Origin of the sequence: Cohaesibacter celericrescens, assembly GCF_002866925.1 — a bacterium.
Classification (GTDB): Bacteria; Pseudomonadota; Alphaproteobacteria; order Rhizobiales; family Cohaesibacteraceae; genus Cohaesibacter; species Cohaesibacter celericrescens.
The window spans coordinates 1-230686 of the sequence record NZ_PKUQ01000042.1 but is presented as its reverse complement, the minus strand read 5'-3'; the positions used below and the strand labels follow the sequence as shown (position 1 = coordinate 230686).

193 protein-coding genes, 2 tRNA genes, 1 other RNA gene and 1 riboswitch (1 of these 197 cut by a window edge) are annotated in these 230686 nt (G+C 51.5%); of the genes, 118 read left to right on the top strand and 78 right to left on the bottom strand.

Annotated elements, in window-relative coordinates; all coding sequences use genetic code 11:
- A protein-coding gene (locus tag C0081_RS17720; protein ID WP_101535182.1) for a mannitol dehydrogenase family protein crosses the window boundary here: on the top strand, positions 1 to 1190 show its 3' portion. It extends 286 nt beyond the left edge of the window; 1190 of the gene's 1476 nt are visible here — the last part of the coding sequence; the start codon falls outside the window, past its left edge; its stop codon occupies positions 1188 to 1190.
- A gap of 94 nt (positions 1191 to 1284) precedes the next feature.
- The gene (locus tag C0081_RS17715) at positions 1285 to 1974 is read left to right on the top strand and encodes an HAD family hydrolase (RefSeq protein ID WP_101535181.1); all 690 of its coding nucleotides are present in this window, start codon (positions 1285 to 1287) and stop codon (positions 1972 to 1974) included.
- Between the two features lie 33 nt (positions 1975 to 2007).
- Here the strand turns inward: C0081_RS17715 and C0081_RS17710 are convergent, their stop codons facing one another.
- From C0081_RS17710 to C0081_RS17690, 5 genes are all read right to left on the bottom strand, one after another.
- Complete coding sequence (locus tag C0081_RS17710) at positions 2008 to 6003, bottom strand: translocation/assembly module TamB domain-containing protein (protein ID WP_101535180.1); 3996 nt, start codon at positions 6001 to 6003, stop codon at positions 2008 to 2010.
- Positions 6004 to 6057: 54 nt separating this feature from the next.
- Entirely contained in the window at positions 6058 to 8013 is a 1956-nt protein-coding gene (locus tag C0081_RS17705) for an autotransporter assembly complex protein TamA (protein ID WP_180966951.1), read from the bottom strand.
- A gap of 206 nt (positions 8014 to 8219) precedes the next feature.
- A complete protein-coding gene (locus C0081_RS17700) occupies positions 8220 to 10976 on the bottom strand; it encodes a sulfide/dihydroorotate dehydrogenase-like FAD/NAD-binding protein (RefSeq protein ID WP_101535178.1) in 2757 nt (918 codons plus the stop codon).
- A complete protein-coding gene (locus tag C0081_RS17695) occupies positions 10973 to 15976 on the bottom strand; it encodes a 2-oxoacid:acceptor oxidoreductase family protein (RefSeq protein WP_101535177.1) in 5004 nt (1667 codons plus the stop codon). The genes C0081_RS17700 and C0081_RS17695 overlap by 4 nt, the downstream gene beginning before the upstream one ends.
- Before the next feature lie 435 nt (positions 15977 to 16411).
- The gene (locus C0081_RS17690) at positions 16412 to 16717 is read right to left on the bottom strand and encodes an Lrp/AsnC family transcriptional regulator (RefSeq protein WP_180966950.1); all 306 of its coding nucleotides are present in this window, start codon (positions 16715 to 16717) and stop codon (positions 16412 to 16414) included.
- Positions 16718 to 17059: 342 nt separating this feature from the next.
- Here C0081_RS17690 and C0081_RS17685 point away from each other — a divergent pair, with 342 nt between their 5' ends.
- The 5 genes from C0081_RS17685 (at position 17060) to C0081_RS17665 (ending at position 23445) form a co-directional block, all read left to right on the top strand.
- Positions 17060 to 17506, top strand: coding sequence for a universal stress protein (locus C0081_RS17685; RefSeq protein ID WP_101535175.1), 447 nt, complete (start codon positions 17060 to 17062; stop codon positions 17504 to 17506).
- Between the two features lie 55 nt (positions 17507 to 17561).
- Positions 17562 to 19070 (top strand): alanine/glycine:cation symporter family protein, encoded by a 1509-nt coding sequence (locus C0081_RS17680; protein WP_210200553.1) that lies wholly within the window; start codon positions 17562 to 17564, stop codon positions 19068 to 19070.
- Between the two features lie 226 nt (positions 19071 to 19296).
- Positions 19297 to 20646 (top strand): D-serine ammonia-lyase, encoded by a 1350-nt coding sequence (locus tag C0081_RS17675; RefSeq protein ID WP_101535173.1) that lies wholly within the window; start codon positions 19297 to 19299, stop codon positions 20644 to 20646.
- Between the two features lie 157 nt (positions 20647 to 20803).
- Positions 20804 to 22042 carry an NAD(P)/FAD-dependent oxidoreductase gene (locus tag C0081_RS17670; RefSeq protein ID WP_101535172.1) on the top strand — a complete coding sequence of 413 codons (1239 nt, stop codon included), beginning with the start codon at positions 20804 to 20806 and terminating at the stop codon, positions 22040 to 22042.
- A 530-nt stretch (positions 22043 to 22572) separates the two neighbouring features.
- Complete coding sequence (locus tag C0081_RS17665; RefSeq protein ID WP_101535171.1) at positions 22573 to 23445, top strand: SHOCT domain-containing protein; 873 nt, start codon at positions 22573 to 22575, stop codon at positions 23443 to 23445.
- 59 nt (positions 23446 to 23504) lie between these two features.
- On the opposite strand, the gene C0081_RS17660 is transcribed toward C0081_RS17665, so the two are convergent.
- The gene (locus C0081_RS17660; RefSeq protein WP_101535170.1) at positions 23505 to 24398 is read right to left on the bottom strand and encodes a LysR family transcriptional regulator; all 894 of its coding nucleotides are present in this window, start codon (positions 24396 to 24398) and stop codon (positions 23505 to 23507) included.
- Between the two features lie 114 nt (positions 24399 to 24512).
- Here C0081_RS17660 and C0081_RS17655 point away from each other — a divergent pair, with 114 nt between their 5' ends.
- The 9 genes from C0081_RS17655 (at position 24513) to C0081_RS17615 (ending at position 33412) form a co-directional block, all read left to right on the top strand.
- Positions 24513 to 25502 (top strand): NAD(P)-dependent alcohol dehydrogenase, encoded by a 990-nt coding sequence (locus tag C0081_RS17655; RefSeq protein WP_101535169.1) that lies wholly within the window; start codon positions 24513 to 24515, stop codon positions 25500 to 25502.
- A 217-nt stretch (positions 25503 to 25719) separates the two neighbouring features.
- Complete coding sequence (locus C0081_RS17650) at positions 25720 to 27456, top strand: ABC transporter substrate-binding protein (RefSeq protein WP_101535168.1); 1737 nt, start codon at positions 25720 to 25722, stop codon at positions 27454 to 27456.
- A 208-nt stretch (positions 27457 to 27664) separates the two neighbouring features.
- Positions 27665 to 28729 (top strand): ABC transporter ATP-binding protein, encoded by a 1065-nt coding sequence (locus tag C0081_RS17645; RefSeq protein ID WP_101535265.1) that lies wholly within the window; start codon positions 27665 to 27667, stop codon positions 28727 to 28729.
- Positions 28730 to 28750: 21 nt separating this feature from the next.
- Positions 28751 to 29836: an ABC transporter ATP-binding protein gene (locus tag C0081_RS17640; protein ID WP_101535167.1), complete on the top strand. Its 1086-nt coding sequence runs from the start codon at positions 28751 to 28753 to the stop codon at positions 29834 to 29836.
- Positions 29833 to 30696, top strand: coding sequence for a carbohydrate ABC transporter permease (locus tag C0081_RS17635; RefSeq protein WP_101535166.1), 864 nt, complete (start codon positions 29833 to 29835; stop codon positions 30694 to 30696). The genes C0081_RS17640 and C0081_RS17635 overlap by 4 nt, the downstream gene beginning before the upstream one ends.
- 14 nt (positions 30697 to 30710) lie before the next feature.
- Positions 30711 to 31508, top strand: a complete 798-nt coding sequence (locus tag C0081_RS17630; RefSeq protein WP_101535165.1) for a carbohydrate ABC transporter permease — start codon at positions 30711 to 30713, stop codon at positions 31506 to 31508.
- Complete coding sequence (locus C0081_RS17625) at positions 31508 to 31786, top strand: DUF2160 domain-containing protein (RefSeq protein WP_101535164.1); 279 nt, start codon at positions 31508 to 31510, stop codon at positions 31784 to 31786. Before C0081_RS17630 ends, C0081_RS17625 begins: the two co-directional genes overlap by 1 nt.
- A gap of 119 nt (positions 31787 to 31905) precedes the next feature.
- Positions 31906 to 32313 carry a BlaI/MecI/CopY family transcriptional regulator gene (locus C0081_RS17620; protein WP_101535163.1) on the top strand — a complete coding sequence of 136 codons (408 nt, stop codon included), beginning with the start codon at positions 31906 to 31908 and terminating at the stop codon, positions 32311 to 32313.
- Positions 32288 to 33412, top strand: coding sequence for a M56 family metallopeptidase (locus C0081_RS17615; RefSeq protein WP_101535162.1), 1125 nt, complete (start codon positions 32288 to 32290; stop codon positions 33410 to 33412). Before C0081_RS17620 ends, C0081_RS17615 begins: the two co-directional genes overlap by 26 nt.
- Positions 33413 to 33447: 35 nt before the next feature.
- Here C0081_RS17615 and C0081_RS17610 read toward each other — a convergent pair whose 3' ends face one another.
- Together C0081_RS17610 and C0081_RS17605 are read right to left on the bottom strand one after the other, a co-directional pair.
- Positions 33448 to 34218 (bottom strand): FadR/GntR family transcriptional regulator, encoded by a 771-nt coding sequence (locus tag C0081_RS17610; RefSeq protein WP_101535161.1) that lies wholly within the window; start codon positions 34216 to 34218, stop codon positions 33448 to 33450.
- Positions 34219 to 34342: 124 nt separating this feature from the next.
- Positions 34343 to 35143: a carbohydrate-binding protein gene (locus tag C0081_RS17605; RefSeq protein WP_101535160.1), complete on the bottom strand. Its 801-nt coding sequence runs from the start codon at positions 35141 to 35143 to the stop codon at positions 34343 to 34345.
- Between the two features lie 442 nt (positions 35144 to 35585).
- Between C0081_RS17605 and C0081_RS17595 the strand changes: the two genes are divergently transcribed.
- Positions 35586 to 36926 (top strand): efflux RND transporter periplasmic adaptor subunit, encoded by a 1341-nt coding sequence (locus tag C0081_RS17595; RefSeq protein ID WP_101535158.1) that lies wholly within the window; start codon positions 35586 to 35588, stop codon positions 36924 to 36926.
- A 2-nt stretch (positions 36927 to 36928) separates the two neighbouring features.
- Positions 36929 to 40021 carry an efflux RND transporter permease subunit gene (locus tag C0081_RS17590; RefSeq protein ID WP_101535157.1) on the top strand — a complete coding sequence of 1031 codons (3093 nt, stop codon included), beginning with the start codon at positions 36929 to 36931 and terminating at the stop codon, positions 40019 to 40021.
- A 45-nt stretch (positions 40022 to 40066) separates the two neighbouring features.
- Here the strand turns inward: C0081_RS17590 and C0081_RS17585 are convergent, their stop codons facing one another.
- From C0081_RS17585 to C0081_RS17555, 7 genes are all read right to left on the bottom strand, one after another.
- Positions 40067 to 41842, bottom strand: coding sequence for an adenine deaminase (locus C0081_RS17585; protein ID WP_101535156.1), 1776 nt, complete (start codon positions 41840 to 41842; stop codon positions 40067 to 40069).
- Position 41843: 1 nt separating this feature from the next.
- Positions 41844 to 42737, bottom strand: coding sequence for a nucleoside hydrolase (locus tag C0081_RS17580; protein ID WP_101535155.1), 894 nt, complete (start codon positions 42735 to 42737; stop codon positions 41844 to 41846).
- Positions 42738 to 42739: 2 nt separating this feature from the next.
- Positions 42740 to 43753, bottom strand: a complete 1014-nt coding sequence (locus C0081_RS17575; RefSeq protein WP_101535154.1) for an ABC transporter ATP-binding protein — start codon at positions 43751 to 43753, stop codon at positions 42740 to 42742.
- The gene (locus C0081_RS17570) at positions 43746 to 44522 is read right to left on the bottom strand and encodes an ABC transporter permease (RefSeq protein WP_101535153.1); all 777 of its coding nucleotides are present in this window, start codon (positions 44520 to 44522) and stop codon (positions 43746 to 43748) included. Before C0081_RS17570 ends, C0081_RS17575 begins: the two co-directional genes overlap by 8 nt.
- Before the next feature lie 3 nt (positions 44523 to 44525).
- On the bottom strand, positions 44526 to 45347 hold the full coding sequence (locus tag C0081_RS17565) for an ABC transporter permease (RefSeq protein WP_101535152.1): 822 nt from the start codon (positions 45345 to 45347) through the stop codon (positions 44526 to 44528).
- A gap of 61 nt (positions 45348 to 45408) precedes the next feature.
- Positions 45409 to 46443, bottom strand: a complete 1035-nt coding sequence (locus C0081_RS17560) for an extracellular solute-binding protein (protein WP_101535151.1) — start codon at positions 46441 to 46443, stop codon at positions 45409 to 45411.
- Positions 46440 to 47417: a LacI family DNA-binding transcriptional regulator gene (locus tag C0081_RS17555; RefSeq protein ID WP_101535150.1), complete on the bottom strand. Its 978-nt coding sequence runs from the start codon at positions 47415 to 47417 to the stop codon at positions 46440 to 46442. The genes C0081_RS17560 and C0081_RS17555 overlap by 4 nt, the downstream gene beginning before the upstream one ends.
- A gap of 315 nt (positions 47418 to 47732) precedes the next feature.
- Here C0081_RS17555 and C0081_RS17550 point away from each other — a divergent pair, with 315 nt between their 5' ends.
- Positions 47733 to 48707 carry a Gfo/Idh/MocA family protein gene (locus C0081_RS17550; protein ID WP_101535149.1) on the top strand — a complete coding sequence of 325 codons (975 nt, stop codon included), beginning with the start codon at positions 47733 to 47735 and terminating at the stop codon, positions 48705 to 48707.
- A gap of 212 nt (positions 48708 to 48919) precedes the next feature.
- Here the strand turns inward: C0081_RS17550 and C0081_RS17545 are convergent.
- Positions 48920 to 48995: transfer RNA gene (locus C0081_RS17545), tRNA-Ala, on the bottom strand.
- 360 nt (positions 48996 to 49355) lie between these two features.
- On the bottom strand, positions 49356 to 49745 hold the full coding sequence (locus C0081_RS17540) for a TIGR02300 family protein (protein ID WP_101535148.1): 390 nt from the start codon (positions 49743 to 49745) through the stop codon (positions 49356 to 49358).
- Positions 49746 to 50004: 259 nt separating this feature from the next.
- Here C0081_RS17540 and aroA point away from each other — a divergent pair, with 259 nt between their 5' ends.
- From aroA to C0081_RS17460, 14 genes are all read left to right on the top strand, one after another.
- The gene (gene aroA / locus C0081_RS17535; protein ID WP_101535147.1) at positions 50005 to 51342 is read left to right on the top strand and encodes a 3-phosphoshikimate 1-carboxyvinyltransferase; all 1338 of its coding nucleotides are present in this window, start codon (positions 50005 to 50007) and stop codon (positions 51340 to 51342) included.
- Between the two features lie 117 nt (positions 51343 to 51459).
- Positions 51460 to 52215, top strand: coding sequence for a helical backbone metal receptor (locus C0081_RS17530; protein ID WP_101535146.1), 756 nt, complete (start codon positions 51460 to 51462; stop codon positions 52213 to 52215).
- Between the two features lie 67 nt (positions 52216 to 52282).
- A complete protein-coding gene (gene cmk / locus C0081_RS17525; RefSeq protein ID WP_101535145.1) occupies positions 52283 to 52900 on the top strand; it encodes a (d)CMP kinase in 618 nt (205 codons plus the stop codon).
- Between the two features lie 337 nt (positions 52901 to 53237).
- Positions 53238 to 54929: a 30S ribosomal protein S1 gene (gene rpsA / locus C0081_RS17515; protein ID WP_101535143.1), complete on the top strand. Its 1692-nt coding sequence runs from the start codon at positions 53238 to 53240 to the stop codon at positions 54927 to 54929.
- A 301-nt stretch (positions 54930 to 55230) separates the two neighbouring features.
- Positions 55231 to 56193, top strand: coding sequence for a signal peptide peptidase SppA (sppA, locus tag C0081_RS17505; RefSeq protein ID WP_101535141.1), 963 nt, complete (start codon positions 55231 to 55233; stop codon positions 56191 to 56193).
- Positions 56194 to 56279: 86 nt separating this feature from the next.
- Positions 56280 to 56573 carry an integration host factor subunit beta gene (locus C0081_RS17500; RefSeq protein ID WP_101535140.1) on the top strand — a complete coding sequence of 98 codons (294 nt, stop codon included), beginning with the start codon at positions 56280 to 56282 and terminating at the stop codon, positions 56571 to 56573.
- A 34-nt stretch (positions 56574 to 56607) separates the two neighbouring features.
- Positions 56608 to 56997: a lipopolysaccharide assembly protein LapA domain-containing protein gene (locus C0081_RS17495; RefSeq protein WP_101535139.1), complete on the top strand. Its 390-nt coding sequence runs from the start codon at positions 56608 to 56610 to the stop codon at positions 56995 to 56997.
- Between the two features lie 240 nt (positions 56998 to 57237).
- Positions 57238 to 58209 carry a bifunctional Delta(1)-pyrroline-2-carboxylate/Delta(1)-piperideine-2-carboxylate reductase gene (gene lhpI / locus C0081_RS17490; protein ID WP_101535138.1) on the top strand — a complete coding sequence of 324 codons (972 nt, stop codon included), beginning with the start codon at positions 57238 to 57240 and terminating at the stop codon, positions 58207 to 58209.
- A 30-nt stretch (positions 58210 to 58239) separates the two neighbouring features.
- Positions 58240 to 58893, top strand: a complete 654-nt coding sequence (locus tag C0081_RS17485) for a phosphoribosylanthranilate isomerase (RefSeq protein WP_101535137.1) — start codon at positions 58240 to 58242, stop codon at positions 58891 to 58893.
- Positions 58894 to 58942: 49 nt separating this feature from the next.
- On the top strand, positions 58943 to 60175 hold the full coding sequence (gene trpB, locus C0081_RS17480) for a tryptophan synthase subunit beta (protein ID WP_101535136.1): 1233 nt from the start codon (positions 58943 to 58945) through the stop codon (positions 60173 to 60175).
- A gap of 22 nt (positions 60176 to 60197) precedes the next feature.
- Positions 60198 to 61028, top strand: coding sequence for a tryptophan synthase subunit alpha (trpA, locus tag C0081_RS17475; protein WP_101535135.1), 831 nt, complete (start codon positions 60198 to 60200; stop codon positions 61026 to 61028).
- Positions 61029 to 61439: 411 nt separating this feature from the next.
- Positions 61440 to 62495 carry an acetyl-CoA carboxylase, carboxyltransferase subunit beta gene (accD, locus tag C0081_RS17470; protein ID WP_101535134.1) on the top strand — a complete coding sequence of 352 codons (1056 nt, stop codon included), beginning with the start codon at positions 61440 to 61442 and terminating at the stop codon, positions 62493 to 62495.
- A gap of 145 nt (positions 62496 to 62640) precedes the next feature.
- Positions 62641 to 63948 (top strand): bifunctional folylpolyglutamate synthase/dihydrofolate synthase, encoded by a 1308-nt coding sequence (locus tag C0081_RS17465; protein WP_101535133.1) that lies wholly within the window; start codon positions 62641 to 62643, stop codon positions 63946 to 63948.
- Between the two features lie 560 nt (positions 63949 to 64508).
- The gene (locus tag C0081_RS17460; RefSeq protein ID WP_101535264.1) at positions 64509 to 64661 is read left to right on the top strand and encodes a DUF1127 domain-containing protein; all 153 of its coding nucleotides are present in this window, start codon (positions 64509 to 64511) and stop codon (positions 64659 to 64661) included.
- A gap of 368 nt (positions 64662 to 65029) precedes the next feature.
- Here C0081_RS17460 and trxA read toward each other — a convergent pair whose 3' ends face one another.
- From trxA to ahcY, 7 genes are all read right to left on the bottom strand, one after another.
- Complete coding sequence (gene trxA, locus C0081_RS17455; protein ID WP_101535132.1) at positions 65030 to 65347, bottom strand: thioredoxin; 318 nt, start codon at positions 65345 to 65347, stop codon at positions 65030 to 65032.
- A gap of 129 nt (positions 65348 to 65476) precedes the next feature.
- The gene (addA, locus tag C0081_RS17450; protein ID WP_180966949.1) at positions 65477 to 69040 is read right to left on the bottom strand and encodes a double-strand break repair helicase AddA; all 3564 of its coding nucleotides are present in this window, start codon (positions 69038 to 69040) and stop codon (positions 65477 to 65479) included.
- A gap of 2 nt (positions 69041 to 69042) precedes the next feature.
- The gene (gene addB / locus C0081_RS17445) at positions 69043 to 72219 is read right to left on the bottom strand and encodes a double-strand break repair protein AddB (protein ID WP_101535130.1); all 3177 of its coding nucleotides are present in this window, start codon (positions 72217 to 72219) and stop codon (positions 69043 to 69045) included.
- A 59-nt stretch (positions 72220 to 72278) separates the two neighbouring features.
- Positions 72279 to 73022 (bottom strand): nucleotidyltransferase family protein, encoded by a 744-nt coding sequence (locus C0081_RS17440; RefSeq protein WP_101535129.1) that lies wholly within the window; start codon positions 73020 to 73022, stop codon positions 72279 to 72281.
- A gap of 31 nt (positions 73023 to 73053) precedes the next feature.
- A complete protein-coding gene (gene tsaE / locus C0081_RS17435) occupies positions 73054 to 74619 on the bottom strand; it encodes a tRNA (adenosine(37)-N6)-threonylcarbamoyltransferase complex ATPase subunit type 1 TsaE (protein WP_101535128.1) in 1566 nt (521 codons plus the stop codon).
- A 93-nt stretch (positions 74620 to 74712) separates the two neighbouring features.
- Positions 74713 to 77370 carry a sensor histidine kinase gene (locus C0081_RS17430; RefSeq protein ID WP_101535127.1) on the bottom strand — a complete coding sequence of 886 codons (2658 nt, stop codon included), beginning with the start codon at positions 77368 to 77370 and terminating at the stop codon, positions 74713 to 74715.
- 501 nt (positions 77371 to 77871) lie between these two features.
- Entirely contained in the window at positions 77872 to 79263 is a 1392-nt protein-coding gene (gene ahcY / locus C0081_RS17425; protein ID WP_101535126.1) for an adenosylhomocysteinase, read from the bottom strand.
- A 257-nt stretch (positions 79264 to 79520) separates the two neighbouring features.
- Between ahcY and C0081_RS17420 the strand changes: the two genes are divergently transcribed.
- The 17 genes from C0081_RS17420 (at position 79521) to chrA (ending at position 99181) form a co-directional block, all read left to right on the top strand.
- A complete protein-coding gene (locus C0081_RS17420) occupies positions 79521 to 80216 on the top strand; it encodes an SDR family oxidoreductase (protein ID WP_101535125.1) in 696 nt (231 codons plus the stop codon).
- Between the two features lie 4 nt (positions 80217 to 80220).
- Positions 80221 to 81018, top strand: coding sequence for a YdcF family protein (locus tag C0081_RS17415; RefSeq protein WP_101535124.1), 798 nt, complete (start codon positions 80221 to 80223; stop codon positions 81016 to 81018).
- Positions 81019 to 81219: 201 nt separating this feature from the next.
- A complete protein-coding gene (locus tag C0081_RS17410; RefSeq protein WP_101535123.1) occupies positions 81220 to 82635 on the top strand; it encodes a lipopolysaccharide biosynthesis protein in 1416 nt (471 codons plus the stop codon).
- Between the two features lie 83 nt (positions 82636 to 82718).
- Positions 82719 to 83861 carry a glycosyltransferase family 4 protein gene (locus tag C0081_RS17405; RefSeq protein WP_101535122.1) on the top strand — a complete coding sequence of 381 codons (1143 nt, stop codon included), beginning with the start codon at positions 82719 to 82721 and terminating at the stop codon, positions 83859 to 83861.
- On the top strand, positions 83858 to 85384 hold the full coding sequence (locus C0081_RS17400) for a glucosamine inositolphosphorylceramide transferase family protein (RefSeq protein ID WP_101535121.1): 1527 nt from the start codon (positions 83858 to 83860) through the stop codon (positions 85382 to 85384). The genes C0081_RS17405 and C0081_RS17400 overlap by 4 nt, the downstream gene beginning before the upstream one ends.
- Before the next feature lie 235 nt (positions 85385 to 85619).
- Positions 85620 to 88046, top strand: coding sequence for a GumC family protein (locus C0081_RS17395; protein WP_180966948.1), 2427 nt, complete (start codon positions 85620 to 85622; stop codon positions 88044 to 88046).
- 48 nt (positions 88047 to 88094) lie between these two features.
- Positions 88095 to 88856 carry a WecB/TagA/CpsF family glycosyltransferase gene (locus C0081_RS17390; protein ID WP_101535119.1) on the top strand — a complete coding sequence of 254 codons (762 nt, stop codon included), beginning with the start codon at positions 88095 to 88097 and terminating at the stop codon, positions 88854 to 88856.
- A 12-nt stretch (positions 88857 to 88868) separates the two neighbouring features.
- Positions 88869 to 90050 (top strand): glycoside hydrolase family 5 protein, encoded by a 1182-nt coding sequence (locus tag C0081_RS17385; RefSeq protein WP_180966947.1) that lies wholly within the window; start codon positions 88869 to 88871, stop codon positions 90048 to 90050.
- A gap of 154 nt (positions 90051 to 90204) precedes the next feature.
- The gene (locus tag C0081_RS17380) at positions 90205 to 90537 is read left to right on the top strand and encodes a hypothetical protein (RefSeq protein ID WP_146006492.1); all 333 of its coding nucleotides are present in this window, start codon (positions 90205 to 90207) and stop codon (positions 90535 to 90537) included.
- 241 nt (positions 90538 to 90778) lie between these two features.
- Positions 90779 to 91399 carry a ribonuclease D gene (locus tag C0081_RS17375; protein WP_101535116.1) on the top strand — a complete coding sequence of 207 codons (621 nt, stop codon included), beginning with the start codon at positions 90779 to 90781 and terminating at the stop codon, positions 91397 to 91399.
- Between the two features lie 59 nt (positions 91400 to 91458).
- The gene (gene lptC / locus C0081_RS17370; protein ID WP_101535115.1) at positions 91459 to 92418 is read left to right on the top strand and encodes an LPS export ABC transporter periplasmic protein LptC; all 960 of its coding nucleotides are present in this window, start codon (positions 91459 to 91461) and stop codon (positions 92416 to 92418) included.
- Positions 92418 to 92978, top strand: coding sequence for an LptA/OstA family protein (locus C0081_RS17365; protein ID WP_101535114.1), 561 nt, complete (start codon positions 92418 to 92420; stop codon positions 92976 to 92978). Before lptC ends, C0081_RS17365 begins: the two co-directional genes overlap by 1 nt.
- 263 nt (positions 92979 to 93241) lie before the next feature.
- Positions 93242 to 93976 carry an LPS export ABC transporter ATP-binding protein gene (lptB, locus tag C0081_RS17360; RefSeq protein WP_245417993.1) on the top strand — a complete coding sequence of 245 codons (735 nt, stop codon included), beginning with the start codon at positions 93242 to 93244 and terminating at the stop codon, positions 93974 to 93976.
- Between the two features lie 301 nt (positions 93977 to 94277).
- The gene (gene rpoN / locus C0081_RS17350; protein WP_101535111.1) at positions 94278 to 95906 is read left to right on the top strand and encodes an RNA polymerase factor sigma-54; all 1629 of its coding nucleotides are present in this window, start codon (positions 94278 to 94280) and stop codon (positions 95904 to 95906) included.
- Positions 95907 to 96407: 501 nt separating this feature from the next.
- Positions 96408 to 96980, top strand: coding sequence for a ribosome hibernation-promoting factor, HPF/YfiA family (hpf, locus tag C0081_RS17345; RefSeq protein WP_101535110.1), 573 nt, complete (start codon positions 96408 to 96410; stop codon positions 96978 to 96980).
- Positions 96981 to 97231: 251 nt separating this feature from the next.
- Positions 97232 to 97696, top strand: coding sequence for a PTS IIA-like nitrogen regulatory protein PtsN (gene ptsN, locus C0081_RS17340; RefSeq protein ID WP_101535109.1), 465 nt, complete (start codon positions 97232 to 97234; stop codon positions 97694 to 97696).
- Positions 97697 to 97855: 159 nt separating this feature from the next.
- Positions 97856 to 99181 (top strand): chromate efflux transporter, encoded by a 1326-nt coding sequence (chrA, locus tag C0081_RS17335; protein ID WP_101535108.1) that lies wholly within the window; start codon positions 97856 to 97858, stop codon positions 99179 to 99181.
- Positions 99182 to 99266: 85 nt separating this feature from the next.
- Here the strand turns inward: chrA and C0081_RS17330 are convergent, their stop codons facing one another.
- The 3 genes from C0081_RS17330 to C0081_RS17320 all read right to left on the bottom strand — a co-directional run bounded on the left by C0081_RS17330 (position 99267) and on the right by C0081_RS17320 (position 100991).
- Positions 99267 to 99530 carry a DUF1150 family protein gene (locus tag C0081_RS17330; protein ID WP_180966946.1) on the bottom strand — a complete coding sequence of 88 codons (264 nt, stop codon included), beginning with the start codon at positions 99528 to 99530 and terminating at the stop codon, positions 99267 to 99269.
- Between the two features lie 80 nt (positions 99531 to 99610).
- Positions 99611 to 100063: an Hsp20 family protein gene (locus C0081_RS17325; protein ID WP_101535106.1), complete on the bottom strand. Its 453-nt coding sequence runs from the start codon at positions 100061 to 100063 to the stop codon at positions 99611 to 99613.
- Positions 100064 to 100472: 409 nt separating this feature from the next.
- A complete protein-coding gene (locus C0081_RS17320) occupies positions 100473 to 100991 on the bottom strand; it encodes a GcrA family cell cycle regulator (protein WP_101535105.1) in 519 nt (172 codons plus the stop codon).
- 747 nt (positions 100992 to 101738) lie between these two features.
- Here C0081_RS17320 and C0081_RS17315 point away from each other — a divergent pair.
- The 5 genes from C0081_RS17315 to C0081_RS17290 all read left to right on the top strand — a co-directional run bounded on the left by C0081_RS17315 (position 101739) and on the right by C0081_RS17290 (position 110511).
- Entirely contained in the window at positions 101739 to 102938 is a 1200-nt protein-coding gene (locus C0081_RS17315; protein ID WP_101535104.1) for an aspartate aminotransferase family protein, read from the top strand.
- A 16-nt stretch (positions 102939 to 102954) separates the two neighbouring features.
- Entirely contained in the window at positions 102955 to 103893 is a 939-nt protein-coding gene (argF, locus tag C0081_RS17310; RefSeq protein WP_101535103.1) for an ornithine carbamoyltransferase, read from the top strand.
- A 304-nt stretch (positions 103894 to 104197) separates the two neighbouring features.
- Positions 104198 to 105226 (top strand): Hsp33 family molecular chaperone, encoded by a 1029-nt coding sequence (locus tag C0081_RS17300; RefSeq protein WP_101535101.1) that lies wholly within the window; start codon positions 104198 to 104200, stop codon positions 105224 to 105226.
- Between the two features lie 360 nt (positions 105227 to 105586).
- On the top strand, positions 105587 to 107125 hold the full coding sequence (locus C0081_RS17295; protein ID WP_180966945.1) for an efflux RND transporter periplasmic adaptor subunit: 1539 nt from the start codon (positions 105587 to 105589) through the stop codon (positions 107123 to 107125).
- A complete protein-coding gene (locus C0081_RS17290) occupies positions 107122 to 110511 on the top strand; it encodes an efflux RND transporter permease subunit (protein WP_101535099.1) in 3390 nt (1129 codons plus the stop codon). Before C0081_RS17295 ends, C0081_RS17290 begins: the two co-directional genes overlap by 4 nt.
- 170 nt (positions 110512 to 110681) lie before the next feature.
- Here C0081_RS17290 and C0081_RS17285 read toward each other — a convergent pair whose 3' ends face one another.
- The 3 genes from C0081_RS17285 to C0081_RS17275 all read right to left on the bottom strand — a co-directional run bounded on the left by C0081_RS17285 (position 110682) and on the right by C0081_RS17275 (position 112581).
- On the bottom strand, positions 110682 to 111203 hold the full coding sequence (locus C0081_RS17285) for a DUF2189 domain-containing protein (protein ID WP_245417992.1): 522 nt from the start codon (positions 111201 to 111203) through the stop codon (positions 110682 to 110684).
- Entirely contained in the window at positions 111131 to 111535 is a 405-nt protein-coding gene (locus tag C0081_RS17280; protein ID WP_101535097.1) for a DUF2189 domain-containing protein, read from the bottom strand. The genes C0081_RS17285 and C0081_RS17280 overlap by 73 nt, the downstream gene beginning before the upstream one ends.
- 299 nt (positions 111536 to 111834) lie before the next feature.
- Positions 111835 to 112581 (bottom strand): SDR family NAD(P)-dependent oxidoreductase, encoded by a 747-nt coding sequence (locus tag C0081_RS17275; protein ID WP_101535096.1) that lies wholly within the window; start codon positions 112579 to 112581, stop codon positions 111835 to 111837.
- 253 nt (positions 112582 to 112834) lie between these two features.
- Here C0081_RS17275 and C0081_RS17270 point away from each other — a divergent pair, with 253 nt between their 5' ends.
- The 17 genes from C0081_RS17270 to C0081_RS17190 all read left to right on the top strand — a co-directional run bounded on the left by C0081_RS17270 (position 112835) and on the right by C0081_RS17190 (position 132359).
- Positions 112835 to 114100: an ABC transporter substrate-binding protein gene (locus C0081_RS17270; protein WP_101535095.1), complete on the top strand. Its 1266-nt coding sequence runs from the start codon at positions 112835 to 112837 to the stop codon at positions 114098 to 114100.
- A 71-nt stretch (positions 114101 to 114171) separates the two neighbouring features.
- Complete coding sequence (locus tag C0081_RS17265) at positions 114172 to 115902, top strand: ABC transporter permease (protein ID WP_425349495.1); 1731 nt, start codon at positions 114172 to 114174, stop codon at positions 115900 to 115902.
- 12 nt (positions 115903 to 115914) lie between these two features.
- On the top strand, positions 115915 to 116583 hold the full coding sequence (locus C0081_RS17260) for an ATP-binding cassette domain-containing protein (RefSeq protein ID WP_101535094.1): 669 nt from the start codon (positions 115915 to 115917) through the stop codon (positions 116581 to 116583).
- Between the two features lie 58 nt (positions 116584 to 116641).
- Entirely contained in the window at positions 116642 to 119131 is a 2490-nt protein-coding gene (hrpB, locus tag C0081_RS17255) for an ATP-dependent helicase HrpB (RefSeq protein ID WP_101535093.1), read from the top strand.
- Positions 119132 to 119633: 502 nt separating this feature from the next.
- Positions 119634 to 120632: a BMP family lipoprotein gene (locus C0081_RS17250; RefSeq protein WP_101535092.1), complete on the top strand. Its 999-nt coding sequence runs from the start codon at positions 119634 to 119636 to the stop codon at positions 120630 to 120632.
- Between the two features lie 312 nt (positions 120633 to 120944).
- Positions 120945 to 122534: an ABC transporter ATP-binding protein gene (locus C0081_RS17245; protein ID WP_245417991.1), complete on the top strand. Its 1590-nt coding sequence runs from the start codon at positions 120945 to 120947 to the stop codon at positions 122532 to 122534.
- A complete protein-coding gene (locus C0081_RS17240) occupies positions 122531 to 123652 on the top strand; it encodes an ABC transporter permease (protein ID WP_101535090.1) in 1122 nt (373 codons plus the stop codon). The genes C0081_RS17245 and C0081_RS17240 overlap by 4 nt, the downstream gene beginning before the upstream one ends.
- 11 nt (positions 123653 to 123663) lie before the next feature.
- Positions 123664 to 124635: an ABC transporter permease gene (locus C0081_RS17235; RefSeq protein WP_101535089.1), complete on the top strand. Its 972-nt coding sequence runs from the start codon at positions 123664 to 123666 to the stop codon at positions 124633 to 124635.
- 9 nt (positions 124636 to 124644) lie between these two features.
- Positions 124645 to 125061 carry a cytidine deaminase gene (gene cdd / locus C0081_RS17230; RefSeq protein ID WP_101535088.1) on the top strand — a complete coding sequence of 139 codons (417 nt, stop codon included), beginning with the start codon at positions 124645 to 124647 and terminating at the stop codon, positions 125059 to 125061.
- A 124-nt stretch (positions 125062 to 125185) separates the two neighbouring features.
- Entirely contained in the window at positions 125186 to 125995 is an 810-nt protein-coding gene (locus tag C0081_RS17225) for a purine-nucleoside phosphorylase (RefSeq protein WP_373236538.1), read from the top strand.
- 72 nt (positions 125996 to 126067) lie between these two features.
- Entirely contained in the window at positions 126068 to 126826 is a 759-nt protein-coding gene (gene deoC / locus C0081_RS17220; protein ID WP_101535086.1) for a deoxyribose-phosphate aldolase, read from the top strand.
- Positions 126826 to 128136 carry a thymidine phosphorylase gene (gene deoA / locus C0081_RS17215; protein WP_101535085.1) on the top strand — a complete coding sequence of 437 codons (1311 nt, stop codon included), beginning with the start codon at positions 126826 to 126828 and terminating at the stop codon, positions 128134 to 128136. Before deoC ends, deoA begins: the two co-directional genes overlap by 1 nt.
- Positions 128137 to 128208: 72 nt before the next feature.
- Positions 128209 to 129441: a phosphopentomutase gene (locus tag C0081_RS17210; RefSeq protein ID WP_101535084.1), complete on the top strand. Its 1233-nt coding sequence runs from the start codon at positions 128209 to 128211 to the stop codon at positions 129439 to 129441.
- A 21-nt stretch (positions 129442 to 129462) separates the two neighbouring features.
- Positions 129463 to 129825, top strand: coding sequence for a hypothetical protein (locus C0081_RS17205; RefSeq protein WP_101535083.1), 363 nt, complete (start codon positions 129463 to 129465; stop codon positions 129823 to 129825).
- Between the two features lie 27 nt (positions 129826 to 129852).
- The gene (gene add, locus C0081_RS17200) at positions 129853 to 130872 is read left to right on the top strand and encodes an adenosine deaminase (RefSeq protein WP_101535082.1); all 1020 of its coding nucleotides are present in this window, start codon (positions 129853 to 129855) and stop codon (positions 130870 to 130872) included.
- Between the two features lie 134 nt (positions 130873 to 131006).
- Positions 131007 to 131636 carry a uracil phosphoribosyltransferase gene (upp, locus tag C0081_RS17195; RefSeq protein ID WP_101535081.1) on the top strand — a complete coding sequence of 210 codons (630 nt, stop codon included), beginning with the start codon at positions 131007 to 131009 and terminating at the stop codon, positions 131634 to 131636.
- 162 nt (positions 131637 to 131798) lie between these two features.
- Positions 131799 to 132359, top strand: coding sequence for a retropepsin-like aspartic protease family protein (locus C0081_RS17190; RefSeq protein ID WP_101535080.1), 561 nt, complete (start codon positions 131799 to 131801; stop codon positions 132357 to 132359).
- Positions 132360 to 132470: 111 nt separating this feature from the next.
- Here the strand turns inward: C0081_RS17190 and C0081_RS17185 are convergent, their stop codons facing one another.
- Positions 132471 to 133085: an HAD family hydrolase gene (locus C0081_RS17185; protein ID WP_101535079.1), complete on the bottom strand. Its 615-nt coding sequence runs from the start codon at positions 133083 to 133085 to the stop codon at positions 132471 to 132473.
- Positions 133086 to 133321: 236 nt separating this feature from the next.
- Between C0081_RS17185 and C0081_RS17180 the strand changes: the two genes are divergently transcribed.
- Positions 133322 to 134476, top strand: coding sequence for a phosphate/phosphite/phosphonate ABC transporter substrate-binding protein (locus tag C0081_RS17180; protein ID WP_101535078.1), 1155 nt, complete (start codon positions 133322 to 133324; stop codon positions 134474 to 134476).
- 61 nt (positions 134477 to 134537) lie between these two features.
- Here the strand turns inward: C0081_RS17180 and C0081_RS17175 are convergent, their stop codons facing one another.
- The 3 genes from C0081_RS17175 to C0081_RS17165 form a co-directional block, all read right to left on the bottom strand.
- Positions 134538 to 135068 carry a TadE/TadG family type IV pilus assembly protein gene (locus C0081_RS17175; protein WP_101535077.1) on the bottom strand — a complete coding sequence of 177 codons (531 nt, stop codon included), beginning with the start codon at positions 135066 to 135068 and terminating at the stop codon, positions 134538 to 134540.
- 63 nt (positions 135069 to 135131) lie between these two features.
- Positions 135132 to 135602 carry a TadE/TadG family type IV pilus assembly protein gene (locus C0081_RS17170; RefSeq protein WP_180966944.1) on the bottom strand — a complete coding sequence of 157 codons (471 nt, stop codon included), beginning with the start codon at positions 135600 to 135602 and terminating at the stop codon, positions 135132 to 135134.
- Positions 135603 to 136011: 409 nt separating this feature from the next.
- Positions 136012 to 136491, bottom strand: a complete 480-nt coding sequence (locus tag C0081_RS17165) for a pilus assembly protein N-terminal domain-containing protein (RefSeq protein ID WP_101535075.1) — start codon at positions 136489 to 136491, stop codon at positions 136012 to 136014.
- 565 nt (positions 136492 to 137056) lie between these two features.
- On the opposite strand from C0081_RS17165, the gene C0081_RS17160 reads away from it, so the two are divergent.
- The 9 genes from C0081_RS17160 to C0081_RS17120 all read left to right on the top strand — a co-directional run bounded on the left by C0081_RS17160 (position 137057) and on the right by C0081_RS17120 (position 146040).
- A complete protein-coding gene (locus C0081_RS17160; RefSeq protein WP_101535074.1) occupies positions 137057 to 137230 on the top strand; it encodes a Flp family type IVb pilin in 174 nt (57 codons plus the stop codon).
- A gap of 204 nt (positions 137231 to 137434) precedes the next feature.
- On the top strand, positions 137435 to 137956 hold the full coding sequence (locus C0081_RS17155) for an A24 family peptidase (RefSeq protein ID WP_101535073.1): 522 nt from the start codon (positions 137435 to 137437) through the stop codon (positions 137954 to 137956).
- 265 nt (positions 137957 to 138221) lie between these two features.
- Positions 138222 to 139001, top strand: coding sequence for a Flp pilus assembly protein CpaB (cpaB, locus tag C0081_RS17150; RefSeq protein ID WP_101535072.1), 780 nt, complete (start codon positions 138222 to 138224; stop codon positions 138999 to 139001).
- A complete protein-coding gene (locus C0081_RS17145; RefSeq protein ID WP_101535071.1) occupies positions 138998 to 140479 on the top strand; it encodes a type II and III secretion system protein family protein in 1482 nt (493 codons plus the stop codon). The genes cpaB and C0081_RS17145 overlap by 4 nt, the downstream gene beginning before the upstream one ends.
- Before the next feature lie 10 nt (positions 140480 to 140489).
- Complete coding sequence (locus tag C0081_RS17140) at positions 140490 to 141233, top strand: CpaD family pilus assembly protein (RefSeq protein ID WP_180966943.1); 744 nt, start codon at positions 140490 to 140492, stop codon at positions 141231 to 141233.
- Entirely contained in the window at positions 141230 to 142537 is a 1308-nt protein-coding gene (locus tag C0081_RS17135; protein WP_146006489.1) for a CpaE/TadZ family protein, read from the top strand. The genes C0081_RS17140 and C0081_RS17135 overlap by 4 nt, the downstream gene beginning before the upstream one ends.
- Before the next feature lie 16 nt (positions 142538 to 142553).
- Positions 142554 to 143996, top strand: coding sequence for a TadA family conjugal transfer-associated ATPase (locus C0081_RS17130; protein WP_101535261.1), 1443 nt, complete (start codon positions 142554 to 142556; stop codon positions 143994 to 143996).
- Positions 143997 to 144011: 15 nt separating this feature from the next.
- Positions 144012 to 145016, top strand: a complete 1005-nt coding sequence (locus C0081_RS17125) for a type II secretion system F family protein (protein WP_101535069.1) — start codon at positions 144012 to 144014, stop codon at positions 145014 to 145016.
- Between the two features lie 64 nt (positions 145017 to 145080).
- A complete protein-coding gene (locus tag C0081_RS17120; protein ID WP_101535068.1) occupies positions 145081 to 146040 on the top strand; it encodes a type II secretion system F family protein in 960 nt (319 codons plus the stop codon).
- A 116-nt stretch (positions 146041 to 146156) separates the two neighbouring features.
- Here C0081_RS17120 and C0081_RS17115 read toward each other — a convergent pair whose 3' ends face one another.
- Entirely contained in the window at positions 146157 to 146951 is a 795-nt protein-coding gene (locus tag C0081_RS17115; RefSeq protein ID WP_245417984.1) for a tetratricopeptide repeat protein, read from the bottom strand.
- Positions 146952 to 147258: 307 nt separating this feature from the next.
- Here C0081_RS17115 and C0081_RS17110 point away from each other — a divergent pair, with 307 nt between their 5' ends.
- The 3 genes from C0081_RS17110 (at position 147259) to C0081_RS17100 (ending at position 150148) form a co-directional block, all read left to right on the top strand.
- Positions 147259 to 148644, top strand: coding sequence for a leucyl aminopeptidase family protein (locus tag C0081_RS17110; protein WP_101535066.1), 1386 nt, complete (start codon positions 147259 to 147261; stop codon positions 148642 to 148644).
- A 197-nt stretch (positions 148645 to 148841) separates the two neighbouring features.
- On the top strand, positions 148842 to 149189 hold the full coding sequence (locus tag C0081_RS17105; RefSeq protein ID WP_101535065.1) for a MarR family transcriptional regulator: 348 nt from the start codon (positions 148842 to 148844) through the stop codon (positions 149187 to 149189).
- A 50-nt stretch (positions 149190 to 149239) separates the two neighbouring features.
- On the top strand, positions 149240 to 150148 hold the full coding sequence (locus C0081_RS17100) for a C40 family peptidase (protein ID WP_101535064.1): 909 nt from the start codon (positions 149240 to 149242) through the stop codon (positions 150146 to 150148).
- Positions 150149 to 150199: 51 nt separating this feature from the next.
- On the opposite strand, the gene C0081_RS17095 is transcribed toward C0081_RS17100, so the two are convergent.
- The 10 genes from C0081_RS17095 to C0081_RS17050 all read right to left on the bottom strand — a co-directional run bounded on the left by C0081_RS17095 (position 150200) and on the right by C0081_RS17050 (position 162931).
- Positions 150200 to 151141 (bottom strand): 2-hydroxyacid dehydrogenase, encoded by a 942-nt coding sequence (locus C0081_RS17095; RefSeq protein ID WP_101535063.1) that lies wholly within the window; start codon positions 151139 to 151141, stop codon positions 150200 to 150202.
- Between the two features lie 21 nt (positions 151142 to 151162).
- The gene (locus C0081_RS17090) at positions 151163 to 152806 is read right to left on the bottom strand and encodes an ABC transporter ATP-binding protein (RefSeq protein ID WP_101535062.1); all 1644 of its coding nucleotides are present in this window, start codon (positions 152804 to 152806) and stop codon (positions 151163 to 151165) included.
- Between the two features lie 10 nt (positions 152807 to 152816).
- Entirely contained in the window at positions 152817 to 153959 is a 1143-nt protein-coding gene (locus C0081_RS17085; protein ID WP_101535061.1) for an ABC transporter permease, read from the bottom strand.
- The gene (locus C0081_RS17080) at positions 153959 to 155071 is read right to left on the bottom strand and encodes a microcin C ABC transporter permease YejB (protein WP_101535060.1); all 1113 of its coding nucleotides are present in this window, start codon (positions 155069 to 155071) and stop codon (positions 153959 to 153961) included. Before C0081_RS17080 ends, C0081_RS17085 begins: the two co-directional genes overlap by 1 nt.
- Positions 155072 to 155219: 148 nt before the next feature.
- Positions 155220 to 157091, bottom strand: a complete 1872-nt coding sequence (locus C0081_RS17075; protein ID WP_101535059.1) for an extracellular solute-binding protein — start codon at positions 157089 to 157091, stop codon at positions 155220 to 155222.
- A 52-nt stretch (positions 157092 to 157143) separates the two neighbouring features.
- Positions 157144 to 159030, bottom strand: coding sequence for an extracellular solute-binding protein (locus tag C0081_RS17070; RefSeq protein WP_101535260.1), 1887 nt, complete (start codon positions 159028 to 159030; stop codon positions 157144 to 157146).
- Between the two features lie 296 nt (positions 159031 to 159326).
- Entirely contained in the window at positions 159327 to 159824 is a 498-nt protein-coding gene (locus C0081_RS17065) for a YbaK/EbsC family protein (RefSeq protein ID WP_101535058.1), read from the bottom strand.
- Positions 159825 to 161120, bottom strand: a complete 1296-nt coding sequence (pncB, locus tag C0081_RS17060; RefSeq protein WP_101535057.1) for a nicotinate phosphoribosyltransferase — start codon at positions 161118 to 161120, stop codon at positions 159825 to 159827.
- 94 nt (positions 161121 to 161214) lie between these two features.
- The gene (pncA, locus tag C0081_RS17055) at positions 161215 to 161826 is read right to left on the bottom strand and encodes a bifunctional nicotinamidase/pyrazinamidase (RefSeq protein ID WP_101535056.1); all 612 of its coding nucleotides are present in this window, start codon (positions 161824 to 161826) and stop codon (positions 161215 to 161217) included.
- A gap of 583 nt (positions 161827 to 162409) precedes the next feature.
- The gene (locus tag C0081_RS17050) at positions 162410 to 162931 is read right to left on the bottom strand and encodes a c-type cytochrome (RefSeq protein WP_101535055.1); all 522 of its coding nucleotides are present in this window, start codon (positions 162929 to 162931) and stop codon (positions 162410 to 162412) included.
- 190 nt (positions 162932 to 163121) lie between these two features.
- Between C0081_RS17050 and C0081_RS17045 the strand changes: the two genes are divergently transcribed.
- Positions 163122 to 163877 (top strand): 3-deoxy-manno-octulosonate cytidylyltransferase, encoded by a 756-nt coding sequence (locus C0081_RS17045; protein WP_101535054.1) that lies wholly within the window; start codon positions 163122 to 163124, stop codon positions 163875 to 163877.
- A gap of 172 nt (positions 163878 to 164049) precedes the next feature.
- Positions 164050 to 164937 carry a prephenate dehydratase gene (locus tag C0081_RS17040; protein WP_101535053.1) on the top strand — a complete coding sequence of 296 codons (888 nt, stop codon included), beginning with the start codon at positions 164050 to 164052 and terminating at the stop codon, positions 164935 to 164937.
- A gap of 83 nt (positions 164938 to 165020) precedes the next feature.
- On the opposite strand, the gene C0081_RS17035 is transcribed toward C0081_RS17040, so the two are convergent.
- Entirely contained in the window at positions 165021 to 165422 is a 402-nt protein-coding gene (locus C0081_RS17035) for a hypothetical protein (protein WP_101535259.1), read from the bottom strand.
- 293 nt (positions 165423 to 165715) lie between these two features.
- Here C0081_RS17035 and C0081_RS17030 point away from each other — a divergent pair, with 293 nt between their 5' ends.
- Positions 165716 to 168409, top strand: a complete 2694-nt coding sequence (locus C0081_RS17030) for a bifunctional diguanylate cyclase/phosphodiesterase (RefSeq protein WP_101535052.1) — start codon at positions 165716 to 165718, stop codon at positions 168407 to 168409.
- Between the two features lie 88 nt (positions 168410 to 168497).
- Here the strand turns inward: C0081_RS17030 and C0081_RS17025 are convergent, their stop codons facing one another.
- On the bottom strand, positions 168498 to 169421 hold the full coding sequence (locus C0081_RS17025) for an MBL fold metallo-hydrolase (protein WP_245417983.1): 924 nt from the start codon (positions 169419 to 169421) through the stop codon (positions 168498 to 168500).
- 320 nt (positions 169422 to 169741) lie between these two features.
- Between C0081_RS17025 and C0081_RS17020 the strand changes: the two genes are divergently transcribed.
- A complete protein-coding gene (locus C0081_RS17020; protein ID WP_180966942.1) occupies positions 169742 to 170836 on the top strand; it encodes an acyltransferase family protein in 1095 nt (364 codons plus the stop codon).
- Here C0081_RS17020 and nudC read toward each other — a convergent pair whose 3' ends face one another.
- Both nudC and C0081_RS17010 read right to left on the bottom strand, forming a co-directional pair.
- Entirely contained in the window at positions 170837 to 171829 is a 993-nt protein-coding gene (gene nudC / locus C0081_RS17015; RefSeq protein WP_101535050.1) for an NAD(+) diphosphatase, read from the bottom strand.
- 147 nt (positions 171830 to 171976) lie between these two features.
- Positions 171977 to 172384 (bottom strand): HIT family protein, encoded by a 408-nt coding sequence (locus C0081_RS17010; RefSeq protein ID WP_101535049.1) that lies wholly within the window; start codon positions 172382 to 172384, stop codon positions 171977 to 171979.
- Positions 172385 to 172461: 77 nt separating this feature from the next.
- Between C0081_RS17010 and ffs the strand changes: the two genes are divergently transcribed.
- From ffs to recR, 4 genes are all read left to right on the top strand, one after another.
- Positions 172462 to 172559, top strand: an RNA gene (gene ffs, locus C0081_RS17005) — signal recognition particle sRNA small type.
- A 182-nt stretch (positions 172560 to 172741) separates the two neighbouring features.
- Entirely contained in the window at positions 172742 to 174721 is a 1980-nt protein-coding gene (locus C0081_RS17000) for a DNA polymerase III subunit gamma/tau (protein ID WP_101535048.1), read from the top strand.
- A gap of 373 nt (positions 174722 to 175094) precedes the next feature.
- On the top strand, positions 175095 to 175418 hold the full coding sequence (locus tag C0081_RS16995) for a YbaB/EbfC family nucleoid-associated protein (protein ID WP_210200551.1): 324 nt from the start codon (positions 175095 to 175097) through the stop codon (positions 175416 to 175418).
- A 38-nt stretch (positions 175419 to 175456) separates the two neighbouring features.
- Positions 175457 to 176101, top strand: a complete 645-nt coding sequence (gene recR / locus C0081_RS16990) for a recombination mediator RecR (RefSeq protein WP_101535046.1) — start codon at positions 175457 to 175459, stop codon at positions 176099 to 176101.
- A gap of 65 nt (positions 176102 to 176166) precedes the next feature.
- On the opposite strand, the gene C0081_RS16985 is transcribed toward recR, so the two are convergent.
- Both C0081_RS16985 and C0081_RS16980 read right to left on the bottom strand, forming a co-directional pair.
- Positions 176167 to 176880: a DUF1868 domain-containing protein gene (locus C0081_RS16985; RefSeq protein WP_101535045.1), complete on the bottom strand. Its 714-nt coding sequence runs from the start codon at positions 176878 to 176880 to the stop codon at positions 176167 to 176169.
- A 117-nt stretch (positions 176881 to 176997) separates the two neighbouring features.
- Positions 176998 to 178269, bottom strand: a complete 1272-nt coding sequence (locus C0081_RS16980) for a DNA recombination protein RmuC (protein ID WP_101535044.1) — start codon at positions 178267 to 178269, stop codon at positions 176998 to 177000.
- 166 nt (positions 178270 to 178435) lie between these two features.
- On the opposite strand from C0081_RS16980, the gene def reads away from it, so the two are divergent.
- From def to truA, 3 genes are read left to right on the top strand one after another with little or no spacing between them, the layout of a single operon-like run.
- Positions 178436 to 178960 carry a peptide deformylase gene (gene def, locus C0081_RS16975; RefSeq protein WP_101535257.1) on the top strand — a complete coding sequence of 175 codons (525 nt, stop codon included), beginning with the start codon at positions 178436 to 178438 and terminating at the stop codon, positions 178958 to 178960.
- A 46-nt stretch (positions 178961 to 179006) separates the two neighbouring features.
- Entirely contained in the window at positions 179007 to 179933 is a 927-nt protein-coding gene (fmt, locus tag C0081_RS16970; protein ID WP_101535256.1) for a methionyl-tRNA formyltransferase, read from the top strand.
- Between the two features lies 1 nt (position 179934).
- Positions 179935 to 180729 carry a tRNA pseudouridine(38-40) synthase TruA gene (gene truA / locus C0081_RS16965; protein ID WP_101535043.1) on the top strand — a complete coding sequence of 265 codons (795 nt, stop codon included), beginning with the start codon at positions 179935 to 179937 and terminating at the stop codon, positions 180727 to 180729.
- Here the strand turns inward: truA and C0081_RS16960 are convergent.
- The 7 genes from C0081_RS16960 to dapD all read right to left on the bottom strand — a co-directional run bounded on the left by C0081_RS16960 (position 180726) and on the right by dapD (position 185512).
- Positions 180726 to 181295: a hypothetical protein gene (locus C0081_RS16960; protein ID WP_101535042.1), complete on the bottom strand. Its 570-nt coding sequence runs from the start codon at positions 181293 to 181295 to the stop codon at positions 180726 to 180728. The two genes, truA and C0081_RS16960, sit on opposite strands and share 4 nt — an antisense overlap.
- A 162-nt stretch (positions 181296 to 181457) precedes the next feature.
- Entirely contained in the window at positions 181458 to 182633 is a 1176-nt protein-coding gene (gene dapE, locus C0081_RS16955) for a succinyl-diaminopimelate desuccinylase (RefSeq protein WP_101535041.1), read from the bottom strand.
- 246 nt (positions 182634 to 182879) lie between these two features.
- Positions 182880 to 183356 carry a DUF805 domain-containing protein gene (locus C0081_RS16950; RefSeq protein WP_101535040.1) on the bottom strand — a complete coding sequence of 159 codons (477 nt, stop codon included), beginning with the start codon at positions 183354 to 183356 and terminating at the stop codon, positions 182880 to 182882.
- A 214-nt stretch (positions 183357 to 183570) separates the two neighbouring features.
- A complete protein-coding gene (locus tag C0081_RS16945) occupies positions 183571 to 183990 on the bottom strand; it encodes a carboxymuconolactone decarboxylase family protein (RefSeq protein WP_101535039.1) in 420 nt (139 codons plus the stop codon).
- Complete coding sequence (locus tag C0081_RS16940) at positions 183956 to 184363, bottom strand: MerR family transcriptional regulator (RefSeq protein WP_101535038.1); 408 nt, start codon at positions 184361 to 184363, stop codon at positions 183956 to 183958. Before C0081_RS16940 ends, C0081_RS16945 begins: the two co-directional genes overlap by 35 nt.
- Before the next feature lie 18 nt (positions 184364 to 184381).
- A complete protein-coding gene (locus tag C0081_RS23715; protein ID WP_280952886.1) occupies positions 184382 to 184507 on the bottom strand; it encodes a hypothetical protein in 126 nt (41 codons plus the stop codon).
- A 150-nt stretch (positions 184508 to 184657) separates the two neighbouring features.
- Entirely contained in the window at positions 184658 to 185512 is an 855-nt protein-coding gene (gene dapD / locus C0081_RS16935; RefSeq protein ID WP_101535037.1) for a 2,3,4,5-tetrahydropyridine-2,6-dicarboxylate N-succinyltransferase, read from the bottom strand.
- 569 nt (positions 185513 to 186081) lie between these two features.
- Between dapD and C0081_RS16930 the strand changes: the two genes are divergently transcribed.
- Entirely contained in the window at positions 186082 to 187593 is a 1512-nt protein-coding gene (locus tag C0081_RS16930; RefSeq protein ID WP_180966941.1) for a L,D-transpeptidase, read from the top strand.
- Positions 187594 to 187710: 117 nt separating this feature from the next.
- On the opposite strand, the gene phoB is transcribed toward C0081_RS16930, so the two are convergent.
- The 9 genes from phoB to apaG form a co-directional block, all read right to left on the bottom strand.
- The gene (gene phoB, locus C0081_RS16925; RefSeq protein ID WP_101535035.1) at positions 187711 to 188409 is read right to left on the bottom strand and encodes a phosphate regulon transcriptional regulator PhoB; all 699 of its coding nucleotides are present in this window, start codon (positions 188407 to 188409) and stop codon (positions 187711 to 187713) included.
- Positions 188410 to 188574: 165 nt separating this feature from the next.
- Positions 188575 to 189246 carry a phosphate signaling complex protein PhoU gene (phoU, locus tag C0081_RS16920; RefSeq protein ID WP_101535034.1) on the bottom strand — a complete coding sequence of 224 codons (672 nt, stop codon included), beginning with the start codon at positions 189244 to 189246 and terminating at the stop codon, positions 188575 to 188577.
- 79 nt (positions 189247 to 189325) lie between these two features.
- The gene (gene pstB / locus C0081_RS16915; RefSeq protein WP_101535033.1) at positions 189326 to 190138 is read right to left on the bottom strand and encodes a phosphate ABC transporter ATP-binding protein PstB; all 813 of its coding nucleotides are present in this window, start codon (positions 190136 to 190138) and stop codon (positions 189326 to 189328) included.
- A gap of 93 nt (positions 190139 to 190231) precedes the next feature.
- On the bottom strand, positions 190232 to 191554 hold the full coding sequence (gene pstA / locus C0081_RS16910; RefSeq protein ID WP_101535032.1) for a phosphate ABC transporter permease PstA: 1323 nt from the start codon (positions 191552 to 191554) through the stop codon (positions 190232 to 190234).
- Positions 191554 to 193104, bottom strand: a complete 1551-nt coding sequence (pstC, locus tag C0081_RS16905; RefSeq protein ID WP_101535031.1) for a phosphate ABC transporter permease subunit PstC — start codon at positions 193102 to 193104, stop codon at positions 191554 to 191556. The genes pstA and pstC overlap by 1 nt, the downstream gene beginning before the upstream one ends.
- Positions 193105 to 193353: 249 nt before the next feature.
- The gene (locus C0081_RS16900; protein ID WP_101535030.1) at positions 193354 to 194394 is read right to left on the bottom strand and encodes a substrate-binding domain-containing protein; all 1041 of its coding nucleotides are present in this window, start codon (positions 194392 to 194394) and stop codon (positions 193354 to 193356) included.
- Between the two features lie 248 nt (positions 194395 to 194642).
- The gene (locus C0081_RS16895; RefSeq protein ID WP_101535029.1) at positions 194643 to 195983 is read right to left on the bottom strand and encodes an ATP-binding protein; all 1341 of its coding nucleotides are present in this window, start codon (positions 195981 to 195983) and stop codon (positions 194643 to 194645) included.
- 6 nt (positions 195984 to 195989) lie between these two features.
- Positions 195990 to 197441, bottom strand: coding sequence for a TrkH family potassium uptake protein (locus C0081_RS16890; protein WP_210200545.1), 1452 nt, complete (start codon positions 197439 to 197441; stop codon positions 195990 to 195992).
- A gap of 81 nt (positions 197442 to 197522) precedes the next feature.
- A complete protein-coding gene (apaG, locus tag C0081_RS16885; RefSeq protein WP_101535028.1) occupies positions 197523 to 197921 on the bottom strand; it encodes a Co2+/Mg2+ efflux protein ApaG in 399 nt (132 codons plus the stop codon).
- Positions 197922 to 198185: 264 nt separating this feature from the next.
- Here apaG and C0081_RS16880 point away from each other — a divergent pair, with 264 nt between their 5' ends.
- Positions 198186 to 198851 (top strand): CDP-alcohol phosphatidyltransferase family protein, encoded by a 666-nt coding sequence (locus tag C0081_RS16880; protein WP_101535254.1) that lies wholly within the window; start codon positions 198186 to 198188, stop codon positions 198849 to 198851.
- Positions 198848 to 199390: a hypothetical protein gene (locus C0081_RS16875; RefSeq protein WP_101535027.1), complete on the top strand. Its 543-nt coding sequence runs from the start codon at positions 198848 to 198850 to the stop codon at positions 199388 to 199390. The genes C0081_RS16880 and C0081_RS16875 overlap by 4 nt, the downstream gene beginning before the upstream one ends.
- Before the next feature lie 5 nt (positions 199391 to 199395).
- Here C0081_RS16875 and C0081_RS16870 read toward each other — a convergent pair whose 3' ends face one another.
- Positions 199396 to 199824, bottom strand: a complete 429-nt coding sequence (locus C0081_RS16870; RefSeq protein WP_101535026.1) for a VOC family protein — start codon at positions 199822 to 199824, stop codon at positions 199396 to 199398.
- Positions 199825 to 200175: 351 nt separating this feature from the next.
- On the opposite strand from C0081_RS16870, the gene C0081_RS16865 reads away from it, so the two are divergent.
- The 3 genes from C0081_RS16865 to C0081_RS16855 are packed head-to-tail and all read left to right on the top strand — an operon-like array spanning position 200176 to position 202442.
- Positions 200176 to 201120: a sulfurtransferase gene (locus C0081_RS16865; protein ID WP_101535025.1), complete on the top strand. Its 945-nt coding sequence runs from the start codon at positions 200176 to 200178 to the stop codon at positions 201118 to 201120.
- Positions 201121 to 201124: 4 nt separating this feature from the next.
- A complete protein-coding gene (locus C0081_RS16860; RefSeq protein WP_101535024.1) occupies positions 201125 to 202252 on the top strand; it encodes a YeeE/YedE family protein in 1128 nt (375 codons plus the stop codon).
- A gap of 1 nt (position 202253) precedes the next feature.
- Positions 202254 to 202442, top strand: a complete 189-nt coding sequence (locus C0081_RS16855; protein WP_101535023.1) for a hypothetical protein — start codon at positions 202254 to 202256, stop codon at positions 202440 to 202442.
- A 65-nt stretch (positions 202443 to 202507) separates the two neighbouring features.
- Here C0081_RS16855 and C0081_RS16850 read toward each other — a convergent pair whose 3' ends face one another.
- A complete protein-coding gene (locus C0081_RS16850) occupies positions 202508 to 203707 on the bottom strand; it encodes an O-succinylhomoserine sulfhydrylase (protein ID WP_101535022.1) in 1200 nt (399 codons plus the stop codon).
- 83 nt (positions 203708 to 203790) lie between these two features.
- Positions 203791 to 203870, bottom strand: a riboswitch (SAM riboswitch).
- A gap of 565 nt (positions 203871 to 204435) precedes the next feature.
- Between C0081_RS16850 and C0081_RS16840 the strand changes: the two genes are divergently transcribed.
- The 9 genes from C0081_RS16840 to C0081_RS16805 all read left to right on the top strand — a co-directional run bounded on the left by C0081_RS16840 (position 204436) and on the right by C0081_RS16805 (position 211843).
- Complete coding sequence (locus C0081_RS16840) at positions 204436 to 205188, top strand: sulfite exporter TauE/SafE family protein (RefSeq protein ID WP_101535020.1); 753 nt, start codon at positions 204436 to 204438, stop codon at positions 205186 to 205188.
- Between the two features lie 158 nt (positions 205189 to 205346).
- The gene (locus C0081_RS16835; RefSeq protein ID WP_101535019.1) at positions 205347 to 205604 is read left to right on the top strand and encodes a helix-turn-helix domain-containing protein; all 258 of its coding nucleotides are present in this window, start codon (positions 205347 to 205349) and stop codon (positions 205602 to 205604) included.
- 44 nt (positions 205605 to 205648) lie between these two features.
- Positions 205649 to 206914, top strand: coding sequence for a SulP family inorganic anion transporter (locus C0081_RS16830; protein WP_101535253.1), 1266 nt, complete (start codon positions 205649 to 205651; stop codon positions 206912 to 206914).
- Between the two features lie 165 nt (positions 206915 to 207079).
- The gene (locus C0081_RS16825) at positions 207080 to 207406 is read left to right on the top strand and encodes a DMT family transporter (protein WP_101535018.1); all 327 of its coding nucleotides are present in this window, start codon (positions 207080 to 207082) and stop codon (positions 207404 to 207406) included.
- A gap of 143 nt (positions 207407 to 207549) precedes the next feature.
- Complete coding sequence (locus C0081_RS16820) at positions 207550 to 208629, top strand: FecR domain-containing protein (protein WP_101535017.1); 1080 nt, start codon at positions 207550 to 207552, stop codon at positions 208627 to 208629.
- 76 nt (positions 208630 to 208705) lie between these two features.
- On the top strand, positions 208706 to 208876 hold the full coding sequence (locus C0081_RS23265; protein ID WP_180966940.1) for a hypothetical protein: 171 nt from the start codon (positions 208706 to 208708) through the stop codon (positions 208874 to 208876).
- Positions 208877 to 208909: 33 nt separating this feature from the next.
- Entirely contained in the window at positions 208910 to 210013 is a 1104-nt protein-coding gene (locus C0081_RS16815; RefSeq protein ID WP_101535016.1) for a 2'-deoxycytidine 5'-triphosphate deaminase, read from the top strand.
- 5 nt (positions 210014 to 210018) lie between these two features.
- Positions 210019 to 210594, top strand: coding sequence for an IMPACT family protein (locus tag C0081_RS16810; RefSeq protein ID WP_101535015.1), 576 nt, complete (start codon positions 210019 to 210021; stop codon positions 210592 to 210594).
- 160 nt (positions 210595 to 210754) lie between these two features.
- Complete coding sequence (locus C0081_RS16805; protein ID WP_101535014.1) at positions 210755 to 211843, top strand: GNAT family N-acetyltransferase; 1089 nt, start codon at positions 210755 to 210757, stop codon at positions 211841 to 211843.
- A 36-nt stretch (positions 211844 to 211879) separates the two neighbouring features.
- On the opposite strand, the gene C0081_RS16800 is transcribed toward C0081_RS16805, so the two are convergent.
- Both C0081_RS16800 and C0081_RS16795 read right to left on the bottom strand, forming a co-directional pair.
- A complete protein-coding gene (locus C0081_RS16800) occupies positions 211880 to 212545 on the bottom strand; it encodes a glutathione S-transferase (RefSeq protein ID WP_101535252.1) in 666 nt (221 codons plus the stop codon).
- 85 nt (positions 212546 to 212630) lie between these two features.
- Positions 212631 to 213437, bottom strand: a complete 807-nt coding sequence (locus C0081_RS16795) for an ion transporter (protein ID WP_101535013.1) — start codon at positions 213435 to 213437, stop codon at positions 212631 to 212633.
- Between the two features lie 191 nt (positions 213438 to 213628).
- Here C0081_RS16795 and C0081_RS16790 point away from each other — a divergent pair.
- Both C0081_RS16790 and C0081_RS16780 read left to right on the top strand, forming a co-directional pair.
- Positions 213629 to 213702, top strand: a tRNA-Gly gene (locus tag C0081_RS16790).
- A 364-nt stretch (positions 213703 to 214066) separates the two neighbouring features.
- A complete protein-coding gene (locus C0081_RS16780) occupies positions 214067 to 214606 on the top strand; it encodes a DDE-type integrase/transposase/recombinase (RefSeq protein ID WP_425349498.1) in 540 nt (179 codons plus the stop codon).
- 423 nt (positions 214607 to 215029) lie between these two features.
- On the opposite strand, the gene C0081_RS16775 is transcribed toward C0081_RS16780, so the two are convergent.
- The 4 genes from C0081_RS16775 to C0081_RS16760 form a co-directional block, all read right to left on the bottom strand.
- The gene (locus C0081_RS16775) at positions 215030 to 218113 is read right to left on the bottom strand and encodes an efflux RND transporter permease subunit (protein ID WP_101535010.1); all 3084 of its coding nucleotides are present in this window, start codon (positions 218111 to 218113) and stop codon (positions 215030 to 215032) included.
- Positions 218110 to 219339, bottom strand: a complete 1230-nt coding sequence (locus C0081_RS16770; RefSeq protein ID WP_101535009.1) for an efflux RND transporter periplasmic adaptor subunit — start codon at positions 219337 to 219339, stop codon at positions 218110 to 218112. The genes C0081_RS16775 and C0081_RS16770 overlap by 4 nt, the downstream gene beginning before the upstream one ends.
- 115 nt (positions 219340 to 219454) lie before the next feature.
- Complete coding sequence (locus tag C0081_RS16765) at positions 219455 to 220882, bottom strand: ATP-binding protein (RefSeq protein WP_101535008.1); 1428 nt, start codon at positions 220880 to 220882, stop codon at positions 219455 to 219457.
- Entirely contained in the window at positions 220879 to 221562 is a 684-nt protein-coding gene (locus tag C0081_RS16760) for a response regulator transcription factor (protein ID WP_101535007.1), read from the bottom strand. Before C0081_RS16760 ends, C0081_RS16765 begins: the two co-directional genes overlap by 4 nt.
- Before the next feature lie 186 nt (positions 221563 to 221748).
- On the opposite strand from C0081_RS16760, the gene C0081_RS16755 reads away from it, so the two are divergent.
- The 5 genes from C0081_RS16755 (at position 221749) to C0081_RS16740 (ending at position 227091) form a co-directional block, all read left to right on the top strand.
- Positions 221749 to 222390: a PEBP family protein gene (locus tag C0081_RS16755; RefSeq protein ID WP_101535006.1), complete on the top strand. Its 642-nt coding sequence runs from the start codon at positions 221749 to 221751 to the stop codon at positions 222388 to 222390.
- 44 nt (positions 222391 to 222434) lie between these two features.
- Positions 222435 to 223397 carry a YHYH protein gene (locus C0081_RS16750; RefSeq protein ID WP_101535005.1) on the top strand — a complete coding sequence of 321 codons (963 nt, stop codon included), beginning with the start codon at positions 222435 to 222437 and terminating at the stop codon, positions 223395 to 223397.
- 638 nt (positions 223398 to 224035) lie between these two features.
- Positions 224036 to 225433, top strand: a complete 1398-nt coding sequence (locus C0081_RS16745; protein ID WP_180966939.1) for a hypothetical protein — start codon at positions 224036 to 224038, stop codon at positions 225431 to 225433.
- A gap of 93 nt (positions 225434 to 225526) precedes the next feature.
- Positions 225527 to 225661: a hypothetical protein gene (locus C0081_RS23710; RefSeq protein ID WP_280952885.1), complete on the top strand. Its 135-nt coding sequence runs from the start codon at positions 225527 to 225529 to the stop codon at positions 225659 to 225661.
- 8 nt (positions 225662 to 225669) lie between these two features.
- On the top strand, positions 225670 to 227091 hold the full coding sequence (locus tag C0081_RS16740) for an anti-phage deoxyguanosine triphosphatase (RefSeq protein ID WP_245417982.1): 1422 nt from the start codon (positions 225670 to 225672) through the stop codon (positions 227089 to 227091).
- A gap of 107 nt (positions 227092 to 227198) precedes the next feature.
- Here the strand turns inward: C0081_RS16740 and C0081_RS16735 are convergent, their stop codons facing one another.
- From C0081_RS16735 to C0081_RS16725, 3 genes are read right to left on the bottom strand one after another with little or no spacing between them, the layout of a single operon-like run.
- Positions 227199 to 227807, bottom strand: a complete 609-nt coding sequence (locus C0081_RS16735; RefSeq protein ID WP_210200544.1) for an HhH-GDP family DNA glycosylase — start codon at positions 227805 to 227807, stop codon at positions 227199 to 227201.
- Between the two features lie 43 nt (positions 227808 to 227850).
- Complete coding sequence (locus tag C0081_RS16730) at positions 227851 to 228492, bottom strand: 7-cyano-7-deazaguanine synthase (RefSeq protein ID WP_101535002.1); 642 nt, start codon at positions 228490 to 228492, stop codon at positions 227851 to 227853.
- Positions 228489 to 229811, bottom strand: a complete 1323-nt coding sequence (locus C0081_RS16725) for a nucleoside 2-deoxyribosyltransferase (protein ID WP_101535001.1) — start codon at positions 229809 to 229811, stop codon at positions 228489 to 228491. Before C0081_RS16725 ends, C0081_RS16730 begins: the two co-directional genes overlap by 4 nt.
- Positions 229812 to 230686 lie beyond the last annotated feature (875 nt).

The window sequence follows — 230686 nt, the reverse complement described above, 5'->3', positions numbered from 1 at the left end:
CGGCCGAAGTCGTCGGCTCTATGATTGACTATGTGCCTGTGCAAGAGGGAAATGCCCCCTTGATCAAACAAATGGCCGACCCCGCCATTCGTATCGTGGCACTGACAGTCACCGAAAGCGGCTACTATATCGATCTGGCAACCAAGGGGTTTGATGCCGCCCACCCTGATATGCAGTATGATGCCGCCAATCCAGACAAACCACGTACGGCATTTGGTGCGATGATTGCCGCACTGAAAATGCGTAGAGACCAAGGCGTTGGTCCTTTCACAGGCCAATCATGTGACAATCTGCAAGGCAACGGCACCATCCTTCACCAGACGCTGACATCCCTGGCGCGTCTGTCTGATCCGGAGCTGGCTGATTGGATTGACGCCAATTGTACTTTCCCCAACTCCATGGTTGATTGCATCGTTCCTGCCACCGGCCCCAAAGAGCTGGCCCTTGCTGAGGAGTTCGGCATTACTGACAGTGTTCCTGTCACCCATGAGCAATTTCGGCAGTGGGTAATTGAGGACAAATTCTGTGCCGGACGCCCAGATTGGGACAAAGCCGGAGCCACCATCTCCGACCGTGTGCATGATTATGAAACCATGAAGATCCGCATTCTCAATGGTGGTCATCAATTGATTTCTGATCTCGGGGAGCTGCTGAGTTTAGAAACCATTTCAGGATGTATGACTGATCCAAAGGTCCATGCATTCTTCCAAAAAGTACAGAAGGAAGAGATTGTACCCTATGTGCAGCCGGTTCCCGAATTCGAGGCTATTGACTATCTGGATCTGATTGACCGGCGCTTTTCTAATCCAGACATTGTTGACACCACCCGCCGTGTTGCTTTTGACGGATCAAGCCGTCATTCCGGCTTTTTGGCGCCCTCCATTCGCGATGCTCTTGCCAAGGGGGGCTCAATCGAAGGGTTGGCTTTGGCCAGTGCTTTTTGGGCACGTTATTGTCAAGGTACGCGCAACGATGGCAGTGCCATCGAGCCCAATGATCCGCTCTGGGCGGATCTGAACAAAATATCCCATCAGGCACGCAAAATCCCACATATCTGGTTGGAGATGCGGCACATTTATGGGGACCTCGCGGACAACGCTATTTTTGCGAATGCCTTCGAACGCTGGTTATTGATGATCGGTGACGAGGGAATCTACGCAGCTCTGAACGCATATTTGAAGCAAACGTAGGATTAAAAGGCCGGCATGTTTGTTTTTGGTTGATGCTGGCGCGCGAAAGTGAAAGGTTTGCGCGACTTTTAAGTATTATACAAAGGACTTAGGCATGAGACGGTTTGATGCGGTCATTTTTGACTTTGACGGGGTATTGGTAGATAGCGAACTGATCTCTCTGTCTGAATTAAACCGCTCTCTTGAGGCTTTTGGTATTGGCAAATCATGGGAAGCATTGGTCGATGGCTTTCTTGGGCACTCCAACAGCGCCATCGCCGAGTATATCGAGCAACACAGTGGCCAAAACCCAGGGATCGAATTCCCTGAGCGCTGGGCCAAACGCATATTTGAACGCTTTGCTACGGACCTCACCTTGATCCCCGGCACGATGGATCTTCTGGGCACGCTTGATGCAGAGGCCATTCCCTATTGCATTGCGTCCGGCAGTAGCCCGGATCGGTTGCAATATTCGCTGGAGCTTGTCGGTCTGGATGGATGCTTCAGGGACAAAGCCTATAGCTGCGATCTGGTCGCAAAAGGCAAACCAGCTCCGGATATTTTCTTCTATGCAGCAGACAAACTGGGGGTATCCCCTCGTAATTGTCTGGTGATCGAAGATGGTATCGCGGGCACGGTGGGTGCCAAGGCGGCCGAAATTGATCACATCATTGGCTTTGTTGGGGGCAGTCACCTACTCGGATGCGAAGACAGTCACGCTGCTAAATTGACCAAAAGTGGGGCGTCTCACATCGTCAGAACGTTGGCCGAGATTGAAACCATGTTATCAGCCACACCTGCGTGACGGGCTTGTCGCGTAGCTGGCACCGTCTGCGTTCTAATAGTCTTTTTCGAAAAAGATACCGGCTTTTGAATTGCCACTGGTGTCGGCCTCACCGCGGGCCTTGAAGCTTTTTGAGATTTCGAGATCAATTGTTACCTTGCCAGAATCGCTGGCAGTGCCTTTTTCAACGTTGAGATAGGTCTTGTCGTTGAGATATCGACCGACACCAACCGTGGTCTCTCCTGTTTCTTCATCTGATTTGACATCAACATTGTCGATTCCCGCCAGATTGCGCAAACGATCCAGCACGCCGGGGCCGGAATTCACCCCGCTGATTGTTGCAATGGCATTGGCCAATTGCACCAGTTGCAATGGCGACAGATCTGCCAGATCGCGATCAAAGAACAAGTTGGCAAGGATTTCATCTTCCGGCATTTCCGGCGACGACGACAGGTTGATCTCTGGTGCAGAAGCATAACCACCCAAAGCGAGTGTGTAGGTTGTTCCGCTGCTGGTTGAACTGGCGCTAAAATCGAGACTTGGATCCAGCGATCCAGCAAAATTGACGCTGCCGCTGTCAAATTCGAGGCGCTTTGTCAAAAGGTCCATACGACCGCGCGTCAAGGACATGCTCCCTACTGGATTTGGTGAATCTGTAGTGCCCAAAATGCGGATGGTTCCACCCAATTCGGCGTCAATACCCCTCCCTCGTAGGTAGATGCGACGCGGCGATGAAATCGACATATTCAAAGCAATTGCCGAACCATCGGATGATTTGGCTTGCTGGGAAGATTGTTTGGGAGCAAGGCTTTTGATCTGCTCGGCCACTTTACCTTGGGCATTTACATGCTGAACATCGACAGAAGACACGCTGCCCGGCAGGGTTTCCGGAATGGATATCTCAGTGGTGGTCAGATTGATTTGGCCCGAAATCGTTGATTGGCCTGCGAGTTTGCCTTCAAGAGTCAAATTGGCATCAAAAAGGGTGCTCAAGATATCTTCATGTTTGAAGGTGCCTTTACTGATGGAGAGCTTGATGTCTGCGGGAATTTGCTCGGCAGGATCAATGCCCACCGTGCCGTTCATCGACAGCGTGCCGTCTGTGCCGATCCGCCCCTGGAAATTGTCCAACTGTGCTGTTTGGCCGGCCAGCCGTACAGTGCCGGACAAATCACGCAACACCAGACCGGACGACAGCTCTATGAAACGCGTGCCTTTTGTGGCTAAAGAACCTGTGATATCCGGCTTTGACAGTGGGCCGGATATTTTGGCAGACAGGCTGGCGTTGCCATCCAGCCGCAAGCCTGCATCAGCCAAGGTTCGCGCTATCAGTGAGAAGGGCAGAGTGCCATCTGCCGCCAAATCAAGGGTCTGGTTATTAAGGGAAACAGCTCCATTCACATCAAGTTTTGTCCCCCCACCCGTAATGGCTGTTTGCACATTGATAATGTTGTTTTGCAACAGCCCCTTTGTGGCAATGCCCATGGCAGGCACACCAGCTTGACGCATGGACTTGGCCGACAACCTGGACACAGTGCCTGTCCAGTCTACGCTTGGGTTGTCTGCCTGCCCTGTGATGCGGGCGTCTAGGGTCAGCTGACCGGAGATATCTTCCCCCGTTGCTGCAACTTTATTGGCAATGGCCAAGGGAAGGCCGCGAAGAGCTACGGACAGATCCAGTGTGTCCCCCGCTTTCCCTGAAACTTGCACACTGCCGCCATCGATTGACAAGGCCAAGGGCTTGGCAAGAGCAACTCCATCATTGAGATCAATCTCAGAGGGACCAACCAAGGCAAGAGCCACGCCTTTCCAGCTGGCATCAAACTGGTTTAGCGTGAGCGAAGTCTGATTGGCCAGTTGGGTCAGGGTCCCTTGTATCTGCAAGGGCGAATTGGAAAATAGTGCTGTGACGGAAAAGGGCAATGAGCCATCCTGCCCAACCATGCGGGCCGAGAATTGGCGCAGTTGTTCGCCACCTGCGCGCAAGTCGCCCATATCCAGTTTTGCGTCCACGGCCATGGATTTGGAAGGATCAACTATGCGGGCATTAAGCGCGAGACCTGCAAGCGATAGATCCTTGGTTATGATCTGCGGCGCAACGGCTTCAAGGGCGATCATTTGACGGTCATTCTCGTCAGAAAGCGTAATTTTGGCCTTGAGCGCACCTTCAAGATCAGGTTGCAGCAGCAATGCACCCAACTGTTTAAAATCAGAAATTTCAGCGTCCAATACACCGCTCACCAAACCTGTTGGCGACAGGGAAATGGCACCCTTGACCTGTGTATCCGGCGCATTGATCACAATATTTTCGATCTGTTTGTTGCCGTCTGTATCAGAGGTCAAATCAGCCTTGATTTCCAAAGGTGCCCCTGCATACCGTGCTGTGAGAGCAAGCGCGGCATTGGGTGTGGCGTCAGCGGAAATCTTAAGCTGCAAACCTTCAATGGCTTTATTGGCAACCGACAATGCGTCGCCTTCGACAGAAAGAGTGAGCGCTGGCGCTTGTGCGGTGCCTTTGATGGCCAGTTCTCCAGATAGCGCTCCTGCAAGGTCTGGTTCAATCACGTCAAGATCGCGCAATGTGAAGGTGCCATCCAGAGCAAGCTCCTTTGCGGATAGAACGCCCTGAAACACGGCAGAAAGCAGCCCCGCATCCAATTTTGCCTTGGTCAGATCAACACTGCTACCGCCGAGTGTGCTGTCAATACTAAGCGTAATGGGACCCCGCACCATGCGATCCAGAGGGTCGGACCCTGTAGCCACTTGTTCAATCGCGAAAAGAGCTTTGATCGGGCCAGTTCCGTTACCAACATCAAAAGTGTTGGAGGTCGCACTGACGGTGGTTTTTTCAATCAGCGTTTGACCACTACCAATATGCGCAACAGAGCCCTGAAGTTGCAATGCCGCTTGAGACATAGGACCATGAATGCGAGCTGCCAGATCAACCAAACCAAGATAGAGGGGGGCTCCCTGAGGTTGTTCGAGGGCAATATGGGTTCCCTCTTGTCCAAGCTGGAACCGTGTTGAAACATCCAATGTGTTTTCTGTCAGATCAACCGTACCCACGGCTTTTAAACTTGCCAGTTCCGACGTAAATGAAAACTGGGGCAAGGTGAGTTTTGTGTCGCCTATTTGCTCTGCGGATAAAGTCAATTGGCTTTTGCCCGCAACAAGAGGCAGCAAACTCTGTGGCACAAAAGGCGCCAAAGTGCCGTCCAATTGGGCTTCTATCCTGCGTGTTCCATTCGCAAGCCGAGCCGTCAACTGCCCGCCAATCATTGGTTTTTCATCCAAGGACACTGATAGTTGAGATTGCCAATCGTCTGCAGACCCATCGCCAACCAGCGTCACTTGAATGGCTGGCAGATCTTTCATTGCCATCAGTCGTGCGGCAAGCCCTCCTCTTGGTCCAAACAATGAAATATTGATCTTGCGACGATTCTGAACTGGTATGAAATCCCATGACGCTTTGACATAGCCGTTGCCGCCATCTGTGTGCAGGATATCCAAAGCACCGGAAAGGCGCAAAGGTTGGTCTTCCAGCGTAAGTTTGCCCGATAGGCTCAGAGAAGCAGGTATGCCGAGCAGGGTTTCGTCGATCTGGATGCTTTTAATCGCAATGTCGTCGATTTGTGCTCTTATCGCAGGGATGTCAGGAAGGAGTGGTCCGCTTTCGGTAGGGGCGGGTGCATCCGTGGCTTGGGGGGCGCGCTTGATAGCCAATTGTTCAAGTGTGATATGATTGGCCGAAAAACGCAGCATCAAAAGATCGGAGAGTGAATAATCCGCTGACAAGCCTTTGGCTTCTAGCCATACCCCTTGTTTATCCGACAGGCGCACAGCAGACAGCTGTAGCGCACCCATTACGCTTTCAAGGCCTACCAATTCGACTTTTTGATCGTCCGAGCTGGCAAGATTATTTACCAGCCCCACGGTCAGGGAGCGTCCGGGAGACGTTGCCAACAGAAACAGGACTGCCACAACAACCAGCAACAGCAGGACAACAACAGTATAGAGGCCACGCAGCAGCCATTTTCGAAGCGGAATCATTAAGGCCTCAGGCAGGGATTGAAGATATGGTCACGCAAATCAAAATGCGCCGGGTCAGAATGCCTGACCTAACCCCAAATAAACACCATATTGTGGCTCGCCTTCAATTTTTTTGAGCGGTATAGCCACATCAAGGCGCAACGGGCCAATCGGGGTCAAATATCGCACGCCAGCACCAACACCTGTGTACCAATCGCCATCAGTTCCCGGAAGAGTGGAATCAAAAGCCCCACCGGTATCGACAAAGGCGGCCAGACCAATGCTGTCGGTTACCCGCACCCGGGCTTCCAGCGAAGCAAGTGCAAAGGAGCGCCCGCCTTCAGGGTCGTTGCTTGTATCGCGTGGACCTGCCGCTTGATAAGCATATCCGCGAATGGAGCCGCCGCCGCCTGTGAAGTAGCGGCGATCCGCAGGAATATTGGATTTGGATGCACCAACAATGCTTCCTGCAGACAGCTTGCCGGCAATCACAAACCGTTTGGCTTTGTCCAGAGCTTGATAAGCGGTCGCGGTTGCGCTGGCTTTGAAAAAGCGCACATTGTCTCTGTTGCTTATGGTTGGTTCGGCTTCGAGTAAAATCTGGAAACCTTTGCTTGGGTCCAGTTTGTTATCGCGCGTGTCATAGCTCAGCTCGAGCGGAATAGAGGTGAGCAGACTATGCTCTGTTCCAGTACTGTCTGTAATGCGCGCAAACTCTGTCTTCAAACCAACGCGGCCTGATACTTGGTCAGAAAAGTCGTAGCGCACGCCAATCTCACCGCTGATCGCCCTTTTCTGATAGGCGTCCGGATTGGTGAAGTCTGCGGCCAACTCAGCTTCAAACGTACCCGCTGGCCCAAAAATACCGGGTTTCGAAAAGAGCACAGCACCATGATAGTCAAGGTCCGAGAACGGATCTTGGCCAATACGGGAAACCGAGGCCTCCACGCGCAGGCTTTCGGCCCGACCAAAAAGGTTGCGATGTGTCCAAAAGGCCTCAAGCCCTATCCCGTCCAGATTGCCCATTGTAACACCAGCTCCGAGGGTGCGGTGCTTGCGTTCTTTGACGTCAATGATAACGGGCACAGTGCCATCTGCATCCACAGTCTCGGCTGTTTTAACAACGACACTTTCAAACACCCCAAGCGAACGCAAACGTTTTGTGGCAGCTTGCAATTCTTGAGGGCTATAAAGTGCGCCTTCCGTCATATCCGCATGGTCAACAATAAAATCCGCATCGACGCTTGTTGCTCCGGAAACCTGAGCGCGCCCTAGTCTGGCCTGCCTGCCCGGATCAACTTCGAGGGAGACTTCAAGCGTACGGGTGTCATGGTCCGCTTCAAGGGAGCGGTCTGTGATACGCGCAAAGGGATAGCCTTGTTTGCGATACCGATCCACCAATGCATTTTCTGCGTCCAGAACCAGTTCGGATCGCGCGGCTTGACCTTCAATAATGCCAAGATCTGCCAGCGAAACGGTACTGCCATCGCTGCTTCGTGCTTTGGGGTTAGAAAAGGCAAACACCGCACCGGGGATCACTTTGATCTCAACTCTTGCAGGTCCTTTTGCATTCAAATTCTCATCAAGTGGGATCTGGTCATATGTGCGACCATCAACAGTAATATCAACTGTGCCCCCATAACGTCCAGAGCGGTAGAGTGTTGATATCAGGCGTTTCTGATCATTGCGTACACGCAACAAAAGTCCCGTTGTACCCGATGCCGGCTTGTCTTGTTGCCCGACCAACAGGGATGCCTCTTCCAAAGAGGGGAGCATTTCTTCATCTGTGCTGACAAGAGTAACATCATAGCGCACTGGATCAGGGATATCTTCCCTTTGTGTGTCCTCAGACACTGCTTTTATGCCATCGGTACCAAATTCGTAGCCGAACAATTCAAACGCCGTGGATGGAGTGGAGAAACCGCATACCATCATTGCCGCGACCAGCAAAATGCGTGCAACGGTTGGACACAGGTCAACTCTGGAGGCAAAAGGTTTTCGCTCCACTGTGGTATCCGAGCCAAACGGCATACTCAAAACTCTCCTACTCATCGTCTCGCATAGTGCACCCAACCAGACATCAAGCATATTATATCGAATTCCTAAATAGAATTACGACTCAAATCGATAAAAAAATGACTCATATTTGCGTGCGCGTCAGATATGCAACAAAAACGCCGGACAATCGCACTGAAGTGCAACTATCCGGCGGTTGAGCTTGGTGATGTCCAAAAAGATCAGTTGAGACCGTGAAGCTCCATACTGCGCACTTCCTGCGTTTTGAACTGGTTGAAACGCGGCATAAACTTGTCCCATTCTACGCTGTGGGCGTTGAACTCTGGTCCGTCAATACATGCGTGCAGGCGGAGAGATTTGCCATCTTCCAGTACAGGCACCATACAGGCCCCGCACATGCCGGTGGCATCCACCATAATGGAATTGAGGCTGACAACCGTTGGAACGCCATATGGTTTGGTCATATCGCTGACTGCGCGCATCATCATTGGCGGTCCAACCGAGATGACTTCGGCAATTTTGCGACCATTGGAAATGTTGCCTGCTTTAAGCATTTCTTCCAGCGGCGTGGTGACAAAGCCTTTGATGCCAAAGGTGCCATCATTGGAGCAATAGATCACATCAAGTTTGTCGCCATATTGGGCTTTTAACAGGCCCATGCGCTCGTCGTCTCCTGTCCAGAAAAGGTGATCCGCTGAGCGGAAGCCGATGATCATGGTCACATGATTGCCGATTTCCAGATGGGCTTTGGCAATGGGGTAGATGGCAGGCAACCCAACACCGCCGGCGGCAAACACAGCGGTTTCATCTTCCGCAAATGATTGCACATGGCTTGGAGATCCAAGTGGGCCGGCGATACCAGCAAAAGCGTCGCCAACAGCCATTTGGTTCATCAATTTTGTCGAGGTTCCCATTCCCTGAATAACCAGATCAATGGTACCGGCTTCTTCGTTCCAATCAGCCAATGTCAGAGGGATCAGTTCGCCATCGTCAGTTGCCAAAACCCGCACAAATTGCCCAGCTTTGGCCGACCGTGCCACAACCGGTGCTCGGACCGTCATTTCGACAATGCCAGAGGCAAGGCTTGAGTGTTTGAGGATGGCCTGATCTTCCTGACCCAGACCAGTGTAATAGTCAGCTTTCTGGACCATGTTGCGAATGGTTTCCGCATCGAACGTGATGTCACCGACAATCTCACGCGCAGCGGCTTGACCATCGCCTGCAGCCATAATAGCAGTTGAGCCGCCGCGAGCGGCATCGCCACCGGTATAAACATCGGCAATGGAGGTTTCTTGGCTGCCCTCTTCGACTTCGATCGTTCCCCATTTGCTGAGTTTGAGACCTGGCTCCGAGGCTGGAATAATCGGATTGGACTTGTTGCCAAGCGCCATGATCACCAGATCGGCAGGCATACGAATGGTCTCGCCTGTTGCTACCGGACGACGACGACCAGAGGCATCGGCTTCACCCAACTCATTTACATCGACAAGTGCGTGCGTGACAAAGTGCGTATGAGAATCCCCGATAAATTCACGAGGGCCACGCAGCTCGGCCAGTCCAATGCCTTCTTCCAACGCGTGATGCAATTCTTCCACGCGGGCGGGCATTTCCGATTGAGTCCGGCGATAGACGATGGTGACATTACCGCCAAGACGTTTGGCTGTGCGGGCGGCGTCCATTGCGGTGTTGCCACCACCGATGATCAGGATGTTTTTGTCTTTTACATCGGGCAGTGGCGTTTCATAGGATGCATCCAGACCGCGCATCAGGTTGACGCGGGTCAGGAACTCATTGGCTGACATCACACCGAGCAAATGCTCGCCCGGTACATTCATGAAAGTGGGAAGACCTGCACCGGAGCCAACAAAGATTTTCCAGAAACCAGCTTCTTTCAGATCGTCCAATGTGGCTGTTTTACCGACCACAAAATTTTTGACAAATCTGCCGCCAAGGGCATCGATTTTGGCTACAACATCATCAATCAGGCTGTTGGGTAACCGGAATTCGGGGATGCCGTAACGCAACACGCCACCCAATTCATGGAATGCCTCGAACACAGTGACAGGAAAGCCTTCAACCGCCAACAGATAGGCATTGATCAGGCCGGATGGGCCCGACCCAACCACGGCAATGGGAGGTTTCTCTGCCTGATCCCAAGGGTTGGGAATGCCGGCATATTTTGCCATTCGATCTGGATCAGCGAGTTTTTCATGCTCGGGCAAATACCATTCGATTTGACCGATTTCGATCGGCCGTTTGGTATGTTTGCACACGCCCTGACACTGATGCTCTTGCGGGCAAACGCGTCCCGTCACATTCGGCAAGGGGTTGCAAGACTCGATGAGCTCCAGCGCTTGACGTATTTTGCCTTTGCCAATCAGGTCGATCATTTCGGGAATATGGATTTTGACAGGACAGCCGCCGACCTTTTCCATTTTCCTATGGCGTTCCATCAATACGCCCAGTTCGCAAGGCTTGTCTTCGCATTGCTTGTCGCGCAACACTTCCAACCAAACGAACATGTCCACTTCACGCAGGCTATACCCCAACGATTGATAACCAAGATAGCCCTGATTGACCAACTCGAAATCTTTGCTGCGATCTTCAGCCGGCCGGATATAGGGCGGGATGTAGTTGTTTGCAGGCCAATCAACAGACAAGCCTTTGAACATCGGGTAGCGGTCTGACAAATGGGTGTCGAGTGCTTTGATAAATTTGCGTTTGAACTTGAGAGGCAAATCCCAAAGGAAGCGTTGCAACACGATGCTCATATCATCATCGCGCAGCAACAGGTTCCAGAGAACGCTAATGAAGCGTTCTCCGATTTCCGGTTGCTGGAATTCCCAAGCCATTGCTTGTGTGCCATCGGCAACAAACACACTGTTAAGTGACTTTGGATCAGCCGCCAGATGCTTTTTCAAGACATCCAGTTGCATATGGAACAGTTCGTCCTGTTCTTTAGTTATTTCAATACTCATCGCAGGATCTCCGCATCACAATTGGCGACAATCTTTTTAAGGCGGGCTGCGAGTTCTGGTGTCATCTCAACTGTTTCCAAGGCACCGGGAATGGTGTGGGCCACGGTTTTGGCTTTACCATCGACAATGATTTTGGTTGCTTCGAACAACTCTGGGATTTCCTGATAACAGGTTTTGCAGTCGGTGCACTGGGCCATGTCCTCCTCGCGGATGTGCGGGATGGAAGAGCCGTTCGCCGGTGGCGCAGAAGCCACCGCACCGTTGGAAGCATTTGCTCCATTACTAACTGGGGAAATTGGAGCCAGAGCACCCAAAGCACCAACCGCAGCAGGCGCAGCGGACGCCGCAGCAAGTTCACTCATGCCGGTTGCGATGCTGTCCATCGTGCTTTCGCGTGCATTGATTGCTTCGTTGTAGCTTTGCTGCAACGCAGCCACTTCCGCATGATGGGATGCATCAATTTGCACCACATGTTGCCCAGCAAGATGTTGCAACGTGCGCCAATATTTACGCCGTTCTTCCACCAGATGAACCACTGTGGTTCCCACTTCGAGCATGACAAGGGCGCGCTCTTTGTTCGTGGTTAGAACATAGGGCGATTTGCCTTTGCGTTCTTCGAGAGACAGATTGACGAACTCATGAACCGGGATCGCATTGGTCGTATCTTTCAACACACGGAACTGTTTTTTGAAGCGGGTTTCTTCAAAGGCAAAGTCCGCCGGTGTCAAAGGCACATCCATCAACTTGAGTGCGCCGTCTTCAACATACTCGAGTGTTCTTGTTGCCCAATCTTGATCGACAGCAGGGTTGCCCTCAAGCGAGAAGCGTTCTTCAAGCGTCTCACCAGCATTTGGATTATGCACGAAGACCGGACTGATGCGCGCTTCAACAGCCAGTTTGCTGCGACGATGCGCCAAATCATCGGCGATGCCCTGCTCCCCTTGGCAAGGGGTGTAAACGTCGAGCAACGCAGGAGATGAACTATGCTCCAGATAAATCATCAGGTTTTTGAGGAAGTGGTTTGGCATTGACGTTGCGCTCTGCACCACCAAAACATTGGGATGGAAAGCAGCGATTAGGCCGAGTTCCTTACGATCTTCCTGTTTGCCCGACAAGGCCGGTCCAAAGCGGGACAAGTCACTGTCCTGTCCGGAAAGGCTGGCGGTTGAAGTCTGGCCACCGGTGTTGGAATAGACACCACTGTTCAGCACCATCACTTTTACCGGTGTGTTGCTGGCCAAGAGGCGAGACAGAGCCCCGAAGCCGATGTCATAAGCCGCACCGTCACCGCTGATGTTGATCACTGTTGGCAACAATGAGCGTTCTGCGGTGGAGAATTGCAGCCATTCAAAGTTTTTGAACAGGGCATCATCATGCGCCGCATCGTATGCATCCGCCAATTCGAGTTTTGCAACCCGCATGGCTTTAAAGTCGACAGCAGCTGGGGCGGTCAATCCTTCAAAAATACCTTTTGTCAAAGCCGGCCCGTCTTGGAACAGGCTGTTGACCCAGGGGTCATTGTAAGGGTTGTAAGGGAAGGTTGATGCATAAACACTGCTGCAACCTGTCGCGTTGGCAACCACCATTGGAGCTGGTCCGTTACCTGTTGGCCCACCTTCCATCAGAAAGAGGCGTTTTTCCAGCACTTTGAGTGTGTTTGCGATGCGTGCTGCGCGATCTGTATCGCCAGACACCTGGATCAGTTTGGCTTTTAGATCCTTGGTCAGGCTTTCCAGTTCCTGAATATGCCCCTTCAGGCGTCGGTCATGGATTGCATGGCTGGCTGAAACAACTTGCCGGATTGCGGTAACTTCACCACAGCCACGGCAAGCACCATGGCCACCGGTTGTTGCATAATAAGTGGCCCGATCCAGCATCATCTGTTTGATGTCGCCACCGGGTTCAAACGCTGGGTCGACATAGCGAGCCGGTGTGTTTGAGGTCTTGGACAGGAAGTTGAATTCCTGCTGTAGTTTTTCAAGAACCGGAGCGTCTTGTTCGACGGCTGCCAAAGCGCCGGGGCCGCAAACATCGATACACTCCAGACAACCTGAGCATTTCCAAGGATCGACCACGGCTGAGAACAGCCCGCCGGTTCCCGCTTGCGCATTCTCCATAGAGGTAAAGAAAGGTCGCGTTTTGGCAACGGGAAGGACGGCGACAGCTTGCGCCATCTGGATCAGTTTTCCTTTGACGACAGCATTTTCGACATACAGGTTTTCAACAGCGTCTGACACCAGAGCCGCAAAGACAGGAGCGTCCGTGCTTGCTGTAAGCTTGCTGCGTACTGTGCTGCCTATTGTGCGTACATATTCGCGCACCACTTCACGCTGGGCGGCTGGCATCTCGACTTCTTTGAGAGCCGTCATCAACAGATCGTCGATATCGTGAACCGTCGCAGGAATGGCGGCATCTGGGCAAACCATTGTACATTCCATACAACCGGTGCACAGATCTGGATTGAAGATCGGCACATTGCGGCGGAACATGCCTTTGTCTTTAGCGGCAGCGGTGCCGGAAGGCATATACATGCCACTGCCCGGCAGAACAGGGGCTTCTCCAATGGTGCCTGCCCGGTAAGGGGCCGCCATGGTTTCTTCATAATAATCATGATCGAACATGCCGATCGGTGACGAGTCGTTCGAAATGCGGCACATCGAGGCTGAAATGGCAGCGGTCAAAAGTGGTTCTTCGTCAGGAGAGGCTGTGACGGCTGCATAGTCAGGGGCCGAATAGTCAACAGCGACGGTTGCTTCCGCACCATCGCGGATCACGGCCATGTTGCCATCGACAATCGCAGCACCTTTGCCACCAAACTTTTTAGCAATTTGTGTGCGTACCTTTTCAAGCACTGCAGCTTCGTCGGCCCCGTCTGCAACACGTTCTACGTTGCCACAAACAGCGCCGATGAAGGCAATGCCCATCATGCGGGTTTCCAACTCTGGAGTTGGTGCATGTTTTTTGGCAATCGCGAACCCGTCGAGCACGAAGAAGCGGATGTTCTTGCTAACGATGGTGGCGCGCGCCGATTCAGGCAGTTCCTTCCAGACTTCAAATGGCGAGAGACCTGATTGAAGAATAAATGTACCGCCTTCGACCAATCCGCGCAGGGGATTGCTATGGGCAAACACCTTGTGGTCAGGGGAGACCACCACTTCGACATCTTCAAGGTCTGCGTTGGTGATTTTTACCGGTTCAGGGCTGAGAGTGATGTAATAGTTGGTTGGTGCGCCGCTTTTTTCCGAGCCATATTTTGGTGCAGCTTTGGAATGTAAATGCAGTGCGTTGGCCAAAATGTCGGTGAGCAACTTGCCTGTGGCGATGGTGCCATAGCCGCCAACTGAGTGGAAGCGGATGCGTAGGGCGCCTTCGGGCAACAATTGTGGGTTGGGTTTGGTTTGCAGAGCCATCAGTTCCGTTTCGGGATAGGCAATGCGCATTTTCTCTTGCAGCTCGCTAATGCGAGGGCTTGGATTTTTAGAAAAGAATTGCGTGCCCAGATAAACCAGTGGTGCAACACTTGTTTCCATATTCTCAAAGGCGGCAACCATATCGCGTGGCTGCAAGTCATGAGCCCCCAGACCAAAGATAGCTGTGGTGAGTTTTGGCAATTGTGTCATGGCCGGAATGCCGGGATGCCGGTCTTGAGTGGAGTTCTCGACCGCTTTGACAAGTGCTTGATTGACAAAGCTTGTTAGCGCTGTGACGTCAGAACGTTCTAGCACAGTAACTGCTTTTTTGCCTTTCAGGACAGCCACCAACTCGGCTTCAGGGAATGGCTGAAGCATCTTTATCGAGATAACGCCGACTTTTTTGCCTTGACGACGAAGATAGGAGGCAACCGCTTCAGCATCATCAGTGACCGAACCAAGGCCGATCACGACGCTTTCTGCATCATCGCATTCAAAGCATTTGATTGGGGCATAAAAGCGACCGGTCAGTGCGGTATATTCTTCCATTGCTTCACGGACGAAGCGAGGAACATCGCGTACAAAGTGCGTACGGTGGTCAACGGCGCCAGCTTGGAAATCTGGTTGGTTCTGAACGCCGCCGGTCAAGCCCGGATTGTGGATGTCCACTTGAGCTGGGACCCGTTGGCGCGTGCCTTTTTCATATGCGTTCTGCCACTGACGCTGCCACTGGGAATGCAGTTCCTGTGGGAGAAGGCAAAGAGTCTCAGCTGCCAGAGTGGCTTCTTCATCTTTTTCGATTGCATTTGCATTGGCGTCAATGAAAGCAATCAGCTTGGCATAATTTTCTGGTTCCAGATCCGTGCTGTGGCGGCCAAGGTAGCGTTTGAGCTGGAAGACCCGCCCCTTTGCACCAAATAGCATTTCTTGTGCAACGGTTGGGCATTGGATTTGATCGTTCGGATCGCCGATAAAACGACGCAGCAGGTCGTCTTCGGGCATCAAGACTTCGCTCATCATGTGGCTGGTGACAAACCCATCCATGGCGTTGGCCACAGGTATCATCGACATTGCACTGACGCGATAGGAGATCGCAGCAAGGTCGGCGGCTTCTTGTGGGTTGGAGCCAAACAAGATGGTGTAGCCGGACGGCAGAAGAGCATAAACATCGTCATGCCCGGCCATAACATTAAGGGAGTGTCGAGACACGGACCTAGCCGCGATCTGCATGACGAAACCGCCAACTTTCTTGCCAACGGTTACATAGTGGGATTCCAAACCATATAGAATGCCCTGACTGGATGAAGCGTTAGAGACATACTGTCCCCCGGTCAGTGCCGCACCCAACGCACCGGATTGTGCGGAATGTTCCCCCTCGGGTTCAAAGAAGAAGGGGTGTCTACCCCAGATGTTTTCGCCACCACTGGCGCGAAAGGCTTCGTAAAGCTCGGCAATTTCAGTTGAAGGCGTGATCGGATAGCCGATAACACCGCCGCAGATCTGGCTCATCACTTGAGCAATGGCACCATTGCCATGAATAACTGTTGAGATTCCGGGAAACTCCGGCACTTTAGGAAGCTTATCGTTCATCATTTCCACCCAATTATAAACTGGCGGGAATTTGCCTCACCGCCGATTGTCGACTTAATTTGAAATGTAAAAATTTGGATGCATACAGCCAAAGCCCGTGGACCATGGGATGGTCGCAGGCGATAATATTCTGTTAGCTGCTGCGTATGTAGGGGTTGTGGGCGACGGTCATGTCGACCCCAGCTGAATGTCCCGAAATCTCGAGTTCATCTGATTGGTCCTCCAATACTTGGTCGCGTAATTGTTAGTCGCTTTGCTCTGTAATTGCGTTGACTTGCATCAACGAGCGGCTGCTGCACCTTTGGGATAGGTGTATGGGGAAGACGGTAGAAATGACGCCTATATGTTGAAAATCTGCGCTTTATGTACAATGGCTATTGGATTTTTACCGCCTCTCTGAGTAAGGTTAGCGCAAATTATGTGCCACCATGTGTTCTACTTATACTTGGCCAATTGGGCAACAAATCCAAACACATCAAACATCGTGGCGCTCGGCAAGTTGCCGATTTTGTCTGTGAGGACACTGCGGAAATGCTCAATGTCTTTCGTGTGAATTTTCGGCATATCATTAAAATTGCCCGCGATCATGAGACAGGTTTCGACCTCTGACATCGCAGTGGCTTGTTTGTTGAAATCCTCACGAATGTTGCCGCGGGTTTTCTCTAAGCTGATATGAACGATTGCCACATGTATCCGACCGACCAAATCGGGTACTTGCAACGCTCTATATCCCGTGCTCACTTCACTTATCTCCAAGCGACGCACGCGCACGGCAGAGGGTGTCTGGACAGGTTGAATATGATTCTTGATTCAACTATGGGCAGCTGCCCATCACGCTGTAGCTGATGCAATATGCGTCGATCGATATAGTCTAAATCTCTGCCATTTAGTCATTTTTCCTATTTAAATCTATATAATGGGAAAATATCCCGAATATCAGGCAAGTTTGGACCCATTTACCAGTCGTTAAGGCTACTCTTATTGATGAGAGACGACAGTAGAAAGGGGAGGAAAAAAGCTTCGGCCCTGCCATACCAACGGCCGTCTTTCCCGAAGCGGAACAAAACAAATGAGAGTTAGAAAATGACTTCAAAATTAGTAATCGGGCTGGATGGGAAATCCTCAGGTCAGCGTGCACTCGACTATGGGGAACAATTGGCTGCAAAAATCGGAGATTGCGAACTTTTGGTGACTTATATCATCGAATGGTCGCCTTACTCATTCCAGACTCCGGAAGAAAACGCGCAGCGTCATAAACGTCGGGAAGAAGAAATTTCCACCGCGATGGAACGTATCGTAACCCCGGCTGTGTCCAAACTCACTCAATCGGGAGCCCAAGCGCGCGGTATAGTGCGCCATGGCGATGTGGCGGATGCCCTCAACGATATCGCAAAAGAAGAAGAAGCGGACCAGATCATTATTTGCCGTTCTTCGGAAGGCGGCATCGCGAAACGCTTGTTTGGTAGCTCAACAGCAAATCTGGTTATGAGTGCGTCCGTTCCAGTCACAGTGATCAATCCGGGAGTTTAAGCCAATGCAATTGTTGAAACATACATTCTCATTATTTGTCCTCGGATTGCTCGGGATGGTTTCTGGTGCTGGCATTGCTCAGGCTCAAGAAAGCATGTCCCTTGATCAAAAGGTTAACGAAGTCTTTGCCACGGTAACCGGGCCCTTCGTGAGCCTTATTTTTGCTCCATTTCCGGGCACCAGCTTTCCATGGATCGTGCTGTGGTTGGTCGTCGCCGCGGTTGTATTTACCGTCTATTTTTCCTTTGTTCAGTTTCGCTTTTTCGGACACGCAATTGCACTGGTAAAGGGTGATTATTCCAACCCCAAAGACGCCGGTGAAGTCAGTCATTTTCAGGCACTGGCGACCGCTTTGTCCGGCACAGTCGGTTTGGGTAATATTGCCGGAGTGGCCGTAGCCGTCGGCATCGGTGGTCCGGGTGCAACCTTCTGGATGATTTTGGCGGGTTTGCTGGGTATGGCATCCAAATTCACCGAATGTACTTTGGGCGTAAAATACCGCAACGAGTATGACGATGGTTCCGTTTCCGGTGGCCCAATGTATTACATCTCCAAAGGCTTTGCAGAGCGCGGACTGCCCGGGGGGAAATTTCTTGCTATCGCTTTCTCCATCTTCTGTATTCTGGGGGCTTTGGGCGGTGGTAATATGTTCCAAGCCAATCAGGCCCATGCGCAAATTTCCAATCTGGTTGGTGATTATCCAGGCTGGATCACGGGCATCATTTTTGCCGCAGTCGTGTTTGCCGTCATCGTCGGTGGCATCAAGTCTATTGCGCATGTCACCGAGAAAATCGTTCCCTTCATGGGCATTCTCTATGTGGGCGCTGCTTTGATCATCCTTGCGGTCAATTATGACCAAATCGGCTGGGCATTCGGTCAGATTTTTGCCGGTGCCTTCACTGGTCTTGGAATTGCTGGTGGTTTTGTCGGTGCTTTGATCCAGGGCTTTAAACGCGCGGCCTTCTCAAATGAGGCCGGTGTCGGGTCTGCTGCCATTGCTCACTCTGCTGTGCGAACCAATGAACCCATCACTGAAGGCTTCGTGTCCCTACTGGAGCCTCTCATTGATACCGTTGTTATCTGCACTATGACGGCTCTCGTGATCACTATTTCAGGTCAACTGATATTTGATGTAGAAGCGGGAAAATATATCCTCGATGGATCACGCATCGCAACGGTTGATGGCAATACGGGTGTTGCTTTGACCTCCGCTGCCTTCGGGTCAGCCATCAGTTGGTTCCCGGTTGTTCTAGCGGTTGCCGTGGTTTTGTTTGCCTTCTCCACCATGATTTCCTGGTCCTATTATGGTCTGAAAGCATGGACCTATTTGTTCGGCGAAGGCAAAAAGTCTGAATTGACCTTCAAGATCATCTTCTGTGTCTTTGTGGTCATCGGTGCATCGGCCAGCCTTGGTCCGGTGATTGATTTCTCTGATGCTGCCATCTTCGCAATGGCGGTGGTCAACATCTTTGCGCTTTACTTCCTCGTTGGGATTGTACGCAAGGAGCTGATCTCATATTCATCCCGCCTAAAATCGGGTGAGATCAAGAAATATAGGTCCTGAAGAATGACATGCCTGCACAGGGAAATGGCAGGATAAAATCAAAAGTGGCGCTTCTGTGCCACTTTTCGCTTTCTGATCAATCTGGCTCTCCCCATGGCCTTTCCTAGGCAATTTTGATCTTGATGCTGATGTCGAAGATAGTCCCTTAGGGACCCTTGCGTTTAGACTTTGCCTGTACCATCCTTCATTTTTTCGCAGATATTATGTTACGTAAGGCGTGAGTCGTATGAGTTCCAATCCAGTTTTTCGGCCTGATGACGCGATCCTTGGTGCAGTAAAGCAGGCGCGACCGACATTCTGGTGCAATCGTGATTACAGGCCTAGCTTAGACCTCTCCGCCCAAGAGGCTCTAAAGGACGCGATAACGAACTGGGAGATGCTTGCGCCTCTACTGGAGCGCTTGTTTCCCGAATTGAAAACAAGCGGCGGTGGCATTGCCTCTGATTTGATCGAGGTGGAGGACCTTCGAGATGGATTGGGGTATGCGGATCCGCGGTTCGGACGTTTGTTTGTTAAGGCAGATCATGCACTTCCAGTCGCAGGGTCAGTCAAGGCGCGAGGCGGCGTTTTCGAAGTCATGATGCATGCTGTGATGCAGGCACGGGCGGCTGGCTTTTTGGCCCCCGATGACGACATCACAATGCTGGCGAGCCAAGCGGCGCACGATTTTTACAGCCGCAGAACAATTGCGGTCGGCTCAACAGGGAATTTGGGTCTGAGCGTTGGCATTGCCGCCAGAACACTTGGCTATGCTGTCGTCGTTCATATGTCGGCTGAAGCCAAGAAATGGAAGATTGAGCGTCTGCGCCGATTTGGTGCCAAGGTGGTTCAGCATCAGGGCGACTATAATTTGGCAGTGGCGGCAGCTCGCGATGCCGCAAGCCGAGATCCGTTGACCTATTTTGTCGATGATGAAGATTCAGAATTGCTCTTTAGTGGCTACAGTGCAGCCGCACAGGAATTAGCAAGCCAGTTGAAAGACGCGGACATTGAAATTGGACCGCAGCGACCTTTGTTTTTATATTTGCCCTGCGGCATCGGTGGTGCACCTGGCGGCATTGCTTATGGTGCGCGTGGGGTATTTGGACCCAACGTTCATTGCTTCTTTGCCGAACCGGTCCAAGCACCTTCCGCGTTGGTGCAAATGATGCATGGAGCTGAAAAGCCCATATCGATTTACGATGTTGGCTTGACCAACAAAACAGAAGCGGACGGGATGGCCGTGGCTACGATGTCTGGCCTCGTGGCAAGACACATGCAAGACCGGTTGGCTGGCGTTTACACTGTAGGGGATGATGATCTGTTCCGCTGGGTCGCTTTGGCTTTCAATTGCTTGAAAATGCAACTTGAGCCTTCTGCTGCCATCGGCTTTGGTGGGCCGCATTTTCTGCTCAATACCGAGCAAGGTCGCACGTTTTGCAAAACCCATATTGCACCGTCTGCAATGGCCAATGCGGTCCATGTGGTCTGGACAACAGGTGGATCTTTCGTCCCTGATTTGAAGTTTCAGGACTTTGTTGATCGAGGCGATGCGCTCGATCTCGAAAGTGAATTGATGAAGGACGTTGGTTTTTGAACGGTAAGGGCGCGCACCTTTACGAGAGGCATGCGGCTTTCTCGTTTCTGTGTGAGTAATACAGATATTCAACCGCTTCGGTGGTGTGATAAGTGATGCAAAAGTCTGGAATATAATGACTGTTGCAGTGCAAAATTTATTTCTAAGAGGTCGGGTAATGGCGGAATTTCTTGTTCTTGGTGCTGGTGTGGTTGGCGTTAGTACGGGGCTTGCTTTGCAGCAGCGTGGGCACAGTGTGACGATCTTGGATCGCCTCGATCCTGGTTTGGAAACCAGCTACGGCAATGCCGGTATTATCCAGCGTGAAGCGGTTGAACCTTATGCTATTCCGCAAGATCTACCGACACTGATCCGCTACGGTTTGGGGCGAACCAACGACATCGTCTATCATGTGCGTGACTTGCCGCAAGTATTCCCCGCGCTATGGTCCTATTTTCGCCATTCCTCACCGCGTCGTCACGCAGCGATCTCTAATATTTACGCGCAGATAACCGCTCGTGTTACAGATGACCATGCTCCCTTGATCCAAGCCGCAAATGCTGAGCATCTGCTCCGGCGCAACGGGTTTTTCACAATATGCCGAGATGACGCGGCGATGGAAAAAGAAAGCCGCGAGGCCGAGCGTCTTAAAAGCACCTATGATGTCGCGTTGCGTGTGATCTCCGGCAATGACGTCAAGAGAGAAGAGCCTGCAATTATGGCTGATATTGCCGGAGCGATCCATTGGAGTGACGCTTGGAGCACGACCAGCCCCGGCGACCTTACGGCAGCTTATGCCAAACTGTTCACCGACAGGGGCGGGCGTTTGGTTAAAGGTGACGCATTATCATTGAAACAGGTGGCAACTGGCTGGACCGTTGACAGCGGAGAACACCCAGTCACAGCCTCGCAGGTGGTTGTGGCCTTGGGGCCATGGTCACCGGATTTGCTCAAGCTCTTCGGCTATCACGTGCCGATGGTCTGGAAGCGGGGCTATCATCAGCAGTACCGGATGGCGGTGCCTCTATCTCGACCAATCCACGACTTCGCCAATGGGGCCGTTTACAGTTCGATGATTGATGGCCTCCGAATAGTGACGGGCGCAGAGCTTGTACGCCGCGAGGGACCCAATAATCTCAAGCAGCTCAAGCATGCGTTGAAAAGCGCCCGTGAATTGATGGCAGTTGGTGAGGCGACCAATACAGTCTGGTCTGGCAACCGGCCCTGCTTGCCTGATATGTTGCCTTTGGTTGGGGCTGCCCCTCGCCACAAAGGATTGTGGTTCCACTTCGGCCATGGTCATCAAGGCCTTAGCATGGGCCCAACAACAGCGCATTTGTTGGCCGATGCCATCGATGGCAACCCCGATCCTCTGATGACTTCCTTGTCACCGGAAAATAGATCTATTGTTTCGTGACCAGTCAATCGGCCCTTTGGGCGGATGCTGTGGGACGAACAGCATAAACCGCAAATAGCATCAGGTTTGTGGGTCTCGTTCCCTTCGGCCATTCGATGTCAATTTTGTCAAGCATCATTCTTACGGTATTATGCTATTATAAGCAGCTCCGACAGTGTCACCAACATGGCACGTTTGCAACCTAAGCTGATGGTGCTAGAAGCGCCTCCGTGTTGATCTTGCCAACCGTTATAGTATTGAGGATGTTGGCAGCGGTGTCATATGGGTAAAAAGTGATCTGTTTGGGTGCCATCCAAACAAGTCCCTCTTGTCGTGCCTAGTTTTTGATCGGATTTACATCGTAAATCTGTTTGACTCTGGCTGGAAAGAGGATAAGAGTTGCGCCCAACACTGGAACAACGTTCCCAAAAGCCACCGCATGAGGCATGTCCCGCGAGGCTTTTTCTTTTCATTCAATAATAAATTCATTCTAAATTTTGTCTGCAGGTATTGCCCAGACCAAATTGAGCTTGATCGAAGGATTATAAGCTATGCATAAATTAACCCAACAAGGCCAGCAAGTCGTTAACGAGATCGCCATGCGCTATGGCCTGTCTTCTCAAGCCGTTGAATTGATGCTGGACGCAGTCGCCAATGGTGGTGGCACTATGGCTCAGTTCAATATTGCCGAACTGGGTGGCGGTGGCCAATGGATGCAGGGCGGTATGACGATGGTTGGCGATATGTTCAATCACGGCCTCAAAATGACCGTCGACAACCTGTGCGCTGAACTGTCAACGCTGTATTTCAATCAACCGTTCAAACCGCAGCCACAGGCACAAACGGGCGGCCAGCATGGCAACGTCAGCCTGTTTGTCCCAGGGTCAGGCCAGTCCAACTGGTGGCCGCAAGAACTGGGGCAGCCTTCTTCTTCTGCTTCACAAAACAACATGCGTTACGCCTATTTCCCCAATGTCAATCGGTTGGCGATTGATGCGGGTGGGGTGATTGCCATCTACGACACGCTCAATCACCAGATCGGCGGCTTTTCTCAGCAGCAGTCTTATGATGGCTCAATCACGTTGAGCAGCCAGTTCGGGGTGATCCAGCTCAGCAGTTTGCCAAGGGTTGATAACAACAACCCTCTTGCTCCAGCACCTCAATCTGCGCCTCAGCCCGAACCGGCTGCCCCCGTGTCGCAGCCTGCTTATACTGTTGAGGCCACTGCACCGCATGTTCTATCTCCAGCGGTTGAGCCATTGGCAATGGAGCAGCCCCAGCCAGTAACCACTGCCAAACAATCAGTGTCAGCGACCGGGGATGTGTTTGAACAGATCGAAAAGCTGGGCACCTTGCGCGATAAGGGGTTTGTCAGCGAAGATGAGTTTAACGCCAAGAAAGCTGAACTGCTGTCCCGACTCTGAAAATCAGTACCGGTCTTGGCTTGTCTATTGGTTTGAAACGTTCAATTTCCCCCCCCCCCTTAGAGAGACGTGGCCAATTCTTGTGCCATTAGATCAAACACAAACCGGACCCTTCGGTTTGTGTGCAATTCTCTATGAGCCACCAACCAGACCGGCACCACAATGGGGGCAAGTTGTGGCAAGAGCATTTCAACCAAGGGCTCCCGGTTGCCGATGTCTTGTGACATGATGCCAATGCCGAGCCCCTGTTTGACATGCTCCCACTGAACAAGATGATTTTCCGAGATGATGGGAAAATTGTCTTGTGTCAGGGTGAGGCCAAATCGTTTCATCACCTCGATCAACTCATTTGAGCGATTGAAGCCAATAAAGTCGGCTTGGTTGAGGCCTTTGGGTGTTTGCGGGTTTCCCAAGCTGTGCAAATAGGCCGGTGTGGCAAACATACGCCCTTTCAGGACCGCAACCTTTTTCGCAATCAAATTGGGCTGGGTTGGACGGTAATTGCGAATGGCGATGTCTGCCTCGCGCCGCCGCAAATCACTCTCTGCATTTGTAGCTACAATCTCAAGATTGACGCCCGGATGCAGCTGTCGAAGTCGTGTGGCAATTGGGGGAAGCCGATAAGCGGCATCCACCTCGCTGGCGCTTATGCACACAGTCCCCTCAATGGATAGAGACTTGCCCGATGCTGTCAGGGAAACGCGGCTTGCCGCTTCGCCCATACCGCGGACATGTTCCGCGAGGTCCTGACCGTTGGGCGTGAGTGTTAGGCCCCGTCCGACGCGCTCAAACAACACGACCCCAAGCTCATTTTCCAAGGCCGATACCTGCCGTCCCAGTGTCGGTTGCGTCAACCCCAACGCCCGCGCAGCCGCCGATAATGACCCTTCTTCAACCGTCACTAAAAAGGCGCGGGCGTGGTTCCAGTCAAATTTTGCTGATTTCCAATCCATGCAAATATGAATATCAAAACAACGAGTTTAGTCAATTTTATTCGTATAGGCGCATGCGTATATAGAGCCTCCGCAACCGATCAAAAAGATCTATCAAACCACCGGAGACCGACCATGCTTGCCGCTGTAGCCACAAAATACGGACCCGCTGACGTTCTGAAACTGAGACAAATCGCGCAGCCTACACCCAAACCTGATGAAGTCATCGTGCGTGTTGAGGCTTCAAGTGTAACCGCGGCAGACGTGATGATGCGGCGCGGTGTCCCGTATATCGGTCGGCTTTTTCTTGGCATTCTAAAACCCAAAAACAGCATTTCCGGCACAGGGTTCGCAGGCACTGTCCAAGCGCTAGGATCGCAGGTTCATGCTTTTCGTGTAGGGGACCGAGTTTTTGGTGAAACCATATTGGGCCATGGTGCCAACGCTGAATATACCTGTGTCCCGCAAGATGGTTTGATCATGCATTTACCAGATAACGTGCCGTTCACTGATGGTGCTACTCTGTGTGACGGGTTCCTCACATCTATGAATTTTCTCAAACGATTGGTGGATGTCAAATCGGGACAGCGTGTTTTGATCAACGGGGCATCCGGTAGTCTCGGCACCGCAGCCATTCAAATTGCCCGTTATTTTGGCGCCCATGTCACCGGGGTGTCCAGCGCCTCCAATCATGATCTGGTCGCGTCGTTGGGCGCAAATCAGGTCATTGACTATAACAGCGTCGATTTCACCCAATCAGAGCAAAACTGGGATGTGATTTATGACACGGTCGGCAAAAGCAGCTTTGACAAATGCAAAGCAGTGCTGTCCGAAAATGGAAAATATCTCTCTCCGATTCTTGGCGGTACGCTTTGCTCTATGCTGCAGACCAAGCTCTTTGGTACCAAACAAGCGCTCTTCTCGGCCACCGGCCTGTTGCCACAACCGGTCTTGAAAAAATTGCTGGTACAAGTCCGAGATTTGCGGGCGAGCGAAGAGTTGCGGGTTTTTATTGATCGACAATATCAGTTTGATCAAATCATAGAGGCCCACCGCTATGTAGAAGGCGGCCACAAGAAGGGCAATGTGCTGCTGCAAGGCCCCTCCCGCACTTCCCGTGGATGATTTTTGAAAGCCTTTTTTAGGTGGAAGATTAAGATTCAACAACGCAGGCGAGCGGCAGCAACAAACAGGTTGTAGGGATATTAGTATAATTAAAACAATGTTTTATAAAATAACGTGCGTCTACTAATATTTTAGTTTGACAAATTAAGTAGTTTCCCGTGAGTATATGAACACCAGATTGCATAGCTGGCAAAACTTACTTTGGGAGGAGTAAAACATGCGGAATATTCTGCTATCGGCAGTGGCCGTTTCGGCCATGATTGCCTCTTCATCTGTCGTGCAGGCAGATGAGGCAGCTGCCAAAAAATGGATCGATCAGGAATTTCAACCATCGGTCCTCAGCAAAGAGCAACAAATGTCCGAAATGGACTGGTTTATCAAAGCTGCCGATCCATTCAAGGGGATGGAAATCAACGTCCTGTCAGAGGGTATTCCAACCCATTCCTACGAATCTGAAGTGCTGACCAAAGCTTTCTTTGAAATCACGGGCATCAAGGTTAATCACCAGATTTTGGGTGAGGGCGAAGTGGTGCAGGCTGTTCAAACCCAAATGCAAACCAAGCGGAATCTGTATGATGCCTATGTCAACGATTCCGATTTGATTGGCACTCACTCACGCTTGCAGCTCGCTTATAATCTGACAGATTTTATGGCCGGTGAAGCCAAGGATGTGACCAACCCCGGTCTTGATCTAGAAGACTTCATGGGCACTCAGTTCACCACCGGTCCAGACGGTGATTTGTATCAGTTGCCAGACCAGCAGTTTGCCAACCTCTATTGGTTCCGCAAAGACTGGTTCGACAATCCCGAATTTAAAGCGCAATTCAAAGCCAAATACGGCTATGAATTGGGTGTGCCGGTCAACTGGTCCGCGTATGAAGACATTGCAGAATTCTTTTCCAAAGATGTAAAAAACATCGATGGTGTCGAAATCTTTGGTCACATGGATTACGGCAAACGTGCCCCTGATCTTGGCTGGCGCATGACCGATGCATGGCTGTCTATGGCTGGTGCCGGTTCAAAAGGAGAGCCAAATGGTGTGCCGATTGATGAGTGGGGCATCCGTATGGAAGCAGGTTCTTGTAACCCTGTCGGTGCGTCCGTTACGCGCGGTGGAGCCGCCAACGGTCCTGCGGCTGTTTACGCTATCCGCAAGTGGGATGAATGGTTGCGCAATTTTGCTCCTCCAGGTGCTGCATCCTATGACTTTTACCAGTCTCTGCCTGCGTTGAGCCAAGGCAATGTTGCCCAGCAGATCTTCTGGTACACCGCCTTTACCGCAGACATGGTGAAGCCAAAGTCTGAAGGCAACAACACCGTTGATGACGCTGGCAATCCATTGTGGCGTATGGCTCCATCTCCCCATGGTCCTTATTGGGAAGAAGGCCAGAAGGTCGGATATCAGGATGTTGGCTCTTGGACAATCCTCAAGTCTACACCGGCTGAGCGGGCCAAAGCAGCTTGGCTCTATGCTCAATTTGTGGTCTCCAAAACGGTCGACGTGAAAAAGTCTCATGTTGGTTTGACCTTCATCCGCGACAGCTCGGTTAATCACGAAAGCTTCTCCGAACGCGCACCAAAATTGGGCGGTTTGGTTGAATTCTATCGCTCACCAGATCGTGTGGCTTGGTCTCCAACTGGCATCAACGTGCCTGACTATCCAAAACTAGCACAGCTTTGGTGGCAACAAATCGGAGATGTGAACTCCGGTGCCTTTACTCCGCAAGAAGCGATGGACCGTCTTGCTGGTGAAATGGATACCATCATGGGCCGCATGGAACAGGCCGATATCAAAGCCAATGTCTATGGCGGCTGTGGTCCGCGTCTGAACGAAGAAAAAGACGCGGCATGGTGGTACAAAAATGGTGGCGCCAAACCAAAACTGGACAACGAGAAACCGCAAGGTACGACCGTCAACTATGACGACCTGGTCGCTCGCTGGAATGCCAACTAAGGCATACGCATGATCATCCAACTGGGGCTTTCGCCCCAGTTGGAGCTTGGAGCACACAAAATTCTTCTTCCTCCGCCCTGCCTATCCTAACCGCCAGAGCATTTCCATAAACCGCTGGCGGTTCGGGGCAGGTGCATGCTGCAGGATGTCAAAGGAAGAAATAAAAACAAAAGATCTGCTGCAAAGGCAGGTCGAGGTGAATTCAAACATGACGTTAGAACTCAAAGGCATCACAAAACAGGTCGACGGAAATCTTCACATTAAAGAGACCTCGTTGCGCCTTGAGCCGGGACATTTCAATGTGCTGCTGGGCGAAACCGGTGCGGGAAAAACCTCACTGATCAAGTTGATGGCAGGCCTCGATCGCTGCACGTCAGGCAGCATCGAAATGGATGGAATAGACGTCACCAAACAGAGCACCCAGCAACGCAATATTTCGCTGGTGCATCAGTTTTTTGTCAATTATGCCCACATGACTGTTTTCAACAACATTGCCTCTCCCCTCAAGGTAGCTGGCATGGCCAAGTCGGAAATTGAAGGCAGGGTCGAGGAAGCGGCAGACATTTTGCAACTGCGCCCGATGTTGCATCGCCGCCCACATGAATTATCCGGCGGCCAACAGCAGCGTACGGCGCTGGCGCGCGCGATTGCCAAGGAGAGCAAGGCTGTGTTCCTGGATGAGCCGCTTGCAAATCTTGACTATAAATTGCGCGAAGAATTGCGGGCTCAGTTGCCGGACTTATTCGCTGGGCGCGGTGCGGTGGTGGTCTATGCCACATCCGAACCGGAGGAAGCTTTATTGCTCGGTGGCAAAACGGCACTGATGCAAGACGGACGCGTCACCCAGTTTGGCCCCACTGCACAGATCTATCGTGATCCACATGATTTGATCTCGGCTGAAGTCTTCTCCGATCCACCGATCAATTCTGCCAGTGTCATCAAAAGTGGTGATCAAATCCGTCTCAGCGCAGATGTGAAATGGCAAGCGAACGGAGCCGCTGCGGCTCTGGCCGATGGTGCCTATTCCATTGCAATCAGGCCGCATTTTGTTAGCCCTATTCAGCAATCGCAGCATCAGGTCACCATGACCGGAACTGTGCTGGTAACCGAATTAAGTGGCTCGGAATCAAGCGCTCATTTTAAGGTAGGTGAGGAAAGTTGGGTGTCTCTGGCTCACGGCGTTCATCCCTATCGCATTGGTCAGGATCATGTTTTTTACATGGACCCGACCGAGTGCTTCTATTTTCACCCTGATGGGCAGCGCGCCAGCTAACCAGCTAGAAAGGCCCCGATCATGGCAACCATTACGCTTTCAGGCTTGCGCCATTCCTACTACCCCAATCCCAAGGGGCCGGATGATTATGCGCTCAAGAAAATGGACATCTCATGGCAAGATGGAGGCGCTTATGCGCTGCTGGGGCCGTCTGGCTGTGGCAAGTCCACCTTGCTCAATATTATCTCGGGGCTACTGACCCCGTCTGAGGGCAAAATTCTGTTCGACGACAAAGACATCACGCAACTCAAACCAGCTGATCGCAACATCGCACAGGTTTTCCAGTTCCCCGTCATCTACGACACTATGACGGTCTATGATAATTTGGCATTCCCCTTACGCAATCGTAATATCGACGAAGCTATCGTGAAAACCCGCGTTGAATCAATCGCGGCGATGCTCGAAGTCTCAGACATGCTTGGCACCAAGGCCGCCGGACTGTCGCCCGATAACAAACAAAAGATATCCATGGGGCGAGGACTGGTGCGCGAAGACATCAATGTCATCATGTTTGATGAACCGCTGACGGTGATCGATCCCCATTTGAAATGGAAATTACGCTCCAAGCTCAAAGAGCTTCATCAAGAGCTGGGCGCAACGATGATTTACGTCACCCATGACCAGACCGAAGCCCTGACATTTGCCGATCAAGTGGTGGTGATGCAGGATGGAGAGGTCGTGCAAATAGGCACACCGGTCGAGCTGTTCGAACGCCCGACACATACCTTTGTGGGGCATTTCATCGGTTCTCCCGGCATGAATATTCTTCCCTGTGAAGTGGTCGGCGAGCAAGCTGTGTTCAACGGGTCTCCCATTGCATTGGAAGGGGCCATTCGCACTGGGTGGGAAGGCCGCACAGAGATTGGCGTTAGACCAGAACACATCACATTGGCATCCCGTGGGCTTGAAGCTCGCGTCAAAAAAGTAGCCGATGTTGGTCGCCACAATGTTGTCGAGGCCATTGTCGGAGACACCTCGATTTCAGTCATCACTGAACATGACACACCCAACCAAGGCGAAAGCATCTTTTTGGCACCAGATCCAGTCAAAACCCGCCTTTATCGGGACGGTTGGATTGCTACGGAACGTGCGGGAGCATCACAATGAAAACAGTCAATCAAAAAGCTTGGCTCTTTGTCCTGCCGGTGATGGTGCTGGTGGCCTTCAATGCTCTGATCCCGATGATGACCGTGGTCAACTATTCGGTTCAAGAGACGTTCGGCGACAATCTCTTTTTCTGGCAAGGTCTGGATTGGTTTGAGCAAATCCTCAATTCGGAACGCTTCCACAAGGCCCTTGGCCGCCAATTTATGTTCACTGGCCTCATCCTGATTATCGAAGTGCCTCTTGGCATTGCCATCGCGCTGGCCATGCCCAAAAAGGGATTTTGGGTGCCGGTGTGCCTCGTGACCATGGCCTTGCCCATGCTGATTCCGTGGAACGTAGTTGGTGCCATGTGGAACATTTTCACGCTGCCCGATATTGGCCTCTTGGGCTATTTCCTGAACCATACCTTGGGCATCGACTATAACATGACGCAAGATCCAATCGCGGCATGGGTGACGATTATCGTTATGGATGTCTGGCACTGGACCTCACTGGTAGTGTTGCTGTCCTATGCTGGTCTGATGTCCATTCCTGATGCCTTTTATCAGGCGGCGGAGGTTGATGGTGCATCCAAATGGGCGGTCTTCAGGCACATTCAATTGCCTAAGATGAAACAGGTGCTGACCATTGCGATTCTGCTGCGCTTCATGGACAGTTTCAACATCTATACCGAGCCCTTCACACTGACCGGCGGTGGCCCGGGCAACTCTACCACGCTGTTATCGATTGATCTGGTGAAAATCGCACTAGGTCAGTTTGACCTCGGTCCGGCTGCTGCCATGTCGCTCATCTATTTCGCTATTACTTTGTTGGTTTCATGGCTGTTCTACACGCTGATGAACCGTGATGAGCAGACCTAAGGGAGGATCAAGATATGAAAAAACGGTTCCTAATTCCTACCATCTATATCCTGTTTCTCTTGCTACCGATCTATTGGTTGTTGGCTATGAGCTTCAAGACGACAGGGGAGATCCTGTCCGGTTTCACGCTGTTCCCGCAAACTTGGACTTTGGAAAATTACAAAGTCATTTTCACTGACCCGACATGGTATTGGGGCTATATCAATTCGATCATTTATGTGGGCCTTAATACGGTGATTTCCGTTGCAGTGGCTTTGCCAGCGGCTTACGCATTTTCACGCTATAAATTCTTGGGGGACAAACAACTGTTCTTCTGGTTGCTGACAAATCGCATGGCGCCTGCTGCAGTCTTTGCATTGCCCTTCTTTCAGCTCTATTCTGCCGTTGGATTGTTTGACACGCATCTTGCTGTGGCTTTGGCGCATTGTCTGTTCAACATTCCGCTCGCGGTTTGGATTCTGGAAGGGTTCATGGGCGGCGTGCCCAAAGAGTTGGACGAAACCGCCTTTGTTGATGGCTATTCCTTCCCGCGCTTCTTTATGACCATCTTCCTGCCGACCATCAGTTCCGGTGTCGGTGTCGCCGCTTTCTTCTGTTTTATGTTTTCTTGGGTCGAATTGCTGCTGGCAAAAACGCTAACTGCTGTTGCCGCCAAGCCCATTGCCGCCACCATGACCAAAACGGCTTCCAGCGCAGGATATGAACTGGGACTGTTGGCTGCTGCCGGAGCCCTGACCATCATTCCCGGAGCGATCGTGATCTATTTTGTCCGTAACTATATTGCCAAGGGCTTTGCCCTGGGGAGGGTATAATGCTCAGTTGGATGGCATGGACTTGGCCTACCGCCTTTGTTTTCATCGGCATTTTTTCATCTATGGCCGTCCTGACGGTGCTGGAAGTTCGCACCCCAGGGGGAGCTGAGCGGCGAGGGGCCTTGGGGCTCGTCACCACGCGAGGCGACCGTCTTTTTATTTCCTTGCTTGGATCGGCTTACATTTTCCTCGCTTGGCTTGGGTTTTTCGGGACACCATTGTGGATTCCTCTTGGCTTGGCATTGGCTTGGGCAAGTTTTTGTTTTTGGAAGGTGTGAGGACGAAGGGTGAAGTGAATAGTTTTGCAAATTCAATAAGATAAAAAAATTGTTGGATCTGCGAAAGTTTTAGTATTTACTGAACACTCATGATTGTTTGTCTGCCAGCGGGAAGCTTTATGCGCAAAAAAAAGAAAAGCCAATTGCTAACCGAAGTCGAATTGGAATTTATGACGCGACTTTGGGAACTGGGCGAGGGGACTGTGCGCGATATCATGGCCAAATTAGCCCCGGAGAGGGATCTGGCCTACACATCTGCGGCGACGATCATGAGGATCTTGGAACAGAAGAACTTTGTCACAAGCAGAAAAGAAGGCAAGACGCACGTCTATAATGCCCTGCTGACAAAAGATTCTTATCAGACGCGGTTTCTGAAGGATATTTCGAAGAAACTCTTCGACAATACGCCGGCAGCACTCGTGGCGCGATTGGTCGATGATGACGACCTGTCAGAGGAAGCGCTACGCGAGATCCGTGCTCTGCTTGAGAGGAGGATGAACAATGATAACGGCCGGGATGGTATTTGACGCATATCTGAACATAAATATCCTGCTGATTGTCGCTTTTGGAATTTGGGCTGGTACGCGTGGAGTGATGCGCATCCTTGGCTTGGCAGATGACCATGCCCTCAAACTCCGCTTGCTCAAAACGCTGGCGCTTGCCTGTCTGATCGCCCCCCTTTTGGTGGTGCTGTTCGATCAAACCTTGCGCCAAGACAGTGCCGCCAATGCATTTTCTTTCAGCCTGTCTGATTTGATTGTCGCACAGTATATTCAGGGTGGATTGAATGTGCGCGCGATGGAGCTGGACGCTGTATTGGGCCTGCGCAACCGCTTGACTGAGGATTTTCTTGGCATTCAAAGTGAATATGCCCTTTTCACCATGATTGCGCTGTCGTTTGGTATCGTGTGTGGTGTTGTGCGTCTCATGTATAGCATCATCAAGCTACGGCGGATTCTAGCCAGTAGTTTTGCATGGCGTCGCTATGGCAATGTGCATTTGTTATTGTCAGATACCGTTACAACGCCTTTTTCCACCCGTGATTTTACGCGCCGCTACATCGTTCTGCCAACCGCCATGCTGGCGAACAGTAAAGATTTGCGCATTGCCGTCGAACACGAATTTCAACATTTGCGCCAGCGTGACATTGAGTGGGAAGTGGGATTGGAATTTCTACGCCCCCTGTTTTTCTGGAACCCCGCTTTTATCTTTCTGAAACACCAAATCGAAAGACTTCGCGAGCTGAGCTGTGATCAACTAGTAATCACCCGCAAGAACTTTTCAGTTCAGGATTATTGCGAATGTTTGCTGAGGACGTGTGAATATGGATTACGCCAACGTGAGCGTATAAATGGGGCCATGCCCGGCGTGGCGTTTGTGCAGATTGATAAGTCTAATACCAGTGGAAACGCCACCACCTTTCTACGCCAACGCATGGTCGCTTTACTAGAAGGTGAGCGGCATAAGCGCCATACTATGACGCTTCTAGCTTTGATGGTGCCTTTGCTTGCTTTGATCGGGTTCGTATCGATCATGATGCAGAAGCCCAATGACTGGAGCCATGAACGTATTATGTTCTCTACGGTGATCAATCTTGATCGTTTGGCAGAACGCAACGCCAGATAAGCAATAACGGCAAGCAGCCAGATCTTGGGGTTGGATTAATCCTGCTGGCTCAATCGGGCTGCAAACCGGATGCGTTCATCGTGCAATAGTTTGCGGTGGCGCATCAAACTGCCCTTCAGGTGCTCACGCATGGCATCGCGTGCGCCTTGTTCATCGCCATTGGCTATCGCCATCACGATGCGCTCATGTTCCTTAATGAGATGATGACGATAGGTTATCACATCGTCATTGTCGTTTCCGACGGTGTTGTCTGTTTGCGGGATGACCGAATTGCCCTGCATTTCAAGAAATGTTGAAAACAACGGATTGTTGGTGGCTCGGGCAATGGCCAAATGCAAAGCGATATCGTTTGGTATCCAGTGCGTGCCATCGTTCAAACAACTAATTAAAGCGGTATGTTTCTCAAACATCTCCTCTTCCTGTACAGGAGAGCGCCTCTGAGCGGCCAGTCCCGCTGCTTCGATTTCGAGCGGCGTTCTGGCTTCCAGTATTTCAAGCGACGAATAGAGCCGTTGACGGTCAACATCGAGCCGACTGCGTTGGAACGCTGAACTGATCGCATCGAGCACAAAGACTCCGGCTCCTTGACGCGCCTCAACGAGCCCTTCTGAACGCAAGGCAGCAATGGCTTCTCGGATAACCGTGCGCGAAACGCCATGGATGCGTGTCAGTTGGGCTTCGCTGGGCAACTTGTCCCCTGACCGGTAATCCCCGTGCAAGACATCGCTGCGCAGTGCTTTGCTGACACGCGAGACGAGTGTTGTGGTAGAAGCTGCCCTGCTTGCTGGGTGAGAGGCCTGTTTCATGTTGTCGCCACTTAAACTTGCCCGTGATGCTCTACGCTTAAGCACTCAAGGCTCCTGCTTTTGAAGCTATATATATCACCTGTATGACAAGATTCGTTATTGCAAGACATACGAGTTGTGCTGATCAATCCGAAGTCGGAATCTCTGTTCCCCAGACCTCGATCTGGGTCAGGGCAGGAAAGGGCGATGGATCATCGGCCTTGATCAACTGATCTATTATGAGCGTGTCAGTCTGGTGCGGAGTCAATTGGATGAGTTGCCCTTGGCCTGTCTTGGTAAGCTCAACTTTTTGGGTCCAATTGTCACTGGCCGAAATGCGTGCACTCTCCCACCATGCATCGTGAGGGAAATCTGCGCGAATGAATATCTTGATATGATGCATTACAATGGGACGGCCAAAGTGAATAGTCAGCGCCGCATCTGGGTCTTGATTGATTCCCCAGCTGGTGTAAGGCCACACCCCGTGATCATCGTTGGCAAGTTCGCCATCAATCGCGTTGCTGGCCGCAAACGCTGCTTCACCTCGTGTTTGTGACGTTGCTGTGGCGTGGGGGAACGCCGTTAGATTGCCATAGTGATCACAGGGATTAAGGCTCAAATTCCGCAATTTCGGTAGTGTTTCTGGATTCACCGCGCGGGCTATAAGCCGGTGATTGCTGCCTTCAAAGGCGAAGGGAGAACAAATCTGCTTTTGGTCTCCAAACGGGACTGGCATGTCAAAGCTGCCCTCTTTGAGAAACAACATAGCTGGCTGCATTGTGTGATCCAAACAAACCTCTACAAAGCTGCCAGGCTCGGTGGATTTCACGCGCAACACATCACCCGTTTTATAGGTCTGCTTGTAGACGAGGAAAGCGGTCTCATTGCCAGAATTCTGAGCAAGAATTGCTCCGCTGGCATCGATTACTGATAGAGTGATGGACATAGTCGCCTTCCTTTATTGAACGAGTGTTTCAGCTTCTTCAACGTAAACGCAAGTGCGCGCGTTGTGCTGGTCATGAACCAGCCTGTTGGGTATGTTGAATTCACTTGTAATATATGTTGAAGGGAGTGGGGAAGCAAAAAATTAGCGATTTTTATAACTTGTATTACAAATTGAACGCGCATGCGGCTTCTAAAAGGGGCTCGACTGTATGGCCCTTAAGTCTGGCCGACAATTTGTCAACCAGCTTAGGCCAGAAGCCGTGGATCGCTCGGGTCACAGAATACGCTCGAGCAGGCTCAGTGCGTTTGGTTGCGTTCCGTTACATTTATTATCTTGATCTCTATATGGTAAAGTCACTACATTCAATAATTGCAATGTAACGACATTTGTCTTTCTGAATCGCATCTTCCTATGGCTAGCCCTGTTTGAAATGAGCTGAACCATGAGCATCTTCAAGAAATTCCTATTCATTCCTCCCATTGCATTGGCGCTGGCCGTTTTGCTGTTTTCAGGCAACAATGCCAAACCGCCTCAAGCCGCGGCCGACAAGAAGGAAAAAGCCACACCGGTAAAGGTCATATCAGTCAAAGCGGTCACGGCTGTTCCTTCGATTAGGGGGTATGGCAAGGTTCAACCAGCCCGCAGATGGGATGCCGTGGCCCAGGTCGCCGGTTCTGTGGTTTGGACCGCAGACAAGTTGCGCAACGGATTGCTCATTCAGCAAGGTTCTGAATTGTTGCGCATTGATGCGCAGGAATATGAGCTGGGGCTTGCCCAGATCGACGCCCAAAAAGAAGCACTGGCTGCCAAGGACGAGACCACCCGAGCGTCACTCAGAATCGAGGAACGGTCGCTTGAGTTGCTTGAGGATGACATGGCGCGCAAACAGCAATTGCTCAAACAAGGCTCCTCGGCCAAAGCCGCCGTGGACGCAGCTGAACGGGCAATGTTGACAGCGCAAGCCAAGGTCCAAACGCTTCAAAGTGGTCTCAAACTCAATCAAGCAGAGCGCAATATATTGTCGCGTCAACGTGATATTGCCGCACTGAATGTGCAGCGTACCTTGATTAAGGCACCCTTTGATATTCGTTTGGGCGCTGTCGATATTGCTCAGGGACAATATGTCAACAAAGGCCAAACACTCTTTAGTGGCGATGGTATTGACGTGGCCGAAGTCATCGCGCAATTCCCAATCGGCGCCCTAAGCCCTTTATTCGGCAAGACAGGTGACACAGGCGCAGCTTTAGAGACGCTTGCGGAAGATGCACGTGGCGTTTCAGAGCGACATGAGCTGCTCAAAGCCAAAGTTCGTTTGCATGTCCCTAAAGGTGTCCTCGAATGGGACGCCAAATTAGATCGCGTTTCTCAAGCCATGGACCCCAAAACCCGCACCCGTGGTATAGTGCTCAAGGTTGATGATCCTTATGGCCAAGCAACGCCCGGACAGCGCCCGCCACTGGTGCGCGATACTGCGGTTGAAGTGATTTTGGAAGGCCAACCCCAAAAGAACAAAATAGCCCTGCCAGCGTTAAGTGTGCGCAAGGGTATGGTGATGGTTGTCGACAAGGACAAGCGCTTGCGTTTCAAATCCGTCAAGGTGGCCTATACGCAGGGAGATATTGTCGTCTTGAAGTCAGGCATTGAGCCCGATGAAAAGGTCATTGTGTCTGATATGCCAGCCCCTGTAGACGGCATGCTTGTCGCTCCGCGCCCGGATAAAAACCTACTTGCCGACACGATGGCAGCAGCAACCGGTAAAAAGGCTAGCGAAGGGAAGAAATAATTATGATCCGTTATTTCACCAATCACCCGACCGCAGCCAATTTGCTGATGGTTGGCATCATCTTGATTGGCGCGCTTTCGCTGCCCAACTTGCAGCGGGATACCTTTCCCGCTACAGAGCCAACCGAAGTCGAAGTCCGGGTTAATTATCCCGGAGGTAGCGCATTGGAGGTGGAAGAGGCCGTTTGCCTGCGTGTTGAGGAAGCTTTGGGTGTCATTCCAGACAAGCTCGAACTGCAATGTGAAGCCCGTGAAAATCTCGCCATCACCGTTGTGCGCATGTATGAGGGGCGGGATTTTGATACTTTCTACAACGATATCAAAGGCGCAATTGAGGCCGTCACCGGCTTTCCTGAGCGTGTAGAGCGGCCGTCTGTCAACAAGCTGGAGCGAACCGCCACTGTTTCCACTATTGCCATCACGGGCATTGAAGACCAGCAAGGCCTCTTTGCCTATGCTGACAAAGTGCTTTCACGCATTTTGCGCAACAAGCAGATAGCTCAGGCAACGATGAAGGGCTTCTCCGATCCCTTGATCGATGTCAGAGTCTCAGAGACCGCATTGCGGGATTTGGACATGAGCGTCACAGACGTGTCAGCAGCCATTCGCAATCAGAGCATTGATTTACCAGCGGGCACCCTGGAGACCAAAAATGGTGATCTGGTGCTTCGCTATGCTGACCAAAAACGCAAACCACGCGAGTTTGCCGACATCGTGATCCAAAGCTCGCCAGATGGTGGTTTGGTGCGGTTACGAGATATCGCCACCATCGAAAAGCGGTTTGAATTTGCTGAAGATAAAGTCACATTCAATGGCAAACAGGCAGCCCTGATCGAAATAGCCAAGACCCCCAATCAGGACACACTGAAGGTCAAGGCATTGATCGACCAAATTTTGGCCAATGAACGTGATCTTGCGCCTTCCGGCGTCAGTCTTGACATCTCTCAAGACGTCTCACCCAACATTCTTGATCGCTTGCGCATCCTGACGGACAATGGCGTGCAGGGGCTTGTTCTGGTGTTCCTAACGATGTGGGCTTTCTTTTCCCTGCGTTATTCTTTTTGGGTAGCAATGGGGTTACCGGTGTCTTTCCTTGGGGCCATCTTCGTCATGCATGGCTTGGGATACACCCTCAACACCATGACCATGGTGGGCTTGATCGTCTCCACCGGTCTTTTGATGGATGACGCAATCGTCATTTCCGAGAATATAGGTGCACGCCTGAAGAAGGGTGAAAGTGAGCTGGACGCTGCCGTTAATGGCGTGCGTCAGGTCATGCCGAGTGTGATCTCCTCTTTTCTCACCACGATTTTCATTGTCGGCCCGTTGGCATTGATGGCGGGGAAAATCGGAGCTGTACTCAAAGTTCTGCCAGTTATTCTGGTCATCACTTTGGCCGTAAGCCTGGTCGAGGCCTTTCTCATCCTCCCCTCTCACCTGCATCATTCGCTCAAAAAACAAAACAACAGAAAGCAATCTCGTTTTCACGCGGTGTTTGAACAGGGTTTTGAAAATTTCCGCAATGGTGCCTTCGGTCGGATGATGGATGTTGCCATTGCTTGGCGCTATCTGACAGTGGGATTGATCATCGGTCTTTTGATTCTTTCTGCGGCAGCTTTCCCCAGCGGTATGCTCAAATTCCGGTCCTTCCCTCAGCTGGAAAGCGATGTCATTCAGGCGCGCATTCTCATGCCGCAAGGCACGCCGCTCAGCCAAACCGAACAGGCCATTGATCAGGTGGTTGCGGCATTGGAAAAAGTAAATCAGGAATTCACCCCGCTCCAGAAAGATGGCCAACCGCTTATTCGCAATGTGCTTGTCTATTATGGCATCAATGCAGATGCAAACGAGAAGGGGCCGCATCTTGCTACCATCAGCGCCGATTTGATCAAGGCACAAGACCGAAGCGGCTCTATTTCAGAGATGATCGCCAGTTGGCGCAAATTGACCGGTCCTGTCGCAGGGGCTGTGGCTATGAAATTCACCGATAAAGAGCGTGGTGTCGCTGGCAATGCTATTGATATCCGCTTGCGTGGGGGCAATTTGGTCAGTTTGAAAAAAGCAGGCGATGAGCTCAAAGCCTTTCTTCTTGGCTTTAATGGCGTGGTCGACGTGCTTGATGATTTGCGCCCGGGGAAGCCCGAATTCAGCGTCAAGCTGCGTGATGATGCGGGCGCGTTGGGACTGAATGCCAAATCAGTCTCCGAAGAACTGAGGGCTATCGTTCAAGGCGGCACCGGCATTCAGGTGCAGACGGGCCGTTATGGTGTTGATGTTCGCGTCCGGTTGGCAAGCGGCTCGATCAACAGCCCCGGTGGTATTGAGGCCATCACAGTGACGGGACCGGACGGGTCCAAAATTCCGCTCTCCACAGTTGCTGATGTCACCCAAACCCGAGGCTATGCGCGCATCAACCGCATTGATGGCCTGCGTACAGTCACGGTGCAGGGGGCCATCAAGGCCAGCGTTGTCAATGCCCGTGAGCTGATGGCCTTTACCAAGCTTAACTTTTTGCCCCAATTGAAGGAAAAATATCCCGATGTTTCGGTTTCTTTTGTCGGCCAAGGCAAGGAAGCGGCAACAACGGGCAGTTCATTGCTCAATAATTTTCTCATTGGGCTGGTCTTCGTCTTTATCCTCCTAAGCTTCCAGTTTAAAAGTTATGTCCAACCCATCATCGTGCTGGCGGCCATTCCTTTGGGAGCGATAGGCATGGTAATTGGCCATTTGGCTATGGGGCTGGATTTGTCTATCCCGTCTCTGGTCGGGTTGGCGACCTTGTCCGGTGTTGTGGTCAATAACTCGATCCTGTTGGTTTCATTCATCCATGAAGAAATGGAAAATGGCCGTGATCCGTTGGACGCCTCTCGCGAGGCAGCCAAGGCACGCTTCAGGGCTGTTGTTTTGACGTCACTAACCACCATTGCGGGGCTGTTGCCTTTGTTGGCAGAAACCAGCACGCAGGCGCAATTCTTGATCCCACTGGTCAACAGTTTGGCGTTTGGCCTTCTCACTGCGACCATCCTGTCTTTATTCCTCGTGCCATCCCTGTTTGCCATTCTTGCCGATTTTGGATTGGCCAAGCAGAAACGTTAGGCTATCGTTTTTGTTTGACTCCAAGGCGGGACTTCTGCCTTGGAATCAAAAATAGCTGTCAAGCACGCAACTTTCGAGAATGCGCTCTTCGAACACATCCACCAGTCCGGCATCGCTAAGGCGCGGGCCGGGGTTGCAGACCAAGGATGACCCGAATAGCGCTTTGAACACCAGGTAAGGTGGGTCCCAATCCACCAGCGCGTCCAGAGCAGCGCGAACTGCGGTGAAATCCTCCGCAATCTTTTCAAGAGGGTCGCTGCTGACAAGGCCTGCAATGGGTAGAGCAAGAGAGGCGATCACTTCGCCGTCCTTTGCCACAGCTAACCCGCCATCCATACTGTGTAAGGCGTTGGCTGCAGCGGCCATATCAGCGGGATTGCGGCCAAAGACTGTCAGATTGTGGCTATCGTGAGAGATGGTTGTTGCAAAGGCGCCGCGCCACGTGCCCCAATTCTCCATAAATGCAACACGCACCGGCGTGTGGCGCCCGTGCCGGTTGACGACCGCCATGCGGATCATGTCATCGGGCAGTTTCAGCCTATCGCCTTCTATGGCAACGACGCGTTCACCCCATTGTGGAAAGCGTGGTTTTGATAAAGTGGCGATTTTGGCTTCGTTGCCCTGTGCGACGACTTCGAAATCCTGCGGTGTGAACCGTTCGGTTTTGACCGTCTTTAACAATGCTGCGGGGCAGGGCACAGACTGGTCCGGCGCAAGAAGCTTACCATTGTCAACTGCCAATGCTCCATCGGTGAAGACGGTTTGAACGCGCACATCAATGAGATCAGACAGCAATACGATATCGGCGCGTTTGCCCGGAGCTATCAAGCCAAGATCAGGACGACGAATGCGACTGGCCGCATTGAGCGTCGCAGCGCGATAAACCCAGTCGACAGGCAAGCCTTCGCGGATCAAAATACGCATCACACGGTCAAGCGCTCCTTTGTGCAGTAAGTCGTCCGCAAAAACATCATCGGTACATAGTGTGACGGTTTGCGGCAATTGGCCCAGTTCCAGCAAAGCCTTGGCAAAGGCGGGCAACAGATGCTCATGCGATCCGCGTAATTCTACAGTCATGCCCGCTTCAAGACGTGCAATCAGATCCTCAGCCGATGTGAGCTCGTGGTCGGTTTCGATGCCTGCCGCAGCATAGGCAGCCAGATCACGGCCAGCAAGACCGCGTCCATGGCCGCATACCCGTTTTCCGCTGGCGAGCCCCGCATTGACAATGTCCGTGACCCTTTTTTCGCCGGCAAGCAACGGCTGCATGGTCATAAGCTCGGCAGCGCCATGGATCATATCCCGTTTCAGAAGGTCGGACAGAACCACGCTATCAAAGTCACCACCGCTAAATTCATAACCCGGCGCAGAAGGCACGCAGGTGGGAGCCAGAGGCAGAATCCTCAAACGCGCCGAACGCGCTTCTTCCAGAGCATGGTCAACACCAGCCACTCCAACAACGTTGGCGAGTTCGTGTGGATCCCAAACCACGCTCGTCACTCCCTTGGTAAGGGCGATATTGGAATAGGTCGCTGCGGTCACCATCGAGCTTTCAATATGCATATGTGTATCAATGAAACCGGGCACAGCATAAGCCCCGTCGGCATTGATGCGTTTGTTTGCGCGCGCCTGTGGGTCTGGAGCATGCACCGATGCAATCAACGCACCAACCAAGCCAATGTCAGCCTGTCGCTCTCGCCCTGTCACCATGTCGAGGATGATGGCTCCTTCTATCAATATATCAAAGGCGCGTCGGCCGCAGGCAGCATCAACTGCGCATTGGCGTAAGGTGGGATTGGAAAGATTGGCTTCCTTCGCCATGTTATTGGTCTTTCTTGGCTAGTGCATGAAGACAGGTGCGAGCGGCATCAAGGGGAGCTTTGGTCAAAAGATGCCCCATAGCTGCTGGATTTGTTGTGAAGGTTGTTGCCCCGTAGTGATCCCCCGATTGTGTCTCGATCGCCATATCCATTGCTTGGCTCTCAAAAGCCTCGGGAGAGATAATCGCGAGCGCGGCCACAGGGTCATAGATTGCCATGCTGTCGCGGCCCCTGTTGATCGCAATGTCGAGATATCCGCCCAGCAGATCCGCCGTCAGCGGGTCGCAATTGGGCAGATCATCGGCGGCAAAATTCACCGTGCGGCACAGTGTCAGGTCTACCACATCAAGCGGCAAGTTGGCCTGCATCACTCTGAAGGTGGCATCAGGATCGGCAATCGCGTTGTATTCGGCAAAAGTGGTGTGATTGCCGTGCCCGTTGCTCCCACCCATCCAGACAAGGCGGGTGATTTTGGCTGCGGCCTCGGGCGTATCGTCGATCAGCTGAGCGATGTTGGTCAGTGGTCCAATGGCAAGGATCTCGCGTGGTTCAGTATCTTTGGCTGATAAAAGCCAATTGGCAAGCGCAGATCCCGCGGCAGGCAAGGGACGATTTGCGGGGACAAATGGCAATGCCCTGCCGCGGGTCTGCATTCCGGTTGGGCCAAGGATCGCTTCGGCGGTCTCTAGCGTGCGTAGCAAAGGGCGATCAGCGCCCTCATAGAGAGGCAAGTCCAGGCCATAGGTCTCAATCGCTCCAAGGGCATTGGCCTTGGCTTGCGCCAGCGGCACATTTCCCGCGACTAGCGACACGCCTGCCAGTGACACGCCATGCTGTTGCAATAACAATAATGCCCATAGATCATCGAAGCCAAAATCGGTGTCGACCCACAGCATCGTCAAGCGTCCAATGCACGTGCTGTGTGCAGGGGTAAATCAAAGGCGATGGTGTCGCCAATGGCCACGGCTGCGGCTCCGACTGGCGCATCGGCTTTGATTTGCCCGAGCGCGCTGTCGATGACATATTCGCGATGCTCTCCAGCGAAGCTGGACGCCAGAACAGCCCCTTGGTGCGGACCTTGCCCCACCTGAACCCCACCGGGTCGCCATGCCAATATGGCCGCGTCGCTCGCCGTGGTCATGGGCAGGCTGCCCGCATCCGAGACCAGCGCACCATCCTTGACGTGAAAGATATTCTCAAAGCCGATGAAATCAGCTGCAAAAGCGGTTTCGGGGCGGGCATAGAGATCTTCGGGTGTGCCAACTTGCTCGATTTTACCTGCATTCATCAGTACGATCCGGTCGGCCATTGCCAGCGCTTCGGCTTGATCATGGGTAACGAACACCATTGTGACACCGGTTTCGCGCTGCACGCGTTGCAGCTCAGTGCGCATTTCAAGCCGCAACCGGGCGTCAAGATTGGATAGAGGCTCATCCAACAGCAAGACTTTGGGTTCCATCACTAGCGACCGCGCCAGCGAGAGTCGTTGTTGTTGCCCACCTGACATCTCGGCCGGTTTTCGTTTCTCAAAGCCCGAAAGGCCGACCTTTTCGATCCCTGCCATAGTGCGGGTTTGCACTTCGTCATTGGACATTTTTTGCAAACGAAGGCCAAAGGCCACATTCTCAAAGGCATTGAGATGGGGGAACAGAGCATAGGACTGGAACACCAGACCAATGCCCCGTTTGTTAGCGGCCATACGCGTCACGTCGCGCCCGTCAATCAGAATTCGTCCCGACGTGGGTGGTAGCAATCCGGCGATGGCACGCATGGTGGTGGTCTTGCCGCAGCCCGACGGGCCTAGCAAGGCAACCAGCTCGCCCTCAGCGATAGACAAATTGAGTTCAGGAACGGCGACCGTCTTGCCATAGGACAGGGTCAGGTCAGTGAGCTGGACAAAATTTTCAGACATAACGAGATAATCCCAAAAGGCGTTCGGCAACAAAAACAATGGCGAGGGACATGAAGGCCAGCAGCGCAGACAAAGCGGCGACAGAAGGATCGTAGGTGATCTCCATATAGCTCAACATGTCGATAGGAAGGGTGCGTACGCCCGGACCTGATAGGAACAACGATACTGGCACCTGATTAAAGCTGGTCACAAACCCCAAAATGAAAGCGGCCAATACGCCGCCACGAATGTTGGGCAATACAATTTTGGTAAAAGCCTGCATGCGTGAACAGCCAAGAAGCACAGCCGCTTCTTCCATATCGGCTTTGAGGTTATTCAGGCTTGAAGAGACGACCCGAACGGCATAGGGCAAAACCAGCGCCGTGTGCGCAAGGAACAAAGCAAGTGTGATGCCGAAATTGAGCGGCACCACCAAATAGCGCAACAGGGCAAGGCCGACGATGATGCCCGGCACGATAATCGGCGCGGCCACGATTGTGCGGATGGTCTCAGACCCCGGTATTTTATAGCGACTAAGCGCATAAGCCGCAGGAACGCCTATAAGAAGCGCCGTGAGCGTGCCAAAAATGGCAAGGAACAGCGAAAGCGCAAAGCTGGCGCGAAAACTCTCAACAGTGAAGACCTTGGCGTACCATTTTAGCGATAAGCCGTCGGGTGGGAACGTCAGGCTTTCGCCCGCAGAGGCGCCTGCGAAAATGATGATGACAAAAGGCCCGATGAGGAACAGAAGCGTCAGCCCCAATATGCCCCAGTTTGCAAAATGTCTCATGGCTCAACTCCGGGCCGTTGCAATGCGCTTGAGCAGCAGATTGGTGGAAAAGGACATGACGATCAGGATCATGGCGATGACACTGGCCGCAACAAAATCATTGGATACATTGACCCGCTGATATAGCAGGGTTTCCAGCATCAAAACCTTGGACCCGCCCAGAATAGCAGGTGTGATATAGGCCGTCAGCGAGCCGGTGAAAACCAGTGTGCCGCCGATCACCAAGCCCTCTTTGGTCAGAGGCAGGATGACGCGGGTAAAGACCTGCAACCAGTTAGCCCCCAAAACGCGCGCTGCGGGGATGACATCGCGGGGAATATTCTCCATCGAGGAGACCAGAGAGATGATCATCAAGGGCAGGAACAATTGCAATAATCCAATGAAAACAGCGGTTTCAGTAAACAGCAGTCTCAAAGGCGTGTCCGCAATGCCCAGACCGACAAGGGTGTCATTGACGATGCCTGTGCGGCCCAAAATAACGATCCAAGCGTAGGTGCGCGCCACGGGCGAAATCATCAGCGGCAGAACCACTAGGCCAAACACCTGTCCGCGTGCCTTTGCGCTGAGATTGACAATGCAAAAGGCAGCAGCATACCCGATGATCGCTGCGGTGCCTGCGACCATCGCACCCAGTTTTAATGTGCGGAAAAAGACTTTTTGGTAGAGCGGCTTGGAGAAAAATTCGACATAGGCACCCAGCGACCAGCCACCATCATATTGGAAGGCCTCGGATAAAAGAATTCCCACGGGCACGAGGAACATCAGCAGTGCAAAAAGGGCAGCTGGCAGCGCCAGCGCCAACCCCTGTCGTGAATCAAGAAACATGGTTCCACTCCAAGCTCTTAAGAAGGGCAAGCATGCCCGCCCTTCTTTAATGCGCCATTGGTTATTTGATGACTTCAGTGTTCCACTGTTCAACCCAAGCTTCGCGTTGAGCAATGATATCCGCAGGTGGCATGATATTGAGGGAATTGATCAAATCAGCACCATAAGTCAGGTTTTCGGCGACTTCATCGCTGACTTTGACGTCCTTGTTGGCAGGGCTATCGATCATTGCTTCTGCAACACGGGTCTGCACATCGGTGGACAGCCAGTAATCCATGAACTGGTAGGCGAGTTCCTCATTGCCGTTGCCTTTGGTCATCACCATGACATTCATGCCGCCAGCTTGGCCTTCTTTCGGGTTCGCCCATGCAAAGTCTAGTGGAGAGCTTTTGAAACGGCTCCAAGCAAAGCGTCCAACAGGTGCGGCAATCACTTCTTCCTGGTTCATCAACTGTGCCAGCTCAGACGAACGGGAATAGAAGGTGACGATTTTGTCTGCTGCTGCACCAATGTCGGAAATGGTCTTGGCATAGTCGCCATTCTGGCCATTGGCTTTGTTCAGCATCATCAAGGTCAGCGGGCCTTGTGTGCCGGTGATATTTGGCAGCGCTACATTGTTGGCCAATTTTTCGTTGGTCAAAAGATCGCCCCAGCTGTCGATGCTGATCAGGTCTTTGCGGTAGACAATCGAGCTGGCATAAAAAGTGTAACCAACGGCCATATTGTCGCCGACGGGGTCTTTGGCAGCGTCATAAAGCTTGTCGAAGCTGGACAGCTTTGATGTGTCCAGTTTGGCCAGCAGGCCCTTTTGGGCCAGTGCCAGCGCATCATGGGAAGAAATAACAGCCATGTCGATCACAGGCTTGGCAGCATTGGCTTCGATCTTGGCCATGCGCTCTACGCTGTTGCCGGTCTCGATGACCAAATCACAGCCACAGATTTCTTCAAAAGGATCATAAAGGGCTTTTTTGTAAGCGTCTTGCGCGAAGGAATAAACCGAGATGGTCAGTGTTTTGTCAGCGGCAATCGCACCGGTTGTGAGGGCTGTTGATGCCATAACAACGGTCATTGCAGCGAGGGAGAGAGCTTTTTTCATGGATGAGGCTCCTTGTTGGAAGGTGAACGGGGTGCAGTGGTGGAGTGACGAAGAACCAGATCCATCGCGATGGTCTGGCCTACATGAGGGCTTGCTTTGCCTTCTATTTGTGCGGTGATTATATCAAGGACATAGTCGGCCAAAGTGTCGACATCCTGCGCGATCGTCGTCAGCGGCGGGTGCATGGCAGCGGAAAACGCCATGTCATCAAAACCGGTTAGGCTGACATCATCTGGTACGGTGAAGCCGGCTCGGGTCAGATGGGAATGGACGTTTATCGCCAACAGGTCCGATGTCGTCAAAATAGCGCTAACACCTTTTGACACGTGATCAGCGGCTTGCTCTATCCCCGCAGTCCCCCACAGGATCTCAACCTTGGTCTCGTATGGCAATTGTGATTTCATGCCCGCAATGCGGTCTTGCTGAACCTCCGAGACGGCATCAGCACCAATGATCAGGATTTTCTTGTGGCCCAAGGCTGTGATGTGGCGCGCCATCTGTGCGCCACCGCCCCAGTGATCAGCAGAAACCGAGTTGTTGGGATCGGAAGCTGTGTTGATGATTGTCATGGGGGTGGTGGGTGACGCGGGCGAAGAGCCTCGTTGGGGAACGACCAATAGGCCATCCACACCGCGGCTGATTAAGCGACTGATTGCCAGATCTTGCTCTTCAACGCTGCCACGGGAATCTGCAATCAAAATCGCAAACCCCAAACGATCTGCAGCGATCGAAAGAGCTTGCGCGATATGGGGAAACAAAGGATTGGTCAAATCGGGCATCACCAGCCCCAACACATGACTGCGCCCGCTTTTGAGCGCAATCGCTGCGGAACTAGGGCGATAGCCTAGCTCATCCGCACGGGCACGAATGCGGCTGGCCAAGACCTCGGAAACCCGCCCTTTACCGTTGAGGGCATTGGAAACCGTGGCGGCTGTGACCCCGATATCTGATGCAATTTTTTTAATGCTGACCATGCTATCTGCCCCGCTTTCTTCCCTTTTAGGGGGGATTTTCAGATTCACCTAGAAAAAAATTAAACGTTTAATCAGACATGGGGGCTTTGATAAATATTTGTGCGTTTGCTCGCCGGTTTGCTCAACAAGAGGGCAACCGCAGCCGTCTTATCCACGGTGGCTGGTTCAAAACAGGGTTTGCGCAACAAGACAGAGTGGCGCGTGCGATCAACTGAAGTGGTGTAGACAATCTGCACATAGGATAAGCCTCTTGCGTGGTGATCGCCACTGCCTGTAGCTTATGAGGTAGTCGATAGGGAGCAAAGAGGAGCCATCATGTCATCAAACCCCACTCAAACCGTCCGTTGGGGCATTCTCGGTTGCGGTGATGTGACTGAGGTCAAGAGCGGTCCAGCATTGCAAAAGGTTGCAAGATCAAACCTTGTCTCGGTGATGCGGCGCGATGCGGAGAAGGCAGCAGACTATGCCAGCCGACACAAGGTGCCGCACTGGACGAATGACGCCGATGCACTGATTTCCGATCCGGACCTGACGGCCCTCTATATTGCAACACCTCCCGATACCCATGCAGACTATGCCATTCGCGCGTTGCAGGCGGGAAAAAATGTGTTGCTCGAAAAACCTATGGCTCTCAATGGGCGAGAATGTGACGCCATTGAAGCCGCCGTGCGAGAGACTGACGGCAAACTCTGTGTTGCTTATTATCGCCGGGCGTTGCCTCGCTTTGAAAAGCTGAGGCAGATTATCACAGATGGGTCAATCGGCTCGCTGCGTTTGATCGAAGTCCGCCATTTTATGTGCAGCGATGACAGACCGGACCAGATCTGGAAAATTGATCCAACCGTCGGTGGAGGCGGTTGTTTTGTCGATATGCAATCGCACACCTTGGACTGGTTGACATATGTTTTTGGCATGCCAGTGGCTGTGAAAGGATTGAAAAAGCGACAGGGCAATCAGTATCAAGCTGAGGATCTGGTTTCTTATCTGATGGATTTCGGCGGATTTCCAACCGTTGGCATGTGTGCCTATGCGACGGCAGAGAGAGAAGAGAGTGTTACAATCCATGGCGATAACGGTTCTGCGAGTATGAGCTTTTTCAAACCGACCGCTGTTGCCTTGACTGTTGATGGTGTGGAGCGGCAGATCGAAATAAGTGATCCACCCCATGTGCATCAGCCTTTCATTGAGCGGGTGGTGGCGCATTTTCTGGACGATGCACCCAATCCATGCAGCGCACAGGACGGGCGTCGGAGTGCTGATCTGGTTGAAGAGATATTCAAAGGACTTTAGATTGCAATCTGTTGGGCCAACCTACTGGCCCAACAGTCCAAAGCGATCCAGCCTGCCAATTATCTAGACTTCGAGTAGGGGATTGGCTTTTTATGGGCTGATGCCTTTAACACTCACAGGGAGTGCGCCGCTTTATTTGCGATAGGGTCTATGCAACCGCGCCAGAAAGCATTTTTGAAATTTGTTAAGGAAACCAACCATTTAGGGAAAAATGGTGGAGCTAAGCGGGATCGAACCGCTGACCTCGTGAATGCCATTCACGCGCTCTCCCAACTGAGCTATAGCCCCACATTATTTGACAGGGTTCCTGTCATGGTGGTGAGCGGAACATATTGAAGGGCTTACGCGAAATCAATCCCCCATCTCACCGATTTGTGGATTCTTTCCCCAGTTTGTGAAAAGCCTGCCTTGGTTTGCCAAATGCATGCGTGTTTCTTTGGAAAGGAGGTGTGTGATAGTTGGTGATTCTAGCAGTGGATGCCGGTGTTTTAGATGCTTGTCCTAATTATTGGATATTCATGTACAAAAGAGCGCAACGGAAAACCGTCGCGCTCTTTGATTCGTCTGGCGAATAAGAGATCGCAATGCTGTGCTTTGGCTGCGATCAAAAGACAAAGATCATACACTCAGTAAGTGCAATGAGACTCTCTACTCTTCGTCGCCAGTAGGGACAATAACGTCCAGACCAATAGCGCCCAGCGCTTCTTCGTCTTCCTCATCTTCAAGGAAAACGTCATCATCATCGTCACTGTCGTCGTCCACATCAGGGATAACAATGTCGGATGCTTGTTCAGCATCAGCATCTTCCAGAGAGATTACCTCTGCTTCAGCATCATCATCATCGTCTTTGCTTGTGTCAGCCTCAACAACGACTTCTTCTTCTGGTTCTTCCACCTCAGCCACGACGGGCTTGGAAGATTTTTCCAATTCGAAGATCGTACCACATTTAGGGCATGTGATTGGATCCCGGTTGAGATCGTAATATTTTGCACCGCAATCTTCACAGACGCGTTTGGTTCCAAGTTCCGGTCGAGCCACAGCTTTGCCTCTTCGCCTAGATTTGTTTAATAGTCTATCAGTTTGATCAACTCCATTAGCCAACCTTGCCCTGCCTGTCAAAAGCTAAAAGTCGAAAGAGCGGGCAAAAACGGGATTTATATGTGTAGTGACGTGACGCAATGCATGATTTGGTGTAAGTCGGAGCCTGTTTGGTCTCAATTGCGCCCTCTCGAAATAGTCAGACATTCGGACTGGATTGGGGTGGCCTACACATAAAAAGGTTCATTTAGGGGGTGAAATGGCTCACGACGCCACGCAATTGTCTCCGCTCTCTGCCCATAAATCGCAAGGCCTGAAGGGCCGTATGCGTGTGCCGGGAGACAAATCTATTTCGCATCGTGCTCTGATTTTTGGAGGGCTTGCACGCGGTATAACCAAAATTTCTGGTCTGCTCGAATCAGAAGACGTGATCAACACGGCCAAAGCCATGGCTGCCTTTGGTGCCCAAATACATAAAGACAACGATGGGATTTGGTTTGTTGAAGGGCTTGGTACTGGATCATTGTTGGAGCCGAGCACCGTCTTGGATTTTGGTAATTCGGGTACAGGCGCGCGTTTGGTCATGGGTCTGGCTGGTGCTCATGCCTTCTCGACGACCTTTATGGGCGATGGGTCTTTATCGGGGCGTCCAATGGCACGGGTGTTAAATCCCCTGCGCGAGATGGGGACGCAAGTGCTGGGCCGGTCCGGTGATCGTCTGCCGTTGACCATTCACGGCGCAGATCCCGCAACACCGATCACCTATCGTGTGCCAATGGCATCCGCGCAGGTAAAAAGCTGTGTATTGCTGGCGGGCCTGAATATGGCCGGCACCACGACGCTGATCGAGCCGGTTAAAACCCGCGATCACACGGAGCGCATGCTGCGCGGCTTTGGTGCCGAGCTAGGCGAAGAAATCAACGAAGCAGGCGAAACGATTCTCACTTTGCAGGGTTTGCAAGAATTGACAGCTCAGGACGTTATCGTGCCTGGCGATCCATCTTCGGCTGCTTTCCCGATTGTTGCAGCGCTTATCACGCCGGGATCGGATCTATTGATCGAAGATATTCTGCTCAATGATACCCGCACAGGTCTCATAACCACCTTGATTGAGATGGGCGGCGATATCACCATTGAGAATGAACGCAATTCTGGCGGTGAGCGCATCGGCAATGTGCGTGTCCGTTCATCTCGGCTCAAGGGCGTTACGGTGCCTGCCGAGCGTGCCCCGTCGATGATTGACGAATATCCCGTGCTCAGCGTCGCCGCCAGCTTTGCTAGCGGCGAGACCCGTATGGAAGGGCTGGAAGAGTTGCGCGTCAAGGAAAGCGACCGTCTAGCGGCGGTGGCCGCCGGTCTTGCTGCCAATGGTGTGCCGCATGAAGAGGGCAACGACTATCTGATTGTGACCGGCGGCTCGAATCACATCGGTGGCGGCACAGTGGCTACCCATCTGGACCACCGTATCGCTATGAGCTTCCTCACCTTGGGGCTTGGAGCAGAAAAGCCGGTAACAGTGGATGATGCTGCGATCATCAACACATCTTTCCCTGGCTTTGTTGATTTGATGTCCGGTTTGGGGGCAAACCTAGGTTAAACAGGTGAGCCATTCAATGCATGGCTCAGAATATTATGGTCCCGTCAGAACAATCTTGCCACCTTACCAATAGGGCAAGCGCTCTGACGGGATATTCTATTTTATGATTGCAATGATATGCGTGTTGTTTCCCTCGTGCCAAGCTGGACCGAGACCTTGCTGTATTGCGGTGTAAAGGTTGTTGGGCGTACGCGGTATTGCATCCACCCCGCTTTACAGGTCAATGATATTCCCATTGTGGGCGGCACCAAAGACTGGGACTGGCCGAGCGTCGAAGCCCTGCAGCCGGATATCCTGATTCTGGATCGAGAAGAAAATGCTCGCTTCATGGGTGAGCAATCAACGATTCCCAGTCATATCACCGATATAACAAGCATGCAGGATGTGCAGGATGCTCTGTCAGCACTCGCCACCAAGCTTGCCGCGCCTAAGCTGGAAGCTCTCGCGACGCGCTGGTCTCGCGTTGTGGATCAGCGCACCTCAGCTTGGGATCTCACGGGTCCGCTGCCGGGTCTTATCGAATGGGGCAAATTTCCCGCCGAACCGATCCACACCATTCTCTATATGATTTGGAAGGATCCGTGGATAGCGGTCAGCCAGCGCACATTCATTGGCAGCATGTTGCACAGGCTGGGCATTGAAATTCCTGTTTTTGCCAAACAATACCAGACGATTCGTCTTCAGGACTATAACCCCCAAACGACGCTCATTTTATTCTCATCCGAACCCTATGCCTTTTTGCAACAAAAAGAGCAGTTGCAATCACTTGGAATTCCCCATGCCTTTGTGAATGGAGAAAGTTTTTGCTGGTATGGCATCCGAAGTTTGAAGTTTCTGGAAAAAGAACTTCAATCAGAACAAGCTATGCATTAGGAAGGGCTCTTAATGTCAGCAATTCGAATGGTCCCGAATTGTTGCCTAAAGAAGAAGGAAGCTGTTCATGATCATCGCAATCGATGGCCCTGCTGCATCGGGCAAAGGCACATTGGCACGGCGACTGGCCGAGCACTTGAATGTCCCCCATCTAGATACAGGTCTTACCTTTCGTGCCGTCGCCCATGCGCTTTTGACCGCGGGGAAACCGTTGGATGATGAAGCGTTGGCCGAGAAGGCTGCGCTTTCCCTGGATCTGGGGTCACTGGATCGGGTGATCCTCTCAGCCCATGCGATTGGTGAAGCGGCATCCAAGGTTGCGGTTATGCCAAAGGTGCGTAGCGCGCTGCTGGAGGCTCAACGGCTGTTTGCCAACCAGCCGGGCGGCGCTGTGCTGGATGGGCGTGACATCGGGACGGTTGTATGCCCCGACGCTGATGTGAAATTGTATGTAACAGCCAGCGCAGAAGTGCGGGCAAAGCGCCGTACAGACGAGATTCTCGGCCGTGGAGAAGCTGCGGATTTTGATCAAATACTTGCGGATGTCAAAATACGAGACGATCGAGACAGCAACCGCGCGGTTGCGCCGCTGGTTCCTGCACAAGATGCCCACTTGCTTGATACGTCAAAATTGGATATAGAAAGCGCATTCCAGCAAGCTGTGAGCATTGTTGAAAAGGTGTAAAGTTCGTGAGGTTTAGTGGTAAGGGCGCAGTATGTGCTCTTTTTGCTATGTCTGAAACCGAGCGAGGATCGCGTTTTCTTTGTGTTTTCAGTGGGTTTCAACAGATTGCAGGGTGTGGGAGCAAAATTGAACGCTTCAGATGCTCTTTTTGATCTGTCAAAGGACTCCGAGGAATATAAATTAATTTGGCTCTTTACTGACCGGAGACGCGCCGGGCCACTCCTTTATACCAAAGGATGGTCTTGTTCTGTTCTTCAGAGCACGGTCGGGAACGGGCTTTTGTAAAACACGAACCAATTGGCGCGGCCGAGCCCCAACGGGCTATTTAGGAGTTTTTATGAGCGATCTTAATCCGTCCATGGAAGATTTTGCTGCCCTGCTTGATCAGTCCTTTAGTGAAACAGAACCGCATGAAGGTTCTGTTATCAAAGGGACCGTCGTAGGCATCGAAAAAGACATGGCGATCATCGATGTTGGCTTGAAAGTCGAAGGCCGTGTTGCCCTGAAGGAATTTGGTGCTCACGGAAAAGACGGTGGTCTTGAGATTGGCTCCGAGGTTGAAGTTTACCTCGAGCGTATCGAAAATGCGATGGGTGAAGCTGTTCTGTCTCGCGATAAAGCACGTCGTGAAGAGAGCTGGGGCAAGCTGGAGAAAGCCTTCGAAGCAGAAGAAAAAGTTACCGGTACTATCTTCAATCAGGTCAAAGGTGGTTTCACCGTCGATCTGGACGGTGCCGTTGCCTTCTTGCCTCGTTCCCAGGTGGACATCCGCCCTGTACGCGACGTTACCCCACTGATGCACAACCCGCAGCCTTTCCAGATCTTGAAAATGGACAAGCGTCGCGGCAACATCGTTGTATCTCGTCGTGTAATTCTGGAAGAAACCCGTGCAGAACTGCGCACCGAACTGGTTCAGAACCTCAAAGAGGGTCAGACCGTCGAGGGTGTCGTCAAAAACATCACCGATTATGGTGCATTCGTGGATCTGGGCGGCATCGATGGCCTGTTGCATGTCACCGACATCGCATGGCGTCGCATCAACCATCCAAGCGAAGTGCTGACAATCGGCCAGACTGTCAAAGTGCAGATCGTGCGCGTCAATCAAGAAACGCACCGCATCTCCCTTGGCATGAAGCAGCTTGAAGTTGATCCTTGGACCGAGATCGAAGAACGTTATCCTGTTGGATCCAAATTCACCGGTCGTGTGACCAACATCACCGATTACGGTGCATTCCTTGAACTGGAACCAGGCATCGAAGGCCTGATCCACGTTTCTGAAATGTCTTGGACCAAGAAAAACGTTCATCCTGGTAAAATCGTTTCTACCTCTCAGGAAGTAGAAGTGATGATCCTGGAAGTTGATCCCGTGAAACGCCGTGTGTCTCTTGGTCTGAAACAGACCCTCGACAACCCATGGGCTGTTTTCGCAGAGAGCAACCCAGCTGGTACAGTCGTCGAAGGCGAAGTGAAGAACAAAACCGAGTTCGGTCTCTTCATTGGTCTCGAAGGCGAAGTCGATGGCATGGTTCACTTGTCCGATCTGGACTGGAGCCGTCCGGGCGAACAGGTCTTGGAAGAATACAACAAAGGCGACGTGGTCAAAGCTGTCATCCTCGATGTGGATGTCGACAAAGAACGCATTTCCTTGGGCATCAAACAGCTCGAGAGCGATCCGTTCGAAGCTGCTGCTGGTGAAATGAAACGCGGTGCTATCATCACTTGCGAAATCACCGAAGTGAAAGAAGCTGGTCTGGAAGTCAAAGTGATCGACTCCGACATGACCGCCTTTATTCGTCGTGGTGACTTGGCTCGTGATCGTGGCGATCAGCGTACCGACCGCTTCCAGGTTGGTGAAAAGGTTGATGCACGCATCACCCAGTTCGATAAAAAGAACCGCAAGCTTGCTGTCTCCATCAAGGCGCTTGAAATGGCAGAAGAGAAAGAAGCCATTGCTCAGTTCGGTTCGTCCGATGCTGGTGCATCTCTTGGTGATATTCTCGGCGCTGCTCTTAAAGCCCGCGAAGACTAAGCGATCGTCCTCAATCGTTGAAATACGGTTTGACAAGAACAGAAACCGCAGGTGCTTCGTGCCTGCGGTTTTTTTGTCTTAAAATGAATTTTGAGTGTTGTTTTGAAACAGGGTCAATCGATTTCATCAAGCCTTTTCAAACCTTTTTTGAAATCGCGACTATATTGGCGTTGCAAATAGACAAGGCACGGGTGATAAAACACCTGCGGCTCAAACAAATGTGCCGCGGCAATCGAGTTTTGGTGGCAACATCGGGATTCCAAGCCTTTGATACCAGACCCTAGACCCAAAGGACAAAGACATGTCTTTCGATACCGATCATTTGGTCGAGCGGCGACAAATGCGGCGCAAGCTCTCAATCTGGCGGGTTGTCGCCATTCTGTCTCTTATTGTTCTGGTTGTTGGTCTTGGCCTGTCCGTTGCCATGAACAATTTTGGTCTTAATCGCCAAAGCGATCACATTGCCAAAATCACCTTTGACGGCGTGATTTTGGGAGAAGAGCGTAAGCTTAAACTGATCAAGACGTTGCAGAAATCAGACGCGGTAAAAGGTGTGATTCTGTCAGTGAACAGCCCCGGTGGTGCGACGTCCGGTGGTGAGGCCATCTATGAGGCGCTGGTTGAACTTGGTAAGAAAAAACCGCTTGTGGCCAGTATGGATGGCATCGCTGCATCGGCAGGTTATTTGATAGCGCTCCCAACCGAACGCATCTTTGCCCGTCGCGCTACGATTACGGGATCTATTGGTGTCATCTTTCAATATACCGATGTCACCAAGTTAATGGAAACCGTTGGAGTTGAAATGCGTGCGATCAAAAGCGCTCCTATGAAGGCCGAACCCAACCCATTCAGTCCGCGCAATCCTGAAGCAGAAGCCATGATTGCGCGCATGATTGACGATTCCTTCCAGTGGTTTGTCGATCTGGTTGTCAAGCACCGCCCTTTTGACAGAGCGCGTGCTCTGGAGTTGGCCGATGGACGTGTCGTTACAGGTGGTCAGGCTGTGCAATTGCAGCTGGTTGACGAGTTGGGCGGTCCGGAAGCGGCCAAAGACTGGTTGGTAAAAGAGCATAAATTGTCCAGTGATCTTGAACTCATCCAATGGGAACCAGCACCACTGCGGGACAATTTGCCATTTGGTTTGGCGAGCCGGTTTGTGGCAAACTGGTTGCCTCAACCAATTATTGAACTGTTTCAGACACGAAATCAGGTCGGGAAACTTGACGGACTGGTTTCAGTTTGGCAGGCTCAAAAAAGCAAATAGTAAGAGCATATTACGCTTTTTGTAAACCGAACACTGCAACATACGTAACACGCCACATAGAGCGGACGAATGAAGGGGAGCAGTCGATGATCAAGTCTGAATTGGTACAACATATTGCGGAACAGAACCCGCATCTCTATCAACGAGATGTCGAACACATTGTGAATGCCATTCTGGATGAGATTTCCGACGCCTTGGCGCGTGGTGATCGGGTGGAATTGCGCGGCTTCGGGGCTTTTTCTGTAAAGAATCGTCCTGCACGCATTGGTCGCAATCCAAGAACCGGCGAAAAGGTTCCTGTGGCTGAGAAATATGTTCCTTTCTTCAAAACAGGCAAGGAAATGCGTGAGCGTCTCAATGACGGCGATGCAAGCGAATGATTCTGATTGCCAATAACTTGGGTTTCACACGATTATGAAAGCTATAAAGCGTTTGTTCCAGTTTCTGGTCCTGGTGCCAGTTGCTATTGTGCTGGTCTCTTTGGCGGTCGCCAATCGCCACGAAGTGAAACTGGCGCTGGATCCGTTCTCTCCGGAGCAACCTGCGTTGGACTTTTCTGTCCCTCTTTATGTCATCATTTTTGGCGCTCTTTTGACTGGGATTCTATTTGGCGGTTTTATGGCCTGGCTCAAGCAGGGTCGCCATCGTCGCACTGCCCGTGAAAAGCGTTATGAGGCTCAGAAATGGCGTAATGAAGCAGATAGGCAGCAAAAACGTGTGGAAACAATGATCCCAGACGCCAATGCGGACGTACAAAAATTACCTTCGCCTGCAGTCAAACAGCTTTCCAAGCCAGCGGCCTGACGCTTAAAATTGCGTCACCGGTTATTGAGCTCTGGAATTTAAAGTCTTGATGTGCCAGCCTTGCGGCTGGCATTGTCGTGTCTAGCGTGCTTTTGATCTGTTGGATTGCAGGGTCGACTAAGTCGGATAAAAAACAATTTGTTTTAGTGGCATGCTGAATTTCTAAGCGATCGTGGATCGCTCAAATCGCTCTGGGAGGGTGATGGAGCAAAACTGCTCTAAATTAAAGGAACACTCACGATGAAGTTTTTCGACGCTGCAATGGTAGAAACCGCGATGGACTATCGCGGTTTGGTTGGTGCTTTACGAGATGGCTTTCGCTCCAATGTTGTTACGCCGGTGCGTCACCACCATACAATCTCTCTTCCCGATCAAACCGACGCAACGATGCTGTTGATGCCATCTTGGCAAGATACAAAAGCGACAGGCACGTCAAAAGGGGGCTATGTTGGCATCAAGATGGTGACTGTCTATCCTGACAATGAAACCCGACTGCAAAAACCTTCGATTCTGGGCACTTATTTATTGCTTGATGCCGAAAGCGGTGAAATCCGCGCCCTGATGGATGGCCCAACCCTCACCGTCTGGCGCACGGCCTGTGCGTCTGCATTGGCGGCGGATTATTTAGCGCGATCCGATTCGTCGTCTTTGGCGATGATTGGCACCGGCGCTCTGTCCAGTCACCTGATCCGAGCCCATGCAAGTGTGCGGCCGATCAAAAAAGTCACAATTTGGGGTCGCAATCAAGAAAAGGCGAGCGCCTTGGCCGACCGCCTTGCGGATCTCGCACTTGACGTCACCATCACAAATGATCGCCAAAAAGCAGTCTCTGAGGCTGATATTGTCAGTTGCGCTACCATGTCGTCGACGCCGTTGGTCGAAGGTGCGTGGCTCAAGCCCGGCGCACATCTTGATTTGGTTGGGGCCTATCGCCCTGACATGCGAGAATCTGATGATGAAGCCGTCGCCAAGTCTCGTGTTTATGTGGATACCTTGGCCGGAGCCACCAAAGAAGGCGGCGACATCACACAGCCGCTTGCGACGGGCGTGCTGGCTCTTGATGATATTCGGGGTGATTTATTCGGCCTATGTCGCGACAAATGCAGTGCTCGATGGGGGGCGGAAGAAGTGACCTTGTTTAAGTCAGTTGGCACCGCTCTTGAAGACCTTGCTGCGGCAAAATATGTATATGAAAAGCTGGGGCAGGGTTAAGTCCACCCCATTGCAAGGAGAGAACAGGCCATGTATGTAAAGATTTGCGGGCTATCGACGCCCGAGACAATCGAAGCTGGCCTGCAAAGTGGAGCCAACTGGATTGGATTTGTTTTCTTTCCAAAAAGCCCGAGGCATGTGGAATATGGGAAAGCGAAGGAATTGGTGGGTCCGGTACGCGGCAAAGCGTCCATAGTCGCCCTGACTGTCAATGCGAGTGACGATGAGCTAGATGCCATCGACCAGTCGATCAATCCCGATATCTGGCAACTGCATGGTGCAGAGACCCCTGAGCGTGTTGTTCACATCAAGCAACGTTATGGGCGTCCTGTCATGAAAGCGTTGACCATTCGGGATGAGATAGATCTCGCGGCCATCCCCGCTTATGAGGATGTTTGCGATATTCTGTTGTTTGATGCCAAGCCCCCAAAAGACTCGAAAACCGAGCTTCCCGGTGGCAATGGTATCAGTTTTGACTGGCGTCTGATCAAAGGCCTTAAACTCAAAAAACCATTCGTTTTGGCTGGCGGTTTGGACCCGTCCAATGTGGCCGAGGCCATCCGCCTGACACGCCCACAAGGCGTTGACGTTTCATCGGGCATTGAAAATGCTCCTGGCGTCAAGGACCGGCAAAAAATTATTGATTTCGTCTATGCCGCAAAACAGGCTGCCGAGATGCTCTGAGGAGCCAGGCCCTGCGTATAGACTTTGAAAATCGAGCAAGGAATTTGCTATGAGCGACCCAAAAACCCTTCCCAATAGTACGTCACAGGGGCCGGATGAGCGCGGCTTCTTCGGTCTTTATGGTGGTCAGTTTGTATCTGAAACACTGATGCCGCTGATTCTTGATCTGGACAAGGCTTATAAGGAAGCCTTGGAAGATCCCGCTTTTCATGATGAACTGGCTTATTTGCACAAGCATTATGTTGGTCGTCAGAGCCCTCTTTATTTTGCAGAGCGTCTGACCGATGTGCTCGGCGGCGCCAAGATTTATCTTAAGCGTGAAGAACTGAACCACACCGGTAGCCACAAGATCAACAATTGTCTGGGGCAAATTTTGCTCGCCAAACGCATGGGTAAAACCCGCATCATCGCCGAAACCGGCGCCGGACAACATGGTGTAGCAACGGCCACGGTCTGTGCACGCTTTGGCTATCCATGCGAAGTTTATATGGGCGCAACCGACGTTGAGCGCCAATCTCCCAACGTATTTCGTATGGAGCTGCTTGGCGGCAAGGTTCATCCTGTCACCGCAGGGGCTGGTACCCTCAAGGATGCCATGAACGAAGCGCTGCGCGATTGGGTGACCAATGTTGAGGATACCTATTACATCATTGGCACGGCAGCAGGCCCACATCCTTATCCTATGATGGTGCGTGATTTTCAGTCTATTATCGGGCAGGAGGTCAAGGAGCAGATTATGGAATCTGAGGGCCGCTATCCCGATATGTTGGTGGCCTGCCTTGGCGGAGGCTCCAACGCGATTGGCCTGTTCCATCCCTTCCTTGACGACAAGGATGTGCAGATCGTAGGTGTTGAAGCCGCCGGTTACGGCCTCGATACCGATGAGCATTGCGCCTCACTTAATGCTGGCAAACCTGGCGTTCTGCATGGCAACCGGACCTACTTACTTCAGGATGAAGACGGTCAAATTCAGGAAGGTCACTCGATCTCTGCCGGTCTGGATTATCCCGGTATTGGTCCAGAGCATTCCTATTTGCGCGATTCAGGCCGCGTCGAATATGTCTCGGCAACAGACGCAGAAGCGCTTGAGGCTTTCCAGTTGCTCTGCCGAACAGAAGGTATCATTCCTGCGCTTGAATCCTCCCACGCCTTGGCTGAAGTCATGAAACGCGCCCCCAAAATGGATAAAGACCAGATCATTGTTATCAATCTGTCAGGTCGCGGAGACAAAGACGTCAACACCGTCAGTGCCCATCTTGGCACACATATCGTGAGCGAATAGGCGAGCAGCAAGGAATAAAGCAATGGAAAAGACACGCATTGATACCCGCTTTGCTGCCTGCAAGGCCGAAAACCGTCCCGCACTGGTGGGGTTCATTACCGCCGGAGATCCCGATCTCGAGACATCTTTGAACATCCTCAAGGCCATGCCCAAAGCGGGTGCGGATGTCATTGAATTGGGCATGCCCTTCTCCGATCCTATGGCTGAAGGGGTGCCTATCCAACTTGCCACTCAACGTGCGCTGGCCGGTGGTCAGACCATGGAAAAAACGCTCCAGATGGTGCGTGACTTCCGCAAGGACGACAACGATACTCCGATCATTCTAATGGGGTATTACAATCCCATTTATATTTGGGGTTCGGAGAAATTTGTCGCCGACGCCAAAGAGGCTGGTGTCGACGGCTTGATTGTCGTTGATCTGCCGCCTGAACATGATGATGAATTGTGCTTGCCCGCCCGCGATGGTGGCCTCAATTTCATTCGTCTGGCGACCCCGACAACCGATGACAAACGCCTGCCTAAGGTTTTGGGCAATACCTCTGGTTTTGTCTATTATGTCTCCGTCACGGGGATCACGGGCACTGGTGCGTTGGATGCTGACAAAGTGGCCATCGCTGTTGAACGCATCAAAAGTCATACCGAACTACCCGTTGCGGTCGGCTTTGGTGTTAAAACCCCCGATCAGGCGGAAGCCGTTGGTAAAACGGCGGATGGTGTGGTTGTTGGCTCGGTTCTGGTCAACGCGATCCGCGAGAGCCTCAATGATCAGGGCAAAGCAACGGATACAACAATCAAGGCCGTTACGGATATTATCGAGGGGTTGGCAGGAGGGTGCCGCAAAGCCAGATCATAGGGCACATCCACTGAACAGACATTGGTTTTTAAAGCCGGTGATTTGTAAGCAAACAATGATGAGCTCTGATCCAAAGGTCAGGGCTCGTTTGCGTTGTGAGATTTCTTATCACAGGATAGGTGGGTTTCGTTCGACTGCCACGATGGGTTATTTTGACGCGGGAGATTCACAGAATTGAACCTGATGGCAGAAAAAATACACAGCAATGCATTTTATAACGTGCCTTGAACACAATTGAGTGTTAAATCCATGCCAATGCGCGCCACAAATCTGCGTGTCGCTGGCAAGGATTGTTTGTTTGTAATTCGCTTATTTGTCAATTTCGCGCATTGCGCTGTCCATTACGCGTTGGATGCGTGCATGATTTGGCTCTAAGGTGAGTCCAAAAAGACTCAAGGCAGGAAGTAGCTCGTGAACTGGATTAACACTGTCGTCAGACCAAAAATTCGCTCTTTTTTGAACCGACGTGACTCACCCGAAAATCTCTGGATCAAATGTCCGGTTTCTGGCGAGATGGTTTTCCATCGTGATTTGGAAAACAACCAATATGTTGTGCCCAATTCCAATTTCCACATGCGCATCAACGCGACGCAGCGGTTCAGCTATTTCTTTGACGACAACGACTATAGCCTGCTGGAGCTTCCAGAAGTGGCTGTTGATCCACTCAAATTCCGCGACACCAAAAAATATGCTGACCGGATGAAAGATGCCCGCGCCAAAACAGGCCGCAGGGACTCTGTCGTCGTCGCTCAGGGCGATGTTGAAGGGTTGTTTCTAACAGCCGCAGTACAAGATTTCACCTTCCTTGGCGGCTCGCTCGGTATGGCCGCAGCCGAAGCGCTCATCACAGGCATGATGAAAGCCGTGGAAGACAAAACGCCGTTCGTTCTTTTTACCGCATCAGGTGGTGCTCGCATGCAGGAGGGCATTTTGTCGTTGATGCAGATGCCACGCACCACCGTTGCTGTACAAGCACTCCGTGAAGCCGGGCTGCCCTATATTGTGGTTCTCACCGATCCGACGACTGGGGGCGTAACAGCATCCTATGCTATGCTTGGTGATGTTCAAATTGCCGAACCGGGAGCACTTATCGGCTTTGCCGGTCAGCGTGTGATTGAACAGACCATCCGCGAAAAACTGCCTGAAGGGTTCCAGCGCGCTGAGTATCTTAAAGAGCATGGCATGGTTGACATGGTGGTTCACCGTCATGAGCTGAAGGCTGTCATTGCGCGCCTGTGCCGCTTTTTCACCAATACCGATCTGCCTGCTCCGATTAAGAGTGAAAACGACAATGACTCGGCCGAAGCCTCTGCGGTCGCCGACCCGGATACGATCAAAGCAGCTGTTGAGGATGCTCCAGCAAAAGCAACCGAAAGCACTCCGATTGCTGAAGCGCCAGATAAGGCAATTGGCAAGGATGCTGATTCAGCCGTTGTTGTTAGTGATAACAAGAAAAAGTCCGGCTGATTTTTCTGAATGCCTTGGTAGCAAGGTGTGACGAGATCAAATCGGTTGAGAAAATTTAAAACACAGAGCATCCTGCGTTCATACGAGCGCAGGATGCTCTGGATTCAGGGGCCTTTCGCCTCTTAGGCACAACGATAAGATTATTATGGACAAGGCAGAAGCCATACTTGAGCGGATGATCGCGTTACACCCCAAGAGCATTGATCTGGGACTTGAGCGCGTCACGGCTTTATTGAATAAACTGGGTGACCCGCATCTGGCATTGCCTCCGACCATCCATGTGGCCGGAACCAATGGTAAAGGGTCTACCTCTGCATTCATGCGCTCTATGGCAGAAGCTGCCGGCAAAGTGGTGCATGTGTATGCGTCTCCTCATCTGGTCCATTTCCACGAGCGCATACGTCTTGCTGGTCGCTATGTCTCCGACGAAGCATTGATTGATGCCTTGCTCGAATGTGAAAGGGTGAATGATGGCAACCCGATCACCTTTTTTGAAATCACCACTGTTGCTGCTTTCCTTTTGTTCTCGCAGCATCCCGCGGATTTATTGATCCTTGAAGTGGGCTTGGGGGGACGATTGGATGCTACCAACGTAATTAAAAAGCCCGCTGCGACCGTCGTTACGCCCATTGCCCATGATCATGAAGGATTTCTTGGTTCAGAGATCACCGGCATCGCCCGCGAAAAGGCAGGTATCTTTAAATCATCTGCTCCTGCCATCCTTGCACCCCAGTCCGACGACGTGCGCGAGGCGCTTGAACAAAAAGCACGCAGTGTTGGCACGGGCCCATTGTCAATAGGCGGGCAGGATTGGCTTTCCTATGAAGAACATGGGCGTCTGATTTTTCAAGACGAATTCGGCCTTATGGATTTGCCTCTCCCGCGCTTGGGGGGGCGACACCAACTGATCAATGCCGGAACGGCGATCGCGAGCCTCCGGGTTGTCTTTCCTGATTTGCCTGATAGGGCAATCGAACAGGGCATGGGGGATGTGAACTGGCCAGCGCGCATGCAGCGTCTGAACGAAGGCAAACTACATGCTCTTTTACCAAAAGATGCAGAACTGTGGCTGGATGGCGGACATAATCCTCAAGCTGGTCATGCCCTTGCTTCCGCTTTGGCAGATCTTGAAGAAAAAGCCCCCCGTCCACTGCATATGATCGTCGGCATGCTCAACACCAAAGATCCGCAAGGATACTTTGCCCCCTTCAAAGGGTTGGCAAAAGACATCATCACTGTGCCTATACCCGGTTCAATCGCAGCGATTGATCCAGTTGCGTTGGCGCAAGTTGCGCAAGAGTCGGGCATCCCGGCCTCGGCGGCTGCGTCGCTGGATGAGGCCTTGAAGCGACTTGGATTGCAAAATCTAAAACCCGCACCGCGAATTCTGATCGCAGGATCGCTTTATCTTGCGGGCGCGGTATTGTCAGCCAATGGCACCCCCCCCACCTAAAACTGCCCGACGCTACTGGGATTGAGAGCTCATCCGGGAATTGAAACCAAAAGGGATTTAATTCACATCCCGAATGTTTTCACGCGCGGAATCCGCGAATTCTTAATGGACATGCTATTTAGAACGTTACAAATTTGTGACGATACAGGGTGATGGCCCGAGTCGATGCCCTTTTGAAGGCTACAACCACCGCTCACTTCTATGTTTTTCCATCGCGCCCAAGCGACCGGTAAGGTGTTTTTTTGCCATCAGGGGATAAGTATGTACGTCGTTAGTATGAGATGGTGGAAGGGCTGGAAAAATTAAGTTGTTGAAAATATTGAGTATATTTTTCTCAATCTCAAGAGGTATGCAAAATAGTGACGACTAAATTTTTGGAAGTAATAATTATACATATCGCGCAAGACAGCTATGCAATCTTGTGAGATGTCAAACCCCGAACCATGAGCTATATACATAACCAACAGAGCGAGGCGAGATTTTAAATCGAGTTAAGGCTTGCAGCGCTAAGAAAACCAGTAAAACTCGATCAAGCCACATAGCAACAAAGGATGATTATCATGTTGGATAACGTTGTTAAGAACTACCGCCAGTGGCGCCACTTCCGTGACACTGTTGATGAACTGAACCGCCTGTCGAACCGCGATCTAAACGATCTTGGTATCTCCCGCGCAGACATCACAGCAATCGCTCGCGACGCAGCTGGTAGATAATAAAGACTTTCGCTTCCGAACTTGTTCTCAAGCGAAAGCACACAGTTTCCGCACTTCAGGCTTTTCTCTCCTCCCAGAAAAAGCCTGAGTGATCCAAAACATCCTCCTCCCGGTTTTGGATCCTGCAACGAAGCCCACCGGATCTCCTCCCCCGGTGGGCTTTCGTCATTCTAGAGCCGCTTTTGGGCCAGCAGCCATACTCTGCTTCCCCAGCGCCCCAGGGTTTGAATTTTTCTCCCTCCCCATTCCACAAAATTTTACTTATCTGTTTTGTGTGCTGATAAACTGCCAAACAAACCAAGCATGAAAAAACCCGATCAGCAGAGCTGACCGGGTTGATCTATTAGACCTTTAATGGGCCGGTTGCTTTACGCGCCGGTTTCGATCCATTTTTCCAGATCTGATTTTGGTGCGGCACCCACTTTCATCGCCACAGCTTCCCCGCCTTTAAACAGCAGCAGGGTAGGGATGGAACGCACCCCGAACTGAGCGGCAGTGTTTGGATTTTCGTCAACATTCACTTTGACGATTTTCACAGCACCGGCTTTGTCGGTGTCAATTTCGCTCAGGATGGGAGCAATCATTTTGCATGGACCACACCATTCAGCCCAAAAATCAACAACCACAGGGACGTCGCCTTTAATTTCTTCAGCGAAATTTGCGTCGGTAGCATTTACAATAGCCATAATTTGCCTCTTTCCAAAACGCCCTCGTTCGAAGCTGAGAAACGATCGGGGCTGGTTGGGTTTATCAATATTCGTTGATATTTGAATATTGCGCCTTTGTCTTGAAGGTAGGTACTCACTTGGCGTGCGTCAAGGACCAATGATTGCGTTCACGCCAATCTGATCAAGGGCTGATTGTCGCTGTGCTTCATTCACCGCCATTATGGAAGGGACAGCCGTCCAAAGCAGCAACGTTAGAATTTTTTTCCCTGGATAAAGAGGCTGCAAAAGCCGCGCATAGAGCGCCATCTGCACCTGATAGGCAACAGGAATTTCTGCTTGCGTCTCTGGTACATGTCGATTCGTTTTATAATCGACCACCACAACTGCGTTGGGTGTGATGACCAAGCGATCAATCTGACCCGAAACGGCATGGCGTTCATTATTGACATCAACCCAGCCAGTCAACGAGACTTCTGCCTGACTATCTGGCCCGAACAAATCGGCAAAGTCAGGCTGGCGCAACAGGGCCAATATTTCTGCCAGCATGTCCTGTCTGGCTTCCAATGGCATATCTTTGGCAACCCGCGCCAAATAGGCAAGCCCTGCATGCTGCTGCCTTTGTGCTGGCAATTGTGGCAAATGCTCGAACAAAGAGTGGATCAGGGTGCCTCGGCGGCGTGGTTCCCAATCATGCACACGGCCTTTTAACGCACCTGTCGCTGGTCCAAAAAATGCGCTCTGATCCGCTTCTATTTTTTCTGCGGCTCGGGAGGGCTGTAACAAGGGTATCAAAGCGGGGGCAGGTGCTGCTGGCTGTTTGACCCAGTCCGGCATAGCCTCCTTGCTCGGTGTCGCCGGTTGCGCTACTGGAGTTTGAACCGCCTTGGGTGCAAAGGTGCCTTGCAATTGCCAACGGTGGATGGTGTCGCCAGTGACAGGATGCGCTACATCTTGCAATTCTGCCGACAAGGCACGGCGCGCAACCTCGTACCAACAATTTTCTGCCGGGCCACGTACACCATTGTAACCGCATAGATAAAGCCGATCTTCAGCGCGTGTCATGCCCACATAGAGAAGGCGTAAATACTCTTCTTCAGCCAGTGCATCCCAATGGCTCAGGCTGGCCGCAATCGGTGCAGGCTGGTCCGCACGCGGTGCTTTCCACGCCATCAATTCTGGCCCACCGTTCGCGGCAGGCAGCTTGACCAGATTGGGATGGTGGCGCGCATTGGCTGGTTGTCCTGTACCGTCAACCAAAAATACAATCGGAGCTTCCAACCCCTTGGAACCATGCACAGTCATCACGCGGATCTGATTGGATGCCGCCCCCATGTCACGTTTGATTTCTGCCCCGCCCTGACGCATCGCTGCCAAAAAGGCTTGCAGGTTCGGGGTTTGATTTTTTTCGAAATCCAGCGCACGGGAGAGCAATTCGTCCATCACTTCATCAGCTTCCGGCCCCAGCCTCTCGATAAATGCCTGCCGTTTGCCATCTGGTCCCAAAATCTGGGCAAAGAAGTCAAACGGCGGCTGGAAGTCAATCTGGCTCTGCCAACTGGCGAGCTGTGTAAAGATGGCCGCGAAGTCGCTATCCTCGGCTCGCCCTTTTTCTGCTCGCGCTTTGAGGGTATCCCACAGCTTGGTTTTTCGCCCACCATGCGCATGAGCAAGGTCGAACAATCTATCCTCGCTTAAACCAAACAGCGGACTTTTCAAAACCGCAGCTAGGGATAGATCATCCTCAGGCAGCAACATGACATCACCCAACGCCAACAGATCCATTACCGCGATATGATCCAAAAGCGCCAGCCTGTCTGCGCCAGCCACCGGCAACCCTGCTTCCTTCAAGGCGCGGTTCACGGCAGTGACAAAAGGACCGCGCTTGCGTACCAAAACCAACACATCACCGGCTGAAATCGGTTTGCCGCTTCCCTCCAGATGCTCACCATCCTCCAACCACTGGAAGATGGTTTTGGCAATCACCTTGGCCAAAACAACCTCGGGGCTCGTGTCGCCTTGAGCATCCAAAGGTTTGGCCCAATCTTCTTCGTCCTGTTGCTCCTGTGGCTCAAAAAGAGGCCAGACCTCAACCAGTCCGGGGTCTCTGTGCCGGATTGGTTCATGCACGGTGGCCTCTTTGTCCGACGACAATGCTTCATAGGTGGTGGCATTAGAAAAGACTTCATCGACCGATCGCAACACATGCGGTGTGGAGCGGAAAGACAAACGCAGTTTGAGGTCGTGGAAAGGTTTGTCCGCCGCTTTTGCCCGAGTTTTGAAAAAATCACGCATATCGGCAAACCATTGGGGCTGGGCCCCTTGGAATGAATAAATTGATTGTTTCTCGTCGCCCACGGCAAAAATGGTACGTTGAGTGTCGGGCCGCGCGCCCTCACCAGAGAAAAATTCTTCGCCCAATTGCCGAATGATCATCCACTGGTTCGGATTGGTGTCCTGTGCTTCGTCGACTAGGATATGATCAATGCCCTGATCCAGTTTATAATGCACCCATGCGGCGGCGTTGACGGGCTTTAGCAAGTTTGCTGCCTTGAAGATCAAATCGTCGAAATCCATCAACCCACGCGCCGCTTTTGCCCGCTCATAATAGCCGATGACGCCCTCTGCCAAAGTGAACAATGCGCGGCTCATTTCCAACGTCAGAAGCGCATTTGTTTTGTCCTGCAAAATATCCAGCCGGTCTTGCTCCTGCTCGATCATGCTTTGTAAAGCGCCATCTGATGCCAGTATCTTTTTTGACGCTGTGGTTGAAAGAGCCTTGGCGGCGCCATCTTTTTTGCGGAACAAACTGCGCCACACAGAAGCCTGTTCAATAGGGGACGAACTGGCCAAAACAGTCCGCATCAAGGCAGCTTGTTCTTTGTCTCGCTTACCGCCCGTTTCAAACAGCGGAACGAGTTCCGCGATATAGCTTTTCGGGAAGTTGGGCCCGAACGGCACTGCGGCTTCTAAAGCTTGCATGTTGTCGCCGGCTTCAAGCCCCAGCACATCTCTGAGATGGGCAAGCGCTGCGTCCAGTCCAACCGCACCGTTGCTCTCGATTCGCATTTCGCTGGCTTCCATAAATCGGCCAAAACCCTCGCGGTCGCGCACCAGCGATATCAATGCGCTTTGAATGTCCATGTCACCCATATGCGTGATCAGCTGGTTGAGCGCAGAGGACCATGCAGGTCGGATCTCAAGCCGTGCGGTTCGCATCACATGCGAAAGAGCCGCTCCCAATAAATCGGACGCCAGTTGATCATCAAGAATCTCGAAATGGGCCGGAACGTTGGCTTCCAGCGGGAACTGATGCAGCAGCCGCTCCGCAAACGCATGCAATGTTTGGATTTTCAATCCCCCAGGCGTTTCCAAGGCCCGCGCAAACAGGCGTCTTGCTAGCTGCAGAGTTGCCTCTGAGGGTTTGTTGCCTTCCAGCTCTTCCAATTTCTGCCGCAGCTCATCATCGGACAATTCAGTCCAGCTGCCTAACTCGGCAAACACGCGATTGGACATTTCTGCCGCAGCGGCCTTTGTAAAGGTAAGGCAAAGAATGCGCGATGGTTCGGTGCCTGCCAACAAAAGCCGGATAACGCGTCGCGCCAAAACAAAGGTTTTGCCCGAGCCTGCATTAGCGCTCACCCACGCGGAGTTTTTCGGATCAGAAGCGCGGGCCTGTGCATCAAGGGTGTCGGCGGGAATTTGGAAAGCCATGCTTATTCCTCCTCGCCGTGAAGGGACCATTCCTTCACACGCGCCAAATGGTCATAAGGATTCTCAAACCGTTCAAACATCGGTCGAGCGCGGGAAGGATATCCTTTGGCCGGATCGTCATAGGCGGTGATCAAGGCCAGTAAACGCTGGCCGATCAGATCTACTATGTCTTCCGCTGCATAGTCTTTTTCTACGCCGGTTTTCACTTCGCCCGCTTTACGCCCGCCAGACAGGCGAATCCAAGCCATATTGCTCACTTCAATGCCCTTCGGGATGTCCTTGAAACCACCCTTCTTGGCCATGTAGCCTTCAAGTGCCAATTGTGGTGCAAAGCCGGGCAACACTTGTTTGGCACTTGGCGGCATGCCGGTTTTGAAGTCGATCACAGACAGGCTGTCATCGACCATGATATCCAACCGGTCAGCACGCCCACGCAGGATGAAATCCCCTCCACGCACCGGCAGGGTGATAGAGCCAGAAATCTCCGCATAACGACCAGCTACTTTGTGGGCTTGTGGGGCTTCCCACTCCACTATGAACCAGTGGGCAATGCGTTCAAAACGGGGCCACCAAAAGGCCAATAAATCGGGGAAATTCTCATATTGTTGAAAGGCCTCGTGGCCCATTTCCAATAGCCGTGTAACGGCGCTATCGTCAAAGGGGCCCTGCCATTCCTGCGTGAAGCGGCCCAGAATATCATGAATGATAGAGCCTTTTTCCGCCCCGCCGGGGGCTGTACCGATGGCGTCCAGTCGACGAAGGTTCAGCACATGTTTGGCATAAAGCGCATAAGGATCTCGCACCCAAGTTTCAATTTCGGTGACTGACAGGTTGCGAGGCCTTGCCTCCAATGGAGGTACCGGGGCGGGGCGATCCAAAGTGAGCAGGCGTTCGGGTGCATCCAGCTGGCGTGCCCATTGGGTATATTGGCGGCCTCGATCCTTCATCTCTGTGCGGGCCTGATCTCCGGCAACGGCCTCTAGTCGTTGAAGCCAGCGGCTTGGAACGCTGGGTTGCCCACCCATTTTCAAGGCCCGGATCAACACAACTTCATTGCGCCCCATGGCTTGGGCAAAGTCATGCGCAGCAAGTCCAATCCTGCGCTCTGGCGGTTCCAGCTTCATGCCTGCTCGCATAGGGCGCGATAACCACGCATCTGTTTTGGTGTCTGCAGGCCAGGAGCCTTCGTTGAGGCCACCAATTACCACCCGATCCACATCCAAAAGCCGCGCTTCCAATGTGCCGAGTAATTGCAAGCGCGGATCGCCATCTCCATGGGACAGTACAGTTTCGCCGGACATCATGGCCACCAAAAACGGCGCGACATCACTGGCGTCGAGGCTCATCATGCCTTCACCTGCCTGACTGGCGCGATCAAAGAAGGCTTGCAAGGAGCGTCCTGCCGCTTCATCATAAAGCCGATCGGGCATACCTTCTCTGTTTGCTGCCACCGCTTCCAGTGCTGTAATCACTGCGTTGATCCACGCGCCGAATGTCGAGGCGTCATCTTCCTCAAATAAGGTTTCTACTGGCTTGATGGCTTCGCCCAGTCGGTCAAGTAATTGCACAGCGAGTTGCCAGTTTTCGAGCCATGCCTCTGGTAAGCTTTCGGGAAAATCGTCGGATATCCCGTCTTTGGCCCTCTTTTGGGCCTTCTCCTGCGCCACCGTCATCTGACGCGCCAATTCATGCTGCAGTGGTAGCAGGCCTGCGCCCAATCGCGGTCCACGTAAGACATTCACTTCAAGAAAACGGGCAGCTCGTCGCACATCGGCGCGAGGCATACCGAAGGAAGCCAAAGGATGCTTGAGCAGCGCCAGTAACAGAACCGGATCATATTGTTTGACCAGACATTCCACCATCAGGCGCAACAACAGGGCAGGCGGCGTTTCGGCCAGTGGCATGCCCGCTGTGTCTTCAACTCTAATATTCCAGCGTTTGAGTTCCAGCAGCACACGGCGAGCCAAAGCCCTGTCGGGCGTCACCAGAGCCGCACGTCCGTCGGGCCTTTCGAGCACTTCGCGCAAGGCAAGGGCCGCAACACGGGCTTCTTCCTGCTCGTTGCCGGCCTCTGCAAGTGCAACTCCATGCAAGGCATCAGCGCGATCTGCCTGAGACAGTAACGCCAAAGCAGCACCCCATTTTTCAGTTGTCTCGGCTGGACGCAAGGCTTCGCTGATCAACTGGGCCCGTGTCACGAACGCTGGGTCGAGCACGGACAGGTCGGTAACGTCAGTGCGTTGCAACCCCATACTGTCCAGCAATTGCTTGAGGTTGAATTGCGGGTGACCGGCAACGGGGCTGGCATCACCGGGTTTAGGATGCAATTGCCCGATTGCCTGCCAGCTGTCTTCATCAAGATGATAATCCAGTCCGGGCAACACCAAAGCCCCGCGTGGATGACGTGCAACCGCAGACAAAAAATCCAGCGTCGCCGGAATAGAACCGGTCGATCCGGCTGCAATGATCGGGCCGTCATGGGCTTGGATAGCCTGAATTTCTGCGGCCAAAACAGCGTTGCGCCGCTCAACCGGATCGACCAGTCCCAGTTCCCTGAGATGGTTAGGCCAGAATTCCGTCGCGATTTTGAGAAATTGCAGACTCATTTGCCAAAAGGTGCCGTAATCCTCGGGCACCAACCCATCCAACAATGACCAGTCGGACCGCTCCCTGTGGACGGCGTCAATCAATGCCAACAGATCAATGGCCATATAGGCCGCATCGGTTGGTGTCGCGGACACATGCAAGGGTTCGTTGTTGGTGAGCTCTAATACGTCGCGGGCATATCTGGCCGCCCATTGATGCACCAGATTGGTCATGGTCAGGCGGCGTTGTATTCCATCCATCGCTGTGGGCAGGTCCCAAAAGCCGTCGGAGCCCCCCGCAGCAACTTTCAATGGCAAAAGATCTTCTTCGACATCACCAATCACATGGATTTTGGGTAGAATAACACTTTGCCAGCCGCGTTTTTGCAAATGGGGTAAAAAGCCCGCCTTCAATGCATCCGCTGTGCGGCGCGTTGGCACATATAGGATAGCGCGGCCCAGATCGCTTGGGTTATCCGGGCGAAAACCCGGTACGAGCTTGCCGTCAATCAGGGCATCGATCAGTGTCGCCAAAAACGGGCTGGCAGGCGATATAGAGAAGGTATTGGCGCCATTCTCAGCAAGATCCTGCATGGTAAACTCGTTTCCGGTTGGTGGGCTATGAGGGGCTTTCTTTTAAACTGCAAGGCAGTTTAGGGCAATCGTCCAATCGGAGCACTTTCGGCGATGGCTCTTTCAGCCAGTGGTATCGCAGACGGAGTGCCAACATGCATCCAAGTGCCATCCATGATCACACCATAAAGCCTGTCTTCGGCGATTGCTTTGTCAAATTGCACATTTAAGGAATGGCACGTTGCGGAGGCACCGTCGAACAGGCGAGGGTGCATAATTGCGGCCCCGCTATAGACGAATGGAGACACTTCGTGGGCTTTACGGCGGCGCAAGCGGCCAAATGGATCCATCAAAAAGTCGCCTCTGCCCTGATAGCCAACCGCTTGGACGGTAGGCGACAAAAGCAACAGGGCATCCATGTCATCGGGTATCCAATGGTTGGCAAGAATATCGAGATTGCTAACCGCACCCTCCATCCAGAAACTGTCTGAATTGAGCACATAGAAAGGGGCTTCGCCGATCATCGGCAGAGCTTTGGTAATACCCCCTCCGGTCTCAAGCAGTTCCTCCCGTTCGTCAGAAATAACAATATCCATGTGGGCATGTTTCCTAACGTGAACTTCAACCAAATCCGCCAGATAATGCACATTAATTACAGTGCGTGAAACCTTCGCCAGAGCAAGGGCAGACAACGCCCTATCGATCATGGCTTGCCCTGCCACAGGGATCAATGGTTTTGGTGTGATCGCAGAAAGTGGGCGCATGCGTTTACCCAATCCGGCAGCAAGGATCATTCCGGTTGCAGGGCGGTTGACAATGGTCATGGAAGACGTCCGTATGTGTTGTTTTAAAACGTTAAATGGGAAAATCCTGAGACCCATACCAGTCTTTCAGTTCCGAAAGAAGGGGATGGGTCATAGCTCTGGTAAGATAGTCAAGACTGCGGGGGATATGATCGAGATAGTCGGGCCGGCCCGCTTGATCAGCAGCGCGAGCAAAGGCACCCAGATTCTTCATTGTGCGTTGGCATGCGCATAGGCAAAAGGCTGCATCAAACGCCGCGCTGGCCTCTGCATTCAGGTCCCGTTTGCTTTTGTATGCGGTTACCATTTTCTCTGCGAGATGAACCGGAATCGTTACCCGCGCATCCATCGCCAGTGCAGCCAGATCATAGGCCGATGGCCCAATAAGGCAGTCCTGGAAGTCGATAAAACCAACCGGCCCTTTTCTGGTCGTCACGTCAAGCCAAAAACAATTTGGGTCTTGAACATCGCGCAGAACCAAAACCTGTTCTGAAGCCGTCAAGTGGGTTAGCAATGGACGCCACAATTGATGGAACTCTGCTCGCAAAGCTGGTGGGCAAGAGGCCATTTTGACATGTGGCCAAAAGAAATCAACAAACACATCCAGTTCTACGCCAAAGGCATCCTCATCATAGTGGGACAATTCATGCCGGCCCGCTGTTGTCTCAAAGGCATCAGGCAATGGCTGATTATGAAGGTCCGCCAAGGCAGAAACCGTGGCCAAATACCGCTCTTCAACAGGCTTGTCCGGCCCTTCGGTTAAGGTCTGTGCGCCAAAATCTTCCCACAGCGCTAAACCTTCTTGCAAGGCAAATCCATAAACTTCAGGCACCTTAAGCCCCAGTTTCTGCAATCCTTCGCGCGTGCAGATCATTGGTGCCAGTTTGGTGACACGGTGGGCAACATGGTCATAAAGGCGTCCATCGGATAATACCGGTCCCGGTTGGCGCTCGGGCATATCCATCAAAATGGCAGACGTCGATATCTTTTTGGGGGGCTCATCGGGGCGGTGCACGCGATCATAGTTGCGGGGCGACAAGTCTCCCTTGATCGGTGCGCGTATACCGTCTTCCCAGCCGCAATCAATCAACAATTGTCGTTTCTGGCACATCCGTTGCAAGCGCTCGCCCCATGAACAGTCGCCAAACAAAGTGAGTTTGCGACTTTGGCTGTCGGCTCCATTTTCAAATCGCAACCAAAGACTTTGTTCAGGCAGGAGTTCTTCGGCGCGGTCTGGCCACTCGATCAGGGCGCAGCCACTTTGCCAACTGTCTTCCAATCCGATTTCGAACAACTCTTCAAAATCGCCGATCCGGTAAAGATCGAAATGACTGATTTCCAAATCCGCGTCTTCATTGGGGAAATCATAGGTTTGCACCAGCGTGAATGTTGGACTTGGCACTTCCAGATCCGGGTTTTCGGCGCGGGCCCTTAGCAGTGCGCGGGCAAATGTGCTTTTGCCAAGACCAAGATCACCATCAAGCGCCAGAATATCACCTTGCTGTACAAGGCAGGCGATATCCGCAGCGAGTGCAGAACTGGCCGCTTCTGAGAGGTGTGGGAAACAATAGGACCAGCCACTGTCGGGGAGGTGGGAAGAGTGTGTGCGGTCAGACATTGGGATCCTGAAATCGCATGAAACAAGAAGACTGAAATTGGTCGGTTATTACGACTCCGCTGGATATAGCATTCTTTGGGTTGGTGTCGATATCTATTCTGCCGCTTGAGTGCTGGCATTGGTAGCTGTTTTGGGCTCTATGGGGAAGACGCAGGTTACTTGGGTGCCACTGCCTTCGTTGCTTTCCACACTGATGGTACCACCATGCAACTCCACGAAGCTTTTCACAATCGACAACCCCAAACCAGCACCGCGTCGACTTGGCCCTGCTTTGCGGCTTTCAAAGCGGTCAAATGCAGTCGTTTGATAACTGGCTGGCATGCCACAGCCATGATCTTGTACCGCAAAACTGATGCTATCGTCGTTGCGATCGGCGACAATGGAAATCTCGGATTTTTCGTCTGAAAAGGCGATGGCATTGGAAATCAGATTGAACAACACCTGACGCACACGTTTTTGATCTCCAACAAACTCGCCCATATTCTCGGCGACGGAAATATCGAGGCGAATGTCTTTCTCTGTCAGGCGGTCTTGCAGCCCTTCTGCAGCGGCGCGGATTGAATCCACCGGATCCACTTGCCCCAGTTCTAGCGCCATAATCCCCGCGTCAATCGTGGCCAGATCGAGAATGTCATTAACAATGGCCAGCAATGAAGAGCTGGAGGTCATGATATGGTCTGTATATTCGCGCTGTCGATCATTAAGAGATCCAAAGGCCTCGCTGGTCAACAATTCGGTAAACCCGATAATGTTGGTCAGCGGTGATCTGAGCTCATAGGAAACATGCTGGATGAAGGTGTTTTTCAGTTGATCTGCAGCAAGCAGGGCTTCGTTGCGATCTTGCAATCCACGCTCAACCGTCACATTATCAGTCACATCGACAAAGGTGATCATCGTCGCGCCATCAGGCAGAGGGATCGCGGCATAATCAAGGAATCTGCCGTCGAGGCATTCCATCTGTCCAACCACGCCTTCACGTTTGTCTTCAAGCCCCACAACGCTGCCCTTCAGTTTGGACCAAACGGTTTCGTCGCCAAATTTGCGCCGACACCATTCCACGACAGCGGCAACATGGGGCTGGTCTTTTAATAGGTCGCTGGGTATATCCCAAAGGCGTGTGAAAGCTGGGTTGGAGACGCGCATGCGGCCGTCGGTGCCGAATACGACCACACCATCATTGAGATGATCGAGCGTTTCGCTTTGCATGCGAATAAGGGCATTGTAGCGTTTTTCAAGGTCGAGGCGTTCTGTTACATTCTCAAACAAATAGGTAACGCCGCCATCTGGATTGGGCGCAGAAATAACCCGCAGAGATTGACCGTCAGGCAGATACCACCAATGTTCCTTTGCATCGACATCGCGGTAGGAGGACATGAAGTCCGCCTTCCAGCTTTGATAGTCGGCCTGCTCGGGCAAGCTGCGGTTGGTTCTTAGTCGATCAAGAATGGCGCTTTCCTGAGGGTGGGACTCCAAGAAGGATGGGTCCAGCTTGAACTGCGCACTATAGGCTGCGTTAAAATATTGCAGCTGTTGTGTTGAATCAAAAATGGCGACCGGTGTTGTCAGTTGATCCATCGTGTTGGCGTGAAAGGCCTGCATGCGTTCGAGCGCTTTTTCAGCGGCTTCAACTTCAGAAGCATCAGTGGCAATGCCAACAGTACCGGATTGGGCATCTATATCGACAATGTCGAAAATCTGTCGTTTGCCTGCAACGATAACAGGTTGGCGGCTGACGGTTACGTCATCGTCTGCATGTAAACTTTGTGCTTGCTGCATGGCGTCCCGACCGCGTTGATCAAGCAATTCTATTTGTGACTGCAGGACGGCGTCAATGCTTTCTCCTTCGACAGCCTGACTGTAGGCTTGGTTGATCCAGCTTAGTCTGCCTTCATCATCGCGAGACCAGATCGGCATTGGCACGGCATCTAGCAAATGCTTGAGGCGCGCCAGTTCGTTGGCTTGACGATTGGCTTCATAGGTCAGGCGTGCGCGATCTTGATCATCACCCTGTAGAATGCGCAGTTGCATCAGTGCACGAGAGCCAGACACAGATCCTTTTATTTCAACAAAGCCCCCGCTTAGGGTCTCTGCGTTTAATACAAAGCGTTGACCGGTGGTCCGCAGCATATCAATAGCCTGCTCCACCTGTTGGGCACATTCGATATGAAGCCAGTTACCAAAAGCCAGAATGCCTGTGCCTTGAGGCAATTGATCACCCTCATTCGCCAAACTGCCACTGATTTCGGGGGTCGACGAAGGACCATTCCAAATCACCATCAATTGGTCTGAGGCGTTGAGGAGACTCTCGGATTGATCCAGGCGGGCTTGTAACGTTTGCAGCGCCGTATTGGCTGCCAGCAAATACCCACGCCCGCGGCGTTTTTCGCGCATAAAGGCCCAGCCGGTAAGCAAAGAAAATATAATAAGAGCACAAAATAAGGACAGGATAAGCAATTCACTCATGGCCAATTCTCCGGGCAAGGGGGCGGTGAATGCGGGGGCCAAATCGAGCGGGATGTCAGGGATCATAGGAAGCAGGGATTCTTCGGAACCGATGGCCGGCGTGCTGTCGCCAACCAGATCAACGGTAGCATTTTGTGCAGATGCAGCGTAACTGATTACACAAAAAATGCTGCTCAAAAACACTGCCTGCAAAGACAGGATTGATCGACCTGCTTTGGAGAGACAGGTCTTGGATGAAGTGAGACAATATTTTTTTTTGGTGTCTCCGAACAGGCCGTTTTTCGGCATCTTGTTCGTCCTTTCGCCGCTGCTTCAAGTAGAAAGATGGATTTTATCCGGTCTCGCTTGCTTGATCACTCAAAGTTATTTGAGCACCTGTCGGTCACCATGACCAAACGAGATACTCTGAACCAGATAGCCTGATCCAAATTCTAGTTTTGTCGTAAGCATTCCGCACCTGTTGTCACTGCGTGCAATGAGCCGCCTCACGAGACAGACTCCTCTCACGCTCCCCCGATTAGAATGATCGGGGATATGCCTTCGACACAACGCAACAGATACAGTTTGGGTACGCACTTTGTCGATCAGGACCGGGGCCTCTTCCGATCCTGACCGAATCACTTAACATTACCCTCTTGGGGACTCCGGCTGAAGAGTCCAGATAGAAAATTGCGCAAAAAAATACGCCCTGTTCGATATGGAACAGGGCGTATTCATTTCAAATGAAAGGTCAGTGCGGTCCAACCTATTGTAAAACCGCCATTCCTTAACGAAACATTAATTTTTCACCTAGTAGCGATAGTGCTCTGGTTTGAACGGTCCTTCCACAGGCACACCGATATAATCGGCTTGTTCTTTGCTCAGAGTGGTCAATTTGACCCCGAGTTTCTCCAAATGCAGCATCGCAACCTTCTCGTCGAGTGCTTTTGGCAGCACGTAAACGTCTTTGCCATAGCTGGCGTGGTTGGACCACAATTCCATCTGGGCCAGTGTCTGGTTGGTGAAGCTTGCAGACATCACGAAGGATGGGTGACCCGTGGCGCAACCAAGGTTCACCAAACGACCTTCGGCCAAAACGATAATCCGTTTGCCATCCGGGAATTCGACTTCATCCACCTGAGGTTTCACATTGTGCCAAGTCAGGTTTTTCAAAGCGCCAATCTGGATCTCACTGTCAAAGTGACCAATGTTACAAACGATGGCACGATCTTTCATGCCACGCATGTGCTCAATGGTCAGAACGTCTTTGTTGCCTGTGGTGGTCACAAAGATATCACCTTGCGGCACAGCATCTTCCATGGTCGTGACTTCATAGCCTTGCATGGAGGCTTGCAGTGCACAGATGGGATCGATCTCGGTGACGATCACGCGAGCACCTTGCGAGCGCAGAGATTCAGCAGAACCTTTGCCCACGTCACCAAAACCGGCAACTACAGCAACTTTACCTGAAATCATCACGTCAGTGGCGCGCTTGATGCCATCAACCAGAGACTCACGGCAACCATACAGGTTGTCGAATTTGGATTTGGTGACCGAGTCATTGACGTTAATCGCAGGGAAAGGCAAGTCGCCCGCTTTTGCCAGATGATACAGACGGTGCACACCGGTGGTGGTTTCTTCAGAAACCCCTAGAATGCCGTCGCGGATTTTGGTGAACCAACCCGGTGTTGCCTTGGCGCGTTTGTAAATCTGCGCTTTGACCACTTCTTCTTCTTCATTCTCAGGGTTTTGCAGGACATCTTCGCCAGCATCAACTTTTGCGCCGAGAAGGATATACATTGTTGCATCACCGCCATCATCGAGAATCAGGTTCGGACCTTCTCCATCTGGCCAATCAAAAATGCGGTCGACATAGGACCAATAGTCTTCAAGGCTTTCCCCTTTGATTGCGTAAATCGGGGTGCCGGTCACAGCGATCGCCGCAGCGGCATGGTCCTGAGTGGAGAAAATGTTACAAGTCGCCCAACGCACTTCAGCGCCCAGTGCCTGCAAAGTTTCGATCAGAACAGCAGTCTGAATGGTCATATGCAGAGAGCCGGTGATCCGTGCGCCCTTCAATGGCTGTGCTGCGCCAAATTCTTCACGGGTCTGCATGAGACCAGGCATTTCTGTTTCAGCAATTTTAATTTCTTTGCGTCCCCAATCGGCCAGGGACAAATCTTTAACGACATAATCAGCCATGATGATTCCTTTGCATCTGGGGCAGCATCGCGGCCCATTGTTTGAGGGAGATATAACAAGTGGCCTATGACAAAGCAATAAGGATATAAAGAAATCTTTATATTATGAGAGACTGGGGTTAACCAAGACCGAACATGAGAAGGTGTGTCTCGAGTTGAGCCCGTTTCGGCTCCATCCTCAATCCGCCCAAAATATCCGCGCTACAATCCCTCGAATCCGCTATCAAGAATAAGAAAAATTCAATTGAAGGAAGAACAATGAAGCATTGTGTAATCACAGGCAGCAATCGGGGCGTTGGACTGGAGTTGGTGAAAGCCTATTTGTCGCGAGACACATGGCACGTGCATGCCTGCTGCCGAGAGCCCGAAAAGGCAGATGCCTTAAGGGAACTGGTGACTAGCAATCTAGGCCGCATTACCTTGCATTCACTGGACGTGACAAACGCAGTTTTGGTGCAAAAATTGGGTGAGGCACTGTCCGGTCAGCCGATTGATTTGCTTATTAACAACGCAGGCATCATGGGCGGAGACCGGCAAACGCTTGGTGATATAGACTATGATGCCTGGGCCCATACCCTCGCGGTCAACACCATCGCGCCAATGCGTATTGCCCAGACTTTGTTGCCCGGATTGCGTGCTGCGTCAAACGCCAAGATTGTAACGATATCCAGCCAACTGGGCGCTCTATCTTATATCAGCACCGGAAAATATGCGTATAATTCTTCAAAAGCCGCCGTCAACAAGGTTATGAAAACTCTGGCATTGGAGCTGAAAGACGAAGGCATCACCTGTGTTTTGTTCCATCCCGGCTGGGTTCAAACCGATATGGGCGGCCCTTCGGCGGACATAACACCCTGCGAAAGTGCCCAAGGCATTGCTGACACGACAGATAGATTGACGATCGCCGATACAGGTGGCTTTTTTAAATGGAACGGTGAAACACACCCATGGTAAAATTATGATTGCGACGGTTTTTTTCATACTCTCTAAAGTCGTCGGCCTTTTCTTGCTGGTTGAAAGTTGGCTAGTCTTGGGGTTGGCGTTGGCACTGATAGCGCTCTGGCGGGGATCACTAAATTACGCTAGCCTTACACTGGCTGCGACTTTGATCCTGTTGCTGCTGGTCATTTCGCCTTTGACCGATATTGTATATTACCAACTGGAGCGCATCTATCCGGCCAATCCTGAACTGACGACGGGCGATCCAATCCACGGCATTATTCTATTGGGCGGGAGCGCCATTCCCAATCACACGCAATACTGGAATCTGGTCGAGCTAAATGAGGCAGGGGACAGGGTGGTTCAAACAGCCCGTTTGGCTCGGCAATGGCCCGCAGCCAAAGTTCTTGTGTCTGGCGGCAGCGCGTCTCCTGTAAGCGAAATTTTACAACAAAGCATCCGCAGTGAAGCGTCTATGACGGGTGAATTGTTGGTGGATATAGGTCTGGACGGCAATCGACTTGTGCTGGAAGAAAAGGCGCGCAACACCGCCGAGAATGCTACCTTGTCGGCTGCGTTGGTCGGGGCAGACGTGACCAAGCGTTGGATCTTGGTCACCAGCGCCTTTCATATGCCAAGGGCTATGCGCAGTTTTGAAAAGTCGGGCTGGAGCAATCTGGTTCCTTTTCCCGTTGACCATCGCACCGACCCGTCGCGGTTTTTTTCAGACTGGTACCCGGCAGGGAAAATGAATCGGGCCAATCATGCAATAAAAGAGTTTGTTGGGCTCATTGTCTATCAAGTGACCGGACGGTGACAGCATCAAGTGTGCTTTTGCTTCCGCTTGATGAAAGCGCCAGTTTGGCAATTTGTTAAACATACCGAGTAACGGAATATTCTGGAAGATGTGTTTAATCTGATGTTCGCAACATAAGGCAGATGGAAAAATGGGCAAATAATCGCGCTTATCGGACATCTACCCATAAAACCATCCGACGGGGATGTAGGTAAGCGGGCAATGACAGATACGGTGGAAACATCTTCTTCGGTGACAAACAAGATAAAGCAGTTGTTCAGCAACAAGGTTGCTCAGGGCATTGCTGGCACTATGCTGATGAAGATGGCCAGCGCGGTCATTGCATTTGCCCTTTTTTCTCTTGCAGCCAATGCTTCAGGCGTTGAGGAGTTTGGCCGCTTTTCAATCCTTTTTTCCGTGGTTTCAATCCTTTCCATTGTGGCTGCCGCTGGGCAAGAGCTGCAAGTGGTTCGGTCCTGGAGTGAATATCTAGCCAATGGTCGTCCTGGGTTTGCCGTTGGGGCCTTACGATATGGCTGGTTCGTTTCCAGCGCAGGTGTTGTTGTTATATCTATTCTGCTGTGGGTCTTTTTCCATACCAATACGGACTGGACACCCCTTACCATCAAGGATAAATGGCCGCTTGGTGTTGCCGCTATCGCATTTCTTGCGACCAACACATTGTCGCTCTACAGCTCTCATGCAGCTCGAGCCATCGTTGGTATTAAGGTTGGCGACGCCCATTATGAGATCACATGGCGGGCCATTGCGATCGTCTTTCTAACCGTTTGTCTCTTAATGGGACGTGCGGTCGACACGACGGAAATCCTTACCGTGTTTGCCTTCGGCTTGGTGTTGGTCATTGTATCTCAGGCCTATATTGTTGCACGAGAAGTCAAACGTCAGGTCGGATCGGTTAAACCGGAATATGACTTGAAAGAATGGACGCCTCGCTCCGTTCGTTTGTGGCTTGCCGCTATTATGGAAGCCAGCAATCAACATATGGAAGTTTTCCTGATCGGTATGTTGCTTGATCCAGTTGCAGCGGGTGCCTATTTCGTAGCAGCACGCCTATCCAATGCCTTTGCTTTAGCAGCAAGCGGTCTCAACACCTTCGGCACACGCCGTGTTCCCGGTCTTTATTTTGCGCGTGATATCCCCGCGCTCAAACACACGCTCAATTTGATGGCGGGCATGAGCTTGATCATCGTTGCGGGTGGCCTGCTCTGTGTGATCATTGGTGGCGAATATATGCTGATGATTTTTGGTCGCAGCTATATGGACTATTATTATGTGCTTTTGATCCTCTCCATTGGCACCGGCCTGACAGCCGCTAACGGACCGGCACCCAGTTTCCTGATGCTGACCGGTCACGAGGGCGGTTACATGAAGGTCGTCACTGCGTCTGTCCTGTTTCGTGTGATGGGCTTTTTTCTGATTGTGCCATATTTCGGCATCATTGGTGCTGCAACCGTCACCGCTTCGGTGATGGTCGCGATGGCTTTGCTGCTCAATTATTACTGCCGCCATTTCACTGGTATGGATCCTTCCATTTTGCGCTTTATTCTTCCCAGCACCGACGTGCCACCAGACGGGGTTGAGAAAACAGCTCCAGCTGTAGAAGAAGCCGTCCCATAACAAACGCGTGCCGCCAGATCTGTTCACAGGATCACATAGACCAGAAACATCTACCACTCCGACATTTGCGTGAAAGACCAGCCATGAAAACCCGTCAAAAAATACTAATTGTCCAAACTCAGGCGGAAAATGCTGGTGCACAGGAAATCGCGCGCCATCTGGGCGACGGGTTGGAAAGCAGGGGGCATGAAGTCCAGCATCTGTTTTTCTATCGCAAGACAGATGCTTTTGATGCCGTGCCGAATACGTCTTTTTGTGCCGATCAAAGGCCCGGGTCGCCGATGGCTTTTTTGGTATTTCTTTTCCGGCTCGTGAAACAGATCCGTGAGATCAAACCCGACGTGGTTCTGACATTCCAGCATTATGGCAACCTATTTGGCGCTCCCGCAGCTCGTCTTGCCGGAGTCCGCCATGTGGTGGCCAATCAGGTTTCGGCGCAGGCCGCGATGAATGATACCATCAGACGGGTCGATAAATTATTTGGTAGTCTGGGCATGTATGACACGATCACGGTCAATTCTGCTGACACTGCCGGTGAATATGCCGATTTCCCCAAACGTTACACCGAACGCATTGTTTATGTGCCGCACGGGTTCAAAGACAAAAGCTCGGCTTTGACTAAACAGCAGGCACGCGAAAAGTTTGGCTTGCCGCAGACCGTGACCCTTCTGGGGTCGGTGGCGCGTCTCAATGCGATGAAACGTCTAGATATTGCGGTTCGGGCGCTTGTCCATGATGAAAGTTGGCATTTGGTCTTGGGTGGGCAGGGGCCTGATGAAAACAATCTACGCCAACTCGCCGCTGATCTGGGTGTTTCAGACCGCACATATTTTACCGGTGAGATGGAATCAAACGAAGTTGGGGACCTATTGGCTGCGATGGACCTGTTTGTGTTCCCATCAGAAGCCGAAACCTTCGGGTTGGCCGCTGTCGAAGCCGCGCAAACAGGGTTGCCGTTGGTTTCAAACGGCATTCCCGTTCTGCGCGAAGTCTTGAAAACTGATTCTGGGCCTTGCTCGCTGTTTGCTGATAGCGAAGATCCTGACAGCTTTATCGCCCCGATACGGACCTTGCTGTCAGACAAAGATCAGGCCCAAGCTCTGATACAGTCGTCAAAAAAACTCAAAACTATGTATTCGATGGATGCCATGGTTGATCGATATGAGAAGATATTAAGTGATAAAGAGCAAGCTGAGCTTACAATCAAGGGGGTCTCTACGGCATGAATATCTGTATTTATATTGATCCTTCTCAAAGCCGTCTTTGGCACAAGACATTGGTGGAACGCCTCAAAGAAGACTGCGGTGTAGAGAGCTATATCACTTGGGCCGAACCGAAGCCGCATCCCGACTATATCGAGACGTTACTGGCCTTTGAACTGCGTCAGCATCACAACGGTGCTGGCATTGGCGCAGAACCGTTTCCTGCTGCCCAGCTGCAAGATGTGACGGCGACTGTTTATGAAGACATCGACTATGATCTGACCGTTGACTTGGTTGGCGACGGCAAGGCCCCTGCGGCCAAGCGTTCTGTGACCATTCTGTATAATGGTTATGCCGGAGAAAAAGCCCTTATTGCCTCAATTATGCAGTCCGGCTTGCCCCAGGTCGCGTTTCGCGACGCTACGGGGGACATTGTCGCGACCGCTCAACCCTCTCCTGAGTTGGCCGTCGGCGTTATCGGGTCTATGGATCAGGTCTTTGCCCGACTGATTACCCTGCTCAGTGCTTTCCTCAGCAATCCAAACCGTTGGGTGCAACCGCTCGTCAAGCAAGACTCAAACCTTCCCAGCGCTATGACGATCGCACTGCGGACGGCCAAATCTCAAGTTATGGCAAATCTCAAAAAGGTCTATTACCAGCTATGTCGCGCAAGCCATTGGCGCGTTGGGTGGCGCTGGGTTGATCAGGATGATGTGTGGAGCCGTCACAGTCTGGAAGGAGAAGAGTGGCAGGTTCTTGCCGATGAAGAGAGCCATTTCTATGCCGACCCTGTGCCGTGGCTGCGCAATGGTCGTTATTATCTGTTCTTCGAAGACCTTGATCATCACACCCAACAGGGTATCATTTCCGTGGTTGAGTTTGACGACAAGGGGAAACCGGGACCAACTCAGACATGCCTGGAAGAGGATTATCATCTTTCCTATCCCTTCTTGCTTGAGCATCAGGGCGAGACATACATGATCCCTGAAACATCAGAGAACAGGGATATCGCGCTTTATAAGGCCCGAAACTTCCCCTTTGGTTGGGAGCGATGCCATGTCATCATGTCTGACATTGATGCCGCCGATGTGACGATCACCCAACACGATGACAAATGGTGGATCTTCTGTGTCATCCGCGATGGCGCGGGGGGATATTCGGATTGTTTGTCAATATTCTATGCGGACGATCTGCTTGGCCCTTGGTCTCCACATGCCCAGAATCCGGTATTGATTGACACCGCGACCGCTCGACCTGCAGGCAATTTCGTCAAACAGGACGGCAAATTATTTCGCCCTGTGCAAGATTGTACGGAATTTTACGGTGGGGGATTGAATCTGGTTGAAGTCACCAAGCTCACACCGGAGCGGTATGAACAAAAATTGCTGACCAAGCTTGGGCCAAATAGCCATTGGCCGGGATGCAAATTGCATACGCTCAACCGTGTGGGCCGTCTCGAGACCATTGATGGAGCCATTCTCCGTCCCAAAATGCCTTTGCTACGCAGGATCGTTCAGCGCATACGCAAGCCGGTCGGTACGCTTTAACCATCTATCGTCAGTCAGCTTTGCCTCATCTGGGTAGCCGTATATGCAGACGCAGAGAGCGATCTGTGTGATTTGCCTTATGGTTAACCAAGTCTCAATACCATCCACCCATACTGCGAGAAAGTATGGAGCGAATTTGGCGCTCCTATGGACATGAGTTGCCGTTTGGTTCGAGCACCCGACCTATGATTGCAAATGCAGGATGGTTGGATGTTATGTTGGCAGGATGAATTGTATGTTTGGACGCAAAAAGAAAAAGAGTGACCTTGATTGGCAGCCAAGTTCCAAGCCGGAGCAAGGCACAACCAAAGCCATGGCTCGCTCATCTGCGTCTCAGGCACGCGCTTTTAATTCAGACCATTCAATCAATGAAGAAAATGATCAATCTGATGTCTGGACCGGCTTGATCCATCCTCGGGCCATGTTGAATTTCTTTCGCAAGAATGCATTTTCGATATCCATGGTCGCCGCGCTAGTGGTCGTGGCCGGACTGGCCATCTATTTTGTTCTGCCAGACACATACGCGACAAAAGCCTTGATTCTTGTTGATCCGCGCCAACCTCAGGTGACGAGTTCGGAGACTGTTTTGTCTGGTATTGGTGGTGATGCAGCCGCGCTAGCCAGCTATGTCGAAATCATGAACAGTGATGGATTTCTGGACAAAGTCGTCGATCAATTGGACGTCGCGGATGACCCCGCTTTTGCCGATGCAACAAACAAGACCGAACTGATTGGTATGTTTCGCGAAAATATGTCTGCTACCCGTCAGGGTGCGACCTATATCGTTGAAGTCTATTATAAATCCAAAGTGAAGGAAAATGCCGCCAAATACGCAAACGGCATGGCAGAAGCCTTTGTAAGTGATCAGAATAATATACGCAGATCCAGCAGCGAGGAAGCGACCACGTGGCTATTAGAGCGCCTCACTTTGCTGCAAACCAACCTGACAAAATCAGAGAATGCGGTCGCCGCTTATCAGGCGCGCAACGGAATTGTAGAAGCCGGTGCCCAGGGCACACTCGATAATCAGCAGCTTACGTCGTTGGTGGGGCAACTGGCCACAGCAAAAACAGAGCTGGCCGAGGCGCGTGCCCGCTATGAGCAAGCCAGAAAAGATGGTGTGCCAGCCAGCGCTAACCTCAATCAAAGTGGCCAGTTTACCAATCTGGATCAGCTTATGCAGGAGCAGAGCCGGTTGCGCCGCTCCGCTGCCGAGTTGAGCCAAACGCTTGGCGCACGGCATCCGCGGATGTTGGCCAACAAAGAACAGCAAAGAATTATCGCCACGCAGATTTCACAGGAGCGCAGACGTCTTGTTCAGCGCACCAAGCAATCCTATGAGACAGCTGAAGCCAAGAAGCAATCACTGGAGCGCCAGTTGGCAGATGCGCGTGCGCGGTCGATCCAGCTCAACAAAGCAATGGTTGAATTGGCCACTTTGGAACGCGAAGCCTCCGCCAATCGCAATCTCTATGAACAATTTTTGGCCCGCTACAAACTCACTGACGAACAAAGCCAGCTACAATTTAGTGAAGCGCGTATCGTCTCTAAGGCCCCGATACCTTTTAAATCCACCAAGCCGTCTTTGAAGCTGGTCTTGCCTGTGTTGTTTGTGCTCGGATTTGGTTTCGGTGTTTTGGTTGCACTGATCAAAGAGGCATTTGCAATGCCTCAACAGCAGAATAACAGACCATCGGGCCGTTCTTCTATGTCTTATGCTGGTGTGCAGACACAACAGCGGGTCCAGCCCGTCAGTAATTATCTGGACCGGCCTGTTGAGGAGTTCCTCAATGAGCCAAAGACCGCTCTCGCTCATACAGACCGCTCCGACAGTGCCAAGCAAATCAAACCCAAGGAACCCTTGGTGCCGGTGGGTACGCCCGAAATCAACGACCCGCAACCGGACGAGAGCGACACAATCATCCATTGGGATCGTTCAAAAGCCAACATGGATGCTACGGCTAGTCCTGCACAAGGCGAAGTGGAGCGGAGCAAACGCGCCGTTATCGAAGAAACAGAACCAAGTGGCAGTGCTGTTCTACTCACGCTGCCTGATATGCGCGAAGCTGAAGGGAATGATGAAGATCTGATCGATGACCTGGTGGCAGGCTATCATGAAGCCATCGAGCAATTTCTCGATAAAAATCTTGAAGAAGACAATGTAAGTCTGTTGGTAACATCTGCGCATTCCGGAGGCGCGCAGGACATCACGGCCGATATTTTGCGTGAATTTGCAATTGATGCCGGTTTCCATCCGGTCGTCATCTCAATACAGGATCGGCGTCAAAATGCTCAGCAGGTCTCTCATGCCACGGGTCAATCGCAGGCTCCCGAGCGGGTTGCACGTCTGCAGGAATATGAATCGTTTGATTTGATCCCATTTGTGTGTGCTTCCGGTATCAGCAATGGCGCCGGTTTGGCCGGGATGCTTTCGCAAGAATTGAGCAGTCTGATCGCATTGTGCAAAGAAAACTATGGTTTCGTCATTCTTGAAACCCGCCAAATTCTGGACCCTGACACGTTGGAAGACCTTATGGATCTGGTGGATTCCAGCCTGTTGGTACTGGCGGAGAGAACAATGACAGCGTCAGATTTGCAAGATTGGCAAGACTGGGCGTCGACAGTCGGCGTTGGTTTGGTACTCGACCAAACCCAAAATTAAGTTTTTCTCTGTATAAAGGCCCTACGTGAATTGGGGGACCAAAGAGAAATGAACAGTGCCAATCCATTGACCACAATTGGTGGTTTGCCGATTACAGTAGAAACTTGCGAAGAAGCTGCTCGATATATGCTGGATTTTGCTTTTTCTCGCCGTGGCAAAGCTTTGCCCCCATTATATTCTACTTCTGCAAATGGACAGGTGGTTTCGGCATGCGCTTTGGAGCCTGAAACCAAAGCCCTGTTCGAAGAAGCCGACATTATTCACGCCGATGGGGAACCCCTTGTCCGTGCATCCCGAATGCTTTGCAAAACACCGTTGCCCGAACGGGTGGCAACCACCGATCTGATTCACAATACAGCCCGTCTGGCACAGGCCGAAAAAGCCAGCTTCTACTTTCTTGGTGCCTCTCAAGATCAAGTTGATCTGGCGGTTGAAAATATGAAACGTCTGTATCCCGGTTTGATATTTGCCGGCCATCACGATGGCTATGTTAGCAAGGAACAGGAAGACGGTGTGGTCGAAGAAATCAACAATGTCGCACCGGATATTCTCTGGATCGGAATGGGCGTGCCACGGGAACAGCAATTTGTTTCACGCAATTTATCCAAACTGACCAATGTGGGCGTGATCAAAACATCGGGTGGTCTGTTCAACTTTCTGTCCGGGAAAAACAAACGCGCCCCCCTGTGGATGCAGACATGGGGGCTGGAATGGGTTTACCGGATTGGCCAAGAGCCGCGCCGATTGCTCTGGCGATATCTGACGACAAATCCACACGCTGTCTGGCTGTTGCTGACACGATCTCGCTGAATGGATACCTGCATGCCAGATCTCAGAGTGTCTTTGTGTCGCCAATTGGCCATCTTTATGGTGGCGGGGGTTGGCTTGCTGCTTTGCGCACCGCTGGCCAAAGCCCAAGGGCCTCTTGCGGGATTGGCTCACTGTCAAGCCGAGAATCCCTTGTCCACCAAAGGGCAGGATGCCGGTCTTGCGCGTGGTTTCAATCTGCCTAATTGGGATCCTGGCCACAACGGGCTAAAGCCCGATGATTTGCTCTTGTCACAACTGCGTACCGAAGGGTTTAGCCATATTCGCCTGCCGATTGATGGCGAGAAATTGATGACGGCTTTTTCTGGTCCTAAGGAGATAAAGGCTTATCTCGATCACCTGGAAGACCAAGTCATCAGGTTGCACGGGTTGGGTTTCTCGCTGTCACTCGACATGCATCCTGGCGGCAGGTTTCAGACCCTGCACCTCAAAATCCCTGCTGCGGGATTAAAATTGCTGACCCAAGCATGGGAGTTGATCGCGGCGCGCGCCAAAAGTTGGCCAAAAGCTGGTATCTATTTTGAATTGCTCAACGAGCCAGTCCCCGCTCAGGAGGTCTGGTGGCCCCAAGCGCAAAGTCTTGTAACGCTCCTGAATGAGACCGCAAAAGGTCGAGGCTTGATCGTTGGCCCCGCTGTTTATCAGCGTTATGAACCGTTGCTCGACGCCGATCCCCTGATTGGCCAAGATCTGATCTACGCCATCCATTATTATGATCCGTTTCCTTTCACCCATCAGGCCATGACGTGGGGGGAAGGATCCTATTTATCCCGCATCGGCCAATTGCCTTTTCCTGCAGATGCCAATCATCCGGCATTGATGGCGCAAATTAAAAAACTCGAACAAGCGGGAGACACCGAGGCGGTGGCTGATTTGCGTCAAACCTTTGCGCAACCATGGGATGCTGCACGGGTGAGCGCTGATTTCGCTCCGGTTGGTGCTTGGTCCAAGCGCCACAATGTGGCGGTGATCGTCAATGAATTTGGAGTTCTCAATTTTGATGTCGACAAATGGGCGCGCACCGATTGGCTTCGTGCGGTGCGGCAAGCGGCTGAAGAACACTGTCTGGGCTGGACCCATTGGGAGTTTTCTAACGGATTTGGTATGGTCGATCCTCAAACAACGCTGATCGATCCATTCGTGCTCGACGCACTGATGTCGCAAAACAGCCAATAAGCCAGTCCACCATCAAGAAGGCAAACCCATACCTCAGGGCATGATTGCGATATAGCAGTACATATTTGCTTTCACACCGGTTCTCAAAAAATGATACACTTTTTCTGACATTCTTGATGTGAATGGCCAACGGTCAGGTGGAAAGGAATTGGAAATGATGGGACGTGTTTTGTTGCGAGCATGGTTGGCGCCAATGCTCATTGCTGGTTTCCTTTTGACGACACCGGCATTCAGTTATGACGGTCAGGAATATGTCGTTTGTCGCCTCAATCCCAATGGCGATAATTATCTGTCTTTGCGAACATGTGGCTCAACCCGATGCCGTGAGATCATGCGTCTGGGGCCGAACACTCCATTGCGGTCATGGGAGCCCTATGGCCAGTCTGGTTGGCGGCAGGTGGATGTTTTGCCATATCTCGATGCCCGTGGCGGCAATTATACATCTGGCTGGGTGTTCGAGCGGTATATTTGCGAGGTTCGATATTGAAAATTTCCTCACCAAGTCCGCATTTTACGCCCTAGAAACAGTTTGACATCAAACGCATGTGCGTAACGCCGACAGATTGGGTGCGATAGCGACAGGTAAGGCTTTCCAAGCCTTGAGAAGAAGGGCCGAACCTTTTAAGGTTATTGCAGGCCGGTATATGCCCCAAGGGCAAGCCCGCCCATCTTTCTTACTCCGTCGACGGGCGAAACTGCGTCGACCCTATCTAGGACCTTGCGATCAAATGACAATCAGGCTGCATCAGGGAGATCTTCCCAATCTTAACAATTATGACAATGTTTCAGCAGTCGCGATTGATACTGAGACGATGGGGCTTAATCCACATCGTGATAGACTTTGTCTTGTTCAGATTTCACCCGGTGATGGTAGCGCAGACTTGATTCAAATTGCCAGAGGCCAGACCGAAGCTCCAAATCTGTGCACGTTGCTTGGCAATGATAAAATGACCAAGATCTTTCATTTTGCTCGCTTTGATATCGCTGTGCTCTATCACACATTTGGTGTGATGCCTGCGCCGGTTTTCTGCACCAAAATTGCATCCAAGCTGACCCGGACCTATACAGACCGCCATGGTCTCAAAGATGTTTGCCGTGAGTTTTTGGAAGTGGATATTTCCAAGCAGCAACAAAGCTCCGATTGGGGTGCGGACATGCTGACCGAAGCCCAGAAAAAATATGCAGCGTCTGATGTGCTGCACCTGCACGGTTTGATGGGAATCTTTCGAGCACGTTTGTCGCGTGAAGGCCGTAAGGAACTGGCTCAGTCCTGTTTTGATTTTCTGCCCAGCCGCGCCAAGCTCGACCTAGAAGGTTGGCCCGAGACTGATATATTTTCCCATTCCTGATATTAAGTCAGCCAATTTGCATCGCTCGGTTCATCTTAAATAGGACTGGATTGAGCGATATGATTAACGATGCCTTGATTGCGCGGTTAGCTGACCCATATGGAAATCTAGGCCAGCGTCTCCAGTCGAGGCGCATTACCGGCGCGCAACGTGCCCATGAGAAGGGCGTAAGGCAGGATATGAAGGATCAAACGGGATCGGATCAAATGGACCAGCGTGCGCCGGACGCACAGCGACCGTTGACGTCGTCCCGTGATCATTCTCCTGTTTCTTTGCAGTCAGATAATCTTGGGCCGGACCGAAAATCCCAGACGAACAACATGTTCCACACGCGCGTCGATCATGACACGCGCATTATCTCGGCGCAGGAACAGCAAACGGCATTTCGCAGCGCACAACGCCACACAAAGCGTGTAAAAGTGCTGAAATGGGGTTTGCCGCTGATTGCGTTGAGCATTATCGCGGGATTTGTTGGTTGGGTTGCGCAGCAAAAACCGGTTGAGCAGCCTGTTGAAACGGTTCAGGAACAGGCGGCGCTTCAGCAAGATGAATTGATTATGCAAAATCCAAATCTGAATGGGTTTTCAGACGGGCGAGCCTATGAAGTGATTGCTGATCGCGCAGTCCAGAAAATTGCGACGCCGGATGTGATCAACCTTGAGACATTGACTGCACGCATAACAGATGAAAAAGGCCAGTGGGTGACAATCACCTCTCAGTCAGGCCTGTTCAACCAGACAAGCGAACAAATGACATTGAACGGTACCGTCGACGTTAAATCATCCTTGGGGTATGACTTAACGACCGACATCGTCAATGTAGACATGAAAAAGAGGTATCTGGAAACAGAGACCCCGGTGGAAATCCTCTCCAAGGACATTCTGCTGAAGGCGGACAAACTGGAAGCGATTAACAATGGCGAACAATTTCGCTTCATCGGCAACGTTCATTTACGGATCGATGCTGCGATGATGAACAAGAGCGATACAAAGCCCCCGGCGCAAGAGGCGGATCAATAATGGCAGCTCGACATATCTTCTTTTTTGCTCTTTTTGTGTTGGTGTTGGCTCCGCTTTCTGCGGGAGCACAAAGCATGGCTGATGTGGCGTCGGGCTTGCGTACCGATCCCGACGCCCCGATCGAAATCGAGGCCGATCAGCTCGATATTTATGACCAAAAAAAGCTCGCCGTCTTCAAGGGGAACGTCAGGGCGCAGCAGGGTGAGACCATTCTGAATACAGCGACCCTTACAATTCATTATTCCGGTGGTGGAGCGGGAACTGCGCAATCGATCACTCGGCTTGAGGCAATTGGTGGTGTTCAGATTTCCCAAAAAGATCAAAAGGCGACCGGCAGCACCGCTTATGTCGACATGGTCAAAGAGGTTATCACGCTCAGCGGCAATGTCGTTTTAAGCCAAGGGGCAAATGTTTTGCGTGGGTCCAAACTCACAATTGATATGCAATCCGGCGCTGCGCGCTTGGCCTCTTCCTCCGCGAGCAGTGGGACAGGAAACAAACCAAAGCGCGTTCAAGGGCTGTTTATTCCCAATCGAAAATCCAAAAAAACAAATAATTGATCAGCAAAGTGTCTCGACAATGCAGCCGATTGGTTTTAAGAGCAATCCAACTCGACTTCTCAGTCGCGGTGAAAGGCTTATGCATTTGACGGCACTGCGAATCTAATCAATGGTTGCTAAGACCGCATCTGGTAACAGATTTTAATACGGCAGTTCGCATTGTCTCAGTCTAACACCTAGAAGTACGCACTTTTATGCAAGAGCCCGACAGCCAAATCACCCCACTTCATGCAGATGACCCTCAAAGAGGGGATGATCCGCTTATGCAGGACGGTCAAGGCTGGCTTGTGGTCCACGACATCGGCAAGAGTTATAAAAAGCGTACAGTGGTAACCTCTGCGTCATTGTCTGTTCAGCGCGGCGAAGCGGTTGGCCTTTTGGGGCCGAATGGCGCGGGTAAAACCACGGTTTTCTATATGATCACCGGCCTTGTGCGTCCGGATAAGGGGTATATTTCCTTAGATGGCTTCAATATCACCAAACTACCCATGTATCGCCGCGCCAAGCTGGGCATCGGCTATTTGCCGCAAGAAGCGTCTATTTTCCGCGGGTTGAACGTCGAAGATAATATTATGGCTGTATTGCAGTTGGTCGAACCCAACCGCAAGAAACGAAAAGAACAGCTGGATCAGCTGTTAGAAGAGTTCACAATTACGCATTTGCGTAAATCCATGGCAATTGCCCTGTCCGGCGGTGAAAGACGTCGACTGGAAATTGCCCGTGCCTTGGCCTCGCGCCCGTCTTTCATGCTGCTTGATGAGCCTTTCGCCGGCGTTGATCCGATTGCCGTTGGAGATATCCAGCAATTGGTGCGTCATTTGACCGCACGTGGCATCGGCGTCCTCATCACCGATCACAATGTGCGCGAAACGCTCAGCCTGATTGATCGCGCCTATATCATTCATTCCGGAAATGTTTTGACCAACGGCACCCCCGAAGAAATCATTTCCGACCCAGAAGTGCGCCGCCTGTATTTGGGCGAGAGTTTTTCGATGTAATGTCTTGTGAAATGGTTTGGGGTGAGATTCCTCTGAATCAGAGCAAAAGCTGCATATATATTGGCCTTTTATGGAAAAAAATCGCACAGGCCGTCTGTTCTTTCCCAAACAGGGGCGAACTTTTCACGTTATTCGCTAGGATTGTTGCCGGTAAATCCAAGGATTTCCCGCAATTCAGCGGCCAATTAACGCAAATATAGAGCTTTTAGCCCTGCACGATTTTTGAATTGGGAAAATCAGCGCAAGGCTGCTATAACTAACAAGCAATTCTTGTACCAACTCACTTCGGACAGGCGCGCCAATGGCTCTAACACCAAGACTGGACATAAGGCAAAGCCAATCGCTGGTGATGACACCCCAGCTGATGCAAGCGATTCAGCTGTTGCAAATGTCCAATCTTGATCTGGTGGCCTATGTTCAAAAGGAATTGGAGAGCAACCCGTTGCTCGAAGCGACGAGTGGTGATTATGCCAATGAACCTACCCCGGCCGAAGAGAGAGGCGAAGTGGGGGGCTCGGAAACCAACCAAGCCGTCGGTGTGAATGTTGAAGCGGTTTCTAATCCCGACGGGATGACACGAACAGATACGTCTGGACGAAGTGGCGACAGCAATGATAGCTCCGCAACACCGGATCTGTCCGATCAGTTGGGCGAATCTCGGCCCGAGCAAATCGAAGCTATATCGAATGATCTTGATGCGCGGCTCGATAATGTGTTTCCGGACGATCATGGCCCTGCCGAACAGGCCGGACCGCAGCTGAACGATCCTTGGATGTCAGCACCGATGCGCAACGGAGGTGTCAATCCGGACTATGATCTTGAAGCGGTTCTTGCCGGTGAGTTGTCACTGGCCAATCATCTTGAACAACAACTAACCACCGCAATTTTTGAACCAACCCGGCGCATCATTGGTCAGTTTCTGATCAACGAGCTGGACGATTTTGGTTATTTGCAAACAGACCTGGCCTTGGTTGCCAATCGCCTCGGTGTCGAGACCAATGAGGTGGAGGCAACGCTTGAAATCCTGCAAACGTTTGAGCCTTCTGGTGTTTTTGCACGTTCCTTGTCAGAGTGTCTCGCGATACAACTCAAGGAGCTCAATCGATATGATCCAGCGATTGCTTGTTTGCTGGACAATCTCGAGCTTTTGGCTAAACGGGATTATGCGACGCTGCGCAAATTATGCGCCGTTGATGAAGACGATCTGACTGAAATGGTCGCAGAAATACGGGCGCTTAACCCGCGCCCGGGCAGTGCTTTTGGCCATTTGACCGTGCAACCGGTCATTCCTGACGTGTTTGTTAAACAGGCAAGCGATGGTGGCTGGCGCCTGGAGTTGAACAGCGAAACTCTGCCCCGCGTGTTGGTCAATCGTACCTATTATGCCGAGATCAATCAGACGACGTCTGGAAAAAAAGAAAAAGAATTCCTTGTCGATTGCCTCCAAAGCGCCAACTGGCTGGTCCGGAGTCTCGATCAGCGTGCCCAGACCATCCTCAAGGTGGCAACCGAAATTGTTAAGCAGCAGGATGCCTTTTTCGCCTATGGTGTGACCCATCTCAAACCCTTGAACCTGCGAACCATCGCAGATGCGATCGAGATGCACGAAAGCACCGTCAGTCGCGTCACATCCAACAAATATATCGCCACCAATCGCGGCACATTCGAAATGAAATATTTCTTCACCTCGGCAATCTCAGCCACGCAAGGCGGCGATAGTCACTCGGCAGAATCAGTCAAGCATCACATTCGCCAGGCCATTGATGCTGAATTGCCAGCCAAGGTTCTCTCTGATGATGCCCTGGTCACCTTGTTGCGTGAGTCTGGCATCGATATTGCCCGCAGAACCGTGGCAAAATACCGTGAGGCGATGCATATTCCTTCATCGGTTCAGCGTCGACGGGAAAAAAAGGCGGCATTTGCCAAATAGGGTGGCAATCAAAGTTTGACAAAGCATCCAATATCTACCCATCACGCCAATGATATTGCATATAATTTAGTCACGGTCGTATCGGTCTTTTTTGCGTCAATTCGGCACAAGTATGAAATTTTGTTAACGTTTGTGTCTTGAAAATATTTCATTAATTTCAAACTTGCAAAGTCGGTGGATAAACACGTAGGACATGATCTTTCTGTCCTTCAATTGTCATGTCTTCTGGTCAAGCGTCGAAATTTTTGGCAGACTGAAGCTATGCATGACACCTTTTTCCATGACATTGACATTTTTGAACGGAGCGCCTATTTGTGCGCAGCCCGTTTGCATGGAAGTGCTTCTGTTACGGAATGTTGTCATGCTTCTGGCCGACCTGACTTTAAAACCTCAAAGAGCGTGGCCGGTTGCCACCGTTAGATACTAGGCAATACAGCTATAGCTGATTTGAGAAAACGTAGGGTTGGTCATTCCATTGACCCAAAATGATCAGGGGGTTCCATGACGCTTCGAGTAACTGGCCGACAAGTTGATGTAGGTGATTCACTTCGCGCATATGCCGAGGACCGTGTCGAAGAAACCGTGCAGAAATATTTTGACGGTGCTTTTGACGGACAAATGACCTTGGAAAGAGAAGGCCTCGGCTTCAAAAGCGATCTCGTCGTTCATCTCGACACCGGGATGACAATGCAAGCGAGCGGATCGGATGCTGATCCTCAAAAAAGCTTTGAAACAGCTGTTGAGCATATCGACAAACGACTGCGCCGCTACAAACGACGTCTGAAGAGCCACCGCTTTGACCGCAATGGTGCTGATGATGCTATTCAGGCCGCATATGGTGTGTTGGAAAATCCCGACAAGCAAGAGGAAGTCGCAGAAGATTTCACTCCTGTTGTGATTGCGGAATCCACCTCGCCAATTCGCACAATGACTGTGGGGGATGCCGTGATATCACTGGATATGACCGATTCTCCTGTAGTGGTTTTCCGTAATGCTGGCGATGACGGTATCAATGTCGTCTATAAGCGCCAAGACGGCCATGTTGGTTGGGTTAACCCAACCCTTATTAAATAAGTAAGGGCATTTCCCGCAGCCAAGCAGCCGCGGGAGTGCCATCGAGTTTTCGGTTTCAAATCCATCCCAATTTGAAAACCAAGCCTATTTGGGATATATTTTATCAACGCGGCTAACGCCCGTTGGTGCTCGCTCTAGACCAACCTGCCCTCAGGCTAATACCCCGAGGGCAGGTTGGTCACTTTCAAGGAACAGGAGCATCGTGTCTTCTCAATAGACTAGAGGCACGGTGCTTTACGCATGAGAGTTTCATGGAATTGAACGATCTACTCGCTCCTGGAGCGATTATACCGCTGCTCAAAGCAAGCAGCAAAAAACAAATCATACAGGAACTTTCGGAGCGCGCGGCCAAATTGACTGGCTTATCGCACCGTCAAATTTTCGATAAATTATTGCAACGTGAGCGTCTGGGGTCGACTGGTGTTGGTCAAGGCGTCGCGATTCCCCACGGTAAATTGGCTGAGCTCGATCGGATTCACGGCATGTTTGCCCTGTTGGACAAACCTGTCAATTACGATGCGATGGACGACAAACCGGTGGATATTGTCTTCCTGTTACTCGCGCCGGAAGGTGCTGGTGCAGACCATCTTAAAGCTTTGGCACGCATTGCCCGCGTATTGCGCAATGACGATACCTTGGCAAAACTGCGAGCAGCAAGCGACGCAGATGCCATTCGCGCCATTCTTTGTGAGTTGCGTGAATCTGACGCTGCGTAACGTCTGATCGCGCAAATGGGCGCGATCAGTACACACTTCCCAAAATCAATTCTGTCTTCTTTTTGCTTGGATATCAGGCTCCTGTAATCTGTCTGTCAAAGTCACGCTCCATAAGAGCGTGACTGCGCGGTATTTGCTTGCGCCATTGGGAGGGACGCAATGAAGAACAGTGGGCCAAGCCCGAAAATAATGCCTGCTTTGTCCAAGCCGACCTTGCAAGAGGCCACATCTGTTTGGTGGCACATTGGTGTGCTGTCTTTTGGGGGACCTGCGGCGCAAATCGCCCTGATGCACCGAATGGTGGTTGATCAAAAAAACTGGCTCAATGAGCGACAGTTCCTCAATGCGCTTTCCTTTTGCATGATGTTACCCGGTCCTGAAGCCATGCAATTGGCAACTTATGTGGGGTGGCGTTTGCATGGTGTCTTGGGCGGGCTGATCGCTGGTCTTGCCTTTGTCATTCCCGGTGCTTTGGTCATTCTTTGTCTTGCTGCTGCTTATGCTTTATGGGGGCAGGCCCCTCTGGCTGCATCCCTGTTTATGGGCATCAAGGCGGCTGTTCTGGTCATCGTTTTGGAAGCCTTGTTGCGGGTCGCCAAAAAGGCGCTCGACGGAGCAGCGCATTGGGTGATTGCGGCTTTTTCATTCATTGCGATTTTTTTTCTGGCGTTGCCTTTCCCGTTGATCATTGCCGCTGCCGCGCTTTATGGCGTCTGGCATGGTCGGCGGGCCAATGCAGCAGAGGCTCCGCACGAAGATGAGCTTGATAAACAGCCTATAGCCTTGACAAAAACCCTGATTACAATCGCCACGTGGCTGCTCATCTGGCTGTTGCCCTTGGTTTTGGTGGGGTTATTCGCTGGTCCGGAACTCTTTGGCACGCTCGGGCTGTTTTTCTCAAAACTGGCGACTGTGACCTTCGGTGGTGCCTACGCTGTGCTGGCCTATATGGCCCAAGATGCCGTTGTTCTGCACGGCTGGTTATCAGCCAAAGAAATGATGGATGGGCTCGGGTTGGCCGAAACCACGCCCGGCCCCTTGATTTTGGTCACCGAATTTGTCGGCTTTCTGGCATCCGCCCGCATGGATGGCGGCGTCAATTTATGGATGGGCCTAGTAGGGGCATTGATCACGCTTTGGGCAACCTTTGCTCCCTGTTTTCTCTGGGTTTTTGCCGGTGCACCCTATATTGAATGGATCAGCGCGCGCCCCCGCCTGCGTGAAGCTTTAAGAGCCATCACTGCTGCTGTGGTTGGGGTTATTCTCAATCTATCAGTCTGGTTCGCCCTGCATGTGTTGTTCGAAAAGGTTGAGAATCAAGCATTCGGCTGGGTCACTCTGCAAGTCCCCCATTGGGGAAGTTTTAATCCTGTGCTGTTTGGGCTGTCTTTGCTGGCGGGCTACTTGCTGCATGTCCGCAACTGGTCAATTGTACAATGTCTGGGACTAACCGGTGGCTTAGGTCTGCTCTGGGGCACATTCTAAAGCGTTAGACCAAAAAATACCGGCCCAATCAAAAGACGGGGCCGGTATTTCACTCAAAATTTATCAGTCAGTAAGGATGATATCGTCAATGGACACTGACGGTTTCAATGTCATGGCGCATAGCGCTCAGTTTGGCTGCGGACTCAGAACCAGCCAAAGCGATTGGCTGTCCCTGAACATCGAGCAATGCCCATAGTTCCTGATTTTGCGGAATTTCCGGTGCCTCGGGGAACATATCCATCACTTCGTCTACGCTCACTTGCCGGACATAGGCCATGCGGCGTTCCAACATGATCGATTCCAAGCCATCTTCCATCTCTTCACTGTCGAACATTTCTTCTTCAAACATGATATCTGCTTTCATGTTGGGTCTGAGGCAGCCCGCCTGGGGAGGATGTGGCGGGGCCTCTAACCTGAGGGAAGGGGCCGTTATTCTTTGACGTCAATGGCAATCTTCCGGACGACCTTCTCAGGCTCCGGTCTGGCGAGATCAATTGACAATAGACCATCTTTAAGCTCAGCTCCAAGGATTTCCATGCCTTCGGCTAGAACAAATGAGCGCTGAAATTGCCGAGCAGCAATGCCGCGGTGGAGATACTGGCGGGTTTGGTCATCCACTTGACGGCCGCGAATGACAAGTTGGCTTTCTTCCAATGTCACATCAAGCTGATCGCGGGTGAAGCCCGCTACTGCGAGGGTGATGCGCAACACATCTCCGTTGCCGCCGTTTCCTTCAAGCAATTTGCTTTCGTTGGGATCTAGTCGTTCGATATTATAGGGAGGATAGCCCTCATTTGCACCTTTGGCAACGCGATCAAGCACACGCTCAACCTCATCAAAGCCAAGCAAAAAAGGGCTGGAAAATGCAGACATTCGAGACATAGGCGGTCCTTTAAACTCTAAGCGACACGCTTGGCTTTTGCCTTATCTGGGCTGCGGCCAATCAACTATGGGCAGGCTTCGCACCACACCCGTTTTGCCGGACCTTTAAATAAGCCTCCGGTTCCTTCTCAATATGGGGCTAATTACGTCTTTCTTCAAGATGTAGTTTAAAGAGCAGTTAACCAGACTCCGCTTGATCTCGCCATTTGTTGCGTATCAATTCAATGGATGGCTTTGATGGCCGTCGCTATCTTGTTTGAAACGCCAAGGGATCTGCTATGTATTTGCCTTGAACAATATCCAGCTGATCTTGGTTTTAGATCCTTGCACCGTGGGCAGAACCTAAAAAAACCGCTCCGAAATCTCGGAGCGGCTTTTTTAAACCGGTGCGACCGTGAAAGTGTCTTACTTAGCCCGCTTTTTTTGCCCGACGTCTGTCAGAGCTCGGCTGGTAGGCGATTTCCGAATGATATTTGCAATAGGGAGCACTTGCTTCGGATTTATGTCCGCAGAAGTGGAAATCACCATCGCCTGGGTCGCCAATTGGCCACTTACAGGTTGTCTCGGTCAGAGTGAGAATAGAGGCCCTTTTTGAGATCGGTATAACAACCGGATCTGTTTCGGGTTTCTTCTCGGCACGTGGCTGGGGAGCCGCCTGCGGTTTGCTGTCTACCTTCAGAGCGTTGGCGCCGACGGTGGGCGCCGCGCCTGCGTTTGTCCGGGGGGGACGAGTGGTTTGTGCCCGGGTTCGGCGCGCTCGAGGTGCCGTTGTTGTTGTTTTGGCTCGGCCGGAAAGGCCTAAGCGATGGACTTTACCAATCACTGCATTGCGCGTCACTCCGCCAAGTTCCGCTGCTACCTGACTGGCACTCAAGCCGTCGCCCCATAGTTTTTTCAATAGTTCTACGCGTTCGTCAGTCCAAGACATTAATTTAGCCTCCGTCTAGACTGTCTCAGAAGGCAACAAGGTTCCGCACTCTGCCGCAAGTTTGCAACCAGGAGTTTTGTCTTCTGAAGTGGTTTTTGATTATGCCGCACGATATCTAGTCGTTAATAAAGTGTAAACTACTATATGCCTCATCGTTGCCGCAACAGGGATGGGAGGATATTAAAGCCTTTTCCCCAGAATTTCGAATCAAATGCTGTCCAAAATTTTCTTAACAACCGTTTTTTGCATTTATCTAGATAAGCTTGTGCATTTCTTGTGGAAAAGTTGTTAGAAAGCTTTGGGTATGTTTTTGATGTCATTTTGCGTGAAACACGACGGGTATTGTTGCCCCATAGACTTCGTATTTTCTCTCCAGTGAACATCGCCATTAAAAGTCTCGCGCGATAAATGAAGTGATTTTAGGTGTACTGCGAGTGTGTGGCGTATAAAATTTTGTGGATTGATGTAAATAAAGCATATAATTTCACAAGTGAGTAGTGTGTCCGATTGACAAAGGAAACACCATACTGCAAAAAAGAAAGCTTCGATAGCCGCCGATGGGGCGGCTTTTTTGTTGCAATTCTGCTAATTTGGCTAGGCCTATCAGGTGTGGTCAATTGGCTGTCCCCATGATGTTCCTACCCGACGAGCCTTAAAACCATTGACCCAGAGAAACGGGGATGTGGTCTCAAATGGCTTTCGGTAAGAAAGATCTGGAGACCAAGGCCTTGGGACGAGGATAGAAAAATGACGCAATCTTCGCTGTTTGCCACATATGCACGCGCTGATCTCAAATTTGAAAAAGGCGAGGGCGCTTGGCTCACAACGCAAGATAACCGACGATTTCTTGACTTTGCCGCAGGTATTGCGGTCAACAGTCTTGGCCACGCACATCCTCATCTTGTCCAAGCCCTGAAAGATCAAGCTGAGAAATTGTGGCATGTCTCGAACCTGTATGACATTCCCGGCCAGCAACGACTGGGCGAGCGCCTTTGCGCGGCCACGTTTGCTGACAAAGTCTTCTTTACAAATTCCGGGACAGAAGCGCTCGAGTGTGCCGTAAAAACCGCTCGCCGCTTTCATTATGACGCCGGATCACCTGAGAGAACGACAATCTTGACGTTTGAGGGTGCGTTCCATGGTCGCACGTTGGGGATGATCGCAGCAGGTGGGCAGGAAAAATACCTCGAAGGGTTTGGACCGAAAGCTCCGGGGTTTGTCCAGTTAGCAGACACTGACATCGATCTGGTCAAAGCGGCAATCGATGAAACCACAGCGGCTGTGCTGATTGAACCCATTCAAGGGGAAGGCGGCATTCGCGAAATTGAACCGCCTTTTTTGAGGGCCCTTCGTACTTTGTGTGATGAATCTGGCGTCCTGTTGATTTTTGACGAGGTTCAGACCGGCGTTGGCCGTACGGGTCAGCTATTTGCCTATCAAGAGGCCGGTGTGGAGCCAGACATCATGGGCATCGCCAAAGGCATCGGTGGAGGCTTCCCCATGGGGGCCTGTCTCGCGACAGCACATGTCGCCGGGGCTATGGTCCCTGGAACACATGGATCAACCTATGGTGGCAACCCTCTCGCAATGGCTGTAGGCAATGCTGTTTTGGATGTGGTTCTGGAAGAGGGGTTCCTGCCGCAAGTTGCTCAAACGGGGCTCATTCTGAAACAGCGTCTGGCAGGTCTAGTGGATTCTTTCCCCGATTTGATTGAGGGAATTCGAGGGCGTGGGCTGTTGCTTGGGCTCAAGCTTTCCTTCCCTCCCGCCGAGTTGCTATCGGCCTGTCGGGATGAGGGGCTGTTGACTGTCCCTGCCGGAGACAATGTTCTGCGTATTCTGCCACCCCTGACAGTTGGTCAGGCTGAAATTGATTTTGCACTTCATGCTTTGGAGCAGGCTCTAACAAAAGTCTCCGCCTCTAAAGCAAACAGTCACAATAAATAAGGGAGGATTGTGAGCGATGTCGACCAGTCCTATTCGCCATTTTGTAGATTTGGAAAATGAGAATACCGAAGATTTGAAGGATATTCTCAAAACGGCCCACACAATCAAGGCGGCACGAAAAACAAAACGAAAAACCGATATTTTGCAAGACAAGGTCATAGCCCTTGTCTTTGATAAACCGTCAACGCGCACCCGCGTGTCTTTTGATGTTGGCGTCCGTGAGCTTGGCGGTGAACCGCTGATGTTGACCGGTGCCGAAATGCAATTGGGACGTGGGGAAAGCATTCCTGACACAGCGCGTGTCCTGTCCCGTTTTGTCGACGGCATCATGATCCGTATGCTTGATCACGAGGCGGTTGCTGAATTGGCCAAATATGCTGACGTCCCAGTGATCAACGGCCTGACTTATTATTCTCATCCGTGCCAGATTATGGCTGACATCATGACCTATGAAGAGCATCGTGGCTCTCTGCAGGGCAAGACGGTCACTTGGGTGGGCGATTATAACAATGTGTTGGTCTCATGGCTGCACGCAGCCAAGCATTTTGATTTCACGATGCGCATTGGTGTACCTGATGAATTGCTGACGGACTATACCGTTATCAATCGTTTGAAAGACGCAGGAGCCAAAATCGAGGTCTGTGATACCGCCGAAGCTGCCGCCGATCAGTCAGACTTGATCATCGCCGATACGTGGGTGTCTATGGGAGATGAAGGGGCGGAGCATCTTCACAATCTCTTGAAACCCTATCAGGTCAACACCAGATTAATGGAACACGCGAAAGAAGATGCCCTTTTTATGCATTGTCTGCCGGCCCACCGCGGCGAAGAAGTGACCGATGAGGTCATTGATGGCCCGCAATCGGTGGTCTTTGATGAAGCGGAAAACCGCTTGCATGCGCAAAAGGGCATTATGGCTTGGTGCTTTCATAAGTCAAACGCTGACACCAAGTGATGTCAGGTTGAGAGATCGGCACAGCCGAGACCTGACCTAAGCTTTGGTTGCGTTGATTATGACGCACCGAATAGAAACAATCCCAAAGGGTGGATACAATCGTATTCACCCTTTGCCTTTGACACGGTCTGATAGTCCGCAAGTCTCGGAACCTGAGACTGATGGTTGGAACAAAATATGTGACTGCCTTGCGCTTTTTGCTATGCGCTTGATACGCCATTCAAATATTTTGACAAGCCCAGCCACTAAAGAATGAGTAGTGGTTTGAAACGTCAGGTCCAAGCCGCTGAGAAAGTGAGCCAACATGTCTAAGCAATCCGATACCACCGCTGCCACGATCACTCCTATTTCGCACATGGATCGCGTTCTTCCCTTTCAGGTCGATGGACTAGATGTACGTGGCCGAATGGTGCACCTGAATAATACCGTCACCGGCATCATTCAGCGGCACGACTATCCTGATGCGGTCAACCGTCTGCTGGCCGAAGCCATTGCGTTGACCTCCCTTCTTGGATCATCCTTGAAATTTGAAGGCAAATTCATTCTTCAGGTCCAGTCCAAAGGTGCCGTCAACATGTTGGCGGTGGACTTTACTGCGCCCGACGCTGTGCGCGCCTATGTCCGTTTTGACGACGAGGCGCTGGCGGCCTTGATTGAAAAAGGCGAAACTCTGCCAGAGCAATTGCTGGGTGAGGGCACTTTGATTATGACCATTGATCAGGGCCAATATATGAACCGCTATCAGGGCATCGTCATCTTGGACGGCAAAAGCCTTGAAGAAGCGGCGCATAGCTATTTTATGCAGTCTGAGCAGTTGCCTACGCGGGTGCGGCTGGCTGCGACCGAAATGGTGACCAAGCAAAAAGACGGAAGCTTTAAAAGCGAATGGCTGGCTGGCGGTCTTCTGGTGCAATATCTGCCGCATTCCTCAACTGATATTCCGCATCGCGATCTGCATCCCGGTGATCATCCTGATTTAGACAGCGAAACCGGAGGCGAGGTTGATGAGGTTGACGTCTGGCGCGAATGTGAAGCGCTAATCAATACGGTCAATGACCATGAATTGACCGATCCTGCGGTCACTGCAGAAACTTTGCTCTATCGGCTGTTCCACGAAAACAACCCGCGCGTATTTGACGAGATGCCGATTGAAGATCGCTGCACCTGCAGTCGTGAAAAGATTGGTGAAGTGCTGAATAATTTCAAACCTGAAGATCGAGATGACATGATGGTCGATGGCAAGATCGAAGTGACATGTGAATTCTGTAGCACCAGCTATAATTTTGTGCCCGAAGAGATAGAGGGCGAGATACAGGGCCGCGATCAAGACTGACCGCGTTCATGGATCTGATGATGAGTAAATTTTGAAAGCCGCTGGCCAAAACCAGCGGCTTTTTTCATGGCTTAGGTGGGACTTGGCTTTTGAAGCAAGGATAAGACTCTGTCGCTCGAAAGTGAGCACAATCGTCTCCAACCAAGCCGTCTATGGCGGATATTGAGCCATTGGTTGCCAATGAATTCATGTCATTGCGACTAAATAGGTATATTGATTTGATTGAATTCAAAATAATGCAACAATCGGATTGTCTTGCTGCTGCGTATATAATGTTAGCCTTGGGTTGATTTTTTTAAACCGTGGTTTTGAAGCTTGACGATTTCCGAGCATATTTCCCCAATGACATGGCCAAACAATATGACCCTTCATCATGATCCCAAATCGCAGGCTGGTAATCAGAGCAAAGCATCAAACGTGCTGGAGCAGGAAAAGAGCGATGAGAATGCAGCACATGATCCAGAGGGGAAAGAGCGGTCTGTTGAGGTATCGACTATGCTGAAGCTGATCAATTGGTTTTTCAAATTGCTCCTGCCATTTCTCGTTATTGGGGGTGGGGCCTTTGTTGCATGGAATTTGGTATCGACCAAACCTCAGGTCGATCGCCGCCCGCCGAGTGAGAAAACCTATGCAGTTCAGGTGTCGCCCGCCAAACGCTTCGATCATCAACCAAACATTATTCTGTATGGTACGGTTTCTGCTGCGAGAAACGTCGACTTGCGGGCGCTGGTCAGTGGTGAGGTCATTTGGGTCAGTCCGGAACTGGTCGAGGGGCGCAATGTGCAGATTGGTCAGGCTTTGGTGCGCATCGACCCGTTTGATTATGAAGGTGCCATTCGCGAGGCACAGGCAAATTTGGCTGAAGCTAAAGCCAAATTGACCGAAACATCTGCTTCCATTGCCAGTGATGAGGCCGCATTGCAGCGCTTGCTCGAGCAACAAGCCTTCGCTCGCAGCGATCTGGAACGCGCCGAGAAACTGGCCAAAAGCGGCAGTCTGACCCGACAGGCATTGGAAGGGCGCAAGCTCATCTTGTCCCAGCGTCAGCAATCGGTGGAAGCCAGAGAAAACAATCTTATCGTCCTGAAGGCCCGCATCGAGCAGCAAGATGCCAATGTTGAACGTCTGGTTTGGCGCCTAGAACAGGCGCGTCGCAATTTGGCCGACACCACGCTCAAAGCCCCCTTTACCGGATTGGTCCAGTCTCGGTCTGTTGATTTGGGACGATCGGTTTCGGGCAATGATACGCTGGTTTCGCTTTATGATCCGGACCAGATGGATGTGCGTTTCACTTTGTCCGACACGCAATATGGCCGCTTGATTTCAAAAGACAACAAACTGGTTGGTCGCAAGATCAATGTAAACTGGAAGCTGGGGGATGTCGTGCAGTCCCATCAAGCCATCATCGAACGCGTTGCCCCCGAAGTAAACGCCGCCAACGGGGGCATCGAAGTGTATGCGCGCGTTGCAGAAGGATCTCGCTTGCGCACCGGCACATTTGTCGAATTGGTCGTACCGGACAAGATATACAAAGATACAATAGAAGTCCCGCAAGCCGCGCTCTATGGCGGCAGTCGGGTCTATATTAACCGCAATGGCCGCATGCAGCCGCAGGATGTCTCCGTTATGGCCTATCTGGGGGACACGGTTCTTATTGACGGCACCGTGTTTGAACCGGCAACTGAAATTATCACAACACGGGTCGCCGAAGCGGGACCAGGTCTGAAACTGGTGGTGCCGGGTCGAGAGAAGCAAAGTGCCTCAGACGCCAAGGGCCAAAATATGAACTCTGTTGGCGGCAAACGTGCGACTGGAGAAAAGTCAAAAGCCGCGAGAAAAGAACCGGTAAAAGGCGTCGCATCGCCACCTAACAACGCCGATCAAGAGGCAAAACAATGAGCCGTTTTGATCATGCCCCCAAGAGAGGGGTCGTTGCGTTCTTTGTTCATCATCCCAATGCGGCAAATCTGCTGATGATCATTCTGCTTATTGCCGGTCTCTTTTCGTTGTCTCGTATGAATAGCCAGTTTTTCCCGACTATTGCCACAGACACAATACAGGTGTCGATCACGTGGTCAGGAGCCAGCGCCGAAGATGTCGAGGCCAATATTCTCGAAATTGTTGAGCCAAAAATTCGGTTTATCGACGGTGTCGACACGGTTCAATCCTATGCCCGTGAAGGGGCTGCGAGCATAAGTCTGGAGTTCAAACCCGGGGCAGACATGCAATTGGCACTGCGGGATGTTGAATCCGCCATTGATACCATCAGCACCTTGCCCGAGCAGGCAGAAGACCCCAAAGTCTCTTATCGGGAGTTTCGCGACGATGTGGCGCGATTGATTTTGTCTGGCCCGTTTGATGAATCTTCGCTGCGGGAATTTGCCAAGACGCTCCGTGATGACTTGATAGACAAAGGGGTCGACACGGTTGATTTTACGGGCTTGCGGGATGAAGAATTTTATGTCGGCTTGTCTGATTACGATTTGCGGCGCTTGGGGTTGACCATCAAGGATGTTGCCGATCAGGTTGCCTCCAACAGCCGTGATTTGCCGTCGGGCAAGGTGCAGGATGGCATCGAAAAACAAGTGCGCACATTGGCGGCCGAGGAAAGCCCCGAGCGCCTCTCCAACATAGAAATTAAATCACAAACGGATGGTTCCAGCGTTAATCTCGGAGACATTTCGCAGATCCAACGGCGGCTTGACCCCGATCAGGTGCGAGGCCTCATGCGAGGGCAATCTGCTATTCAGCTGGTGGTGCGCCGTGCTCCCAGTGAGGATTCGCTAAAGGCATCTGCCATTGTCGACGAGTATCTCTCAACTGCGCGTGATATTTTCCCTCCGACGCTGATTATCACTCAATATGATGCCCGCGCCGAAGCCTTGGTTGAACGCATTCTGTTGCTGGTCAAAAACGCTGTCTCTGGTCTCGTTCTTGTGTTGTTGATTCTGGCGCTTTTCCTCAATATGCGCACCGCGTTATGGGTCACAGCGGGCATTCCGGTTGCGATGCTTGCTGCCTGTGTCGTGCTGCTGGCACTGGGGCAAACCATCAACATGATGTCGCTGTTTGCTTTTATCATGATGCTGGGCATCATCGTCGATGATGCCATTGTTGTGGGAGAAGAGGCGACAACGCGATTTCAGGCTGGTGAACCCGGCCCGATCGCCGCCGAGGGCGGCGGTGCCCGCATGTTGATGCCGGTGACGGCCGCCTCGTTGACGACCATTGCTGCGTTCTCGCCCATTTTGTTGATCGGCGGTGTTATTGGTCAGATTATGGGTGTCTTGCCACTGGTTGTCATCTCGGTGTTATTGGCAAGCTTGATTGAGTGTTTTTTCATTTTGCCCGGTCATCTGGCCCATTCCATGACCCCCAGTCATCATCGTGGCTGGAATGTGAAAAGGGTGATTGTCACAGGCTTGGTTCTGGTTGCCCCGTTGGTGCTTTTCTACAGCATGGAGAAAGAACTGGCGGCCAAGTTCGGCGGCTACACACAAAGCACTTGGTCTTGGCTGCACACGTTTTTGGACAAAGGCCCGATGGTGCCGTTGATTGCCTTTGTCTCTTTTGCGTTTTTACTGGCCACCACAATAGAGTTATTTCTGGTTCGTCGAACTGCCAAACAGAATAAGCATGAAAATCATGGAAGGCCCAAAGAAAGCGCCTTTCGGCGAGCCTTTGACAAAGGCTTTGCCGCTTTTCGTGACGGACCGTTTCGGTCCCTTGTTACAATCTCTTATACCTGGCGCTACACAACAATTGCTCTGTGCATTGCCTCCATGGCTGTGGTGTATGGCGGGCTCGCTGGCGGGCGTGTTGGTTTTGTGTTTTTTCCATCTGCCGAGTCTGAAACCATCACCATTTCGATGGTTTTCAACGTTGGTATCTTGGAACAAGATGCAGTTAAAATCGTCAAGCAAGTGGATGACGCGGTATATGATACCGAGCGGAAGCTGGGCAAGGGCGAAAAGTTGGTGGTTGCCTCTTTCATCACTTTGGGCAGTTCTGGCCAGACAACCGCAGACAATGTCGCGTCGCTGCGCTTGCGCTTGACCAGCTCGGAACAAAGAAGCGTGCGCACAAATGTGTTCCAGAATGCTTTGCGACGCAATATGCCGCAAATTGCGGGCCTTAAACGCGCTTCTATCCGTGGGCAACGGGGCGGACCTCCCGGCGCTGATTTGGATATTCGTCTCATCAATGCCCCTCCCGAAACCCTCAAACAGGCATCGCTGGACCTGCAAGAACGGCTGTCGTCATACCCGGGCGTCAGCGAATTGAATGACAATATGCCATATGGCAAACCCGAGCTGGTTCTGGAGCTGAAACCCCGTGGCCGCAGCCTTGGTTTTTCCGCTCAATCCATTGGCGAGCAGGTGCGGGATCTGGTGGATGGCAGAACCGCTCGCAAATTGGCTATTTTGGATGACGAAGTGGATGTCTTGATCAAGCAAGACGCGCGAAACGATGTTGACAGCTTGCGTTCGATTTGGCTCAAAAGCACCTCGGGCGCTTATGTGCCTTTGACCGAAGTGGTCACACTACGGGACCGTCAGGGCTTCTCTTCTATTCAGCGGTTCGACGGTAAAACCACCATTTCCGTGACCGGCGATGTCGATTCTGAGGTGGTAACTGTCACCGAGCTTGTCGCCGCTCTTGATAAAAATCTGATGCCGGAAATCGCCGCCAAACATGGTGTAGATTATAATTTTTCCGGTCGCAATGAAGAGCGCATGGAAGCGTTTGCCGACTTGCGCCTTGGAGTTATGATTGCACTGGCCGCAATCTATATCATCCTTGCGTGGGTTTTTGCCTCCTACAGTCGCCCTCTGGCCATCATGGTGATCATTCCGTTTGGCATTGTCGGTGCCGTCTTGGGCCATTATCTGCTCGGGTTCCAGCTAACCATTCTGTCCTTGATTGGATTGCTCGGCCTCGCCGGCATTTTGGTCAATGATTCAATCATTCTGGTTAGTCGGCTCGACGAGCGTTTGGCCTTCGGAGAGACCCTCAAAGATGCCGCAATTGGCGCAAGCTGTGACCGTTTGCGCGCAGTGCTGCTCACATCCCTGACCACAGTCAGTGGTTTGACGCCCTTGTTATTTGAAGCATCACTTCAGGCGCAATTCCTCAAACCAATGGCGATAACCATCGTATTTGGTCTTGCGGTTGCCACCCTGTTTGTATTGTTTTTGGTGCCCAGCCTGTTTGGTGTTGGGTCTGACCTGTGCAAGGCCACCCGCTGGTTGCTCAATGGAAATGTGCGCTCATCCCAAGTGTAGTCTGCTAACGAGGCCAATGGCCAAACCATAGCTGGCAAGAAGAAGGGATCAGAATTGCTTCTGATCCCTCGCTTCTGGTTCCGCAATGAACCATCCCGTAAAGGACGGTCTTCAATCCTCGACGCCGTTGTGTGGGGTGACTGTGTATCGAGGATAGGCGACTATAAAGACTATTCTTTTTCGTCTGTATTGGATTCTATTGCTTCATCGTAGCGAATAGCCCGCCGGTAGAGATGCCATGTCGCATGACCCAACAAGGGCAGCACGACGATCATGCCCAACAGCACCGAAGCAAGGCTGATCGCCAGCAGAAAGGCGATGAAAATTGCCCAGCTGATCATGATTCTGCGATTGGCAATCACACATTTGACCGACGTGATCATCGCGGTGATGAAATCAACGTCCTTGTGCAGGAGCATCGGGAATGAAATTGCGGTAATGGAAAAAACCGCCATTCCCAAGCCTGCGCCGACCAGATTACCGACCACCAGAAACAACGCGCCTTGCGGTGTTGTGGCGACGGTGCCGATCAAATCAGCAAGATTGAGTTCTTTGAGGCCAAAGAAGATCACATAAAGAAAGACTGCGATATCAATCCAGATGATGAAAGCAAAGCCGGTCACCAAGGCCATCCAACGCAATTCTTTGGTTCTGGAACTAAACAGCGTCCCGAAAACAGCATTTGGTGACAGCTCAAGGCCCTCTTCGCGGCGGCGGCTGATTTCATACAGGCAGCGGCAATGAACGGTGCGATTAGGGCAAAGCCCGACGCCAAAGGGTAAACCAGATAAGGCAGATCATAAGAGGTCAGCAGCCACAGCAATAACCACCCTGCGACGGCATAAAACCCGCCAAAGAACAGGCCATAGGGAGCGCTTTTCTGGAAGTCGCGCAACCCGTCGCTTAGCGCTTCGGTCAAATCATCGGTAGTGAGCGTGTTGATAATCGGCTTGATTTTAGGCCGCGTATCGCTTTTCTCAGAGGTCAACGGCGTGACCACTGCGCCTTCTGACATATCGGTCATCATTCTTCTCCCACACAGGAACATTAGAAACAGCCGTTTGATGCTGGTTTTAAGGGCTGTTCCCCTTGTTCGCTTTGTCGCGCTCAATAGCGCGTTTGGTCTCATCCTAGCGGGAAATGACTGTGACACAATGTCACAATTAGAACTAAGGAGGATACACCGTGAAAAAGTCCACAGAATGTCCGTCGTCAGACCGGAGTATCCGGCTGATAAGGCAGTGTTTTTATGAAAACGACAGTGCTGTGCAGGTTTGCTTCCTGCTTGTGAAGGTATGATTCTAATGGATTATGGATTGGGCTTCACACATGCTGCCCACCGTTGATGTGGACCTCCGCGCCGGACACATAGGAGCTTTCTTCAGAGCACAGGTAAAAGATGGTATTTGCCACTTCTAACGGGGACCCCAATCTACGCAACGGGATGGTCTCGACAATTTTCTCAGTCCCGGGAGAGAGAATGGCTGTGTCAATTTCCCCCGGAGCAATCGCATTGACCCGAATATTATGCGGGCCAAAATCGGCAGCCATCTCGCGTGTCAGAGAAGCAAGCGCTGCTTTGGAGGTGGCATAGGCCGTGCCAGCAAAGGGATGTACGCGCATGCCAGCGATTGAAGTCACATTAACGATGGACCCTTGCGCGGCCTTGAGCTCTTCAAACAATCCCCGAGCCAGCATGATGGGCGCGAAAAAATTGACCTGAAACACTTGTCGCCAAGCCTGCATTGAGGTTTCCATGCTATCCAGCCGCTGGCCAGAGGCATTTTTGGGGCTGATTGCCGCGTTGTTCACAAGGGCATTCAGCTGTCCGCCCTCTGCTTTCAACCGGTCTTTGATTTCACCGACGGCGACGCCCAATCCATCAGGATCTGCCAGATCAATCTGAATATGATCCGCTTCGCCCGTTGGCCAAGGGCATTTATCAGAGAAAGGATGCCGGGAACAACTGATCACGCGCCAGCCTGCTTGCGAAAAGCGTTTGACCGTTGCATGTCCGATGCCTCGGCTTGCTCCGGTCAATACAAGTGTCTTTTTCTCAGGTGATCCCATGGAAATATCCTTTCAGCTCAAAGAAAGCCTTTCAGCTGATAGAAAGATAGGGAGCTTGGAGCGATTTGCCAATGCTTGATTGCGCGCTTATACCGGTCCGTTGCTCGCGGCGCCTTCAACCAGTTGTGAATTGACCGTGTGTGCGAAGACCTGAAACAAAGACACCGACGCATTTCTGCTGGATGGAACAGCAAAAAAGGCGCACCATCCGCAATGATTTGTTCGCAGGCCAATCACAACAAGAGGATCCGGTATGTCCGCCCCGAGTAACAAAACGTTTCTGACTTCCCTTTCGCGTCGTACCCTTCTCACCGGTCTTTCCTTGGCCGTGATTACGTTGGTGCTATCACCTCAAATGGCATCGGCTGACATGTTGGATACCAAGGACTGGCAATCCGTTCTGGGCAAGGCAAAAGGGCAAACTGTTTATTTTCACGCATGGGGCGGCGCCGATAACATCAACGCGTATATTGACTGGGCCGCTGATCAAGTCAAAGATCGTTACGGTGTGACGGTAAAGCATGTCAAAGTCAGCGACACCGCCAATGTGGTCTCGCAGATTGTTGCAGAAAAAGCTGCGGGCAAAGAAAAAGGCGGTTCTGTCGATCTGGTCTGGATCAATGGTGAGAATTTTGCCTCTCTGAAGGGCAAAGGTCTCTTGCTACCTATGAGCTGGGCTCCGGATTTGCCGAGTTATAAATTTGCCGACATTGAAGGCAAACCATCGCTCACTATAGATTTTACGGTGCCGACCGATGGTTTGGAGAGTCCCTGGGGCATGGCGCAACTGTCATTCTATTATGACAGCACAGTCACCAAGGACTTGCCAAAATCGGCCAGTGCATTGCTCGATTGGGCCTCCAAAAACCCCGGCCGTTTTGCCTATCCAAAACCACCTGATTTCATTGGTTCCACATTCCTGAAACAGTTGGCGCTTGAATTGGCCGATGATGCATCAATCCTGTCCCATGAAGCGACCGATGAACGCTACAAGCCGGTTGCCGATAAATTGTTCGCCTATCTTGATGCCTTGCATCCGAACTTGTGGCGCAAAGGCAAGGCATTTCCTGACAATGTTTCCAGTTTGAAAAACCTGCTGGCGGACAGCGAGATTGAGATTGCTTTCACCTTCAACCCCGGTGAAGCCTCGTCTGCCATTGCCAATAATGAACTGCCAAATACGGTGCGGTCTTTCACCTTTGATGGCGGCACCATTGGCAATAGCCATTTTGTTTCCATTCCCTTCAACGCCAATGCCAAAGAAGGCGCTATGGTTTTTGCGGACTTCCTACTGTCTCCTGAAGCACAAAGCCGCAAACAGGATCCGAATGTTTGGGGTGATCCAACAGTGCTCAAGATTGCCAGCCTGAACAAACAGGACCAAGCACGGTTTGCTGCGTTGGACCTGGGTGTTGCGACACTCAAACCAGAGGAATTTGGCCCCGCCTTGGCAGAGCCTCATGCCTCATGGTTGGCACGGTTTGAAGCGGACTGGACCAAACGCTACGGCGTGCAGTAAACGCTTAGCGACTAAAAACACAATCTCGGAAAAACTGGGAGGAGGCATCGGCCTTTTGCCTGCTTTACCCCATGCAAATGACACCAAGCCTGCCTAAGGATTCCATGCGCCTGCGCCCTCACATACTTGCCCCCCTTGCTGCGCTGATCCTCATGCTCGGGCCCATTCTGGCCGGTCTTGTTGGCTCGCTTGCGCCTGCTTTTGGCTATTTGCCAACCCTTGGCGGCTACAGCGTGACGCTCGATCCCTTCATGGCGCTTTATGCAACGCCGGGGCTGGGTCAATCAGTTGCCTTGAGCTTGGCCGCGGGGCTGGTCACTACATCGCTGGCCCTGCTCACCACCGTTGGTCTTTTGAGTGCATGGTCTGAAACACGACTGTTTTTATGGATGCAGCGGTTGGTTTCGCCGCTTCTATCGATTCCCCATGCCGCTACTGCTCTGGGGTTTGCCTTCCTGTTGGCGCCATCAGGTTGGCTAACGCGCATGGTCTCTCCCGCATTGACCGGATGGGTGCGCCCACCGGACTGGCTCTTCCCGCATGATCCTTATGGGCTGGCCATGATTGCCGGGCTGGCCGCCAAGGAGCTGCCGTTTCTGCTGCTGGTTTGCCTCGCAGCGCTGCCGCAAATCAATCCGCGCAGAAATGCGCAGGTGGCACGCACCTTGGGGTATGGTCCGATGGCCTCTTGGATCTATGCGGTTTGGCCGCGCCTTTATGCCCAGATTCGCTTGCCCGTCTTTGCCGTCATTGCCTATGCCACCTCTGTGGTCGATGTGGCGTTGATTTTGGGGCCCACCAACCCGCCAACCTTGTCGGTGCAATTGATGCGCTGGATGAGTGACCCGGATCTTAGTTTGCGCTTTCTAGCCTCCGCCGGTGCGATGTTGCAGTTGGCTGTGACACTGGCAGCGCTCGGGCTATGGTGGTTGGCTGAAAAGGTCGTTGGCTGGCTCGCGGCTCAATGGATGCAATCTGGGCGTCGTCTGCAAAAGGATGGCTGGCTGCGTGCCTTGGCTGCGGTCACCAATGTCAGCGCAGTGCTGATGATGCTCATGGGGCTTGGCGGATTGGCCTTATGGTCGGTTGCCGGACTGTGGCGCTTCCCCGATGCCATCCCGAACAATCTGACGCTCAAGACATGGGACAAACAATGGCATATGCTTGCAGAGCCATTGTTGAATTCGGTTGTGATTGGTCTCTTGGCAACGGCCATCGGTTTGATTGTCACGCTGGCATGTCTTGAAACCGAAAGCCGAACCGGTCGGCGGGCGACCCAAAAAAGTCTGACACTGCTTTATCTGCCTTTGATCATCCCACAGGTGGCCTTCCTGTTTGGTCTTCAGCTCTTGATTCTGGTGAGTGGTGCCGAGCATTCGCTTTTGGCGCTTGTTATGAGCCATCTGATCTTTGTCATGCCCTATATCTTTTTGTCCTTGGGCGACCCTTGGCGCAGTCTTGATCCTCGCTATGCACAGCTGGCGGCCAGTTTGGGGCGCGGGCCGTGGATCGCGTTTTTCCGCCTGCGCTTGCCTTTGCTACTGCGCCCTATCTTGACGGCTGCTGCGGTCGGGTTTGCCGTTTCTATTGGCCAATATTTACCCACCATCCTCATCGGTGGCGGACGCTGGGAAACCATTACCACCGATGCAGTGGCCCTCAGCGCCGGCGGCAACCGGCGTTTGATCGGTGTGTATGCGCTGGTGCAGATGGCGTTGCCTTTCATCGGCTTTTTGCTAGCGATCGCGCTGCCATCACTACTCTATCGCAATCGCCGTGACATGGCCCCATCCGAGCGCTAGAAAGACATCGTGATGCAGAGAAACGAACAGACCATGGACTTGAAATTGGAAGATGTGCATATCGCGCTGGGTGACGCCACGCTGATTGATTTATCCCTGTCGATTGGTGCCGGAGAAATCGTCACCATCATGGGGCCTTCCGGTTCAGGTAAATCCACCCTGCTTGCCTATCTTGGCGGCTTTTTGCCGCGTGAGTTTAAGGCGGCTGGGCGGGTTTTGCTCCATGGCAATGACGTCACCAAAATGCCCGCCGAACAGCGCCATATCGGCATATTGTTCCAAGATCCACTGCTGTTTCCGCATTTGTCGGTTGGCGGCAATTTGGCGTTTGGCCTGACATCCTCCGTCAGGGGCCGTAAGGCACGTGAGGAAAAGGTGACCGAAGCGCTCGACGAAATCAACATGGCGGGATTTGGTGCGCGCGACCCCGCAACCTTATCGGGTGGCCAAAAGGCGCGGATCGCACTGGCACGTATTCTGCTGTCCGAACCGTGCGCATTGCTTCTGGACGAACCTTTTTCCAAGCTTGATGCCAGCCTACGCGGCCAGATGCGTAAGCATGTCTTTGAACGGGCCCGCAGCAGGGGCTTGCCCACCTTGCTCGTCACCCATGATGAAGAAGATGCCAAAGCGGCAGGCGGCCATGTCATCCGGTTGGACCCGCTTGCCGAGAGTGTTTAAGCGCCAAGCGGTCAAATGGCCCCTTGCCAACCCGCAAGGGAGGCGTTAGGGCCAAGGGATGAGCGTACCTACATCGAACAAACCCAATTTATCGGTTGAATTACCTGACTTGCCGATCCGTGAGGCTTTGCCAGAGCTGCTTGCCGCGCTGCGAGACGGCACAAGAGCGGTTCTGATCGCGCCTCCCGGAGCGGGTAAAACCACCTGCGTACCGCTCGCATGCCTTGATCAACCGTGGCGGACGGGTCGGATTATCATGCTCGAACCCCGCCGTTTGGCGGCCCGTGCCGCCGCCCGCCGTATGGCGCAGTTACTTGGCGAACCGGTAGGCAAGCGTGTTGGCTATCGGGTGCGCATGGAAAGCCGCATATCCAGGGAGACAATCATCGAGGTGGTGACCGAAGGCGTGTTCGCCCGCATGATCGTCGATGACCCCAGCCTTGAAGGTATTTGTGCGGTGCTGTTTGATGAATTCCATGAGCGCAGCCTTGATGCCGACATGTCGCTGGCTTTTACACTGGAGGCGCAAGGTGCCCTGCGCGACGATCTGCGGATGATTGTCATGTCAGCCACGCTCGATGGTGGCCGTGTTGCGCAGATTCTTGATGATGCACCGATGATCGAATCCATGGGCCGGGCCTATCCGGTCGAGACCCGCTATCTACCGCGTAAGCCAAAGGAACGCATTGAGGATGCGGTAACCAGCGCTGTGCTTGTTGCGCTGAAAGAAGAAGTCGGCTCGATTCTGGTATTTCTACCCGGTCAGGCCGAAATTCATCGGGTCGAGGAGCGCCTTGCTAAATCCCTAGTCAAGACATCCGATAAAGACATTCTGCTCGCACCTCTCTATGGGGCGATGGAGGGCCGCGATCAGGATCTAGCCATCCAATCGCCACCAAAAGGCATACGCAAGATCGTATTGGCTACATCCATTGCCGAAACTTCGCTGACCATCGACGGGGTGCGCGTCATCATTGACGCTGGCTTGGTGCGTCGTCCCCGCTATGAGCCCAACCTCGGTATTTCGCGGTTGGAAACGGTGCGCGTTTCCCGCGCCAGTGCCGACCAGAGAAAGGGCCGTGCAGGCAGAACCGAACCGGGCATTTGCTATCGTCTCTGGGACAAGGGCCAGACAGCGGCTTTGGCGGCTTTTGAACCACCCGAAATATTGCAGACAGATCTGTCGCGGTTGGTGCTCGATCTGGCGCTTTGGGGCGAGAGTGACCCAGCCAATCTCAAATGGCTGGATGAGCCACCCAAGGCGGGGTGGGCCGAGGCGGTTAAATTGCTCAAAGATTTTAGAGCGTTGGACAATGATGGCATGCTGACCGAGCACGGACGCGCGCTTGCCCGCTTGCCACTGTCGCCGCGCCTTGCTCATATGCTGGTCACCAGCCGTGGTCTTGGTCATGAGGCGCTTGCCGCACATCTTGCCGCGTTGCTGAGTGAAGGTGGACGCATGCGCCAGAATGATATGCGCCGTTTGCTGCAGGATCTGATATCGGGCAAGTTGCCCCGCGCTCGGGACATCAAGGCTTTGGCCAAACGTTGGCAAAAAAACAAGGGCAACGCCAGAATTCAGCCAGAAGAGGCCGGTCGCATTCTGGCTATTGCCTATCCCGACCGCATAGCCATGCGGCGTGGTGCCGAGGGGCGCTATCTGTTGGCGTCGGGCAGGGGAGGCGTGCTGGATCCGGATGACCCTCTCAATGCTGAAACGTTTCTCGTGGTCGCAGATCTGCAAGGCGCGGCCAGTCGCTCCCGCATTACCTTGGCCACTCCAATTACACGTAAGGCGATTGAAGAAGACTTTGCCGCGTTTATTGATGAAGAAGAGGCGATTAGCTTTGACCGGCAAAGCGGCACGGTAAGCGCCCGCCTGCAAACCAAGCTTGGGCGCATAGTGCTGTCGGAACGGCCCGTTAAATCTCCATCGCCTCAGGCCGTTGAGCGGGCTTTGATCGAGGCAATTCGCAAAGAAGGTCTGCGGGTTTTGCCGTTCAGTAAAGACACCCAGCGATGGCGCGGGCGCATCCGTTTTGCTGCGGCTCGGGATCAAGCTTGGCCCGATTTATCGGATGCAACATTGCTCGACACGCTCGAGACATGGCTCCAGCCTTATCTTGCTGGTAAAATGGCGCTGTCTGCTATCTCTGCCGCCGATGTGCAAACCGCCTTGCAGGCGCAACTGTCCTATGATCGTCTGGCTGCCCTGGACAAAGAATTGCCAACCCATTTCATTGTTCCCACAGGCTCTAAAATCCCCATCGATTATGGACCAGAGAATGGGCCGGTACTTGCCGTGCGTGTGCAGGAGCTGTTCGGGCTGGACACCCACCCTGCCATCCTTGGTGGCAGACTGCCTTTGTTGTTGCATCTGTTGTCGCCTGCCCATCGGCCGATTCAAGTGACGAAAGACCTGCCCGGCTTTTGGCGCGGATCATGGAAGGATGTGAAAGCCGATATGCGCGGGCAATATCCCAAACATGTTTGGCCCGATGACCCGATCAACACCAAAGCGACCCGACGCGCAAAACCGCGGAAATAGGATTTGTGCAGGGTGAATCGTCTGATTTTTAGCATCGAATCGGTCTCGATCGTGAGTTATCAACCGTCAGAAAGTTGAACTTATGGCATCAACTGAGGTGTAATCGATCTCAAAATGTGATTTATTTATCCAGCTTTCTACGTAGGTGCTCTTGATTTATCATCGTATCGTTCTGCTTTTGGTGCCAGAACTCATGGTTCGGCCGCCTTTGTGGCCTGCTAAGGAGGCAAATGCTCAGCTTCTAGCCGTTGGCGTAACTGCGAATAGAAAACACGATTGGGGAAATCAAAGATTCTGGCTGCAAAGAAGCGAAGACCGTGCAAGACTATCGACCAATGTTCCGACGCGAAAGCTGCGGGCCGATATATTTTCGAACCGGGATATATTTTCTTCTTTGCTTCGAAAAACAGGAACGTGCTTTCTTTGGACAGGGCATATAACAAAAGATCGTTCGACCGTTCGATTGAGCAATCGATACAGAAATCGACAAAAGGGGTTTAACATGTTGCGTCAATTTTTCGGTGCCGCTGCGCTCGCAACCATGATGGTTGCCGCACCTGCACTCGCTGCCGAGATCAAACCAGCCGTGGTTTATGACTTGGGCGGTAAAAACGACCAGTCTTTCAATCAGTCCGCCTATGCCGGTGCTGAACAATACACAAAAGATACCGGTACCGCATATCAGGATTTCGAAATCCAGAATGACACGCAGCGTGAGCAGGCTATCCGCCGTTTCGCTAGTAAGGGCTTTAACCCGATTGTTGCGATTGGTTTCTCCCATGCCGGCGCTTTGGAAAAAGTAGCTCCGGAATTCCCGGATACCAAATTTGCTATCATCGACATGGTCGTTGATCTGCCAAACGTACGCTCTGTGATCTTTAAAGAGCACGAAGGATCCTATCTTGTTGGTTTGCTGGCAGCCAAAGCCGCCGCCTCGAACAAAGTCGGCTTTGTTGGTGGTATGGATATACCGCTTATTCGTGCATTTGCTTGTGGATACAAACAGGGAGCCAAAGCAGCCAGTGCTGACGTAGAAGTCTTTGAAAATATGACGGGCACCACGGGTGCAGCATGGAACGATCCTGTGAAGGGTGGCGAACTGGCCAAGTCCCAAATCGATCGTGGCGCAGACGTTATCTATCATGCTGCTGGTGGCACTGGTGCGGGCGTTCTGCAAGCCGCAGCTGATGCTGGCAAATTGGGCATTGGTGTTGATTCCAACCAAAATGGCCTGCATCCTGGCAAAATCCTGACCTCCATGGTCAAGCGTGTTGATGTTGCTGTCTACAATGTCTTTAAAGATATGGCTGAAGACAAATGGTCATCAGGTATCAACGTCCTTGGCCTCGCCGATGGCGGTGTTGCTTGGGCCGATGACGAAAATAACAAGGCACTGATCACAGCAGAAATGCGTGCTGCTGTTGAACAGGCGTCCAAAGCAATCATTGAAGGCAAAATCGTTGTGCATGACTATCGTGCAGACAATTCCTGCCCGTTCTAAGACAGAGTAATGCGCCCCGTCCCTGTTTCAGTTGGCGGGGCGCACTTCTTTTGATGCCATACCAGAAGCAGTCCGCCAGTCTTGTGGCCTGCAGTGCGAAGTGGGCAGTTTTCCTGCTCCGCTAAAACGCCCACCCATACCGTTCAGTCCAGATCGATACAGATCAACAATGAAGCTGGCGGGTCCCGTTTCTTCGATGGCGAGGATAGGCGGGAGGGGCTGAGAATGGGGACTATGAATTTGCAATTGGACGAGCAAACACGAGGGCCAGACGGAGCAAGCTCCGGGGAGCCGGATTCTGGAAACGGACAAATTTCACCCGCACCGGCCATCAAGCTGGTGGGGATCGAAAAGCGATTTGGCCCCGTTTATGCCAATAAAAACATTGACCTGACGGTCCAAAAGGGATCCATCCACGGCATCATTGGCGAAAATGGTGCGGGTAAATCGACCCTGATGTCGATTCTATATGGCTTCTATCAGGCTGACAAAGGCGAGATTTACGTCCACGGCAAGCTAGAGCGCATTACGGACAGTCAAAAAGCCATTGCCATTGGTATCGGCATGGTGCACCAGCATTTCATGCTCGTTGACAATTTTACCGTGTTGGAAAATGTGGTGCTGGGTGTTGAGGGAGGGGCTACTCTCGCTGGCGGTATGGAGCGCGCCCGCAAAGAACTCAAACATCTTGCTGATGAATATGAACTCAATATCGATCCAGACGCCTTGATCGAAGATCTCCCTGTTGGTTTGCAACAGCGGGTCGAGATCCTCAAGGCCCTGTATCGCAAAGCAGACATCCTGATACTGGATGAACCCACTGGTGTGCTGACGCCTGCTGAGGCGGATCATCTCTTCCGCATTCTCAGACAATTGCGTGATCAGGGCAAAACCATCATGCTGATCACCCATAAGCTGCGCGAAATCATGGCCATTACAGACGAAGTGTCTGTCATGCGCCGCGGCGAAATGGTGGGCAGTGTGCAGACCGCTGACTCATCCGTCGAGCAATTGGCCGAATTGATGGTAGGGCGCCATGTGCTTCTGCGCGTTGAAAAAGGGGACGCGCATCCCGGCCGCGAAGTGTTGCGGGTTGAAGGTCTCAATGTTACGGATAAACGCGGCGTCGAACTGGTCAAGGATGTTTCATTCTCGGTGCACGCTGGTGAAATCGTTGGTATTGCGGGCGTGTCTGGCAATGGTCAAAGTGAGCTGATGGAAGCCATCGCGGGCATGATGCAAGCCCGTTCGGGCAGGGTGTTGCTCAATGGTGACCCAATCCATGTGACCGAAAAAGCCGATCCGTTGGAACTGCGTCACCGAGGCATGGCCCACGTGCCTGAAGACAGACACAGGACCGGTCTGGTCACCAAGTTTCCCGCTACAGAAAATATGATCCTTGGTTATCAGGATTTGCAAGAATACGGCAAGGGCATGTTCCTTGATCTGGCTGCTATTCTCAAGGAAACCGAAGATAACATGGCCGAATTTGACGTACGGCCTCTTGATCCAAAATTGAAGGCGGCCAACTTCTCTGGCGGCAATCAGCAAAAATTGGTGCTGGCGCGTGAAATGAAGCGCGATCCGGATATTCTGCTGGTTGGCCAACCAACACGAGGCGTTGACATTGGTGCCATTGAGTTTATTCACAAGCGCTTGATTGAAATGCGCGACGCTGGCAAGGCCATCTTGTTGGTGTCTGTCGAGCTGGACGAAATCCGCTCTTTGTCTGACCGTATTCTGGTTATGTTTGCCGGTGGCATCGTTGGAGAACGTCCCGCGGGCACAAGCGAACAGGAATTGGGCCTGATGATGGCTGGCGTGTCAGACACGTCCAATGTGAAAACCTCGTCCAAACCTGTTGAAACAATCAAATCCGCTCCCCAAGGAGATCAGGCATGAGTACGCCAAATGCCAAATTGCCCGGCTGGGTCGATTATGGGTTGATCCCGTTCCTCAATCTGACGTCTGCCCTGTTGGTCTCCGGTCTTGTGGTGCTGATGATCGGTGAAAACCCGCTTGAAGCAGTCTATTGGCTGGTGCAGGGGTCTTTGGGATACGGTGAGGGCATCGGCTTTACGCTCTACTACACCACCAATTTCATATTCACTGGCCTTGCTGTGGCTGTGGCCGCTCATGCCGGCCTCTTTAATATCGGTGGCGAAGGCCAAGCCTATTTCGCCGGTCTTGGGGTCGCGCTTGCTTGTCTGGCGCTCGATCATTACGTGCCTTGGTGGGTCACCTTCCCCTTTGCCGTGTTGGGTGGTGCGCTGTTCGGCGCAGCTTGGGCCGCAGTGCCGGCTTACTTGCAGGCCAAGCGCGGCAGCCATATCGTTATCACCACCATCATGTTCAACTTCATTGCCTCGGCGGTGATGGCCTATTTGCTGGTAGAAGTCTTCAAGCAGCCAGGGTCCATGCAGCCTGAAAGCCGGACCTTCCTTGAAGGAGGCCGTTTGCCTTTCATGGATGAAGCCTTGAGCTGGATTGGCATTACGATACCGCATTCGCCGCTCAACCTTTCCTTTGCTGTTGCATTGGTCGCTTGCTTCCTTGTCTGGTTGTTGATCTGGCGAACGCGCCTTGGTTATGCCATCCGGACGATTGGCATCAATCCTGACGCGGCCGTTTATGCTGGCATGAATTTACCGCGCTTGACGATCATCACCATGATGATTTCCGGTGGTTTGGCAGGCATGATGGCTCTCAATGAAGTCATGGGAACCCAGCATCGCCTGTTGCTGGATTTTGTTGCAGGCTACGGTTTTGTCGGCATCGCGGTGGCCCTGATGGGGCGGTCTCATCCGGTCGGTATCATTATGGCGTCTATCCTGTTTGGCATGCTTTATCAGGGGGGCGCTGAACTTGCCTTTGAAATGCCCAAGATCACGCGCGATATGATCATTTCGATTCAGGGTTTGGTGATCCTCTTTGCCGGTGCCATGGAGCATATGTTCAGGCCCGCCTTGATCCGGTTCTTCGCTATGGCTGGATCCAAAGACATAATGAACGAGGCGTAAGGGAGAAGACGATGGAGTATTTGCAAACACTCGCCCTCATCACTGATTCTGCTGTACGCCTGTCGGTGCCGCTGTTGTTGGCCTGCTTGGCTGGGTTGTATTCAGAGCGATCAGGTGTTGTTGATATCGGTCTTGAAGGCAAGATGCTGGGCGGCGCCTTTGCCGCCGGTGCAGTCGCCGCTATCACCGGCTCTGCTTGGCTGGGACTGGGAGCCGCGATTGTCGTTTCTATCGGGTTGGCCTTGGTGCATGGCTACGCGTCAATCACACAAAAGGGCAATCAGATTGTCTCCGGAGTGGCCATCAATTTTGTGGCTGCTGGTTTGACTGCGCTGTTGGGGCAAGCATGGTTCAGTAGGGGGGGGAAGACCCCGCAATTGCCCAACACGGCACGCTTCAATTCCCTTGATTTGCCATTTGCCAAGGCGTTGGAAGACGTGCCCGTTATCGGACCAATCTATTCTGAGGTGATCTCGGGCCACTCGCTGCTGGTCTATGCGGCGTTTGCGGCGGTGCCTATCACTTGGTATGTGCTTTTTCGCACCCGCTTTGGTCTGCGGCTGCGTGCCGTTGGTGAAAATCCCGGTGCAGTCGACACTGCTGGTATTTCTGTCACATGGCTGCGGTATCGAGCCGTTATCATCACTGGCATATTGTGCGGGATTGCAGGATCGTATCTTGCGATTGCGCAATCCGCAGGCTTTTCCAAAGATATGACGGCTGGCAAAGGCTTTATCGCGCTTGCCGCTCTTATTTTTGCGAAATGGAAACCTGTCAATGCGCTGGGCGCTTGCTTCCTATTTGGATTCCTAGACGCCTTGGCCATTCGGATGCAAGGAGCGAGCCTTCCAATCATTGGTCAGGTGCCAGGGCAGTTCATGCAGGCCCTTCCATACGTGCTGACGGTTATCCTGTTGGCAGGATTTATCGGCAAGGCTATTCCACCAAAAGCCGGTGGCGTTGCTTACACCAAAGAACGCTAGGAGAGTGGTATGAGTGACATCGCAGTAACAAACGCAAGCCTTGAATTGCTGCGCCTTGCAACCGAGGCCCGAAGCAAGGCGCACGTGCCCTATTCCAAATTCCCTGTCGGCGTCGCTTTACGCACCCGATCTGGTGATGTTCATGTGGGAACCAACATCGAAAATGCTTCGTTCCCTGAAGGCTGGTGTGCAGAAACATCTGCCATCTCTGCCATGATTATGGCGTCTGAAGGCGTGGATAGTCGGCAGATTGAAGAGCTTGTTGTCATTGCCGACCACACGCCGCCGATTACACCCTGCGGTGGCTGCCGCCAGAGGATCAAGGAATTTGGTAGCCCAGACACCATTATTCATGCGGCCGATCTGGATGGCATCAAGCAAAGCTATACTCTAGGTGTGCTTTTGCCCGCCGCATTTGATTTATAACCATCACGAACAGCCTTTGAGGGAGGACGCTCTTTGGATCGCCACATTTGAGGTGGCATCCAAGAGTGCTTTTGGGATGTTTTCAGGCGTGAAATAGCCAAAAAAGGAGTTGCGACACATGACCATTGCAGGTCTCGCACATGATGCAGCCAAGCGTATTCTAGAGCAGGTAGAAGGCCCAATACAAGTGGGTATGGTTCTGGGGTCTGGCCTTGGTGCTCTGGCCGACGAAGTCGAAAATGCGGTGCGCTTTCCTTATAGCGACTTACCCGGATTTCCGGTGTCTTCTGTCTCGTCCCATGCGTCTGAGTTGGTCATCGGCACGTTGATGGGCGTAAAAGTTGCCATTCTAGCAGGTCGCGCCCATTTTTATGAGCACGGCGACTCAACGATTATGAAGCAGCCTTTGGCCACGCTGAAGGCGCTTGGATGCGATCATCTTTTGCTGACCAACGCTGCTGGCTCCCTGCGGGAAGAAATCGCACCGGGTGAACTGATGATGATTGATGATCACATCAATTGGTCTGGCCGTTCACCACTGATCGGAGTGGAAACCGATGATCGTTTTGTTGGTTTGACCGAAGCCTATGACGCCCAGATCCGTGCCGCTTTGACGCGTGCTGCCGCGGTCGCAGGCATCAATCTCAAGTCTGGTGTCTATGCTTGGTTCTCGGGACCCAATTTTGAAACGCCGGCAGAAATCCGCGCCGTGCGAATGCTTGGTGCCGATGCCGTGGGCATGTCCACTGTGCCCGAAGTCATTTTGGCTCGTTGGATGGGCATGAGGGTCGCAGCTGTGTCCACCATTACCAATTATGGAGCAGGCATGACTGGTGTGGAGCTGTCACACCAAGAGACCAAAGAAGTTGGCCCTATTGGCGCCCAAAAACTGATTAAAATCATTCGGGCCTATTTGAAGGCAATGACAAAGTGATTCAAAGCTGGATCCAATACAGACCACGGCTTGGCGCCTTCAGCCCAACAAAGCAAAGCATGAGATATCTATATGGATAGCAAAAAACTGGCCCAAAAGGCCATTTCTCTTCTCGATCTGACAAACCTGAATGACGATTGTGACGATGCGGCCATCGAAACGCTTTGCGCCAAGGCCCAGTCGGCTTATGGAAACACCGCTGCGGTCTGTGTTTGGCCTCGCTTTGTGTCCAAGGCCAAAAATTGCCTTGAAGGCACAGGCATCAAGGTTGCCACAGTGGTCAATTTCCCCGCTGGCGGCGATGACGTCTGGGGGACGGTTGCCGAGACCAAAGCAGCCATAGCTGACGGTGCCGACGAGATTGATCTGGTCATTCCCTATCACTCGTTTATGGCTGGGCGGCGGGGGTTTGCCGAGACTATGATTGTGCGGGTTAAGGACGTCATTCCAGCTGATCGCAGGCTCAAAACCATTCTTGAGACCGGAGAGTTGAATGACCCAGAGTTGATCAAAGATGCCGCTACGGTCGCCATTGAAGCCGGTGCTGATTTCATCAAAACATCGACAGGCAAGGTCGCTATCAATGCCACACCTCAAACTGCTGAAATCATGCTCGAAGCTATTGCCGAGAGCGGTAGACCCGTTGGCTTTAAACCGGCAGGGGGTGTGCGCTCGCTTGAAGACGCTGCCACTTATTTGACCATTGCCGAGAAATACATGGGTGCCGATTGGGCCACGTCTGATACCTTCCGTTTTGGCGCATCTGGCGTACTCGATGCGCTGATTGCGGCGATGGAAGGCCAAGATGCCAAGGCAGGAGAAGGTTATTAATGTTACCTCAGGAAATCATTCGCAAAAAACGCGATGGCGGCATACTTTCAAATGACGAAATCCAGTTTTTTGTTGACGGCATCACAAATGGTGACGTGACAGAAGGCCAGATTTCCGCGCTTGCAATGGCTGTTTTCTTCCGTGGTATGGAACTGGATGAACGGGTGGCGCTGACTTTGGCCATGCGCGACTCAGGCTCGGTTCTGGACTGGTCCGAGCTCAACGGGCCGGTGGTGGACAAGCATTCCACCGGCGGTGTTGGCGACAATGTCTCGCTGATGTTGGCTCCGGCCCTGGCTGCCTGTGGAGCCTTTGTGCCGATGATTTCCGGTCGTGGTTTGGGCCATACTGGCGGCACACTTGATAAATTTGACTCCATCCCCGGATATGTGACCCAGCCAGACAATGCCCTGTTCCGCAAGGTGACCCGTGAGGTTGGCTGCGCTATCATTGGCCAGACAGCCGATCTGGCTCCCGCTGACAAGCGTTTTTATGGCATTCGCGATGTAACAGCGACAGTGGAAAGCATCCATCTGATAACGGCCTCTATCTTGTCTAAAAAATTGGCGGCAGGGCTGCAAGGTTTGGTTTTGGATGTAAAGTCCGGATCGGGTGCTTTCATGCCCAGTCATGAGGAAAGTGTTGCGCTGGCGCAAAGCCTTGTCACTGTGGCCAACGGGGCAGGGGTCAAAACATCGGCATTGATCACTGACATGAACGAGCCATTGGCAACCGCTGCTGGCAATGCAATTGAAATGAAAAATGCGGTTCAGTTCCTGACTGGCGACGTCATAGACCCGCGTAACTGGGATATCACGGTCGCGCTCTGCGCCGAGATGCTTTTTATTGTTGGTCTGGTAGCCAGTCGCGACGAGGGTACCGCCAAAATCGAAAAGGCTTTCCGATCTGGCGCAGCAGCCGAGAAATTCGGCCAAATGGTTGCTGCCCTTGGCGGTCCGCTAGATTTTATCGAAAATATGGAAGACCATTTGAAACTGGCTCCAATGGTTGTTGATATTTTCGCCGATGGCGAGGGTGTCGTGCAATCCATCGATACCCGTGAGGTCGGCATTGCTGTGGTTGAATTGGGCGGTGGACGCTTACGCGCTGCCGATCCGATTGATCATTCCGTCGGGTTGGATAGCTTGGCCGGTTTGGGCCATAAAATAGATGCGAACACGCCCGTCGCACGGGTCTATGCGCATAACCAAGATCAGGTAGCCAAGGCAACCACGAGGGTTAAAGCTGCTTACAAATTGGGGCCTGATCCGGTTCAGAGCCACACGGTGTATGACATTATTGAAGGGTGATCCTTCAACCACAAACGGGTTGAGCGACGGCGAGGCGCCTTGCCGCTCCCCTCTATCAAACGGAGGCACGGTATGGCACGCGCATTTCTTCTGGTTCTTGACTCTTTTGGCATCGGCAACGCACCAGACGCCGAGCAATATGGCAAACCAACTTCGGACAAAGGCTCAGATACACTGGGCCATATCGCCCAATATTGTGCGTCTGGCAAAGGTGACCGCGACGGTCTGCGCTCAGGTCCGCTGTGCCTTCCCAACATGGACCGTTATGGTTTGGGCTTGGTAGCAGAAAAAGCCACTGGATCGCGCCCCGCTAACCTGACCTGTCAGGGTGAGCCGCAAGGCCTGTGCGCCAATGCACTCGAGGTCTCCAAGGGGAAGGACACACCGTCAGGGCATTGGGAAATTGCAGGCGTACCTGTCTCTTTTGAATGGGGCTATTTCCCGGATACGGAACCCACCTTTCCGGCAGAGCTGACCCAAGCCTTCATTAAGGCTGCGGACCTGAAAGGGATCATCGGTGATAAACATGCCTCGGGTACCGTGATCATCAATGAATTGGGGGAAGAACATATCCGTAGCGGAATGCCTATTTGTTACACCAGTTCGGACTCGGTGTATCAAATCGCCGCTCACGAAGAGCATTTTGGCCTTGAACGCCTCTATGAGATTTGCGAAATCGCCTATGAGTTGGTCAAACCCTATAACATTGGCCGCATTATTGCCCGCCCCTTTGTCGGCAACAGCCCCGCTGACTTCGAGCGCACCGGCAACCGTCGCGACTTTTCCGTTTTGCCGCCAGAGCCGACCCTGCTGGACCGTGCCAAAGACGCAGGTCGCCAAGTGCTGGCCGTGGGCAAGATTTCTGATATTTTTGCCACCCAAGGGGTGACAAAAAAGATCAAGGCAACGGGCAATCCGGCCATATTTGAAGCCACGCTCAAGGCTATTGCAGAAGCCAGAGACGGTGATTTGGTCTTCGCAAATCTCGTCGATTTTGACATGCATTATGGCCACCGTCGCGATGTGCCCGGCTATGCCGCCGCACTTGAATATTTTGATGGTCGCATTCCGGAGCTGGAGGAGGCTCTTGAACCCGGAGATCTGGTTATTCTAACCGCTGACCACGGCTGTGATCCGACTTGGCAAGGCACTGATCACACCCGCGAGCAGGTGCCGGTGATTATGTTCGGGCCGGACATTAAAGGTCGTTATGCCGGTCAGTTAAGCACTTTTGCCGACATCGGAGAGACGATTGCAGATCATTTGGGGCTGGTTGCGGGCAAGTATGGCAAATCTATTTTGTAATAATATGAGGCAATCGTCACGATGATGTCACCGATCTATAGGCGCGCCGGACTTTGCCTTCTGGTGTGTGTCGCCATGGCAGGTGGTGCCGAAGCTGCCTCTTTGAATAAGACACAAACGCAAACACAAAAAGCGGTGCAGGGTATAAAAACCTGCCCGTCAGACGCACTCACCGCAGCGCGACAAATGTGGGTGCTGGGACGAACTATGGGCAAGAATCAACGGCGGCTGGATGGCAAACACCGCTGTGGCCGCTGGCTTCGATGTGTCAAACGGGACTTTACCAGAAGTGGTTGGCAATGCAATTGGACGTCTTCTGATTCCAAAAATCTGAAACTCAAAGGCCCCAAGCCAAAAACTGAAAAGCGCAAAGCCTATAAATAGTTGGCCAGTCGATAGCAAGGAAACATAATGCCTCAAAGCACTGTAAAATCCTCTGGTAGAAGCCTTTTGAAAGCGGAAATACACCTTCATTTGGAAGGGGCGGCGCATCCTGATCTTGTCCGAAGATTGGCGGCGCGCCACGGCACCAATCTTGACGCCTTCATGCGCGATGATGGCAGCTATATCTGGTCTGACTTCACTACATTTTTGCAATGCTGGGATAGGGTCGCTGCGGTCATCTCGACGCCAGAGGACTATGCTGACCTTGTTGAAGACTATTTGCTGCGCAATGCGTCTGAAGGGTGTTTCTACACCGAAATGTTCCTTTCGCCCGACCATGTTGCACTCTTGGGCATGAGCTATGACGATTTGCTCGAGGGTGTAGTCGAAGGCTACAATCGGGCCCGAGACAAAAGTGCGGCGGATGGTTTCCCCATTGATGCGCGGTTTATCATTACCTGCGTAAGACACATGGGACCAGAAAAAGCGGTGGGAGTGGCTAAGGCGATTGCCGCCAGACCCCATCCATTGGTCACTGGATTTGGCATGGGCGGAGATGAGCGCATGCATAGCCAAAAGGCCTTTAAACCTGCTTTCAATATTGCCCACGAAGCGGGGTTGATCTGCACCACGCATGCAGGGGAATTTGCTGGCCCGCAAAGTGTCATTGATGCTTTAGACCATTTGCCAGTCAAGCGCATCGGGCATGGCGTGCGTTCTATCGAAGACAAAGATCTGATCAAACGTCTGGTCGATGAAGAGATCGTTCTCGAGGTGTGCCCACATTCAAACGTGTCATTGGGCCTCTATCCAGACTTGGCCTCCCACCCGATCAAAAAGCTGATGGATAGCGGCGTTCTAACCACCTTGTCATCGGATGATCCGCCATTCTTCTCCGCGACGATCGGTAAGGACTACGATGCATTGCAGGCTCTTTATGGGTGGGACGATATGGTGATGGAGGGGTTCACCCGCCGGTCACTCGAAGCGGCCTTTGTTGATGACACAACACGAAACTCACTGTTATCACGCCTCAAAACCGTCTAATTGGTAGGATTCTTCTGCAAATGACGAAGAATCCGGTTTATCACTCGTCTGGTTGGGGCCTCCAATCTTGCCCTCTTATGCTGCCATAGGCTAAGAAAGTTTAATTTCCAAAATTGGCGAAGGATTCGGGTCCCATGAAACAGGTTACAGTTGTCGACCACCCGCTTGTTCAGCACAAGCTTACCATCATGCGGGAAAAGGACACGTCCACCGCATCCTTTCGTCGATTGTTGCGGGAAATTTCCCATCTGCTCTGCTACGAGGCAACACGTGAGCTGGCCATGACCACCAAGAGCATCGAGACACCCTTGGTGGAAATGCAAGCGCCTATCATTGCTGGCAAGAAACTTGTTTTTGCCTCCATCTTGCGGGCTGGGAATGGTTTGTTGGAAGGCATGCTCGATCTTGTTCCTGCCGCACGCGTGGCTCATGTCGGCCTATATCGTGACCCAGTAACGTTCGAAGCAGTCGAATATTACTTTAAGGCACCCGAAGATCTGGAAGATCGTTTGGTCATCGCGGTTGATCCTATGCTGGCGACGGCTAATTCGGCTATTTTGGCAATTGAAAAACTCAAAGAGCGCGGCGCCCATAACCTGCGTTTCGTGTCTTTGTTGGCTGCCCCTGAAGGCATTAAGGCCTTCACCGAAGCACATCCTGATGTTCCCATCATCACGGCGGCAATCGACAAGAAGCTTAATGAGAAGAATTATATCATCCCAGGTCTTGGCGATGCTGGCGACCGGATGTATGGCACGAAATAACGCGTTTTGCGCGTGGTTTGACAATTTGGCGAGGCCTGAAGCAAAACTTCAGGCCTCGTTTACTTTAACGGCAGATAAAATACCCGGCCAGCAGGATTTTAACCGTGTGATGGCTTTCTGAATGGCAAACTGTATTTGTTATTCAGTTGGAGAGTCTGCTTCATGATGCGCCTGTTGATTTTGGCCGTGTTCGCCATTGGTGTTTTTTCTCAAATTCCCGGTTTGGCGTCTGTTTGGCTGCAAGAAAACGGGTATATGGAGACCAAAGCCAACGAGAAAACGGCATATTCTGGGCATGCAAGGCGCTCTGGCCGATCAGAAGAGCCCGAGCAGGGCACTTGGTCTGCCCAATCGGGTCGGGCCATTCTCAAATCCAATAAAAATGGCCATTATTTCACCAAAGCCTTTTTGAACGGCAAACCCATTCGAGTGGTTATCGATACCGGCGCCACTTATGTGGCTCTGAGCTATGAAGACGCAAGGCGCATCGGTGTCATGCCCCAAAAATCTGATTTCAAATACGCCATGAGCACAGCCAACGGCCGCGTTTATTATGCGGGTGCCAAAATTCGCTCTGTGCGGATAGGCCAAGCCGAGGAGCGTGATATCGAAGTCCGCATAGCTCCCAAAGGGGCTTTGAACATAACGCTCATGGGGATGAGCTTCCTTCGCAAGCTCAAGACATTTAAAGTGGAGAATGGCAAGTTGCTTCTGGAAAGTTAGGTCCAGGAGCAAACTGGTGCATTGAAACAGAGACAGACGCAAAGATTGAGGCTGGGAAAGTCAAAGGCGTTCCGCATTTAGAACGCCTTAGAAGACGGCGATATCGAAGCGTTAGATTGCAAATCCGAGACGTTGCAAATCTTTAGACAGCGCATAAGGGCTTTTGAAGTGATGCGCATGCATGCCGACACTGCGCGCTGCTTCAACATTTTTCGGACTATCGTCAATGAACAGGCAGTCACCGGCCTGCAAGTTATTGCGCTCCAACAGGACATGAAAAATAGCAGGGTCCGGCTTGATTAGCTTTTCGTCGCCCGAGATCACAATATCGGTAAATTGTTTGAGCGTCGGGAACCGTGCCTGACATTCTGCAAAAGTGTCAGATGCAAAATTTGTGATGGCATAAAGCGGCACACCCATCTCTTGCAATCTTTCTTTGATCAGCACCGTACCACCAAAAACCCCGGGCACCATATCGTGCCAACGCGCGCGGAAAGCGCGGATTTCGGGCTCATATTCGGGATGGTCTGCAATCAGCAACGCTTCAGCTTGAGCCCAATCGCGGCCGCGATCCTGTTCCTCATTCCACTGCATCAAGTTGGTTTTGGCAATGAAGGCCTCTGTGGCGGCTTGGTTTGGGAACAAAGATTCATACAAATAATGCACGTTCCATCGGATGAGGACGTTGCCGATATCGAACACCACGATTGTCGGATTGTTGCTCATGCTAGCACCATCAATTCCAGTAAGCCGTCTTAGAACGGCAATATTTAAAAATGCATTCGCCCCAAAAAACCCGCAAAGATATGCTTTTGGGGAATGAACACGTCCAAGACAAAAACTCGATGCCTTTCCCGCAAATAGTGGCATACGGTCAAGGCATTGATTGATCCTGTCGACGTAACACCGCAAAATGACCAATATATGATTCGACACACTCTAGGTGGGAGAGCGCACGTTTGATGCTCTATAAATTGTTTAACTTGTCGATACAGTCAATGTCTGTGCGCCCTGCGCTTCTGCTTTTTGTTGTATTGGCAAGCAGCTTTGTTTTTGATACATCGTTCGTCGTTGCGCAAAATGAGGTGGAGCGCAGTGTGCTTCGTACTCTGACTGTGGATTCCAATAGTTTAACCGACGCGATCGACAATCCCGTATCACCAATGCGCGATGAGGGCTTAGAGCAAAGTCAGCCTCTGCCGCAGACGGCAGATCAAAGCAGAGCGGATGGTGTTTCAGATCTGACAGGGTCTGGCAATAGCATTGAACTGCTGGATCATAAACCACCCTTTCGGATCGGCTTGATGGCAGAGCGCGGAACGGCTTACCTTCAAACACGAATTGAACCCTTTCGATCCTACTTGCAGGACAGTTTGTCCCGTCCTGTAGAGATCGTGGCTTTTAAGAGCATGGTTAGTCTGATGGCCGCACATACTGCGAAACAGGTGGACTATGCCGTTTATCCTGCCAGTGTCTTTGCAATGGCGCAGGCGTCGTGTGGCTGTCTTTTGCCTCTCGTTGCACCCGTATCCTTACAAGCACCAGATGGCATTTATATGGTGCTGGTTGTTCGTGGGGATAGTGGCATAAAAAGCCTAGCGGATATGACGGGCCGGTCTGTGGCCCTGTCTTCGAAAAATGGCGCAATGCCCTTCTATATGGCTTTGAACGAGCTGCGCAAGTCTGGCCTTGATGCTGATAGAGATTTGTCATCCGTGGTTAGTCAGGAAAACCCACAAGAAGCGTTGGTTCTGTTGGAAAAAGGTGAGGTTGACGCTGCGCTGGTTTGGTCTTCGACCCAATATAATCAGTCGTTATTCACCAGCCAAGGAGCTCTTTCTGCCTATCAGAATGCTAAAAAGGGCAACCGTAAGTCCGCTCCCGCAGAGCCCGATTTTCTGTCTATCTGGAGTTCGCCAGCCATTCCAGCGGGGCCCCATGCCGTGCATAACGATGTGTCAAAACAGGACCGTGCCGATTTGGTTAAGGCACTTGTTACTATGAACAAACGAGACCCCGACGCCTATGACGCTATAGAACGACATTACGGCGCTGGGTTCAAACCGGTGACGATGGAAAACTATGTGCCCCTGATCGATATTGCGACAGCCAAGTGACCAACCGGCAGGGGCCTTTGACTGAGCGGTTCATGTGCTTTGGGCTATATATTCGAAAGCGTTATTTTTCCTCGACCGAGGAACTGAGCCGAGGGGACATAATCGCTGTATTGCGCATCGTAATCGTGCCGATGACGCTCTCACCAAATATCGGTTGATAATCCACTTCGGCCGCTGACATGACATAAAATCTATTTGCAAGCACCAGAGCTGAGGGCAATGAACTGTCGTCAAGATCAATGTCTCCATAAGTCCATATCGTTGACACCCTTCTATTTGCATCAACTCTAACGCCAATAACACCCAAACGCGTTTCAAAATTTTCATAGGGATGCATGATCTCGTTAGTCATGAAGGCCATGCTGTCATAGGCTGTTTGATCAATCGTCGCCGCTTGCGCGGTCAAGTCCGCCAAAACAGTCGCTGCCTGATTTACTTTTCGTTTCACCATGAGGGCATCGGTTACCTCCCATACCCCAGGTAAAAGGATGGCGATGACACCCATGACAACTGTGAACTCAACAAAAGCAACGCCTTTTTCGTCTTTTTTGAACGCCGCCAGACTGGATCGGATTTTGGCGAGTATGGACATTCTGAACTCCTGAGATTGCATCAACTGCTGCAAATTGCACCCAAACCGCATGCGACGATCAGCTTAGAATGGTTCGCTTCTGAACACCGTTGCGCTCGAAACAGTGTATGTATTTGTGTTTGTTGCTCCCATCAAACCGAAGAGATCGCTCAAGGTGCCTAAGGACAGATAGGCCTTGACCATGACATAGTCGCTGCTGTCCCCTGGGTCGTATGTCGAAGTACTGCCATCCAGTTTTCCATCTTTGTAGGGAGGAGCCGTTTGCAGGTCCTCAATCGTCGGGGCGCTGTCGACGTCAATTACCAGATTGGCGACACAATATTCGTCGGAGAGTGAGACATAGGAACAGATCTTGTCTTTGAATTGATCTCTTGTCGTACCTGCCGTGGCAACCTTGCCGACGCGAATGTGTCGTCCAGCTTCACGCACACCCTGTTCAAGTGTTGCTGAGGCTAAGAACATGTAGCCAGCCATCCCCACAAACCCTAAGCATCCCACGAAGACTGGGCCGATTAAAGCAAACTCGACGGCCATTGCACCATTTGTATCTTGCCTGAAAAACTGTCGAAGCGAGGCTCTCGCACGTTGGGATATGTTTGCAATTGGTTGCGGAATGCTAAAAAAAGGTATTGTCATTTGTCATTCCCTATGGCCCCAAATGGTAGAGTGTGTCGCAAATTTAAAGTTTGCAGCTAAATCTCCCATATGACAAAGCTCTCTAGACAGAATCTGGCTCACATCTTGTCCGCAGATTGACAGAAAAGCGTTTAAGAAAGATTGGGAAGTTTGGTTAACAAACGGCCGACGCCGGTCATTGAAGGCGTGTATCTGGCAGCTATTAGGCCAAGAGCTCAGAGCCGCATATATATAAAGACTCTATGAGGCTGCAGAAAATACATATCCCGCAGGCCGATTTCAAGAAAACACCAAGCAAACGAGGCTATTATTCATCGAAGTTGGACTCTACTTTCTCGCCCTTGGACATTTCGCCATGAGTGGTGATTTGAGAGCCAAGCGTTTTCATTGCGTCTATATCATCACCAATGCGATAAACAGGCTCACAATCGGGGGAACAATTCAGCGTAGTGCGGTTGGCTCCTTTGTAGACTACGACATGATTGTTGTGCGCAGAAGACACGTTCAACACTTCATCGGCAATAGGTTCACCTGCTGCATCGAGTACAATGAGATTGGTTGAGCCATATTGCTTGCCGGTAATGATAAGAGTTTGGCTGTCCTTGATGGTCGCATCCGCAATGGCGGGGTTGCCGATAATAATCATCGCAGCAGGGCGCGAGACCCGCATGACCTTTGCACGATCGACCTTGACTTCAATCATGGGATAGGTTTGGGCAATGGCAATGGGAGCGCCGAGCATGGAACTGGCCAGAATGACCGCAGAAACAGCTGATGCGAAATTCATTATTCATCTCCGTCAGACCAAATTCCCCCGGAAAGAAATATCCACGGTAATAAAAGCCGATCATAAAAAATCTTCTAAATGGCTACTTCCGGATCATTCCGGGCACTTCTCGGATCACTCTCAAAATCAAAAGCTCTCTTAGAATGGAAAAAAATGGTGAAAGAAGCCTTAAAGGCGGGGCTGAGACAGATTTAATGAGCTTAAAAATCGAGCGGGTATAATAGATCTTCTCCGTTATCTCGAAAAAATATAAGTATTAAGCCTCAATAAATATAATATTAATTAATTATAATATTGATGTGGGAGTGAAATACGTAATATAAATATATTATTAAACATTTTTTACGTAGTAATTATTATGTATATTGGTTGATGTAAGGGAGTAAATTCTTAACCATGACTTCATTAGATATGGTTTGAATACAATTTCACCTATCGATTTAACCAGTTGGAAAGAGATTTCGGATAAAACTGTATTTATTCGAGGGGCGCATCTAAAACGCGAAAAACAAAAGCCTCCGGATGGAAGAGCTGTCAAATTGTGGAAATTCTAGGAGTCTTAAAAATGAAAAATTTCGTTCTCTTTATGAATGACGAATCTGGTGCAACTGCTATTGAATATGCATTGCTTGCTGGTTTGATAGGCGTCGGGATCGTATCCGCCGCAAGTGCCCTTAAAGGCAACATTACATCTCTGTTCGCCGAAATTGGTGTGGAACTTGATAAAGCTATCCCATAACCCATACTGGTCAGTCCGAAAGGGTACCAGTGTATCATGAATTGGGGGGGCTGCCATTTTGGCGGCCTTCCTTTTTTAATTGGAAGAATTTAATTAGTTTTTTCAATGATTTGATAAGAATTACCCGGCAATATTAAACTCACATTCAACAAGCGGAATTGCATCAATTTGCTGTTTCGGAATTCTGGGAAGGAAGATCGTGTGATGGATACCCTATTTGCTTGGGCCTTACTGCTGTTTGCCCCGCTGGTCTTTGCCTATGCAGGAAGTTCCGATCTGTTTAGCATGCGTATATCAAACCGTTTGGCATTGATTTTCCTTTTGCCCTTCCCCCTATTTGCCTATGGCATTGGCTTGACTTGGCTTGAGGGACTTAGCCACTTAGGCGTAGGACTTGTTACGTTGGCGGTCTATTATTTTTTCTGGGCGCGTGGATGGATTGGTGGGGGAGATGCCAAATTTGCTGCCGTGGCTGTCATTTGGATGGGGCCAGAGCTTAGTTTGTTGTTTTTTGCCCTTTCATCTATCTATGGCGCTCTGATGGCAGTCTTCTTTATGTCTTTCCGCGCGAACATGCTGCCAGTGTTTATTATGAAAATGGATTGGGCTTGGCGTTTGCATAGTGTAAAACGCATACCTTACGGCGTGGCGCTGTCTATTGCGGGATTGCAGCTATATGCTGCCTCGGACTGGATGCAGACGGGAATACAGCTGGCCCTTTCCTAGCGTCGACCAAGGCTCCAAAAGTCCATCATCTTTAGCCTCTGATCAAGCGCCCGTCTTTCAGACTGGGCGCTTTTTGTATTGTTTGTTCTGAGAAGTGCGACTGCTTTGTCTTTCTGTAAACACCTCTGTTGCCCCAAATTGCAATCTTAATATGAAATTAAGCCAACGCGCTTACCTGTCGTTAACCATAGTGATGGACACTGGCGACGGAGCACCCGTGTGTTCACTTATTGCCTTAGCTTGGATTGTATTGGGAACCAAGGACATGAAAGTAGCGCGTATTGCCGTAATTGCCATTGCCTTGATCGCGGGTTTGATTGCCCTCGTTCTTGCTCGATCCCTTGGAAATGGGAAAGACGAGGCAGGGCCAGTTGAAACGGCTCTGGATGTACCGCCACAGATGGAACTGGTGGAAGTGCTGACCGCAGCTTCCTATGTTTCCTTGGGTACCAGCTTCACCGCTGATTTGTTCGCTTGGCAAAAATGGCCTGCTGACGGTACAAGCCCGGGCTACATTGTGCGCGGTGATAGACCCGATGCGGACAGTGAATTGGTCGGCGCTGTCGCGCGAGGTTCTTTCATGCCAGGCGAGCCCATCAACGAAGGAAAAATCGCTATCGCGGGCAAAGGGTTGATGTCTTCCATTTTGCCCAAAGGTTTCCGCGCGGTGGCGACCCGCATTTCGCCAGAAACGAGTGCCGGTGGATTTGTTCTTCCCAAAGATCGGGTTGACGTCATGCTAACTCAAGAAAGTGACAAGGGTGTCTCTTCAGAGACCATCCTTACAAATATTCGTGTATTGGCGATTGACCAAAGCGTTGAGGACAAAGACGGCGTCAAAGTCGTTGTTGGTGAGACCGCAACGTTAGAACTGACACCAAGCCAAAGCGAAATTCTGGTGACAGCCCAGCAGCAAGGCAATCTTTCTTTGGCCTTGCGTTCACTCGAGGACGCTGAGGGCGACGAGGTGGTTGACGAGTCAACAAGCGGCACCATCGTCATGGTGCGCTCTGGCCAGATGAGCAAGAGGACGGTGAAACGATGAGCAATTATCCGGATTTCAGTATGATAGGAAAAGCCACACTGCTCCAAATCGCTAACAAATGGGCATTGATTTTGATGCGCACGCCACTTGCTGCTGCTTTACTAATTGCTTTGGTGATAGCGCCGAGTGTCATGGTGACCACGAATCAAGCTCAGGCAGCCTCTACGGTTCGTCTCAAAGCAGCCAGTGCGCATGGCCGCAACATCACAGTAGGTCTTAACAAATCCATTGTTATTGAAACGCCGCGTGACGTACGTGATGTGCTGGTGTCCAGCCCAACCACGGCAGATGCCGTGGTGCGCAGTGCCCGTAGGGTTTACATTATCGGTATGAAAATCGGACAGGCAAATGTTGTTCTGTTTGATGGAAGCGGCAATCAAATTGCAAGCTTCGAGGTCAATGTCACACATGATAGTGGCGCACTTACCGCGCTTCTGCGCCGCATGATACCCGGTAGCAATATCCAAGTGGAAGGTGTTGGCGATGGCATCGCCTTGTCTGGTGGTGTGCGCAATCCGGCGGATGCTGAAAAAGCAATGGATCTTGCTGCGAGTTACGTTGGTGATCGCAAAAAAGTCAGCAATTACATTGCAGTGACTGCCCGTGAACAAGTCCAGTTGCGGGTTACAATAGCCGAGGTTGAGCGCACTGTGCTCAAGCAGATGGGGATCAATCTGACCGGAACCCTTAGTCAGGGTGTGGTGAGCTTAAGCGGCGCGATCGATAACCCATTCTCGGCAACATTGCAAAGCTTGTCCAGTACGGCCCTTACAGGTACATTCGGCTCAAGCACTTCTAATGTCGGAGCAACACTGAAGGCAATGGAGCGCGATGGATTGGTGCGCACTCTGGCAGAGCCCAACCTTACAGCCATTTCTGGCGAAAAAGCTGAGTTCTTGGCAGGTGGTGAATTTCCGGTACCCATCGGTTACGAAGACGGCAAAGTTTCAATCGAGTTCAAACCATTCGGTGTATCTCTGGCTTTTCGGCCAATCGTGATATCTGAAAACCGCATCAGTTTGCAGATTAAAAATGAAGTCTCTGAAATTTCTTCGGACACCACGATTACGGCAGGCAGCGGTGATAGCTCTATCACCATACCCGGCTTGCGCGTACGTCGGTCATCAACCACGGTTGAGCTTCCATCAGGTGGCACAATGGCGATGGCGGGTTTGTTGCGCGATGAAGTTCGCAAAAGTATTGATGGCTTCCCGTTCCTTAAAGACCTGCCCATTCTGGGGCAGCTGTTCCGCTCGCTCGATTACAAACGCAGTCAAACGGAACTGGTGATCTTTGTTACCCCCTATATTGTTGCGCCTGTGGCGCGCAGCCAAACCGCATTGCCAGTCAAGAATGTTGCACCGGTATCGGATATGAATGCGATTTTTCTGGGCCAGTTGACCCGCCGATATGACATGTCCGGTGGACCGCGGCGCGGTGTCAAATATCACGGCCGTTTTGGCTACAGTTATGAGTGAGGGCTGGGCAATGTTTAACCTAGGTGAGACCATTCCAATGCGCTACATAGCACCGCGCTCTGAACGATCAAAAGGCATTCTACGATATGCGGCCATGGCCAGCTGTGCGTTGTTGCTGGTCGCGTGCGATTCCAAAAGGGAGATCACCGGGTCCGTTAGTGACGATTATCGTCTGCGCCATCCGATTACCCTTCAACAATCGGCAAGAACCATCGATATCCCTGTCGGCATTCACAGTCAGAGCCTGACCCCATCGTCAAGATCGGCCATTTCGGGGCTCGCTCGTGAGTTTTTACAAGAACAGGCCGCTGCAATCCAGGTGATGGTACCAGCGGGTGCCGAAAATGAATCCAGTGCAGGCTATATGGCGAAGGAAATCCGTGTTGAACTTATGCGCAATGGTGTCAGGGCAGGGCAAATCGAGTTGATCTCCTACTCTGCTCCACAGGCAACCGGTGCTCCTATTCGTCTCGCATATCCTCGGATTCAGGCAAAAACATTGCCATGTGGTACGCACCCGCAGGATATGGGGCAAACGCTACAGAATCTCAGCCATTTTGATTTTGGCTGTACGACACAACAAAATTTGGCCGTGGCGGTTGCTAACCCACAGGACTTGATTCAGCCTAGAGGCTGGGATCCACGCGATTCCACCCGCCGAAGCACTGTCAATGGAAAATACCGCAATGGGGAGCCAACATGGTCTGAAGATCTGGGCAGCAGCGCTGGATCAAGCTCAGAGGTCTTGAAATGAGTGAACAAGCATTGCCTAATACTGGTTTTGAAGCGGATGCTGATTTGCAAGCCTTTGAACAGGAGTTTACAGGCGCAGGCCATGACGACCTGTCCGAAATCAGGCCTTTGCCGCGTGTTTCCATGCATGCATTTTGTGAATCTCCTCAAATTCTGTCGACCATTGAAGCTGTTGCGGCAGATCGCCGAATGGCACGCGTTCATGTTAAGGCTGTTTCCGGTGGCATTCAGGCTGCGACCGAGTTTTTCTCGGAAGCCCCAACCCCGAACCTCGTGCTGCTGGAAGCCAATCAGGACTATGAAGAGCTGGTTCAGGATCTTGATCGTCTTGCCGAAGTTTGTGATGTGGGCACCAAGGTCATTCTGATCGGCCATATCAATGATATCCAGATGTACCGTGATCTGACCCGTCGTGGCGTGTCGGAATATATAGTGGCACCTGTCGGTCAGATTGAACTGATTCAGGCCTTAAGTGACCTGTTTACCAGCCCAGCTAATGACCCGCTTGGAAAATCCATTGCCTTCATTGGTGCTAAGGGCGGCGTGGGGTCTTCCACCATGGCCCACAATATTGGGTGGTCAATTTCAACGCGCCAACAGCAAGATGTGATTATTTCCGACTTTGATGTGGCCTTTGGGACGTCTGGACTGGATTTTAATGAAGACCCGCCACAGACCATTGCTGATGCCATCAAGGCAGCAGACCGGCTAGATGATCAATTTCTTGAGCGCTTGTTGACCAAATGCAGTGAACGTCTGAGTCTTTTGACGGCTCCTGCGGTGCTTGAGAATACGTGTGACTATGATGGCGAATTCTTTACCCATCTGATGGAGCTACTGCAAAATAGTGCACCTTACACGGTTATGGACCTGCCTCATATCTGGAGTGGGTGGAACAAAGGTCTGTTGCTTGGTGCAGATGAGATCGTAATCACGGCTGTGCCGGATCTGGCCAACTTACGCAACGTGAAAAACATGCTCGATCTGATCAATCAGGAACGACATGGTGACCGCCCGCCGCGCCTGATTATCAACCAGACTGGGATGCAAAAGCGTCCGGAAATCAAACCAAAGGATTTTGCGGCGGCGCTTGACCGTGATGACTTTATTGAAATTCCTTTTGATGCGGCAACTTTCGGGTTGGCTGCAAACAACGGCCAGATGATCAGCGAATTGAGCTCGGGCAGTAAAGTGGCAGAACTTTTTGATAACTTGGCCAAGGATGTTACAGGGCGATCAGAAGCGCCCAAGGTTAGCAAATCCCTGTTTGCGCCATTGTTAGGAAAACTTAAAAAGTCCAAATAAGGCTTGGTGATTGAATATGTTCGGAAAACGTGGAACAGAAAGCGCACGCAAGGTTGCTCCGGCCCCAAAGCCTGCTGCCTCCAAGCCTGAGCCAAAGAAAGACGAAGACGCCTATACGCAGGCAGTGGAAACCAACTATCAGCAGATAGAGGACACGTCTGCGAGTGGACGGTCTGAACAGTATTTTGACATCAAAACGTCGGTATTTGGCGCCCTGATTGATACCATCGATTTGGGCCAAATGGCGCGTCTGGATGCGGAAACAGCCCGTGAAGAAATCCGCGACATCGTCTCGGAAATCATTGCCCTTAAAAATATCGTGTTGTCCATTGCCGAGCAGGAAGAACTGCTGGACGATATTTGCAACGACGTGTTGGGCTACGGGCCGCTTGAGCCTTTGCTGGCTCGTGACGACATTGCTGATATCATGGTCAATGGGGCGGAAAAAACCTATATCGAAACCTCGGGAAAAGTCTATTTGACCAATGTTCGGTTCCGTGACAATGGCCAACTGATGAATATATGTCAGCGCATCGTGTCGCAAGTCGGCCGTCGAGTGGATGAATCAAGCCCGATCTGTGACGCGCGCCTTCCCGATGGATCTCGTGTAAACGTCATTGCGCCGCCGCTGGCCATTGATGGCCCCACACTGACCATTCGTAAATTTAGAAAAGACAAACTGACGCTGGATCAATTGGTACGGTTCGGCACGATTTCGCCCGAAGGGGCCCAGATCCTTAAAATTATTGGCAAGGTCCGCTGCAATATCGTTATCTCCGGTGGTACAGGCTCTGGTAAAACAACCTTGCTAAACTGTATGACCAACTATATCGAGAATGACGAGCGTATTGTTACCTGTGAGGATGCTGCGGAGCTCCAGCTTCAGCAGCCTCATGTCGTGCGCCTGGAAACCCGCCCGCCCAACCTTGAGGGCGAAGGCCAGATCACCATGACAGACCTCGTTAAGAACTGTCTGCGTATGCGCCCCGAACGAATTATCGTAGGTGAGGTGCGTGGTTTTGAAGCTTTCGACTTGTTGCAAGCGATGAATACGGGCCATGACGGGTCAATGGGCACGCTGCACGCCAACTCTCCCAGAGAGGCATTGTCGCGTCTGGAAGCCATGATCACAATGGGTGGATTTGGTTTGCCCGCACGGACGATCCGCGAAATGATTGTCGGATCTGTGGATGTGATCATTCAGGCTTCTCGCTTGCGCGATGGGTCGCGTCGCATCACCCACATCACCGAAGTCACGGGCATGGAAGGGGATGTTATTACCACTCAGGATCTATTCCTCTATGAAATCAAAGGTGAAGATGCGAATGGCAAAATCGTTGGCGTTCATAAATCAACGGGTATTGGACGCCCCGCATTTTGGGAGCGCGCACGCTATTACAATGAAGAATCCAACCTTGCAATGGCCCTCGATGCGGCCACTGAGCGTGATGCAGTTTGATGGTTAGGAGCGATTATGAGCCTCATAAGTAGTGATCTGATTTTCACCATCGCGCTGTTCGTGTTGGTGGTTTTCTCGGTTGTGGGGATTGCTTGGGGCCTTTTCTATCCCAAACTTTCCAAAAATCACAGTCGAAATCAGCGTATGGAAACGATCTCGCTCAGTCGCGTTAAAATCGCCGATAAACGCGTTAATGCAGCAAGTGCGGACCGCCGTAAAGATATCGAAACCAATCTCAAAAAGCTGGAAGAAGATCAGAAACAGGGCAAGAAAAAGCGTGCTACTCTCAAATCGCGTCTGACACAGGCAGGACTTGAAATCACTCCCAAACAATTCTGGTTGTATAGTGTGATATCCGGTGTTGTTTGTTATTTTGTCGCTCTGATAGGCGGTATGTCAATGCTGGTGGCGGCAGGAATCGGCTTTGTTGGCGTGATTGGTTTGCCCAATTTTTGGCTTTCTCGCAAACGCAAAAAGCGCCTGAGTAAATTTGTGGCCGAGTTTCCGGGTGCGGTGGACATCATCGTGCGCGGTATCAAGACCGGGTTGCCATTGGGTGATTGTTTTGGCATTGCGGCCAGTGAGGCAGGAGAACCGGTTCGCTCCGAGTTTAAGAGGTTAGTGGATGAACAGGCGATGGGTTTGCCATTGTCTGCAGTGGTTCCGCGTTTGCATGACCGCGTGCCAATATCTGAGACCAATTTTTTCGCCATTGTGATCGCAATCCAAGCACAGGCAGGCGGTAGCTTGTCGGAGACTTTAGGCAACCTGTCCAAAGTGCTACGCGCCCGTGCACAGATGAAAGAGAAAATTCAGGCGATGTCCATGGAGGCAAAAGCTTCGGCTGCTATCATCGCTGCCATGCCCTTTATCATCGCTTTGATGACCTATCTGACTGCGCCTGAATATATCATGGTAATGTTTAACAGTACGATAGGTCATATTGTGCTCGCGGCAACTCTTTGCTGGATGGCACTGGGTGTCATAATGATGCGTGGCATGATCAATTTCGATATTTAGCCGGCTATCGTGCGGTGCCATAGAGCAATGCATTGTTTAATGAATAAGAGTGTGAGTAAGGAAAATGTCAGGATTCGATATTCAGGATGTTTTTGCGCTGGTGACCGCTATCGCCGTTGTGGCATCCATTCTAGCCGCAGCGATGCCTTTATTGGCAAACGACAAGCTGGCTGAGCGGATGAAGACTGTCGCTACCGAACGTGAAACGATCAGAAAGCGCGAACGCGCTGCTTTGGCAAACAGTCAGCAGGGCGGGCGCGCCTCGTTGCGCCAGGCACAAAAGCCGTTCATCATGAAGATTGTCGATAAGTTCAATATGCGCGACGCCTTTGCCGACAAGCAGAGCAGAACCAAACTCAAGCAGGCTGGCTTCCGATCTGAGAACCACTTGATGACCTTCACATTTGCGCGGATCGTGGGTCCTATAGCAGGCCTCGCTTTAGCTATGTTTTATATCTTTGTGGTGATCCAGCCTGACTATCCGACAATGGTTAAAGTGTTTCTATCACTTCTGTTTGCCTATGCCTGTTATTATGCGCCGATACTTTATATTCAGAACTTGATCAGCAAAAGGCAGGCTTCAATAACCAAAGCATGGCCCGATGCACTTGATTTGCTGTTGATTTGTGTTGAGTCAGGTATGACAGCTGAAACTGGTTTTCAAAAAGTAGCCTCAGAAATCGGCACGTCAAGCGTTGAACTAGCAGAGGAATTGACATTGCTGACTGCCGAATTGTCCTACCTTCAGGATCGCAAAATCGCTTATGAAAATATGACAATGCGCACCGGCCTTGAAGGCGTGAGAGCGGTTATGACTGCAATGATTCAAGCTGAACGCTATGGAACGCCTCTTGGAGATGCAATTCGTGTCATGTCTGAAGAAAACCGTGCAATGCGCATGAACGCAGCCGAGAAAAAGGCCGCAGCTTTGCCGCCAAAACTGACTGTTCCGATGATCCTGTTTTTCCTGCCGTCAATCTTTGTTGTCGTGTTGGGACCGGCTGCTATATCATTCTGGGGTTAAAGGGAATACTTGATCGAGGCATCCATTAATTGAAAACTGTGTGGCATCCGAAAATACCATTAAAAAAGGGACCACACTCGGTCCCTTTTTTCGGATCCAATTGGATGCCATGCTTCTTAGCCCTGTTTTTTGATCTGCTTCCAATTGCCGCGCTCTTTCATCATGGCCTTGAGATAGGCAATGTTGGCGGCGGCCTGTTGTGGCGACAGTTCATTGCTCGCAATTGCTTCTGCTTCAGCAAAACGTCCCTGCAGGCCCAACACCAGAGCCAAATTTTGTCGCACGCGACTGTCTGCATTAGGATGCTTGGCCGCTTCTCCCAAATAGCCTTCAGCGGAAGTCAAATCACCCTCGAGCAAATAGGAAAGGCCATAATTACTCAAGACACTGGGCGCGCCAGGTGATTGCAAGAGAGCCTTGTCATAAAAAGCACGGGCCTTGTCAAAATTCCCCATTTGGTCATGAATGGCGCCCATCGCCGATTCCAGCCGCCAATCCGGGGTGGTTGGTGTTTGTGCTTTTTCCAATACGCTTAAAGCCTGTTGAAAGCGCCCAACCGTCGCAAGAGCCTTGCCATAGGCTGCCAAAATGATCTTGTCGGTGGAATTCCGTGCTGCGAGTTTTTCCAGAACAGCCAGCGACTGTTCGTGGCGACCAGACAGGCGCAAGGAATGGCCATAATTGAGTGCGGCCTTAGCGTCAGAAGGACTGCTTTTGTAACGTTTCTCCCAATAAACAACAGATTCCTGCAAAGCTTGCTCTGAGGCGTAGCCGTTACCTTGATGGGACGAGGATGAAACGCTCTTTTTGTTTGAAGAACAGCCAGCAATGGCGACAACGAGTGCAACGGATGCTGCGAGCATCGTTTTTCGCATCAGTGGGCGCTGCATAGAATGAACTTGGGCTTTCATGGATTGAACCTCGCACGACTAAAGCGCTGACCGCCATCTCCGGTGAGAAAGGCGGCATCTGGCTATCTGTTCTCTATAGCAATAAAGAATTAACCCTAATGCTTGGTTAATCCGTGCAATTTGCATGAGTGCAACATGCTTCCAGAATCATGTTTGTTGTTATTGCCCGCATGTGTCGGCGTTTGAGGCATTTGCAGCGCGCATGCTTTACACTAATCTTTTGCCTAACAATAAAATTGATTCTGGGCGATATTCTCCACTCGCCAAGAACCGTTCGAACTTCCCGAATACGGGAAAAAGGGACCCAATGTCTGAATACGCAAATTCCACTCCAATCTATTTTGTCCAAGCAGGTCACGGCAGCCTTGCACCCAAGGCTCTAACAGCAGCCAGCACTCAATGGGTTGAAACCACCGGCTTTAGCGGCAAGGAGGGCGAGATTTGCCTGATTCCCGGCATGGATGGTGATTTGCAGGCGGTGCTATTCGGTTTGGGCGAAAAGGATAAGGTATCTCGTTCGCCGTTTTTGTCGGGCCTCTTGCCAATTCAACTGCCATCTGGACGGTATCATTTCGCATCTGTGGAGCCGTTTGAAGATGATCCTCAGGCTTTGTTTCTCGCCACCCTTGCATGGTACTTGGGCGCCTATCGTTTTGACCGCTACAAGGAATATGCAAAACAAATTCCAGAACTGGATTGGCCTGAAGGGGTTGATCGTGATGAAGTGCTTTTGCAGGCAAAGGGCAGCAATCTCGCCCGAGATTTGATCAATATTCCCGCCAATGACATGGGCCCGGATGAACTGGAAGCCGTGACCAGTGGTCTGGTTGACACGCATGGAGCCAGCCTCACGGTTACCAAAGGCAACAAGTTGCTTGAGAGCAATTTTCCTATGATTCATGCGGTAGGCAAGGGATCCAACAGAGAACCACGATTGCTTGATTTTGTCTGGGGCTCAGAAAGTGATCCCAAAGTGACGTTGGTGGGAAAAGGCGTCTGCTTTGACACCGGCGGGCTTGATCTCAAACCAGCCGCTGCCATGGGCTTGATGAAAAAAGACATGGGCGGTGCAGCTTGCGTTTTGGGTCTTGCGTCCATGATCATGACCGCCAAACTGCCTGTTCGTTTGCGGGTGCTTATCCCTGCGGTTGAAAACTCCGTTTCCGCCGATTCCTTCCGCCCTGGTGATGTGCTGCAAAGCCACAAGGGATTGACCGTTGAGATTGGCAATACAGATGCCGAAGGACGGCTCGTTCTGGCTGATGCCTTGGCATTGGGCGATGAGGAAGCACCGGAATTGATGATTGATATGGCGACCCTGACTGGAGCGGCCCGTGTTGCTCTTGGCCCCGATCTACCACCGTTCTACAGCGATGATAAAGCTCTGGTGACCGATTTGGCCGAGCAGGGACAAACGCAGTGGGATCCGTTGTGGAATATGCCTTTGTGGAATGCCTATGATGCCGATCTTTCCTCGGACATCGCAGATGTGAATCACATTTCGTCAGGCGGTTTCGCCGGTTCCATCACCGCAGCTTTGTTCTTGCGCCGGTTTGTAGCAAAGACAAAAAGCTGGGCGCATTTTGACGTTTATGGCTGGGCACCCAAGGCGCAAGCCGGTCGACCAAAGGGTGGAGAAGCGCAGGCTATTCGCGCAATATATGGCTACCTTAGCCAGCGCTATACGAAATAGCCTGCTAGGCTGCTGGGCATAAAAACCCCTTATTACGCATATTCTTGGGGGATCGGGTGGTATGTCCGATCCCTTTGGCTTGATTGCTCGGACAAATTGGCGTTAATTAGAACGGGACCGAAACAGTCTCCAAACGCTTCTATGGTCAAGCGTCCGTTAAACCAGTGAAGTCTGGACGTCAGTCACGAGAGTAAGCCATGTCAATGAACATAGGCGCAAATCAGGCGCTGAAATTATGGCACGATGTAACCCACGATCTGGTGCTTGAACAAGACAGCGATCTATCCGCTCGCCAAATGACCGTGTTGCTGACTGTATATATGGAAATGCCCCCTCACACTGTACGTGGTTTGGCCGCCAAGCTGGGGGTCACCAAGCCTGCCATCACCCGTGCCCTCGATACCTTGGGGCGGATGGGCCTTCTCACCCGCCGCCGAGATGACATCGATAAGCGAAATGTTATCATTCTACGTACCGTCAAAGGCGCGCTTTACATCGAACGACTGGGGCATAAGATCGTACAAACCACACGGTTGCTTTCGTAACAATTCCGCCCACAACCGTCTCAAGCCCAACCGCCTGACAGGACGTCTTTATGCTGAATCCATCTCTGAATGCCTATCGCCCCGATCTTGCTGATAAACGCCTGCAAGGTCAGGTTGAGGCAGAGCGCTTTGTTGAAGCTTATATTATGCGGGTCAAGGTTCCTGTGGCGCCGCTGCTTTCTACTCCCGATGGGGCTGGCATGCTTGATAGCCAAGCGTTGTTGGGGGATGTCGTAAAGGTTTTTGAACAAACTGATGCGGGATGGTGCTGGGTGCAGTTGGATAAAGACGGTTATGTCGGCTATATGCCAACCAACATGTTGGGGCCTTTTTCCGGTGAAATCAGTGAAGGTGTCGTTGCGGGCGATCCAACCCATCGTGTCAGCGCCGTGCGCACATTTCTCTATCCCGGACCGGACCTGAAATTCCCCGCCACCACATTTCTCTCGCTCGGTGCTGGCCTGATGCTCGGAGGAGAAGTGGAAACCCGCGGCACCCATTATCGTCAGGTTCTGAATCTGCCGAACCCAACCGATAAACCCACATGGGTAGTCGCCCAACACCTGCGCCAAGCAAGCGATTATGCTGCCGACTATGTCTCTGTCGCGGAAAGCCTGATTGGCACGCCCTATCTGTGGGGCGGCAAAAGTTCCCTCGGGATTGATTGCTCCGGATTGCTACAGCTGGCTTGCGAAATGGCGAATATTTCCATGTTGCGTGATGCATCCATGCAGGAACAACAAGCCGGTGTCGCACTTGATATCTCACGGGGGCTACCCGAGTTGGTGCGTGGAGATTTGCTATTCTGGCCCGGCCATGTCGGCATCATGACCGATAGTGAAACCCTGCTACACGCCAACGGCTACCACATGGCCGTCGCTGCAGAATCTCTTACTGTTGCTCTGGATCGCATCGCCGCCAATGAATTTGGTGCCCTGAGAACCATCAGAAGGCTCTAGACAATCTGGTGCTTAAGCCAAATGGTTTTGCTATGATCAATGGGCATTCACTCAATAGCCCCGCGACACATCCACCACGCTTTCCATTGCTTTTCCTGCTTCAAATAGGCGGATTTGGCGGGCGAGGTAGGAGGTGGTGGCGCGCGGCGAGCTGGAAGCTGAATTGTGTGGTGTGATGATCACATTGGGCAGAGACCATAGCGGACTGTCGGCGGGTAGAGGTTCTTGTTCAAATACATCCAGCGACGCACCCGTAAGTATTCCGGTTTGAATGGCTGTTACAATGTCTGCGGCGACTTGCGATTTGCCCCGACCGGCATTGATCACCACAGGTCCGCCAAGCGGGCCGCTTGACGCCAGTTTACGGAATAAGTCCAGATTAAGAAGGCCATCGGTCTCCGGTGTGTGTGGCAACAGTGACACCAGAATATCTGTCCGTTCCAGAATGGCATCAAGCCCGTCAGTGCCGTGATGGGTGGAAAGACCCTCAATAGCTTTGGGTGAACGGCTCCAGCCAGCCACGTTGTAACCCATCACTCGCAGTTTGCGAACCGCATCCATGCCCAATATACCCAACCCCAGCACGCTGACGCGCACCTCGCTGGCCGCCACGTCATCATGTGGAACCCAATTTTTTTCGGTCTGAGCCCTCAAATTGTGTAAGGTCCGGCGGTGATGCAACAAGCACTGCAACACCACATACTCGCTCATGCGGGTGGTCAAATCTGGATCAATCACCCGCACAACAGGTACATTGGGCAGGGCGTTATCGGCAAGCAGAAAGTCAACGCCTGCCCCTAGAGAACAAATCACTTTAAGGTTTGTCAGGCTTTGCAAAAAACCGGCATCGGGTTTCCAGACAAAAGCATAGTCGATTTCGGAAGGATTGCCCAAGTTATGTGGACCGCGGACCTCGGCTTGCGGCAGTTCATCACGAATGCACAGTGCCCAAATCTCATGATCCCAATCTTTAGCAAACAGAGCGATTTTCATAGGTGTGCCTCTTAAAGAAAATTAGTCCGCCACGATGCCTTCAGGTGCAGCTTCCATTCTGAGGGCTGCAGCCATCAAAGCCTTGGTATAATCGGTTTTTGGCGCGTCAAAAATCTGTTCGACATCACCTTCTTCCACCACCTTGCCCTGACGCATTACCAACACGCGGTTGGACAAGGCGCGCACGACTTTCAAGTCATGGCTGATGAAGAGGTAGGTCAGCCCATGCCGCGCCTGAAGATCGCGCAATAGGTCGACCACTTGGCTCTGAACAGACATATCCAGCGCGCTGGTTGGTTCGTCCAGCATCACAAAGGTCGGTTCCAGCACCATCGCTCGAGCAATGGATATGCGCTGACGCTGACCTCCGGAAAACTCATGCGGATACCGATGCCGGCTGTTTGGGTCGATGCCGACTTCTTTCAGTACGGCCACCACTTTGGCGTCTCGTTCCTTGCTACTCAGGTCGGGCGCATGAATGGCCAGACCTTCATCAACGATTTGAGAAATCGACATGCGCGGAGACAACGAACCGAAAGGGTCCTGAAACACGATTTGCATCTCGCCGCGCTTGTCACGCATGGAACGGTTGTCGAGGCCGTCAAGATTGGCGCCTTGAAAGACTATGGGCCCCTCGGACGAAATCATCCGCAGCAGGGCCAGACCCAAGGTGGTTTTACCCGAACCGGATTCCCCTACGACACCAAGGGTTTCTCCCGAGCGGATGGAGAGCGAGATACCATCCACGGCTTTGATATGCCCAATGGTTTTGCGCATAAAGCCGTGCTTGATTGGGAACCAGACTTTCAAATCATCAGTTGTAAGCAAAACGGGGGCATCATGGGGCACGGGATGGGCCTTGCCGCTTGGCTCGGAGGACAACAGATGTTTGGTATAGGCGTGGGTCGGGTTGGCAAAAATCTGTGCTGTTGGCCCTTGTTCGACGATTTTTCCTTCCGTCATCACACAGACCCTGTCGGCCAGTTTTTCAACGATACCCAGATCATGGGTGATGAACAAAAGGGCCATGCCGTGGGATTTTTGAAGGTTGCGCAACAGTTCCAGAATCTGGGCCTGTACAGTCACATCCAGCGCCGTTGTGGGTTCGTCCGCAATCAAAACCTCCGGTTCATTGGCCAGAGCCATTGCGATCATCACCCGTTGGCGCTGCCCACCCGATAGCTGATGGGGGTAACTTTTAAGCCGTTCTTCTGGATCGCGAATCCCCACGTCGTTGAGTAAATCGAGCACACGTGCACGTGCTTGCTTGTCACTCATGCCATGGTGGATCGACAACACTTCGCCGACCTGCTGTTCTACTGTATGCAACGGATTGAGCGAAGACATCGGCTCTTGAAAGATCATCGAAATGCGATTGCCGCGCACCGAGCGAAGGCTCTTGTCATCAGCACTAAGCAGGTCTTTTCCGTCAAACCAGATTTCACCCGATGGATGGCTGGCGGCAGGGTAGGGCAACAGCTTCAGGATCGACAAGGCTGACACAGACTTACCAGAGCCGGACTCCCCGACCAGGGCCAACGTCTCACCCTTTTTCAAGGAGAAGGAAATCCGGTCTACGGCGAGCTTTTCCTCGCCGTCCTGAAGGAAGGCAACGGACAGGTCTTTGACGTCAATGAGCGGATTGGAAGAGGGGATCTCAGTCATCATCTCGCTCCTATTGGAAGTTTTTACGCGGATCAAACGCATCGCGCACCGCTTCGCCGATGAAAATTAATAAGCTCAGCATGATCGAAATGGACAAAAAGCCGGTAATCCCGAGCCAAGGCGCTTCTAGATTCTTTTTGCCCTGAGCCAGCAATTCCCCTAAGGAAGGCGACCCCGGCGGTAGGCCAAACCCCAGAAAATCCAGAGATGTTAGCGTGGTGATCGAGCCATTGAGAATGAACGGCATAAAGGTCAGGGTTGCCACCATTGCGTTGGGCAACAGATGTCGCATCATGATGGTTTTGTTGGACACACCCAGTGCGCGGGCCGCCGAAACATATTCAAAGTTGCGGGCACGCAGGAATTCTGCCCGCACAACCCCCACCAGAGCCACCCAAGAGAACAGCAGCAAGATGCTGAGCAGAATCCAGAAACTCGGTGTGATAATGGCCGCGATGATCAACAACAGATAAAGCTGAGGGACCGAGGTCCAGATCTCAATGAAGCGTTGGAAGATCAGGTCGGTCATGCCGCCGAAATAGCCTTGAATGGCTCCGGCGGCTACGCCTATTACGGACGAGAACAGAGTGAGAGCAAGGCCAAAGAGCACCGATAGGCGAAAACCATAAATCAATCGTGCCATGACGTCGCGTCCCTGATCGTCGGTGCCAATCCAGTTCCAGTTTCCGACGCTGCAGTTGGAATCATTGACCCCGTTTTCAAACGGCGCGCAGCGAACCTCCTTGTCCAACATCCAGCTCGGAGGAGCGGGAGCTGGTGTCGGCAAATCGAGATTGACGGTCTTGTAGCTGTAGCGCACAGGGGCCCAGACAATCCAGCCATTGGCCGTGATTTCGTCCTCGATAAAGGGGTCGCGATAGTCTGTTTTAGGCAGAAATCCACCAAATTTAGACTCTGGATAGTCAACAAAAAGCGGCGACAGAATCTCGCCCTTATAAGAAAGGACCAAAGGCTTGTCATTGGCGATCAGTTCAGCAAACAAGGTCACAAAAAACAGGACAAGAAACAACCAAAGCGAAACATAACCGCGCTTATTGGCTCGAAAATTTTTCAATCGGCGCTGATTAAGCGGCGAAAGGCGTTCGGCAAAACTGGACTTTTGGGGAGGCATAGAAGTTCCGGTTTCCATCATCAAACCTCTCGACTTTCAAAATCGATGCGGGGATCAATCAGCATATAGGTGACATCCGAAACCAGACTGATCAGCAATCCCATCAGTGAGAAGATATAGAGGGTGGCAAACACGACCGAATAGTCCCGATTGATCACACTTTCAAAGGACAATAACCCCAAGCCATCGAGGGAGAAGATGGTCTCAATCAACAGAGATCCCCCAAAGAAAGCACCGATAAACGCACCGGGAAACCCGGCGATGATGATCAACATCGCATTACGGAAAACATGTCCATACAGCACCTGTCGTTCGGTCAGGCCTTTGGCGCGGGCGGTTACCACATATTGCTTGCGGATTTCATCGAGAAATGAGTTTTTGGTCAGAAGCGTCGTGGTGGCAAAAGCAGCAAGCGACATCGCGGTCAAAGGCAAAGCCAGATGCCAGAAATAATCGAGAATTTTTTCAGGCCACGATAGCGCGTCGAAATTGTCCGAGACCAAACCGCGCAACGGGAACCAGTCAAAGAATGACCCACCGGCAAATAGAACCACCAGCAAAACCGCAAACAAAAAGCCCGGTATGGCATAGCCGATAATGACCACAGCAGAGGTCCATATATCAAAGCGAGAGCCATCACTGACCGCTTTGCGGATGCCAAGAGGAATTGAGATTAAATAGGAAATCAACGTCATCCAGAGCCCCAGCGAAATGGACACCGGCATTTTTTCAAGGATCAATTCCAGCACACCAATATCGCGGAAATAACTGTCGCCAAAATCAAACTTTGCATAGCTTACAATCATATTGCCAAAGCGTTCCAGCGGTGGTTTATCAAAGCCGAATTGTTTTTCCAAATCCTTGATAAAGTCAGGATCCAGCCCTTGCGCACCACGATATTTTGAACCGATATCACCCGCGTCACCGCCCGATTGGCCTGCGCCAGAGCCGGAAAAATCGCTACCGCCACCCGAAATACGTTCGGTTGCAGAAACATCGGTACCGGTGACTTGCGCGATAATGCGCTCGACAGGGCCGCCGGGGGCAAATTGGATAACCGCAAAATTGATTGCCATAATTCCGATCAATGTCGGAATTATTAGCAAGAGACGTCGCAAAATATAAGCGCCCATTCTCTCTCCATCTCATTAGCCAGCGTTGGGTTGACTAGATCGGTTGCTCTTTAAAATTCACACAATGCGCAATTCTGCACATAGGCACATAATACTTCATTAACCATAAATCAGAATTTGGTTACTGAAATACTTCGGCGGTGTTTATTCAATCGTCTGTCCACCACCAGCTTTCGGGAATGAAGTCGTGTAATTTCCCAGATGTCGGCCAGCCAAAGCCCTTCCAGACACCAAGGGTATGAACAGGTTTGTTCCAATTGGGCACCCAATAATGCCCCGCACGCCAAATGCGATCAATAGCCTGACCGGCCGCCTCCATATCATCCCGCGTTTTGGCCGCAAGGCCTGCGTCCAGCATGGCATCAAGTACCGGATGTTTGACTCCGGCCAGATTGTAACTGCCCGGCGTGTCGGCCGCTTCAGATCCCCAGATCGAGCGGCTGGTCGGAGTTAGATTGGACGAGAGAGCATAACGCCTGCTGGTCATATCAAAATCAAAATTGTCCAAACGACTCTGGAACTGTGACGGGTCCACCAGCCTGAAATTGAGGGGAATACCAAGCAAAGCCAGATTGTTGGCCCAAGGCGAGACGACCCGTTCAAACGCGGGGCTGTTGGACAGTAACTCGATATCCAACACTTCGCCTTTGTCATCCACCCAGCCTTTGTCGCTGCGTTTCCATCCCGCTTCCGTTAGTAGCTTGTTGGCGCGACCCAGTAGCTTGCGGTCCTTGCCCGATCCGTTGGAAACAGGGGGGCTGTAAGGGGCATCAAAGACCACAGGATCAAGCTGATCGCGATAGGGCTCCAGCAAGGCCAACACCTTGCCCGTTGCGGCGCCTGAGGCTTTCATGTTGGTTCGTTCGAAGAAGGACTGCGTGCGTTGGTAGAGATCAAAAAACAGATTTTTGTTAGACCATTCAAAATCAAACGCCAGCGCTATAGCCTCGCGTGTGCGTGGATCTGCAAATTTGGCGCGCCGTAGATTAAAGAACCAACCTTGTGCGCCGGAAGGGCGGCCGTCGGGGACTTCCAGCTTAAAGGCTCGACCGTCTTCGAGCGCTGGGAACGCATATTGTGTTGCCCAGCTTTTGGAAGAGAATTCCTCGTAAAAATTTAAATCACCTTTTTTGAAGGCTTCAAAAAGAGCTGTGCGTTCTCGTGAGAACAGTAACCGGATTGTATCAAAATTGCCGTGCCCGATGGCCGTGGGCAGGTGCGCTCCCCAATAGTCAGGGTCACGATGATATTCGATAAAACTGCCCGCGTTCATCTTGCCAATGCGATAAGCACCTGAACCGATAGGCGGGGTCAGGGTGGATTTATCAAACGCTTTGTCTGCATAGTGAGCTTGCGCAAAAATGGGTATACTGGACGCCGCATCCAACAGCGCTTGGCGGGATTGCTTGCCCGAAAAAACCAGCGCCACTTTTCCGCCATCCAGCTCGGCGCGGTCCATCTGACCAAGCGCTGTTTTCATAAGCGGGTGGCCGTCTTTTTTCAAAATATTGTATGAAAAGACAATATCTTGCGGCGTGACCGGAGCGCCATCATGAAAACGAGCATCTTGGCGCAGGGTAAATGTCAATCGGTTGCCGTCAGGGGATAGCGACACGGAGCGGGCCAAATGGCAATAGACCGCGTCTGGCTCGTCATAGGCCCGCACCATCAATGTATCAAACAACAATTCAATACGAGGTGGAGCATCCCCTTTGAGTACAAATCCATTGAGTGTATTGAAGGTTTGCGGGTTTTGATTGAAGGCCCAGCTGGGGGCGGTAAAAGCAAAGCGTCCGCCCTTGGGCGCGGTGGGGTTGATATAGTCAAAATGGGCAAAGTCGGGCGCATATTTCAAACTGCCAAAGACTGACAGGCCATGCAACGCGGTGCTGGTCCAGCCGACAAGAGGACGCCCCAGCAAGTCAATGCCGGAAGCGGCGATGAGTGCGGATGTTTTGAGAAAGGCGCGGCGGTTCAAACCGGATCGGGCGCGTGTGTCTGTCACGGTCTGCTTTGGCACGGCGGCTTTCTCCTTGGCTGGTTGCGAGTACTGTTGTAACAAAGCGGCGGGATCAGTTTTTCTCTTCTATATCGGCCGCTTTGTCTGCATCCCACCACCAAATGGTCGGAAACCCATGGGTCAGCAATGGCAGTTTTGGTGGATGGCCAAAGCGATCCCAACGGGCAATGCGCGACGCATCCAGATGCCAAGTCGGGATCATATAATGGTTGGCCAGCAAAACACGATCCATCGCGCGGGTTGCAGCCACAAGGCTTTCGCGATTCTCGGCAAAGACGATTTTGTCAATCAGCGTATCAATCGCAGGGTTTTTGACCCCTGCATAATTGGCTGATCCTTCCCGATCAGCCGAAGCTGTGCCAAAATATTCGCGCTGCTCATTGCCTGGTGACAGGCTTTGCCCCCAAGCCAGATAGGCCATGTCAAAATCACGACTGCGTAGGCGATTGACATATTGTGCGCTGTCGACAAACCGGACAGTCAAAGCCACGCCTATACGCTGCAAAGACGCTTGGTACCTCAGAGCGATCCTCTCGGTTGCCGGACTTGAGACAAGGAATTCAATCTCGAAAGCTTCGCCCTTATCGTTACGCATGACGGTCTTGGTGGGGTCACTTTCTACGCCGATCGCCACCAGGATCGAATGGAAGAAGCCTGTTTTCTTCTTGGTTTCATCGACTTCGGTTTTAGGCTCCCACCCCCCTTCCTTGAACAGGGCAAGAGCTGTTTTCAGGTTGTCGCGCAGATCTTCACGGCTTTCCACCTTCGGGTTGGTATAGGCCTTATCAAAGACCGAAGCGGGGATCTGGTCTCGCAATGGCTCCAGAAAGGCCAGCTCTTTCTCGTCCGGCAGTCCGCTGGCTGCCAGCTCTGTGCCAAAATAGTAGCTGTCACTGCGTTTATACTGACTATAAAACAGGGTTCGGTTCATCTCTTCGAAATTGAAGACATAATTGAGCCCTTCGCGCACTTTGGGATGAGAGAATTTCTCGCGCCGAAGATTGGGCCAAAAGCCGCCCGTTACTCCCGATGCACGGTCTGGGACCATCTCCAACACCACGCGGCCATCTTTCACCGCCGGAAAATCATAAGCTGTGGCCCAGTTTTTGGCGGCGTTCTCTAGACGGAAATCATAGCCATCAGATTTGAAGGCTTCCAGCATCACTGTTGCATCGCGGAAATATTCATAGCGAACGGTGTCAAAATTATTCTGGCCAATCATCACGTTGAGGTCTTTGGCCCAATAGTCTTTAACGCGTTCAAACTCGATATATTTGCCACCGCTGAAGTCTTTTATTTTATAGGCACCAGAGCCCAAGGGTGGCTCAAGCGTGGCGCCTGAAATATCGCGCGGATTGCCGTTGGCGTCGGTGCCCGTCCACCAATGCTTGGGCAAGATCAACAATTGACCAACAATATGTGGCAGTTCGCGGTTGCCTTCCTGATCAAAGGTAAAGGTCACTTCCCGCTCGCCTGTGATCTCGGCTTTGGTGACATTTTTATAGTAGAATTTTCGCTGCGGATTCAGGTTGGTCAATTGCTCAAAGGACCAGACCACATCTTCTGCCGTAATGGGGGTTCCATCATGCCAGAAAGCGTTATCCCGAAGGCGGTATTTCACATAGGAGTAATTCGGGCCCACATACATCGCATCAGCAATCAAGCCATAGTCGGATGAGATTTCATCATAGGCTGATGTCATCAAGGTATCATAGATCAAACCAAGACCGGACGCGGGCTCCCCCTTGGGAATGATGACGTTAAAGCTGTCAAAGCTTCCTTGCAAAGCTTGTCGCACGACGCCGCCCTTGGGGGCGTCTGGATTGACATAGTCAAAATGCGTAAAGTCGGGTTGATATTTTGGCTCGCCCATCAGGGATGACCCGTGCAACCATGTTTCAAATTCCAGCGCTTGAGCGCTGCCATTTCCAGACAGCATATCGACCGCGCCCGTCGACAACAGGGCCAGCCCCAAAAGACTGGCGCGCAAGGCGTTAAGGCTGCGACGGCGTAAGGAATGAGGCACAGGGTATCTCCTTCAAATCACTGACTGCAATAATTTTAACAAAGCATATCGGCATCAAGTAGCACCAAATGATTGCTTACCGTACACTTTTGTCCACAAACCAGCCAGACAATAAGCTTAACAGTCATTGTTGAGTGGAATTGGTTCGCAATATGGCAGTCTTGCACATATTTCCATGAATTTTTCGTAATAATCCCGAGGGCTTAGCTTTATTGTTTGCCTTTTAGCAATCGTGCATTCGTACCGTCGATAAGCCTATCAGGTGAAATGCTAAACACAGCATTGGGGGCTCCGGCTGCTGCCCACACCATTTCAAACTCAAGAAGATCGGGGTCAATATAGACATCCATTGCACAGAGATGCCCGATAGGAGACACACCACCGATGGCAAATCCGGTCTCCCGACGCACCTTTTTCGCATCAGCGCGATCCAACGCGGAGCCAATGACGTTGGCTGCCAAATCCATATCTACCTGATTATGTCCCGCAATCAATAACAAGACCAGCTGTTGATTGTCGTGCCGTTCAAAGATCAGGCTTTTAACAATTTGTCCGACTTGGCACCCGCAGGCCACAGCGGCATCCTGGGCTGTGCGCGTTGATGCGGGCATGGTGATAATCTCGATATCGAAACCCAAGGCAATTGCGGCTCCGGCGACCCGATCCTTGGAGCTTCGTTTGGGCGTATGCTGGTGGTTTCCGGACATCTAAACCACCACCTTTTGTGCCACTTGGTCGCCAACACCAAAGACACGTTTGTAGCGCTCGATTTCATCTTTGGGGCCCATGGCTTTGTTTGGATTATCCGAAAGCTTGACCGTCGGCCGGCCATTGGCTGAGATTGCCTTGCAAACCAGAGAGAAGGGGGCGAGGCGATTGTCAGGAACCAAATCGCGGAAATCATTGGTCAACAGCGTGCCCCAACCAAAGGAAATACGCGCTCGATCATTGAATCGGTGAAAGAGCGTGTCAATTTGGTCCACATCCAGCCCATCAGAAAAGATGATGCGCTTCTCGCGTGGGTCCTCTCCTCGTTGTTGCCACCATGCGATGGCAGCCTCCGCCGCATCGGCGGGGTGACCACTGTCAATGCGAATGCCTGTCCATCCGGTTAGCCAATCCGGCGCATGCTCTAAGAAGCCTTTGGTGCCGTAGGTGTCAGGCAAGATAATCCGCAGATTTCCGTCATGTTCGCGTTGCCAGTCTTCCAACACACGATAGGGAGCATTGGCCAGAGCAGTATCGCCTTCTGCCAGTGCCGAATAGACCATCGGCAACTCGTGGGCATTGGTACCGATCGCTTCAAGTTCCCGGTTTTTGGCGATGAGGCAGTTGGATGTACCAACAAAATTGTCACCAAGGCCTTCTTTTACGGCCTGCACACACCAGTCTTGCCACAAGAAAGAGTGCCGTCGGCGGGTACCGAAATCAGCGATTTGCACGTCGCCGATCGCGCGTAACCTTTCAACCTTTTGCCAAAGGTGGGTCATGGCGCGGGCATACAGAATTTGCAGCTCAAACTTGGCCATAGACTGCAGAACCGCACGGGAGCGTAGTTCCATCAGAACGGATAGGGCAGGGACCTCCCACATCATTACCGCAGGCCAGTCGCCCTCAAAACTCAATTCATATTGATCCCCCACCCGTTCCAGGTGATAGGGTGGCAGGGTCAGATTTTCGAACCATTCCATAAAGTCAGGCCGAAACATTGAGCGCTTGCCATAGAACATGTTGCCGCGCAGCCAAGTGCTTTCACCCCGTGACAGCTTTAATGTGCGGATGTGATCCAGCTGTGCCCGCAATTCCCCTTCGTCTATCAAATCAGCAAGGGGGACATCTTTGGAACGGTTGATCAGGCTGAAGACCACATGCACATTGGGTTTGTTATGAAAAACCGACTGCGCCATCAACAGCTTGTAAAAATCGGTGTCAATTAGGGACCGTACAATGGGGTCGATTTTCCATCGATGGCTGTAGACGCGCGATGCGAGATCCGTGGTCATGAACTGTCCTTGGACAAAATAAACATTGCTACAATGCTGGCCTAGCAAGAGACAGGTTGCAAGCGGATTCTACGAGTCGGTAGCGCTTGTTGGCTCATGCCTGCAGTTGCACACCATGCCCACGCATATCATTCATCGCTTGATCCAGCGACCCATCAAGATCAATTGCGCGGCAGGCTGACAGATCAACGCTCACGTCAAAGCCCAGCTTTGCTGCATCCACAGCGGAATAACGGACACAAAAATCTGTAGCCAATCCAACAAACGTCAAGGAGCTAACACCCCGTTCGCGCAAATAGCCTTCCAACCCTGTAGAGGTGTGGTGATCATTTTCAAAAAAGGCAGAATAGCTATCGATGTCGCGATTGTTACCCTTGCGCAAGATAATATCAGCCCGGTTTGTTTCCAGTTCTTTATGGAATGCGGCCCCCAGAGTGCCTTGTACACAATGATCGGGCCAGAGGATCTGATCGCCATAAGGCATCTTGATGCTGGAATAAGGCGCTGCATCGGGGTGATTGGAGGCAAAAGAACGATGATCGGCGGGGTGCCAGTCTTGTGTCAGGACGATGCGTGAAAAAGATTGCTGCATGAGATTGATTTTTTCGATGATGGCATCGCCACTCGACACGGCAAGCGCACCGCCGGGGCAGAAATCATTCTGAACATCAATTACGACTAGGGCGTCATGGGTTGAAATATCCATACAGCCGACCTTTCGATTGAGCCTTCGGCGCGGCCACATTCGATGGGAGCGAACCAAGGGCGATAGCATAGGGCCAATAACGTGCCTTGACCTTATTTCAGATGTCTCATTTGTGAAAGGGCAAAGGTGGCGATAGACGGGCCTCTCAGGCATTCCATCAAGAATCAGCCGCATCGATAGGCAGACCATCGAATCCAGATGTGCGAACTTCAACACCGTGCCATAGGGGCCTTGGTTGCTTGTTCCCCAAAATGTACGGATTCTTGCAGGTTGATCCACTGGTAGGTCGATTTGTCACAGATCAGATATAAGCACGAAAATATCGCGCAGCAATCAGAAGGGGACAGCCTTTCTTTCGGCGAAGGAGACGACTGTTTGACTGCTGCTTCAAGAGCCGAAAGGTAACAAAAAGGCCGGGAGTGTCCCGGCCTTTGAAGAGTAATGGTGACCTGTGGTCTCGTGCGTGTCGCGCCTTAAGGGCTTTATGTCTTCATCGGCAAAACCGGTGCAGCGCTTGCCTTGACAGAACGCTCTCGGATTTGCCGCTGAATGCGACACAGAATGCGTCACTGGGCGGCTGGCACTAATTGCTCAGGCTTTGCAAATAGCTAACCAGATCGGCGCGGTCCTTGTCTTTCTTGAGGCCTGCAAAGCCCATGGACGTTTTTTCGACCAGATCCTTGGGTTTGGTAAGGAAACTGTTCAGTGTTTCCACATCCCATGATTTGCCTTCAGAAAACTCGGTCATTGAGCCAGAATATTTGAACCCATCAATAGAAGCTACGGCGCGGCCAACGATGCCATGCAGGTTCGGTCCTGTTTTGTTGGCACCACCAGCGTCAAATGTATGACAGGATGCACATTTCTTGGCGACCTTGGCGCCTTTATCTGCATCAGCGGATGCAAGCAAAGTGGCAAAATCTACCGTTTCGACTACTTCTTCTGGGGCGGCTTCTTGCGACGCGTCGGCCACTTCAATCACATAACCAGGTTTTTCTGGGGTTTCTGCATGAAAGATGAAGCTGGTAACCATGCCCGTGACCATGATAAAAATCAGGGCCATCAGAAATGCTCCAAAGGCTTTGTTCAGTTCGAAAGAGTTCATCGGTCCTTGCTCCGGGTCTATTGAAGGACGTGACGGATGCGGCGTCCATTCGGGTACTGGTATCGTTCGATTACTATTTGAAGCGGAAACTACTAGCTTTTCCGGATGAATGTCCATAGGAATAGCGGCTAAGATAACCCAACTTTGGCCATAGTCATGTCCTTTTTCAACAATATTGGGAGAATGCCGTATGACCCGGCGCACCGCTAACTCAAATCCGATCATTTTAATTCCTGCTCGTATGGCCTCTGTAAGGCTGCCAGGCAAGCCTTTGGTCGATATTGCTGGTGACGCCATGATCGTACAAGTTTGGCGCCGAGCCATGGAAGCAGACATCGGTCCGGTGCTGGTGGCGTCCGATTGTCATGAAATTGCTCAGGTCGTGCGCGATGCCGGTGGTGATGCTGTTGTCACAAATCCCGCGCACCCGTCTGGCTCCGACCGCATTTTTGAGGCTCTGGAGCATTTCGATCCCAACAAGCGCTTCAATACCATCGTCAATGTTCAGGGCGATTTGCCCACCATTGACCCGCGTGCCATACGGGCTTGCTTCTTGCCTTTGGAAGATCCGGATGTGGATATTGCAACAATCGCGGTAAAAATTACCGACGAGGACGAAAAAACCAATCCCAATGTGGTGAAGATCGTCGCAACCCCCGTCGGTCCGAACCGTATGCGAGCCCTTTATTTCACTCGAGCTACCGCACCTTATGGGGATGGCCCACTTTATCATCACGTCGGCCTATATGCCTATCGGCGCGATGCGCTGGAACGCTTTATCACCTTGCCTGTCTCGCCACTCGAGGCGCGTGAGCGTCTGGAGCAATTGCGAGCTTTGGAGGCAGGCATGCGCATTGATGTTGCTATGGTTGATGATGTCCCTCTGGGCGTGGATACCGAAGCTGATCTTAAAAAGGCACGTCGCATCTTGGATACACGCCCATAACAAGAGCGTGGCTGTAGCGACGCCATTTTTGCACGCTTCAGGAACACTTGCCCTTTACCCTAGTCTGGGTATATCCCACCTTATGTTGCTACCGTCAGCTTGGGGCATAGAAAACCCGTAAGCCTAAATCTCTTATTTAGAGGGCATCCGCCCAATCCATCAAGGAGTCGTCATGATCGTCAGAAAAGTTGTTTTTCAGGGTGAACTAGGTGCCAACTCGCACATTGCCTGCAACAATGTCTTTCCTGAATGCGAGGCGGTGCCCATGGCCACCTTTGAGGAGTGCTTTAACGCTGTGCAGAACGATGAAGTCGATCTGGCTATGATCCCGGTGGAAAACTCCGTCGCGGGCCGTGTCGCCGACATTCATCATTTGATGCCCACGTCTGATCTGCACATCATTGGTGAGTATTTTGATCCAATTCATCATCAGCTTGTCGGGCTGCGCGGTGCCAAACTGGAAGACATAACAAGTGTGCAAAGCCATGTCATGGCTTTGGGCCAATGTCGCAAGGTGATCCGCGATCTTGGTGTCAAGGCGGTCATCGGTGCGGACACTGCCGGTTCAGCCCGTCAGGTGTCGGAATGGAAAGATCCAACCAAAGCTGCGATCGCGTCCGATCTTGCAGCCGAAATTTATGATCTTGATATTCTCAAGTCAGATGTCGAAGACGAGGCACACAATACAACGCGTTTCATCATCCTGTCCAAATATCCTATCAAAGCGGATCAGGGCAACGGGCCGGTGATTACCACATTTTTCTTCCGAGTGCGCAACGTGCCCGCCGCTTTGTATAAGGCTATGGGCGGTTTTGCGACCAATGGCGTCAATATGACCAAGCTGGAAAGCTATCAGACCGGCGGCAAGTTTTTTGCGACCCAGTTTTATGCCGATGTTGAAGGTCATCCAGATGACCCGAACGTCAAACTGGCATTGGAAGAATTACAATTTTTCTCTGCTGAGCTGAAAATACTGGGCATTTATCCAGCACATGAGTATCGCCAGACCATCAAAGAACCTGAGGCCAATCGTGCGTTGCGTCCCAGCCCCGATGTCTAATGAACTCGGTCAGCTGTGGTCTATCTATCAAAGAAAAAGCCGGTCAAACACCGGCTTTTTCTTTGATAGATAGACCCTATGTCTCAGCATTTTTTTGCATAGGTGAAAACCAGCGTGTCTCGTGTCCAGCGCCCTGTGCCGCGACAGCGTTTATGCACTTCACGATCGCCGTGCATGGTGACGCCCAGTTGATCTGCTTGCACAGGGCCTTCAACATGATATTCCAATGGAGTGTCAGGACAATATTTTGAAAAAACCCGTGCAGTTCCGGAATACCAATTGCCACTCTTGCGGCCGTTAAAGAGCAATGTGCCTCGTCCTACCGAAAGACCGGCACGCGGCCGTTCGTAAGAGAACCATCTTTGATTGCCTTGTGCCTGAAGCCGCATCAATGAACCATTGTGCCACCAACAGCTGTCCGCAGCGGCTGGCGCTATTGTCGCAAAAGTGAAAAATGAAGATACGACGCCAAATATTGCATGCATCCCCGCTGTCTTTGTCCGTTTTCTGAGTCGATCAAAAAAAATATTCATGTATGCCCCCCCCTAAATCAATGATTGCTGCTTCAGCTTAACATAGATAGATAATGCGTAAAATACCTAGAGAAACCGCAAGCCTGCATGAGATATTGGCATCCAGCGATGCGATATTCATTTGACTTATCGGCGTGTTTTATCAAAAAGCGATGTGCTCACGCTTTTTCAACCTTTTCTTGAGATGCTAGTGACTGTTCAATAACTGCCATTTGCAACCCAACGCCGAAAAGTAAAAGCCTATAATGAGTCAAAGCGTTTCCCGACAAAATGCTTTTTGGCAAAAAGCCAAACGGCGCATTTGGAATGTGGCCAATTTGCCCGCTATAATGGCGATGCTGGTTGTTGCTGCCTCTACATTTGTCGCGGAAGATCTCAACCAGAATGTGTATATACAGCGTGCGCGAGCCGATTTGCAGAATGAAACCAATCTTATTGCCGTCAAGTTGCAGGGATTGATAGAGGCGAACGTCAAATTGGTACGCGGTCTCTCAATCACCATCGCAACGGAACCGAACATTGATCAGATTAGGTTCGTTGAACTGGCCAAAAGCCTGTTTGATGGAAGCTCGGAATTGAAAAGTATTGCCGGTGCCCCTGAGCTGGTGGTGTCGATGATATATCCGGTCAAGGGCAATGAAAAAGCTATTGGTCTGGACTATCGCCGTAACCATGAGCAGCGGGCCATGGCCTTGCGCGCACGTGATTTTGGTGAAACAAATTTGGCTGGACCGATTAATCTGGTTCAGGGCGGGCAGGGGCTTATTGCTCGGTATCCCATATACTACAATCACGCTGTGCATGGCCTCCAGTTTTGGGGGCTTTTGTCGTCGGTCATCGACATAAACAAAATCTATCAAGCCAGCGGTCTATTGGATCAGGCAGAAGCCGATTTTGTTCTGGTTGGTAAAGATGGGAAAGGGGCTGCCGGTCAACAGTTCTTTGGTCCCAAACATGTCAATGATAACAATCCAGTGAGTGCAACTGTCGATTTCGGTTTGGGACAATGGGAGTTGCGTGCGGTCCCTAAATCCGGTTGGCACGTGACCCCACCCAACGTTTGGGCCATTCGCGGTGCGGCTCTGGCAGCCTTGTTGCTTGTGGTTTTGCCAATTGCTTTCGTCGGCTGGCTGTTTCGGGAACGAATGGCTCATCTCAACGCCAACCTCAATGGCCAAATAAAAATTGCCCGGATGAAAAAGCGCCTGGAATTGGCTCTTGAGACCTCGCAGATCGGTGTTTGGGAGTTTGAACCCAAAACCGGCAAGACGTCTTGGGATGGCCGTATGAACGAGCTTTATGGATTTCCTCAAGACCATGCCATTACAGGTGAGCAATGGATTGCGTGTCTGCACCCAGATGATCGTGAACGGGTTAATTCAGAAGTACAGGGCGTGTCTCAGGAGAGCGGCATGTACAAATCTGAATTTCGGGTGATTTTACCAGATGGTAAAGAAAGGACTATTCGTACCGTTGGCTCTATGATGAGCAATGATCTTGATGAGCAACGGTTGGTGGGCGTGAACTGGGATATTTCGGAAGATGTGGCTCGCGAAAAAGATCTCTGTGATGCACGAGCGGAGAGCGATCGGCGCTATCAGGAGCTCGAGATCGCCAAAGCGCGCATTGAAAACAACTCTCTGCATGATTTTTTAACTGGTCTTCCCAACCGACGCTATCTTGACGACAAGCTGAACGGCAATCATGGCAACACATGTTTGATGGAAGATACAACCTACCTGATGAAGATCGATCTTGATGGGTTTAAGGAGGTCAACGACAATTTTGGCCATGCTGCCGGTGATGCAATGCTTGTCAACGTAGCCAAAATTCTGAATCAGTTGATTATCAATGATGAGTTTGCTGCCCGTGTTGGTGGAGATGAGTTTATTGTCCTTTGCTGCTCCGGCATGAACGATCAGCGGCCGGCCGAACTGGCACGTCAGCTCATCGAGAAAATCCAAGTGCCGATTGTGTACAAGGGACGCACCTGTCGCCTTGGGGCAAGCATTGGGGTCGCTTGTGGTTTAGAAGCAGAAAAAGACTCGGACAAACTGCTCTCTAACGCGGATATGGCGCTCTATCAATCCAAACAGGATGGCAAGGGCTGTGTAACTTTCTTCAGTCAATCCATGTCTCAAAGTGCGCGTCATCAGCGCCAATTGGCGGATGATCTTTTGCGCGGCATCGAAAACCGTGAGTTTATAGCATTCTATCAAGGCCAATATTGTGCTCATACCCATGCCTTGGTCGGTACAGAAGCTCTGGCGCGTTGGGAACATCCTGAAAGAGGGGTATTGGCACCGTCCGAATTTGTAGAGTTAGCTGAGAGCCTCGGCGTCATGGGGGCAATTGACGCCATGATTCTGGACCATGCTGCCGAGACCCAAAAATACTGGACAAAGCTAGACTTTTCTGTTCCTCGCGTGTCGGTCAATGTGTCGGCCAAGCGATTGGGTGACAAAGAGTTGATTGCCAACCTCGAAAAAATGGATTGCGATCTTAGGACGCTGACTTTTGAATTGGTCGAGTCCACTTTCCTTGATCGCAGTGATGCGCAAGTGGCGGCAAACATCCGACAGATCAGGGAAATGGGTATCGATATTGAAATTGACGATTTCGGCACGGCATATGCCTCGATTGTTAGTCTGACGCACTTGTTGCCCAACCGGTTGAAAATCGACCGTCAACTCATCCAACCGGTGATCGACAGTGCCGATCAGCGCGAGTTGGTGCATTCCATCATTCACATTGGGCGCACCCTTGGAATTGGTACCGTAGCCGAAGGGGTGGAAAGCATGGAGCATGCAGAGATATTGCGCATCATGGGGGTCGATATACTTCAGGGATTCGCATTCTCGCGCCCGATGAATCGGGTGGACTTTGTTAAGGATCACTCCGTTGATAGTGAACAAAGAATTGTTGCCAACGTCTCGTAAGAAGCCATTAAGATAGGCGTTTTTATCGTTCTCAGTAATAAAAAGAGGCCCCGAACGTGGGGCCCCTCAGGCATTTCTGCTTGCGTTATTAAGCGGTCAATTGATAGCTGACGGGTACATAGCGGAAGCCGCTGTCTTTTTGTTCCACAAAGCCGGCAGCAGGGAATGGCATGTGATAGCCGATCATCGGCACACGATCCGCTGCCAACATGCCCAAAATTTTCCGGCGCGATTGGGCTGCCATTGCTTTGTCCATGTCAAATTTGACCTCCCAGTCTGGATAAGCAAGTGACCAGACATAGTGATTGGCCAAATCTGCCATCAACAGCAACTGTTTGCCATCGCTTTCTAACATGTAGGCCATGTGCCCGGGCGTATGGCCAAAGGCATTCATCGCTGTGATACCCGATGCAACACTGTCTCCATCGGACAAGAATGTCATTTTTTCAGCCAGAGGTTTGACATTGCTATCGAAGCCTTTGTTGCCGCTCTTGGCCCAGTGATCATATTCTTTCTGACCCGTTAGATAAACCGCATTGGCAAATGTCGGTTTGCCTTCGTCTATCAGCCCGCCGATATGATCGCCATGCATGTGGGTGAGCACAACATGCGTTACCTGATCCGGCGTCACCCCTGCCTCTGACAGTGCAGCACGAATGCCCCCTGCATTGAGACCGGTATCAAACAAAATAACATTGTCCCCGACGCGCACCAGAGATGGAGTAAAATAGAATTGCGCCATGTCTGTGCTGATGAAATTGGCGTCACTGACATTGCTAAATTCTTCATCAGAAACATTGAGGCCAAAAATCCCGTGCGGATTGTCGCGTGGCACTGATCCGGCCAGTAGGGCTACCACGTCCATGGAACCGATTTTAAACCCGCGCGCCTTTGCCATGGGCAACATCGCCTTGGGTTTGTCTGCTGCAAAACCGACACGGGGAGCCATCATCGCTCCGGTCGCTCCGACAGCTGCCAGCAATGCTGTGCGACGATCAATTGAAATGCTCAAATCTCTTCTCCTCATTGGTGCACTGGAAATGCCCGTTCGTTAACTCTCGCTTTTTTGAAAAGCGCAGGACCCTGTTGAGTAAGGATTTCTACGTTGTGAGACTGCATTGAGACCACAAAGCGATCAAAACAATTGTTTGTGAGGACAAGTCGCTTGGGAAGGACCTTCACCGCTGCGGTAATCAGTGATTAACGCTAATCAAAACTATTCAGCATATTAGGAAAATGAGAGGGCTTGCTTGATATTATATTGCGCAAACGACGGTCAAATCGATAGGTTCAAAAACACACATGAGTGTCAAAAGCAGGCCAAATTTCTTAATGTTTGCAACCTGGCGCCTATTGGCTGCCTTGTTGGTCATGTTGTATCATTTTTGTCAGTATGGCCCGCCTGCCTATGCTAAGTTTGCGGTTGATCTGGAGCTGTTGACGCCATTGCTGGACATGTTCTTCATGGTTTCCGGCTTTCTCATTTCCGTTCATTATGCTGATCGCATGAAGTCCATAGCGGATTATAAAATCTTTTTGATACGGCGTCTTGCGCGGCTCTATCCGTTGCATATTCTAACGCTATCATTCTTCTGCATGGTTTGGTTGGCGGTGTCTGCGGGGGTGGTTTCATCGCGCATGACCGAGACCTATTCGCTGGTAGAACTTATTAACGAACTGCTGCTCATCAACGCTTGGGGTGTGTCTGATGTGCTGACATTCAACTTTGTTTCCTGGTCCTTGTCTGCGGAGTGGTTCTGTTATTTGTTGTTTCCTGCCATTTTGTTTGTTTGGCGCAAGTGGGGTGTTTTTGCGCTGATTGCCCTGCTGGTGATTTACACTCAAATCATGGATGTTCTGAGCGATGCTGGGGTTACGCCCTTCTCTACGTGGATGCACGCCAACACATGGGGGGCATATCGCGTCTTCGCTGATTTTTTAATCGGTGCGATTGTTGCTGATTTGGCATCTCGGCGCCTGCTAAAAATTCGCAGCCATGCACTGGCATGGGGCGTGTTTGCTGCTGCCGTGGGATATATGCTTACAAATCCCTCATGGGAATATGGTCCGATTCTTGCGATATCTTTTGCAATCTATATCGCGGCGCAAGTCGAGTTCAACGCGCCCTCAACATCCCCGTTTTACAAGCCATTCATGCCCTTTGCCGCTGCCTCGTTCGGTATTTATCTTTGGCATCCGGTGTTGGCCAGTATCGTGATTGGCGTGGCATGGAACCGGATTTTAAAACCAATGGAGATCGGGTCTTTTTATATGGCGATTATAGCTGCGATGATTCTGACGGTGTTGGTGGCTGTGCTGTCAGCTCGTTTCTTTGAGGCTCCGGTGCGCAAGACCATTCTTTCTTTTGTTGAGAAACGCGAGATTAAAAAGAAAAAACGAAAAGCTGCACCGGTTCCTGCCGAATAACTAGCCGGCGTCCACCCAAAAGCGGATCAACCAAGCTGCAATGGAAAAACGACCCGGTATATGGGGCAATTCATCTCCGGCTGGTCGCGCCATCATCTCGCGCACCTCTTGCCGTGTGAACCAACGGGCTTCTGTTAGTTCGGTCTCGTCGATCTGAATATTCGAAGACAGGGCCTCAGCAAAGCAGCCCAACATCAAAGATGAGGGAAATGGCCACGGTTGGCTGGTCAGATATCGAACCGCGCCAATTTTGATACATGATTCCTCCAAAATTTCCCGTCGGACAGCCGCCTCCAGAGTCTCGCCATGTTCCATGAAACCGGCAAGCGTGGAATACATAGGCGTATCAAAGCGTGCATGGTGCCCCAACAAACAGCGCTCGACACCGCTTTCATCCCTGTGAATGGCCAGCATGATCACCACTGGATCCGTGCGCGGGAAATGAACCGCCGAGCAGGACGGACAATCTCGTCGTGCGCCAGCCAGTGCAACCACGGTTGATGCGCCGCATTTTGAGCAAAATTGATGATTCACATGCCAGGTTAGCAAACTGCGAGCCTGTGCGATCGCGCCCAGTTGATCCGGTGGCAAGAGGTCTTTCAGCCCAACCGCACGAATCCCTTCAACCACATACTCTTCATTGGTTGCCAACGCCTCGATGGCCTGATCGGTCAGTGGAACGGCAAGGCGGGGGGCATTGTCTTCCTCAGGGTCGGTGCCCAGCAGGATGACCCGATCCATATCTGCGCCAAGCTTTTGGGCTCTTTCTAAACAGAACAAAGCAGTCTGCTGCCCGTCCTTGATCCGCAACAACACATTGTCGTCATGAAGTAAATAATAACGTGCCTGGGTCTGTTGAACCATCGTGCCAAGGCTGTTTTCATCGCGATGTTCTGTGTCACGGTCCAGTCGATTATGTGCATATCCCAACTTATCAAAAGAGGGCAGGGTGCGGGTCTCGGCAAAAACGTCCGAGCCAGAAAAAATGTCCATGAATAACCAATCCGATATTTGAAAGCTTTTGCCTGCAACATAGGCCTTGCTGCCGGTTTATAAAATACAAAATCAACTTTTGGGGCTTCATATACATATACGAAGTCCGATGTTTACATATACGAAGTCCGATGTTGGCAAACGCATCTAAAGCAAAGCGGTCTGTAATGTCGTGATCAGATTGTTCGCCTTGGCCTCTTCATAGGGATGCATGGGGACTTTACCCCAAATGGGTCCTGGCCATGCTGCGTCCCCTTCAAAGCGGGCAACCACATGCACGTGCAGTTGTCGCACCATGTTGCCAAGCGCTGCGACATTGAGCTTGTCGCAACCGGTCGCATCCTGTAATGCGTTGGATACCATAAGCATCTCGTCCATTAAACGGTGCTGATCCTGACGAGCTAAGTCGATCAATTCTTCCAATCCGTTATATTTGGGCACCATCAGAAGCCACGGAAAATGTGTGTCATTCATTAGCCGTACAGTGCACAGCTCCAGCTCCGCGAGAGGTAGGCTGTCGGCCTTTAGCTGGGGATCAAGTATGAAATCGACCATGTTTCCGCTCCATTTAGTCAAAATGAATCATATCTGCCCCTTGCTTTAGCACGCAACAAGTGACATATGAACCAGTGGAAGGTTGGCAATGGACGTTCCCCTCGCCAACTGGGTCAGGTCCGGAAGGAAGCAGCCCTAACGAGTTACAGAGCGGGTCATCTGTTCAGCCTTCCACTTATCCCCTCCTATTTCAGATTATATGGTTTCATGCGCGGTCAAACTGCTGCATTCGTGCAACCAAGCCTCACCCTGTCAACAGGTAGGATGCTGCGGTCACAAGACGGGTGACGACGCGGCCTTCCCTCTGCTATGGATGGTACAGGTTTTTTCAAGGTCACATAAGTCAGGGATATTCCGATGGACGGTCAGGATCATCAGACAGCCGAAGGCTATCGCGTATTAGCACGCAAATACCGCCCCGCGAGCTTTGATGACATGATTGGTCAGGACCCGATGATCCGCACCCTGACCAATGCTTTCTCTTCCGGCAGGATAGCGCAAGCCTACATGATGACCGGTGTGCGCGGCGTGGGCAAAACAACCACAGCCCGTATTTTGGCCCGCGCCCTCAATTATGAGATCCCCGGAGAAATCGACGAACCCACCATTGATATGCCGCGACTGGGGGTGCATTGTCAGGCCATCATGGAAGGTCGCCATGTGGACATTATGGAAATGGATGCGGCCTCTCACACCTCTATCAATGACATTCGCGAGATTATCGAAGCCGCTCGCTACAAACCTGTCAGCGCTCGCTACAAGGTCTATGTCATCGATGAGGTCCATATGCTTTCGACCGCAGCTTTTAATGGATTGTTGAAAACGCTCGAAGAGCCGCCTGAGCATGTGAAGTTTATTTTTGCGACCACCGAGATTCGCAAAGTTCCTGTTACCGTTCTGTCTCGCTGTCAGCGCTTTGATTTGCGTCGTATTGATGCGGTGGAAATGGCCACTTACATGCGGACCATTTGTGAAAAAGAACAGGTTGAAATCGAAGATGACGCCTTGCAAATGATCGCCCGAGCTGGTGAAGGCTCCGCGCGTGACTCGCTGTCGCTTCTGGATCAGGCCATTGCTCATGGCGCAGGCAAAATCACCTCCGAGACCACACGCCAAATGCTGGGCCTTGCTGACAGGGCCCGCGTCATCGATTTGTTCGAAGCGGTAATGAAAGGCGACATTGGTATCGCTCTGGATGAATTGAAGGCGCAATATGATATCGGTGCAGAGCCCGCTGTGGTGCTGTCCGATCTTGCAGACTTCGTGCACCTCGTCACTCGCCTCAAATTGACCCCCGACGCCCATTCTGACGCCGCGGCCACAGAGTCGGAAAAGATACGCGGACGCGATTTCTCCGGCCAGCTTTCTGTGCGTGTCTTGTCTCGGGCTTGGCAAATGCTGCTGAAGGGCTTGGCGGAAGTCCAATCATCACCGCGTCCGTTGGCTTCTGCCGAGATGGTCTTGGTGCGGTTGGCATATGCCGCAGACCTGCCAACGCCAGATGAGGCGCTGCGGTTGTTGGCTAACAAAGACTATCGTCCCCCGATGCCATCGGGAGCAGGTTCAGGCCCTTCAACGCCCCCAGATGCCACTGTTTCTACTTCGGCAGAGGCACAAGGCAGCCCGCATAGTGGTGGCAGTCCGTCCTCCAATGCTCCGACCGCATTGCAGAGCGGGGCAAACTTGGGCGTCGCCCATTCCGCACCTGATCTGGATGTCGGGCATGCCGAACCGGCAAAAACCGAGAAGGCGAATCTGCGGCTTGTTGCCAGCCAGAGCGACGAACAAATGGCGGTTCGCACGCCGCCCACCCCTCAGTCGGTAGCTGGGGCTGAGCAAGACAAGACGGTTGCTAAACCAGAAATTAAGCCCGTGATCACGCGGTTTGAGCAAATCATCGCGTTGGCCAACAAACACCGCGATATTGCGCTTAAATTCCAGCTAGAATCATCCGTCCGCCCTGTGAGCCTTGAACAAGGCCGTGTGGTGATTAGCTATGACGGTGTTGATGGCGAAGCATTGCAACACAAACTCGGTCGCAAACTGGCTGAATGGACCGGTGAGCGTTGGCATGTTGAACTCTCGGGAGACGCCGGTGGGGCAACCTTGTCCGAACGCAAAGAAGAACGCGAGCGTCAGGTTCGCGAAGAGGCCGACGGACATCCGCTGGTTGAAGCGGTGCGTTCGATCTTCCCCGGTTCCAAAGTGGTTGATGTCCGCATCAATCGAGATTTCGAAGAAGAGTTTCTCGCCCCTCCGGTGGAAGATCTTTTGGATGAAGACATCAGTCTTTCCCTAAGTATGCCTGATGCTTCTGACTTGGATGATGACCGCTGAAGGGCAAAATAGCTAGCGTGCTGGTGGTGTGATTCTAGCGCCCAAACCACTAGGCATTTTTCGGTGGATAGAACGATCAAAATATTGAATGGCCTATCGTGTGAAACCTCAAAATTATGCGGGCTTCCAAGGTTGTGCTCTATCCGTTTTGGCTTTGTTGCTTGGGATTATCCTCGCGACTCTGAGCCATCTTTGAGGCGGGATGGCGCGCGGCAATTGACTTTGGTCTCTTGTGTCCCCATTTCTCTGAATGACACAAATCCTGACTTTCCCGCTTCCATCTTTTCTGAAATAAAGCAGGTGGGATTATTGAAAACGGACGATCTGGCGCCGATTGGGCAGCCGGAGGCGAGCAACATAAATAAGGACAAGCATCATGGATATGATGAAGATGATGAAAAAGGCCAAGGAAATGCAGGCCAAAATGGCTCAGATGCAGGAAGAAGTGGCCGAGATGGAGGCCACCGGTGTAGCGGGTGGTGATTTGGTCAAAGTAACCTTGACCGGCAAGGGCGAAATGAAAAGTCTGGCAATTGATCCGTCTTTGATCAATGCCGATGACGCCGAAATTCTTGAAGATCTCATCATCGCCGCCCACAATGACGCCAAAGGCAAGGTTGAAACGGCCATGCAAGACAAAATGCAGGATATGACTGGCGATTTGGGCCTTCCTGCTGGCATGAAACTGCCATTCTAAGGTTGAATACCAAATAACAAGGCGGCAGGAGTGTGGGCATGGCCAATCATGTGGCAGGGCCGGAAATTGAAAAGCTGATCAAACTGCTGGCGCGTTTACCCGGTCTGGGGCAGCGCTCAGCGCGCCGTGTCGCCTTGCATCTAATCAAGAACAAAGACCAATTGCTGATCCCGCTGTCCGATGCGATGGCCACCGCAGTCGATAAAATTCAGGTTTGTGAGACGTGTGGCAATGTCGACAGCGCCAACCCCTGCACCATTTGTACCGATGCGCGTCGCGATCCCAGTTTGCTGGTGGTGGTCGAAGATGTGTCTGATCTTTGGGCCCTTGAGCGTGCATCAGTCCTGAACGCCGCGTATCACGTGCTTGGCGGCACGTTGTCTCCACTCGATGGCATCGGGCCGGATGATCTCAATATCGGAGGTCTGCTAGCCCGTACGGACAAAGGTGAGATCAAGGAGATTATTCTGGCCGTCAATGCGACGGTGGAGGGGCAGACTACCGCGCATTACATCACCGATCAGCTTCAGGCGCAGGCAAAACAAGCCTCCGTTATCAATCCAGATTTCCAGCCAATCAAAATATCACAATTGGCCCACGGGGTTCCCATTGGCGGCGAATTGGACTATCTGGACGAGGGCACCTTGTTGCAAGCCATGCGCAGCCGCAAGGAATTCTCATAATCAAACATGTGCCACCGGTTTTGCTAAGCTCAGCTGTGCGGCGACATCTGCAATACAAGCCAACGTCATTCGAAGACCTGCAATTTCTCAAAATGGTTCATATCATTGAAGCTGCAAAATGCAGGCGGTTCTAGTTCAATGACCGGGGCACATTCCTGAAGATTTTCGACAATTTCCGCTAGTCCCTTTTGCCAGATCTCAATCGCGTCATCGCTGAATCGGTCCAGAACATAGGCAAAGGTGATGTGGAAACTGTAGGACTCGTGATCCGGATGACGATAGCCAAAAATATCAGCGAACCGGTCGCGCCAGCATTTCATAACCGCTCGGTCTTGCGACGAAATGCCTGCGACCTCCAATCCGTTCGGTGTTGCACCAACAACTTCCACTTGAAATGGACCTGGACTTTCAAAATCGTGCAACCGGCGCTTAAACAAAGTGGTCATGTCATCAATGGGGGTGTCTAGCGTTATTGTCTCCGGCCAATAGGGTAGGTGCCGGCGATACTCAATGATGCCTTGGAAAAGAGTCATATGTAGACTGGACACCGCCGTATAAGCCAGTTTCTCGGATTCCGGCAAGCTTTGCATGCGTCTGCGTGCATCAATCACGGCTTCAGCGGACATAGAATCCTTGACGATGTGGCAGACAACTGTATTGCCTGGCTCGGGCAGGAAAACGCCATCAGAGCTGTAGCGCCGCCCCAGATGATACAATGGACTGGTATCAAGCGTTTGAGAAAATGAATGCAAATGCTTGGGTAGGTTTTGAAGAGCCATGACACACACCAGTTCTAATCAAGAGTAGAAATTGGGAAGCCACCGGATGGAAACACAAAAAATGGATCAAGGTGTCTCCCCGTAGCTCAATACCCTTCAAACTTTGCAGTTTTATGACTATTTAGGCCCTGCTATGCCGAATGGTCCTGATCTGGCTGGTTCGGGCGCCGGGGCTTCAAAGGGAGATGCCTCGGACATGTCAGATGGTTTTTCAATCGCCTCACTTGCTCTGACGGTTTCAGCGGCCAGCTCGGCCTCGCTGACATCAATATCCTCAATCTTACGCCCCCGCTTGATGATCTTGCCCGTCGATGTGAGGATCTGGTCTATATCTTTGGCGGTTTGACCAAAGTGGGCCTGAAGTTTGCTGACTCTATCGTCGAGCCGAGACACATCATCGACCAACAATGCGACCTCGCGCTGAATGATATGGGCCTGCTCACGCATGCGCGCATCTTTGAGAATGGATTGCACCACCTGAATGGACAGGGTCAGCAGAGAGGGTGAGACAATCACCACCCGTGTGCGATGAGACAGTTGCACGATGTCTTCAAATTGCTCATGCAGATCTGCGAACAGGCTCTCGGATGGTACAAACATAAAGGCGGTTTCTTGTGTCTCTCCAGTGATGAAATAGCGCTCGGCAATCGCCTTGATATGCACTTTGACATCGTTGCGAAAGCGCGTGCGTGCCTGTTTGTCTTCTTCCGGTGTCTGTGCCTCTTTCACTGCGCTCCAGCCTTCCAGCGGAAACTTGGCATCAATCACCAAAACAGCATTGTCACTGGGAATGTGAATGACACAATCAGGGCGTTTGCCGTTTGACAGGGTATATTGGAAATCATAGGCGTGGGGTGGCAGCGCATCCTCGACAATGGCCTCCATCCGCCCTTGACCAAAGGTGCCGCGTGTCTGTTTGTTGGCAAGGATTTGCTGTAATTCGACCACCCGCCCAGAAAGCTCGGTGATGTTGCCTTGTGCCTTGTCTATGACGGCCAATCGCTCATGCAGCGCTCGCAAGTTGTCGCCGGTGGCTTTTTGCTGATCCGTCAAGCTTTTGCTAACGGTCTGGGTCAAACGATGTCCCATGCCATCCATGCGATTGGTAAGCACTTGCGCCATCTCACTCTGGCGACTGGAAAAAATCTCGGACATTGTCTGCATGCGACCGGTCATGGCGGCTTGCAGGCGCGACAATTCCTCCACCTGCAAAGATTGCATTCGCGCCTGTTCCTGTGCCTCGTAGAGCTCTTGGCTGCGCAAGGTGCTTTGTCGCGACAGTGAGATCAGCAGTCCGACCAGCAAAAGCCCGACCAAGCCAATCGCTCCGATTAGCACCTGAAAGACAGTAAAGCCATGTTGGCCAAGAGTGATCACAGTTTCATTCATAATGGAACTATAGATTGATTCGGCATCCCATTGAAACAAAGTGTGAACATAGATCGCCGCTACGCGTCAAAGGGCTTGTTGAGGAATGCGCTAAAAGGAGAGAAAACGCGGATTTAACATCGCCTTTTGATTGACGATCCAGCGTGAAAGCCTTATGTCACTTTTTATGGCTGTAATGGATATAGTAACATTGCCGGACCCGATCTTGCGAGAGCAATCGGCACCGGTCGAACGCGTAGATGATGATTTGCGTCGTCTCGTCGAAAATATGTTTGAAACGATGTATGACGCGCCAGGCATTGGCCTTGCGGGAATACAGGTCGGTGTGCGCCGTCGTCTCTTCACACTTGATTGTGCCAAAGAGGAGGGGGAGAAGTCGCCCATTTGCATGATCAACCCCGAGATCATCTGGTCCTCGGACGAGATCAGCACCTATGAAGAGGGTTGTTTGTCGATCCCTGAATATTATGCCGAGGTGGATCGCCCCGCTGAAATCAAGATCAAATTCCTGGATCAGTTCGGCAAGGATCAAGAATTGATGTGCGATGGTCTGCTGGCCACCTGCGCCCAGCATGAACTGGATCATCTCAATGGTGCTTTGTTCATCGACTATATTTCCAAGCTGCGCCGTGACCGCGTGATCAAAAAATTCACCAAGCTGGCCAAACAAAAAGACAAGGGTGTTCTCTAGCCACCCTTCGATCTTGCCGCTTCACTAACTGCAAGGATGAGCCATGCTGCGCGTCGTGTTTATGGGCACCCCGGATTTTTCCGTTCCCACACTGATGGAAATTGTCGGTCAGGGCCATGAAGTGGTTGCGGTCTACAGCCAGCCGCCGCGTCCCGCCGGTCGTGGCATGGAAGAACGCAAAAGCCCCGTGCATCAAGCGGCTGAGAAACTAGGCTTGCCGGTTTTCACGCCGTCCTCATTGAAATCAGAGGAAGAGCAGGAAAAGTTCCGCGCTTTGGATGTTGATGTCGCAGTGGTGGTCGCCTATGGTTTGCTGCTACCCAAAGCCATTTTGGATGCCCCCCGTGATGGCTGCCTCAATCTGCATGGCTCCAAATTGCCGCGCTGGCGTGGGGCCGCACCGATCCAACGTGCCATTATGGCTGGCGATGCCGAGACCGCCGTGCAGGTGATGCGCATGGATGTGGGCTTGGACACCGGCGATGTCTGCATGTCAGAGACCATTGCGATTGGCCAAGCCATGACCGCACAGGATCTGCATGACCATATGATGGTGCTGGGTGCAGACCTGATGGGGCGTGCTTTGGCTGCCTTATCCCGTGAGGCTCTTGGGTCCAAACCTCAGCTTGAAGACGGTGTGACCTATGCTAAAAAAATTGACAAAACCGAAAGCCGGATTGATTTTTCAAAACCGGCAGCCGAGGTGCACAACATCATTCGCGGCCTGTCGCCGTTCCCTGGTGCATGGGTGGAAATGACCATTCGGGGCAAGCCTCTGCGCGTCAAGCTGTTGCGCTCGGAATTGGTCGATGGCACCGGTGCGCCAGGCACGTTGCTTGACGGAGCGATGACGGTTGCGTGCGGCGATGGGGCTGTACGTCTCATTGAGCTGCAACGGGCAGGCAAGGGCGCAATGAAGGCCGACGTTTTCCAACGCGGTGCCGATCTCAAGGTCGGTGAGGTCATCGCCTGATATGCCTCGCTTCAAGCTTCTGATCGAATATGACGGCCGACCTTTCTCGGGATGGCAACGTCAGGACAATGCACCCAGTGTCATGGGGTTGATAGAGAAATCCTTGCTTAAATTCACCCGCGAAGAGACCGTGGTGTTTGGCGCGGGGCGGACCGATTCTGGTGTCCACGCCGATGGGCAAGTGGCCCATTTTGATTTGCAACGCGACTGGCATAGCGAGAAAATCCGCGAGGCGCTGAACCATTTCCTCAAGGATACCGGGGTTGCCATTCTGGACAGTTGGAAGGTCACCGATGAGTTTGATGCCCGTTTTTCGGCCACCAAGCGTTACTATCGCTATCGCATTTGCAATCGCCGTGCACCACTAACCTATGAGTTGGGCCGCGCGTGGCAATATAGTTATCCTATCAATATCGACTTAATGCAAAAGGGCGCTGACCAGCTAATTGGCCATCATGACTTCACCACCTTCCGCGCCACCGCCTGCCAGGCAAAAAGCCCCATGCGGACCATGGAAAAACTAACGGTCAGCCGCGAAGGGGAATGGGTCTTTCTGGACGCTACGGCGCGAGCCTTCTTGCATAACCAGATCCGCTCATTCGTTGGCTCTCTGGTCGAAGTCGGGTCTGGCCGCAAGCCTGTCGAATGGATTACCGAGATACTGCAAGCCTGTGATCGCCGTGCATGCGGTCCGGTTTGCCCACCCGATGGGCTCTATCTCAAAAAGATTGATTATCCCGACGCTGCTGACTATGTAATTGCTGAAAAGCCATGGGAAGAGCACCCAAAAGCCTAGGTCAGGGTCTCTGTGATATCGGACAAAATGACTGCGGACGCAATGCTCAGGATCAGCAATAGGATCGATAGCCCCAGCGCCATGGTGGGTGGGCACTCCAGCACAAAGCGGTAAAGCCGGTAAGAAACCCAGATCGCAAAGCCATAGACAGCCACCATCAACATCAGCGCCATACCCACTCCAACCATATTGGAAGTCATCAACGCTCCGGGGAGCAGAGTGATCATCAGAACGATCACACTCAGCCAGTTGTAGCTGACAATCAGCGGGATGAGCCGGTCACGAAAACCAAAAGCAGTGCAGAAGGCAAAAAAGAGGAGCGGAGCAAGGCCCCAATCCAGAAACAGCTGCAAAATATAGTAGGAAAACCCGCCTTCGCGGAACAAAAGCACTCTATCGAGATGCCCAAACAAAGCCGCGTAAAACAAACCGAGCGGCTCAACGATCAGGATTGCCAGAAACGATAGTTTTAGCCCGCGCGGGGTGGCATCAATGTGATAAAGCGCTTCATCCTTGCCGCGCACAAAGGCCCAAACCAGTTCCAGATGGTAAAGAATATAATGCATCGTGGCTCCGGTTGCGTGGCGTTGGCATGTCAAGAATGCTTGTGTAACAGCCTATCTGGATAAAGAGAAGACATTAGCACCTCTTCCCCAATGCGTCTGTAAGGATACAAAAACAACGGGGCCAGCAAAAAGGCCCCGCCGCTTAATCAATTGACGATCTATTTATCCCTTTGGAGGGAAATAGCGCATCAGAAAATCATAATAGATATCGGTCAAGGTTTTGAGATCATCGACGGCGATATGTTCATCAATCATATGCATGGTTTTGCCGACAAGTCCGAACTCGATGACCGGGCAATAATTCTTGATGAAACGCGCATCCGATGTTCCGCCATCGGTGGAATGCTCTGGTGTTCTTCCGGTGATTTTTTTAACGGACTCGCTGAAGCTCTGGATCAATGTATCCGAACGGGTCAGGAAGGCGTCTGCATTGCTGGGTATCAGGCCCAGTGTCACGTCAAAATCCGAAGATGGAATGCAGTCTTTTGCATTTTTCATGACAAAATCGGACAATTTTTGGGCGTCCCACAGGTCATTATGGCGCACGTTAAAGCGAGCCGTGGCTTTTTTGGGGATCAAATTCCAGGCCTCATTGCCCACGTCTATAGAGATAAACTCCAGATTGGTGGGTTGGAAATGATCCGTACCGTGGTCAAGAACAGCGGCGCTGATCTTGGACACAATTTGCGCCATGATGGTAACGGGGTTGTGGGCTAAATGGGGGTAGGCCACATGGCCCTGATGTCCCGTCACTGTGATTGTCCCGGACAGGCTACCACGACGGCCGATCTTGATGGCATCCCCCATTGCGTCGGGGTTTGTTGGTTCACCGACGATCGCGTCAGAAAAGTGTTCGCCTTTGTCGGCAGCCCATTGGAGCAGTTTGACCGTGCCATTCGTCGCCGGTCCTTCTTCATCGCCCGTGATCAGGAAGGAAATGCTGCCTTCTGGCTCGCCGTGCTCTGCTAGATACTGCAAAACGGCGGCAGAAAAAGCAGCAATGCCCCCCTTCATGTCGGCAGTGCCTCGGCCATAAAGCATGCCTTCTTTTACTTCACCTGAGAAAGGGGGCAAAGTCCAAAGGCCTTCGTCGCCAGTGGGAACAACATCTGTGTGGCCAGCAAAGACCAAGTGTGGGCCTTTGCCATGCGAAAGTTTGGCAAACAGATTTTCCACATCGGGCGTCCCGCTTTCAGAGAAAACAGGGCGATGGACCTGAAAGCCTACGGGGCTCAAGAGCGTATCCAAATAGGCCAGTGCACCGCCCTCTTCAGGTGTGACACTTGGGCATTGAACCAATTTACGGGCGATATCCAGAGCGGAAGGGGCGTTGGTCATGTCTATGAGCGCTTTCATCTAAAGCAATTTTTGCGAGGTTGGGCTCGCGAAAACTACTTCAAGTTATAGTTTGTTACCTATTCCAATCGAAACTGGAAAAGTGCTTTTCAAGAACACACTCTTGGGTGGAGGTCTTGATAAACGGTGCACGAGGTGTCGAAAAGTCGACATGCAAAGAATGTCCAGCGGCCTCATTCTTTTGTGCCTGCGATGGATATAGGCCGTGGTTGTCTAAAGTTGAACCGGCTAATTCTGATCCGGGGATGGAGCCAGTGTGTTTGGGTTCCTTTCGCCTTTCCCTTTTCGCACGCCCAGATCAATAAAATAGACAAGCCAGAAGGGAAGGATCGCTAGCAGATAAATAGCACGCTCGCCAATGCCGACACTACAAGACAGCGGGAAGTGCGGTGCCAACGCGGTGAGCGTTACCAAAATCGGAATGGCATAGGCGAAAAAGCTGAGATGGCCTCGGCCGCTGGCGCGCAAGCGTTTGATCACTACACAATACCACATGAAGAAAAAGGTCAGTGCCATAACACCCAATGCGCCATAATAGGCCTGACCCAATGTTGTGAAGGGGTCCATCGAGCAGAGATAATTTTCGTGCACACGAAATAGAAATGCGGCGCCAATTTCAAGCGGGAAAAGCAGCAGATGGGCAATCCAGAATTGTTTGCGGTTGATTGTGCCTCGGCTGTCGAACAGCAACTGGTCGAAAGTCATGCAAGTGTCCCATTATCTTTGCCGCTCTAAAAGGAATAGCGGCTCAAGGCTTTGGATGAAGTTTAATCCCGCTTCATCTATACCGTCTATGATCCTTCATACGATAGAGTGTTTTTCCAAAGAAATGGAGAAAGAGTTGCCTCTTTCCCCACTGTAGACTCCGATTGTTGGACACAGCCGCCCGATTGGCTTATGGCCACGGGTGGCAATAGTTTTATTGTTCATTCTGCGCGTCAAAAACATCCATAGCGGCATTGAGGCCATTGATTGCAGCAGGAAGTCCGCCATAAACGGCCATTTGCCAAATGATCTCGACGATCTCTCGTTCAGTTGCACCTACAGCAAGGCTGTGCTCAATATTGATTTTCAACTGTGGTGCAGTCTGGCCACCCAGCGCAGTCAGCGCCGCTATGGTTGCCAGCTGGCGGGTCTTTGCGTCTACCCCACCGCGGGAATAATGCCGTCCATAGGCCCACTCCACCAAACTTTGGGAAAAGCCGGGAAGGCGCGCATCATACCGATCCGCCAAGGCCGCTTCCAGATGTGGATGATGTGCGGCACAATAGGCGCGACCTCGTTCTAAAGCTTCGAGATTATTTTCAGACGCGTTTCTTGGGTTTACTTCGATTGTCATGGTCTGCCTCCATGATATGGGCTCGTTCCATATCGCGATATATGTCTATCTTCTTGTCAAGAATGGGGAGTGTTGACTGCAATAGGGCGATTTGTTGAACGACCTTGTCGCGCTGAATTTCCAGCATTTGACGACGCTCTTGCGCTGTTTCCGTGCCCTTAGCGCGCAATTGCGCATAGCGGACCATGTCAGAAATCCCCATGCCCGTGGACTTGAGATGTCTGAGAAACCGAAGCCAGCCCGCAATCTCTGAACTATATTGCCGCTGCCCGCCAGTATCCCGATGGGCAGGGGGCAAAAGGCCCACTTTTTCGTAGTAACGAATGGTATGGACCGAAAGTCCGGATAGGTTGGCCAAATCGCCGATCTTCATGCAATCCCTCCACAAGTGTTATGTTTGCGCGTGGCTGCCGTCGCGACACATGCGGGCATCGGCAGTACAAGCCATCGGGGCAATCACTATCTGGTCGCAGCGAGCACGCGAGGGGAAATGGGAATATATTTTAACGTCGGTCATGATCTCATCCTTTTGTTGAGAGGTCCGACCTCATCATTTAATTGTTAGAGTGCACTCTAGGTCAAGCGCTTTTCTTGACTTTTCTGTCGACAAAGAAAAACCCTGCAGCGGGCGCTACAGGGTTTTGACTTTTAAAGATGGAAGGTCGGATCAGTCGCGCAGCAGCTCGTTGATCGAGGTTTTGGAACGGGTCTTTGCATCCACGCGCTTGACGATGACAGCGCAATAGAGGCTTGGGCCAGGGGTGCCGTCAGGCAATGGCTTGCCTGGTAACGCGCCGGGGACCACAACGGAATAGGCAGGAACTTCGCCCATGAAAACTTCGCCCGTTGCGCGGTCGACAATCTTGGTTGAAGCGCCGATGTAAACCCCCATCGACAGAACAGACCCTTCACGAACGATCACGCCTTCCGCAACTTCGGCACGAGCGCCGATGAAGCAATTATCTTCAATGATAACGGGGCCTGCCTGTAACGGCTCTAACACTCCGCCAATCCCAGCACCGCCAGAAATATGCACATTTTTGCCGATCTGCGCACAGGAGCCAACGGTTGCCCAAGTGTCGATCATGGCGTTGTCGCCTACATAGGCGCCCAAATTGACGAAGGATGGCATAAGCACTACGCCTTTGCCGATGTAGGCCGAGCGACGCACAATGCAGTTTGGAACAGCACGGAAACCGGCTTTTTCAAAATCAAGACCACCCCAACCGTCAAATTTGGAAGGAACCTTGTCCCACCAGGTTGCATCCCCAGGGCCGCCTTTGATAATTTCCATCGGGTTGAGCCGGAAAGACAAAAGAACCGCCATTTTGAGCCATTGATTGACAACCCAATTGCCATCAGCGCCTTTCTCAGCCACACGAACATGGCCGTTGTCCATAAGCGTTAGGGCCTTGTCAACGGCTTCGCGTATGTCGCCTTGGGTGCTGGTGCTGATGGTATCACGCACCTCAAAGCTCGCTTCAATGGTGCTTTTTAGCACGGCCAGATCAACTTGGGTCATGTCTCTCGCTTTCGGCTTCTCATAGGGTTTGGAATTGTTTCTGCTTGGCGGATCGAAAGGTCATCCACACCGCCCGAATAATGGCGCAAACCATAAGCAACCAGCTTGTGAAGTCAATCAAAGATACGATGCTAAGAGCGCTTCTTTTTGTAGCATGGCTTACCCAGACGCGCATGTTTGACCATTGAGACGCTATAAAGAGAATATTTAGGTTCAACTATTATTCTGGGGATACGGTTTCATCAAACCACAATTACACAAATGTCGTTGATCCGGAAAGATTGATATCATTTGGGACAGACTAACAAAAAGAATGTTCAGTGCTGCGCAAGTATAAATTTCGATTTCAAATTTTGATCTGCAGTGTCATCGTTCAGATATTCTGTTAAAAAAGCAAGCGAATAGGCGATAATTCTAACGGTTTGGGAGGGAATTAGGAATATTTTCTCTCTTGTGTCCAAGCTTGTTCAAATAGGGTTGCTCCTGATTTTATGAGGGATATACTGATTAGTATTGGTTTGATGTATAAATTTTTGTTTTTTGTTTTGGGGATACGGAGATTGGGTCATATGAAGTCAACAACCGGATATGTCGGTCTGACAATTAGCATTTTGCTTTCGAGTAGTGGTTTGACCACGGCTAATGAAACAACGCTTGAACAAGCGCCAGTCGCCTCGAAATCTGCTGCTGCGATCAAAATGTCTGAAAATGCACCTGTTCAGATTATTATTTCACGCAAGGATCAAAGCCTTCGTGTGTTTCGTGGCAACCAAGAAATTGCAAAGTCCAAGGTATCGACTGGTAAGCGCGGACATACCACCCCAACCGGAATCTTCTCCATATTGGAAAAGCGCAAACGGCATTTTTCCAATATATACAATAGCGCTCCCATGCCTTATATGCAGCGTCTGACTTGGTCAGGTATTGCTCTGCATGAGTCCAATTCCGTTCCCAGTTATCCCGCTTCGCATGGATGTGTCCGGCTGCCGCGTGGATTTGCTAAAAAGCTGTTCAGTCTTACCGAGCGCGGTGCACATGTTATAATCGCCAATCGCGATGCTACGCCTCAACAGATTCAACACCAGATGCTTTTTCAGCCTCAAGAAGTAGATGTATCCGACAAGCTATCAGGGCTCGACCCAAGTCTGATGAATCCTGTGCAAGGTTTGGGTAAAATCACATTGCTGTCTGACCGTCCGGCACAGGACGATGTGGCGCATCTGGTTGCCAAACGCATGAACCAGTTTAACGAGATCAAAAAGAGCAAAAAACCGCTCCGCATTTTTATTACGCGACAAGCACGCGGCAATTTGGTGCGTGAAATTCAAGTCACTCTGAATACTCTGGGCTTTGACGCTGGCACGCCAGATGGCAGAGTTGGCAAAGCCACCAATGCTGCTGTAAGGGCGTTTTTGGCCTCCAAGCAAGGCAGTATTGAAGCCCGCATGTACGGGACGACACCGCGCATCAATCAGGCGCTGCTGGATCAACTCTATCAAGCGGCTGGCAAGGGCAAGGTTCCGACTGGGCATCTTTTTGTCCGCCACAATTTCAAACCCTTGTTCGATGCGCCCATTCAGATTTCAAATCCAGACACCCCTTTGGGTGCCCATCTTTTTACGGCCAGTGCTTCCGACGTTAACGAAGGGCAGCTCGATTGGCTCGCTGTGAATTTGGGCGACAAATTTTCGCAGGATCTGCAATCGCGGCTTGGCGTGAAACAGGCCAAAGAAGATACCGGAATTGTCGCGTCAACTGATGTGCTAAACCGCATTACCATTCCGGACAACGTGCGTGCGCAAATCAACCATCTGATAAAAATCGGCGCATCCTTGACCATCTCTGACCGTGGCTTTAGCCGTGAGACAACGGACGTGGGCACGGACTTCATTGTTTTGACCAAACCATCGATACCAACCAGAGCGGTTGCCAAAACGAAAAATACGGTCAAAAGAAAAGCCGTGGCCGCGCGCAATAGCGCAACAGAACGCAAAGTGGCCGCTCAAAAAGCCAAAAAATCAGCAAAGCCAAAAACACAAACGATTTTCTCTTTTTTTAAAAAGAAAAAGAGCAGTAGCTAGGAATTTTACGCGGATTCTGAATAAAGAAGTTCAGGCGTGAAAATGATCAAGAAAAAACCCTGATCTGTTGAACAGATCAGGGTTTTTATCAGGATCTAGTGCCTGGACACGAGCAATCTACTCAGCCGAGAAATGATCATCAAAGCTATAGCCAGATCCACGAACCGTGCGAATGGGGTCTTTGGCTCGTCCGCGATTGATGGTTTTACGCAACCGGCCGACATGCACATCGACGGTGCGCTCATCAACATATACGTCGTGCCCCCAAACTCCGTCCAGAAGTTGCTCGCGTGAATAGACGCGACCCGGGTTCTGCATCAAAAATTCCAACAATCTATATTCGGTCGGTCCAAGAGTGATCTCACGGTTGGAGCGTTTGACCCGGTGTGTTTCGCGGTTCAATTCAAGGTCACCCGCAGTCAGTACCGTGGCAACTAGATCGGGGCTCGCTCGGCGCAGAATCGCACGCACACGGGCCATCAGTTCAGGCACAGAGAAGGGCTTGACGACATAATCATCTGCGCCGGTAGACAGACCGCGAATGCGTTCAGATTCTTCTCCGCGCGCTGTCAGCATGATGACGGGAAGTTTGAGGGTCTTGGGTTTGGCACGAAGGCGCCTACATAGTTCAATGCCAGATAGGCCGGGTAACATCCAGTCAAGAAGCAAAAGGTCAGGCAGTGTTTCCTGCAAGCGGCCTTCGGCCTCATCGCCACGAGTGATCACTTCAACTTGATACCCCTCAGCTTCCAGATTGTAACGCAAGAGAAGACTGAGGGCTTCTTCATCTTCCACGATCATGACTTTGGGGCTCATCGCCATTTTTCCGCATATTGGGGATCTGAACTAGGATTGAATTTGCTTTATTACTGTCCAGATCGGAGCTTAATTCAGGTGAGACAGAACCTGTCGGTTCTCCGTCTCACCCTTGGTTTTTTCGTTTCAAATATCGGTTCGGACCTTGGCCCTGCCCAGATACGCCTACAAAGTGCGATTTTCCAGCGTGACGCCGGTTTTGACATAGTAGATGGTTTCGGCGATGTTGGTGGCGTGATCGCCGACGCGCTCAAGATGCTTTGCCGCAAACAAAAAGTTGGTGCAGAAAGTAATATTGCGTGGATCTTCCATCATGTAGGTCAGGAATTCACGGAACAAAGAATTGTAAATTGCATCAATATCTTTGTCTTTTTGAACCACAGCCAAGGCAGCATTCTCGTCCAGCGCGGTATAGGCATCTAAAACCATGCGCAGTTGGTCGAGCGTAATCTCTGCCATATGCTCTAGGCCATGGGTAAGTTGTTTTGGCTGGCTTCTGCCTTCCAACGCCAAAGCATTGCGGGCAATATTTTTACCCAAATCAGCAACCCGTTCCAGATCAATGGAAATGCGCAAGGCAGCCACAATGTGACGAAGGTCCTGCGCCATCGGCTGACGACGCGCGATGGTCAGAACAGCCTTTTCTTCAATTTCCTGATCAAGTTTGTTGATGATCTGGTCTTTTTCGATTGTTGCCTGCGCGGCATCGAGATCCTTACGAACCAGTGCACTCACAGCTTCCTCAACCATGCGTTCAGCGTGGCCACCCATTTCGGCAATTCGACCGGTTAGCTCGCGCAAATCATCGTCGTATGATGTCACAATATGATCGGACATATCCAATTTCTCCTCGCGTTCGCGTCTCTGACCGCCGGTAAATATACAATCCGGCGTATGAAAGAAGGCGAACCAAAACTTAGCCGAAACGGCCGGTAATATAATCCTGGGTCCGCTGATCTTTGGGGTTGGTAAAGATCTGATCGGTCTGGCCTTCTTCAACCAGAGTGCCCATGTGGAAGAAAGCGGTGCGTTGGGAAACGCGCGCAGCTTGCTGCATAGAGTGGGTTACGATAACGATGGTATAATTTTCCCGCAACTCATCAATCAGTTCTTCCACTTTGGCCGTTGCTATCGGGTCAAGCGCTGAACAGGGCTCATCCATCAGGATCACTTCGGGGCTCACTGCAATGGCACGCGCAATGCACAAGCGCTGTTGCTGTCCGCCTGAAAGCCCCGTACCGGGCTCATCCAGACGATCTTTTACTTCCTCGAACAAACCGGCCTTTTGCAGAGAAGAAACAACGACTTCTTCCATTTCGGCTTTTGTGCGGCACAGGCCATGAATGCGTGGTCCATAAACCACATTCTCAAAAATGCTTTTTGGGAATGGATTGGGCTTTTGAAACACCATGCCGACACGCGCACGCAATTCAACCACATCAATGTTGGGATCATAGATGTCTTGGTCTCCCAGCTTAATCAGACCCGTGACATTACAAATATCGATGGTGTCATTCATGCGGTTAAGGCAACGCAAGAAGGTCGACTTGCCACACCCCGAAGGGCCAATCAGTGACGTGACTTGATTTTCATTAACCTGCAAATCGACGTCGAACAGTGCCTGTTTGGTACCGTAATGAACGTTAACTTTTTCACCTGACATCTTAATCGGATGCGCCGATTTGGAAAGGAGATCGCTTCCCTGAATATTTAGGTTCGTATCCTGCATAGTCGATACTTTCTTTGTCCTGTTGTGAGCCTGTTTTTGTGGCGGTTCATCGCCAATCGGGCTGTACAATCTTTTTGTTTCAATGCGCAGCGGTTACCAACGGCGCTCGAAGCGGCGACGCAGAAGCACCGCAGAAATATTCATAACGGCGAGAAACGCCAAGAGGATCATGATGGCAGCAGATGTCCGTTCCACAAAGGCACGTTCCGCCGCACCAGCCCACATGTAGATCTGCACAGGAAGTGCGGTCGCGGGATCAAATGGGCTCAGCGGGAAGTCCTTCACAAAGGCCACCATACCGATCATCAAAAGTGGTGCTGTTTCACCAAGAGCCTGTGCAAGCCCAATAATGGTGCCGGTCAGAATGCCTGGAGTGGCAAGTGGCAAGACATGGTGGAAAATAGCTTGTGTTTTGGATGCTCCAATACCCAATGCTGCTTCACGTATGGATGGTGGCACAGCTTTCAGTGCAGATCGGGTGGCAATGATGATGGTCGGCAAGGTCATCAGGGTCAGCACCAATCCACCAACAATTGAAGCCGAGCGAGGCAGGCCAGCAAAGTTGATGAACACCGCCAAGCCAAGCAAACCAAACACGATGGACGGCACCGCAGCCAAATTGTTGATGTTGACCTCGATCAGATCAGTCCAACGGTTTTTGGGTGCAAATTCTTCCAAATAGATGGAGGCAGCAACGCCAATTGGCAAAGCCAACAGCAGAACGATCGCCATCATAAAGATTGAACCAATCGCAGCCACACCGATGCCAGCTGTTTCGGCGCGGGATGATGCACCAAATGTGAACAAGCCGGTGTTGAATTTCTTCTCCATAACGCCCCGTTCGATAAGGTCATCGATCCAGACAATCTGCTTATTCTTGATCTTGCGCCGCTTCTCTGGCGTGTCCCGGGGAACCTGCCCTTTGACAAAGCTGTCAACGTCACCGGCTGCCAACACCCAAATGGTCTGTTTTTTGCCAATCAAATCTGGATTGGCAAGAACCATATCACGCAACTCAATCGCCGACCCGCGAGATAGAAGCTTTTTGGCCAGTCTTCTATCAGACTTTTGCTTTTTGTCAGTCAGATCAATGCCAAGAGCTTTATACAACGCCGGTTCGATAATCTTGTTGTAGCGAATGGCCTTCTGCAGCTCATCGCGACTGCGTGTTCCGCTGGGGTCAAGAACTTGTTCTTGCAGATACAAATCCAGTTTGATTTTGGTTTGTTCAAAGGCAGTGTAGCCCTTCGATACAATGGACCAAAACAACAAAAACAAGAACAGAATGCCCATTGAGATGGCGACAATGCCAGCCAGTCGGAAACGTTTTTCCTTCGCGTATCGGCGCTTGAGCCCCAAATCGCGAACATGGTTTTGTGCGATCTTGTCGCCTGAAGATTGAAGTGTATCAGTCATCAGTCATACTGCTCCCGATATTTCCTTACGATGTGCAAGGCGAAGATGTTCAGGCACAGCGTGATGAAAAACAGTGTGATACCGAGCGCAAAGGCCACAAGGGTTTGTGGCGAGTTGAACTCAAGATCACCTGTCAGCTGGCTGACGATTTTTACAGTAACAGTGGTCACCGCTTCGAATGGATTGGCTGTGAGGTTGGCCGCGATTCCAGCGGCCATCACCACGATCATGGTCTCCCCGATGGCGCGCGAAGCGGCCAGTAGGATGGATCCGACAATGCCGGGTAGTGCCGCAGGCAAAATAACACGTTTGATTGTTTCTGACCGGGTGGCACCCAGTCCAAGAGAACCATCACGCAGGGATTGAGGCACCGCTGAAATAATGTCGTCTGACAGCGAAGATATGAAAGGAATAAGCATGATGCCCATCACAAACCCGGCCGTCAGAACGGAATTGGCCGAGATTGTCAGCCCGATAGTTGCGCCCGCATCCCGAAAGAAAGGCCCGATCGTTACCAGCGCGAAGAAACCATAAACGATGGTTGGAATGCCGGCCAGAATCTCCAGCAGAGGCTTGGCAATAGCGCGCAAGGGACGGCTCGCATATTCAGCCATATATATGGCTGCGAACAAACCGATCGGCACCGCTACAAGCAGGGCAACCAACGAGATATACAGTGTGCCCCAAAGCAATGGGATAAGACCGAAGGTCCCGCCCTCGGAGTCGACCTGACGGCCAACCGATGAGAAGCGTGGGTCCCAAGTTGTGCCAAAGAAAAAGTCGAGCAGATCGACATGTCCAAAGAAATGAATGGATTCGAACAGCATGGAAAACACAATGCCGACAGTGGTCAGAATTGCGATTGAAGAAGCAAAGATCAAGGCGATCTTGATATTGGACTCAACCCGGTTTCTCGCCCGCAGTGGAGCAGAAATACGTCGATAGGAAAGACCAAACCCCAAGGCCAACAGGGCCGCGACACCACCCATCAAAATATAGTCGAAAACTTCGCGTGACTCGTTGAGCTTATAGCCGGCACCGACGATAGAATTGTTGACATTTTCTGCCAGTGCAACGCCATGTTTGGCAAGCGTCGGTCGCACGGCAATCAAACCAGAACGCAGTTGCTTGAGTTCTTCGTCAGACAGCATCGTCAAGCCGCTTGCAACATTGCTGACAACGCCTTGCATCAGGGCACGGCGTGTATCCAGCGCCTCATAGTCTTTTTTATCGAGACAGATTTTGGGTTCTTCAGCACCGGCCTCGCCTTCGATCCGCGACATTTCGCGGGCACAGGCTTCGGTATAACTGCTGCGCAATTCCCCGTCGACAACTGATCTATTGACGAAAGGCTGGGCGAAAAGCACTGCGATCATAAAGCCGATCGCCGGAATTGCCGTCCAGATAAAAACGTAAGAGCCGTAATATCCGGGTTGAGAGTGAAGTTCAGCTACTTTCCCATTCACGCATGCGATGGCACGGTTGCGTCCCAGTAGGGCACCTGCCAATGCGACGATGAGAATAACTGCCAGAAGCCATAACGGGCTCATAGCGACCTGCCCCTTGAGCGATGCGAATAATCGCAGTCAAATAAATATGGAAATCCCTGATCTGTCCTTTTGGGTCCTTTCTTCGAGGAAAGGTGCGGACATTGTCAGAAACAGCTTAGTTGATGCACACACGTCAATTGAACCATTCGGTTTCAAAATAGAGTTATGAACTGCACAACAGGATCTTCAGCCGGATTCACAAATAAAAGACCATGCGCAGTGACGTGCGCATGGTCCGAAAGGTCAACCTTAAAGGGTTTTGCCTTCTTCGATTGCTTCGTGGATTGCTTCACGCTCAGCTTCAGGAGCAGGAACCAGACCATATTCAGCAGTAGGTGAGCCTTCGCCAGTCATGTCGTCTGACATAAAGAAGTCGACATATTCTTTAAGGCCAGGGATCACACCCAGATGAGCTTTTTTCACGTAGAAGTAAAGCGGACGAGAGACAGGGTATGTGCCATCAGCGATCACTTCAGCGTTAGGAGCGATGTCGGAAACGGTCGCTACTTTCAGTTTATCTGTGTTGTTCTCATAGAACGCCAGACCAAACACGCCAATGCCGGTTTTGTTGCTGTCGATGCGGGCCAGTGTTTCGGTGTAATCGCCATCAATGTCTACAGCTTTGCCGTCTTTGCGTACTTTGAAGCACTCTTTACCAGCAGCTTTTTTGTCCAAGCCAGCAGCCATGTAAAGGTCCAGTGCACCAGCCGCTTTACAGCCGTTAGCCAGTACTTTGGTTTCGAAAACTTCACGCGTACCGTGTTTTTCGCCAGGAATGTAAGCTGCAATTTCCCAGTCTGGGAACGAAGCATCGACGTCCGACCATTTGGTGTTGGTGTTGTCGACCAGCTTGCCGTCTACAACAATTTTAGGAGCCAAAGCATTGAACCAGTGGATCGGCTCAAAAGCAAAATCAACGCCGTTTACGTCAGAAGCGAACACGATGCCGTCGTAACCGATTTTTACTTCGATGATTTCGGAAACGCCATTTTCAGCACATTTTTCGACTTCGCTGTCTTTGATCTTGCGCGATGCGTTGGCAATGTCGATTGTTTTCGGGCCGGTGCCTTTACAGAATTCTTTAAGGCCAGCAGAAGAGCCACCAGATTCAACGATTGGGGTTTTGAAGTCTGGATAGTTTTCACCAAAGGATTCAGCAACGATGGTTGCGTAAGGAAGAACGGTGGAAGACCCAGCAACCTGAACCTGATCACGTGCCTGTGCTGCGGTGCCTGCGAGGATAGTAGTGGCAGCAAGAGCAGCTGCGCTAGCAAAAGATGCGAATTTCACTTGAACTCTCCATGAGTCAGTTTTTTTAAAGCGAGTAGATCACGCAATGACCCTTTCAAACCCGCCGAGACAAGACCGAATTCCGCCTGATCCAGCACCGCATTGGTGCGGATCAAAGAACAGGAAAACTCAGTACACGGCGGAAACTATCGCTGATATGTGATGGGTATATGACACTTATATTTCAGTATTGTGACAATATAAGATATTGAAATAAAAGGAATAAAAAACACTGATTCACACGGGCGTCATAAAATGGAAGACTCGCATGTCGGAAGTTGGACATGGAAGGTGGCCCCTTGCCCTGCAACACTCTCGATCAACAGCTTGCCCCGGTGTCGTGTGAGGATGTGTTTGACGATGGCAAGCCCAAGTCCTGTGCCTTTTTGTTCGCGCGAAGAGGCGACGTCGATTCGGTAGAAGCGCTCGGTCAGGCGTGGCAAATGCTGGGCAGGTATGCCTTCACCAAAGTCGCGGATGCTGATCGAATAGTAGGCCTTGCCATCAGTCGGATCGACAATGTCATCACAGCCAATTTCTATCTTTTCGCCGTTCCGGCCATATTTCAAAGCATTCTCTACCAGATTTTCAAAAACCTGAATCAGTTCATCCCGATCACCAGACACCCACCGGCTTTCGTCGCAGCTGTGACTCTTTATCTTGATTTTATTCTCTTCGGCCAACGGTGCCAGCGCGTCCATGACATGGAGGAGTATTTTGCTCAAGTCCACTTGGGTGTCTGGCAGAACATGTGCCTTCATTTCAATGCGAGAAAGAGACAGCAGATCAGATATCAATCGTGACATGCGTTCTGATTGGTCCAGCATTATGCCCAAAAAACGGTCCGTTACGGCAGCATCCCCTTTGGCGGGGCCTTGCAGCGTTTCGATGAAGCCAATGACCGAGGCAAGTGGAGTTCGCAGCTCGTGGCTGGCATTGGCCACAAAATCAGCACGCATTCGTTCTATGTTTTTTTGTTCGGTCTGATCATGCAGAAGCAGCAAGATAAAATCGGGTTGTGTACCTTTGGAACGTTCCTTGGATAAATGAATGGGTGTGACCCAAGCTTCATAATGATGGTCTGTATGGCTTTTGAGGACATAGTCGATTTTTTCCAAGGGGCCGCCGTCAAGAACATTTTCAAGAGCAGCCAGCATGTCTGGTTGTCGTACCCTGAAGGAAAGCGGATCCCCTTCATTAACATTGCCAAAAATTGATGATCCCGCTTTATTGATGAAGCGGACAATGCCCCGCTGATCAAGGATAAAACAGGGATCGGGCAGGGCGGCTGCCAGTTTTCGCATATGGCGGTTTGGTATGGTGGTGCGCCGACGTGCCTCCGCTTTTGCGCGTAAGCGGGTGACCTTGCGTCGTCTTGGCAAGAAAAGGGTAGCTAACAAAACCGCAGACAATACAGCAACTGCACGCCAGATTTCCCCGTCGGTTTGCATCACCATCCAAACAAGCCCGATAGCGGTGACAATCAAGACCCATCTTGCTTGTTGCAGACGGTGCAGGGGGCCACTATCCAGAATTTGGTCTGCATTGAGAGGCTTATCAGATTTAGGTGATTTACTGTCATCGACCATGGCGGTTTATTCTCTCCAAAAACTGGGCAAGAAGAGGACCAGAACGGTCAGCAATTCAAGCCGCCCCAACAGCATGCCAAAAGCAAGCAACCATTTTGCGACATCATTGAGCGGTTGGAAGTTTCCCGATGGTCCGATGATGTGCCCAACCCCTGGGCCGACATTGGCAATGGCTGTTCCTGCACCCGAAAGCGAGGTGACAAAATCCAAGCCAGTCATTTGTAATAGAATAGCGAGAACAAGGAAACTCACCACATACAGAAAGAAATAGCTCATCACAGCTGCAGACACATTGTCGGCGAGTGGGTAGCCACTATAGCGTTTTACAAACACACCGTTGGGGAAAACAATCCTGTTGATATGCTGTTTGAGAACCTGAAACATCACCTGTAGGCGAAAAACTTTCAACCCGCAGGCAGTCGAACCCTGACATCCGCCAATGAACATAATGAAAAAGAAAAAGGCGATCGTGAAAGGTCCCCAAAGCTGATAGTCAGTCGAGGCATAGCCTGTGCCGGTCATCACCGAGACGACGTTGAATGCAGAATGGCGCAAAGCCTCAATACCTGTAAATGTATTGGTTTCGATGGCATAAAATGTCGCAATGGAAATAAACAAAGCCAATAACATAAAGAAGGTACGGATCTCAGAATCGATAAACAACCGTTTCCACTGGCCCCGCATGGCTTGAATATACAAAATGAAGGGCAGGGACCCCAAAATCATAAAGACAATGGCGATCAGCTCGATGCGCGCGCTGCCATAATGGCCGATCGACGCATCATGGGAAGACAAACCTCCGGTGGCAACCGTGGTCATGCCGTGTACGGTTGCATCGAGCGCCGTCATTCCCGCACTGTAATAAAGCGACCCACATATTACGGTGAAAAGAATATACAGCGCCGTCAAGCCCGCCGAGATTTGTGTCGCACGGGGCAGAATTTTTTCGGCGGTGCTGAAGGATTCAGCCTGAAACAGTTGCATTCCGCCCACCTGAAGCATGGGCAATACAGCAATCGCCATGACAATCACCCCCAAACCGCCCAGCCATTGCAGAATGCCGCGCCAAAGCAGGATGCCTGCCTGCATGCCATCAAGGCCGGACATGACGGTAGACCCTGTCGTTGTGATGCCGGACATGCTTTCAAAAAAAGCATCCGTATAGGTGGGTACCACGCCCGACCACAAAAAGGGCAAAGCACCAAAGGCCGACAGAGACGCCCATGTCAACACGGTCATCATGAAGGCCTGCCTACGGGTGAACTCAACTCGGCCCTTGCGGGTCGCCAGCCAGAGACCGCCACCGACAAATAATGTGACAGCGCCAGAAGCGGCGAAAACACGCCATTGCGCATCACCCAATGCCAGATCGATCAGAGCAGGAATAAACATCGCCACACCCAGAACGGACAACAGCGCGCCAATCACCAGCAGGACAGGCCTTATATCGAGCAACATGAAATGGCGTGGCCTTCTGTTTATGATCCAACTGTGACCGGATCTTCGCTAAGAGTAAATGACTGGGTCTTTATAAAATGCTTAGTTCAGAATGATCGTTCGGTCCGGGATATCAAGGGAAAATGTAGGGATAGTGACCTCAAATTTATGCCCGTCGTCGGCTTCCATTTCGAAATGCCCCGACATAATGCCGGAATCAGTATCCAAAGGGCACCCCGAACTATAGCTGTAGCAATCTCCCGCCTCGATGAGAGGTTCTTCACCAACGACCCCGCGCCCGCGCACTTCCTGTACACGGCCGTGCGCGTCGATGATTCGCCAGTAACGAGACCGCAACTGAATATCGGATTGTCCCAGATTGCAAATCTCCACATGGTAGGCCCAAACATGTTGTCCCGTGTTCGGAACTGACCGGTGCGGTTGATATTCCGGTTTGACTACGACCTGTACTGTTCCGGTAATGGCTTTATATCTATACACGTTTTGTCCTTGAGCCCGATTTGGTCCGCTTACTCTTAGCTGCCGTCATTCTATCCCCTCAAACCAGACAGAAAAGTTTGCAGGCTTCAAGTCCGGCTAGCGAAAAAGTGACCAAAAGTGGTTGGCAATTTCTGTTGTTCGCGTCTTTATAGCGCACAGAAACATGTTGTGCGCATCTGTTTTTTCCTTTTGGTGTTTGTAATCGAAAGGGGCACAGCCCAAATAGTGAAGCTTGCAGCTCTGCTCGCCATGAAAGTAATTGTGATGTTTGACGCCAGATTGCGCCACTTGATTGATCCTCCGCTCAATAAGACCGGCCACTGGTTGGCGGGACGGGGCATAACTGCCAATCAGATCACGTCATTTGGTCTGTTGCTGGGTGTGTTGGCCGGATTGGCAATATCATTCGAGGCCTATTGGCTTGGTCTCGTCATTCTGCTGGTCAGTCGCCTGATGGACGGGTTGGACGGCGCTGTGGCTCGCGCCAGCCATAAAACCGATCTGGGCGGATATCTTGATATCGTCTTTGATTTCATTTTCTATGGTTTGATTCCCCTTAGTTTTGCCTTCGCGCGGCCAGAAAATGCGCTGCCTGCAGCGGTGCTGCTGATGGCCTTCTATGCCAATGGAGCAAGCTTTCTTGCCTATTCCATTATGGCTGAAAAACGCAATATCACCACAGCAAGCCACGGCTCCAAATCTCTCTATTTTACGGGTGGCCTGGCTGAAGCGGGCGAAACCTTTGCGGTTTTTGCCGCCTTCTGTCTCTTCCCTAATGTCTTTGGCTGGATCGCATACGGATTTGCTGCCGTCACAGCCTTAACAACAATCTCGCGTATTATCCTTGCTATCCAAGTGTTTGATGACCCAAAAGAGGATTCTGCCGTATCAATAGGCACCGCGCGTGATGAAGGGGCCGATAAAGAATGAAACTGTCCGACAAGCCAACAGACGGATTGACTTTTGCTTTCTACAAGGCAAAGGGCGATTGGCGAAACTGGATTGTGCGTAAGGCCACCAATTCGATCTATTCGCATTGTGAAGTGATTTTCTCTCTGGCGGAGGCGCAAGAAGAAGTGCTGTGTCATTCTGCCTCGGCTCGCGATGGAGGGGTTCGCTCCAAGTCGATTATCCTGCGACCCGACTTGTGGGATCTGGTGCATTTGCCCTACTGCTTTTTTGATGAGCAGCACGCCAAACATCTTCTTATCCTATCGGCAGGGGCAAAATATGACTATCCCGCCATTCTGCTCAATCATGTGGTCTCGCTTAACCGCCATTCAGACGAACGCTGGTTCTGTTCTGAATTCTGTGCAGAGCTGATTGGTCTTCCCAATCCACATGTCTATAGCCCGCAAGCCCTGTTTGATTTGCTCGGTTACTTGCGTACACAGACATCTCAAAACTGGCCCAATGATTGTCCGCAGCGACCCACGGCAGAAGAGTTGGCAAACTGCGGTTGCGCCTGACTGGCCTATGGCAACACCAAATGCCCGTCTTTATCTAGAGGGAAGGCTCCGTGGGCCACTTCCCAGAGATAGCCGTCAGGGTCAGAAAAATAGCCGCTGTAGCCACCCCAAAAGGTGTCAGCGCCCGGCTTCTTGATGACGGCTCCTGCTTTGGCCGCCAGATCCAACGCTACGTCCACTTCAGAACGCTCGCGGCAATTATGCGCCAGTGTTATGCCGCACGGGCCTGCGGTCGGCTTGAAATCCGTATCAGGCACTTCTTCGGCCAGTTGATCGATTGGGTAGAGTGCAAACACAGTGCCTTTTGTTTTGAAAAAGGCGACTCCTTGCCCTACTTCATAAGCTGTTTCCCAACCCAGACCATCACGGTAAAAGGCAACAGATCGCTCTAGATCCTTTACACCTAGGGTGACGAGTGAAATACGCGCTTCCATAAACAGCTCCAATGCATAAGAGTGATTCTTTTGTGAGCTTAGCAGAGCTCCAAAGCCCACTGACAAGGGGAAAAACTGCTTCTTGAATAAAACCGTAATTAGATCTGCGTGACGCGAAAATGTGCCCTTATAAATCGGCTTTAAACATGCAAAGAACTTTTCGGGTAACGGCTTCTCCAAAATAGGCAGACCTTGAAAAGAAATTTTCCTTTGCCTCAAAACTCCGCCAACGGCTTTCTTGCAAAGTGGAGTGTGATAGGCAGAATAAGCGCTTCAAATTGCATTTTTACACGTATCTCTTTTTCGCTTCTCCCATCGGGAAAGAACAGGATACGTTGTCTGGAGAACACCATGAAACAGCTTGTAACCCTTGCCGCTTTGGCATTTGCTTGGCTGGCAGCACCGGCATTCGCCGATAAATTAGGCCCGTTGGTAAGCCCTCAGGCACTGGAAGCCATTGAGGCTGCGTCCAAGCCGTTGATCATTGACATACGCGGCAACAACGACAAAGGCGAAAGCCTGTTTGAAGCCGGTCACATTGCAGGTGCCGTCAACGCACCATACGGCCTTTTTCGTGGCCCCAGCGATAACCCCGGTCAGTTGATTTCTGCTGATTCCTTGCAAAAAGTCTTGCGCGACATTGGTGCGGACAAAGACCGCCCAACCGTTGTGGCATATCAGGGCAAAGACATCTCTGACTTTGGCGCGGCTGCTCGCGTTTACTGGACTTTGAAGTCGGCTGGTTTTACCGACCTGTCCCTGCTCAATGGCGGCATCGACAACTGGAAACTGGCTGGTCTGCCATTGGAAAGTGGCAAAGCCGTTTTAACACCAAGCTCTATTGAAGTGACTTTTTCTGACCAATGGCTGGCGACCACTGATGATGTACTGAAAATCGTCAATGGCGATCAGAAAGCCCGTCTTATCGACGCGCGTCCAGAAGACTTCTGGAATGGCGAAAAGAAACACCCTGCTGCTGCGCGGCCCGGCACCTTGCCACAGTCGGAATATTTTGTGCATTCCAGTTGGTTCGACAATAAGCCGGTCATTGCTGACGCTGCAAAGGTCAAAAAATTGGCAGCTGCAGGCGGGTTTAAAAATGGTGAAGCACTTGTGAGCTTCTGCAACACCGGTCACTGGGCCGCGACCAACTGGTTCGCTTTGTCTGAGTTGGCCGAGCTGGACAATGTCAAACTCTATCCCGAATCGATGGTTGGCTATTCCAATGCCGGTCATGAAATGGCAAACACACCGGGTCTGTTCAAAACCCTGATCAAACAGGTCACAGGCAGCTAATCAGATGACCGCATTAAGCACGGCAATCGAGACCCCGAAAAAGGGGTCTCGCTATCTCACAAGAGCCAGCCTTGTCGGGTTGGCCTTGTTCGTTGTTCTGGCCCTGATGGCCGCAGCAGGCGTCCGTTATGGTCTCATTCTTGCAATCGGTGTGGGCTTTGGTCTGACCTTGGAAGGGCTTCGGTTCGGCTTTGCGGGTCCTTGGCGTGCGATGATCTTGCGCCGTGAGCCTGCGGGCTTGATCGCGCAACTGTTTGCCATCGGATTGGTTGCCGTCGTTGCCTTTCCGCTTTTGGCTGGGGATCATCCCGAATTGATCGGGGCTCATGCTTCGGTCGGTTGGGCCATGCTCGGTGGCGCCTTTGTTTTTGGTGCCGCCATGCAAGTGGTCCTGGGCTGTGGCTCTGGAACCCTGGTCAATGCAGGTAGCGGCAATCCTGTTAGCGCGCTGGCTTTGCCCTTCTTTGTTTTGGGAGCGTTTGCTGGATCTTACCATTTGCTGTGGTGGGTTGAGCTAGGTACCGCACCGCTAGTGGTGCTGGAAGGCTCGTCTGGTTTGGCCATCACTCTTGTTGCTCTGTTGGCCGTAGCTTTGGTCGCTTTGAAATTGGCACCGAAAGAAGCTCGACGCGTACCCCGCCGCCTTTGGATCGCAGCTGCTCTGATTGCGTTGCTTGCAATTGCCAATTTTGTGGTTGCCGGACAGCCTTGGGGCGTGGTCTATGGCTTGGGGCTTTGGGGTGCCAAAGTTGCAACCGGATTTGGCGCAGATCTCAGCGCTTCGGCCTTCTGGGCTAGCGAAGTGCATCAGGAGAGACTGGCCCATAGTCTGCTAACCGATACAACGTCACTGACCAATCTGGGCATTATTCTTGGTGCCTTCATCGTTGCTGTCTGGCGGTCTGGCCTCAGTGCCAAGATTCCATCTCTGCCATTGCGCGCATGGATCGCAACCATTGTTGCCGGATTTTTGCTGGGTTATGCATCTCGGTTGGCGTTGGGCTGCAATGTCGGTGCCTTCTTCTCCGGCATTTCCACCGGCAGTTTGCATGGTTGGGCTTGGTTCATCGCGGCTTTTGCCGGATCCTTTGTCGGTATCCGCTTGCGCAAACCATTGGGACTGGAGGGCTGATATGACCACATTCATCACCAGTCGTGCGACATCGGTATTTGCGGTGCTAATCGCCCTGACCGGATTGTTAATCTATGACCTGGGCCATAGCAAACCGCTGAACCCTTACAGCGCCCCAGCGGCGATCGCATTGGGGTCTGATGAAGCTGCCAGCGGCGCTTTCTGTGCCTTGGTACCACCTAAGAAATAACACCCGCAAAAACAAAAAAGCCCGGCCTGATGATGCAAGCCGGGCTTTTTGTCATGAAGTGAGATCTATAGGCTGCTGAAAGCCTGCTCGAAATCTTCCCACAAATCTTCAATATCTTCCAGGCCTACCGACAGACGCAACGTGCCTTGGCCGATGCCCGCAGCGGCCAACTGATCGTCATTGAGCCGCTGGTGCGTTGTGGTGGCCGGATGGGTGATCAGGCTTTTAGCATCGCCCAGATTGTTGGATATCTGTATAACCTTGAGGGCATTTTCCAGCGCGAAAGCGTTGCCTTTACCACCGACAACATCAATGGCCACCATGGTGGAACCGCCGCGCATCTGTTTGGCCACCACGTCGGCCTGCGGATGGTCCGCGCGGCCGGGATAATAAACACGGGCAATGGCTTTATGCTCAGCCAACCGGTCGGCCAAAATCCGTGCAGCTTCGGTCTGGGCTTTGACACGCAGCGGGAAAGTCTCCAATCCTTTAAGCATCACCCAAGCATTGAAAGGGGATAGAGACGGGCCGGTGTGGCGGTGGATGTCTTTGAACTCTTCTTCGATGAATTGTGCGTCAGACAGCACCACGCCGCCCAAACAACGCCCCTGACCGTCAATATGTTTGGTCGCAGAATAGATCACAACATCAGCACCCAGCGCCAGAGGGCTTTGCCAAAGGGCTGTGGCAAACACATTGTCGACCACCAGTTTGGCTCCCGCCTCATGGGCAATGTCTGCCACACCGGCGATATCAAGGACAGACAACACCGGATTGGTGGGGCTTTCAAGGAAACAGGCACGAGTATTGGGTTGCATCGCAGCTTTCCAGGCCGAGAGGTCTGTTCCATCCACCAGAGTGCATTCAACACCAAAGCGGGGCAGCAGCTCAGAAACAATATAGAGGCAAGAACCAAACAAAGCGCTGGCGGCTACTACATGATCACCTGCTTTGACACAGGACAGCATTGCCGCCGTTACTGCTGCCATGCCAGAGGCTGTGCCGCGTGCGGCTTCGGCTCCTTCCAACAGGGCCATACGTTCTTCAAACATGGAAATGGTCGGGTTGGCATAACGCGAATAAATAAAGCCCGGTTCGTCGCCCTTAAAGCGCGCTTCCTGACTTTCTGCGCTGTCATAGACATAACCCTGTGTCATAAAAAGCGCCTCGGATGTTTCGCCAAACTGCGAACGCATGACGCCTCCATGCACCATTTGCGTTGCTGGGCGGAGTTGATTGGCATCGGGCTTCTTGGTCTCTGACATCTGTCTATCCTGTCTCGTCTCTGGGCGTTACCGGGCCTGAATATAACAAAACCCAGCGATGCAAAAGCATGGCCGGGTTCAAAAAAACTTGCCCCCCGACCTTTTAGCAACCTTGTTTAACGTGGCGGCAAGCCGGTCGGCTCAAATGACCACGAATAAAATATTTTTACGCCTATTTTCTTTCTGCGTCAATCTGTCATGAGCTGGAAAGAGGGTGACTTCAAACGGAGCCGCAAGTGGGTTAGGGTCTGGGTGTTAGGATGAGAGGGATTGTACGTACCCGATCACTTTGCTAGCATTCTGCGATAATATACAAGTCTATGTCAGCCTTTGTTTTGCAACATATGACTGACGCGCTGGCCTCAATTCTACGACCAACTATTTATTATGCAGATCATTGAAGGCATGCGATCCATCTTTGCTGTCGGGGACCACCAAAATGACAAAAACAAGAGTTTGCTATCGGCGACTGCCGGCTTATTGCTTTTCTCCTTCGGCATACAGGGCCAGCGAAAAATCCATGTGAGTGGTATCAACGGCAAGGCCGCGCTTCGTGAGTTTGCATTCCTTTGCCAAAACGAGAACGCTTATGGTTTGGAACGTCTGAATCAAACCACGAGTGACTGATTTTGCATGTGTATCGATCGGATTTGCTGCCAAATTTGACGCCAGAGATTGAACCCGCGTTACGGTTCTATGAAATAGACTAAAGGGGAGAGGGGGTAGCTATGGACATCACAGTAATCTTATTCGCGGCATTTTGCGCCGGTATTTTGAATACGATCGCTGGGGGCGGTACATTTTTGACCTTTCCTGCACTGGTTTTTATCGGTGTTCCTCCCGTCGCGGCAAATGCCACCAGCGCAGTGGCCGTCTTTCCCGGTTACCTTGGGGGGGCATACGGCTTTCGTACCGAGTTGGGCCATTTCGATAAGAAGCAAATCCTTAGACTGTGTTTTATCACACTGTTCGGCGGTCTGATTGGCTCGTTGTTGTTGTTTGTTTCCTCCAACAAGGCTTTCTCGATTGTCGTTCCGTTTTTGTTATTCGGGGCGACGCTTGCGTTTCTGTTTGGGGATACGATCCGTACTTGGGCAGAGAAAAAAGACCGAGCCGTATCACCGCATGGCGCTGTGGGCCTGTTGCTGGTTAGCATCTATGGCGGCTATTTCAATGGCGGATTGGGCATTGTCTTGTTAGCGCTTTTTGCTCTTTGGGGCATGATCAATATCCACGAAATGAATGCTTTGAAAAACGGACTGTCCTTAGCCTTGTCTGCCATCTCGGTTGCTGTATTCGCTATCGGTGGTCTGGTGGAATGGCAGCATGCCCTTGGCATGATGGTCGCGTCCACTCTGGGTGGCTACGCTGGTGCCCCCATCGCCCGAGCGTTGCCCAAATCTACTGTCCGCATACTCATTGCCTTGGTCGGATTTTCTATGAGTATAGTGTTCTTCTGGCGATTGCTGCCTTCTCAGTGAAGCCAATATTGGTTCTTTTGGAACCGCGTCTTTTAGCCAGTAGTGCAGATTTAGAAGAAATATAACCTTATTCTAATAGTCAGTATATTATTATTCATGTTTAATATATCATGAGCACTTCATTCTGTAGATAAGCCCTGACGTTAGAGGATAGATCCATGATCACCGCTCCGCAATTGCGCGCCGCGCGATCTCTTCTTGGAATAGATCAAAAAACATTCGCAACGTTGGCAGGTGTTTCCCTGCCTACAGTGCAAAGGATGGAAGCCAGCGACGGCAATGTTCGGGGCAACATCGACACCCTCATCAAGGTTGTGGAAGCGCTGGACAAGGCGGGGATCGAACTGATCGGGGATGGAGCCCGGAGCGACACTGGTGGACGGGGCGTCAGACTTAAAAATTCAGAGGCTCTATAGGCTTTCAAAAACAAAATATCGCAAATTTTACGATGGGAATGGAAATGCGACAACCAAAAATTCTCACGACAATAAAGACTTACAGCTGGCAAATTTTTATGGGTGACGTGCTGGCAGGGGCAACCGTTGCTATGGTTGCTCTGCCGCTTAGTCTGGCCATTGCAATTGCGTCTGGAGCGGATCCAGCCAAAGGGGTTGTTACCGCTATTGTTGGTGGGTTGTTGATTTCTTTGTTTGGGGGCAGCCGAGTTCAGGTCGGAGGTCCCACCGGGGCATTCATCGTCGTTGTCTTTGGGGTGATCGCTCAATATGGTTATGATGGCCTTGTGTTGGCAACCTTCATGGCAGGTATTATCTTGCTTATAGGTGGCTATTTTCGAGCCGGTAATCTAATTGCGTTTGTTCCGGAAGCCGTGGTGAACGGGTTCACAATTGGAATTGGCGTGATCATTGCGACCAGCCAATTGAAAGATTTTCTTGGCTTGGATCTCGATAAGGTGCCTGCTGATTTCTTGGAAAAAATCCCGGCACTTTGGCAAGTCCGGCAAACATTTAGTTTGGCGACTTTTTCTATCGCACTTTGTACCCTCATCCTGATCGTATTTTTGCGGCGAATGGCGCCGCGCTTTCCCGGTCTCATTGTGGCTGTCGGGGTTGGGTCAGCTCTCGTTGCCTTTTGGTCTTTGCCCGTCGATACGCTTGGCTCCCGATTTGGTGATTTGCCCAGTCAGCTCCCTTGGCCGCAATTGCCGGATCTTTCATTGTCGCGAATCGTTGATCTCCTTCCTTCTGCATTTATCATTGCATTCCTCGCTGCGGTTGAATCGCTTTTGTCAGCGATGGTCGCCGATAAAATGATAGAGGGTCAGCACCGGCCAAATGCTGAACTGACGGCTCAAGGTATCGCCAATATTGGCTCGGCATTGTTCACGGGCCTGCCTGCAACCGGTGCCATTGCACGCACAGCCACCAACATTAAGGCGGGCGGCAAAACGCCTGTCGCAGGCATTGTTCATGCGATCGTGATTCTGCTGGTCATGATACTCGCTGCACCTTTGGCAAGTTATCTGGCTATGCCAGCCCTCGCTGCGCTTTTGGTTCTTACCGCGTGGAATATGACTGAGCCAGAAAAATGGGCAGAATATGCGCGCGGCAGGAAAAGCGATATATTGCTTCTGTTGCTCACGCTTGTGCTCACTGTCGTGGTTGATTTGACGGTGGCCATTGGAGTGGGCGTATCCGTTGGCCTTGCTCTGCGCTTAAACCGGCGCAAAGCCGTGGAAAGCGATTGGCATTTGCCTGATAGGTGAAATAGGAGAGTGGCAAGGGGGCCTCATAGGTCTCATTTCGTGCCCTGCCGTTTTTAAGGATATGCCTTGAAAGTGGCGGAGGTCCCTCTATATAAAATGTAAGAGGACGACCTCCCCATAACGGGACCAGTGACTTGGGACGACCCAAATTATCAGGAGCCAATTATGGCTTGGGTCTATCTTGTTCTCGCCGGAATTCTCGAAATAATCTGGGCCTATATGCTGAAGCAATCTGATGGCTTCTCGCTGCTTGTTCCTTCTGCAATAACCGTCGTCACAATGATTGGTAGTTTCGGATTGCTGTCATTGTCCATGCGCACGCTTCCCCTCGGTACCGCATATGGAATTTGGACCGGAATCGGCGCCGTTGGTACTTTTATTGTCGGTATTCTGTTCTTGGGCGAACTCATCAGCCCGGCACGAATAATTGCGGCCATACTGATTGTCGGCGGCTTGCTACTGATGAAATTCTCATCCGATTTTCAAATGTAACAAGGCAAAAAACGTCGATTGAGTCACCCTCCCTATACCTAGGTGCGTGGTAAAATGTAGAAGCTCTCACTAAAAATTAGTATTTTATACATGCCTGATAAGTATTTTCCCAAGGAATTGGTCAAAATATTGGTGAAAAACTCATGTCTGTATTGCGTGTTCTTGTGTTTATTACCCTAGTGGCACTGTCGTTTCAGGCCGGTGCCCAGAGCCGTAGCCAGAACCACATCCAATCCGGACATGCGTGGATCGTTGCTAAACTCCAAGGCTCCGCCTATATCGCCCAAAAAGACGCTAAAGCCATCAAAGTACGGCGTGGTATGGCATTGGAGCCAGGACAAACGCTATCCACCCGAGCGCGGACCCGATTGCTGCTAGTGCGCGGCAAAGAACGTATTCAAGTGGGATCGGGGGCCATCATGGCCCTGCCTCCCGCAAAATATAACAAGCCGGGTAAAACCCTGATTCTGCATCAAAGCGGTCGTTTGGATTTGACAGTTAACAAGCGAAGGGCGAAGCATTTCTCCGTGAAAACCCCTTATCTGGTTGCAACAGTTAAGGGGACGACCTTCTGGGTTGACGTGCGCGAGGGCCGCTCTGTTGTATCGGTCAGTTCGGGCAGAGTTGAAGTCTCAAATAATAGCTCTGGAGAGACAACAGACATCACCCGCGGTCAAACCGTGACCGTTAAGAAGTCGACAAACGGCACTTCAACGATGACCTTCGACGGGACAGTCGCGACCAAAGGCCAAAAGATCAAGGTGCGCAAATACAAGAAAAATATCAAAAAACCAAACTTCTATGCGACGGTTAAAACCGGAGGCAAGACGCTGGCACTGCAGCCGGGATCGTTGAAAAAAACAGCACCGATTGAATCCATCAAATTGCTAACAATCAGCCAACGAAACCTGCTTCGGGCAACGGCAGAGCAAGCGCAAAAAGAGATCGGGGAGGTTGAAGCCGTAGCTAGCACTGTCAGTCAAAGCGTCTCCCAGACCGTATCAAGCACCGTGAGCTCGGTGACATCCGGTTCAAGCTCCAATACTGCGAGTTCCGAAACAAGTGATCCTGGCACGAGCAGCTCTGAGACAAGTAGTTCTGAGACAAATGACTCTGGGTCCAGCACAGCCAGCAGCAGTTCCGTTGGTGGTGCGGTTGGCGGTGTGGCAGATACTGTGTCCAGTGCAGTAAGCTCAGTCACATCCGCAACAGGGTTATTTTAGGACACTCCATGCTGGAGTATCGCTAGAGCTGTGAGTTATGTCACAAAGATTTGTCACACCATGAACTCGCCAATGTATGGCGACTGAAACAATATTTGGGCTTTCCGACGATCCTGCCTGCACAACCCGTATCCATTCGCCCTTTACGATGGATGATATAAAGGCCCATGTTGAGAAAATCAAACATCTGCGGCCTGAAGAGCCTCGATCTGTCGGGCTTGTTGCGCCTCTGCTGCTGTCCTGCTAAAGATCGCAAAAGGCATTATTACAGGCGGTATTCATGACTTCCAGCTCCTCCACATTCTCCGGTTCCGGTATTCTCAATGACGCCGACATCACCTCATTGGTGGAGGCGGGAGCTATTGGGTCCGAGCGGCCACTGGATGAGGACCAAATCCAGCCAGCCAGTCTCGATTTGCGCCTAGGCTCGACGGCCTACCGCGTGCGGGCGTCTTTTTTGCCCGGCCCCAACAGGATGGTAAAAGAGCGGCTGGATCATTTGCAATTGCATCAGGTCGATTTGACCGATGGTGCGGTACTGGAAACCGGCTGTGTCTATATCGTCCCCTTGATGGAAACCCTTGAGTTGCCAGATGGCATTGCCGCTGCCGCAAACCCGAAAAGCTCGACAGGACGGCTGGATATTTTCACCCGTTTGATCACGGACCGTGCGCAGCAGTTCGACAAAATCCCGACCGGATACAACGGCCCGCTTTATTTGGAAGTCAGCCCGCGCACTTTCCCTATTTTGGCACGCGCGGGCAGTCGCCTGACACAAATCCGCTTCCGTTCCGGTCGTGTGGTGCTGACTGATCCGGAGCATTTAGCCCTGCATGAGGCCGAGACTTTGGTGGCGAGCCAAGCTCCTTTCATCGCCAATGGTATCGCCGTGTCAATCGATCTGGCAGGTGAGGGTGTGATCGGCTATCGCGCCAAACGCCATGCCGCCGTAATTGATGTCGACAAGCGCGATGCGCATGACTTGCTTGATTTCTGGGAGCCGATTGATGGACGGGGCAGGGGTGAGTTGGTACTCGACCCGGACGAGTTTTATATTCTTGTGTCTAACGAGGCCGTACATGTGCCGCCGCTCTATGCCGCTGAAATGGTGCCGTTTGATCCATTGGTTGGAGAGTTCCGTGTGCATTATGCCGGTTTTTTTGACCCCGGTTTTGGCCACTCCGAAGCGGGCGGCACCGGCAGTCGCGCCGTACTGGAAGTGCGCAGCCACGAAGTGCCCTTCATTGTCGAACATGGTCAAATCATTGGGCGCCTCGCCTATGAGCGCATGCGCGCCCAGCCTACGCACCTTTATGGCTCAGGCATCGGGTCCAATTATCAAGCACAAGGCCTCAAGCTCTCCAAGCATTTCAAGGCGGTTTGACAGCGATGTCACAAACGGTTCAAACCGAAGCCTTTGCTGAGCTGGAAGAGAAAAAGTCACGTTTTCTTGCCTTTCTTGTCCCGATTGATCAATTTGCGACACGGTTGGATGAATTGCGCATTGAGCATCGCAAGGCCTCCCACCATGTCACAGCTTTTCGCCGCATCCATGATGATGACCATATCGAGGAAGGGGCCAAGGACGACGGCGAGCCAGCGGGCACTTCCGGTATGCCTATGCTCAAGGTCTTGATCGGTCGTGATTTGATCAACTGCGGTGTGATTGTCGTTCGCTATTTCGGTGGCACAAAACTGGGTGCAGGCGGCTTGGCTCGGGCCTATTCCGGCGCGGCCAGCATGGCAATTGATGCCGCCTCTCTAAGCCTGTGGCAACGGATTGTGAAAGAAACCATCACTGGCCGGTTTGATCAAACCTCAGATATCGAACGACAGCTCTCGCTTTTAGAGCTGGATATCCTCGATCGCAGTTACCACGCAGAAGGCGTTGATATAAGCGTTCAAGGCCCGCAATCGGTTATCGAAGAACTCGATGCTTTCATGCAGGAGCTCAATCTTTACTAGGTGGAGTTGGCCGAACTTTAGCTAAACAAAGGGTGTCTTAAAGGGTTGAAGGCATGCGGCAAAGTGCAGAGTGGAAACCTGTTGTTGATTCACGAATCTTTATCTTCTCCATGTCATGGTGCGTCAATGGTCTTTAATGCACTAGGGGTTGCGATAGACAATGTTGGAATTGAGCGTTTCTTCGGATTTTGATTATGAATCTGCCGAATATAAAGCCTTGTTTGACAATGCGGATGTGACCGCCTTTCAGCACCCAGCCTGGCAAAGCGCAATGCAAGCCCATTTGCGTTCAGTTTCAGGCATCAAAGAATGCACCCTTCTGATGCGATGCAAGAAATCAGGAATGCTTGTTGCTTTGGTACCTTTGATCAGCCGTAAGAAAATGGGAGCAACAATCTTGGAGTATGCCAATTTGGGGCTGGTTGATTATGCGATGCCAACTCTGCATAACGACATCTTCCAATGGATTCCTGATACCAAAACCCTCAGTGAGCAATTGTACAAAACGCTCGGCTCTTATGATGTGCTGCGTATTAAGCATATGCCTATAGATAATCCTCTTATTCTGAAGCTCTTTCCCAATTCGGTCATGGAGCGCGCCGATTTTTCTGCCCATGCCGCCAAAGTTGGGCCGGACTATGATCTCTGGCGACAAGAGGCGATTTCTAAGAGCGAACGCAAACATCGTGATAAAAAACGCCGCGCCATGATGCGTGCTGGCGAATGGCAAATGAAACGCCTTCATGATCCGCTCGAAATCCGTATAGCCTTTGAATATTTGCGTGTTTTTCACAAAGCCCGTTATGCCGATCGTCCCGGCGAGGATATGATGCAAGATCAGGGCGCTTTTCAATTCTACGTAGACCTGGCCTGCAAACAGGCTGAGAGCGGTTTTGCCCGCATCTATCAATTCACATTCGATGACAAAATCGTTGCCGTTCAATTTGGAATAGTCCAAGAGGAGCGGTATTTTTATCTCATGATGGGCGTTGATTATGACCGTATGGGGCGCTGGTCACCCGGCCTTTTGATGACCGAAGACATTTTCCGTGATTGCATCAAGGATGGCATGTCTGTGGTTGATTTAACCGTGGGTGACGAACCCTATAAGCAAAAGTTCGGTACCAAGCCGATTCCGATCTACACGCTTTGGCACACCCATTCCATGTTAGGTCAGATGGGCCGAACCGTGGCAGACATGGCCCAAAAACGCTATGTCCCAGAACGCGTGCGTCGTTGGGTGTCCTAGGTTTGGCCGTTGTCGCAAAAAGCCCTGACTATGCCTTCATGCAGCCTCAGGGAATAGCGTTACAGATGCACCTTCTTGCCAGACAGGCCATTTCAAAAATATATTTGCAAAAAGATCTGAGGTTTCATGGCCTTCTAGCCACTGAAGCAGGACCTTTGGTGCGTTGGTGTCGAACCAAATCCGATCCGTATTGGCAAACTGTCGAACAAACGGAAACAGTGCAACATCGGCCAAACTCACCCGATCACCAAACAATTGCTGGCTGACTTCTAGGCGTGCGATCAATGAAGCGAGTGCAACCATAGCCATTGCACGGTGCGCGACTTCATCTGCATCATCATAGCGCGTAGCATATTTATAGCGGTCCAGATGATGCTTGAAACTACCATCTATTTCTTCGATCAGCGCAAGCATTTCTTTCAGCGTGCCCGTTTCTGGCGCCAGCCAGCCTCTGGGGTCGTTGCATTCCAACGCCCAAAGCATAATATCCAAGCTTTCATCGATGACATGTCCATCAGAAAGAACCAACACGGGGATGGTTCCTTTGGGGGAGGCCTCTAACATGGGGGCGGGTTTATTGCGCAGGATAATCTCGCGCAATTCGACAACCAAACCCGACGCAAAAAGGCCCATCCGTGCACGCATGGCATAGGGACAGCGCCGAAACGAATAGAGTAGAGGGCGTGTCTGTTGCTCTGGCATAAGGGGCAATCCTTGCTGTTGCGGAAGAGGTAAGCCAAAGGCACAATTTGGGCGGCAAAATGGCATCATGCCAATTTATCTAGCCTCAGGTCTGGCCGCCTTGTGCTCTGATCAATGCTTTCAACTCTGCAATTTCAAGCCGTAATGCTTTCACTTCGGTTGCCACGCTCTCGGTTTCCTCATGCAAAGCGACGCGATCCGCGACGGCTTCGGCTTCATGTTCGGACTGCATTGCAGATACGATGATACCAATAAAAAGATTGAGCACGGTAAAAGAGGTCGTGAAGATAAAGGGTACGAAGAAAATCCACGCATATGGGTGGGCTTCCATAACTGGACGCACAATACCCATAGACCAGCTTTCCAGCGTCATAACCTGAAACAGCGTATAGGCCGACTCGCCCAGACTGCCGAACCATTCAGGGAATTCGTTGCCATACAACTTGGTTGCCATGACAGCGAAGACATAATACAGCAGCCCTAGCAGCAAGGAGATTGATCCTAGACCGGGTAGGGCTTCCAGAAGGGCGCCAACCACCCGTTTGAGCGATGGAACAAAGCTGATAAGCCGCAAAACACGCAGCACCCGCAAGGCACGCAAAACGGACAGCGCTCCGCCACTTGGTAACAAAGCAATCGCCACCACAACAAAATCAAAAATGGACCAGGGATCGCTGAAAAATCGGGCGCGATGGATCATCAGGCGCAGGCTGATTTCGATAATGAAGATCACCAAGATTGCGCCATCAACAAAATGAAACAAGGTGCCAAATTGTTCTTGTGCAGCGGGCCATGTTTCAAGGCCCAGAGTGATGGCATTGAGAATAATGATCGCAGTTATGGCATTCTCAAAAGGGCGAGAAGCAAGAATAGCTTTCAGGCGCTCAAACATGGCGTCGTAATCCTATGGCGCAAAATCGGGATAAACCCTTACAAATTTGCCTCTATATAGAGCGAGTGCAAAGTCAGATCAACTGCATCAGTCCTGAAATTCAAATCGCAGATCACCAAAAATATGTCAAAAAGCCATTCGAACGGCTTGAGGTTGGAGGTAAATATGATAGACAGGGATCCTAGCTTTTTGCGGGTGTAGCTCAATGGCAGAGCAGAAGCTTCCCAAGCTTACGACGAGGGTTCGATTCCCTTCACCCGCTCCATTTATTTTTCAATGACTTAGTTCTGATTTTTGTGTCTAGAGAACAACAGTTTTCAAAGAAGTTTTCACACCTTTTTCTCGTGCGATTCTTGTTTCTTTCTCCAAGTATTACGCGCGCGGGCTACTTGGGCCGTTTGGTTTTCTGATCCCCTGTTATATCGACCGGTCATTTTTATGTCGGTATGGGTGGTGTGTTGGCACGTCTGTTCGATATTTGCGCCAGCATCCATGGCTTCGGAGATGCCTCCTGCGCGGAAGTCTCTAGACCCAATGCCGTCTGGCACACTGGCGGCTTGCGCAATCTCCCGAAACACTCTCCATTTCGCTACTTCAAAACCAGCCCTGAGATCATTCGCCTTGCGGTGATGCTTTATGTTCGGTTTCCACTTTCCCTCCGTAATGTTGAAGACCTGTTGCACGAACGCGGCATTGACGTGAGCTATGAAACTATCCGGTTTTGGTGGAACAGGTTCGGTCCAATATTTGCTTCAGAGATCAGGAGGAAAAGAGTTCAAAGGTCGAGATGCTGGACACAAGGGCAGTGGCATATGGACGAAGTATTCGTCAAAATCAACGGTGAAACGCACTATCTCTGGCGGGCCGTCGATCATGAGGGAGAGGTCTTGCGATCCTACGGTGCTGCGATGAAGGAAATAGGCAACGTCAATTGGCATGAGACTGGTCGCTGGCGGAATAACAGGGCCGAGAATTCGCACCTTCTATTCCGACGAAGGGAACGTGCAATGAACTGCTTCAGGCGCATGCGGACTTTACAGAACTTTGTTTCCATTCATGCAGCAGTTTACAACCATTTCAATCAGGAAAGAGGCCTCTACAGCAGACTAAATTTCAAGCTGAACCGTAGCATCGCTCTCGCAGAGTGGCTTGGTCTTTGTGCGGGATAGAAGGCAGGGATGATGGCACTCTTGAGCAACGCTTTGTTTTGTCTGACATTGCCGATTGCAGAAATGCGCCTCCTTTAAAACAAGGAAAGCCCTTGACCCAACGATGATTTGATTTTCAATAAATATTGTGCTGCAGCAAATGACCGCAAGGTCCGCTGAGCTGCAGTCCCTTGCGCTCAAATGCTGCATAGTGCACGAACGACAGCTTCCAGAAAACTCCAATGCAGCAGATGATCGCAGGCCAACGGCAGCTGTGGGCCCTTCCTAGACCTTGGTGAAGACGCCGTTTTTCAAAACGCTGCGTCGCCACATCAAGAAAGAATGGTCCTGAGTTACCAATTCGCCTCTCTTATCCTTCACGATACCAGAGAAATTGAAGCTGCCATTCGGTCATTCTGGAATGGCCACATTCCTCAACCCTCCTCAAACAATGGCTTCTTGTCCTGTCTCCTCATTCAGCTTCCGTTCGGCAAAACCAGGTGTCGTGCCTAGTGGGGCCAGATATCGATAGAGGACAGGAATAAGAAACATGGTGAAGAGGGTGGCAAAGCCCAGACCACCTACGATGACCCAGCCGACAGCCATGCGTGCTTCTGCTCCTGCTCCTGATGTTAAAATCAGAGGAACACCGCCAAGCACGGTCGAAGTAATGGTCATCATGACGGGGCGGAGGCGTAGCCGAACAGCATCGCGAATGGCGCTGTCGATATCCTGTCCTTTTGAACGCAGTTGGTTGGCGAATTCGACGATCAGAATGCCATTTTTGGCCATAACGCCGATCAATATGACAAGGCCGATCTGGCTGTAATAGTTGAGCGATCCGCCGGTCAGGGTGATGGCCATCATGGCTGCTGCGAGGCCAAAGGGAACCGTCAACATGATGATAAGTGCCGAGATAAAGCTTTCAAATTGTGCAGCAAGCACCAAAAGCACGATCAGCCCTGCAATGATGAAAATCGTCACTGTCTCATTGCCTCCAGCCTCCAGTTCAGCGGCATCCCCAAGCATCGTGACATAGGCCCCACTGGGAAGGATCTCTTTTGCGAGCAAACGAACCTGTGCAATGGCTTCACCTAGTTCTACGCCTGTCGGCAGGTCTGCACGAAGGGATACGGCCAAAGATCCATGCTCGCGGGTATAGGCCGACTGGCTAAGGCTTTGCGTAAAGCTAGCGACTGAAGAAAGCGGGATGATATTGCCATCATTGGTGCGAATAAAAACGCCATCAAGATCGCCGAAGTCATCAATAGGCCTGTCTCCGGGAGTGAGACGAAGTTCGATCTCTTCGCCATCGACAAAGACGGAAGTTGGATTGATGCCTTCGGTGACCGCGGCAATGGCGCTTGCAATATCATCCGCAGAGATACCCAATTCCAAAGCACGATCACGGTCGATATCGACACTTACCTGAGGAGTGGTTTCATCTTCGGCCAAGTTGGGCCGGAAGAAGGTTGCATCTTGCTCCATGGCGGCGAGCAGACTATCGGCCCCTTCTACCAATTTGGCATAACTGGTGCCGCTCACAGCGAAGGAAAGTCCTGATCCACCACCCCGAATACCAAGGGAATTGGGAGAGCGAACCTGAACGCGGATGCCGGGAATGGCTTCCAGCTTATCGCTCAATTCTTCTGCGATCGTATCCTGGTCACGTTCACGATCGGCCCAACCGGCCAGCCGTACCACAACAAAGGCCCGTGTACTACCACCTCGACCAATCAGAGTGAGAAGCGACGTAATCTCGCCGCTTTGCTGATAGGATTCGAGCATGGTTTCGACCTGACTGATCTGATCGCTCATATAGTCATTGGTTGCTCCTGTGGGAGTAGAGGCTTCGATGAAGAAGCCTGCACGATCCTCCACCGGCGTCAGGGTACTGGTGAGGGTCTGTGATGCACCAATTGCAAAGACCGCGAATGCCAGTGCTGAGCCAATGGTTAGGAATGGCATGCGAATGGATTGGTCGATTACTTTTACAAACCAATCGGTGATCGGAGTGGCTCTCGTCTCGATAGCTTCCTGCTTGGCCGAGGGTTTGCCGGGATCGAGTATGGAGGCGAGCATCGGTGCCATGCTAAGCGCGACAACCGACGAGAGCGTGACGCAAAAAGCCAGCACAAAGCCGAATTCAGAAAAGACATCACCTGCCGAGCCGGGCAAAAACGAGATCGGAATGAAGACCGCAGCCAAAGTCGCCGTAGTGGAAATGACAGCGAAGAAGACTTCGTGAGAACCGGAAACAGCCGCAGCGCGGGCTCCTTCGCCGTTTTGCCTGCGGCGGACGATATTCTCCACCACCACGATGGCATCATCCACCACCATGCCGGTCGCCAGAACCAGAGCCAAAAGAGAGATTGTGTTGATAGAAAAACCGACCAGCCATATGGCTGCGATGGTGCCAACAAGAGCCACCGGGATCGCAATGGCGGGAATCACTGTCGCGCGCCATGACCGAAGAAACAGAAAAATCACCACCACAACAATCACAATTGCCAGCATGATCGATTTGGTCACTTCACTGATGGAGCCTTCAATAAAGATGCCATCATCGGACGGGATGGCAATTTCGACTCCTTCAGGCATCAGAGGGCGCAGTTCTTCAACGGCTTGGCGTACATTTTGCGAAATGGTTAGAGTGTTGCCAAGCGACTGGCGCACGATGTCTATGCCGATAGACGGAAGGCCATTGATGCGGGCATATTGATCCACGTCTCGCCCAGTCAGTTGAACATCGGCCACGTCAGAAATGTAAGTCTTGTCATTTAGCCGAAGCTGAGCAATGCGTTCTACGGTCACGTCCGGGCTGACCGAGCGCAGAATGGTCGTTGTGTTGTCACTGTCAACAGAGCCAAGGGCATAGTCATTCCGAAGGGTTTTTAGCGTACTACTGATATCGCTTAATGATAGCCCTCGTGCCAACAAAGATGGCATGGATACCGTGAGGCGAAACTCGTCGGCCTGTCCACCGGTCACGGTGATTTCGGCAATTCCGTCAACGAGGTTCAAACGGTCTGAGATCAGGCCTTCAGCCAGCGTTGTCATTTCCGCGATGCTTTGCGAGCCGGAAATGGCCAGCCGCATAATGGGTTCCCCATCCCCATCACTCTTTTTGACTTCCGGATCATCAATATCCGCGGGCAGATCCCGCACGCTTTCCGAGACAATCTCGCGAGCCTCGTTGGCCGCCACGTCAATGTCGGTGTCATTGGAAAGATCGAGCATGATCCGACTCAAGCCATATTCAGATTTGGAAGAAATGGTCTCGACCCCGTCAAGGGCTGCAAACGCATCTTCCAAAACCGCAGTGACCTGACTGTCGACCACCTCGGCCGGTGCACCGTCATACCTGACACTGACATTCAAGGATGGCTGGTCCACATCTGGCATTTCGCGGATTTCCACGGCCAAAAGAGCGGCAATGCCCGCAATGATGATGAGCAGATTAAGAACAAAGGCAAGTGTAGGCCGCGCTACAAAAAGGCGCGTCAAACCAGTGATAGAATGTTTCATTGGGCCGCTTCTTGGTTGCTTTTCTGACTTGAATGGGCGGAAGAACTAATGCTTGAGCTATCGCCATCAACGACAGCTATTTGGAAGCCCGGACGCAGTTTATGCACCCCGTCGACGACAACCTGGGTGCCCTGTTGCAAATCGCCTTCAATCCAAATCGTGTCATCCCGGCGATGGCGGAACGTGACCGGAACGGGCCTGACTGTGTCTCCTTCAGCAAGCCAGACCTGTGTGCCCTCTCGTGTCCAGGCGAGCGCCATGGAAGGAATAACGGCCATCGGATCACTTTCTTCAAAAAGGCTTACAGAGAAAGTCATACCGGGCCAAAGCAGCCTATCTTTGTTGTCTATGGCTGCTCTCACGGTCACGGTTCGAGTAGACTCGTCAATCTGACTGTCGAAAGCGGTGACCTTGCCCTTGAAGACCATGCCTGGTTTTGCCGGCGTGCTGGTTTCAATCTCTTTGCCAATGGACAGAATATCGATGGCTTTTTCTGGCAAACTAAAGGTAACTAATATGGTCTCGGTATTGTTTATGGTTACGATTGCTGTTTCGTCAGCCAGATAATCTCCCTGCTGCAAATCAGAAAGGCCCAGTTTTCCAGAGATGGGGGCGAGGATGGTCCGCTCCGTCAGGTTGGCTTCCGCCAGCGCAAGATTGCTGCGCGCAACCGAAGTTGTCGCTTCCTGCTCTGTCATGGTGACATCGGTGACCACCCCTGAATTGCGCTCGCGTAGGAGTTGATAGCGTTTCAGGCTTTCTTCAGCTTTGGTGAAATTGGCTTTGGCAATTTCGACATTGAGTTGCTCGGTGACAGATTCCAGCTCAATCAGAACATCGCCTTTTGAAACGCTCTGGGTTCCATCAAAATGGATCTTTTCAATCTGGCCCGAGACTTCCGAGACGACAGACACACTCTGTAGCGCTTCAGCCGTGCCAATCGCACTGTAGGTGACTTCATACGGTTTGAAATCAACTTCAGCCACTGTAACCGAAACAATTCGAGGTTCGGGCCTTGGCCTTCCATCATCCTTGGCGGGCAATTGTGCCCCTGGGGCGGGAGATGACGGTTCCGTCGCTGCCTGACCATTGGCGGGCTGGCTGGATGGTACCTGTTCCCCTTGAACCTGCAGAGAGGCACTTTCAAAGGTTGGCAATCCGTACTGATAGAGATAGGCCGCCGCGATCAAAATTGAGGCAATGAGAATGCTGTAAAGATGTTTCATCGGGTATCGTCTCGATAGGAGCAATAGACCCTAAAAGGGGTCTTGTTGCCCTTACCCTATCGGGTGACGAGAGGAGATGAATGACATCTTTGTCATTCATAGGCGCGTAGGGTAATCAGACTGTTGGCAGGGTCAGTTTCATGCTCACTCGGTCGTCAGAACTTGGGAGCAAGACCAGATCGCCTCTATGGGCGCGGGCAATTTCGCGGGCAAGGCTCAGCCCAAGCCCGCTGCCTTCGACATAGCTGTTATGGGCTGGATCGCCCCGAAAAAAGCGATCAAAAAGCTGTTTTCGGGTCTCATCCGTCAGCGGTGCACAAGGGTTGGTGATAATTATTTCAATGGTCCAATTGACCATATGGGCAGAGAGTTCAATGGCCGCGCCGGGTGTACTATAGCGAATAGCATTGCTGATAAGATTATTGAACAGCTGGTGAATAAGGACGTCATCCCCGTCAAAGCGCAACGTCGACCCAATGGAGCATTTAAGGATTTTGCCATTTGGCAACTCATCCAAATCTTCGATCAATTCTCTCAATGTGATATCTAGGTTCATCGCTACAGAATGAAGCGACAAACGTCCTGCATCGGCTTGCGACAGCAGGAGTAATTTGCGGGTGATCGAAGAGAGCTTTCCGACCTCATCCAGAAGACTGCTGAGATCGAGTCGATTGGGATCATCGCTTCTGGCAACCTGCTCCAACTGCCCGCGCAAGATGGTCAGAGGCGTTTTTAGTTCATGAGCCGCGTCAGCGGAAAAACGTGAAGCCTGCTGGAAGCTGCGTTCCAGCCTATCAAGCATGGCGTTGTAGGTTTCGATCAGTTGTTTGAACTCACGATCTTCGCCCTCATTTGGCAGGCGATGATGAAGATCCTTTTGCGTTACCGTCTCCATCGCGCTCGACAGGCGATTGACCGGACGGGTCGCAACATTGGCCAACAACCAAGCGGCAAAAGCACTCAGCAGCAAAGCCAACGGGATGACGACGACCAATGCCGACTGAACCGCTTGGCGCAAGTCCTGCGTCGTACTGGAGCGGTCTGTTGCGATAAATGAACGAATATCAGAACGGGTAAAGAGAGCGGCGCGCCACCGGCGCTCTTGATGCTCAAAATCACCCAATTTGCACGACTCAGTCGGCTGATTTTCGTTTTCACTCAGCCCCGTTGACTGGACGGCCTTTGACCAGTCGATTTTTTCCAGCGATAAGCTGTCTTGCCAATAGGCACTCTGCAATAGGACACCATTCTGTTGTGAATGAACCTGTAGCAACAGTTGAATGGGGTCATTTACTCGCAATTTCATAGCAAGATCGCTTACCCTGTTCATTCCATTGGTATCGTTTGCAGGAAGGGATGCCAGTCCCTTCGCTTCGATACACATACGATCGTCAAGACGATCTGCTTCTCCCTGTACAATACGTGTCCAAGTCAACCCCATTACGACAGCCAGAACGGCACCAACGATCAGGCAAGAGATAACGAAGATGCGTGTGCGGAAGGACATGTTCAGTCTCAAAACAGGGCTCCAAATTGCGGTCATTCCGATGGAATCCGGTAGCCCGTGCCGCGCACTGATTCAATCAGATGTTTCAAATCACCCGCCTCATCAATGGCAGCAATTTTTTTCCTGATCCGTTTTATACAGACGTCGACGACATTGGTACCGGGGTCAAAATCATAACCCCAGACATGCTCCAGAATCTGACCTCTTGAAAAAACCTGTCCCGCCGATCGCATCAAGTATTCCAGCAGGTTGAATTCACGGGATGTTAGGTCAATATTCTGGTCGTTATATCCTGCTTGTCGGGCAATGCAATCCAGACGCAAAGCCCCCATTTGCAGACTATACCGTCTGACACCGTGATGACGGCGCTGAAGAGCAAGAATGCGCGCGACCAATTCTTCGACGTAAAATGGCTTGGCCAGATAATCATCGGCCCCTTGCTCGAGACCCTTGATCCGGTCTCCCAATTCATTCCGAGCGGTCAATAGAATAACCGGCGTGTCGATTTCCTCTTTGCGGATTGAACGCAAAATATCCAACCCGTCACGGCCGGGCAGCATAATATCAAGGACGATCAGATCCTGATCCCCCTCACTGGCTTTCTTGTAGCCACTATGTCCATCGGCGCAATGCGTGACGTCGAAACCATTGTCGGTCAAACCAGCGCAAATGATATCCGCAATCTTGCGCTCATCTTCGACTACTAGAATTTTCATCTTTGCACCAATCTATGTCCCTCACTCTGACGTGAATATTACACAATGAACCCCATCGGTCTGTATGACATTTCTGTCATCTTCCGCTCAAAATTCCACCGCATTCAAGAATGACAAAGATGTCATCTACCATCGCGAGCAAATGAGTATAGTGAAAATACTGATCTTTAATCCAAGGAGCTATTCATGTTGCGTTCTCTTGCTGTTTTAGCATTCTTGCCTTTGCTGCCAGTTGCGGCAACAGCGGACACATTCTCCGCTGATGTTTGGGCAGACAACTGGTTCGATATGCGGATCAATGGTGTTTTGGTCGCTGAAGACAGCGTACCGATCACAACCGAACGATCTTTCAATGCTGAAAGCTTTCAATTCGAGACTGAGAGGCCTTTTGTCGTTGGCATCGTCGCCAAGGATTTCAAGGAAAATGATACCGGGCTTGAGTATATTGGAACTCGGCGTCAACAGATGGGTGACGGGGGCATTATTTTTCAAATCAAGGATGCCATGGGTGCCGACGTTGCCGTCAGTGATGACGCTTTGAAATGTTTGGTCATTCACTCTGCCCCTTTAGACAAATCTTGCGCTCAGGAAAGCGACCCGCAAGCTGGTGATGGGCTTTGTACATTCCAAGCCTTAGAGGCACCAGTCAATTGGGATCAACCAGGATTTGACGCTTCAGACTGGCCTCAGGCCCATGTCTATTCTGAACAAGAAGTTCGGCCTAAAGACGGATATGACAAAATTAGCTGGTCAAGCAACGCAAAGCTAATCTGGGGACCGGATCTCGAACAAAGCAACACCATGCTTTGTCGGTTTACCGTCAAGTAGACGCTGCCGTTCCGACCTCTCAACCCAAAACGATGGACACCAAGATGAAACAGACCAAGTTATGCCTTCTGACCGCGACCCTCATTGCAGCAAGCATTTCGACTGTATCGGCGCATGATGATCATTGCGAGGCTGTTGCCACATCTGTCAGAGAGGCGGGGTTTGACAGCAGCGTCAAGGTTACCTGCACCGAAAGCCACGCCATTATCCAGTCCGACACCTATCCGGATCACGAAAAAATGACAGGCATAGTGGGGACCAATGAACAGGTGCCGGTGCCCGCGGACTATGCTGCCCCCATCATTTTGAACCCGACATTGGGCACCACACCGTTGACACGGGATGCTGCCCTTGGTGTTGCCGTTAATGGTGTGCCTATTTATGATTATACCGGCGGCGGCGAGATGAGCCAACAGGATTTGGCACATCATCAGGCGCTTCATGACACCTTACAGACTGGCCAATTGGATGAATGTGGCGGTCATGCCGGTCGAGGTGATGATTATCATTATCATGTCAAACCAACCTGCATGATAGACCAGATGAAGAACAAAGGAGACGATGCCATCATTGGCTGGGCCTTTGATGGCTTTCCTATCTATGGCGACAACAATCCAGATGGCACCAAGATCTTGGCGGACAACCTCGACATCTGCAACGGTCAAGCCGATGCCGAATTCGGTTATCGTTATCATACCTCGACCGGTGCACCCTATATTGTGCAGTGCCTGATGGGCGAAGTTCCCGACATAGACAACGTACCAAGAGTGCATCCTCTCAAAGCATCAAATGGCAAAGGTGCTTCCGCAGGACGTCCCCCACGTGGCGGCGTTGAAAATCTTGTGTTTTCTTCACAGGATGATGGCACACGCAGTATGACCTACAGCTATGAGGGTGAAGACTATTACATCCGCTACACGCCAACAGAGAAGACGGGTTGCTTTCAGTTTGAAACAAAAACCGTCACCAACAATGGAAACATCCAAAGAGGAGAATATTGCCGCTGAGAATGATTACCCCCCTTGCCGCAATCGCCTGTCTTTCGCCTCTCTAAACTTGCGAAAGATTGTTCTTACGCAATTCAGGCATCCTTCTTTCGCTCACAAGCCCTCATCTAGAATAGACGTTTTGGGCTCTAACCGGCCTAATGCAGCGCAATACAACGTGGAATTTTGGGGCCATTTGAATTCAACAGAACGGCCCAGAGCCGTCGTTCATACACAATTACGGAATGGTCACTCCCTACCCCGTAGTTGCCATTCAATTTGCGAGTAATAGTGAACACTTCGCGTCATTCTTTCATTCATGGCGAGCGTCTCGAAAGCAGATGTCACCAACTGTCCTGAGGAAGGCACTCAAGATTAAACCAGCTAGAGAAACCAGAAAATGGCACGCAAACTGGAACCATTTACACGTGACCTTGTTGTTCCATTTTTGCGACCGTCAGGCGGAAAACGGCTTCCTCTTGCTGAGTACGCGCTAGTAGCATTGTTGCACATCAGCACAGGTTAGTTCTATTTATAAAGCTGGGGAGACTTCGAAGATGTAACCCAATGTCATTTGGCCATTTCGAAACGGACGAATAGGATGCACCAGATAGGCACGAACCACGTGTTGAGGTATCGTCGAATCAAAGGAAGTGACTTTGAACAGTTCGCACAAGAAATTTAATCAACCAAACGTATGGGCTTTCAGAAAAGACAAAACGTTGGATCGGTTGGCGGAAACGTTCAACGTCGCTCAGTTCGTCAGCTTCGCTCCTGCGGAGTACGGACCAGAACAGCAATTCTGCCGCATCGCTGATATCGAAGCGAACCACCGGTTCGAATCAGTCGCCGAGGCAATACAGATTCTTTTCGAGCGCAGTTCCGAGGGAACGGTTAACGTTCGCAGCTTCAGTGCTGAACAATCCCAAAGCAGGGAGTTCCTCTATGGCGTAGACAATGCCGATGCTGCTGTCGACGCGGTTAAGCGCTTCACTGACGAGGGGGCGTTCACGATCGTCAACGAGACGATCGATGTTTCGGATGGCGGCGTATCTGGTGTTGTGATGGGCGACGTTGTCGAATTCCGTCCTGACATGACACCCCGTGGCGTCGAAAAGCCTGGTTTCGCACGTCTTCCAACTGAGTGGGCCATTCATCTTTTCAAGACAGTGTACGGAATAGATGTCGATTTCTCCGGTGGCCGAAAAGGACGACTCGAATTTAGTCTGCACCCCAAGCCTAGAGGTTGGAAGCAGGATAATGTAATCTTCTGGGAGCGTTCCGACGACTTTTTTCCTACTGGATCTATCAAGGTAGAGTGGCCAAACGATTTCAGTCGTATGATCGGTGATAAAGCTTATGGGCTGTTGATCGCTGATATGAGCGGCTTTCCCGTTCCAAGAACCACCGTTATAGGCCGGCGTGTTGCGCCATTCTCATTTGGACATGGAACTGGCCTTGAGGAAATTTGGATACGAACGAGCCCGCGTGAGCAGGTACCCGGAAAGTTTACCACTGCGCGCGGGTGGCAAGATCCGTTCGCCTTACTGCAGCGCGAGGATCCAGACGGTATCGCAATTTCTTCAGTGCTTGCCCAGAAAGGCGTAGCGGCTCAATGGTCAGGCGCTGCCATCGAGACGTCAAATGGAGACCTCGTGGTCGAGGGCATCAAAGGGACCGGGGACCGCTTCATGGTTGGACTAGCGAACCCCGAACCGGTTCCCGAACGCGTTCTTTCGCGTGTGTATGAAGTTCATGGCCGACTACGTGGCATTCTTGGTGCGACGAGGTTTGAATGGGTCTTTGACGGGACTGAACTCTGGATCGTCCAGCTGCATAGTGGAGCTAGCATATCGAACGGCGATACCATTGTGCCGGGAGATGCAAGTGAATGGGTGGACTTCGACGTGTCTCAGGGACTGGAAGCTCTAAGGTTGCTTTCCGCCAATTTGAAACCAAACACGGGCATTGTGCTTGATCGTAGAATCGGACTAACCAGCCACATTGCGGATGTCTTGCGGAAGGCTGGTGTGCCAGCTCGAGTCAGTGCACAATAGTCTTTGCCAAAATAGATTTAGTAAACCAATCGTTAACCAATGATGGCGCAGGTTCGTTATACCTCATCTCAAGCGCTGAGTAGGAGCAAAAACATGGCATACACAGCAGTAATCGAAGCCCGTAAGGCAGCAGAAGCTAATCAGGAGAGTGTTCGCGAAGCAGTACGGCTATGGCTAGAGCTCAAGCGCGAGAAGGAAGCTCAAAACTTGGTGTCTGCGCGGTCATAGGTACTCTGATGATGCTTACAAGGATGTACAGGGAGCGGGACTTTCTACGCCAGAACGGCGAGGTTGATAAGCCTGATCCTTGGAGGCCAGCTTTTGTCCGTGATTACGGCAGGATCATTCACAGTGCAAGTTTTAGGCGACTGCAAGGAAAAACGCAAGTTTTTCCGGGACATGAGTCTGACTTCTTCCGGAACCGGCTTACGCATTCGCTTGAAGTTGCGCAAATCGCGGAAGGTATCGCAGACCGCCTAAATCACGTCTACAAGACGCATATAGGCAACGTGGAGATCGATAGCAGGCTGTGTGCGGCAGCTGGTCTTATTCACGACATCGGGCATCCACCGTTCGGTCACAACGGAGAGCGGGCGCTTGACGAAAAGATGAGGATGTATGGAGGGTTTGAAGGAAACGCTCAGACGCTTCGCATATTGAGCCGCCTCGAGAAAAAAGCAAAATACAAGAACCCGAAAGATGGTGACTCGCGCGCAGGCATGAATCTATGCTTTCGAACTCTGGGGTCTATTCTGAAATATGACTTTGAGATCCCTTTTGAAAGACCCGATGATTCCAAACCGAAAAAGGGTTACTACGCCTCTGAAGCGAATATAGTCGAGGAAATAAAACGGAACGTAATCGGAGAAAGGAAGCTGCCTGAAGGCCGTAAGTTCAAGACGGTTGAATGTGCTATAATGGATATAGCTGACGATATCGCCTACTCAGTTTATGATCTAGAAGACAGTCTGAAGGCGGGCTTTCTGACACCAGCTTCTATACTGTCGACCGACCATGAGTTGTTGAAACGGGTTGCCAAAGTAGTTACCGAGCAGCTGAAGGATGACGTGGGAGAACCCGTCACTGAGGCTCAAGTCCACTCCAAACTTTTTGATGTCTTCGGCGATATTTTTAGTTTCGAAAAATCTAAGACTTTGGGTGACAATGACGAACGAAAACAGGATGATATCGCTAACTTCGTCAGTGTGATGCAAGCTTCCCGCGATCTTAACATGGATGCGGGCAATAGGATGAAGTTGTCTTCGGAATTGGTACACGAATTCATCAACGATGTCGTGCTGACGAAGAACGAGGAGCTTCCTGCGCTTTCAATAGTTAAACTGAAAAAGGAAACTCGAATAAAAGTAGAGGTCCTCAAACAGTATACCTACCTGTCAACGATCTACTCGAATCGTGTGAAGCTCGGCGAATATCGCGGCACCGAGCTTGTAAGCGACATTTTTGATGCCCTACAAAAAAAGAATGGTTATCTACTTATGCCTGACGACGTGCGTAGACTTGTTCAGGATGCGGATGGAGAGGCTCTGAAGGCGCGCCATATTTGCGATTTCGTGGCTGGTATGACGGATAGGTACGCGGTGGAGTTTTGGGCGAGACTCCGATCCGATTCTGCAGAAAGCATGTTCAAGCCGATCTAGTTTATACACGTAGACAGCATAGAGACCCCCCACTTTGCTATATAGATATTGGTGGAACTACCATGCGATGGCATGTCGGAAAGATTCGAAGGCATCTCGGATTTCGGTTAGAATGAAAACCCTAACTGTGGGTTAGTTGCCGATGCCTCCCATCGCCAAACCCATGCATCGAATTCACGGCGGGAGACCGACAGCAGATCGGCGGCGTAGCAGAAGACCGATTTTAGGAAATCATAATCTTCCTCAACGACGCCGACACGTTTGGCAAAGGTTCGTACGTGCCTATCAACTGCAATAGAGTCGATACCAACCAAGCATTGCATATAGTCAACAGTTTTCGGACCTACCCCCCTCACGCCAAGCAAGGCTTCTACGAAGGATGCGTCTTGCAAATGATCCTTTAAAGTAGCCGCATTCTCTACAGAGCGCTCGCTCAGGAAGCCGACAAGCGCTTTGAAGCGATCGATCTTTTCGTGATGGTCCCAGTTTAGGAAGCGGTCGGTTTCTCCTCGCCCAACTAGAGCTACCAGTTCGGAAGTGCAATCAAGACCGGGAAAGTCCTCTAGAATAGCCGAGACGCGAGGAAGAACTACGGACCTGTAATTTAGGCCCGCCTGCAGAATGCAGTCCGCTAAGATGGCACCCATATGCTGGCAAGAGGGGCGAACCGCCTCTCCGTTGATATCGGCTCCGACCTCAAGGGCGTAATTCGCCACGCGACGAGCAGAAACTAGCATATGTATCGCAGAAGAATGCATTTTAGTCGACCTGAGCTTTAGAGATTACGACAGCAGCATCCTTTAGCGCATGAAGGCGCTCGACGCAATTCGGGCAGGCACCACAGGGGAAATCGCTTGCAGCTTGGCACGAAAATGTGCGGCCGATAGGAACACCGCGACGCAGCGCCTCCTCGACAACAGTGGTTTTTGATGAAAAGCGGAATGGAGAGGTGAAACGGACAGGACCAATATTGTCGATCAGGCCGTCCATTTGGTTCATGAACTCAGCGGTGCAGTCAATTTCCTTGGCGTGGTTACTATTAACGAAACCCGTATAAACATCAAAAATACCCAGCGTTTGGGCTCGAGCCGCCGCCGCCGCGAAGAATAGCAGCGTCCGATATGGCACGTACAAATCGTCGTCAGCGACGTTGTCTTGCCAAAGGTTTGCTTCCTTTATAAGGCGAGATGTAGATCCTTTGAAAATATCGGAAATATCGCAGCGTTCGGGGCTTCTCATGTCGCGTGGTAGAACTTCGTTGACCCTGCCCCATTCCGTCTCGACACAGTGCTGGCCGTAGTCAAAGAATAGAGGAAACACATCGATACCATCTGCGAATAGACCATAAGCGACGGTAGTTGAGTCGAGGCCGCCCGAAGCAAGGAGAACCGCTTTTTTCATTGCTGTGCCATCCAGAGTTTCGAAACGGCTTCGAACAGGCCGTTCAAGCATTGATCCAAGTTATCAGAATAGCAGACGCTTCCGCCGACGACCATTGTGTTATGGTTCTCACTGCGTGGATCGAACGTAATAACTGGCAGCTTCCTTGCAACGGCGTAGCCCATCTCAACCAAGGTTCCCGGATCTCTACCCAGCGGAACAGCAAACACGGCCGCACACTCGTCAAGAATTCGAAGATCTTTAGAAAATGTCTGTCTTAAAACAGCGTCCGAGCTATCGAGTGGAAGCTCGCCATTCTCCTCGATGGGGCGTCTCACATTAAAGTTGTGGTATCTCAGGGCTTCAATTGTCCGATCGATTTCAGGTTTGTCAATATACGAAAAATCTGGAGCGGCCAGATAAATGGAAGTTTGTCGCCTTGTGTGCCACGGCAATATCGTGCCTCCGAGATCGCGTAGCTCATCTATAGAAAGTCTGAACGATCGTTCCAAGTCCCGCTTGAAATCATCCGGATAGGTGGTTTGTGAATAGGCTGTCGCAGCACTGGCTCCCCTCCATGCGGCGTCTTCCCATGAGCTCCCTGATAACCCAACCATGACGGCGGTATAGACATCGCCAACTCCTACGGAATTAACCGTGACGGACAACTGAGCGGGTATCGCTTCGACAGAACTGTTTGAAAGGTTGAAGAGACGACTCCCACCCCGGTTTTCTTTAAGGAGGAAAACGTCAGCACCCAGTTTTTCGATAAGGGGCAACATACTATCAATATTTTCTGATCCGACGCGCATGAAGAGCGGAGACGACGTCGAAATCACGATCACATTGATGTTGCCCACGAACGGCGCCAGAACGGACAGATCCTCTGTGTCATATGCTATATCGAAACTAAAGCGTGCCTGACTAGAAAAGATGCTTCGAAGCTGCGCGAGATCGAAGCCTCCTGGAAAAATCAGAACCTCTCGATACGCATCGAGCGATTTCCCGACTTCGTTAATAGTGATTTCTTTCTCACCACGGAGCAAATCCTCATATCCTTGATCAGCGACCTCCGTCGGGTCAATAATCACCATGACACCAGGAGACCCGGTTACTTCTCCAAGCCAGACGAATTCATGACAACCGTGGGCGTTGAGATACCGTTTTGCCTGATCAACAACATAATGTGGGCAAACAGCCGCAACAGCATAATCAATGCTGCTTGCCCATAACCCACGAGCTGCGTGAACAATACCACCCAGTCGTAACTTACATTCGGCGCCGGGGCGGGCTGCAGTAAAGTCGACAATGATCTCGCCGACGAGCAATAGGGGTAGCATGTAAGATACTCACTGAGCTGTGAAGTCCGCAGATACCACTGGTATTGGCAATATCGTGGAAGCCGTAAAGACGCCTACATAGGAAAGACCGTCCTTCATGCAGGCTGCGAGATAATTAAAGCTGGTAGGTAATGCTCCAACTTTTACTCCCTGCTGAGTTGCAGCAAAAAGACGTTTTTGGTGTACTATCACCAACTCAGTTCCAACAGGAGGCAAGGCAGCGTGCATTCTGAAGTAATCACACAGCTCGATCTCTTCAAGAGAACATGAGAAAGCCTGTCGACAACGATCGACCCCGCTGGTTCCTCCTGTTCCGTCATTGTTCCGCGAGCCCGAATAATCTGAAAAATTGCCGGATCCGGTACTTCCCATTGATTCCCCCAAAAAAGATGTAAAACTTCATTTCTACAACTTGCAACAATTCTTAGCCGGACGCAACCTTGGGGGACAGGCATCGGCTTCGCGATAAACAAACACATTACTGACACAGATGTGTCATGGTATGGCGACTGTCAGCTCTCCATTGTTTCCTTCACCTTGAGGAACCACAGTAGGACCTGCCTTGTCTCAATAGTCTCTGTTCGTTGGCCTCTCCTCTGGACACGAGCTGCCAACGCGGGATCAAAGACGAAGCGGGCATCCGAACGATTGAACAAATTTGCAGTGCATTGAAGATTTGCTCTTAATCGTGCCAATATTTATCAACACACAGTCCTTCGACTTAGATTTTTCGTTTTCCTTTCATATCCACCAGCGGAGGGAGAGTTGTAGACCTAACGGCAGCTTTTGTCCGCAGTGTATGAATTCGTGAAAAGTGCAGCGAACGTTCGCTTACCGCCCTCTATGGCCATTGGCGCCAGATAGGTCTGAGCTGC

Excerpts from the sequence above, each read along its gene's own strand:
- C0081_RS17330 (WP_180966946.1), bottom strand. The coding sequence starts at position 99,530 with ATGTTTGAAGAAGAAATGTTCGACAGTGAAGAGATGGAAGATGGCTTG.
- C0081_RS17260 (WP_101535094.1), top strand. The coding sequence starts at position 115,915 with ATGCAGAGAAACGAACAGACCATGGACTTGAAATTGGAAGATGTGCAT.
- C0081_RS17635 (WP_101535166.1), top strand. The coding sequence starts at position 29,833 with ATGAAAACAGTCAATCAAAAAGCTTGGCTCTTTGTCCTGCCGGTGATG.
- C0081_RS17680 (WP_210200553.1), top strand. The coding sequence starts at position 17,562 with ATGGTTTCTGGTGCTGGCATTGCTCAGGCTCAAGAAAGCATGTCCCTT.
- C0081_RS17125 (WP_101535069.1), top strand. The coding sequence starts at position 144,012 with ATGAGCCTCATAAGTAGTGATCTGATTTTCACCATCGCGCTGTTCGTG.
- C0081_RS17105 (WP_101535065.1), top strand. The coding sequence starts at position 148,842 with ATGTCAATGAACATAGGCGCAAATCAGGCGCTGAAATTATGGCACGAT.
- rpoN (WP_101535111.1), top strand. The coding sequence starts at position 94,278 with ATGGCTCTAACACCAAGACTGGACATAAGGCAAAGCCAATCGCTGGTG.
- dapD (WP_101535037.1), bottom strand. The coding sequence starts at position 185,512 with ATGACCCAAGTTGATCTGGCCGTGCTAAAAAGCACCATTGAAGCGAGC.
- nudC (WP_101535050.1), bottom strand. The coding sequence starts at position 171,829 with ATGGACATTTTTTCTGGCTCGGACGTTTTTGCCGAGACCCGCACCCTG.
- C0081_RS17560 (WP_101535151.1), bottom strand. The coding sequence starts at position 46,443 with ATGAAAAAAGCTCTCTCCCTCGCTGCAATGACCGTTGTTATGGCATCA.
- C0081_RS17610 (WP_101535161.1), bottom strand. The coding sequence starts at position 34,218 with ATGAAACAGGCCTCTCACCCAGCAAGCAGGGCAGCTTCTACCACAACA.
- C0081_RS17500 (WP_101535140.1), top strand. The coding sequence starts at position 56,280 with ATGATCAAGTCTGAATTGGTACAACATATTGCGGAACAGAACCCGCAT.
- C0081_RS17270 (WP_101535095.1), top strand. The coding sequence starts at position 112,835 with ATGTCCGCCCCGAGTAACAAAACGTTTCTGACTTCCCTTTCGCGTCGT.
- deoC (WP_101535086.1), top strand. The coding sequence starts at position 126,068 with ATGGATAGCAAAAAACTGGCCCAAAAGGCCATTTCTCTTCTCGATCTG.
- C0081_RS17095 (WP_101535063.1), bottom strand. The coding sequence starts at position 151,141 with ATGAAAATCGCTCTGTTTGCTAAAGATTGGGATCATGAGATTTGGGCA.
- C0081_RS17020 (WP_180966942.1), top strand. The coding sequence starts at position 169,742 with ATGTTTGCAACCTGGCGCCTATTGGCTGCCTTGTTGGTCATGTTGTAT.
- C0081_RS17130 (WP_101535261.1), top strand. The coding sequence starts at position 142,554 with ATGTTCGGAAAACGTGGAACAGAAAGCGCACGCAAGGTTGCTCCGGCC.
- C0081_RS17615 (WP_101535162.1), top strand. The coding sequence starts at position 32,288 with ATGATAACGGCCGGGATGGTATTTGACGCATATCTGAACATAAATATC.
- C0081_RS17040 (WP_101535053.1), top strand. The coding sequence starts at position 164,050 with ATGATCGTCAGAAAAGTTGTTTTTCAGGGTGAACTAGGTGCCAACTCG.
- C0081_RS16865 (WP_101535025.1), top strand. The coding sequence starts at position 200,176 with ATGAAACAGCTTGTAACCCTTGCCGCTTTGGCATTTGCTTGGCTGGCA.
- C0081_RS16945 (WP_101535039.1), bottom strand. The coding sequence starts at position 183,990 with ATGACAATCGAAGTAAACCCAAGAAACGCGTCTGAAAATAATCTCGAA.
- C0081_RS17115 (WP_245417984.1), bottom strand. The coding sequence starts at position 146,951 with ATGAAAGCCCAAGTTCATTCTATGCAGCGCCCACTGATGCGAAAAACG.
- C0081_RS16940 (WP_101535038.1), bottom strand. The coding sequence starts at position 184,363 with ATGAAGATCGGCGATTTGGCCAACCTATCCGGACTTTCGGTCCATACC.
- trpB (WP_101535136.1), top strand. The coding sequence starts at position 58,943 with ATGAGCGACCCAAAAACCCTTCCCAATAGTACGTCACAGGGGCCGGAT.
- C0081_RS17715 (WP_101535181.1), top strand. The coding sequence starts at position 1,285 with ATGAGACGGTTTGATGCGGTCATTTTTGACTTTGACGGGGTATTGGTA.
- C0081_RS17290 (WP_101535099.1), top strand. The coding sequence starts at position 107,122 with ATGAGCCGTTTTGATCATGCCCCCAAGAGAGGGGTCGTTGCGTTCTTT.
- C0081_RS16980 (WP_101535044.1), bottom strand. The coding sequence starts at position 178,269 with ATGAATGAAACTGTGATCACTCTTGGCCAACATGGCTTTACTGTCTTT.
- ptsN (WP_101535109.1), top strand. The coding sequence starts at position 97,232 with ATGGAATTGAACGATCTACTCGCTCCTGGAGCGATTATACCGCTGCTC.
- C0081_RS17685 (WP_101535175.1), top strand. The coding sequence starts at position 17,060 with ATGACTTCAAAATTAGTAATCGGGCTGGATGGGAAATCCTCAGGTCAG.
- C0081_RS16825 (WP_101535018.1), top strand. The coding sequence starts at position 207,080 with ATGGCTTGGGTCTATCTTGTTCTCGCCGGAATTCTCGAAATAATCTGG.
- C0081_RS17595 (WP_101535158.1), top strand. The coding sequence starts at position 35,586 with ATGAGCATCTTCAAGAAATTCCTATTCATTCCTCCCATTGCATTGGCG.
- C0081_RS16960 (WP_101535042.1), bottom strand. The coding sequence starts at position 181,295 with ATGCATTATATTCTTTACCATCTGGAACTGGTTTGGGCCTTTGTGCGC.
- aroA (WP_101535147.1), top strand. The coding sequence starts at position 50,005 with ATGGCTCACGACGCCACGCAATTGTCTCCGCTCTCTGCCCATAAATCG.
- C0081_RS16880 (WP_101535254.1), top strand. The coding sequence starts at position 198,186 with ATGTTTGACGCCAGATTGCGCCACTTGATTGATCCTCCGCTCAATAAG.
- pncA (WP_101535056.1), bottom strand. The coding sequence starts at position 161,826 with ATGGATATTTCAACCCATGACGCCCTAGTCGTAATTGATGTTCAGAAT.
- pstC (WP_101535031.1), bottom strand. The coding sequence starts at position 193,104 with ATGAGCCCGTTATGGCTTCTGGCAGTTATTCTCATCGTCGCATTGGCA.
- C0081_RS17065 (WP_101535058.1), bottom strand. The coding sequence starts at position 159,824 with ATGTCCGGAAACCACCAGCATACGCCCAAACGAAGCTCCAAGGATCGG.
- phoU (WP_101535034.1), bottom strand. The coding sequence starts at position 189,246 with ATGTCCGATCATATTGTGACATCATACGACGATGATTTGCGCGAGCTA.
- C0081_RS17650 (WP_101535168.1), top strand. The coding sequence starts at position 25,720 with ATGCGGAATATTCTGCTATCGGCAGTGGCCGTTTCGGCCATGATTGCC.
- trxA (WP_101535132.1), bottom strand. The coding sequence starts at position 65,347 with ATGGCTATTGTAAATGCTACCGACGCAAATTTCGCTGAAGAAATTAAA.
- C0081_RS17620 (WP_101535163.1), top strand. The coding sequence starts at position 31,906 with ATGCGCAAAAAAAAGAAAAGCCAATTGCTAACCGAAGTCGAATTGGAA.
- C0081_RS17585 (WP_101535156.1), bottom strand. The coding sequence starts at position 41,842 with ATGGCGAAGGAAGCCAATCTTTCCAATCCCACCTTACGCCAATGCGCA.
- C0081_RS16765 (WP_101535008.1), bottom strand. The coding sequence starts at position 220,882 with ATGACCGCAATTTGGAGCCCTGTTTTGAGACTGAACATGTCCTTCCGC.
- C0081_RS16930 (WP_180966941.1), top strand. The coding sequence starts at position 186,082 with ATGAAGTCAACAACCGGATATGTCGGTCTGACAATTAGCATTTTGCTT.
- C0081_RS17410 (WP_101535123.1), top strand. The coding sequence starts at position 81,220 with ATGACAGATACGGTGGAAACATCTTCTTCGGTGACAAACAAGATAAAG.
- C0081_RS17155 (WP_101535073.1), top strand. The coding sequence starts at position 137,435 with ATGGATACCCTATTTGCTTGGGCCTTACTGCTGTTTGCCCCGCTGGTC.
- recR (WP_101535046.1), top strand. The coding sequence starts at position 175,457 with ATGGCCAATCATGTGGCAGGGCCGGAAATTGAAAAGCTGATCAAACTG.
- C0081_RS17140 (WP_180966943.1), top strand. The coding sequence starts at position 140,490 with ATGTTTAACCTAGGTGAGACCATTCCAATGCGCTACATAGCACCGCGC.
- C0081_RS17145 (WP_101535071.1), top strand. The coding sequence starts at position 138,998 with ATGAGCAATTATCCGGATTTCAGTATGATAGGAAAAGCCACACTGCTC.
- C0081_RS17035 (WP_101535259.1), bottom strand. The coding sequence starts at position 165,422 with ATGCATGCAATATTTGGCGTCGTATCTTCATTTTTCACTTTTGCGACA.
- C0081_RS17705 (WP_180966951.1), bottom strand. The coding sequence starts at position 8,013 with ATGCCGTTTGGCTCGGATACCACAGTGGAGCGAAAACCTTTTGCCTCC.
- addA (WP_180966949.1), bottom strand. The coding sequence starts at position 69,040 with ATGGCTTTCCAAATTCCCGCCGACACCCTTGATGCACAGGCCCGCGCT.
- C0081_RS17090 (WP_101535062.1), bottom strand. The coding sequence starts at position 152,806 with ATGACTGAGATCCCCTCTTCCAATCCGCTCATTGACGTCAAAGACCTG.
- C0081_RS17165 (WP_101535075.1), bottom strand. The coding sequence starts at position 136,491 with ATGAATTTCGCATCAGCTGTTTCTGCGGTCATTCTGGCCAGTTCCATG.
- C0081_RS17050 (WP_101535055.1), bottom strand. The coding sequence starts at position 162,931 with ATGAACTCTTTCGAACTGAACAAAGCCTTTGGAGCATTTCTGATGGCC.
- C0081_RS17250 (WP_101535092.1), top strand. The coding sequence starts at position 119,634 with ATGTTGCGTCAATTTTTCGGTGCCGCTGCGCTCGCAACCATGATGGTT.
- argF (WP_101535103.1), top strand. The coding sequence starts at position 102,955 with ATGTCGACCAGTCCTATTCGCCATTTTGTAGATTTGGAAAATGAGAAT.
- C0081_RS17660 (WP_101535170.1), bottom strand. The coding sequence starts at position 24,398 with ATGGATTGGAAATCAGCAAAATTTGACTGGAACCACGCCCGCGCCTTT.
- C0081_RS17365 (WP_101535114.1), top strand. The coding sequence starts at position 92,418 with ATGGCAGCTCGACATATCTTCTTTTTTGCTCTTTTTGTGTTGGTGTTG.
- C0081_RS17605 (WP_101535160.1), bottom strand. The coding sequence starts at position 35,143 with ATGTCCATCACTCTATCAGTAATCGATGCCAGCGGAGCAATTCTTGCT.
- C0081_RS16890 (WP_210200545.1), bottom strand. The coding sequence starts at position 197,441 with ATGTTGCTCGATATAAGGCCTGTCCTGCTGGTGATTGGCGCGCTGTTG.
- C0081_RS16725 (WP_101535001.1), bottom strand. The coding sequence starts at position 229,811 with ATGCTACCCCTATTGCTCGTCGGCGAGATCATTGTCGACTTTACTGCA.
- C0081_RS17045 (WP_101535054.1), top strand. The coding sequence starts at position 163,122 with ATGACCCGGCGCACCGCTAACTCAAATCCGATCATTTTAATTCCTGCT.
- C0081_RS17240 (WP_101535090.1), top strand. The coding sequence starts at position 122,531 with ATGAGTACGCCAAATGCCAAATTGCCCGGCTGGGTCGATTATGGGTTG.
- C0081_RS17390 (WP_101535119.1), top strand. The coding sequence starts at position 88,095 with ATGAACAGTGCCAATCCATTGACCACAATTGGTGGTTTGCCGATTACA.
- lptC (WP_101535115.1), top strand. The coding sequence starts at position 91,459 with ATGATTAACGATGCCTTGATTGCGCGGTTAGCTGACCCATATGGAAAT.
- C0081_RS16985 (WP_101535045.1), bottom strand. The coding sequence starts at position 176,880 with ATGGCTCTTCAAAACCTACCCAAGCATTTGCATTCATTTTCTCAAACG.
- C0081_RS17465 (WP_101535133.1), top strand. The coding sequence starts at position 62,641 with ATGGACAAGGCAGAAGCCATACTTGAGCGGATGATCGCGTTACACCCC.
- C0081_RS17205 (WP_101535083.1), top strand. The coding sequence starts at position 129,463 with ATGATGTCACCGATCTATAGGCGCGCCGGACTTTGCCTTCTGGTGTGT.
- C0081_RS17190 (WP_101535080.1), top strand. The coding sequence starts at position 131,799 with ATGATGCGCCTGTTGATTTTGGCCGTGTTCGCCATTGGTGTTTTTTCT.
- C0081_RS17655 (WP_101535169.1), top strand. The coding sequence starts at position 24,513 with ATGCTTGCCGCTGTAGCCACAAAATACGGACCCGCTGACGTTCTGAAA.
- C0081_RS17135 (WP_146006489.1), top strand. The coding sequence starts at position 141,230 with ATGAGTGAACAAGCATTGCCTAATACTGGTTTTGAAGCGGATGCTGAT.
- C0081_RS16775 (WP_101535010.1), bottom strand. The coding sequence starts at position 218,113 with ATGAAACATTCTATCACTGGTTTGACGCGCCTTTTTGTAGCGCGGCCT.
- C0081_RS17315 (WP_101535104.1), top strand. The coding sequence starts at position 101,739 with ATGACGCAATCTTCGCTGTTTGCCACATATGCACGCGCTGATCTCAAA.
- C0081_RS17460 (WP_101535264.1), top strand. The coding sequence starts at position 64,509 with ATGTTGGATAACGTTGTTAAGAACTACCGCCAGTGGCGCCACTTCCGT.
- C0081_RS16810 (WP_101535015.1), top strand. The coding sequence starts at position 210,019 with ATGTCACAAACGGTTCAAACCGAAGCCTTTGCTGAGCTGGAAGAGAAA.
- C0081_RS16770 (WP_101535009.1), bottom strand. The coding sequence starts at position 219,339 with ATGAAACATCTTTACAGCATTCTCATTGCCTCAATTTTGATCGCGGCG.
- phoB (WP_101535035.1), bottom strand. The coding sequence starts at position 188,409 with ATGAGCCCCAAAGTCATGATCGTGGAAGATGAAGAAGCCCTCAGTCTT.
- C0081_RS16820 (WP_101535017.1), top strand. The coding sequence starts at position 207,550 with ATGTCTGTATTGCGTGTTCTTGTGTTTATTACCCTAGTGGCACTGTCG.
- C0081_RS17175 (WP_101535077.1), bottom strand. The coding sequence starts at position 135,068 with ATGTCCATACTCGCCAAAATCCGATCCAGTCTGGCGGCGTTCAAAAAA.
- cdd (WP_101535088.1), top strand. The coding sequence starts at position 124,645 with ATGAGTGACATCGCAGTAACAAACGCAAGCCTTGAATTGCTGCGCCTT.
- C0081_RS17375 (WP_101535116.1), top strand. The coding sequence starts at position 90,779 with ATGACAATCAGGCTGCATCAGGGAGATCTTCCCAATCTTAACAATTAT.
- C0081_RS17675 (WP_101535173.1), top strand. The coding sequence starts at position 19,297 with ATGAGTTCCAATCCAGTTTTTCGGCCTGATGACGCGATCCTTGGTGCA.
- trpA (WP_101535135.1), top strand. The coding sequence starts at position 60,198 with ATGGAAAAGACACGCATTGATACCCGCTTTGCTGCCTGCAAGGCCGAA.
- C0081_RS16750 (WP_101535005.1), top strand. The coding sequence starts at position 222,435 with ATGAAACAGACCAAGTTATGCCTTCTGACCGCGACCCTCATTGCAGCA.
- C0081_RS17580 (WP_101535155.1), bottom strand. The coding sequence starts at position 42,737 with ATGCTGTGGGTCGACACCGATTTTGGCTTCGATGATCTATGGGCATTA.
- C0081_RS16805 (WP_101535014.1), top strand. The coding sequence starts at position 210,755 with ATGTTGGAATTGAGCGTTTCTTCGGATTTTGATTATGAATCTGCCGAA.
- C0081_RS17440 (WP_101535129.1), bottom strand. The coding sequence starts at position 73,022 with ATGACCATTGTCAACCGCCCTGCAACCGGAATGATCCTTGCTGCCGGA.
- sppA (WP_101535141.1), top strand. The coding sequence starts at position 55,231 with ATGTCTTTCGATACCGATCATTTGGTCGAGCGGCGACAAATGCGGCGC.
- dapE (WP_101535041.1), bottom strand. The coding sequence starts at position 182,633 with ATGACCAACGCCCCTTCCGCTCTGGATATCGCCCGTAAATTGGTTCAA.
- C0081_RS16760 (WP_101535007.1), bottom strand. The coding sequence starts at position 221,562 with ATGAAAATTCTAGTAGTCGAAGATGAGCGCAAGATTGCGGATATCATT.
- C0081_RS23265 (WP_180966940.1), top strand. The coding sequence starts at position 208,706 with ATGGCGACTGAAACAATATTTGGGCTTTCCGACGATCCTGCCTGCACA.
- lhpI (WP_101535138.1), top strand. The coding sequence starts at position 57,238 with ATGAAGTTTTTCGACGCTGCAATGGTAGAAACCGCGATGGACTATCGC.
- C0081_RS17300 (WP_101535101.1), top strand. The coding sequence starts at position 104,198 with ATGTCTAAGCAATCCGATACCACCGCTGCCACGATCACTCCTATTTCG.
- deoA (WP_101535085.1), top strand. The coding sequence starts at position 126,826 with ATGTTACCTCAGGAAATCATTCGCAAAAAACGCGATGGCGGCATACTT.
- pstA (WP_101535032.1), bottom strand. The coding sequence starts at position 191,554 with ATGACTGATACACTTCAATCTTCAGGCGACAAGATCGCACAAAACCAT.
- C0081_RS17295 (WP_180966945.1), top strand. The coding sequence starts at position 105,587 with ATGACCCTTCATCATGATCCCAAATCGCAGGCTGGTAATCAGAGCAAA.
- C0081_RS17495 (WP_101535139.1), top strand. The coding sequence starts at position 56,608 with ATGAAAGCTATAAAGCGTTTGTTCCAGTTTCTGGTCCTGGTGCCAGTT.
- hrpB (WP_101535093.1), top strand. The coding sequence starts at position 116,642 with ATGAGCGTACCTACATCGAACAAACCCAATTTATCGGTTGAATTACCT.
- C0081_RS17275 (WP_101535096.1), bottom strand. The coding sequence starts at position 112,581 with ATGGGATCACCTGAGAAAAAGACACTTGTATTGACCGGAGCAAGCCGA.
- C0081_RS16895 (WP_101535029.1), bottom strand. The coding sequence starts at position 195,983 with ATGGTCGATGACAGTAAATCACCTAAATCTGATAAGCCTCTCAATGCA.
- C0081_RS16780 (WP_425349498.1), top strand. The coding sequence starts at position 214,067 with ATGCTTTATGTTCGGTTTCCACTTTCCCTCCGTAATGTTGAAGACCTG.
- C0081_RS17000 (WP_101535048.1), top strand. The coding sequence starts at position 172,742 with ATGGACGGTCAGGATCATCAGACAGCCGAAGGCTATCGCGTATTAGCA.
- C0081_RS17695 (WP_101535177.1), bottom strand. The coding sequence starts at position 15,976 with ATGAACGATAAGCTTCCTAAAGTGCCGGAGTTTCCCGGAATCTCAACA.
- C0081_RS17385 (WP_180966947.1), top strand. The coding sequence starts at position 88,869 with ATGCCAGATCTCAGAGTGTCTTTGTGTCGCCAATTGGCCATCTTTATG.
- C0081_RS16815 (WP_101535016.1), top strand. The coding sequence starts at position 208,910 with ATGACTTCCAGCTCCTCCACATTCTCCGGTTCCGGTATTCTCAATGAC.
- C0081_RS17430 (WP_101535127.1), bottom strand. The coding sequence starts at position 77,370 with ATGCCGAAAAACGGCCTGTTCGGAGACACCAAAAAAAAATATTGTCTC.
- addB (WP_101535130.1), bottom strand. The coding sequence starts at position 72,219 with ATGCAGGATCTTGCTGAGAATGGCGCCAATACCTTCTCTATATCGCCT.
- chrA (WP_101535108.1), top strand. The coding sequence starts at position 97,856 with ATGAAGAACAGTGGGCCAAGCCCGAAAATAATGCCTGCTTTGTCCAAG.
- upp (WP_101535081.1), top strand. The coding sequence starts at position 131,007 with ATGAAACAGGTTACAGTTGTCGACCACCCGCTTGTTCAGCACAAGCTT.
- C0081_RS17080 (WP_101535060.1), bottom strand. The coding sequence starts at position 155,071 with ATGGGCGCTTATATTTTGCGACGTCTCTTGCTAATAATTCCGACATTG.
- C0081_RS16740 (WP_245417982.1), top strand. The coding sequence starts at position 225,670 with ATGATGCTTACAAGGATGTACAGGGAGCGGGACTTTCTACGCCAGAAC.
- rpsA (WP_101535143.1), top strand. The coding sequence starts at position 53,238 with ATGAGCGATCTTAATCCGTCCATGGAAGATTTTGCTGCCCTGCTTGAT.
- lptB (WP_245417993.1), top strand. The coding sequence starts at position 93,242 with ATGCAGGACGGTCAAGGCTGGCTTGTGGTCCACGACATCGGCAAGAGT.
- C0081_RS17235 (WP_101535089.1), top strand. The coding sequence starts at position 123,664 with ATGGAGTATTTGCAAACACTCGCCCTCATCACTGATTCTGCTGTACGC.
- C0081_RS17030 (WP_101535052.1), top strand. The coding sequence starts at position 165,716 with ATGAGTCAAAGCGTTTCCCGACAAAATGCTTTTTGGCAAAAAGCCAAA.
- C0081_RS16855 (WP_101535023.1), top strand. The coding sequence starts at position 202,254 with ATGACCACATTCATCACCAGTCGTGCGACATCGGTATTTGCGGTGCTA.
- C0081_RS16730 (WP_101535002.1), bottom strand. The coding sequence starts at position 228,492 with ATGAAAAAAGCGGTTCTCCTTGCTTCGGGCGGCCTCGACTCAACTACC.
- C0081_RS17400 (WP_101535121.1), top strand. The coding sequence starts at position 83,858 with ATGAATATCTGTATTTATATTGATCCTTCTCAAAGCCGTCTTTGGCAC.
- C0081_RS17420 (WP_101535125.1), top strand. The coding sequence starts at position 79,521 with ATGAAGCATTGTGTAATCACAGGCAGCAATCGGGGCGTTGGACTGGAG.
- C0081_RS16870 (WP_101535026.1), bottom strand. The coding sequence starts at position 199,824 with ATGGAAGCGCGTATTTCACTCGTCACCCTAGGTGTAAAGGATCTAGAG.
- def (WP_101535257.1), top strand. The coding sequence starts at position 178,436 with ATGGCTGTAATGGATATAGTAACATTGCCGGACCCGATCTTGCGAGAG.
- C0081_RS16830 (WP_101535253.1), top strand. The coding sequence starts at position 205,649 with ATGCGACAACCAAAAATTCTCACGACAATAAAGACTTACAGCTGGCAA.
- C0081_RS17550 (WP_101535149.1), top strand. The coding sequence starts at position 47,733 with ATGTCATCAAACCCCACTCAAACCGTCCGTTGGGGCATTCTCGGTTGC.
- C0081_RS17625 (WP_101535164.1), top strand. The coding sequence starts at position 31,508 with ATGCTCAGTTGGATGGCATGGACTTGGCCTACCGCCTTTGTTTTCATC.
- C0081_RS17010 (WP_101535049.1), bottom strand. The coding sequence starts at position 172,384 with ATGGTCGATTTCATACTTGATCCCCAGCTAAAGGCCGACAGCCTACCT.
- pncB (WP_101535057.1), bottom strand. The coding sequence starts at position 161,120 with ATGACCACGGATCTCGCATCGCGCGTCTACAGCCATCGATGGAAAATC.
- C0081_RS17070 (WP_101535260.1), bottom strand. The coding sequence starts at position 159,030 with ATGCTGTCTGGAAATGGCAGCGCTCAAGCGCTGGAATTTGAAACATGG.
- C0081_RS17565 (WP_101535152.1), bottom strand. The coding sequence starts at position 45,347 with ATGTTTCTTGATTCACGACAGGGGTTGGCGCTGGCGCTGCCAGCTGCC.
- C0081_RS17640 (WP_101535167.1), top strand. The coding sequence starts at position 28,751 with ATGGCAACCATTACGCTTTCAGGCTTGCGCCATTCCTACTACCCCAAT.
- C0081_RS17665 (WP_101535171.1), top strand. The coding sequence starts at position 22,573 with ATGCATAAATTAACCCAACAAGGCCAGCAAGTCGTTAACGAGATCGCC.
- C0081_RS17120 (WP_101535068.1), top strand. The coding sequence starts at position 145,081 with ATGTCAGGATTCGATATTCAGGATGTTTTTGCGCTGGTGACCGCTATC.
- cpaB (WP_101535072.1), top strand. The coding sequence starts at position 138,222 with ATGAAAGTAGCGCGTATTGCCGTAATTGCCATTGCCTTGATCGCGGGT.
- C0081_RS17180 (WP_101535078.1), top strand. The coding sequence starts at position 133,322 with ATGCTCTATAAATTGTTTAACTTGTCGATACAGTCAATGTCTGTGCGC.
- C0081_RS17110 (WP_101535066.1), top strand. The coding sequence starts at position 147,259 with ATGTCTGAATACGCAAATTCCACTCCAATCTATTTTGTCCAAGCAGGT.
- C0081_RS17575 (WP_101535154.1), bottom strand. The coding sequence starts at position 43,753 with ATGTCTGAAAATTTTGTCCAGCTCACTGACCTGACCCTGTCCTATGGC.
- hpf (WP_101535110.1), top strand. The coding sequence starts at position 96,408 with ATGACGCTTCGAGTAACTGGCCGACAAGTTGATGTAGGTGATTCACTT.
- tsaE (WP_101535128.1), bottom strand. The coding sequence starts at position 74,619 with ATGTCTGACCGCACACACTCTTCCCACCTCCCCGACAGTGGCTGGTCC.
- C0081_RS17280 (WP_101535097.1), bottom strand. The coding sequence starts at position 111,535 with ATGACCGATATGTCAGAAGGCGCAGTGGTCACGCCGTTGACCTCTGAG.
- add (WP_101535082.1), top strand. The coding sequence starts at position 129,853 with ATGCCTCAAAGCACTGTAAAATCCTCTGGTAGAAGCCTTTTGAAAGCG.
- truA (WP_101535043.1), top strand. The coding sequence starts at position 179,935 with ATGCCTCGCTTCAAGCTTCTGATCGAATATGACGGCCGACCTTTCTCG.
- C0081_RS16800 (WP_101535252.1), bottom strand. The coding sequence starts at position 212,545 with ATGCCAGAGCAACAGACACGCCCTCTACTCTATTCGTTTCGGCGCTGT.
- cmk (WP_101535145.1), top strand. The coding sequence starts at position 52,283 with ATGATCATCGCAATCGATGGCCCTGCTGCATCGGGCAAAGGCACATTG.
- C0081_RS17325 (WP_101535106.1), bottom strand. The coding sequence starts at position 100,063 with ATGTCTCGAATGTCTGCATTTTCCAGCCCTTTTTTGCTTGGCTTTGAT.
- C0081_RS23710 (WP_280952885.1), top strand. The coding sequence starts at position 225,527 with ATGGCATACACAGCAGTAATCGAAGCCCGTAAGGCAGCAGAAGCTAAT.
- C0081_RS17085 (WP_101535061.1), bottom strand. The coding sequence starts at position 153,959 with ATGATGGAAACCGGAACTTCTATGCCTCCCCAAAAGTCCAGTTTTGCC.
- C0081_RS17590 (WP_101535157.1), top strand. The coding sequence starts at position 36,929 with ATGATCCGTTATTTCACCAATCACCCGACCGCAGCCAATTTGCTGATG.
- C0081_RS17320 (WP_101535105.1), bottom strand. The coding sequence starts at position 100,991 with ATGTCTTGGACTGACGAACGCGTAGAACTATTGAAAAAACTATGGGGC.
- C0081_RS17265 (WP_425349495.1), top strand. The coding sequence starts at position 114,172 with ATGCAAATGACACCAAGCCTGCCTAAGGATTCCATGCGCCTGCGCCCT.
- C0081_RS17530 (WP_101535146.1), top strand. The coding sequence starts at position 51,460 with ATGCGTGTTGTTTCCCTCGTGCCAAGCTGGACCGAGACCTTGCTGTAT.
- C0081_RS17700 (WP_101535178.1), bottom strand. The coding sequence starts at position 10,976 with ATGAGTATTGAAATAACTAAAGAACAGGACGAACTGTTCCATATGCAA.
- C0081_RS17395 (WP_180966948.1), top strand. The coding sequence starts at position 85,620 with ATGTTTGGACGCAAAAAGAAAAAGAGTGACCTTGATTGGCAGCCAAGT.
- C0081_RS16795 (WP_101535013.1), bottom strand. The coding sequence starts at position 213,437 with ATGTTTGAGCGCCTGAAAGCTATTCTTGCTTCTCGCCCTTTTGAGAAT.
- C0081_RS16950 (WP_101535040.1), bottom strand. The coding sequence starts at position 183,356 with ATGACTTTCGACCAGTTGCTGTTCGACAGCCGAGGCACAATCAACCGC.
- C0081_RS17555 (WP_101535150.1), bottom strand. The coding sequence starts at position 47,417 with ATGGTCAGCATTAAAAAAATTGCATCAGATATCGGGGTCACAGCCGCC.
- ahcY (WP_101535126.1), bottom strand. The coding sequence starts at position 79,263 with ATGGCTGATTATGTCGTTAAAGATTTGTCCCTGGCCGATTGGGGACGC.
- C0081_RS17100 (WP_101535064.1), top strand. The coding sequence starts at position 149,240 with ATGCTGAATCCATCTCTGAATGCCTATCGCCCCGATCTTGCTGATAAA.
- C0081_RS17170 (WP_180966944.1), bottom strand. The coding sequence starts at position 135,602 with ATGGCCGTCGAGTTTGCTTTAATCGGCCCAGTCTTCGTGGGATGCTTA.
- C0081_RS16875 (WP_101535027.1), top strand. The coding sequence starts at position 198,848 with ATGAAACTGTCCGACAAGCCAACAGACGGATTGACTTTTGCTTTCTAC.
- C0081_RS16850 (WP_101535022.1), bottom strand. The coding sequence starts at position 203,707 with ATGTCAGAGACCAAGAAGCCCGATGCCAATCAACTCCGCCCAGCAACG.
- C0081_RS17210 (WP_101535084.1), top strand. The coding sequence starts at position 128,209 with ATGGCACGCGCATTTCTTCTGGTTCTTGACTCTTTTGGCATCGGCAAC.
- C0081_RS17630 (WP_101535165.1), top strand. The coding sequence starts at position 30,711 with ATGAAAAAACGGTTCCTAATTCCTACCATCTATATCCTGTTTCTCTTG.
- C0081_RS17485 (WP_101535137.1), top strand. The coding sequence starts at position 58,240 with ATGTATGTAAAGATTTGCGGGCTATCGACGCCCGAGACAATCGAAGCT.
- C0081_RS17710 (WP_101535180.1), bottom strand. The coding sequence starts at position 6,003 with ATGATTCCGCTTCGAAAATGGCTGCTGCGTGGCCTCTATACTGTTGTT.
- C0081_RS17405 (WP_101535122.1), top strand. The coding sequence starts at position 82,719 with ATGAAAACCCGTCAAAAAATACTAATTGTCCAAACTCAGGCGGAAAAT.
- C0081_RS16840 (WP_101535020.1), top strand. The coding sequence starts at position 204,436 with ATGGACATCACAGTAATCTTATTCGCGGCATTTTGCGCCGGTATTTTG.
- C0081_RS17570 (WP_101535153.1), bottom strand. The coding sequence starts at position 44,522 with ATGAGACATTTTGCAAACTGGGGCATATTGGGGCTGACGCTTCTGTTC.
- C0081_RS16835 (WP_101535019.1), top strand. The coding sequence starts at position 205,347 with ATGATCACCGCTCCGCAATTGCGCGCCGCGCGATCTCTTCTTGGAATA.
- C0081_RS17185 (WP_101535079.1), bottom strand. The coding sequence starts at position 133,085 with ATGAGCAACAATCCGACAATCGTGGTGTTCGATATCGGCAACGTCCTC.
- C0081_RS17670 (WP_101535172.1), top strand. The coding sequence starts at position 20,804 with ATGGCGGAATTTCTTGTTCTTGGTGCTGGTGTGGTTGGCGTTAGTACG.
- C0081_RS17645 (WP_101535265.1), top strand. The coding sequence starts at position 27,665 with ATGACGTTAGAACTCAAAGGCATCACAAAACAGGTCGACGGAAATCTT.
- pstB (WP_101535033.1), bottom strand. The coding sequence starts at position 190,138 with ATGCAGGATACGAACCTAAATATTCAGGGAAGCGATCTCCTTTCCAAA.
- C0081_RS17160 (WP_101535074.1), top strand. The coding sequence starts at position 137,057 with ATGAAAAATTTCGTTCTCTTTATGAATGACGAATCTGGTGCAACTGCT.
- C0081_RS16755 (WP_101535006.1), top strand. The coding sequence starts at position 221,749 with ATGTTGCGTTCTCTTGCTGTTTTAGCATTCTTGCCTTTGCTGCCAGTT.
- C0081_RS23715 (WP_280952886.1), bottom strand. The coding sequence starts at position 184,507 with ATGACCGACGTTAAAATATATTCCCATTTCCCCTCGCGTGCTCGCTGC.
- C0081_RS16860 (WP_101535024.1), top strand. The coding sequence starts at position 201,125 with ATGACCGCATTAAGCACGGCAATCGAGACCCCGAAAAAGGGGTCTCGC.
- C0081_RS17380 (WP_146006492.1), top strand. The coding sequence starts at position 90,205 with ATGATGGGACGTGTTTTGTTGCGAGCATGGTTGGCGCCAATGCTCATT.
- C0081_RS17415 (WP_101535124.1), top strand. The coding sequence starts at position 80,221 with ATGATTGCGACGGTTTTTTTCATACTCTCTAAAGTCGTCGGCCTTTTC.